Source organism: Paraburkholderia sp. SIMBA_053 (genome assembly GCF_046534895.1).
In the GTDB taxonomy this organism is placed as follows: domain Bacteria; phylum Pseudomonadota; class Gammaproteobacteria; order Burkholderiales; family Burkholderiaceae; genus Paraburkholderia; species Paraburkholderia caledonica.
On the sequence record NZ_JAWRXU010000009.1, the window covers coordinates 57,672 to 253,743 of the forward strand.

Below are 196,072 nucleotides of genomic sequence, written 5' to 3' on the forward strand. Positions count from 1 at the left end.
GCAGGCCGACGTACAAGCGAGGCGAACGCTCTTTTTAGCGGCCTCGCCCTCAGTCGAGATCCGCCAAACATTCGCCGCGGCGCGACTCCCTCCCGCCGCCCAGTCGCTCAATACTCTTCGCGCTGCCAAGGGCCCCAATCGGCGCCGGCCGATCTGGTCCGCATATACGTTGCGCTTTGGCCAGTAGGCGTGTCGGACGTGCCGCCTTGCGGCTTACGGTCGGTGGTGTGGAGGGCAAAAGCCTGGCGGTCGTCGGCATCCACGGTGATTCGGCCGACGGGGTCTGGGGCGTCGTCTTGAGGTGATTTAGACTCCAATACCGCGAGATAGGGGGTCAAACGGCTCCAGAACGACGTAAGTTCTTCTTGCAAATAATGTGTCAATGTTTTTCCTGGAAGAGTAATACAAGCAGTTTACCCTACCCGGAGGCACGTCCTTTTTTGTGCCCTCGACGCCTCGAAAAGGCCGAAGCCGGGGAATACCCGAATACTGGTTGATTGGCGTCCATCATAAAGACGTGATACAACTCGTACTTCGCGCTCGATCTCGATTTGAGAAATAGCGGTCGCGAATGCAATACACAACATTTACTGGATCAAAAATGGCAACAGGTACTGTGAAGTGGTTTAACGATGCAAAGGGCTTTGGTTTCATCACGCCGGACGACGGCGGCGAAGACCTGTTTGCACACTTTTCGGAAGTTCAAGGCAGCGGCTTTAAGTCCCTGCAGGAAAACCAGAAAGTGTCGTTCGAAGTGAAGCAGGGCCCGAAGGGCAAGCAAGCTGCGAACATCACGCCGGCCTAAGTACCAACGGTACATTGAGGCACGCGTAGGCGCTTGCGCCTAATACAAGAATGGCCCGCTTCCGCGGGCCATTTTTCTTTTCTGGCTGCCCTATTTTTGAGCGCGAACCGATTAAATCGCGCGCATTCCCGACACCGCAAATTGCCCGAATTCCGCCGGCGTTTCGTCGATCTGTTGTGTGCGCAACACAGCCGCCGAAATTTCGAACACGGAAACCGCCTGCTTCAATTGCTGAGTCTGTTGATGCAGCGAAGCCGCCGCTGCCGCAGCCTGCTCGACGAGCGCCGCGTTTTGCTGCGTCATCTCGTCCATTTGCACAACCGCCTGGTTCACCTGCTCGATGCCCGTGCTTTGCTCGAGCGACGACGCGCTGATTTCAGCCATCATCTGCGTCACGCGCGAGATCGAGGCGGACACGTTGCTCATCGCTTCGCCGGCATGCTCGACGAGTGCCGATCCGCCCTGAATCTCGGCGACCGATTCGCTGATCAACGTCTTGATTTCCTTGGCCGACTGCGCGCTGCGCTGGGCCAGTCCGCGAACCTCGCCTGCCACGACCGCAAATCCGCGGCCCTGCTCGCCCGCGCGCGCCGCCTCGACGGCCGCATTTAGCGCGAGAATATTGGTCTGGAACGCAATGCCGTCGATCACCGAAATAATCTCAGCGATCTTGTCCGAGCTCTGCGCAATGCCGCGCATCTTGTCGACCACCTTGTCGACCACTTCGCTGCCGCGCGAGGTCGCCTCGAGGGCCGTTTCGGCGAGCGCGTTTGCTTCGCGCGCGTGATCGGCGTTCTGACGCACTGTGGCAGTCAATTCTTCCATGCTCGACGCCGTTTCTTCGAGCGATGCGGCCTGGTTTTCAGTGCGTGCGGAAAGATCGGCGTTGCCGGTCGCGATTTCATCGGCGCCGAGGTGAATGGAGTCGGCCGACTCGCGAACGGTCTGCACGGTGCGCGCGACGCTCGCCTGCATCTTGGCAAGGCCTGAGAACAGCCGGCCGATTTCGTTGGTGCCCCGGGCGGCGATCGGCTGATCGAGACGCCCTTGTGCGATTCGGTCGAAGTGACGGCCCGCTTCCTCCAGCGGTGCGACTACGCCACGGCGCAACGCCATATGCACCGCGAACGTCCCGCCGACCAGCGCCAGCAGAATCACAATGCTGACGACCCGGAACGCGGCCATGCGCGCGTCGATGGAATCGAGCGACGCGCGGCTCGCCGCATTGCCGAACTTCGTGAAGTTATGCAACTCGGTCAGATAGCCGTCCTGGAACGATTGCGTCGGCTGGTCGAGAAACGCCTGAATGTTGTTTGCGTCCAGAAACTGCGCCAGTTCCGTGAGCGCGCCATGCAGCTTCTTGTAGCGCTCGGCGAGGGCTGCGGCACGGGCGCCGTTTTCGTCGCTCGTTTTCGGGGCGCTCATGAACGCGTTGAACGATTGCTCGGCGGCCGTCAGCTGCTCGCGCGCATGCTGAACGATTTCGGTCGGCTCCGCGCCGCCGCGCACCATGCGCGTACCGGCCCGGGACAGGTTGATGCGGGCGTCCATCAGATGCTGCGTGGTTTCGTTGACGGCATCCACTTGCTTGAGCGCGATGTTCGAAAGGTCGCCAACGTCGTCATGGGTACGCGTGAGCGACCAGAAACCGAGACCTACCGTGACAAGCTGGAAAACGCAGAATGCGGCCAGGACACACAACAGGCCGGATGCGACCTTGATCTTGCTGAACATCGTGAACACCTGAAAGCAGAGAATGACGGGGAGTACCTCAGGGTTAACGGCAGCACCATTCTTTGCTTAAGGTCAAAAACTCCAAAGATCGCCTTACGTCGCGTTTACGTCGGCCAACGTCTGAATTCCTACCGTCGCAAGCAACAATGCGGGGCAGATATTTCCGATTCACCTTGACGGCGCGCGTTGGCGCTTCCTAGAGTGGGTAGGGACTGACGCGCGTACGCCAGTGCGCACTGCCACCGCAGGCCTTCCTCGAAGGAATCACAATGACCGACCTACTCGACCGGGCGCGCGGCGCACTGCACGCACAGCCGTTCAGCATGCTGTTAGGCGCAGAGCTGATGCACACGGGCACCGACGAACTGACGCTGAGCCTGCCGATCCGCGACGAGTTGCGGCAGCAGCACGGCTTCGTGCATGGCGGCGTAGTCAGCTATCTGGCGGACAACGCGCTGACCTTCGCCGGCGCACTATCGCTCGGGCCCAAGGTCGTGACGGGGGAATACAAGATCAATTACTTGCGCCCTGCGGTGAACGGCACGCTGATCGCGCGGGCGAAGGTGGTGTATGCGGGCCGCCATCAGGCGACCTGCCAATGCAACATCTTTGTGATGGACGGCAACCGCGAAAGACTCGTCGCGGTTGCGCAAGGCACGGTCAACCGGATCGGCGAGAACGGCGATCACGAACCGGCGAATTAACGCTAAAGCTTCAAACGCTCGCCGCCGGCTCCCAGCGGCTTACTCCGCTGCGTAGGTCTTCTGCGTTTGTTCGCCGAGACCTTCAATGCCGAGACGGATCGTCTGGCCGGGTTTCAGATACACCGGATTCGGCTTGACGCCCATGCCGACGCCCGGCGGCGTGCCCGTGGAAATGACGTCGCCCGGTTGCAGGCTCATGCACTGCGACACGTACGAGACCAGCTTGGCAACACCGAACACCATCGTCTTCGTGCTGCCGTTCTGATAGCGGTGTCCGTCCACTTCCAGCCACAGGCTGAGGTTCTGCGGATCGGCGACTTCGTCGCGCGTGACCATCCACGGGCCGATCGGGCCGAACGTATCGAAGCCCTTGCCCTTGTCCCAGGTGCCACCGCGTTCGATCTGCCATTCGCGCTCCGACACGTCGTTGATCACGCAATAGCCTGCGACGTAATCGAGCGCGTTCGCTTCGTCCACATACTTGGCCGGTTTGCCGATCACCACGCCAAGTTCCACTTCCCAATCGGTCTTCTTCGAGCCGCGCGGAATTTCCACGTCGTCATTCGGACCGGAGATCGCGCTCGTCCACTTGTTGAAGATGACCGGCTCAGCGGGCACGGGCAGATTCGACTCGGCCGCGTGATCCGCGTAGTTCAAACCGATGCAGATGAACTTGCCGATCTTGCCGACGCACGGGCCCATGCGCGGATTGCCGTCAACGACCGGCAGCGAAGCCGGGTCCAGCGCGCGCAGGCGGGCGAGGCCCTCGTCGGTCAGCGCCGCACCCTCGATGTCGGCAACTACGCCGGACAGATCGCGGATCTTGCCTTGCGCGTCGAGCAGGCCCGGCTTTTCCTGGCCTTTCGGCCCATAACGAAGCAGTTTCATCGTTGCACTTTCCTCTGGGTTCAGTGGTGTTCGGTTGTTACGTCAGTGCGCCGGCTTGCGACGCCCTGTATCTATGCGTCAATTCGACCAGCCGCCGTCGATCACATGAGCGTGACCCGTGGTGAACGCCGATTCGTCCGACGCGAGATAGAGCGCCAGCGCAGCAATCTCTTCGGCCTTGCCGATTCGGCCCATTGGCTGGCGCGCGACGAACGCCGCCTGCACGGCTTCGAGCGTTGCACCTTGCGCCGCGGCCTGCGCCGCGATCCGCTGTTCGAGCGACGGCGACGACACTGTGCCCGGGCAGATCGCGTTACAGCGTACACCACGCGTGACGAAATCCGCGGCAACCGACTTGGTCAGCCCGATCACCGCCGCCTTCGACGCGCTGTACGCAAAGCGATTCGGCACGCCCTTCACGCTCGACGCCGCCGACGACATATTGATGATCGAGCCGCCGCCGCGCTCCAGCATGGCGGGCAGGAATGCGCGAATCATCCGGTACATTGCCTTCGCATTGAGGTCGAACGCAAAGTCCCAGTCTTCCTCGCTGCATTCGAGGATCGAGCCCGCGTGCACGAAGCCTGCGCAATTGAACAGCACGTCGATCGGGCCGACTTCTGCGGCCAGCGCCTTGATGGCCTCGCCATCGAGCACGTCCAGCTTGCGCGCCTCGACGGGCTTGCCCGCGAGCCCGTCGATGCGAATGTCGGTGGCGATCACGCGCGCGCCTTCGCGCGCGAACATTTCGGCGGTTGCGAGGCCGATGCCCTGTCCCGCCGCGGTGATCAATGCTGTCTTGCCGGCCAGTCTTTGTGTCATCTACGACTCCAGTTGAATGGGCTAAACGTGTTCATCACGTCACAGTCGATAAAACGCGGCGGCGTTGCCGCCGAAAACCGCTTCGCGCTCGCCGTCGTCAAGCGACGCAAGCAGCGTGTTGGCCACCGAATGCCACAGCAGATAATCGCCGTTCAGTTCGAGCACGGGCCAGTCGCTGCCCCACATCAGCCGCGCGGGGCCGAACGTAGCAAGCAGGTGCTCGACGTATGGGCGTAGTGTCTCTTCGGTCCAGCCCGGCGACGCCTCGGTTGCGAGCCCCGACAGCTTGCAGTGCACGCCCGGCAGCTTCGCGAGCCGCGCGATTGCATCGGCCCATGTTTGCCAGCCGGCCTGACCGTAGCGGATGGGCGGCTTGGCGCCGTGATCGACCACGATGCGCAGCGACGGAAAACGCCGCACGAACGTTTCCACGTGGTCGACATGCCGTGCGTAGATCAGCGCGTCAAAGGCGAGGTCGTGCGCGATCAGCGCTTCGATGGCAGGCGCGAGATCGGGGTTCGCAATCCATGTATCGTCGGGCAGGTCTTGCAGCATGGGCCGCACGCCCTTGAACTTGGGCTCTTGCGCGAGCGCTCCGATCAAAGCGGGAGCCGTAGGCAGCAGGAGCGGCACCCAGCCGACCACGCCGGCAATGGACGGCTCGTCGCGCGCAATGTCGAGCAGATAACGCGTTTCGTCGATGGTCGGCGCCGCCTGCACCACGACCGTTCTCTCGATGCCCGCCCTCTCTCGCAACGGTTTCAGATCCGCGGGACCGAAAGGGCGGTACAGAATTTCGAGCTCCGGCGTAAGCCATTCATAGTCGCCGCGAGCGGGGTCCCAATAATGCTGATGAGCGTCGATATGCATCTTCACGTTCAGTTCTGTGGCGCGGGCGCGCGAGGGTCGAGCAAGCCTTCCTCGCGCAACGCGGACCACAAGGCCGCGGGAATCGGCAACTCGAACGACGCAGCGTTCTCACGCAATTCGTCGGCACTGCGCGCGCCGGTCAACACGGTGGCGACCGCCGGATGCGCATACGGAAACTGCAAGGCTGCGGCGGCGAGCGGCACGCCGAGGTTTCGGCAAACCGTCTCCAGTCGCGCCACTCGCTCGATGACTTCGCGCGGCGCCTCGCCGTAATTGAATTTCAGATCGCCTTCGACGCCGCGCGCCAAAATGCCCGAGTTGAACGCACCGCCTAACAGGATGCTGACGCCGCGCTTTTCGCACGCCGGCAAGAGGTCGTCGAGAGTCGCCTGTTCGAGAAGCGTATAACGGCCCGCGAGCAACGCGCAATCGATATCGAACTCGGCCATCGCGTCGAGTATCACGGCGCCTTCATTGACGCCGAGCCCCACGGCCTTGACCGCGCCGGCCGAGCGCAGTTCGTCGAGCGCGCGAAAACCACCGCCTTCGGTTAGTTGCCGCCAGTAATGAGGATTGTTTTCGCCGTGCGTGACCCGCCCAATGTCGTGGACCAACAGAATGTCGATATCGACGATGCCGAGGCGCTGCTGGCTGTCTTCGAACGAACGCAGAATACCGTCGTGCGTGTAGTCGTAAATCGCTTCGAAGGGCAGCGGATCCTGCCAGCCTTCGCTGCCGTCGTAGGGGTGGGTGCGCGGTACGAAACGGCGGCCCACTTTCGTTGACAACACATATTCGCTGCGTGGATAGCGGCGCAAAGCGTCGCCAAGACGATGCTCCGCTTTGGTGTGGCCGTAATGCGGCGCGGTGTCGAAGTAGCGCACACCGGCGTTCCAGGCGGCCGCGACGGTGGCGTGTGCTTCTTCTTCGGACAGATCGCGGTAGAGGCCGCCGAGCGGCGCTGTGCCGAGGCTCAATCCGGTTACTTGCAATGCGCTGCGGCCAACGCGGCGGCGTTGCTGGATTTTCGAACCGTTCGTTGCAGTCATTGAGCGTGTCTCCTTCTTGCTCCGGTCGCATGCAAGTGGTTGCTGTTGCATGCTCGTTTTATCACACGGCAAGGCAACGCTCAGTGCGGCGCCACGGTAACCACGCGTCGAGGCGCGACGGTGTTCGACGGCAAGCATGCCGGCCCGACCGGCTCGAACGTCTTGTACGTAAGAATGAATTCCTGATGACCCAGCATTTCCGACTTGGAAGGCGCACCTTGCGACACCGCCACCGTCTGCTCGAACACTTCGCGTCCCACTTCGTCGAGCGTGCCGCGGCCTTCCAGAATACGGCCCGCGTCCACGTCCATGTCGCCAGCCAGGTTCCGATACGTCGCGGGATTCGCGCATATCTTGATGACCGGCGAAATTGCCGAGCCGACCACCGAACCGCGTCCGGTCGTGAACAGAATGACATGCGCACCGCACGCGATCAGTTCGCCGATTTCCGCGTTATCGCTAATATTCGGGAAGCCGAACCGCGGCTCGCCGTCCGGCACCACATCGAGCAGATAAAGGCCGCCGGTCGGCGGAATATCGCCCGGCTTCACGATGCCCGCAATCGGCGACGCGCCGCTCTTCGCATACGCGCCTAGCGATTTCTCTTCCTGCGTGGTGAGGCCGCCGTCCGCGTTGCCGACCGCAAAACTACCGTGGCCGAGAATCGAGTAATAGCGCGCCGCTTTCGCGACGCACGCGACGATCGCGTCGCCCAGTTCCGGCCGCGCGGCGCGGGTCTTCATATGAAATTCGCAGCCTACCAGCTCGCCGGTCTCTTCGAAGATGCAGGTCGCGCCCGCGTCGATCAGATGATCGAACGCGCGGCCAACCGCCGGATTCGCGGTGATGCCGCTCGTGCCGTCCGAGCCTCCGCAGATCGTACCGATCACCAGCTCGCTGAGCGTCATTGGCACTTTCTCTTGTGCGGCGAGTTGCTTGCGCGCGCCGCGAACCCAGTCGACGCCATATTGGATCGTGCTGCGCGTGCCGCCCTTTTCCTGGATCGTCAGCACTTCGACGGGGCGGCCACTCGCGCGGACCACGTCGACGAGATAGTGCTTGTTCATGCTCTCGCATCCCAGCGAGACGAACAGCACCGCGCCGACGTTCGGATGCGTTGTGAGCCGCTCGAGCATTTTCTCCGCGTACTCATTCGGATAGCAGCCGGGAAAGCCGATCAGATGAACCGGCGGCTCGCGCCCGGCAGATCCGTCGGCAAGCGTGTCGCCGAACGCGTCGAGCGGCTCGCGAAACTGTGTGACGATCTCGCGCGCCACATGATGCGCGCACTCGACCAGATAAGCGACCGCGACGACATTGCGAATGCCTTTGCGGCCATCGCTGCGCGGATAGCCTTGCAGCATGGGCTGCTGCGCGGAGGCAGCTGCTACGGAAGTGTCAGTCATGGTCGTTCCACCGCAGCGCGAAGCCGCGTCGTTATGCGCGAATCAGTGATGTACGAATTGATGACCGGCGTCGTGCGTATAGGTCGGCAGGTAATCGCTTTCGAGGTTGTGCGTATGCAGATGCGCCCCGCGCTGCACCGCTTCAGTCACATGACCGATCACTGCGCCGTAGCGCAGCACCTTGTCGTTCTTCGCGAGATCGCGGCGCGCTACCTTGTGCCCGAGTTCGATGGTTTGCGAGAGAGTCACGCGCTCCCCTTCGATCTCCAGTTGCGTGCCGGCGTCGAGCCGCGCCGCCGCGATCAGGCAGTTGTCCTCGGGACTGAGCAGGATCAGACGCGGATCCGTTTGCGGGCGACTGGTCAATGAGTTCTCCGTTAGACCGTGGCGACGCATGCTTCGAGCGGACATGCTAATTCACCAATGAACGCATTATTCATATATGCACTTTTCGAAGTCAAGGGAAGTGCACTGCACCAATGGTCCGTGTTTTCCCTGGACGCATCCGCTCGCAGGAATCGGCCGCCGCACTTACACTCAAGCGCCAGGTACGAACAGCCCACGGAATGACCTTACGATGGACGCAGAAGACAAAGACGATGCCGACCGTTATCGCGCTCCTGCGCTCGACAAAGGTCTCGACATCCTGGAGTTGCTTGCAGAGCAGAAGCAAGGCCTCACGCGCGCCGAGATCACCAAGCTGCTTGGACGCAACGCGAGCGAGATGTACCGGATGCTCGAACGTCTGGTCGCCCGGCAATACGTGGTGCGTTCCGCGAGCGGCGATCGTTACTCGCTGAGCCTCAAGCTGTATGCGCTCGCCCATCGTCATCCGCCGATGAACCGGCTCATCTCCGAGGCGTTGCCGCTCATGCAACGTTTCGCGGATGCCGCCGAACAGTCGTGTCACCTTGCCGTGTATGACCGCGGCAATCTGCTTGTCATCGCGCAAGTGGACGGACCGGGCACCTGGGGCATGTCGGTGCGGCTCGGATCGCGGGTCGGCCTGATCGACACCGGCTCGGGCCGCGTGATGCTCGCATTCCAGACGATCGAGCAGCGCGCGCAGATGCTCGCCGAGCACACCAAGGTGAAGGGCGAAGTGACGATAGACCGCGACGCACTCGAAGCAGCGTGCGAACGGATTCGCGCCGCGGGTTTCTCGCAGAAGGACAGTCAGCAGACGTTCGGCGTGACCGACGTGACGTTTCCGATTCTGGGCCCGTCCGGCCAGGCAATCGCGGCGCTCACGTGCCCTTATCTGAAGCGTATCGACGAATACGTCGCGCCTACGCTCGCTGCCGCGACTACGCTGCTGCGCGAGACGGTTCAGGCGCTGTCCATGTTCAGTGAGAAGGTTGTCTGACGCGCGGCCGCCTGACTCGATGCAGACCGCTCGCGCGCATGGTTTAGAATGGCGACCCTCTCAAAAATGTCGCCGCATGAATCCGTTTATGCGCGCCCTTCGATAAGCAATGGCGAAACTTCTGACCGATTCCGAATTCCAGCGTTTTTCCGAACTCCAGCAGAAGCAATCGAGCTTCACGATCACGCCTGCAGAAGCCGACGAACTCCGCGACATCGTCGCTCATGCGCAAAAGCGGCGTGACGACCGTGCGGCAGCGATGAAGAGCATCGAGACTTTCATCCAGCAATTCGACATCAGCCCCGACGAACTGTTTTCACCCGAGCAGATTGGTGAAGCCGCGCGCACGTATGGCCTGATTCCCGCAGCCAAGAAAGAACGCGTGCTGCCGCCCTCGTTCACGTTCAACGGCAAGCCGTATCAATGGACGACGCGTCAGTTGCCGGACGATATCCGCGTGCCGCTATTCGATGCATTCAAGGCGGGGCAGTCGGTGAAGTCGTTTATCGCGACGCCGAAGGATTCGAGCCGCTGCGCGGCAACCATCGCGCGGCTGGAACGCGAAACCGGTGCGGTGTATGCGGATGCGTGGCTCGAAGAGTTGGCCGTCACGCGAGCGCAGGTCGATGAAGCGGCTGGGAAGCTGCCGGCCTGATCGCCTGCTGTTGCGGAGGTGCTCGCACCTTCGAATCAACGCGCGCCGCGCATCGTCGCGGCGCTCTTCTCCTGCTCCGGCTCTTTCTCCAGCGCCATCCGGAAGCCCACCACACTCGGGTCTTCCGTCGGCGTGATCGTGAAGCCGCTCGCTCTCGCGAGCGCGATCATCGCAGTGTTCTCCCGCAACGCCTCGCCGACAAGCCAATGTATACCGCGCGCACGCGCATACCGGATGATTCGGTCTGTCAGCAACCGGCCAAGCCGTCGCCCTTTCTGATCCGAGCGAATGGCAACTGCGAATTCCGCCGTTTCGTTATCCGGGTCCGCCACCGCGCGCACCACGCCGAGCGTGCGCGCCAGGCCCTCGTCGCTTTGCACCGTCGCGATCAGCGCCATTTCACGGTCGTAATCGATCTGCGTCATGCGTGCGAGCTGCGAATGATCGAAGCTGCCTACTGCACCGAAAAACCGCAGCCGCAAATCCTCGGGCGTCATCGCTTCGACGAAGTCGTGATGCGCGGCCTCGTCTTCGGGGCGAATCGGTCGGACCGTTATACGCAGACCTTGCCAGTCGAGTGTCTCCTCGAAGCGGCGCGGATACGGCATGATCGCGAGGCGGCTGCGCGTCGGCGCGATACGGAGCGTGGGTGCGACAACCGTCACATGATCGCGGTACAAGCGCAGCGTGAGCCTAAGACCAACGATTTCCCTGACGTCGCAGACGGCTTGCGAGAGCGCCGTCAACGCGGCTAACGCAGGCTCCGGCGCGATCAGCCGCGCATACGGCGACCGTGTGACGATGTCGCGGGCGAGCGTCGGATTGAGCGGCGGCAGACCATAGAGTCGCAGCGGCTCGGAAACACCATCGGCGGACGGCGCCGTGAAGCGGAACACAGGACCGAAGTTGTCGTCGTCATGAAGCTCCACGGCGATGTCGACTACCGGCTTGCGCTCAGACGGCGGGCTGGTTTCCGCACAGTCCGATTCGCGCGAACTTTGCTCCGCGTCGGGACGCTCGCCCACGCCCGCTGCATTCGCTGTCGGCACCGTTTCTATGTCGAGCCCGAAACGTTTCAACAAGTCCGCTGCCGCTTCACCGGTTAATTCGCGTTCCCCCGCAGCAAGCGCGGCGCGAGCCTGCGCCTGCGCGGCGTCGATCGCATCAGGGACTTCCGCTGGCAGGCCCTCCGGCGTCTGCATCAGCAATTCGCGCCCCATCCGGTAATCGACGAGACGCGCGAATGCGCGGGCGAGCCGCTGCGGCGTCGTGTGAACCGGAATTCCTTGCGCATGCAACGCGTCGCGCGTAGCAGCGTCAAGTCCGCCAAAAAAGCATGCGAGCAGTCCGCGATACGCGTACCGCTGATTTTCGATCAGCGCCTGCGCCACGTCGCCGACCGGCGCGCCATGCGTCGAAGCATGCACGACGAATGCCGTGCCGGTGCCGCGATGCTCGGCAAGCAGCTTCAGCGCCGTGCCGAAGTGCTCGGGACGAGCGTCGTCGCCGAGTTGCAGCGGGTTGCCGCCTACCGCGTGCGGCAGCGCCTCGTGCAGCGCCTGCGACGCTTGCTCCGGCCACGGCGCGAGCGTATCGCCCGCGGCGGCGAAGGCGTCGCACGCAAGCGTCGCGAGGCCACGGTCGCTAGTGATCAGCGTCGCGGTCGCACCCGCTGCGACGCGACCCACGCCAAGCGTTTCGATTTCGTCGAGCAGGTCGTCGAGCGCGTCGACGCGTACCATGCCGGCGCGGCGAAATGCGGCGGTATAAAGCCCGTCGGCGGGATCGGCGCGGCCCGAGCGCAGAGCAAGCACGGGCTTGTTGCGCGCCGCCGCGCGAGCCGCCGACATGAATTTGCGCGCCGCCTTGACGCTGTCCAGTTCGAGCAGGATCGCGCGCGTGCCTGGGTCGCTCGCAAGATAGTCGAGCACGTCGCCCGCGTCTACATCCGCCTCGCCGCCCAGCGCGATCGCGTGCGAAAAACCGAGGCCGCGTGCATGCGCCCAGCCGAGCACCGCGTTGGTCAGCGCGTTCGACTGCGAGACCCACGCCACGCCGCCCGCCTTCACAGTGCACGACGGCGCGCCGAAATGCGCGCGCAGCGCCGGCGTCACTACGCCGAGACTGCCCGGTCCAACGATTCGCAACAGATGCGGCCGCGCCGCCGCCAGCGCATGCCGCAGCGCGAGCCTGTCGTCTTCGCAACGCATCTCGCCGACAATGATCGCCGCGCGCGTCCCTAAACCGCCGAGTTTGTGAATGATGGAAGGCCAGCTCGCCGCCGGCGTGCAGATAAGTGCCACGGTGGGCGCTTGCGGCAAGTCGCCGACATCGCCGATTACCGGGTGCCCGCTCAGCGTTTCGTATCTCGGATTGACCGGCCACAGCGGGCCCTCGAAGCCGCCTTCGAGCAAGCGCGCCCAGACCATCGCGCCGGTGCTGCCCGGCCGCTCGGAGGCGCCGATCACGGCGACAGATTTGGGTCGGAACAACGCGTCGAGATTGCGAACGGTCACAGGCGCTCCGCAGATGAAAATGGCGCGCCGCTCGGACGTCGACGCGCGCGTGTTCCTCAGCATAGGCGAAGAGCGGCCATCGCGCGGCGCTTCTCGCGCACGAGCCACAGCCCTGGCAATCGGAGGTTGACCGGCGCAACCGCGCATTGGGATTTTTTTAGCGCGCACAGGCAAAATGCAGTGCTTCAATGCGACAATTGCAGGCGATCCGCGCGCCTTCACATCGGCCGCACTGCCCCGCACGATCCAAGAGACAGAAGGTGATGTATGCGACGCTTGCCATCGCTCATCGCGTTGCGCTTTTTCGAGGAAACAGCGCGCCACATGAGCTTTAACCGCGCGGCGAGCGCGCTATGCGTGACGCAAGGCGCCGTTAGCCGGCAAATCAAACTGCTCGAGGAATCGCTCGGCGCGAAGCTGTTCGAGCGCGATCACAAAGGCATTCGCCTGACGCCCGTGGGGCTGCAATTCCTGCCTTGTCTGTCGGACGCGTTCGACACCATCGAGCGCGGTTTCCGGCAAATCACCGCGGCAAAGGGCCGGCGCCGTCTCGTGGTGGCCGTACCGCCTACCTACGCGACCCAATGGTTCTCGCCACGGCTTGGTTCACTCGCCGATGAGATGCCCGACGTCGAATTGTCGATTCGCACCGAGCCGACCGCCGACTGCCACTGCACGATCCGCTTCGGCCGTCATGCATTGCCCGACGCACATTCCGAATTGCTGATGACCGAGCGCCATGCACTGGTGGGCGCGCCGATGCTGCTCGGCGAGCCGCTCGACAGGCTGCTTGAACACATGCCCGCGCTGCACGTGCTGCACAACGACGCGAGGCTGGACTTGTGGCCGAACTGGCTCGCCACGGCAGGGCTGCCCGCGCGTTACGCGGATAACGGCATTGAATTCTCGACGCTGGAACAGGCGATCCGCGCCGCGCGCAAGGGCGCGGGCCTCGCTATCGTCGACAGAAATATGATCGTCGAGGAACTGGCGGACGGCAGCCTCGCGCAGTTCTCCGATGTCGAAGTGGCCGGCCCGTTCGGCTACTGGCTCGACGTCGCGCCTCAGCACGCCGCCCTCGAATATGTGCAGGCGTTCGCGGGGTGGTTGCGCGAACAAGTACTGAACATGGGCTAACGGCTATTCCGTCTAATGGCGAGCCGAAGGTGCGCCTCGAAATAAAAAAGCCGCGTGCATGACACGCGGCTTTCTCTGATCTGAACAGGCTCCGCCAGCCACATGCGCTGGCGGACGGGCTCAACTCGTCACATTGCCTTCTTGAACGGCGCGCCCGAATGCTCGCGCAACTCGTTGAACACGATTTTCGGCCATGCCTTTTGCGCAACTTCGATCTCCGACACATGCGAGGCCAGATACGTGGGCGCGTCGGATGCGTCGAGCGCGATGCGTGCAGCGTATGAGTCGGTGAAGCGGCGCAGTTCCGCAGGGTCGTCGCACGTCACCCAGCGGGACATGCGGTAGCGCGCGGGCGCCATGCGCACGTCGACCTTGTATTCGGTCGACAGACGGTGCGATACGACTTCGAATTGCAGTTGGCCAACCGCGCCCAGAATCATCAAACCGCCCACTTCGGGACGGAACACCTGAATCGCGCCTTCCTCGCCAAGCTGCTTGAGCGCCTCGCCGAGTTGCTTTGCGCGCATTGGGTCGACCACCTCGACGGTCTGGAAAATTTCCGGCGCGAAGAACGGTAGTCCGACGAACTGCAACGCCTCGCCTTCGGTCAACGTATCGCCGAGGCTCAGCGTGCCGTGATTCGGAATACCGATAATGTCGCCCGGATACGCCTCACTCACCGTCTCGCGCCGCTGCGACAGGAACGTCACAACGTTATTCGCGCGAAAAGTCTTGTTCGAACGCGTCACCTTCACGGCCATGCCGCGCTCGAAACGCCCCGAACACACACGAATGAACGCCACGCGGTCGCGGTGCGCCAGATCCATGTTCGCCTGCACCTTGAAAACGACGCCGGTGAACTTCGGCTCGTCCGGCATCACCGGACGCTGCACCGTCATGCGCATCGACGGCGGCGGCGCCAGGTCGACCAGCGCGTCGAGAATTTCCTTCACGCCGAAGTTGTTGATCGCCGAGCCGAACAGCACCGGCGATTGCTGACCCGCAAGAAACTGCTCGCGGTCGAAATCGGGCGTTGCGCCGGTGATCAGGTCGATCTCTTCCTTTGCCTTGGTCCAGCTGTGGCCGAAACGGCGCTCGCCTTCTTCATCGCTCAACGCTTGCAGCGTTTCAACCGCGCCGCCGGCCGTGTCCTGACCGGCCCGGAACACACGAACCTGATCGCGCTGGATGTCGTAGACGCCCTGGAATTCCTTGCCCATGCCGATCGGCCACGTGAACGGCACCGCCGCGACGCCGAGATGCTGCTCGATCTCGTCGAGCAGTTCGAGCGGCTCGCGCACCTCACGGTCGAGCTTGTTGATGAAGGTGACGATCGGCGTCTTGCGGCTGCGGCACACTTCGAGCAGCTTCAGCGTCTGCGCTTCGACACCGTTCGCGCCGTCGATCACCATCACGGCCGCATCCACCGCCGTGAGCACGCGATATGTGTCTTCGGAGAAGTCTTCGTGGCCCGGCGTGTCGAGCAGATTAATAACCGCGTCGCCGTACTCGAACTGCATCACCGAACTCGCGACGGAAATGCCGCGCTGCTTTTCGATTTCCATCCAGTCGGAAGTCGCGTAGCGATTGCTCTTGCGGCCCTTCACGGTGCCCGCAATCTGAATCGCGCCCGAAAACAGCAGCAGCTTTTCGGTCAGCGTGGTTTTGCCCGCGTCCGGGTGGGAAATGACCGCAAAGGTGCGGCGGCGTTTGAGTTCGGAGACTGACATCGGGTCTGGCGGTCACGGATAGGGGTTCGGCGGTCTTCGGAAGCTTGTGGCCTCCGGGCTGCCACGCGTGGCGCGGCGGCGTCGAGCTGCGGGAGTCGGGTCGGGAACCCGCATCACTATGGCAACCGGGCCGCGTCGGAAAACAGGTCGGGAACGAGCGTTCGACAATACGGATAATCGCCAGCGCAGAACAGCGCAGGGAACGAATGATACACGCCGGGACGGCGGACGTGGGAAAGCCGCCCGCGAGGGGCGGCCGGCCGGCGCTACTGTCAGAAACGTTCGCCGGGCGGTGAAGCGGCTACCTTTGGCCCGTAACCGCGCCGCCGCCGGGTTGCACGCTTCGTGTCCTACTAGCCGCCGCTGGCTTCGGTCAACGTCAAATGTTTAGTCTCCGGCGCCCAGGCAATCGAAACGATCATGCCGACCAGCAGCACGGCCGCGAGCACGAACATTGTGATGTGAAAGCCGAGCGTGGCGATGCCGAGCGGCAACAGAAACGTCCCCACTGCGGAGCCGAGACGGCTGCAAGCAATGGCCAGTCCGACGCCGCAGGCGCGTACTTCGGTGGGAAAACACTCGGGCGGGAACACGCCGACCAGGTTTGAGAATGCCGACATGGTCAGCGTGAAAATGCCGAACGCGACAATCATGGCGAGCGTCGCCGATTCCGGCAGCAAGCTGAGCGCGATCAGCGACACGCACGTCACCGCGAACGAGCCGATCAGGAAAACGCGCCGCGGCAGTTTGATCGTGAGCCAGATACCGATCAACGCGCCAAGCACGAGAAAGCCGTTCAGCAGCAAATCCGCGCCTGAATCGTTGTTCAGATGAATCGCCTTCAAGATGGTCGGCAAAAATGTGTAGACCGCGAAATACGGAATCACGAGGCACACGAAAAACGCGCAGTTGAAGATAGTCCGGCGAATCAGGTCTTTCTCGAAGAGACGCATGAACCCGCCAGCCGATTGCGCGTGCTGGTCGTGAGCGCCGTCGAGCGTGACGTTCTCGCCGAAGTGCTTGAGCACGACCGACCTCGCCTCCGCAATCCTGCCTTTGCCGAGCAGCCAGCGCGGCGACTCGGGCGTGCCCATGCGCAACACCAGCACGATCAGCGCCGGAACGCCCGCAGAGGCGAGAAGCCAGCGCCAGGCATCGGGCGAGGCGTCGGCGTAATGCATGCCGAGCACGTTCGCCACCACGTAACCAATCGTCCACACGACGCTGAACGACCCGAGCAATGTTCCGCGATGCTTACGCGGCGAGAATTCCGCGAGAATCGCATGTCCCACCGCAAAATCGCCGCCCATGCCGAAGCCGATCAATACGCGCAGCATGCAGAGTTCGAAAGGCGAGTGCACATAGAACTGCGCAAACGCGGCCACGGTGATGATGACAAAGCTCAACAGAAAGATTTTTTGCCGCCCGAGCCGATCCGACAGCCAACCGAACACCAGGCTTCCAAAGAAAATGCCCATCAGCGCCGAACTGCCGATCATGCCCATCCAGAATGCGTCGAGTGGCATTTGACGATTCATCGCGGCCAGCGCGTAGCCGATTGTGCCGAGCGCGAAACCTTCGGTGAAATGCGCGCCGAACGTGAGGCCGGCGATCTTCACGTGGAACGCGTTCAACGGCACGTCGTCGATGGAAATGGGGCGGTTCGCGGACGGCGCCGCAGCCGGGAAAGTGGGGGCGAGGCCGAGAGGGCTCGCCTGGACATCCTGATTACTCACGCTGTCTCCTTGATTTATTGGCTTTTTCGGGCGGCGAACGCGATGCGCTTCCGCCCGTATGAGGTCTGACGATCAGCGTCCGAGCCCGCCCATCATCATGTATTTGAGTTCGGTGTATTCATCGAGCCCATACTTCGATCCTTCGCGGCCGAGGCCCGATTGCTTGACGCCGCCAAACGGCGCGACTTCGGTGGACAGAATCCCTTCGTTGATGCCGACCATGCCGCTTTCGAGCGCCTCGCCCACGCGCCATGCACGCGCCAGATCGCGCGTGTAGAAGTACGCGGACAGCCCGAACGGCGTCGCGTTCGCCGCGGCCACGGCTTCGTCTTCGGTCTTGAAGCGAAAACACGCGGCGACCGGTCCGAAGGTCTCTTCCTGCGCAATCAGCATCGAACTGGATGCATCGACCAGAACCGTCGGCTCATAAAAGGTGCCGCCAAGCGCATGCGGCTTTGCTCCGGTCAGCACTTTCGCGCCCTTTTGCAACGCGTCGGCCACATGCGCCTCGACCTTCGTCAGCGCGGCCTGATTGATCAGCGGCCCTTGTTCGACGTCGCCTTGCAACGCGTTGCCCACGCGCATCTTGCGCGCCGCCTGCGCGAGCGCCAGCGTGAACGCATCGTAAATGCCGTCCTGCACGTAAAAGCGATTGACGCACACGCAGGTTTGTCCCGTGTTGCGGAACTTGGACGCCATCGCGCCTTGCACGGCGGCGTCGAGATCCGCGTCGTCGAACACGATGAACGGCGCGTTGCCGCCCAACTCCAGCGAGAGCTTCTTCAACGTATCCGCCGACTGCTTCGCGAGCAGCTTGCCCACGCGCGTGGAGCCCGTGAACGAGAGCTTGCGCACTACGTCGGATTCGGTGAGCGCGCCGCCAATTGCGACGGCATCGCCGGAGACCACGTTGAACACCCCCGGCGGAATGCCCGCCTTCTCTGCGAGCACGGCCAGCGCCAATGCGGACAGCGGCGTTTCCTCGGACGGCTTGAGCACCATCGTGCAACCGGCCGCCAGCGCGGGGCCCGCCTTGCGCGTGATCATCGCGAGTGGAAAATTCCACGGCGTGATGGCCGCGACTACGCCGACCGGTTCGCGCGTCACGATGATTTTCGCGTTCGGATTCGGACTCGGAATCACGTCGCCATATGCGCGCTTCGCTTCTTCGGCGAACCATTCGAAGAAGCTCGCCGCGTAGCCGACTTCGCCACGCGCTTCGGCGAGCGGCTTACCTTGTTCGCGGGTCAATAGCACAGCAAGCGCATCGCGATGCTCGAGCATCAACTCGCCCCAACGCTTGACGCGCGCGCTGCGCTCTTTCGCCGTCAACGAGCGCCACGCGGGAAACGCCCGTTCCGCGGCGGCAATGGCTTGCGTCGCCTCCGCCGCGCCGCCCTTAGCCACCTGCGCGATCACTTCGCCTGTCGCGGGATTGAGCACGGGATAAGTGCTTGCGCCTTCGTACCACTCGCCGCCGATGTAATGCCCTGTCCGGAGAAATTCGTTCATGCCGCTTCCTCCAGCTTCTCGGCGAACGCGTCTTGCGCAAGCCTCGGCTCGCGCGCGATGCGCTTGCCAGCGGTGTAGTCGTTGATCAGATCGCACGGCGTGTAATTGCGTTCGAGTTCGAAGATCTCTTCGTCTGAGAGCGCCGTGCCGAGCGCGGCGATCGCGCTGTTAAACTGCGCCGGCGTGTCCGCGCCGACCAGCATGCTCGCCACGCCTTCGTGCCTGAGCACCCACGCCTGCGCGATCTGCGCCGCGGACACGCCGCGACGGGCGGCCACGCGCGCCACCGACGACGCAATCTGCCGCGACACGTCATCGCCATACATTTGCGCGGTGAAGAAGTCGGTCTGATTGCGCGTCGAGTTGGCGTCGCTTGTCAGCAGGCCGCGCGCAAGCGGGCTGAATACGGAGACACCGACGCCCTGATCCCTGCAATACGGGATCATCTCACGCTCTTCCTCGCGATACGCGAGGTTCAGCTGCAACTGCATGTTGATCGGCTTATGCCAGCCGTTGCGTTCGCAAACCTGCATGATCTTCGCGAACTGCCACGTGTACATCGTGGAGACGCCGATATAGCGCGCCTTGCCCGCACGCACGATGTCGTTCAGCGCGCCCATGGTTTCCTCGACCGGCGTGTTCACGTCGAAGAAATGCAGCATGTAGATGTCGACGTAATCCATACCAAGGCGCGTGAGCGACCCGTCGATGCCGTCCATGATGTGCTTGCGCGAATGACCACCAGCGTTCTGGTATGCGCCCATGTCGTAGCCGACTTTGGTCGTCACGACAATCTCCTCGCGGCGCGCAAGGCGCTTCAGAATGCGGCCGACGACTTCTTCGCCGACGCCCGTCGAATAGAAATCCGCGAGGTCGATGAAATTGACGCCGGCTTCCAGCGCATGGCGAACGATCGGCTCGCTGCGCGCCTCATCGAAAATCCAGGGCTTCCATTGGGGCGTGCCCATGTTCATCGTGCCGAGGCACAGACGCGAAACCTTCAGGCCGGATTGGCCGAGGCGAATGTATTCCATGAAAGGTGTCTCCTTGCAGACCGGCTACGGCTGCTTTCGATCGAGGCCGCGATCAGCGTTGTTTGGGGGTGTAGAACGGGTTCGAGACGTCGCGCGCGGCGGCGAACACTTCGTCGCGATGCGGCAAGCCTTTCATCGCGGCAAGGATCGCGTTTCTGCACGCGCGGTAGTTGTTGTCGAAGACGGCGTCGAGATCGTCGGTCGCTGGATTGACCCAGTTCGCGGACACGACAACCCAATCGTTCTCCGCTTCCGGAGGCAGAGTGCCGTTCTCCAACGACTCGGCCACCGCCTTCGCAATACCGGCTTGCGACGCGCCCCAGGTTGCGTTGCCATGGAAGTCGCTGCCGATCTGCGCCTTGTTCACGTAGAGCGTCAAAGGCTTGGTCGGCACGCCCGGACGCGCGATCACGACGAACGGTGCGTGACCCGTGGAAGGCGTCGCCAACGCGGTGGCGAACGCCTGGCCCGCCGGGCCGTTACGCGGGCCGACCAGCACGTTGATATGCGCGAGGTTGACGCCCGGTCCTTCGAATCCTTCGCCGATAAAAAGCTGCTTGTCCGTCGATACGCTCATGGTCTTTCCGTCAAGTTGAGTGGATGACCGATTGTGGCGTTCGGCATCCGCGACCATGTATCGATGAGTTTTGATCCGGGGTATGAGGCGAACTCAACTCCGGGTTTGTCCGGACCGCATAGAGAGCGCGGCGTGTTCGCGCGAAGCGGAAAGCACGCAAAGGTGAGGGTTTTCGGGACTCGCGACGTCGCGCCGCGCACGACGGCGAAAGGTGAGCACGCGCGAAGAGGTTCTTGCACCAACGACGGGGCGTTGCTTGCACGTCGGCATCGACGAAGCGAACGCAGAGCCGTGTTTTTATCTTTGCGAAGGATTCTTCGCACAGCCTGGGAACGCCCGGCAGCAAAGGCTGACGCGGGTTTCGGACATGTCGGTGAGGCGCGGTCCCTACTTCGCACTCACCTCGGATTGGGTGCGCCCGGTGAAGAAGCCAAGCTCACCGAAGTATGTGGACCGGAGGCGCCGGTCGAGTGTGCGGGCTCCAGGTTTCGATCTAAAGGTGAGCGTTTTCGGGGCCTGGCAGCGGTGCAGAAAAAACCGGGCGCAGCATCACTTCAGGAATGCGGACGACACGAAGCCTGCTAACCGCACCCTACACTTCGATCAGAAAACGCTCGCGATTCTTGCCCGCAAGCCACGCAGGCGAGCGCCCGCGGCCGCTCCAGGTCTCGCCGGTTTTCGGGTTGCGATACTTGGCGACCGAAGCGGCTTTTCGCGCAACGGTGCGTGTATTCGCGAAACCGAGCTCTTCGGCGGTCAGGTCGTACTCGGCGATCTTCTGTTTGATGTCGGCGATCGCTTGCGCGACTTCCTTGTCACGAGCCGCCGCAACTTCCTTGTGAAGCTTTTCGAGCTGAGCGGTCAACTGTTTGTATGAGGCCATCGCGAATGCTCCCGTTGATTGTGGCGAACCGAAGTGCGGACGCTATCAGACAAATAAAACGCCGGATAGAGAGCCCTTCATTGTCCGGCGCTAAAAGTGCGGCCGGTCATCGCCATAGCATGCGCACTCAATCGTCAATTGCATCGTACACGCGGCGCTCGAAGTCGACTGCCATGGGAAACGGCTCGATCGAACGGCGCTGGATGAGCATGATGCCGATCATGTCCTCGACCGGATCGGCGAACCAGCTCGTGCCGAAAGCGCCCGGCCAACCGAAGGAGCCAGCTGAGCGATAGCCTTGCGGAAGTTGCTGCGCCGGATCGTCGACGATCGACAAGCCGAGGCCGAAACCCTGGCCCGCCCACATCACATGACCGAACGCCGGGAGGCGGCGTTGATCGCGAGTCAGAAAATTCGAGCGCATCAGATCGACCGAGCGATGCGACAGCAAGCGCACATCGTCGACACGTCCACGCCGCAAAAGCAACTGCGCGAACTGCAGATAGTCCTGAGCGGTGGAGACGAGCCCGCCGCCGCCGCTCTGAAAGCGCGCCGGATTGGCCCAGCGGCTCGCAGACGCATGATCCTCGACCACGCGCCGCCGCGTTTCCGGATCGACGCCATATGCGGTAGCCAGACGGGCGAGCTGCGGCTCGGGCACCCAGAACGCGGTGTCGCGCATGCCCAGCGGCTCGAAAATGCGCGTGCGGAAAAACTCCCCCAGCGGCATGCCGCTCACTCTCGCGATCAGCGCGCCGAGCACGTCGGTGGCGATGCCGTAATGCCAGCGCGAGCCCGGCTGAAACATCAGCGGCAATTGGGCGATGCGCTCGAGCCACGCGTTCACGTCGCCATGCCCATCGATGCCGTTGAAAGCCGTCGCGTACGCCTGTGCCAGCGGGCCGGTCGCGGTGAAGTGGTAGGCGAAGCCCGCGCGATGCGTCAACAGATCGAGCACGGTAAGCGGCGTGCGCACAGGATCGGTCGCATCGAGCGGACCGCCGGGATCGCGCAACACGCGCGGCGACGACAGTTCGGGCAACCACTGCGCGATGGGCGCGTCGAGCGCGAGCCGATCCTCTTCGATCAGCATGAGAATGGCGGCGCTCGTCACCGGCTTGGTCATCGACGCGATGCGAAACAGCGTGTCGCGCTCCATCGGCAACTGCGCGGCTTCGTCGCGCAGACCGAGCGCCTCGAAGTAGCCGGTTTCGCCGCGGCGCCAGACGAGCGCCACCGCGCCGGCCACATCGCCCCGGTCCACGTAACCCTGCAAGGTGCGCGTCAGGGCTGTCAGCCGAGCTGACGAAAATCCAGCTGCTTGCATGTCGATAGTGTGTCCTGGCTTAAGCGTCGTCTGTAGACGATAACGAGATGGCAGCGAGTTTGCAGCGCGCAGTGCTGGTCAGGCCTTCTGGCGCTCTTCCAACGCCGCGAGTGCGGCATTAAGACGTTTGATGCGACTGGCCTGTGTCGGCATGCGAACCGAGCCGGAAACCGAATCGATGCGGTTACGCCAATACGACAGCGGTATGCGGTCTTCGGCGGAAATGTGCGAAATGACGTGTTCGAGATGTTGGATGTCTTTTTCGAGTTGGTGATGATTCATTCTTTTCCCCGGAATACTCGTTGACTTAATTCGAAACGCAATGAAAAAGCACAACTGTGCCGTTTCTAACGATCTACTTCCGTTAGTCGGCAACTTCTTCCTCGCTTTTGCCGCATGGTCTATTTATTCGGCAAAAGCTGCTGGTCGCATGCGCTGGCGAACCTGTGAAAACAGAATACTGCCGCGGGATTTCATGTTCCGTTACCTGCCGCACCGACTTCGCTTCAGTGCGAAAAAATACCGTGACTTTTTATGGATGTCGATCCATTAGGAATAAAAACCAACGTCGCTGATTAATATGCGAGTGGCATAGACACGGTTTTGTCTCCCACGCATTAGACGCATATATTTATGACGTTCGTGCACTTCTGAAAGCGCGCCCTCGGCGCAATAGTTCGCCGCTGAAGGCCGTAAGCATTTTGAATAGCGAGTTATGCGCGGCCGGCGTACAAATTGGGCGGCACAGTCCCGGCAAGACTAGTGGACCAAAGGCAGTCGAACACTGCCTTCGGTCCTCACCCGCAAGGGCGCGGCCGCAGCGCTATTACTTTGCGCGGCAGGCGTAGATCAGGCTGAGCGTGCCATTGTTCGTGGACTGGCGAACCGTGTCGAACGCGCCGCCGCAGCCTGCGGCCGCCTGCTGCGAGCAGGAGTCGGAGCCAGCTGGACATTCAACGAGTGTGGTGACACGGCCGTCGGGCAAAAACAGCGGCGCGCTGCTGCTGCAACCGCCCAGTACAGTGCTCGCTGCAACGACCGCGAACACAGAGACACGGCGCGCGAAGAAAGAGAAGCTGCGGTTCATGTGAAACCCCGATCACGTCTTGTTTTTGGATCACACGATTGTGCCACGCGCCCATTGCGCTGCGTGCCCGGTGAAGGCCGGCTTTGTCAAATCTCGATGCCGTGCGCCGCAATCTTTTTGTAAAGCGTTGCCCGCCCCATGCCGATCTGCGCGGCGGTGTCGATCACGCGCCCGCCGTTGGCGCGCAGTGCATCGCTGAGAAAGCGCTTCTCGAACGCCGCCATTGCCTCGTTCCACGACGACGGCTCGATCTCCGGATTCCCCGCTTCGGCCACAGCCGGCGGCTGGGCGTGCGGCGCGCCTTGTACCGCGCTCGCGCTGAGTGCGCCGCCCTGCCCCGAACCGACGAACGGCGCAAGCGCACGCGCATCGATCCGCTCACTGTCGGACAACATCACGGCCCGCTCAAGCGTATTGCGCAGTTCGCGCACATTGCCCGGCCATGCGTAGGCGCACAGCAAGCGCAATGCATCGTCCTGCAATTCGTAGTGACTGCCGCCGCGCGCCTGCGTCGACAGGTCTTCGAGCATTGCGTAGGCGAGCGCTTCAATGTCTGAAGCGCGCTCGCGCAAAGGCGGTGCGTGGATCGTCAATACGTTCAACCGATAGAACAAGTCCGCGCGGAAACGTCCCGCCGCGACGAGCGCGGGCAAATCGGCAGAGGTCGCCGCGATGATCCGCACGTCGGCGCGCACGATCCGGTTCGAACCGAGCGGCTCGAACTCCTTGTCCTGCAAAACTCGCAGCAGCTTGCCCTGCAACGGCAGCGGCATATCGCCGATCTCGTCGAGGAAAAGCGTGCCGCCGTTTGCCAGCTCGAACTTGCCGACGCGGCCCTTGCGATCCGCGCCCGTGTAAGCGCCGGGCGCCGCGCCGAAGAACTCGACTTCGAGCAACGTGTCCGGAATCGCCGCCACGTTCACCGTCACGAGCGGCTGGTTCGCGCGCGCCGAGCCGCCGTGGATTGCATGCGCGAGCAGTTCCTTGCCGGTGCCGGTCTCCCCCAGCAGAAGAACCGGCGATTCCAGTTGCGCCGCTCGGCGCGCCTGGCGCTTGACCTCCAGGCTGGCCGCGCTCGTGCCGACAAAGCTGCCGAAGGTGTACTTGGCCCGGCGCGCCTGCGCAAGCGACTGGCGCGTCGCGATCAACTCTTCCTGGACGCGCGAATAGTGCGAAAAGAGCGGTGTAAGCGCCTTCAGTTCGTCAAACAGCGCGAAACCGACGGCGCCCACGGTTTCGCCTGCGTCGTCTTTCAGCGGCAGACGCGTGACGACGAGCGGCTCACGATCCGTTTCCAGAATGTCGAGCAGAATCGGCTTGCCCGTCTTCACGACTTCGCGCATCAGGCTGTTTGGAATTACCGCTTCGCAATCCCGGCCAATGGCCTGCTCGGGATCCGCAAAGCCGAACCGCGCCGCATAACGCTTGTTGATCCAGACTACGCGCGCCTCGGCGTCGACAATGAACGTGCCTTCGCTGAAATTCTCGAAAGTGCGAAATAGCGAGTCCATCGCGCGGCGCAGGACGTCGCTATAGGTGGCAGGGAGGCCCGCCCAGTCGTTCATCATGTTGTCGCTGTCTCCGGCTATCGTTCTATTAGTCGCTTGTCTCCATTCGTGGACAAGCTTATCTCATCGAAGAGATCGCCGACAAGCCTGTACAACAACGGTCCCGCCATGACGCGCGTGCGCACGGAGCAATTCACGTCCCCGTTTGGAGACGTTTAGGTACAATCTGCGGCACACGTCTCATGGTTTTGTCCGCTACGGCCCCGCGCATCGGCGCGCGAGCCGTTACCGGGCGCATGGCATGGAACCTGCATTCGCGGGCGCCGTGCCGTGTCTCGCTGAGACGGCGTACACGTAGAACAAACCAAGCTTCTGGAGACTCAATGTCCTTTGTCATCGTCCTTGCCGCGCTGGCGTTTCTGATGTTCGCCGCGTATCGCGGCTACAGCGTCATTCTCTTCGCGCCGATCGCCGCACTCGGCGCCGTCCTTCTGGTCGATCCGGCCGCCGTTGCACCGGTTTTCACCGGCATCTTCATGGAGAAGATGGTCGGCTTCGTCAAGCTCTACTTCCCTGTATTCCTGCTGGGCGCCGTGTTCGGCAAGGTCATCGAACTATCCGGTTTCTCGGAGTCGATCGTGGCAGCCGCGATTCGCTACATTGGCCGCTCGCGCGCGAACGCCGTGATCGTCGCTGTGTGCGCGCTGCTCACTTACGGCGGCGTATCGCTGTTCGTGGTGGTGTTTGCGGTCTATCCGTTCGCCGCTGAGTTGTATCGCCAGAGCAATATTCCAAAGCGCCTGATGCCTGGCGCCATTGCACTGGGCGCGTTCTCCTTCACGATGGACTCGCTGCCCGGCACGCCACAAATCCAGAACATCATTCCGACGACGTTCTTCAAGACGACCTCGTGGGCTGCGCCCGCGCTCGGCGTGATCGGCTCGCTGTTCATTATCGTGGTCGGCCTCAGCTATCTCGAATGGCGCCGCCGCGCCGCGATGGCAACCGGCGAAGGCTATGGCACAGAACTCGTCAACGAACCGGAACGCGTCGAGTCGAAGCAGCTGCCGCATCCGTTGCTCGCGGTCGCGCCGCTGGTGCTGGTCGGCGTCGCGAACTTCGTGCTGACTCGCTGGATTCCCACGGCGTACGGCGTTTCATACACCGTCGCGCCGGACATCCTGCCGGGCGTCCACGCGCCGCTTACCACGACGATCAAGACAGTCGTGGCGATCTGGGCTGTCGAAGGCGCGCTCTTGCTCGGCATCGTCATGGTCGTGCTGACAGCGTTCGGCCGGGTGCGCGAGCGCTTTGCAGTCGGCACCAAGGCGGCAGTGGCGGGCGCGCTGCTGGCGTCGCTGAATACCGCTTCCGAATATGGCTTCGGCGGTGTCATCGCCGCGTTGCCGGGTTTCCTCGTGGTGAGCGACGCGCTGAAAAGCATTCCGAACCCGCTCGTCAACGCAGCCGTGTCGGTCAGCTCGCTGGCGGGCATTACGGGTTCTGCGTCCGGCGGCATGAGCATCGCGCTCGCGGCCATGTCGGATGTATTCATCAAGGGCGCAGAGGCCGCGCATATTCCGATGGAAGTGCTGCACCGCGTGGTCGCAATGGCCAGCGGCGGCATGGACACGCTGCCGCATAACGGCGCGGTCATCACGCTGCTGGCGGTGACCGGATTGACGCACCGTCAGTCCTATCGCGACATCTTCGCGGTGACGGTCATCAAGACGCTGGCTGTTTTCTTCGTGATCGCCGTTTATTACACGACCGGGCTCGTTTAAGCGCGGGCTTGCAGGGGACGATGCCGGCCACCTCGCCGGCATCGTGAGTTTTGATCGGTTATCTTGTCAGCCCGACATTCGAAGCCATGACCGGCATTCCCAATGAGCTCAACCCCCGCTTTCTGGATGATTCCCGGCGCTCCTACGCCGGTCGGCCCGTTTTCCCACGCCACTGAAGCCGACGGCTGGGTTTTCCTCACGGGCCAGATGCCGACCTCCCCCACCGACGACGCCGCACCGCTTCCCGAAGGCGTAGTCGCGCAGACCCGTCGCGTGATGGACAACCTCGTGCTGGTTCTCAAGGGTCTCGATCTCGGCCTGCAACACGTGGTCGCCGCACGCATTTTCCTGACGGAGTTCAAGCGCGATTACGCCGCGATGAACGAAATCTACCGCGTGTACTTTCCCGCCGACGCGCTGCCGGCGCGCACCTGCATCGGCGTGACCGCGCTGGCGCGCGACGCACTGGTGGAGATCGACTTCATCGCACGACGGCCGGGCTGAGCGGCAACGGTGCGCGTGGTCAATGCGGTCGATGCGGGGTCAATGCAGTCAATGCGTCGACGGCTCGTCCACGCCGTAGTGATCGCACAGCGCCTCGTGCAACGACACGGCGCGCTCGTCCATTTCGGTCGTCCAGCTTTCGCTGTCGTTGCACAGCCGTTGTAGCTGCCTGCACTCTTCAACGAACCTCGGCTCCTGCACGATCACGAACGCGCCGCTCGCGCTATGCGCCCAGCCGGCCAACGCCTGCCGGTCTTCTTCATCGACAATGGCGAGTAGCCGCGGCAGATCGTTTTTCAAGTGCTCCTTGAGCATGGCGGTGTAACGCGCTTTCTCGTCCGCGGCGAGCGTGGCGCCCGTTGCGGCGACGGATGCAGGACCGGCACCCGGCGCGGCCTTTTCCGGCACGGCAGGCGCCACAGCGAGCAGTGCAGCCTGAAGTTCGCCCAACGAAGCAGGCTTCGAGACGTAACCGCTGAAACCACGCTCATGCCAGCTTTGCGCTTCCTGATTTTCGGCCACCGCGCTGAAGACAAGCACCGGCACGTCGGCGTCCAGCTTGCGCAGTGCGGCGAGGAACTCGAAGCCGTCCATGGCCGGCATGTGGATGTCGGTCAGTACGACGTCGAAATGCGTCCGTTCGAAAAAGCCGAGTGCCATTCTGCCGTCACCGGCGATGGTCGGCGCGCATCCGAGCGTGGCAAGCTGTTCCGCGATCAAGGTTTGAATCAGCGGATTGTCTTCCGCAACGAGAATGGCGAGGCCTTGCAGCGCGGGATGCGTCGTCAGCACAGGCGCCGCCGCCGAATCTATTCGCGGTGCCGCCGGCACCTCGCACGGCGCGGCAACCGGCTTGCCCTCGACGGCCAACTCGATCGCAGTCCGGACTGCCGTTCCGCTGAATTCCGTCACTTCGAGTACGCCTTCCGCGCGCATTTGCGGTCGTTGCGGACCGGCTCGCGTTACCCAGACGGCAGGCACCGGCTGCAACGCCCGCAGCGAGGCGATGACGTCGAGGTCGTACGCGCCCGAAACAATCAGCGCCGTCGGGCGGTTCACTTGCAACCACGCGCGCGCGGCCGCGAGCGCGGGTACCACGTGCGCGCTCCAGCCGAAGTGCTCGAGCCATCGGCGGAGCAGTTCGGCGACTTGGGAATCCTGACACAGCGCGAGCAGCATTCCGCGCTTCTCAGTGACGGGCGCCGGCCTCGCCGGCTTCTCATCCGGCGAGGCAGCGAGCGGAATCGACACGTTGAATACGCTGCCGACGCTCACCACGCTCTCGGCCGAAATCGTGCCGCCCATCAACTGACAGAGGCGCGCACAGATCACGAGTCCGAGACCGGTACTTTCCGCGCCGCGCGACGCACCGGCCTCGCCTTGCACGAACGGCTTGAAAAGCCGCGTGACCAGTTCCTGGGTCATGCCCGGCCCGGAATCCGACACGCGGCAATTGAGGATCGGACGGCCTTGCGCATCGTCGATAAGGTCGGCTTGCAGCATGATCTTGCCGCTCGACGTGAACTTGAATGCGTTGCTCAACAGATTGTTGATGACCTGTGCGATCCGCATTCTGTCGCCGACAACCGTTCGGTCGAGCGCCGGCGAAAGCAGTGAAAAGAAACGGACAGGGCGATCGCCGGCCATCGCCGCATAGGAAAGCGCAATGCTCTCGAACGCCTCGAGTAGAGCAAACGGTTCGCGCACCAGAAGCATTTCGCCGGCATCGATCTTGGAGAAGTCGAGAATATCGTTGACGACGCGGCGCAGCGCATCACCCGCCACATTCAGCGCGGCGAGCCGCTGCGCGTGCGCTTCAAGCCCCGGCGTGCGCGCGAAGAGTTCGAGATTGCCGAGCAGCGCATTCAGAGGCGTGCGAATCTCGTGGCTCATCGCGGCAAAGAAGTTGGTGCGCGCGCGCATCATCGCGTCAGACGCTTGCTGCGCGTCCCGCAACTGTTGTTCGAGCGCGTGCTGCGCGGTCACATCGAGAATCGCGCAGAACAACACGTGCTCGCCGGCATAGCGGGCGGGTGCGTAGGTGATTTGCAGGAATTGCGCGGGTGCGGCGCCGGCTTCCGGCGCCGCGATTGCCTGCGCATTCGCGGGCACTAGCGTCGCGGGCTGAGATGGCGGCTGCGCCGGCGCGACAAAAGCGGCGATCCGTGCAAACGCGGCGGCCGAGGTCTGCTCCGGTGCCTGAGCGGGAAACCCGGCAGCGATATGCGGCGGCAACCGGCTTGTGCCGGGCTCGATTTGCAGCAGTTCGGCGGCGAGCGCGTTTGCCGTCAATATCGAATAGTCGCTTCGCCGCACGATGCACAGTCCAATCGGCGTCGCGCTTACCAGAATGTGGTTGAGGGTGTCGCTTTCCAGCGCGCGCGAAGTCTCGGCAAACGCGCTGCGCAAAAGCCGCAGGCCGAACAAACGCGCGGTCAGCGCAATGGCCAGCATGACCAGAAACGCGAGGCTACCGATTACTGCCAGTTGCCAGCCCAGCGCCGCGGCCAACCCGCCCCAAGGCACATAGCCGACGAGCGAGCCGAAGCCCGGCATGAGCGGCTCGTAGAAGATTGCGCCTTCGCGCTCATAGTGAAAAACGTGCGGCGGAGTCGCGGCCACTGCGCGTTGCAGCATCGCGCCGGTTTGCGCGTCGAGCGCAGCGGAAGACACCAGAATGCGGCGATCGGGCGCCATCAGCAATGTGGCGCCCGCGCTGCCGGGCGGCGCAATGCGCGCGGCGAGCACATTAAGCGGAATGCTTGCGCTGATGAGCGTGACAGGTTTGTCGCCCTCGTAATACGCGCTTACTGCCGAGATCACCGGCGTGTTTTGCAGAGGATCTCGATACGGTCCGACCCACAGGCGCTCACCCTTGCCAGGCACGCGCTTGCCGGTTTGCGACTTGAGTTCGCGCTCGATCGTCTCCCTCAGCAAACCTGCGAGCGCCGCTTGCTGAGCAGACGTGGCGAAGCGCGCCGCCCCGCTGTTCGGCCCGGCGGCAGAGCCCGCCAGCGAAGGAAGAATCACGGCGTAGTCTTCGTCGACGCCGATCAGCGTTGCCCGCTGTTCGAGTTCGAACGCCTGTTGCGTGACAAGCGTGGATTGCGCCGATTCGTAAAGCCGCCCCAGTTTGTCGCCGAGTCGGGCGCCCCAGGCGGCGCGAGTGGACTGCCCAATGACGACGTCAAACTCCGCGTCGACTCTGTCCACCGTGCCGCGCGCCGCGCCCGTCTGTGCGATGGATTGCTCGACCGCCTCGGGCGCGCGCCGCACGTCCGTTGCGCCGTAGTAGTAGTCGAGGGTAAATTCGGCGCGCCGCAGGAAGGACTCTTCTCGATGCAGCAGCAACGACAGATCGGTTGCGTTCTGCGACGTGAACGTGCGGCGATATTCCAGCTGCTTGAACGCAGCCACGACCGCGATGACCAGCGCAAAAACAGCCACCATCAGCATCAATGAGCCGATTGTCGCGAGATAGACCCGTTGCTGGCGCTTCGCAGTCTTCGCGAGCGACGCGAACGCGTATTCGAGCGACTCTTGACTTCGATCAAGGATTTTCTGCATCAGATCACGTGCGTGCGGTTCGCGCAGGCAGACCACTGCGGTCTTTAGCAGACTGCGTCTGCTGGCCTGTATCGGCGCAGTGTAGTCGCTTTGACGGTGTCGCGCGATGCATCCGGCACTTTTAACGCGGTCTGCCGCCAAGGCGTTCCCGAACCCTGCGTTAACGGCGCCACGGGCTTAAACCTGAGTGGATTAGTGGGAAACCCTCAAGGCACCCGCACTTCATGCCGTTATTCCTTGCAGCACTGTAAGACCGCGCACTGTGCGGGGTGAGCATCAGCAAGGAAAGTCATGCGCAATAACCAGCCTGTCACCGGGCAAGAGTACGAATTCCCGTCGTCGCAAATGCTTGTTTCCGCGACCGACCTGACCGGCCGCATCGAATATTGCAATCCGGCTTTTATCGCCGTGTCCGGCTATACCCATGAAGAGCTCGTCGGCCAGCCGCACAATCTGATCCGCCATCCGGACATGCCGCGCGAAGCGTTCGCGGACATGTGGGCAACGATTCGCGATGGACGTCCGTGGACTGCGCTCGTCAAGAACCGCCGCAAGAACGGCGACCACTATTGGGTTCATGCGAACGTCACGCCGGTGGTCAAGAAAGGTGCCGTGGTGGGCTATCTCAGCGTGCGCGTGAAGCCGGCGCGCGACGCCGTGCGCGCGGCCGAAGCCTTGTACTCCCGCATGCGCACGGGCGAAGCGCGCGGGATAAAGCTGCGTCGCGGCATGATCGTGCGCACGGGTTTGCGTGGTCGGCTGCAAGCGCTGACGCGTCTGCCCGTGGCGACGCGCGCCGCTTTCGGCTATGCGCTCACGCCGCTCGCGCTCGCGGCGGCCGGCCTCGCGGCGTGGCAAGGCGCGCCGCCAACGCCGTTCTGGATCGCGTTCGGCGTGGCCAGTGCCGTCAGTCTGGTTTCATGGCGTCTGCTCGCGCGGCATGTGGCTGCGCCGGTGCGCGACATGAGCGGATTCGCGACCCGGCTCGCCGCAGGAGATCTGACTGTCGACCTGGAGATCGCGCGTCACGACGACCTGGGCGATGTGCTGCAAGCATTGAATCAGTTGAAGGCCAACCTGGCCGCGATCGTCTATGACGTGCGCGAGCAGATCAACGGCATGCTCGATAACGCGCGGGAGATCTCGAGCGGCAACGTGGACCTCGCTCGCCGTACGGAACTGCAGGCCGCGTCGCTGGAAGAAACCGCCGCCACGATGGAAGAGCTGACCACCACCGTGCAAGCGAACGCCGACGCCAGCGTGCGCGCGCTCGACCTCGCGAAAGACGCGCAGGCCGCGGCTGCCGAAGGCGGCAAGATCGCCGGCCAGGTCGAGCAGACCATGGCGGGCATTACGGCCGCATCGCGGCGCATTGCCGACATTACCGGAGTGATTGACGGCATCGCTTTCCAGACCAACATTCTGGCGCTGAACGCCGCCGTCGAAGCGGCGCGCGCGGGCGAAGCAGGCCGCTCGTTCGCCGTGGTCGCGGGCGAGGTGCGGATGCTTGCGCAACGTTGCGCGGCGTCGTCGAAGGAGATCAAATCCGTGGTCGAGGCAAGCGCGGCGGAAGTCGCGGCGGGCACCGACCTCGTAGCGCGCACCACATCTCAAATGCGTGCAATCGACGAAGCGGTCGAGCGCGTGTCGTCGATCATCGTGGAAGTAGCGAACGCGAGCAGCGAACAGGCCGAGGGCATTCGCCAGGTGAACCAGGCTGTTTCGCATCTCGATGGCGCGACCCAGCAGAACGCCGCGCTCGTCGAACAGGCGGCGTCCACGGCACAGCGTCTCGCCGCGCAGGCGGACGTGCTTAGCGAGGCCGTCCGTCTGTTCACGGTTGCGGACACGGCGCCTGCGTCGCGCGTTGTTGCTCGCACGCGTCAGCCTGCGCCAGCCAATGCTGCGCACGAGCCGGCATCTGCAGTGGCGCTTGCGCATGCACAGCGCGATGCTCATGACGCGGAGCATGACGAGGCGGCCCCGGTTGTTCATTAATGACGCATCGAGGTTGCATTGAGGTCGTATTGATCCGATAGATCGGCATTACTCCTACCTCGACAGCGGGATATTGACGCCGTACCGTGCAAGCGTCGCTGCCCAATGGATGTATGGACAGACTGACCCGAGTAACAACGGCGTTGAGCGGCCCGTCCCAAACAGACGGGCCGTTTTTTTTCGCGCGATCTATGCTGTTGGAGCGCGCACGTCGATGCGCGCCTTCCTGCGCGCAGAATCATGCCGCTTGCTCCTGACGGAGACACAGATGATCGAGTCCAAATCGCGAGGCGCCGCTTCACGCGATCCGTTGTCTTTGCATCTGAGTGCCATGGCGCGCAACAACGCATGGTCGAACCTGCGCCTTTACCGCGCGTGCCTGAGCTTGACCGACAAAGCATTCGCCGCGCGGAGGGTGAGCTTCTTCCCATCGTTGCAACTCACGTTGAATCACATTTTGCTCGTGGACCGTTACTACTACGACGCGCTTGTGGGCGGCGGCCAGGGCCTCACGATTTTCGACGACGAACTGCCCTATCCACGCGCCACTCAACTGTGGGACGCCCAGGCGCGAAGCGATAGCGACCTGCTGGCCTTTTGCGAGTCGCTGACGGGCAGCGACTTGAACCGTGAGGTGGAGATCGACCGCGGTCCGTCGGTCGGCGTTCAACGGGAGAGCATCGGCAAGGTGCTGCCTCATCTCTTCGTGCACCAGATCCATCATCGCGGGCAGGTTCATGCGATGTTGAGCGGCTCCGACGCGGCGCCGCCACAACTGGACGAGTTCTTTCTCGACGGCGATGCGCCGTTGCGCGCCTCTGAGATGCTGGAACTGGAACGCGTGCGCGAATCTCATAACCGACCGTTGTAGTGGAGCGACGGCCGGACGTTGCCTATGTTGAGGGAGCGCGACCTACCGAGCATTGCTTCGGGCGTTTTTGCCGATCGCCTGTTCGCTGACCTCCCGCGATGCATAACCATACCGCGCGTCAGCAGCATGACATTGCAGGAGAAGAACTGCACCGCCACGGGGCACGAAAAATGCGCCCGTCGTCGCAACGAGTCGCGTTAAACTCATTGCCACAGGTGAACGCTACTGCACGCACCGGGCTCGCGGCCCGCGGGCTTAGGTGCACGGCGGCGTTCGGGCAAGCAGGCGCACGCTACGGTCAATCGCCAAAGCGTGAACATTGCGCGACAGACGGCGCGTCATGCTGCCCGTACAATGGTTCGATCAACAACGGATTAAGGACAACTTCGATGCGCACTACCGGGTCCTCCGGGTCAATGGCCCTGCTCACCGAATACGACGACGCAACCGGGCGCGAACTGCGTTCGCTGCGCCTCGAGTCGACAGAAGACGGCAAAGGCATCCTTCTGATCGAGGTCGATGAGCGCAAGCCCGGCATACATCGGGAAGTACGCTATGAAATCACGCCGGCCGAGCTGATCGCGGCAATCCGCGCGCACGGCGCCGAGTTGCCGGGCGAGCAGCACAATCATCGTCAATAACGTAATCGGGCGGCGCAGCGCATCAGCGTGATCGCCGCGTGCGCAGTAGAAAGCGCGGCACTGCAGGCGCCGCGCACCATTACCGGCATCTTCGCGCGCCACCTCTGTTCAGGCTGCGCGAGATTCAATCGTCTTTCATTTTGTTCTGCTCGTGCTGGTTGACATTTACAGCGCGCGCGGCGCGCGGACCGAAGGCGCGGCGGTAACGCTTCCAACCCCGAATAACCGGGGTTTTTCAAGGGCTTTGCACGCCTTGAAAATGGTCCATAATCGCTCCATTCTCCTTTGCTTCCCTACTGCGCACCGTGCCTGAAAAGGCCGCGGATGTAAGTCGATGCTACATGATCTCGTCGAGCAATACGGACCGGCGCTCATTTTTGCCAACGTGCTGGCGGCCTCTATCGGCCTGCCGGTACCGGCTATGCCGTCGCTCGTGTTGTTTGGCGCAATGGCCGCCATGCATCCCGGCTCCGTCGGCACGCAACTGCTGCCGGTACTCGTGCTGTCCATCTTTGCAACGCTGATCGGCGACAGCGCGTGGTATCTGGCCGGCCGTCTGTATGGCGGCAACACGCTGAAAACCATTTGCCGCCTGTCGCTGTCGCGTGACACGTGCGTCAAGAAAACCGAGCGGTTTTTCGGGCGCTGGGGCGTGCGCGTGCTGGCCGTCGCCAAGTTCGTCCCGGGCCTGTCGATCGTGTCTATTCCAATGGCGGGCGCAATGGGCACCCGTTATCGCACGTTCCTCACCTACGACAGCATCGGTGCCGCGTTGTGGTCGGGCACCGGGCTTATCGTCGGCGCGTTGTTCGCGCATCAGATCGACATGGTGTTCGCCGCTGCCGGGCGCCTCGGCCGCACCGCGGGCGTCGTCGCTATTGCGCTGTTGCTGTTGTATGCGGCGTATCGCTGGATTCGGCGTCGTCAGTTGATCAACAAGCTGGCGTCGGCTCGCATTGAAGTCGACGAACTCGCCACGTTGGTCGAGGCGGGCAAGACGCCGGTGCTGTTCGACATCCGTTCGCACGAGAAGCGCAAGCTCGATCCGTTCGTGATTCCGGGCTCGCAATTCGCCGACGAGCGGCAGCTCGATCAGATCGTCGCCACGTATCCGCGCGACCAGAAGCTCGTGATTTATTGTTCGTGTCCCAATGAAATTTCGGCCGCATGGATGGCCAAGCAGTTGAACGAAGCAGGCTTCGACGACGTGCTGCCGTTGCGCGGCGGCATGGAAGCCTGGCGCGACTCCGGCAGGCCCGTCGAGGCCTTGCCCGGCATGCCGCCGCCCGAGGCCGCAGTCGAGCACATCGCGCCGAAAGCGGTTTGACGCCGTGGCGCTTCCGCTTGCGCGCTTTTGCGTGCGCGCCGTTGCGCCTTCGTTCAGTCAATCAATGAACACTGAAGGAGCGGTTCAATGCTTTCCGTTTCAGAACCCGAAACACAATCCGAAGCGGTAGTCGCCGACGCGCCGTTTTCGAATCTGTCCACGCGCATGCATCAGATGTTCCCCGCGCTCACCGAAGCGGAGATCGATCGCGTGCGCCGGTTCGGTGAACCGAGCCACTGGGAAGCCGGCGAACTGCTGTTCGAGACCGGCCACACAGGTCCTGGCATGTTCGTGCTGCTCGAAGGGCGCGTGAAGGTCTATCAACGCGACGGCATCGGCCGTGAAGTGGTGATCGGCGAACACGGGCCGGGGCATTTCCTCGCCGAAGTGGGCCAATTGTCGGGACGCCACGCGCTCGTCAACGGCATGGCGCTCAGCGCGGTGCGAGCGTTGCTCATTCCGCCGGAGAAGCTGCGCGCACTGCTCGTGGCCGAAGCCGAATTGGGCGAGCGCATCATGCGCGCGCTGATTCTGCGGCGCGTGTCGCTGATCGAAAAAGGCGCGGGCGGCCCGATCCTGATCGGCAGCAGCACCGACGCGCGCCTCGTGATGTTGCAAGGCTTTCTGTCGCGCAACGGTCATCCGCATTCCACGATCGACGAATGCGACGAGGACGCGTTGCGTCTCGTCGAGCAATTCGGTGCGCAGCAGGAAGACATGCCGCTCGTCATCTGTCCGGACGGTTCGGTGCTGCGTCATCCGAGCATGCCGGAACTGGCGACCTCGCTCGGCCTGCTGCCAGATCTGGACGCCTCGCTCGTCTATGACGTCGCGATTGTAGGCGCGGGACCGGCCGGACTCGCCACTGCAGTGTATGCGGCGTCCGAAGGACTCTCGGTCATCGTGCTCGATAGCCGCGCGCCGGGTGGCCAGGCCGGTGCAAGCTCGCGAATCGAAAACTACCTCGGCTTTCCGACCGGCATCTCGGGTCAAGCGTTGGCCGGACGCGCGTTCGTGCAGGCGCAGAAATTCGGCGCGCACGTGGCGATTCCCGTCCACGTAAAAGCGCTGCATTGCGGGGAGGCGCCGTACCGGCTCGAACTGAAGTGCGGCGGTCATATCAGCGCGCGCACGATCGTGATCGCAAGCGGTGCGGTGTACCGGCGCCCCGCGCTCGAAGGACTCGACCGTTTCGACGGACGCGGCGTCTACTACTGGGCGTCGCCTGTCGAGGCGAAGCTGTGCAAGCGCCAGGAAGTCGTGCTGGTGGGCGGCGGCAATTCGGCCGGCCAGGCGATCGTCTATCTGGCGACGCATGCAGCGAAGGTCCACGTGCTGATCCGGCGCGGCGGCTTCGAAGCCACCATGTCGCGCTATCTGATCGACCGCATCCGCTCGCTGCCGAACGTCGTCGTGCATCCAAATTCGGAGATCGGCCGCCTTGTCGCGGACGAAAGCGGGCTTGCGTCGGTCGCTCTGAAAAAGCCCTTGCCCGATGGCACCGACCACATCGACACGCGGCATCTGTTCCTGTTCACCGGGGCGGACCCGAACACCGACTGGCTGCGCACCTGCGGCGTCGAACTCGACGAAAAGGGCTTCGTGCTGACGGGCACCAGCGCGGACGGCGTGTCGGCATGCGATCTCGCAACGACCGTGAAGGGCGTGTACGCGATCGGCGACGCGCGCGCTGGCTCGACTAAGCGCGTGGCGGCGGCGGTCGGCGAAGGCGCGGCGGTGGTCGCGCAGATTCACCAGATACTGGCGGTTTCAGCGGACGAAGCGGTCGCATCCGTGGCTTGAGCTTGAGCTTGAACCTCTGCGAGGACCGCCGCACGTTCACGGGCGGTCCGTAGCAATAGCTGCCGGCCAGGCCGCCGGGTAATGCTCTGTTACACACGCCTTCAACTCGTTGCACCTGCTTTTCTTTCTGTCTCGTAAGATCCATGTCAGCCATTCGACAGTGAGTGGCCGATCGTTGGAAACAGCAATCGTCTTGCTGGGACACAGGAGAGAAGCATGAACAAACGCGCGATCTTCTTCGCCGCCTTCGGACTTGCCGCCGCCTGCGCATCGACTGCCGCTTCTGCTCGCGTCGACGTGGGCGTGTTCGTCAACACGCCGGGCCCAATCTACGCCGCGCCGCCAGTCATGTACGCCCCGCCGCCGGTCGTCTATGCGCCTCAGCCCGTCTACGGTTACGGCTACCGCGACGACTATTACCGGGGCCACCGCTGGCATCACGATCATGGCCGTCATCGCGGCTGGGACAAGCATCACGGGCGCGGCTGGTAGGCTTTGAGCGCGTGCCGCGGAGGCCTGGCTGCGCTGCGCTCCCGAGTTTGTGGTGCTGACGACGTGGCGCATCCAGGCGCGGCCGTTCATGCACCGGCATAGGCGGTTTCAGGTGGCCCATTTGACGTTTCTCCTGCGACTCGCTTGCCATCGCCAGCGTCCGCCTCGACCACCCGCCGCTTGGTTGGCGGCCACTTCGGGCTCAGTCTCGGCCAGTCCACGACTCATCTGCCGCTTCGTCGCTGCACCACCTTCGATGGGCAGCGCTCGCATCAACCTCCACTTTGCATTCACGCTACAGTAGCGTCTGCTGATTCAGGTCAGGCTCGCGCCTTCTCATCGCAGTCACTCACTGAACAATCTCCGCGTGAAGACTCTTCCGCTTTCCGCCGCCCGCACGCTGCATCTGGCCGCACAAGGTCTGCTGACACCGCCGCGCCGCAAGGCCGTGAAAGCCGACGTGCTCGACGCGATCCGCCGCATGGCGCAATTGCAGATCGACACGATTCACGTTGTCGCGCGCAGCCCATATCTCGTGCTCTTCAGCCGGCTCGGCGCGTATGCGCAGCAATGGCTCGACGAACATCTCGCCGAAGGCAAGCTGTTCGAGTACTGGTCGCATGAAGCGTGCTTCGTGCCGATCGAAGACTACGGCCTGCTGCGTCATCGCATGCTGGACCCGAGCGGCATGGGCTGGAAGTACGCGGCCGACTGGCACAACAAGCATCGCGAAGACATTGAGAAACTACTGGCGCACATTCGCGCCACGGGACCGGTGCGCTCGGCGGATTTCGCTCGCGAGTCGGGCAAGGGCAATGGCTGGTGGGACTGGAAGCCGGAGAAGCGCCATCTGGAAGTGCTCTTCGCCATCGGTCAACTCATGGTGGCCGAGCGGCGCAATTTTCAGCGCGTCTACGACGTCACCGAACGCGTCTTGCCGGACTGGAACGACGCACGCGATCTGCCGCCGTCGCATGTCGTCACCGATGAACTGCTGCGCCGCACTTGCCGGGCGCTCGGCGTCGCGCGGGCCGACTGGGTGGCGGACTATTACCGTCTGCCGCGCCGCCCGTATCGCGACGAGCTTCATGCGCTCGCGGAGCGCGGCGAATTGATTCCCGTGCAAGTGGTCGGCTGGAAGCAGGACACGTTCGTGCACCGCGACCTCGCGCCCATGCTCGACGACGCCGCGAGCGGCAAACTCGCCTCGACGGTGACGACGGTACTTTCGCCGTTCGATCCTGTGGTGTGGGACCGCAAACGCGCCGCCGCGCTGTTCGACTTCGACTATGCAATCGAGTGTTATACGCCGGCGGCGAAGCGCAAATACGGTTACTTCGTGCTGCCGCTACTGAGCCGCGGGCGGCTGGTAGGCCGCGTCGATGCAAAGGCGCACCGCGCGCAGGGCATTTTCGAATTGAAGTCCGTGCATATGGAAGCGGGCGTGCGTCCGAGCGCCCGGCTCGCTGGCGACCTGCGGCGCGCGTTGCAACGGTGCGCGGATTGGCACGGCACGCCGCAATTGCAAATCACATGGGCGGCGCCGGAATGGCAGGACGCATTGAGCGTGGATGAGTGCGTCGAACAGTAAGCGCGCCGCCGTCCTGCGCAGTCAATGCAGCGCCGACCATGCAAGCGACAGCGAAAAGACGCCGAGCAGGATCGACGCGCCGCGCTGGATTTTCGCCGGATCGAGCCAACGCAGCTTGCCGCTGCCCAGCGCCGCGCCGAAAGCGATCCATGCGAGCGCAATCGGCACGAGCAGGCACACGAAGATCAGCATGGCCGAGAGATAAGCGGGCCAATGCGCGAAAGCAGCGGCCGGAAAAATAGTGCCCGCGAACAGCAAGGCTTTGGGATTGAGCAGCGTCGCAATGAACAGCGTGCGCATGCCGCTCGCGCGCGGCGTCGAGTCAGGTAGCGCGACGGCCGCGCGCCACATATCGATGGCCAGCCACGCGATGTACAAACCCGCCGCCACGCGCAGCAACGCGGGCAGCCATGGCAGCGCATGCGCGGCTTGCGCCAGGAACCGTCCCCAGACGGAAATAGAAACCAGATAGCCGGCGAGTTCAGCGGCGATAAGCGGTAGCGACCGCTGCAGGCCTTGGCGCAAACCTGCCGACGCAAGCAATGTATTAGTCGGACCCGGCGTAATCAGCACGACGATAATGCCGACGGCCAACAACGCGGTAGCGGACGCAGAGAACATGGAAAAGGCGCAATGTTGAGAACAGTGCGCCTTTTTATCACAGACGGCGACCCGGCCAGCACTTGACTTGGCGACGAGGCGCGAGGAGGGATCGCTGTCGTTAAGAGTTAGCCGTAAAGTCAGGCGCAAAACGCTAAACGCCAATTGCTGATGGCAAGCGTCAAGGCCCAACCAACGTTCAGTGTTCCAGCTTCGCGCGCAGTTCCCGCGCAGCTTCTAGCAGCCCTTCATATCCCGAACGCGCGTGTTCGGGCAAGTCAGGATCGCCGACAAACGTGCCGAGCGTTTCGATCAGGCTGTACAGAATCCCCTTTGCAGCGCCTGACGCAATGCTGCCGGACGATACCTGCTGATCCACGTGACTGAGCGCTGCGTCGAGGTTTTCCAGATTGGGCCGGTCGCCGGTGGGCGGCGTAGGCGTTACGTCTTGCGTCATGATGAAGCGTCTCCCCGTATGAAGCGGTAAACGAGCGATCCTTTCACGTTGTTATATACCGATCGCGGGTTGCCGTCTATTCGTGATCGGCGCGAACACGACCTGGACTAAGGTGTCCACCGATACATCAGAATTTTTGCGCGTGCGTCGTCTTCTACCAGTATCACGTACTCGCCGTTGTCACGTTTCGCCGCGCTGATGCCGAGATAGACGTCCACCCAACCGCTCGTGTTGCCCACGCTCGCGCCGGGCGTCATATAGCCGACCGGCTGACCTGTGCGCGCGTCGTACACATCGACCTTCGCCGTGTACAACTCGGCCACGAAGACATAGTCGCCGGCTACCGCGACGCCTACGGTGGTCGTCTGCGGATTGCTCTGCGTGTTCCACGGCAGCGAGACCGCGTACTGCTGCGTAGGCGCGCCCGAACTCCAGTTGTCATAACGCGCGAGCACGGGGCCGGCCTCTTTCCAATGGGTCGCGTCCCACGGAACGGCGCTCGTAAAACCGGACAGATACATGGTGTCGGATTCCGCGATGTAGATGAGCCGCGCCAGTCGCGTGAAAGGCTGCGGCATCGCGAACATTCTGGAACTCGCGTAGGTGTAGATCGGATTGCCCGCTTGGTCGAGCCCCTGCAAAGGCATTTCGCGGATGCCGCTCAGCGGTGTGGCAAGCCAGACGTTGCCCGGCGCGTCCACCCACCAGAAACCGTTGCCCACGGTACTGCCGGTCGACGGATTGCTGCTGATTTCGCTGGCATCCACGACGCCATTACCGTTGACATCGCGCCACAGCCATTCGCCATAGCCCGGCTGACCCGAAGGCCACGTGCCCGGCAGCGGATTTTGCGCGAGCAGCCCCGACGGAATCGCCGTCTCACCATGTGCGGCGTCGCAACGGTAGACGTTCAGGTAGTGCGCGCCCGGATCGAGCGTATAGAGAAACGGCCGGCCGTCGATTCTTCGCACCATCGGCTCGCCGCGCACGCCGCGCGGCTGATGGAACGTGGGATCGTCGGGATAATCGAAGCGATTCAGCGTGAAGCCCGCATACGACCATTCGCGGCCCACAGGCTGGTTGTAGTCGAGCGTGAAGCGCTTCGAACCGGTGTACACCGAAGCCGGCGTGGCTGGATCGAATGCGGCGCTGTCCACGAACGTCAGCCCATACAGCCGCCAGTTCAACGCATGCGAGCTGAACACATAGCTTTCCAGCACCGCACCTTGACCGACCGATGCAGAGCTAACCGGCCGCGGCCCTTCACCGTTTTGCGCGACATATAGATTGCCCGCCGGGTCGAGCGCGATTCCAGTCATGCCGTTAAAGCGCCAGTTGCCCGGCACGCCCTTGACCGCATGAAAAATACCGTTGCGCGTGCCGAGCGGCGCGGCCGCTCGCGGTTGACCGTTGGCGTCCTTGTTGAAGACGAGAATCTGCTGCGACGGCCCGTTGTCCGCGACGAGAATTTGTCCAGCCGGCGTAACGGCAATGTCGGTCGGAACTGCGCCGGCGGGCAACGGCAAGACGCCGGCGAGCGCGGTCCCATCCGCGTTGAAGTGCAAAATAGTTAGGTTTCCGGACGATACGCCGCTTATCACCCAGAGCGTCGAATCGGTGTCGATCGCGATACGTCCTGGTGAGCTGACGCTCCACGAGCGCAATGGCTGCATCGTATTGGCGTTCAGAACAACGATGCGGTTCGCGTAGGTGTCCGAGAGGTACAGTTCGCTGTCGGTGGCGGCAAGTCCGCGGATGGCCGCGTCGGTACCGGTCGTTACTGTATCGACGGGCAGGAAGCTGTTTTTCGTTGCGTTCGCGCTATTGCCGACGCCCGCACTAAACGGCACGCCGGCCGAGAGGTTCGCCAACGTGCGGCGCGTGATGCCAAACCACGTCTGTCCGGCCGGCGGATAGTCTGCGCCGACCAGCTTGTTGTTCTCGTTACCGATCGACATTGCCGCGTACAGATACGTGTGGTTGACCGCGACTGCATCGCCGCCCGCAGCGCCCCAACCGTGCGTGAAACCGGCGACGGCGATCTTGTCGCCCCCGCGATACGCGGCTATTTCACTGCCGCTCTCGTCCCACGGCGCGTTCGTGAAGACGGTACCGTCGGCGCCCGCCGCGATTGCCTGGATATCCTGCTGCATCCACTTACCGTCGCCGAAACCGAAGCTATTGCCGATCCACGAGGTGGTGTAGGTGAGCTGCGACTGCGCATAGCCAGTAAGCGGAAGAAGGCTCTGGCAGAAAATGAATGCCGCGCCGAGGCGCGAAAGGAGTTTCACAACGATGTTCCCTTGCAAGTGACGCTTTCATCCTCGCATAGAAAACAGGTGAAATTAATTGATAAAAAAATTGACCGTAAATATTTGAGAAAACAAATATACCGCATGCATAGGAGTGCGTGGCGTGCCGATTCTTCTGCGATCCCGCGGAGTTATGTGACAGAAGCGGCCAATCTCGTCACGATGCGTCAATAGGTCGCCAATATCGTTTTCTTCAAATGCTATTTGTGAATCCATCCCAGCAAAGGCGCACTTGTGCGCATAAACTCCGCGTTTATCAGGCGTGGCTGCGTCGCCCGAAAATGCGCCGGGTCATATCGAACGCAACCAGATTGCCGGCCACTACCAGCAGCAATCCAACCACTGCCAATGCCGACCATTGATAGCCTTCGAATACCGTCGACACAGCCAGCGCCACGATAGGAAACAGCACGGTCGAATAGGCGGCGCGCTCGGGCCCGATGCGCCCGACCAGCATCAGGTATGCGGTAAAGCCGATCACCGAGCCAAACACCGCGAGATACGCCAGTGCGCCGAGATAGCGTGTGGACGATTCGATAGCGAACGGGAAGCCGGCGAGCGCGCTTCCTACGGTCAACACGCTCGCGCCGATCAACATCGCCCAGCTATTGGTCGCGAACGGATGCAATCCCATCGACTGCATGCGGCTCGACAACAGATTGCCAGCCGAAAAGCACAATGTGCCGAGAAACGCGATGCCAAGCCCGAGCCATGCGGCGTGGTCGCCGAGATGTCCGCTCATCTGCTGAACGAAGAGACACACAATACCGACGAGACCGAGCATCGCGCCCGCAATTGCCGAGGGCTGCAGCGGACGCCCCATGAAAAGCCGTCCGTTGATCGAATTAAGAAGCGGCGCCGTGGAGAACACCACTGCCACGAGGCCGCTGGGCACCACCTGTTCGGCGTAGTAGAAGCACAGAAAGTTGACGCAAAACAGCGCGAGCCCTTGCGCGAACAAAAATCGCCACGCGGCGCGCGGCGGCCACATCGGCCGGCGCATGATGCGCAACAGCGCGAACAGCACCAATGCGGCGATCCAGAAACGCCAGGCGATGGAAACCGGCGGCGGGACTTCGCCCAACTGCCATTTGATCGCGATCCAGGTGGTGCCCCAGATCAGAACGGTAACGGCATAAAGCGACAGATTCATGGTCAAGCCTGCAACAGCGGATACGGAAGTGCGACTATGCGGCAACGCAGGCGCCAGGACTTGTCCAGGATTGCGCATTTTCGGCGGCAAACCGCGAGCTCATGGGTGCCGGGGCGCGGCCAGCCGTATACTTACGCTCATATCCCGCAAGAACGACACCAGTCCCGTGAAGCCGAGCCCGCCCGTCGCTGTGAATGACGCCACTGAAACGCCGTTTGGCATTCAGTCGGTGTGTCACACGCTAGGCAGCTCGAACGCGAACCTGGACCGGTTTGCGTGGCTCGGTGACGGTCTGGCGATTGCCGTTTGGACGCGCGACACAGAAGTCGCCGAGACCGTCTACGATCGGCCCGGCCACCACACCCTCTCGTGCTACCTGGATGGCGGTTATCGCACCGAGCGGCAGAAAATGCCGGGGCGTTACGGCGCGCCGTCGCGGCTATGCGCATTACCCGGCGATCATGAGTCGCGCTGGTGGGTGCGCGGCCATATGCATTTCATGCACCTTTATTTCCTGCCTGAGCACTTCACGCAACGCGCTGTGCAGGAACTGGACCGCGAGCCGCGCGAATTGACGCTTGCCGACCGCACATATTTCGAAGACGCGCGCATTGCCAGTCTGTGTCAGTCGCTCGCGAACGAACGTTGGGACGACCCGGACGGTTTGCTGCGCACCAACGAAACTGCACATGAAGTGCTGAGCCTGCTGCTGCGCTCGCAAGGCGTGCGCCGCACCGGCCTGGCGCTGAAGGGCGGTTTGTCGGTCGCGACCAGACGGCGACTGCGCGATTACATCGAAAGCCATCTTGCAGAGCCGCTCACCATCGGTGAACTTGCAGGCGTGGCGGCGCTGTCGGAGTTTCACCTTGCGCGGATGTTCCGCACGTCGTTTGGATTGCCGCCCGCTGCGTGGATCGCGCAGCAGCGGCTCGAACGCGCGCGCATGCTGTTGCGCACCACGTCACTTCCGCTTCAGCGGATTGCCCAGCTATGCGGCTATGCAAACGCGAGTCACTTTAGCCACCGTTTCCGCGAAGGCGTGGGCGTGTCGCCTACCGCGTACCGGCAGGCTGTCCCGGCTTAAGCGCGTCATTGCAACGCCATTGCGAGCACACGGGCCACATGAATGGCCTCCACACCGGCGCCATCGTGAATCTGATGACGGCAACTCGTGCCGTCCGCGACCATGACGGTATTGCCGTCGATCTTGCGCACCGCCGGCAATAGCGACAACTCGGCCATGGCCTGCGACGTCGCATAGTGCTCCGCTTCGTAGCCGAAGCTGCCGGCCATTCCGCAGCACGACGATTCCACCGTCGATACCTTCAGCTCAGGAATCCATTTCAGAACGGTTTGCACAGGCGTAAAGGCGTCGAACGCCTTCTGATGACAATGGCCATGCACGAGCGCCTGCGGCGTATCCAAGGGCTTCAACGCAAGCTCTAAGCGACCCGCTTTTTCCTCGCGCACCAGGAATTCTTCGAAGAGGAACGCCTGTTTGGCGAGCCGCTGTGCTTCGTCGCCGAAGCCATAGTGCAAAAACTCGTCACGCAGCGACAGCAGGCACGACGGCTCCAGACCGACAATGGGCACGCCGCGTTCCACGAAAGGGTTGAACAGATCGAGCATTCGCCTCGCTTCGTGCTTCGCTTCGTCAACCAGGCCCGCCGCGAGAAACGTGCGGCCGCAGCAAACCGGGCGCTCGCCTTCGCGCATGTTGAAGTGCACGGTGTAGCCCGCCGCCTCCAGTACCTTCTGCGCCGCCCTGGCGTTCTCGGGCTCCATGCTGTTATTGAAGGTGTCGACGAATAACAGCACTTCCTTCAGCGTCGCGCCATGCGCGTTCACCGTGGGACTTGCGCTCGACAGAAACGACTTCCTGAAACGCGGCAAGCTCCGCTCGCTCGCGAAACCGACCGCGCGCTTGAACAAGGACGACACGAGCGGCACATTGTCGGCAACTGCGATCAAGCCCGGCATGCGGCTCGCGGCGGCAGCGTAGCGCGGCATGAAGGCGACGAGCTTGTCGCGCAGCGTCAAGCCATGTCGCTTGACGCGCGCGGCGCGCGCTTCGATCTTGAACTTCGCCATATCGACGCCCGTCGGGCAGTCGCGCTTGCAGCCCTTGCATGACACGCAGAGATCGAGCGTGTCCTTTACTTCGTCGCTCGCAAGGCCGGCCTCGCCTAGCTGACCGGAGATTGCAAGACGCAAGGTGTTCGCACGCCCGCGCGTGACATGCTGTTCGTCTTTCGTCACGCGGTAGCTCGGGCACATCGTGCCTGCATCGAATTTTCGGCAGTGACCGTTGTTATTGCACATCTCGACGGCCTTCGCGAGACCGCCTGCGAGGTCGTTGCCGCTGCCCGGCGCGGTTTCGCGGCCAGTCAGCGGATCGCGCTCGACGTTCCATGCTGACCAGTCGAGCGCCGGTTCAATGGGCCGTTCCTGATAGCCGGGCGCGAAACGGAAATAGCGCGCGTCGTCCATTTTCGGCGGACGCACCATCTTGTCGGGATTGAAGCGGTTGTCCGGATCGAACAGCGCCTTGATCTCACTGAACGCCTGATTGAGTTTGGGACCGTATTGCCACGCCACCCATTCGCCGCGGCACAAACCGTCGCCGTGCTCTCCGGAATAAGCGCCCTTGTATTCGCGCACTAATGCCGCGGCTTCCTCGGCAATCGCGCGCATTTTCACCGCGCCATCGCGGCGCATGTCGAGAATCGGCCGCACGTGCAGCGTGCCGACGCTCGCATGGGCATACCAGGTGCCCTCGGTGCCATGCCGATGAAACACCTCCGTCAACTGGCTCGTGTACTCGGCGAGATGTTCGAGCGGCACCGCGCAGTCTTCGATGAAAGACACCGGCTTGCCGTCGCCCTTCATGCTCATCATGATGTTGAGGCCGGCCTTGCGCACTTCCCACAGCGCCTTTTGCGCATTCGCGTCCGGCATTTCCACAACCGAGCCAGGCAAGCCGAGATCCGCCATCAATTCGGAGAGTTGCCTGAGCGACTCGAGTTGCGCGTCGCGCGACTCGCCCGCGAATTCCACGAGCAGCACCGCTTGCGGCTCGCCGACCAGCGCCTTTTCGACAACCGGACGAAACGCAGGGTTGCTCATGGCCAGATCGATCATGGTGCGGTCGACCAGTTCCACCGCGACCGGCTTCAGCTTGACGATGTGCTGAGTCAGATCCATCGACTGCCAGAACGTCGGAAAGTTGACCACGCCCAGCGTTTTATGCGCGGGCAACGGCGCAAGCTTCAGCGTCAACTGACGGCTGAATGCGAGCGTGCCTTCCGAGCCGACCAGCAGATGCGCGAGGTTGGCCACGCCGTCGTCGGTATAAGCGCGCGGATTCTGACAGTCGAACAGGTCGATGTTGTAGCCGGCCACGCGGCGCAACACTTTCGGCACGCGCGCCACGATTTCGTCGCGCTCGCGTTGCGCGATCTGCCTGACGCCTTCGAATATCTGCTGCAAACGCGCGCCTTGCGGCGCATCGCGCAACGAAGCGAAACGCGCTTCGGTGCCGTCGGCGAGAATCGCGTCGATGGCTTCGACGTTGTGCACCATGTTGCCGTATTCAATGGAGCGCGAACCGCACGAATTGTTGCCCGCCATGCCGCCGATCGTGCATTGCGCCGCAGTCGACACATCCACCGGAAACCAGAGACCGTGCGGCTTGAGCCATGCATTCAGATGATCCAGCACGACGCCCGGCTCGACCGTCACCGTGCGCGCCTCCAGGCTGAAATCGACGATATTGTTAAGCCATTTACTCGTGTCGATCACGAGCGCTTCACCGACCGTTTGTCCGCATTGACTCGTGCCAGCGCCGCGCGCGAGCAGCGGCACTTTCTCGCTGCGCGCAATGTCGAGTGCGATGCGCAGATCGTCCTGGTCGCGCGGCACGACAACGCCGACGGGCATGATCTGATAGATCGACGCATCGGTCGCATAACGTCCCCGGCTCGCTGCATCGAACAGCACGTCACCACGCAACGATTTACGCAGATGTTGCGCGAGCGGCGTCATCAGACGCGCCGTGGACGGCACGAGATGAATCGGCTTGACCAGCAAAGCGGAAGTGGGATTCGTCATAACGTCGGTGTTGTTGCAATACGCAGAAATCGCGGCGCAGCGCGGCAAACCGCGCGAGCGCCCGAACGGTCAATACAACGTGACGCTTACCGATGGCAGGCCTTCTATGCGTCCGTGTGCCGTGCCCGCGCTTCGCGGGAAGAACATGCCGGTGTACGAACCGGTTGTCACGACCATTTCCGGCGTCACGGTGACGCCACGCGACGTCGCGTGATTGACGAGCCACGTGAGCAACCGGCGGGGATCGCCGGCGGGATTGGCGGGCGTCAATTCCACGACATCGCGTCCGTTGAAATCGAAACGCAGCGCGGGCGAGACAAACGGGAAGCTCTCGTCGTACGGCATGAATTCGCCGACGACGAGCGCGCCGTGGTTCTGCAAGTCCGCGAGTTGCGCGAGCTTGTCGACGTCCGGCCACGCGGCGAACCGGCTCGCGACGATTTCGATCGTCGCGCCGAATGAACCGATTGCGGCATGCACGTCGGCCTCGCTATAAGGCGTTGTGCTGGGCTCGAAACTGCGACCGAAACGAAACGCGATCTCCAGTTCCAGGCCCAATGGCGCGAAGGCCCCGCGCGACACAGTGGCGCCGTCGGGATACCGGTCGACGTCCGGCAACGGCGCGCCCTGGATCGGCCCGCTGTCTGACTTGGCGCCGATCTTCCAGCCGCCGATGCGCGCGCCGGCAATGGCCAAGATCTCATGCTGGACCGCATACGCCGCATTGGCGTCGGTCGGCGCGAGATTGGGCGGAAGGTTGTCGAGCGTCGCATGATCGCGGCGCGCATCGGCGAGCAAGCGGCTCAGAGGCAACGTGGTCAGCTTCAGGGCGCCGGCGCGAGAGGACTTAAGCATCGCTTACACGCCCATGCGGGGCGAGACCTGCCCCTTGTCCGCGGGATCGCCTGCAAACTTGCTCTCCGGCTGCATGCGGAACGCGAGCACGACACCAATCGCCATCAACAGCATGCTGCCGACGAACGGCAACTCCCAGCTGCCGAAGTAGTCGATCAGGAAGCCGCCCATCACGGGCGAGATGATCGCCGCGAGCGCCGAACCTGTGTTCATCATGCCGCTCGCCGTGCCCGAGGCTTCCGGCGCGATGTCCATGGGAATGGCCCACATCGGTCCAATCGTCATTTCGGCGAAGAAGAAGCCCGAAGCGAGGCACGCCATCGACAGATACACGTTGTGCGTGAACATAATCGGGATCAGCGACAGCAGGCAGAACATCATGCACACCGACACCATCCAGCTGCGTGCGCGCTTCAGGCTCCCGGTTCGCGTATAGATGAAGTCGGTCACGACGCCGCCAAGCGTATCGCCCACCACGCCGGCGAGGAACACGACCGATGCGAAGATCGCCGACTTCTTCAGTTCCAGGTGATAGCTGTGCAGGAAGTATTGCGGAATCCAGCTCAGGAACAGCCACAGTGTCCAGCCATAGCAGAAGTACACGATCGTAACGGGCGCCATGCGGCGAAACAGCTTGCCCCAAGGCACGCCCGCCGACTTTGCTTTGGGCGCGGGCAATACTTCGAGCTCTTCAGTCGTGATACGCGGGTGGTCTTTCGGATGCTCGGTGAACGTCAATGCCCACACGACAACCCACAACAGGCTGAAGGCGCCGCAGATATAGAACGATTCGCGCCATCCCCAATTTGCCATGACGAGCACGATGAGACCAGGCGCGACCGCATTGCCGATGCGCGACGCGGCGTGCGTGATGCCCTGAGCGAAACCGCGTTTCTCTTTGGCGACCCAGCGCGCCATTGCGGATGTCGCGGCGGGAAAGGTCGCGCCTTCACCGAAACCGAGCAGCACGCGCGCGGCCAGCAGCGAGATCAGCCCGCCGGCGAAACCGGTCAGCAACGTGGCGACGCCCCAGATCGCGCCGCACGCGAGCAGCGTGCGTCTGGCGCCAAAACGATCGCTCACCCAGCCGCCGATAATCTGAAACAGCAGATACGGATACGCGAAGGCGGAGAACACCAACCCGACTTCCGTATGCGAAAGATGGAATTCCTTGCCGAACCCCGCGGCCGCTGTACTGACGTTGACGCGGTCCAGGTAGGTGATGAAGTACATGATGCAGAGCATCACTAGAACGATACTGGTCGCACTGGTCAAACGAAACCGCTTCATCGTCTCTCTCCATTTGCATGTGTCGACGGCGCGCCTCATATGACACGCCCGGTCGTCGCCCGGCGGTAGGCGCCGCCGGAACATCGCATTGTTCAGGGCCGCGTTCTGCGCGCGGCTTCGTGATGGAACTGACTTCGTTGATGCCTGCTTTCGTTGCGGTCTGCTTTTTTCGATGCGTTGCTGCGGCTTGTTGAGCGGGTCCGGGGTTGCGACGTGGCCAGCACAGCTTGTTCTGCCGCTTCGTTCAGGCTGCCGCCTTCAAACCGGACGCTTGCGTCGGCTCGCTCAACCACTCCATAGCGGCAGGCAAGCCGCTTCCCTTGAGCGGAACGCCCGCGAGCCGCAAGCCCATTTCGCAACCCGCGAGCGTCGCGAGCAGCATCAGGTCGTTGCAATCGCCCAGATGACCGATGCGGAACATGCGCCCTTTCATCTTGCCGAGACCCGTGCCAAGCGACATGTCGAAGCGTTCGTAGATCAGCTTGCGAACCGCGTCGGCATCGACGCCGTCGGGCATCATCACGCCCGTCAGCACGGGGCTATATACAGCCGGATCGGCGCACTGGATTTCCAGGCCCCAGGCGCGCACCGCGCGGCGAGTCGCCTCGGCAAGACGCTCGTGACGCGCGAACACGTTGTCGAGCCCTTCGCCGAGAATCATTTCGAGCGCTTCATGAAGCCCGTACAGCAGGTTCGTGTTCGGCGTGTAGGGCCAGTAGCCCGTCTTGTTCATCTCGACGATTTCACTCCAGTCCCAGAAGCTGCGGGGCAACTTTGCATGCTTGCTCGCGGCCACGGCTTTCGGCGAAATCGCGTTGAAGCTGATGCCCGGCGGCAGCATCAGGCCCTTCTGCGAGCCTGAAACGGTGACGTCGACGCCCCACTCGTCGTGGCGATAATCGGCGCAGGCAAGTCCCGAGATCGTGTCGACGAGCAATAGCGCGGGATGACCTGCGGCGTCGATTGCGCGCCGCACGGCGGCGATATCTGAAGTCACGCCCGTGGACGTTTCGTTGTGCACGACGCACACCGCCTTGATGGAGTGCTGCGTGTCTTCGCGCAGACGCGCTTCGATCATTTGCGGTTGAACGCCGCGGCGCCAGCCCTCGATGCCGGGCAAGCCAAGAAACTCAGGCTTGAGCCCCAGGCTTTCGGCCATCTTTTTCCAGAGCGTTGCGAAGTGCCCGGTCTCGAACATCAGCACATGATCGCCGGGGCTCAACGTGTTCGAGAGCGCCGCTTCCCATGCGCCGGTGCCGGACGCCGGATAGATCACCACGGGATGCTGTGTCTTGAAGATCTTCTTGATCCCGTCGAGCACTTTCAGACCCAGTTCGCCGAACTCAGGGCCGCGGTGGTCGATGGTCGGGTAGCTCATCGCCCGGAGGATGCGATCGGGCACGGGGCTCGGCCCCGGAATCTGCAGAAAGTGACGGCCGGCGGGATGAAAATCTAACTTCAACATTGCGCTCCTCCGATTGAATTTTGCATGCAAAAAACTATATCAGACGAGTTCGGACAGGCGAAAGACCAAAATCGCCTTTGCGCACAGGTGTTTACCCCCGCTGTTCCGCTGTGCGCGGCGATCCGATAAAATCGAATCCAATGTGGATAAGGAAGTTTGTATGCAAAATTCGGAATTTGAGGCAAGCCTGCCCACGGCGGCCGTGTTGCCGAAAGTGGAGCGTCAGCGCTTGCATGACACGGTGGTGGAGCACATTCGCCGGTTCATCGTCGAGGGCGTACTTGAGCCGGGCAAGAAGCTAAACGAGCGCGAGCTGTGCGAAACGCTTGGCATTTCCCGCACGCCGTTGCGTGAGGCGCTCAAGGTGTTGGCCGCTGAGGGGTTGATCGAGATTTCGCCGAACCGGGGCGCGTCGGTGTGGAAGATGTCGGAGGCCGAGTTGCGCGAGACGTTCGAGTTGATGAGCGGTCTCGAGGCTTTTTCGGGCGAACTGGCAGCCGAGCGGATGACGGCGGCGGAGCTGGCCGACATCAAGGCGTTGCATTACGCAATGCTCGCTTGTCGCGCGCAAAACGACCTGGCTGGGTACTACAGCCGGAATCAGGCGATCCACGACAAGATCAATGAGGCCGCGCGGAACTCAGCGCTTCGGCAGACTTATATCTCGGTGAATCGGCGCTTGCAGGCGCTGCGTTTCCGGTCCAATTTTCAGATCCCGAAGTGGGACAGCGCCATTCATGACCACGACGAAATGTTGAAGGCACTCGAGGCGCGGGACGGTAAGAGGCTTAGTCAGATTCTTCGGCAACATCTGCTTGATAAGCGCGATGCGGTCTTGCAGGTGCAGTCGAGGGAAGAGGCGGCGGGGTCGGGGTTGAAGGCTTGAGGGGTGTGTCTTGCGTGCCGACGCGGGTTATGCGCCGGCGCGCAAGCGCAGACTGCGGACCGTCAGCATCGGCTCACGGGTTTCGATGCGCTGCCGGCTGCGGTAATCGACGCCGACGATTTCGGGAAGCGCGGCCCCGCTGAACGTGAGGGTGCGCGTTTGCGTCGTCCACCGGGTCATGCGTGCCTCGCTTCAGCGGGTCGGGGAACCGTGGGAAGCGGCTCGTCCGCCCATTGCGTCCACGCATCGCCAGTCGCGTCCGGCGTACGCGGCTGGATAAGCCACGACATTGTCAGCCCCCTCCAAAAGTTATGTTTCATATGCCGCTGGCTGTCCAGACATTTTGGAATCCTACTAAATGTCTCGATGAGCCCCCCCTTTTCCAGTGAGGGCTCGCCTTTGCATTATCAAATCGATCCCGACCGGCGTACAGATGGAAACTGTCGCAGTTTTGTAAAACAAAATCGGGATAGCTCTTACGCATAACCAGCTAACGGATTGACTGACGCTGGACAGAACCAGATCGTCCGCAAGATAGGAAAGGCACGAAAAAAAGCCCGCACGAGGCGGGCAGCAGTAACTATCGGGGGAATCGAGGAACGTCACATAGCGCTCATCATCGCGCCGCTGCTGCCAGTGGGTCGCACCATGGGACGCAACCGACCAGCGATCCAACGGGTGAGCAGGTTCGACGCTAAGTGGGACGACAAGCTTCAGCGAACTGCGGGTGCGACCTACCACCAGTTCAACCGATCAGAGTCCGTGGCAACTTCAGTCAACGGCGTCGGGTCTGCACGTGGAACGACGACGGAAACGTCTTACGCTCAATCGTACTGTGCCAGCCAAAGCGAAAACTTATCCCCAGTTTTTGTTCAAAACCCTGTGGACAACCTCAGCAAACCCACACCAAGTACTTGATGGCACACTGCAATCCCGCGCCGTCTCCGCAACAGTCAGCGGGAGACGGCATCGCTGGGAAACAGCCCGTCACCGTACTCCATCCTTGCGCCGCAGCGACTCCGGCAACCCGCGCAGCACGATCAACGCACAAATCACACTCATCGTACCGATCACATACAACGCGGGCGTCGTGCTGCCGGTCAGATCCCGCACGCGTCCAACCATGATCGGACTCACGATCCCCCCGAGCTGACCCAGCGTATTGATCAACGCGATGCCGCCAGCCGCGCCCGCCCCAGTCACCAGTTTAGGCGGCAGTGCCCAGAACGCCGGGATAGACGCCACCACGCCTGCGCCCATCACGGCCAACGCGACGATCAGGAAGCCCGTCTGCTTGTCGAAGAAACCCGCGGCAAAGAAGCCGATTGCCGACATCACGAGCAGCCCGAAAACGAACTTGCGCCGCTCACCGGTTGCGTCGGACAGGCGCCCCACCACCACCATGCAGATCGCGCCGCATACATATGGCACCGCCGTGAGCAAACCGATCAGCGTCGGATTGTGCGTGCCGGCCACACGGATCAGATGCGGCGTCCAGAAATTCAATCCATACGACGCAACCTGAATCAGAAAGTACACGAGCCCCAGCGTGAGAAAGCCTGGCGTCCTGATCGCCCCGAGCAGCGAATGCCCGGTGTCGGGATGACGACTTTGCTGCGCGATCTGCTCAGATAGATACGACTTCTCGGCGGGAGACAACCAGTTCGCGTCCTCAATGCGGTCCTTCAATAGCTTCAGCACGAGATAGCCGAGCAGCACGCACGGTAGGCCACCGAGCAGGAACAGCCAGTGCCATCCGGGCATACCGAGCACGCCGTTCATATGCCCGATAACCAGGCCGGCAAGCGGCGCACCGACCAGCCCCGAAAATGCCGACGCGAGAAACAGCATCGACGTAATACGCCCGCGATAGCTCGGCGGAAACCACAGCGTGAGGTAATACAGCACGCCGGGAGCGAAGCCCGCTTCCATTGCGCCGATCAGAAAACGCAGTCCGTAAAACTGCCATTCGGTATTGACGAAAACCATCGCCGCCGTGGCGAGTCCCCACGAAATCATGATCCGTGCAATCCAGCGCCGCGCCCCGACCTTATACAGGAACAGATTGCTTGGCACTTCGAACAATACGTAGCCGATCACGAACAGGCTCGCGCCAAGACCATACGCGGTGTCGGATAACCCGAGATCGCTTTGCAACTGAAACTTGGCGAAGCTGATATTAATGCGGTCGAAGAACGCAAACAGATAGCAGATCATGATGAGCGGCATCAGCCGCCATGCCACTTTGCGGATAATGGCCGCCGCGCCGTCTGCGCTTTGCTCGCGGCCGCCGGTTGCGATTGCGCCCAGGTCACTCATGTTCGTCTCCAATGCCGGATTCGGCGCTGCCGTCCGGTCGTTTAGTGGATCAAGGAAAGTTAGATTTGCAGCACGTAGTCCGGCACGGGATGCAGGTCGCTGTTGCGTCCGGCCTTCGCCACCTGCCCGGGCACGTCATGCCCGAGCAGATCTGGCAGTGCCCGCGACAACGCGAGCAGCTTCTCCAGATCGATGCCGGTCGGAATGCCGATCTCGTCGCACAGATTCACGAGGTCTTCCGTACAGATGTTGCCGGATGCACCCGGCGCGAACGGACAACCGCCAAGGCCGCCCAACGCGGCGTCGAAACGGCGTGCGCCGGCTTCATACGCAGCCAGCACGTTGGCAAGCCCAAGTCCGCGCGTATTGTGAAAGTGGAGCGTGAGCGCGGAAGGCGTCACGCGTTCAAGCACCCGCGTTACGAGCCGCGTCACCTGGCGCGGATTCGCCATACCGGTCGTATCCGCGAGTGTGATGCCCTGTATGCCCATCTCGCGATACGTATCGACAATGCCGACCACGCGGTCCTCGTCGATCGTGCCTACGAATGGACAGCCGAACGCAGTCGCCACGGAGGCGTTGAGCAATACGCCCGAATCTTTCACATGACGCACGATGTCGCCAAACGCCGTCAACGACGACTCGCAACTCATGCGCATATTCGCGCGGTTGTGCGTCTGACTTGCCGACATCACGAGGTTCAGTTCATCCGCCTTCGCAGCCAGCGCGCGCTCGGCGCCCTTGAGGTTGGGCACCAACGCGACATAGATCACGCCCGCATGGCGCTCGATCTGCTGAAACACCGCCTCGCCATCACGCAACGCCGGAATCGCTTTCGGCGATACGAACGAACCGGCCTCGATCCGCGTGAAGCCCGCCGTCGAAAGCGCGTTGATCAACGCGATCTTGTCGGCGGTATCGACCCAAGTGGGTTCGATCTGCAAGCCGTCGCGCGGCGCGACTTCCTGGACAATCAGCTTGTCGGCAGTTTTGGTGTCCATGACACCGTTCGATGCTCGGCTCATTGCACGGCTCCTTCGCGGCGAAGCCGCTCGATTTCTTCGGTTGCAAATCCGAGTTCGCTCAGCACGCTGCCGGTATGTTCGCCAAGCGTGGGACCTTGCCAGCGCACTTCCCCCGGCGTGTCCGACAGCTTCGGCACGATGCCCGGCATCTTCACCGATGCACCGCCAGGCAGTTGCGCCTGCAACAACATGTCACGCGCCTGGTAGTGCGGATCGGACACGATGTCCGCGACTGAATAGATGCGTCCCACAGGCACTTCGGCGAGTTCCAGCGCGGCCAGCACGTCGTTGGTGGAATGGTGCGAGGTCCATGCGGCGATGGCCTCGTCCAGCATCGCGCAATGCCTGGCGCGGCCGTCGTTGTGAGCTAATGCCGGATCGTCGGCGAGATCTGCGCGGCCGATCGCCTGCATCAGCCTCCGGAAAATCGGGTCGCTGTTGCCTGCAATCACCACGTACCCGTCGTCTTCCGTGGGATACGTGTTGGACGGCGCAATGCCGGGCAAGGCGCCGCCGCTCCGCTCGCGAACGTGCCCGAGCAGGTCGTACTCGGGCACGAGGCTTTCCATCAGATTGAAAACGCTTTCGACGAGCGACACATCGACCACCTGGCCTTCGCCCTGTCCCGTCTTCACGCGAAGCAAGGACATCAACGCGCCGATCACGCCGTGCAGCGACGCGAGCGAATCGCCGAGACTCACGCCAACGCGCGCCGGCGCGCCATCCACTTCGCCCGTCGTGTAGCGGATACCGCCCATCGCCTCGCCGATTGCACCGAAGCCCGGCCTGTCGCGGTACGGACCCGACTGTCCATAGCCGGAGATACGGACCATCGTCAGTTTGGGGTTGATCGCGTGCAGCACGTCCCAGCCGATGCCGAGCCTTTCGAGCGCGCCCGGACGCAGATTTTCGATGATGACATCGGCCTCGGCCGCGAGCCGCTTCACGATCTCGACACCATCGGCCGATTTGAGATTCACGCAAACCGACTTTTTGTTGCGCGACTGCAGATACCACCAGAGCGAGGTGCCCTCGTGCAGCTTGCGCCATTTGCGAAGCGGATCGCCCGTTTCAGGCGCTTCGATCTTGACCACGTCGGCGCCGAACTCGGCCATGAGGCGCGCGGCGAACGGCGCGGCAATGAGAGTTCCGATCTCGACGACGCGGATACCCTGAAGGGGTCCACTCATGTGCTGTCTCCATAGCAGTTTTCTGTTGAGAGACAGCTTGCAGGCATGCCGCGGCGGCGTCCAACCGCAATTCGCCAACGACCGTTCGCGAACGGCGAACGCTCCCGCGAGGCGCGGATTAAGCCGCCGCGGTTCGCGCGTTGTCCTTTGCTTCCACCGAACGCAAATGCTCGAACAGCAGACGGCTCACCGGCGACAATGCATCGACGTCGCGCACGACCAGCACGAGGCTGCGTTCCGACCACTCGTCTTCGAGTGGCGCGCCGACCAGTCCAAGCGGGCGGCCCATGAGTTCATAAACCTTTTGCGGCAACACGCCGACGCCCATGCCTGCCTGTACCATCCGGCAAACCGCGTCGAAACCCGGCACATGGATTCGCAACCGCAATGGCTTGCCCGCCTGGCGCGCGGCCATATGCGTGCGCGCGTTGATGGAACTCGCGGCGTGCAAGCCGACGTGATCTCCGTCGAGCGTTTCGGCGAACGCGACGCTTTCGCGCGTAGCCAACGGATGATCGTCGCGCATCACAAGCACGAGCGAATCATGACGATAGTGCTCGACGTGCAAGTCGCGCGTGTCAGCGTCGCCGGAACATATGCCGAGATCGGCCAGGCTGTCATCCACCGCTTCGACCACGCCACCGCTCGGCCGCTCTTCCAGATCGAGCTTCACACGCTCGTGCTCCAGCTGGAACGCGCGTAAATCTTCGGGCAAGAATTCGACGATCGCCGACAGATTCGCCATCATTCGCACGTAACCACGCACGCCGCTCGCGTGTCCCGCGAGTTCAATGCCGATGTTTTCGATGTCGCGCATCACGCGCCGTGCGTGATGCAGCAGCGTTTCGCCGGCCGGCGTGAGCGTCATACCGCGCGCGTTGCGCTGGAACAGCGTGGCGCCGACCGCCTGCTCCAATTCGAGCAGGCGCTTGCTCGCTGCCGAAACGGCAATCGCCTCGCGCTCTGCGGCGCGCGTGAGCGTGCCTTCCTCGTAGACGGCAAGGAACAGTTGAAGGGTCGTAAGGTCGAGCTTACGAAGAAGGTTCTTGATCACCATGGCGCGGCGCCGGCAGTTCGGTCAGTGCTAATCATCCCACATGCGGCCGCGCAGCCCGAGCCCTGAATTATCGTGGTGAGATCGCCCAGCGGCAACGCGGACATTCATGGCCATGAGTCGAGTCTGTGATTGTGCGAATCAACAGAGCCGCTTGCCGTGCAGCGCTAAAGCGCGTTTGGTATGCTGGATCGCCGGTCATTCCGCGGGGCCTCATGGTCGTTCCCTCGGCCTCAGTATTCACCAACGCGCTTGTTGCGATAAGCGCCGCGACCGGTCGAACGCGGCCAACCGCAGGGCGGCGGCTGCCAAAGCTCTCGCAGTTCGCCCATCGTCAAAGGAATCATTCGATGCCCACCGTCGCGATAGCGATTTTCCCCGGCGTGCAGGCGCTCGACGTCGCCGGGCCTGTCGATGTGTTCTCAGAAGCGAACCGCTTCGTCACGCCCGAAGATCGCTACGAGGTCACACTGCTGAGCGCGAAGCAAGCGCCGCTGCGCGCGTCGAACGGCATGACGTTAATCGCCGACGCCACGTTCGAGCACGCTCGCGAGCCGTTCGATCTCGCGTTGGTCGCGGGCGGCCCTGCACTGCCCGAAGGTGAGCCGCCCGCTGCACCGTTGCTCGACTGGTTGACCGACGTCGCGCCTCGATGCGCGCGTTACGGTTCCATTTGCACCGGCGCTTTCGCGCTTGGACATTCGGGCCTGCTCGATGCACGCAACGTCACGACACATTGGCAACACGCGGCCCAACTCGCCGCCCAGTTTCCGAAAGCGCGCGTCGATTACGACCGCATTTATTTGCGCGATGGCCAACTCGTGACGTCAGCGGGCGTGACTGCGGGCATCGATCTGTCGCTCGCACTCGTCGCCGAAGACCATGGTTCGCACATTGCGCTCGCAGTGGCGAAGCGGCTTGTCGTATTCGCGCAGCGGCAAGGCGGTCAGTCGCAATTCAGCCCATACCTCACGGCACCCGCCGACGAAACATCGCCGGTCGCAAAAATCCAGGCGCATGTCATGGAGCGCATCCACGAAAGCTTTACGGTCAAAGAACTCGCCGACGTCGCCGGAATGAGCGCCCGTAATTTCGCGCGCGTGTTCGTGCAGGAAACGGGCGTGACGCCGCATGAGTTTGTCGAGCGCGCGCGTGTGGATGCAGCGCGCAAGCTGCTGGAAAGCAGCGGCGCTGCGCTCAAGACGATCGCCTACGATTGCGGTTTCGGCACGGCCGAGCGCATGCGGATCGTCTTCATGAAAAGAATCGGCGCAACGCCGATGCAATATCGTGAGCGCTTTCGGGCCACCTGATCACGGTCGATGAGCGGCGCCGCTGCGCGCGCAAAACATGCGTGAGAAGATAACGCTCTGCTCAAGCCAACGCTCAAGGAACGACATGACCCCCTCTTCTCCGATTCGCGCGATCGTCACCGGACACACGCGCGGCCTTGGTGCGGCGCTCGCTGAACAACTGCTTGCACGCGATATCGCGGTGCTCGGTCTATCGCGTTCGCGTCATGCATCGCTCAAAGAGCGCTTTCCTACGCTTCTAGAAGAAACCGAACTCGCACTCGCCGATACAGCACGCGTTGCTGAATGGCTGACGACCGATGCTTTGCGCGCATTCGTCAGCGGCGCAGAGACTGTCCTGCTGATCAACAACGCGGGCATGGTGCAGCCAATCGGTCCGATCGAGGGGCAGGACGTGGTGGACATTGCGACTGCCGTCAGCCTCAACGTGGCAACGCCGCTAATGCTCGCGAGCGCACTCGCCGCCGCGAGTCCGCACGCGAGCGATCGGCGCATCGTGCATATTTCGAGCGGCGCGGCGCGCAACGCTTACGCCGGCTGGAGCATCTACTGCGCGACGAAGGCGGCGCTCGATCACCATGCGCGCGCTGTCTCGCTCGACGCGAACCGCGCGCTGCGCATCTGCAGTCTTGCACCAGGCGTGATCGATACGAACATGCAGGCGGAGATTCGCGGAACCGGCGTCGAACAGTTCCCCATGCGTGAGAAGTTCGAGGACCTCAAGCGCACCGGTCAGCTTTCCACGCCCGAGCAATGCGCGGCTCAGTTGCTCGACTACGCACTTAGCGATGCATTCGGTGAAACGCCGGTGGCCGACATTCGCGAAATCGCGAAGTCGGCTTGACGTGTAGCGAGCATCGTCGCTCCCGAAAAACCTCACCTTTGCGTGCATGTGGCGATGATTCCCGTGGCTTGGCGACGGGTCATCGCGCGAATCACGCTCTTTATTCGGGGATTTTTGCCCGTTGCTTCGCTGCTTGCCGATGATTCGGAGGCGAAGCTCGCGCTCCCGAAAAACCTCACCTTCAGTACGAAGCGATCAACACTTCGCAGGTGTCGGCGTTTTCCGAACTCCCGAAAACCCTCACCTTTCGCAGTAAGGGACAGGCTGCAAAGCCATACTGGGCGGGGCACCGGCTGCCAGAAACAGACGATTCCCGAAAACTCTCACCTTTCGGATGCACGAACGATCTGGATACCCAGGTAAGACGGCGCGGTACCCGATTCGATAGAGAAGGACTCGTCGGCAGCGAATCGTGCGACTAGATGAACGGTGAGGCGGTTTGAGTTTGGCCGCTCACGGTCGATGCAACGTCCTGACTACTCCTGAATTCCCTCACCTTTGCGCGGACGACACGTGGCGAAGAGTCTGCTTGCACTACCGCGTCGGCTGGACGTCTAGCGAATTTTTGCGGTTTTTGCAGCAAGAAGCGGAGCTAGCCGAGCATTTCGAGCAGCCGCCGACTCGCTCCCGAAAAGCCTCACCTTTGCCGTCGAGCTCGTGCATCAACTCGCAAGCTTGCGGAACGTCTCGAGAACCGCGTCGCCTTTGAACGGCTTCACAATCCAGCCTTTGACACCCGCCGCCTTGCCGCGCTCTTTCATCGCCGGGCTGCTTTCCGTTGTCAGCATGATGACGTTGACCGTCTTGTTCGCGAGTTCGCCGCGAATCTTCTCGACCATAGTGAGACCGTCCATGTTCGGCATGTTGACGTCGCTGATCACGAGCTTGATGCCTGGACTAGCCTTCAGTTTCGCGAGGCCGTCTTTGCCGTCCACCGCGGTGTCCACATCGAGACCATTCTTCTTCAGAAAGCCGGCCACTTCGTCGCGCACCGTGCCTGAGTCGTCCACTACCAGAATTTTCGACATATCTTTCCCTTCATCAATCCGTCAGAGATCAAAACAGCTCCAGCTCACCGCTGGTTTCTTCAATGGCGCTCGTGTCCGCAACAAAGTCGAGAGGCGCATAAGCGCAAACGCATAGCGTCGCCCCAAGCCGCGCGGTGCCGCCGAGCATCACCGAATACGAAGACAGCAGCGCCGGCTTCAACTCATGCAGATGCGGCAGGCAATGCGCGCTCAGCACGTACGGTGTCGACATGCCGAGGTCCGGGAAGTAGCGCAGCAGTTCCTGATTGATCGCGCCGCAACACAGATTGCAGATTTCCAGAAACGCGTCCTGAAACGGCCGCTCGTCGGCTTCCTTCAGGTAATACTCGCGCGTGCTGTCGTTTTCGTCGAAATGAAGAATCAGCAGCAGTCTGAATACGATCGACGAAATGGTCAGTACGACGACCTGTGTGCCATGTGCCGCGCCCGTGTCGGCTTGCGCGATCGGCACGATCTCGCACTGGTCGTCCGGACTCAGAGGCAAGCGCGCCTGCGCAGCCTTGCGAAATATGCGCTCGAAGCTGTCCTTGGCGTGGGCCGTAATCACGCGGACACCTCGTCCAGCTTCGAATGAAACTGACTGGCCATCGACTCCACACTGGCAAGCGACGCCGCAATCATCTTGCCGCCGGCCTGAATGTCCTGAAACGTGGAAGTCGTGGTCAAGTCGTTGCGATGCAGGCTGTCGCGATAGCTCTTCGACAATTCCTCGGAACGCGCGGCGAGCGAGCGCACTTCGCTCGCCACCACCGCAAAGCCGCGGCCGGCGGGACCCGCGCGTGCCGCTTCGATCGACGCGTTCAGCGACACGATCACCACATGCCGCACGATGGATGAGAGCTCCCGATTCTTCGCGTGCATGTCGTGGTTCTGCGTCATCAGCGAGATCATTTGCTCGTGCCAACGCTCGAACGCAGCGCCCAGGCTCTTCAGGCGCGCGGCTTCGCTGGCAAGTTGCCGCGCCTGCTGCGCCAACTGTTCCCTGTCTTCGGTAATGCTTTTGAGCGTCGCGCGCAATTCGTCGACGCTTGCCGATCGTTCCATCAATTCGGCGCGCAATTGGGCGGTCTGCGTTTGCAGCTCATGCTCGGCCCGCTCGCGCTCGTGTGCCGCGGCGTCGAGCGCGACGTGCCCGGCCCTGAGCGAATTAATCTGGGCTTGCGCGTCCGCACGCAGCCTTGCGGTCAGCCGCGTAACGTACAGCCGATGCGCGGCCACCCCGAGCAACGCGGTCGCGGCGCTGCCCGCCAGCGCCGCCAATAGATACTGTTGAATCACAACCATTCCTTGAAGGACGCCGCGGCGTGCGGCGCAAAAATGCTCAGCGCGTCACTGCGTCGACGCGAACTTCGCCGTCTTCGTTGCGCGACTCGGTGCCGAGCGTGTCGACGGCGGCGCTGTCCGGCAGACACACGATCGTTTGGAATTGGCGAAACGCCGCGCCTTTGTGATCGTCGGTGAAGCGCAGTTCGATACTGCCGTTCTCGCGCTTCAGGAAATCGCGCACGGCATCCATGCCGACGCCGCGGCCCGACACTGCGGTGACGGTGTCCGCGGTCGAAAAGCCCGGACGGAAAATCAGCTCGGCGATGGCTTCGTCGCCCGGCGTTTCGTCGGGACCGATCCAGCCGCGCTCCATCGCAATGCCGCGAATGCGTTCCAGCGCGAGGCCGCGACCGTCGTCGCTGAGCGTGATCTGCAATGCACCGCCATCCACGCCCACCTCGATCGAGATCGCGCCAGCCGGCGTCTTGCCTTTTGCGGCGCGGGCTTCGGCGGACTCAATGCCGTGATCCATCGAGTTGCGCAGCAAGTGCATGAAGACGTTGTTCAGCGTGCCGGCCGACTTGCCACGCAGCCGGTAGCCGTTGTCGGCGATATGCACGGACGGCGCAGGCTTGCCCAATTCGCCTGCGAGCGACGGCAGCGAGCCCAACACGCCCGACAGCGCATCGCGGACGCTTTCGCTGCCGAGCGCGAGCAAATTGCGGCGCAGTGTCTTTTGCATCGCATGGAGTTCGTGCAGTTCGCTTGCATCCGTCTCGTCGAGCAGACTCACGATGCGCTGCATCTCTTCCTTGTCGACCATCACATAGCGGCCCGCGTTGCCTGCGTCGTTTCGCTGCGCCTTGCCCTTTCGGCCAAGGCTTTGCTCGTTGATAGTCGCGTAACTTTCGATAGCCTCGCGCACACGCGTCAACTCCCGCATCAGATGCTCCTGATCCCACGGGCGATCCGCGTCGGGTTGGCGCAACTCGTGATAGCTCTGCTCCGTTTCGTGAACGACATCGGTCAGATGCTGCAGGTTGTACGTGCGCGCATTGCCCTTGATGGTGTGCATATTGCGGAACAGCTCTGCAATCGCGGCGTGGTCGGCCTCCGAATGCTTGCGGATAATGCGCTCGTTCTCGCTAATAAATCCGGCCGAACTCTCGATGAAGTGATGGAACTTCTCTTCGCTGACCGCCAGAATTTCGCCGATCATGTCGAGACGCCGGCGCTGCTCGCTGGCTTCCGCAGCGAGCTTGCGCAATTCGGTCACGTCTCGCACGCAAAGCATCAAGCGGACGATGGTGTCGTCTTCGTCGGTAATTGCGGACCAGCTCAGGTCGAGTATTTTCACGCGGCCATCGGGCATGCGCTTCGAAATCTCGCCGACCAGCAAATGCTGATTGAACGCGAAGTTGATGCAGTCTTCGCCAAGGCACGCATGCGCGGCGGCGTCGACTTGCGACAACGCGTCGGCGCCCAGATCGGTATCTGCGAACACGAGGTCCATGAGTCCGCGCCCGGCAATGTCCTTCGTCTCGAAGATGTCTTCCAGATACGCCGAGTACTCCGCATGGATCACGGCGCCGTCGATCACCGTCAGAATGCCCTGTTGCATGTTCTGCAACATCGCCTGGATGTCGGCGGTTTTCTGTTTGAGTTGCGCCGAGCTTTCCTGGATCTTCTCGATCATGCCGTTGAAGGCGACGATCGAATGGCCGATCTCATCGAGCCGCCCCACCGGCACCCGGCGCGTAAAGTCCTGGCTGGACGCGATCTCGCTCATCATGGCCTGCATGCGGCTGAGCGGCCGCGTGATCTGACGGTAGAGCAAAGCGCCGATCGAAGTCAGCAGAATAATCGCGATGCCGGTCACGAAAGCAATGGCCGTCGTCGTGGTCGCCAGTGTCGCGTTCAGCGTCGTGATCGCTTCGTCTTTCTCGCGGTTCTTCTCCACGCGCAGCGTTTCGACAATACCCTCGAGTTCGTCCCGATACTGTGCGACGTTCGCAAACAGATACGCCTGCGCGAGCTCATCCTTGCCGTCGGCTTTCATTTTCGCCGTCTCGGCAATCGCGGAGAAGTAGTTGTCGAGACTGTCGTTGGCCTGCGAAACGAGACCCTTTTGCGCGTGGCTCGCGGCGTCTTTCGCCTGCAAGGCGAGCGCCTGTTGGAGCGCGATTCTTTTCTTCTTCAGTTCGTCCTGCGCCTGCGCGACAACGGCGCCGTCGGGCGCGTAGACAAGCGTCATGGTCGCGAGCTGAACGTCCTTGACCTGAGATACGAGGTCGGCGGAAGCCAGCGCGCTTGGCACTACGCCTTCGTTGACCTTGCGCACTTCGGCTGCGCTGCCGCGCGTTTGATAGACGGCGTAACCGCCGATCGCCGACAACGCGACGAACATTAAAACAACCAATAGCGTAATGCGATGACGGATAGTCATGTGAACCCCGGGTTCTGGCCTTCGCGTCTGCCCTCGTTTGGAGCAGCGCGTTTTTTATGCGACATGAGATCTTGCTTGCAGCGCTGCCGAGTATTGCCGACCCGTGTTACTAAGCGATGACTACAGACTTAACTTCGCATTCGGAGCCGCAATTTTTATTTCTCAAGTTTTCGGCGGCTATGCCGTTGGGGGGCGTCCGTTGCGTTCGCATGTCGACGTTTATCAAACCGAAGGCGGAAGGCGGGATCGAGTCTGGGGAGCTCCCGAATATCCTCACCACATCGTTAAAGGTGCGAACAGCGGCGTGGCTACCTCACCTCTCGGATATAGGCGAGTGCAACAGTCAGGCACCTCCTGGAATCGCTCACCTTTGCGGCAACCTCCTGGAACTCCTCACCTTTGCGCGTGGCGCCAGGTGACAACGCCGCGTGGAGCACTCAACGGTGCGGCGTAAATCCTGGGATGACTCACCATTGCGGACATGGCATCGTCTCCTGGAACGTCTCACCTTTGTGTGCAGAAGGTCAAAGGTGATGCCGTCTCCTGGAATTCCTCACCATCCTGGAATTGCTCACCTTTGACGACGGTATGCCAACACAGGCTGCCGCCTTGCGACGCGTTATCTCGTCAGCTTGACGACATTCGAAAGCCCCGGTCCCGGCGACGAACCGAAGCTGTAAGTGGAGCGGCCGCTGCGCTTGGCCACATACATGGCGGCGTCCGCGACATCGAGCAGTCCTGCAATGGTCTGAACCCGGTCGGGAAAGGTGGCGATGCCGATGCTCACGCCAATCGCAAAACGACCGCCATACTCTTTGTCACCGACAGCGCGAACACTTGAAAGCAGGCGGTCGGCGAGTTCCCTTAACTTCGCGTCGTCACCGCAATCCGTCGCAAGTAGAACGAACTCGTCGCCACCAACACGAGCGAGCATGTCGTTCTGTCGCGTCGCCGCGCGCAGCGATTCGGCGAGCCGACGCAGCAGTACGTCCCCGGCGCTGTGGCCCATCGCGTCATTCACATTCTTGAAGCCGTCTATATCGAGGTACAGCAGCGCGACGCGCTTAGCGGCGGCCGCATCGTTCGAAAGTGCGTCGATGGTGGAAAGCAGCCGGCGCCGGTTCGGCAGTCCCGTCAAAGTGTCCTGCGCCGCTTGCTGGTTGAGTGCGTTGGAATACGCATGCACCCTCGCGAACGCACGACGCTGAATATAGACCGTATAAACCATCAGGCAGCACACCAGCACAGCGATAGCAACGAGCGCAGCGCTTCCGAACATGAGGCGCTGGTGAGCGTCTTCTGTCGCCACCCTTCGTCTTTCACGCCAGTCGTTCAGCAACAGACTAAGGTCCTGGCGCAGACCGTCCATGTAAAGCTTGCCTTCGTTCGTCTGCACGAGTGCGACGGCAGCGATGCGATTGCCGCTGCGAGCCAGCTCGATGGTGCGCGCAAGTTCCGTCACCTTGTCGGTCTTCGCGTGCTCGACACGGCGCACGAGTTCGAGAGATCTCTCGTCGCTGCCCGCCACCTGCTGCAAGCGCAGCACGGTGTCGTCGAGATCACGAATGCCCTCGCGGTAAGGTACGAGGTAACTCTCGTCGCCTGTCAGCAGATAGCCGCGCTGACCGGTCTCCGCGTTCTCCAGATCGTGCAGCACGCGGTTGGCTGCGCCGAGCACGGCAAACGCTTCTTCGTCGCGCAAACCGTCGGCAACGATGATCCTCGCTTCATACACGAAGAGGCCGGCGGCGACCAGCAAGCCAATGGCCATGCTGACGTACAGCACGATGAAACGGTTACGATCGGCTTTCGCGGAGCGAAACAGACGCGCGGTCACAAGAGCTCCAGGGCGGTGAGGGTGATGGGAAGGTTGCAATCATACTGGAGAGCCGTGGCGGCTTCCCGTCAGGGTGGGCAAGTGGACCGCCAGGGCCGCTTGTCGTTCGACGTTCGCCGTTGGTCAAACAGACGGACTGCCCGCTATCCGCACGGCCTTGTGCTCATCACGGCAGTTTGCGGTTTGCCGGCAAACGCGGCGACGTGATCGCTGGGGAACGGCGAAAATTTCCACTGAAGAATTATTCCTGCACTACCTGCGTGACGCTCAAATAATGCTTGGAAGTGCACGTCATACAGCTTTGCCGAGGCGTGCGTGTGTGGTGCATTTAATCAAAAGAAGGCTTACCAAGGCCTTGCGAATAAGGCTTCACTTCGCTGACAACTTTGCCTATTTTTCATAGAGCCACAAGCGAATCCGCAACCAGTTGCGGCGCATTCCAAACAGACTTTTCATAAACTCCGCACGCCTGATCCGAAACCGCTAGTGCACAGCCTTGGCCGACGCCGGCGGTTGAGCGCGGGCGCAGAACGCCCTGAACAACGGCCCCGTCCGCTCATATGATCTTTTGAAGGAGACAGCAATGAGCACGAATCTCTCAGTCGTCAAAGGTGCATACGAGGCGTTTCAGCGGGGCGACATTCCCGCGATACTCGAGGTCATCGCGGACGACGTTGAATGGCGTGTCGTTGGACCCGCGTCGCTGCCGTTTCCAAGAGAATGCCGCAACAAGAACGAGGTCTCCGCGTTCTTCAAGTCGCTCGCGGAAAGCGACGACATCGCAGTATTCGAACCGCGCGAATATATCGACGCGGGGGACGATATCGTCACATTAGGCTTTGTGAAAGGTACGATCCGATCGACGGGCGAAGCCGTTGAAAGCGAGTGGATTCACGTCATGACACTCAAAAACGGCTTGCTGACGCGTTTTGTCGAGTTCTTCGATACGGCAACGAGAGGCGGCCACTAGCCTCACATCGCACGAGTCGCGGCTAGAACTTCACCTTCACCTGGAAGCCGATAGTGAACGGAAGGTCGTCGGATGGAATCGGCGGGATGACGATGAAGTTCGCACCGACGCGCTTGTACTCGACCATGACGAGCGGGGCGAGCACTGGCCCAATCGTATGGTCGCGGCCGAGTCCCCAGTTGCCGTAGTTATAGCCGGAGATGATGCCGCCCATCGCCGCGATTCGCACAATGCCCCAATGCAGGAAATCGGGTGACCAGACGCCGCCGCCGTAGTACGACGGCCGGCGCAGCGAATTGCGGAAACCGCCCGCCGTCAGCGCCCATTGATTGTTGAGCCAGCATTCGACGCCAAGCCCCGGATTGAACTGCTCGAAATGCTTGTCCGGGTCGGGATTGATGTGATACGAGCCGAGCATGGCGTCGACCCAAACGCCGCCGTCGCACCAGCTGCCCGCGTGCGCTGCCGATGTCCCGGCGAGGCCCGCGACGAGCGCGAACAATGTGTGGCTGATGTGCTTGCGGATGTCCTTACTGATCTGCCGAAGATGCATGTCCTCTCCACCACCGGTCGAGCGCCGGCGTGATGCTGTTTGGTTTTTGTGCGTGCCGCCCGTCGCGCACTGTACCGCAAGCCACTCATGCGATGTTGAAGACGCACTCGGGCTTGCGGGCACAAGACGTGCCGGAAAGCGGCAGCACAACCATAACGGAGGACTGATGGCAAAGCGGTGAAGGCGACGCGCCCGCCTTCACGTTGCGTGGAAATGTCTAGAGCCCGAGATCGGAGAGACCGGGATGATCGTCGGGACGGCGGCCGAGCGGCCAGTGATACAGCCGGTCCGCTTCACGAATCGGGAGATCATTGATGCTGGCGTGACGGCGCGCCATCAATCCGTTTTCGTCGAACTCCCAATTCTCGTTGCCGTATGAGCGGAACCAGTTGTTCGAGTCGTCATGCCATTCGTAGGCAAAGCGCACGGCAATGCGATTGTCGGTGAACGCCCACAACTCCTTGATCAAACGATAGTCCAGCTCCTTCGCCCACTTGCGGCGCAACAGCCCGACGATTTCCGCGCGGCCATTCGTGAACTCGGCGCGGTTGCGCCACACGCTGTCCGGCGTGTACGCGAGCGACACGCGTTCGGGATCGCGGGTGTTCCAGCCGTCTTCAGCGGCGCGTACTTTCTGGATCGCGGTTTCGCGCGTGAACGGCGGCAGCGGCGGGCGGCTTTCGATTTGATCGGCCATGAGATTCCTCGCTAATGGTCAGATTGCGGTGAGGTTACGGTCAGGTTGCGGTCCGCCTGGAAGGCGGGGACTTACTTGCAGATCGAGGTGAGGCTTTCCTGCTTGAGGACGTCTTGGGCTCGCCGCCTGATTCAGCGTCTAGCAAAGTTTGAGCGACGGCTTGCGCGTCGAGCGCGGCATCAGGCTCGCCGCTTACGAGTGCAACAGCGATCGCACCGTCGAGCAACACTAGCCATTGCCGCGACAAACGCGCGGCGCGCCTTGCATCCACGTTCGCTTGCTCGAAAAACTGCTCGCATTGCGTTCGCACAAATGCAAGCAGACGTTCCTTGTGTTCCCGCGCGACGACACGGATCGGGTCTTCTGCCGAAGCGATTTCGCCGGCCGCGTTCAAAAACGCACAGCCGTGAAAGTTCTCCGACGCGAACCATTCGCGCAATACATCGAACATGCCAAGCAGGCGTTTGCGCGCGCTCGTGCCGCCGCGCTGCTGCGTGCCTGCGATGAACCAGTTCATCCAGCGTTCGTCGCGTCGTTCCAGCGCGGCCGCGACGAGCGCGTCTTTCGATTCGAAATGTGTGTAGAAGCTTTTACGCGCGGTTCCTGACTGCTTGACGATCGCATCCACGCCGGTTGCGTGTATGCCTCCGGCGTAGATCAACGCTTCCGCGGCGTCTAGCAGTCGCTCGCGTGGGCCAGGCGCCGCCACTTCTTCAACATGAGTATGAGTAGCCATGTGCGAAGAGTAGAACGATCATTCTCCCTCGTCAAGTTTTTCCCCATTTTGCGTGCGGCTGCCGCGAACTGTTATCTTGGGCGAGATGAGTCAACCGGAAGCTATTGATGAAGACATTTATAGGCCGCGCCGTTGTCGTGCGCGCTTTGCTCGCTGCAAGCTTTCTCTTTGCAACGGCTTGCACGCCATTGCAAGTGCTCACGCATTCGGTCAGCCAGAATGAGGCGCGCGTGCCGGTTGGGCGCTACGACCTCGACCATGACCATTGCAGCATCACATTCGACGTCGAACACTTCAAGTATTCGCGCTTTACGATGCGCTTTGATCGCAAGACGGGGCAGTTGGACTGGAAAGAAGGCGGGCTGGAGCGGAGTAGTGTGTCCGTTACGATCGACGCCGCGAGCATTGACACGAATGTGCCGCTGCTCGACAAAATGGTGAAAAGCCCGAGCCTGCTAGACGTGGAGCGCTATCCGGAGATCCGTTTCGTGAGTACGAAATTCGAGCGCACCGGCGAAGCTCGCGGCACCTTGACGGGCGATCTGACTATTCATGGCATAACGCAACCCGTCACGCTCGACGTCACCTTCAACGGTTTTGCACCCGACCCGCTAACGAAAAAAGACACGCTCGGTTTTTCCGCAGAAGGGCATATCAGCCGCGCGAAGTTTGGGCTCGCGACATGGTATCCAGCGGTCGGCGACGACATTCACGTGCGCGTTCAGGCCGAGTTCGACAAAACGCCCGCAGGCGCTTGAGCACGCTGCGGGCATGTCTGACGCGGCGCGCATTGCGCCACGTGTGTGTTATGCCGAGGTCCAGTCGAGAATGACCTTGCCGCTTTCGCCGGACAGCATGGTCGCGAACGCTTGCTGATAGTCGTCGACCTTGAAATGGTGCGTGAGGATCGGCGACAGGTCGAGACCGCTTTGCAGCATCGCGACCATCTTGTACCAGGTCTCGAACATCTCACGTCCGTAAATGCCCTTGATTTCAAGGCCTTTGAAAATCACCTGGTTCCAGTCGATCGCCGTTTGGGCAGGCGGAATACCGAGCAGCGCGATCTTGCCGCCGTGGTTCATTGCTTCGAGCATGCCGGTGAACGCGCCTGGAACGCCGGACATTTCCAGGCCAACATCGAAACCTTCGGCCATGTGCAAATCGGCCATCACGTCGCGCAACGATTCACGAGAGACGTTCACGGCACGCGTCGCGCCCATCTTACGAGCGAGTCCGAGCCGATAATCGTTGATATCGGTAATCACGACGTTGCGCGCTCCCACGTGCTTCGCAATCGCCACGGCCATGATGCCGATCGGCCCGGCACCCGTGATCAGCACGTCTTCGCCGACCAGATTGAACGATAGCGCGGTGTGCGTGGCATTGCCGAACGGATCGAAGATCGCCGCGAGGTCGTCGGAGATCTCGGGCGAAATCTTGAACGCGTTGAACGCAGGAATCACCAGATACTCGGCGAATGCGCCCTCGCGATTTACGCCGACTCCCACCGTGTTACGACACAGATGCCGACGCCCGGCGCGACAGTTGCGGCAGAATCCGCAGGTAATGTGACCTTCGCCCGACACGCGGTCACCAATCGAAAAGCCGCGTACTTCCGCGCCCATTTCGACGATCTCGCCGACGTACTCATGACCGACATGCATTGGCACAGGAATGGTTTTCTGCGCCCAGTCGTCCCACTTCCAGATATGAATGTCGGTGCCGCAAATAGCGGTGCGCTTGATACGGATCATCACGTCGTTATGGCCGACTTCGGGCACTTTGACGTCAGTGAGCGTGAGACCGGGCGCGCGCTCGAGTTTTGCCAATGCTTTCATATGCGTCCCGTTTCAGATGACACCAAGTTCGCGGCCGACGCGCGCGAATGCATCCACCGCGCGGTCGATCTGTTCTGTTGTATGCGCCGCGCTCATTTGCGTTCGGATGCGCGCGCGGCCCTTCGGTACGACCGGGAACGAAAAGCCGATCACGTAGACGCCTTCGTTCAGCAATGCATCGGCCATTTTCGAAGCGAGTTGTGCGTCGCCGAGCATCACTGGAATGATTGGGTGTTCCCCGGGCACGAGCGTGAATCCAAGCGCGTTCATCTTGTCGCGAAAGTGTGCGCCGTTCTTGCGCACGCGCTCGCGTAGCTGTGCGCCTTCGTCGCTTGCGAGTAGTTCGAGCACTTTCAGCGATGCCGCCGCAATGCTCGGCGTCAGCGTGTTGGAGAACAGATAGGGGCGTGAACGCTGCCGCAGCAAGTCCACAATTTCTTTGCGCGCGGCGACATAACCGCCCGAAGCGCCGCCGAGTGCCTTGCCGAGCGTGCCGGTAATGATGTCGACGCGCGACAGCACTCCACAATGCTCTGGTGTGCCGCGCCCGTGTTCACCGATAAACCCAACGGCGTGCGAGTCGTCGACCATCACGAGCGCGCCGTAACGGTCCGCGAGATCGCATATGCCGGCGAGGTCGGCGATGATGCCGTCCATTGAAAACACGCCGTCGGTGGCGATCAGCTTGTAGCGCGCGCCTGCGGCGTCTGCCTCTTGTAGTTTCGCTTCGAGATCGGCGAGATCGTTGTTCTTGTAGCGGAAGCGCTTCGCCTTCGAAAGCCGCACGCCGTCGATGATGCTCGCGTGATTCAACTCGTCGCTGATAATGGCGTCGTTTTCGTCGAGCAGCGTTTCGAAGAGACCGCCGTTTGCATCGAAACAACTCGAATAGAGAATGCAGTCGTCGGTTTGCAGAAATTCGGCGAGCGCGCTTTCGAGTTGCTTGTGCACGGTCTGAGTGCCGCAGATGAAACGCACCGACGCCATGCCGAAGCCGTCGTTGTCCAGGCCCTGCTTCGCCGCCTCGATGAGCCGTGCGTCGTCGGCAAGTCCCAGATAATTGTTCGCGCAAAAATTCAGCACGCCTGTGCCGTTGGCAAGACGAATGTCGGCCGATTGCGGGCTGGCGATCACGCGCTCGCTCTTGTAAAAACCGTCGGCGCGGATCTGCTCCAAAGTGCCGCGCAGATGGGCGAGATATTGTTCACGCATGAACCGGGCTCCTGAATGGGTGATAGGCGAGTGCGAGACTTCCACCGCTTTGGGCACGCGCGACATGGGCGGCCACGAAGCGACCTGCTATAGTCGGCTGTCAGTTTTATCGGATTTTTTCGTTTTTCCGAACTAAAATCCGGTATGTCGAACAACTCTAAACGATGGATCTGGAAATGGCAAGCTCGGGTAATCGCCGTGCGGCGGCAGGCGCGGCGTCCGCTCCCCATGCAGTCGCGGCTCCTGCGATCGCGGCGCCACCGCGCGTCGGGGAACAAATTCAGCGCTTGCGCGCAGAACGGCGCATGACGCTCGACGATCTGTCGCGTGCGGCTGGCGTGTCGAAGTCGATGCTTTCGGAGATTGAACGCGACAAGGCCAATCCTACGATTGCGGTGGCCTGGCGGTTGACCAACGCGCTGGGAGTGAGCCTCGACTCGCTGTTCGCGCCGCAAAAGACGCCGGAAGCGATCGCCGTTGCCGGTCCACACGAAATCCCCACGTTGAGCGGGCACGATGCGAAGTATCAACTGCGGGTGTGGGGGCCGATCGAGTTGGCCGGCAAATTCGAGTGGTACGAGTTGACGCTTCAACCGGGCGGGGCGCTGGTGTCCAATGCGCACGAGCCCGGCACGCGTGAACATCTGACGGTGCTGCAAGGATCGATTGAGATTGAGGCAGCCGGCACCGCCAGGCGCCTGAAAGCTGCGGACACCGCGCGCTATGTGGCAGACGAGCCGCACGCGATCCGCAATGCTGGCAAGGGTGAGGCAAAGGCGCTGCTGGTGGTGATCCACGGCTGAGCGGCTGACTCACCGTCAGAATCTTTTCAACCGTGAGGGGATCGCCGGCTGCGTCGGGAAGTGTGAAAGGTTGCGTCGAACACTGTATATTTGTACAGTACAGGGTATCGATTGGAGCCGATGAATGAACGACCTGACGACCGAGACAACTGACCGCGCTGTGGCCGCGCTGCGCTATCAGACCGCGGCGCGCGATCTCGAATATATCGTCCGCAATATTGCTGCGCGCTATATCGCGCAGCAAGTGCCGCTCACCTGGCGCCTGCTGCATGCGATCGAGGCGGAGGCGCTGGCTGACCTTGGATTTGCCAGCCGCCATGACGCGATCATGCTCGGTCTGTTTCAACGTCCGTCGGATCTTCCTTATCCGGAAACCGACGAGGGCGTGGACTTCGGCACGTCCACCGCGCTACCCGCGGTGTTTGCATTTGCAGTCTCCGCTTATGAGCAGGCGGCTCGCAGCGCCGCGACGCGCGCATCTCAACCTGCCGCACATAAACGGGCAAGAGCTTGGGGCGACTGACCGTCAGCCTGGACAGGCGAGTCTACAATGTGCGCAACTAACTGAACGATCGCGCATGTCGCCTCCTCATTTATCCGATCCAGTTCCGCGCCCGGATCCATCCACCGATCTTTTCGATCAGCAACGCGAAGACTGGCGTCGCGATCCACAAATCGCGTTCGACGCGTGGCTTGCGAAGCAGCATTTCAGGCGTTCGTCAGCGCAGGTTTATCAGGCGCAGTGGGGACTTTTTCTCGAGTGGTTGGCCGCGCGTCAAAAGACGCTGGTTACTGTCGATACGCAGAGCATCGCGGACTTTGTCGCCGGCCTGGATATTCGCAAGCCTCAGCGCGTGCGTTACCTACGTTTGATTGAGCGCGTGCTGGATCATGTGCGTGAAGTCGAAGCATCGTCGACCAATCCGGCTCGCTTCATCGCCCAGGATGGCGAAGCCGCATGGCGCAACGCACGCGAGAACGAGCCGACCGGTTTTCTCCATCATGCCGAACGGGCTGCATTGATCGCGCATGTGTTTTCGCCGCTACAGGGACTGTCTAAAGCGCAGCGCTGGAAAGAACTGCGCGACCGCGCATTGATCGCAGTGTTTCTCGGCGGTGGACTGAAAACCGGCGAGGCCGCGGCCCTAGCGGTTAGTTGCGCGGCACCGGGCTCGCCGTGGTTGACGATTGACCCGACAAACCCAGCGCTCATGCGGCGCACTCGGCTAGCGCCTTTCGCGTCGGCGATACTCGAAGCATGGCTCGCCGAGCGGCGCCTGGCGGACCTTGCCGGCGATCTGATTTTTCCTGCGTCGCCTTCAGGCAGGCCGATGCACAAGGCAACCATGCTTCGTGCCGTCGATGCACTCGTCGAAGCGGCAGGCATTGCGGCGTCGCGTACATCGCGCGCCAGTCCGCAAACCTTGCGCAACACGTTCGCTGCTGATCTGTTCGAAAGCGGAGTAGAGGCGGAACTCGTCGGACAATGGCTCGGATTTGTGCAGGCCGTGTCTGCGAATCGTCTCTATCGAGCCTGGCAAACATGGACGAAACAGCAGAATCCAGACGCCATACTCGAACCGGATCCTGCCGCGCCGCTGTTGCCAGAACCTCGCATGAACGGGCGTTTCACGAGGACGCCGGGTGCGGCGGAGTCCTGAAACCTCTCACGTTTGGCCTCCCGAATTTCCTCACCTTTGACGTAGGCGGCGCCTTCGTTTCATGCCTGTGCAGAAAGCGAGTTGCTGGATAAGAATCGGCTTACCGCTTCCAGTCGCGAATCGCCGAGCCCCGAAGAATGCTCGCACTCCGGACACTGCAGTTCGAACCGGTGATCGACCTGCGAGAGTTCGGGCTCACCTTCGTCGCACTTCGGGCAGCGCAGCGGCAAGCGCACGTGGCCGTCCGCTGCGGTTCCAATAGTTCGCAATTCATCGCTCGAGAGCCGGCCGCCTTCAACTAGCGAGCACAGCAAACTGCCGATTTCCGGGTCGATGCCCTGCTGGCCGCGCAGAGCCGCAAGTTCTTTTGTCAGCGCGTCGACCTCGTTCGACTGCTCGCGTAGTTGTGCGTCGAGCCGGTCGCCCCGCGCCTTGGCCGCCGCAAGTTGCTGAATGAACTCGAATTCCTTCCGACTCGCATCGCGTACGCCGGACTGATAGGTCGCGGCCATGCTGCGCAGCGAATCCAGTTCGACAAGCATCGGCTTCACCCGGCGCTCGGCCTCGGCGACCGCATCTTTGATCTGCTGCGCGTAGTGTTCGGTGCTTTGGCGCAATTCCACGTGAAGCGCGTCGATGCGATCGCGCAGCGTCGCGTTCGTGGCCTGTTCCGTGTCCAGGCGTTGGCGGAGCGTTTCGTTTTCGTGTTCGAGCCGGCGCACCGTTGTTTGCAGACCTTCATGGTGGGCAGTGCCGTGCGTAGTGACGGTGGACAACTCCGCCTCCAGCGCGCGAACGCGTTCCCATGCAGCTTCCGCCCGTTGTTCACTGCGCTTGATTGCGTCTTCCGAGGCGTCGCGACGGATTTCCGCCTCGCGTGCGCGTTGTTCCGCCGCGGCAATTTGCGAGCGCGACTCTTCCCGCTCGGCGTCCAATGTGGTGCGCGCGTGGGCGACGGCTTCTTCGAAGAGCGCGCCTAGCAATTCGCCGGCGCGCTCTTCCAGAGCTTTCGGGATGGCACCCGCGCCAACCTTGACGCGCGACACATTACGAATGCGTTCCCAGAAGTGGTCGATGTCCTTGGGTATGTCGCTCGCGCTGCCGGTCTGAGTGAGATCACGTACGGCTGCCATGGACGGCCGTATGCCCAAATCGAAAAATAGTCGCTTGCATGCATGTAGCGACAATTCCTGGCGGCGGCTGCCGCGAGATCGCATGGCGTCAAGCTCTTCGCGAATGGCTTGACGTTCGTCGTCCACGTTCATATTTGGGCTCACTGTTGTGCTGACTGGACGAATAATAACAATTTACGTAGCAAACGATACGTTTTTGTGAGGTTGGTCTGTGTGGAGGCTGTTCTTAGTCAAGGAGGGCTTATTTTTCAGACATAGAGTCACGTGTGCAGCAATTCTTCGTGAAACAAAACTAAGAACCCCGCATAACTTATTGTAAACAAAGACAGTTTGTCAGCCGCGGTTTGATAGCGCACTGTTTCACGATACGCATCACTACAAGCGATCGACGAGTGTTTCTATCCGAGAGCTCTCTTGGTTTTTTGGCTAGAGAGTAATAAAAGTAAACACCTTTGAACCCAAGTTAAAAACGTTAACGCCAAAGCAAAGCCTTGCCTGGCGGGGCTTTCCGAGCAGCAAGGTGAAGCTTTCCGGGAGAGTTGGTGAGGTTATGCGGGAATTGGGAGTGATGGGGTTCGGGAAGCGTGGTGAGCAGGTCCGGGATGTATCGTGAGCGGGTTCAGGGGACCCCGCTGAAGGAGACGTCAGGACAAGGTGAGTTTTTGCGGGAGCGCTTCGGCTGGGAGCGCCCGGCAGGCCTCGCCAGCGACTCGTGAAGCCGTCAGGATCAAGGTGAGCACTCTCGGGAGGGTTGCGACGCCCTCTTTTTGACCCTGTTCGAGCTGCGAAAAACCTCGTGGTGAGCGAAGACGGGAGAAAACGCAGATGAAAGGTGAGGCTTTACGGGGCTTGGCTGGCCGTTTTGCCTTTATTTTAGGCATTTGAAGCCCAAGGTGAGCTTTTGCGGGAGCTGTTCCCGCTTCCGGCGCATGTTTTTCCGCATGACAGTGAAATTGCCATGCAGCGGCGATGCAAAGGTGAGCAAATCCGGGAGTTGGTCGCCATGGCGACTAATCATCTCCAAAGTCGACCGAGATGACGTGAAAGGTGAGAGTTTTCGGGGCGCGTTTCGGGCGGTTTTAACGGTAAAGGTGAGGGAATTCGGGGGCAACAGGCTGCTCATCGGCTGGAAAAGTCCTACCTGCGGACTTTGGCCGGTAGTTGAGCGGTGGCATTGGGATGCCGACGGTGAGAGTTTTCGGGAGCGTCCAGGCCACCATTGCACATCGAGGGAAATTGCAATCTGGCCTAAAGGTGAGATTTTACGGGAGCCGCTACACCGGCGAAGTTCAACATCGAAGCCATTTTTGTTCGATATAACCCATTGAAAACAAAGCATAAATATCGCTATTCCTGCAAAGGTGAGGCTTTTCGGGAGGTGCATGTGGAAGACTTGCGAACATGGTGCCGCGTTCCAAGGTGAGGCTTTTCGGGACGATTTTGAAGCACTTTTATCGCTTCGCCACGGGGGAAGCCGCGCCGTTTGGAGCATTGAACCGATCCTAAGGTGAGCTTTTTCGGGGACTCGCTAATCGGGTTGCGATTGACGACGCTATTTCGGCCCCTCTGCGCGGCAATTCTGTCGAAGATGTCCAACGCACATGGTCACGCACACCCCGGTCTCTCTATATGGCGAGGGGATCACAGCCCTTGTGACCTGCATGCACGTTAAGGCAAAGGGCGAAAAAAATTTTGAGGTGAGGAGGTTCGGGATATCGCGCTCGCCGTCGAGCCGACGCTCCAAACCTCCCGATTTTCCGCAGCCCGCGACACTAAAAGGATTGCCGAACCTGGCGCCGAAAGAGAAAGGTGAGAGTTTTCGGGAGTCTGCGGAGGTGAGTCGCGTCGCGTAAACTCGCTTCACCCGCAATGGTGAGAATCACGCTATAGACGGGTATCACCACAGTCGGTATGCTCTCGCCAAATCCCTCCTTGACCATACGCATGGCCACGAAGCGCGCCAAGAAAACCGATGTAGTCAGCCCCAGTTCGGCGGAATTGCGCAAGGCCGTCGAGGCAATCGCTATTCAGCCGAAGAGCGGCAAAATCACGCTGCTGACGCGCAAGCTGTTCAATGTGCTGCTCGCTGTCGCGCAGCAAGCCGACGAATCGGGCGATACCTATCGCGCGTTACTGTCGGACATCGTCGCCAACTCTGCGTTTGATTCCAACGACACCGCTCTCGTCAAAGAGCACCTGCGCCGGATGGTTTCGGTTCAGGTCGAATGGAGCACTGGCACGTCCAGCCAGAAGCCGGGCCGGAAGTGGGGCATCTCCACGCTGATCGCAGATGCGGAAATTCTCGAGGATCCGACCACGCGCCGGGTCTGGGTGGAATTTTCGTTCGCCCCGAAGATCAAGAAGAAGCTGCTCGATCCGGTTCAGTATGCGCGTCTGAGCCTGCAGTTCCAAAGCCAGTTGCGCAGCAGCGCCGGCCTCGCGCTGTACGAAATCTGCGTGCGCTATCTGACCAATCCAAGCCATCTGACGATGCGCGAGTCGTGGGAATGGTGGCGCCCTATCCTCTCCGGCACGCCGGACACGGAAGCGGGCGACGAAGCAAAGCGCGAATACAAATATTTCAAGCGCGATTATTTGCGGCCGGCAATCGCCGAGGTGAACGCAGTCACAAATATCTTCGTGGAGCTGATCGAGCACCGCGAGGGCCGGCGTGTCGCCGAGATCCAGTTTCGCGTGACCGAGCGCAAGCAGCCGATGCTGGCTCTCGACGAGCATCCGAACGTGTTCGATAGCACGCTCGTGGATCGGATGGTCAAGATCGGCATTCCGCTGAAAGAGGCGCAAACGCTTTACGCGGACAGCGAGGAAAACCGCATCCGCGCGGCTTTGCAGATGACCGAGCAACGGATGCGTAGCACGTCGCTGCCGCCGGTACGCAGTGCGCCGGCGCTGTTCAAGGACGCGCTGAAGAAAGGGTACGCACCGCCTGTCGAGACCGCGGCATCCGGTGGTAGCGCTAAGGCCGTCGCGGCTCCCGCGGACGATCTGAAGGCGCGCCTGTTGGGCGAGTATTCCGCGTATCGTCGCAGGGAGGCACGCGAGCTCTACGACGAGCAGGGTGAGTCCGAACGGGACATCGCACGGCAGTCGTTTGAGGAAGAAGAGTTGCCGGGGCTCGGCGCCCATATGCGCGACGACTGGCGTCGCCGGGGACTCGATTCGAAGATCGTCGAGACGGCGTTCTTCGATTGGCTGGCTCGCAAGACGTGGGGCGAGCCGACCGACGGCGATCTGCTCGCTTTCACACTTAGTCAGTCGCGCGCTGCCTGATCAGTCGGCACGCTGCCGGCAATTCTGGACGCGGCGGCGCATCTGACGGCGGCCGCCGCCAGACCGCTTATTGAGCGACGATTACTTCAACATCTTTTCGATCTGTCGAAGAATGTCGTCCCGCTTTTCACGCGTGAGACCCTTGAGGCGCAATTCGATGCGGTCCTCTCCGTAGGTCTTCAGGTCGCCGACCGACACTCCGTCGAGCTTTACTTCCAGCCGCTGCGCATAGCGCTGGCGACCTGCCGGCTTGGTGCTTTCCTGCGCAGTCGCTCTGCCCTTGACGATGTCGGCGACCTGCCGCGTGCTGAGGTCGTCAGAGAGGATCTTGTTGATCAGACGCAGCGTCGCGTCGGCACCGCGAGCCGCGTGATAGCGGCCTACCTGATACGCCATGTTGGAGCCGAAACGGTCAGGCCGCGCAACCATCTCATGCATGACTGCTTCGGGCAACTTGGCAATCGACAACGCCACGGCCACCGTCGACTCGTCCAAACCAAGATGCTCAGCCAGCTCCTTCTGGCTCTGGAAATGGCGGTCGTCCAGGAAGCGTTTCCAGACCACCGCATTGTCGAAGACTGTCTGCGAATCTCGCTGGACGTTGAGATCGTAGCCGAGCTTGTAGCTCTGAATTCCAATTGGCAGATCGATAACGATCGCCTTCACTGATTCCTTGTTTGCTTCCTTCAACGCCCGCACACGTCTACCGCCGTCGCTGACGAAGTAGGTGCCGGGATTGTCATAGTCAGGAATGACGTGGATCGCCTGCTGTTGCCCTTGCTTCGCCAGATTGACGGCGAGCTCGGCAATCGATGACTTCACGTAGAAGTGCCGCGGATTGAAGGGGCTCGGCTTGATCGTTTTCAGCGCAAGCTCGATGACCTGACCCGGGCGATATCCGTGTTCAATTCTCCATGCACGGTAGGCGGCGGACTCGTTTTCGGCATCGACGATGTCGAGGCCCGAATCGGTTTGCGGGACTATGCCCGGAAGCGGTCGCACGGAACCGTCGGGGGCCTTCGATGCATTGTTCTTGACCAGCCCATCAATCGCGTTCAGTCGATCTAGCGCCGTTCGCTTCTCGCTACTGGTCGTATCAGGACGTGCTTGAAAGCCTTTGGCAAATTGGGAGGGTTTCATTCAGGGTCCTTTATGCGCATAAATTTACGGGAGCAAGGCGGCGATCTCATTCGCGCACGCCCGTACTTCGATGGCGGCGAGCTTGGCGCCGCGATCGCTCATCTGTAGCACTGTTTGACCCAATGCCATTGCCTGCTTGTAGGCTTCGCGGGTAGGAATCTGGGTCTTGAGGAGAGGAAATCCGAGCTCTTCTAACGCACGCTTAAGCTCGCGCGTCAGCATGCGCTTTTCTTCCGTCTTGTTGAGCAGGAAGACTGCGCGCAGGTCTTCGTTCATGACTTGCGCCTGCTGGACGAGTTTGACTAAGCCAATGCTCGACCAATAATCAGCGGGCGACGACGACGTCGGGATGACCGCAACGCTCGCCGCGAGCAGAACGACGCCTGAGACTTTTTCCGTAATGGAAGGTGGGCAATCGACGACGATGATGTCGTAGTCGCCAACGAACTTCTTGATCTCACGGTGAATCTGGCTGCCGGCTTCGGAAAGATTGACGACGGGGAACGGTATGCCGGTGTCACCGTCGGAGGATGCGCTGGCCCAGTGGATCAATGTGTTCTGACCGTCGGCATCCACGACCAGGACTCGCTTTCCTTTCTCGTGAAAAGCCGCCCCGAGATGCATCGCGATTGTGCTCTTCCCGACTCCACCTTTTTGCTGAGTTACCGCGATGATTTCAGCTGCCAATGTTCACCTCTCTTTTTTAAGCGCAGATGGATTTTACCTGGAAGAATTCGTATTTCAATCGTTTCTTTTGAATCGCGATGGAATTAGCCGTTCAGCTAGGTTTATGCGCATAAAGATGATTGCCGGTGCCGTGCCGTGCCGTGCCGTGCCGTGCCGTGCGGTGCCGTGCGGTGCCGTGCGGTGCGGTGCGGTGCGGTGCGGTGCGGTGCGGTGCGGTGCGGTGCGGTGCGGTGCGGTGCGGTGCGGTGCGGTGCGTGCGTGGGTGGGTGGGACGCGACGCGACGCGAAGTCAGGCGCGGCGGGGACATAGGTGGACACATGCGTAGTCGGGCGGATCATCGACGCTTGTGAGCGGGTCAGTTTGGCGTAATGCCAGTCGCGTCGCGGCGGCTACCCCGGCAACTTTATGGCGCCTCACGGATTGACCGCAGAGCAGAGTGCGCACGCCCTGCTTCTTAGTCCGATGCGCTGACCTAGGTTGGAACGCGATGTCGAGTGGACCTTGAGACCCAGCCTGGTCGTTGGCGATATGCGGTCCACCGGTTTATGCGCATAAACCACCGTTGCCTCTAGCCAGCTCATTTTTGTTCGCTGCTTCACATTGGCAAGTGGATCGCGACTCCGGCCACATGGTGGCAATACGGACCTCGGGCAATCGCGGGTTGCTAAGAGAACGGGTGGTTGGAGGATGGGCACATACCCCACCGTCCCATGCGTTCCCGCGCCGCGGTTGCGGGAAGCTCAGCCGGACCAACTTCGGCGGCTTTATGCGCATAAAGTTGCTGTCTCCTCCGCCCCGATTAGAAGGGCCGATGGAAAGCAAACGGTGCGCTGCCTTGGCAGAACGGTTCGGTCGCCGCTTTGGGAACTGCCAATAAAGCTGCCGCTCGATCCCCGCTCCAGCCGTGCGACGGGCCGTGCGCATCGAAGGCATTCGCGTCAACAACTTGCCGCTTCGCAGGCAACTGAGACACAACGCGCGTTCTTAGCACACGACATGGCGAACAAGCTCCGCCGTCACCATGGCAACCACGCGCGCCGTCAGTCATCCGCCGAGGCAGCGGCGGCCGGCACTGAGACCTGGTAGACGGCAACAAAGCCTGTCCGCCGATAGCGGATAAAATCCGACAACAACGTCCCCGACGTACCAGCATCTCTCCTCTTAACCACCAAAAGGGTCCATGATCACCATCTACCACAACCCTCGCTGCTCCAAATCCCGTGCGACCTGCGATCTGATTACCAGCAGCTATAGCGACGGCAAAGAGATTGTTGAGGTCATCGAATATCTGGATCATCCGCTCACCGTCGCCCAATTGCAGCAGCTGAACATGCAGCTGGCTTGTCCAGTGCGCGCTATGATCCGCGACACCGAGCCCGAATACGAGTCACTAGGCCTATCTGAGCACACGTTAAGCGACGCTCAGTTATACGAAGCATTGGCCGCGCATCCGATACTTCTGCAACGGCCGATCGTCGTGCGAAACGGGCGTGCTGTGATCGGCCGTCCACCCGAGAATGTGGCGAGCTTGTTCGTCGAGCATCACACTGAAGCGCAGCAATGAAGTGCAAGGCATACCTCCTACGCAATGTGCTCTGAAGGCGAGACGCCCACGGCCAGCGCCATATACTTGCGCAACTGTGTTGGCATGATTTGCACTTCATCTCAACCTCTAGGCGATCCCCTGCGTTCGGGCAACAGGCTCGCACCGACGAACATTCGCATGCGTTGCACCGGCATCAACTAAATGCAATGACAGTTTCATCGAGGCTGTGAGTCGACGTCGGTGGAAATAAGCCAACGCCCTGGCGTCGACTCCGTCCCACCGACGCAGGGAATCGCGCCGTGCGTCGCGCAACCATCCGCAGACAGCGACGCGCCCAACAAACCCACCGCACTGGCAGTAATTAACGCAGACCTGTCTCTTCCTGATACACGACACGATCTACGCTAGCGCAGCAGGAACAGACGCGTCACACCCCGCGCGAGCGGTTCCCCGAACACAAAAACGGAGTCCGAATGCTTGAACTGCGCCCATCTTGCGAAGGATGTGGAAAGTCGCTGCCGCCGAATGCGTCCGACGCGATGATCTGCACCTACGAATGCACTTTCTGCGAAGTGTGCGCGTTAACCACTCTGCGCAACGTGTGCCCTAACTGCGGCGGAAATTTCGCACATCGACCGATACGCACGCGTGCTCAGTTAGCAAAGCACCCGGCCCGAAGCGAGAGAACCGCTGTTGCTATCGACGAAGCCTCGCACTCCGAATTCCTCGAGCGCTATCGCACGACGCCACCCAGCGAAAGGTGACGTTTCGAGCATATCGCGTCGCCGCGGGGAGCAATACGGCAACCACCGCAAGCGCACCGGCATGCAGCATCAGTCGTCGCCGTTCATCGCGTCCGACGTCGAGATGCCGCTCATGGAATGAGCGGCGTCACGCAGCAGACGAATCTGTTTGCGATAGTTGCGGCAGCCGCTGCAAGTCGGCAGATGCAGCCGGATGGCAATCCATTCGCCAGTCGTCAACGGACGGTCCAGCGCGTCGGACAGCAGCCGGGTAATGTGCTTACATTTCCCCATTCGCATCCTCGCTGGATAAGCCCTTCTCGCTCAGACAGGTGCGCAAGCGAAGACGCGCGCGATAAATCAGCACGCTGCAATGGTTGGCCGTCAGTTGCAGTTCCGCGCAGATCGCATCGGTGTCGAGGTCGAGAAATTCGCGCATCATGAAAACGCGCCCAATATGCTCGGGTAGATGCTCGAGGCACGCCTCGAAGAGCGCCCAGAATTGCTGCTGACGCAGCGCCGTTTCGGGCGTCGGCCACGGGCGCGGCTTGGTCTGTTGCGACCAGTGACCGTTGTCCTTGAACAACTCGCGATCGAGTAGCGCTTCGCCATCGAGTTCTGACTCGAGGGCGGAGAGGTTCACAGTCCGTTGCCGGGCACGCAGCGTATCCACGAGCTTGTGCCGCAGGATGCCGAACACCCACGTCTTATGTACCGACTGTCCGACAAACCGGTCGGCTTGCGTCCAGGCTGCGGCGAGCGCTTCCTGGACAGCATCTTCGGCAGCCGCGGCATCGCGCAATTGCAAACGGGCGAAGCGCACGAGGTCGCGACGCAGTTGAGCCAGATAAACAGGGTCGCCGAGGGTCCCGGCGCTCGCCTGCGTCACGGTAGGCTCCGCTGCACGCGCCGCGAAGCGTGCGCGCGGTCGTATGAATGGTTGTCGCTCATAAACGGAGAGTTTGTCTCGCACGGGGTTCTGGCACGAGCGCCATTCTGCCGCAGCTTGCGGCGCAAGCGAATTGATATTGGACATACGCGGTCTCCAACGCGGGGATTTGTGGGCGTTAGTCGCGCGGGGCGGGCATCTTGTGACAAACAGAAATCGACTATTGCGAAAAACGAAATTAACGTTCGTGGCCCGTGCACCTGGCGTTCCTCTCCCGCCAAAGGCACGCCAGTCACGGGATGAGTCAGCGAAGCATTCGTTGCATTTGCATTATTTCAGTTAGTGAAAAGAAGTCTTCCCATCTAGCCCATTTTTAGGGGGGCACTGAATCGCTATTCTTCGGCCATCGATCGCATCAGATCGCCAGCCAAACACCACGAGGAGTAGCACCATGAAACGCATTCTGTCCGCCCTGATCGCTTCCGTCGCTTTGTTCGCCGCCGCTTCCGGCGCAGCCGAGGCTGCTGCCCCGGCACAATGCAATGGCCCGGCGTCGTACTGCAACGTGTTTTTCGGCAACTAAGCTCCGCTCCGGGCCGCCTGCACCCATGCAGGCACCAGCGGCTGACCGCGGAAATCGCGGAGACGAACTGTCCGAAGCGAAAAAGGGCGCCCAGATGGGCGCCCTTTTTTCGTAGCAACGTCAGAACGAAACCAATCACGGGCCGGATGCCCGTTCCAAATCCACGCCGCTGCCTACGCCACCCGCACCTCCCTGCGCTCTGACCACGCGTTTTCCACCAGCGCGGTCACAGCCGAATCCACGCCACGGCTGCTCCAACGTGCGATTAACCGCACACCGTCATCACTCACGACTGACCACCGAAAAACTGCCGCTGCCTCCAAAAGGCGTAGGCCGGAGGCAGGCTTGATTGACAAGGCAAAAGTAGCACTTATCCACAAGGTTATTCAGTAAAACTGTGGATAACTTTTGCACCTGCCGCGTTATCCACCGCGCCAGCGTAAAACCGCCGTACTTTTCCGCCACTTTGTCCAAAGCGGTGCGGGCCGACGCCCTGCGCCCGGCTTTTTGCCTATGATGACAGTCCGTACCCTTTGCGCGTCGAGCGCCTTATTCAAGGAAGCGAATCATGGCCCTACACATTGCAGTTGTCGTCGGCAGTTTGCGTCGCGAGTCGTTCAACCGTCAGTTGGCGCAAGCGGTCGTCTCGTTGGCGCCGTCCGACTTTACATTCGAGTTCATCGACATCGGCTCGCTGCCGCTCTACAGCCAGGACTACGACGCGGATTATCCCGAAGCGGGCAAGCAACTCAAACAGCGGATCGAGGCCGCCGATGGCCTGCTGTTCGTCACGCCGGAATACAACCGCTCGATTCCGGGCGTACTGAAGAACGCACTCGACTGGGGCTCGCGTCCGTGGGGCACTAATTCATGGGGTAATAAACCGGGTGCGGTTATCGGCACCTCGGTCGGCGCGACCGGCTCGGCCCTCGCGCAGCAACATCTGCGCAATGTGCTGGCTTATCTCGACGTCGCGGTGCTCGGTCAGCCCGAGGTGTTCATCAAGCACGATCCCGCGGTCATCAATGAGAAGGGCGAAATTCTGAACGATGGGACGCGCAAGTTCCTGCAGACTTTCGTCGACCGCTACGTTACGTGGGTCAAGCGGCATACCGCTACCTGACACTGTCTAGCTCCGACCGTCCTGAAGGCGGTGGCGCCGCCGCACCTCCCGGTGCACCGCCGCTACCGCTACTCTCGTTTGCTCTTACACGTGGTGATGCCCGGTCACGCGCTCCCAGCCGTGACGCACGGCAAGCTTGAAGCGCTCCCAGGTGCTGTCAGGCGACGTCGTTTCCCAATGGCGCCGTGCTTCCGGTTCGACGTCGTCCCACGCCCGGTCCCGATAACGTACGTCCTTGCCGATTTCCGCACCATAGCGGTAGGCCGGAACGTAGTCTTCGTAGCGCGCGTCGTCGGCGGCGTACTGCTCGTCGTAATGCGTACGGAAATCTTCTTCGTACTCCAGGTATTCGTTCGGAATCTGGCCGCTCAGCCCGGCCGTCGGTTGGGCCGATCCGGAAGCCACTTCGGACGGCTGCATCACAGCGCCTGAGCCAGGCGCGGACCCGGCCGCAATCGCGCTACGTCCCGCGTCGGCCGCCAGCGGGTCCGGCAGAGGCTCGTTCAGCGGATCGGCCGCGCGGCTTCCGGTGAGCGGCGGCGGAACGAACGGCTCCGCGTCGGTGCTGCGAGGCGAGGTCGTGTACAGCGGATCAGCCGTCGTAGAGCCAGTGAAACCAGGCGACGCAGGTGTTCCGACGCCGCTTGGCGTCACGGACTCGGTTCTGACGGATGCCGGCGTTTCACGGACCGTCGAAGTCGTCATTCCCGGTTCGGGGCCGCGCGGTGTTCCCGGCGTGACCGCACCGATTCCCAGTTCGTCGAGTAACGAATGCTCGCGGGCATCCTCCGTGGCTGACTGCGTGCTCCAGTCCGGCGAACGCTCGCCGATATCGGTCGCGCCGAGCCGCGTCAGCGTGTTGCGAGCGAGTTCCGCGTGCGATTCGCTGGCAGCGTCGATTACGACGAGCACGGCCCCGCGCCGCACGGCTTCGGTGTAACGCGCGGTCTCCGGCGCCCGTGGACCGCTGGCAAAGAGGCTCGACAGGAAGCGCTCTATGTTTGCGAGCACTCCCGAACCCGCGACCTCGGCGGTTGCCGAGCCGACTGACGGTTCGGCGTTGGCCTGCAACTCGATTGTCTCGCGTGCGAAACCGGTCTGTACTAGTGTCTCCCGAGCGGTTTCGGCCTCAGGATAGGTATTAAACAAACCAATCACGGTATGTCGCATGGCTGTCTCCCGTTTTGGGTAGGACGGATAGCGCAGCGCGCGCCATCCCGGCTATCCAACAGGTGCCGCAACCTTCATGCCGGAGTCTTGATTCATGCGCCACACGGCCCGCCCCGCTGGGCTGCGCGAAGCGCTTCACGTCGACGACGCGGCAGCGTGCCCGCCGCGGTTTTTACAATCCCGCGCAAATTGAGCAAAAAACGGGGATGCGAGCGCCTGAGAGCCGCTGCCTGCGGTCGATCTATTGCGCGTGATGCGTGGCCGGATCGAGCCCGGTCTGGGCAAGTTCGCGCTGGATGCCCTGCAGAAGACTTTCGAGCAGCGCGATATCGAAGGGTTTGGAGAGCACGCGCACGTTCACATGCCGTGCCCGATCGAGTTCTTCCGCATAACCGGTGACGAGAATCACGGGCAGCGTGACATCGAGCGTTCTTATCGCCTCGGCCAGATCGATGCCGTTAAGGGCGCCCGGCATATGAATGTCGGACAGCACCAATTCAAACGGCACCGGCTCACCAGTGCGCGCCCGCTGCGCGTAAGCGTCGCGCAACAGACGCAGCGCCATGTCCGCATTGAACACGCATGTGACCTGGTGGCCCATCATCTGCAACAACGCTTCGGTACCTGCCGCCACTTCCTCGTTGTCCTCGACGAGCAGGATGCGCAGCCCGTGCAACGCGCCTTGGTGTTCTGCGTCCGTTTCGTCCGGCGCGTCGACGGCCGACTCTTCCGGCGCGCGCGGCAGATATAGCCGCACCGAAGTGCCGGCACCCACCGCGCTGTCGATTGCCGCAAGCCCGCCCGATCGCTCGCAGAAGGCAAACACCTGCGGCAGGCCGAGTCCCGTGCCCATGCCCTTTGCCTTGGTCGTAAAGAGCGGCTCGAAAGCGCGCGCGAGCACCTCGGGCGCCATCCCCGCACCGGTGTCCTCAAGCGACACCTGGACGAAGTCGCCTGTGAGCGGAAAGCCGTCTTCGTGACGGAACGTAATGTTGGTCGCACGCACGGTGAAGCGCCCGCCGTTGGGCATGGCGTCGCGCGCATTGACGGCGATGTTGATGAGCGCGAGCTCGAGCTCGGCAACGTCCACGCGCATCGGCCAGACGCCGGCCCCGATGTCCATCACCAGCGAAACCTTGGCTCCGAGCGACGCGCGCAGCAAGTCGCGGCATGCGGGCAGCCAACGTTCGAGCGCGACGGTTTCATTGCGCAGCGGCTGCTTACGCGCGACGCCCAGCAACTGCCGCGTGAGCGACTGGCCGCTCTTCAGCGCCCGCTCCATGGCTGACAATTCCCGGTCCAGCCCGGGCGCGCCGCGCCGCCGTGCGATCTGCACGTTGGCGGCAAGAATCATCAGCAGATTGTTGAAGTCGTGTGCGACGCTGCCCACCAGCGTGCCGAGCGCTTCCATCTTGCGCGACTGCCGGTACGCGGATTCGATCGAACGGCGCATCGACGCTTCCGCCTGCCATCGTTCCCATGCCTCTTCCTCGGCGCTCAGCCTCCGCAGTGACAGCCAGATCACGCACCATAGCGCGACGGACGGCGTGAATATCGACAGGATCAACACGGCCAGGTGCCGATACCAGGCGGCCCACATCGCCGATGCACGATACCCGCACATGACGTAGACCGGATAGGAGCCGACGTGCCGGAACGCGACGATCATGTTGTCGCCGTCGAGATTCGAGCGCATGCGCGCGACCCCGGCGCGCCGTCCCTGGTTCATGGCCTCGGCGAACGGCGAATCCGGCGCGACGGCCGCCGGTTCGCGCGGGCGACGCGGATAGTGCGCGAGGACCGCGCCGTCCGAGCGCACGAGGCTCATGGTCATCGGCGCGCCGTCGTTGCCGCCGAGCAGTTCGCGATAGAACGCGTCGAAATAGCTCGGGCGCAGCGCAACCGACACCACGCCGGCGAAAGTACCGTCGGGCGCGCGCCGTTCGACGGCGGTGTTGAACACCTGTTCGCCGGCGACATGCCCCGTCATTACCTTCGACACGTGTTCGAGGTCGTGGCCGTCGCGAAGGCCGACGAAATCCTCGCGCTCGCCGATGGAAACCGGCGGTGCCGGATAAACGCGGCTACTCACGAGAAGCGCGCCGTCGCGGCCGAAAATCGACACGGCGGCCACTTGCGGATAGCCGCCGCCCATTGTCCGCACTTTTCGGTGGATGGCGGCCTCGCGCGCGCGAATGCCGTCGTCGTCCAGGCCTTCCGTCAGATCGACGATGCGCGTGTCGAGCGTCTCGTTCATGTCGAAGACCTTCAGCGCATGCTCCTCAGCGACTCGCACGGTGCGCAGCGTCATATTGGTGGCATCGGCTTCGCGGGTTCGCAGGTCGCTGAACGCCATGATCGCGACGTAGAGGCATGGCAGCACGATCGCGGCGACCAGCAGCGCGATCAACGTCATTCGCCGGATCTGGAAGTTCTGCTCCGGCACCGCAGGAAACACGGCCTCGTCCTGCCCATCAGCGGAAAGGCGGCTCGCTCGATGCGGGTCGAACCGGTTTTGGGTCATTTGTTAAGCGCTCAGGTCTTCGGGGCTGGGAGGCACGGCGGATACGAGAAGCATAGTCGCAGAATGGCGGTAGAAGTTACCGTAATTGAGGGCGCCAGACATTTCGACACCTATTCATTGCCCTTTTAAAACAGTGAAGAATCGAGAAGCGCAAACGTACACAAAAGTATAAACGGGATTGAAACGATTATTATGCGGGGCGTATTTTTTCGAATAACGCCCGTGTAAGGAAGATATTGTTATCAGGACGAAAATACCGTGTATTGCATTTCGACTGGTTTGCTTTGAGAATCGACGCAATGAGAAAAAGTGCGTCCGCTATGTTCGGACGCATACGCCGCGAGGGCATCGGATCATGCGTTTACGCGTGAGTGCCGGCGTTCGCGGAAAACAAGCGCGCGGCACGGGACCAGCCGATCCAACCAGCCGCGCCTCATCTACGGGGTAGGCTCACATGCCGGTCATAACCGTCGTCCAGCGCACGCAGCCTTGCGCGCGCCATGGTTTCGCCAGACGCGCGTCGCCGCGCCACCTCCCCGCGCGGCCGCAAGCAGCCTTCCACCGAGGCAACGCACAGTTTGCGGCTTGCCAGACTCCGCCCTAAAGGAATTCCGCTATCCGCCGTTAACCCGTACGAGCTTATTCCGTCTTTCGACCCGCCATGCCTTTGCCAATCGTGATCGCCGATGATTCATTGCTTGCCCGCAAGGTGCTCACCAAGGCATTGCCGCCGGACTGGGACGTCGATGTGTCGTACGCGTCGAACGGGCGCGAAGCCCTCGCTCTGTATCGTCAAGGGAAAGCCTCGGTGATGTTCCTCGACCTGACCATGCCGGAAATGAACGGCTATCAGGTACTTGAGGCGCTGCAGCATGAGGATCTGAACACCTTCGTCATCGTCGTCTCGGCCGATATCCAGCCGATGGCCCAGGCGCGCGTACGCACGCTCGGCGCCGCGGCGTTCATCGCCAAGCCCGTGACGCCGGAGGCGGTACTGCCTATCCTCAAGGAGTACGGGTTGTATGTCTGAGCCAGTCCTCACCGAAGATCAGCGCGACGCGCTGCAAGAGGTCGCCAATCTGGCGATGGGTCAAGCCGCGACACGTCTCGCGCGGCTGCTCGATTCGTTTATCGAATTATCGGTGCCGCGCGTGAGGGTGGTGGCCGTGAGCGAGGCCGCGCAAGCGCTCCGAGAGATGACCGGTATTGAAGACCGGGTCAGCGCGGTACGCCAGGGCTTTCGTTCCGACATCAAGGGCGAGGCGCTGGTGATTTGCCGCAGCGACAGCGTGGAGGACTTGTGCGCGCTGGTCAGCGACCCGTATTCGCGCTCCGCTTACGAAGCTGTGAGCCAGAAAGAGCTGATGTTCGACGTGGCGAACGTGCTCACCGGCGCGTGCGTGTCGTGCATTCTCGACCAGCTCGGCCGCACGCCGGTGTTTTCCGCGCCCGGCCTGCTGGGCGACGCCTTGACGCTCGACGAAGTGTTTCAGCCCGGCGTGTTGCAATGGGAAGTCGCATTGCTCGTCGAAGTCAATTTCGCGCTGGAAGACCAGAGCTTCCGCGCGCATCTCGTGATGCTGATGGCGGAAGAGTCCATCCGTCATATGAGCGACGCGCTCGACGCGTTGTTGTCCAGCCTATGAGCGCGCCTACGGAGTCGTTGAGCGATCTGGTCGTCGAGCGGGTGGGCTTCGGCATCTTCGTGCTCGACCGCGACATGAACGTGTTGATGTGGAACCGCTTCATGCAGGACCACAGCGGGCTGTCCGCGGAGCAGGTGGTCGGCAAGTCGCTGTTCACGCAGTTTCCGGAACTGCCGCGAGTGTGGCTGTCGCGCAAGATCGAAAGTGTCTTTCAGCTGGGTAGCTTCGCGTTCAGTTCGTGGGAACAGCGCCCGTATCTGTTCAAGTTCGACCACGACCGGCCGATCACCGGCGGGGTCGATTACATGCAGCAGGACGTGACGTTCATGCCGCTCACGCGCGATCGGGAAGTGGTGGCCGTTTGCGTCACCATCTCCGACGTGACCCATGTGAGCATCGTGCAACGAGAGCGCGAGGAGGCTGTCGCCAAGCTGCAGGAGTACGCGGACCGTGACGGACTGACTGGCATTGCCAACCGCCGCTTCTTCGAGGCGCGGCTGCTCGACGAATATACGCGCTGGCAGCGCTATGGCGGCGACATGTCGGTGCTGTTGTTCGACCTCGACCACTTCAAGAAGATCAACGACCAGTTCGGTCACGGCGTCGGCGATACCGTTTTGCGCGTGATGGCGCAGCGCGTTGCCGGGGTCGTGCGGGCGCAGGACACGTTCGGGCGTTTCGGCGGCGAAGAGTTCGCATTGCTGCTGCCGTGCACGCCGCTGGAGGACGCCATGCGCGTCGCCGAAAAAATTCGCCGCACGATCGCCGATACGCCGGTCGAGGTGCAGGGCACGAGCGTGCCCGTTACGGCGAGCGTGGGCGGCGCGGCCGCGCGTGCCGGCTCGCCCGCATATGACGTGCTGATCAACGAGGCCGATGCGGCGCTCTACAGCGCGAAGCGGCAAGGCCGCAATCGCTGCGTCGCGTTGACGTAAATGGCGGCGATTGAGGTTCGCTCATAGCGCCCGGTTGCGCTAAAAAGCCGGTTCTGCCTGTGGCATCATGCGCCGCACGTCGCACCGGGCTTGCCGGTCACAGCGGGCTGTGTCGGTCATTGCTCTGTGGAAACTGCGTCGTCGGACAAACGTTGTTATACTTTTCGCCGTTTCCGGCATCCCAGCCGTGTGTTTCGCGCGTGTCCGCGCGCGCGGGCCGCCCGCCCTGCGGCGAGGCATAAAAATTCCTGTACGCCTTTCAGCGGGCGCCCTCCTGCGGAGATCGTCTTGGCTGTATCCAATCTTGTCGTGGACGATACTGAAATCGACGCCGCTGCCGCCACGTCCGGCAGTTCGTTTTATCTCGCAATGCGCATCCTGCCGGCCGCGCAGCGCGACGCGATGTATCAGGTCTACGCTTTCTGCCGCGCTGTCGACGATATCGCCGACAGCGACATGCCGCGCGCCGACCGCGCCGCGGCGCTCGAGCGCTGGCGCGCCGACATCGACGCGTGCTATACCGGCTCGCCGCGCGCCTCGTTGCGCGCGCTGACGCGGCACATCCACACGTTCCATCTGCAGCGCGAGGATTTTCACGCAATGATCGACGGCATGGCGATGGATGCGGCCGCCGACATCTGCGCCCCCGACGAGGCCACGCTCGACCTTTACTGCGACCGTGTCGCGAGCGCGGCGGGCCGTCTATCGGTGAGGATATTCGGGATGCAGGAGGAGCCAGGCCGTTTGCTGGCGCACCATCTCGGCCGCGCGCTTCAGCTGACGAACATTCTGCGCGACATCGACGAAGACGCAGGCATCAACCGTTGCTATCTGCCGCATGAGTTGCTGGCCCGAGAAGGCATCGCGGTGAAGAATCCCTCGCAGATCGCCGACGATCCGTCGCTGCCGCGCGTCTGCGCAACGCTCGCTGAACGCGCGAAAGAGCATTTCGCCGCGTCCGACGCGATCATGGACCGCGAGCCGCGCAACCAGGTGCGCGCACCGCGCATCATGTCGGGCGTGTACCGCTTGCTGCTGGAACGCACACTCGAACGCGGCTTCGACATTCCGCGCACGAAGGTCAGCAAGCCGAAACTGCGCATGCTGTGGATCGTCGTGCGTTACGCGCTCTTCTGAGCCGATGCCGAGACTCGTACATGTGGTCGGCGCGGGCCTCGCCGGCCTGGCCGCCGCAGTGCAGTTGCAGCGGCGCGGCGCGCGAGTCGTGCTACACGAAGCGGCGCAACAGGCGGGCGGCCGGTGCCGTTCGTACTACGACGCCAAGCTGGGCGCAACGATCGACAGCGGCAATCACCTGATGATGTCGGGCAACGCGGCGACGCTGAATTACGCGCGTGCTATCGGCGCCGTGGACGAACTGACGGGACCGGCTTTGCCGGAATTCCCGTTCGTGGATCTCGCCACTCACGCGCGCTGGACCGTGCGCCTGTCGTCGGGACGGCTGCCCTGGTGGATCTTCGATCAGAACGCGCGTGTACCGAACACCGGCCCGAGCGACTATCTGAGTCTCGTGCCGCTGCTTTTCGCCAAGCCCGGTCGCACCGTCGCGCAAACCATGCGCAGCAATGGCCCGCTGTGGGACCGCCTGCTGGCTCCGTTGTTTCGCGCAATGCTCAACGCCGAGCCGCGCGACGCGTCGGCGGCGCTGACTGGGGCAATGGTGCGCGAGACGTTGATGGCGGGCGGCCTGGCGTGCCGGCCGCTGATCGCGCGGAACGGTTTGAGCAGCGCTTTCGTCGATCCGGCGTTGCGACTGTTGCAGCATGGCGGCGCGACGATCGAGATCGGCTCGCGGCTCGAAAAAATCCGGTTTGCGGCGAACGGCAGCCGCGTAGAGGCGCTCGATTTCGCCGAACAGAGCGTCGCGCTGGACGTCAACCAGGCTGTGATTCTCGCCGTGCCGCCGGACGTCGCCCAGACGCTGGTCCCTGGCCTGCGGGCGCCGGCCCGCTTTGCCGCGACGCTCAGCGCGTATTTCGCCGTGGAACCGCCGTTCGGCTTGCCGCCCGTCACCGGTCTCCTGAACGGCACCGCGCAATGGCTGTTCGCGTCCGACGGACGTCTGTCCGCAACGGTTTATGGCGTCGGCAATGTTGTCGACACGCCGCGCGAAGAGCTGGCGGCGCGCTTGTGGGCCGAGGTGGCTCAGGCGGCCAATCTGCCCGCCGCGCCCATGCCGGCCTGGCAGATCGTCGTCGACGAACGGGCGACTTTTGCCGCGTCGCCGGAACAGGAAACGCTGCGTCCCGGCACGCGCACTCGCTGGAATAATCTGATGCTCGCGGGGGACTGGACGGCTACCGGCCTGCCCGCGACGATTGAAGGCGCGATCCGCTCAGGTCAGAAGGCCGCGGATACGTTGCTGAATCAACCGATGGAACGCCGATGAACGATTTATCTCAAGCCCACATGCTGGGTGCCGTCATGCCCGAATTCGCCGACGAAGCGCGAAGCGCGCCTTCCGTTGCGAGCGATGCGGCCCACGCGTCTACCGCGTCTGCAGAATCTGCTGGTTTCGCCGCTTCGCTCGACACCTCGATCACGCGCGCAACCGAGGCGATCCTGGCCGCGCAAAAGCCCGACGGCCACTGGGTCTACGAACTCGAAGCGGATGCGACGATTCCCGCCGAATACGTGCTGCTGGTCCATTACCTTGGCGAAACGCCGAACGTGGAGCTGGAGCAGAAAATCGCGCGCTATTTGCGCCGCATCCAGCTGGCCGACGGCGGCTGGCCGCTCTTCACCGACGGCGCGCTCGACGTCAGCGCGAGCGTGAAGGCGTACTTCGCGCTGAAGATGATCGGCGACCCGGTCGACGCGGAGCACATGGTCCGCGCGCGCGAGGCAATTCTCGCGCACGGCGGCGCGGAGGCGGTGAACGTCTTCACGCGGATCCTGCTGGCCTTGTTCGGCGTGGTGTCGTGGCGCGCGGTGCCGATGATGCCCGTGGAAATCACGCTGCTGCCCATGTGGTTTCCGTTCCATCTGTCGAAGGTGTCGTACTGGGCCCGGACCGTAATCGTGCCGCTGCTCGTGCTAAATGCGAAGCGGCCGCTCGCGCGCAATCCGCGCCGCGTGCGCATCGACGAATTGTTCCGCGGCGCGCCCGTGAACACCGGCATGCCGCAGCGGGCGCCGCATCAACATGTCGGCTGGTTCCGCTTTTTCCGGGTCGTGGATACGGTGCTACGCGCGGTCGACGGTCTGTTTCCGAAAGCCACGCGCGAGCGAGCGGTCCGCGAGGCAGTGGCCTTTGTCGATCAGCGGCTGAACGGGGAAGACGGCCTGGGCGCGATTTTCCCGGCCATGGCCAATTCGGTGATGATGTACGACGTGCTCGGTTATCCGGCCGACCATCCGAACCGCGCAATTGCGCGTCAGTCGATCGAAAAGCTGCTCGTTATCAAGGATGACGAAGCATATTGTCAGCCCTGTTTGTCGCCGGTGTGGGACACGTCGCTTGCCGCGCACGCGTTGCTCGAAACGGGCGAAGCGCGTGCCGAGCAGGCAGCAGAACGCGGCCTTGCATGGCTGCGTCCGCTGCAGATTCTCGACGTGCGCGGCGACTGGATTTCGCGCCGGCCGAACGTGCGGCCGGGCGGCTGGGCCTTCCAGTACAACAACGCGTATTACCCGGACGTCGACGATACAGCGGTGGTCGCGATGGCCATGCATCGCTCGGCTGCGCTGACGCAGTCGAGTGTCGATCGCGAGGCGATTGCGCGCGCGCGGGAATGGGTCGTCGGCATGCAGAGCAGCGACGGCGGCTGGGGCGCGTTCGAGCCCGAGAACACGCAGTATTACCTGAACAACATTCCGTTCTCCGATCACGGCGCGCTGCTCGATCCGCCGACGGCAGACGTGTCGGGTCGCTGCCTGTCGATGCTCGCGCAACTCGGCGAGTTGCCGCAAAACAGCGAACCGGCGCAGCGTGCGCTCGACTATATGTTGAAGGAACAGGAGCCCGACGGCAGCTGGTACGGCCGCTGGGGTTTGAACTACATCTACGGTACGTGGACCGCGCTGTGTTCGCTGAACGCAGCGGGCATTTCGCACGACGACCCGCGCATCAAACGCGCCGCACAGTGGCTGCTGTCGATCCAGAACGAAGACGGCGGTTGGGGCGAAGCCGGCGAGAGCTACAAGCTCGACTACCACGGTTACGAACGCGCGCCGAGCACGGCTTCGCAAACGGCATGGGCGTTGATGGGCCTGATGGCGGCGGGCGAAGTGAATCACGAGGCGGTTGCGCGCGGCATCGACTATTTGCAGCGTGAACAACGCGCGCACGGCTTGTGGGACGAAACGCGTTTCACCGCCACCGGTTTCCCGCGCGTGTTTTATCTGCGTTATCACGGCTATCGCAAGTTTTTCCCGCTCTGGGCGCTGGCGCGTTTCCGTCATCTGAAGCGCAACGGGCTCACGCGCGTTGCCGTCGGGATGTAACGGATGCTTCGCCCAACAGCGCCGTCCGCCGATGCCGACGGCAACAGCTTGCCGGTCATCGTCGTAACGGGCATGGCGTTCGAAGCGCGAATTGCGCGGGGCGAAGGCGTCGAAGTGGTCTATGCGGCACGCGCCGATCTGCTGGAACGCGCGCTGAACGCAGCGGTCGCGCGCGGTTGCTCGGGGATCGTCAGCTTCGGTACGGCGGGTGGCCTGGCGCCGGATTTGCAGCCGGGTGCGCTCATTGTCGCCGACGCCGTCGAAGGTCCGTTTGGCCGCATTCCTACCGATCCGGCCTGGACGAACAGGCTTGCCGCCGCGCTGGCGACCGGACCGCTCGCGTCACGCCTGCGGCGCGGTTCAATGGCCGCGGTAGCGGCGCCGCTCATGTCCGCCGACGGCAAGCGTGCGCTGCATCGCTCGACGGGTGCATTGGCTGTGGACATGGAATCGCATCTGGCTGGCGCGATGGCGGCCGCCCGCGGGCTGCCGTTCGCCGTGTGCCGTGCGATTGTGGATCCTGCGTGGCGTACGTTGCCGTCGGCGGCGACCGCCGGGCTGCGCGATGACGGCAGCACCGCGCTTGCGCCGATCCTGCGCGAGCTGATGCGGCAACCGTCACAGATTGGCGCGCTCATTCAGGTAGCGATCGATGCGCGTGCGGCGCGTGTTTCCCTGGTGCAGGCCCGGCAAGCGCTGGGTGCGGCTGAGGCCCTGCTGAAGTTGGCCTAGCAGTTCAGGAGCGTCGACGCACGCCTTGGGCGTGCGTACGCCGATCCTATTGCGCAGCTGGCGCTGAAGCCGGTTGTTGATTACCAGCAGGTGCAGACGTGGTCGGTACAGCCGTGCCCGTACTGGGCGCTGAAGCCGCACCTGGCGCTGTTGCCGGCGTCGCGGTTGTCCCCGACTTAGCCCCCGTCGTTTCACTCGCAGGCATTGAGCCCGCAGCGCCGCTTGCTGGCGCGGGCGACTCACCCGGATCCGTGTAATTCGGCACGCCCGCTGGTGCGCCCGTAGCGGCACCAGACGCCGCGTCCGGCGTGTCCGCCGTATCGCCCGGGTCTGCGTAGTTCGGAAGCGTAGCCGGCGCGCCAGCAGCGGCGCCCTTCGCTGGAGTCGTCGCAGCGCCCGAGTCGTCCTGATCCTCATATTCCGGCAGCGGCGCGGCATTGTCGCCGGTGCCGCGCAGACGCGCCCGCCGTTGCTGCGTATAGGCGTCCCGCACGAACGAGTATTTATCCAGTGCCGCTTGCTGCAGAAGATCCGTCGCGCCCAGCAGGTCGGAGCGAACGCTCACGAACTGCAGCACATACAGCGGATTGCGCACCGCCGGCTCCATGTAGTTCAAAGGATTGAACTTCACGTCCACCACCAGCCCCATGCTGTCTCGCACGGTACTCGGCCCGAAAAGCGGCAAGACCAGATACGGTCCCGATGGAATGCCCCAGTGTCCAAGCGTCAGGCCGAAGTCCTGATGATGCTTGGGCAGGCCGGCCGGCGTCGCCCAATCGAGCAGGCCGCCGAGACCGAACGTGGAGTTGAACGCGAAACGGACGAGGTCCTCGGTCGCGTCAGTGATCTTCAACTGCAGCAGCGCATTCGCGGCGTTGGTCAAGTCACCCAGGTTCGAAAAGAAGTTGCTGACGGCCGTGCGCAACGGCTGCGGCGTCACCTTCTGATAGCCCTTCGCGACGGGCACCGCGACATAGCGGTCGAGGCCGTCGTTGAAATTGAACACCGCCCGGTTCATCGGCTCGAACGGGTCGCCGGGCTTGCGGTCGGGACCGGTTGCGCAGCCGGTTATGAGGCCGGTGGCAGCAAGCGCCAGCACGGTGGTACGCAGTTTCATGCTTATATTCCTTTGTGCTTCGCGCGACGTGGGCGCGGCTTGCCCATCAGCACGGGTTGGAAAACCACTGCACCAATGAGCGTGCAAAACAGCGACAGCGCCAGCAAGCGGCCCATGCTGGACGTCCCCGGATGGTGCGATAGCCAGAGGCTGCCGAACGCCGTCGCCGTCGTCGCCGCGCTGAACAGCACCGCGTGCGTCAGGCTCGACTGCAACAGGCCGGTCTGCCCGTTGCGCCACGCCATCACGAAGTAAATCTTGAACGCCACGCCGACGCCGAGCATCAGCGGCAACGCAATGATATTCGCGAAGTTCAGCGGCATGCCGAACACCACGCACAACTCGAGCGTGACGAGCGCCGACACAAGCAGCGGAACCAGCGTGCGCAGCATGTCGCCAACGCGCCGCAGCGCGACCCACAGCAGGATCGCGATGGACAGCAGCGCCCAGCACGCTGCCTGCAAGAACGCCTTGATGATCGTATCGGCGGAATGAAGGATCGAGATCGGGCCGCCAATCGCGCCGGGCTCGGCCTTTTTGACAGCATGGGCGAAGCGGGCGAGCGTGGCGTCGTCGTTCGGATCGGCGCCCGGCTTCACCTTCGGCGCAATGTCGACGAGGGCGCGGCCGTCCTTCGACACCCAGCCCTTCGAAATTTCCTTCGGCAGATTGTCCCGCGTGATTTCGGTCGGCTGCAGCAGGTTCTCCAACTGCTTGAGCGCGATGCGCAAAGGCTCCGACATCGCGTGTTCCGCGCGGTCGCGCGTGGCGGAGTCGGCCGCGGCCAGCTTTTGCAGCGTGACCGACAGATGTTGCGCTTCGGCGGCGCCTGGCCCCGGATGATCTTCGGCGGCGAGAGAAAGTTGATTCGACGCGCGCTTGAGCGCTGCGACGCGCACGGCGTCCGTGGCCTGTGGCGCCGGTTGCTGTTGCAGCGCGGGCAGCAATTGCTGCGCGGCGCTTGCGATCAGCATCATCTTTTGCTGCTGCTGCGCGGGAACGAAGGTGTCCAACGTGGTGACGCGGCCCACTTCGGGCAACGCGCGCAATCGCTCGGCCATGCGATCGGCGTCGGCAAGCGAGGGCGCGAGCACATGCACGTTGTTCACCGCGGCCTCGGGCGAATCCTTCAGCGACAGCAGCGTGGCCATCGACTCGGTATGCGGATCTTTCAGGTGCAGCGGATTGAAGTCGAAGTGCAAACGCGTGAGCAACGGCGTTGCGCCGATCACGACGATCAGCGTGCCGATCAGCACGGGCTTGCGATGATGGGCGAGAAAGTCGTCGACGGGTGCCAGTTGCTTGAAGCCCGGCGACGCGGCTTCGCCCGGCGGGTTGAAGATCTTCAGCAACGCGGGCAGCAGTGTCATGTTGGTCAGATACGCGACGAACATGCCAACGCCGGCGATCTCACCCAACTCCGACACGCCGCGGTACGCGGTCGGCAGGAACGAGAAGAAGCTCAACGCGACCGCAACCGCGGCGAGCGTAAGCGGCACGCCGATACTGTGCGCGGTATGGGCAAGCGCGGCGGAGAGACGGTCGTCGCGATTACGCTCCTCGCGATACTTGACGCCGAACTGCACGCCGAAATCGACGCCCAGCCCGACGAACAGCACCATGAACGCAACCGAGATCATGTTCAGCGCGCCGACCATCATGAGGCCGAGCGCGGCGGTGATTGCGAGTCCAACGAACAGCGTGATGAAGACTGCAGCGATCATGCGTCCTGAGCGCAACGCGAGCCACAGAATGATCAACACCACGACGAACGTGCCGATGCCGTTGAGCACCGCGCCGTCTTTGACTGACGCGAACTCTTCGTCCGCGAGCGGTTGTTCGCCGGTCAGACGGACGGTGGCGCCATAACGCGAGTCCAGATGCAGCGAGGCCGCCGTATCGCGAATGGCCTGCGACGCGGTTGCGCCCGGCTCTAGCGCGTCGTAGTTCACGACCGGCTGCACGACCACAAACGCACGCGCCGGATTGGTCGCCGCGCTTTTGTCGACGAACGCGCGCCACGAGAAAGCGGCGGGCTTGCCGGCCAGTACGAGGTCCAGCGTGTTGGCGCTTTGCGACAGCAGGCGGCTCATGTCGGAGAGCTTCACCTGACCGATCTGCAGCGGCAGCAACAAGCTCGTAGTGAGCGTGCCCGCCAGTCCTGTGAGGCTGGGGTCATGCGCGAGCGTGTTCACGAGCGGACGCGACTGCACGAGTTGCGACGTGGTCGACATGACCTCTTCGGTCGATGGGAAAAGCAGACCGTTATGTTCGAAGAACGGCCCGCCGGCGGGCTGCGAGACCGCGACGAATTCCTTCGGCTCGGCTTTGAGCGCCGCCGTCAGCGCATTCGCTGCGGCGTCGGCAAACTCGGGCGCGCGCGCCTCCACGACGACCAGCACCGTTTCGCCGCGATCAGGGAAGGCCTGGTCCATCGCGTGCTCGAGCGTGGACCATTCCTTGTCGGTTTCGATCAGGCGGCTGATGTCGGTGTTGATCTTGAAGTGATGCGCGACATAGATCCCGCTCAACACGGCGAGCACGATCGACAGTGCGATGATCCGCAACGGATGGCGCACCGAATAGGCGACGAGGCGAACAATAGATGACTTCAGCATGTAGGCGAACTTGGCCTTATCACGGGTAGCATTTTGACGAAAGTGCACAAGTATACAGAGCCAGAGCAATCCGGATCGTATTCGGCAGCAATGCGCGTAGCAAAACCGGCTCCCGGCGCAACATGAAAGGGCGGGAACGCAATATCGTTATACTGGTCTATCCAGCTTTCGCCCCGATCTTGCTGGTCGGCGGTGCACACTCTTTTCGGGTCTTGTCCAGCGTATGAAACGTTATCTGTCTGCTTTTCTGGCCGCAGCCGTAGTCTCAACGGCTGCCTATGCGCAAAGCTCGCCCGACGCGGTGGTAAAAAGTGCCGTCGAAGGTACGGTCTCCGCGATGAAGGCCGATCCGCAAGCGCGCGGCGGCGATATGGCCAAGATCACGCAACTGGTCGAGACGCGCTTCGTGCCGGCCACCGACTTCCAGCGCACTACGCGCATCGCGGTCGGCAAGGCATGGAGCACCGCCACGCCCGAGCAGCAGAAGCAGCTCTATGAGCAGTTCACGCTGCTTCTCGTGCACACCTACGCTGCGTCGCTTTCGCAGTTGCGCGACCAGGACGTCAAATTCAAGTTTGCGCCGGCCAATGCACCGGGCGCCGCGAAAGACGTCGTGGTGCAGTCGCACGTGATCAGCAATGGCGGCGACGACGCGATCGACTACCGGCTCACCAAGGGCCCGTCGGGCTGGAAGATCTACGACATCAATATGATGGGCGCATGGCTGATTCAGGTGTACCAGACACAATTCGCCGATCAGCTTTCCAAGGGCGGAGTCGACGGCCTGATCAAGTTCCTCACCGCGCATAACGCACGCAGCGGCGGGTAAGCTGGATCGGCAAGCCGATTGCCTGCGAGGTCGAAACAGACCGGCAAAAGAAAAAGCGCGGTGGCCTTAAAAGCCACCGCGCTTTTTTACGCGGGTTATGCGGCGCGATTCAGAGCGGCGCAGGGCCGCCCCGATTCGACGCTCAGTGCGCGGCCGTAGCCGTCTGCACCTTGCTGCCCTTGCCGGCCACCTTGATCTCTTCAAGCTTGATCTCGACGTGGCGCGAGAACACGTATTCAGCCGGGCGCTGCTTGTCCAGCGGGATGTCTTTGGTGAAAGCACCCGAAGTCTTCGGTCCGCGCAGGCTGACCTTCAATGCCTTCAGCGGATGCGCAACCGTATCCATCACGGCCGTGGCTTCAAAGCCGCAGTGGACCATGCAGTCGGCGCACTTTTCGTAGTTGCCGGTGCCGTACTTGTCCCAGTCCGTGGTTTCCATCAATTCCTTGAAGGTCTTCACGTAACCTTCGCCGACCAGATAGCACGGCTTCTGCCAGCCGAACACCGTACGCGCCGGGTTGCCCCAAGGCGTGCATTCGTAGGTCTGATTGCCGGCGAGGAAGTCGAGGAACATGGCCGACTGGCTGAACGACCAGTTCTTGCCATTGTTGCCGCGCTTGAAGATTTCGCGGAACAGATGTTTGGTCTTGTCGCGATTCAGGAAGTGCTGCTGGTCCGGCGCACGCTCATAGGCATAACCCGGCGAAACGGTGATGCCGTCAACGCCCATCGGCCCGACCGTGTCGAAGAAAGCGGCAACGCGCTCCGGCACCGCGTCGTTAAACAGCGTGCAGTTGATGTTCACGCGGAAACCGCGGCGCTTCGCTTCCTTGATGGCGGCGACTGCCTTGTCGTACACGCCGTCTTGCGACACCGAATGGTCGTGCATCTGCTGATCGCCATCCAGGTGAACCGACCAGACGAAGTACGGATTCGGCTCGTAGTCGTCCATCTTCTTTTCCATCAGCAGCGCGTTCGTACACAGGTACACGAACTTCTTACGCGCGATGATGCCCTTCACGATCTGCGGCATTTCCTTGTGCAGGAGCGGTTCGCCGCCTGCAATCGACACCACCGGGGCGCCGCATTCGTCGACGGCGCCAAGGCATTCTTCCAGCGAAAGACGCTGATTCAGGATGGGGTCCGGATAGTCGATCTTGCCGCAGCCATTGCAGGCGAGATTGCAGCGGAACAGCGGCTCCAGCATCAGGGCGAGCGGGTAGCGTTTGTTGCCGGAGAGGTGCTGACGCATGATGTATGCGCCGACCCGGACTTTCTGTAGCAGCGGAATAGACAAGACGTCCTCCTTAAACTTCGCGTGCGGCGAGTGGTTGCATCAGCTTCGATGGCAACTTGAATTCAACCTTCTCTTCACGGCCCGCCATCGTCGTGACATCGACGGGCCCCATTGCGCTTAGCGCATCGATTACGTTTCTGACCATTTCTTCCGGCGCCGAAGCGCCGGCCGTGATGCCGATGGTCTGCGCATTCGCAAACCATTCCGGCTTCACTTCTGAACCGTCGGCGACGAGATAGCTCGCCACGCCGCTTTCGCTGCCGATTTCCCGCAGCCGGTTCGAGTTCGAACTGTTTGTTGCGCCCACCACCAGCAGCACGTCCACCTGCTTGCTCAACTCGCGCACCGCCGCCTGGCGGTTTTGCGTCGCATAGCAGATGTCGCGCGTGTCGGGGCCGACGATGTCGGTGAAGCGGCGCTGCAAGGCGTCGATAATGCCACGGGTGTCGTCTACCGACAGCGTGGTCTGCGTGACGTACGCGAGCGGCGTGTCGACCGGCAGTTGCAGATGCTCGACTTCGGCTTCGCTCTGCACCAGCAGCACCTTGCCCGGGATCTGGCCGATCGTGCCTTCCACTTCCGGATGCCCGGCGTGGCCGATCAGGATCAGCGTGCGCCCCGCGCTCACATATTGACGTCCCTGCACGTGCACCTTGGTGACGAGCGGGCACGTTGCGTCGAGCACGTCGAGACCGCGGGCTTCCGCGTCGCGCTCAACCGTTTGAGCGACGCCGTGCGCGCTGAAGATCGCCACGGCGCCTTGCGGCACTTCGTCGAGTTCTTCGACGAAACGCGCGCCTTTCTGGCGCAGATTATCGACCACGTGACGATTGTGGACAATTTCGTGGCGTACGTAGACAGGCGCGCCGTGCTGCTGCAGCGCCCGATCGACGATCTCGATCGCACGAACAACGCCCGCACAAAAGCCGCGGGGTTGGGCAAGGATGACTCGCATAAGTTGGCGGACTCCGACTGACGCGGGTTTCGAGCAAGTCGGAAATTCTGACTTTATCGCCGCGACCATCTAATTAGTTGACGTCTTGAGCCCCGGCGACGTGCCGGTACAGCAAAACCAAACGCGCATTCTAACGCTATCACGCCAGCTTTGCTTTGCCGGGGCCGCTACAGTGTTGGGCGCACGCGGCACATGCCTTGGCTTTGCCAAAACCCATGCGGCAAAAATTGCACGCTGCACCGCTCTGGCGGAACCCTTAAACTACGTCGTCCTGTGAAGCGCTCGCGCCTCGCAATACAAAATGGTCGACGCTTGCTGCAAATTCGAGGGTAACGCTTAATGGGGTTGATGGCGGTGATTCTGTTTTTCCTTTCCTGTTTGTCCTTGCTGATCTGGATCGTGCTGCTGTTCGCCCGGGGCGGCTTCTGGCGCGCGCGTCCCGCCGCGCCGCTTACGCCCGAAGCGCGTAGCGCATGGCCCGGCGTGGCCGCCGTGGTACCGGCACGCAATGAAGTCGATGTCATTGCACAGGCCGTTACGACGCTGCTTCAGCAGGATTATCCCGGCGCATTTCACGTGATCGTGGTCGACGACCACAGCACCGACGGCACCGCCGACGCTGCCCGCGCAGCCGCACTGCAGCTGCAATGCCCGGACCGTTTGACCGTGCTGAGCGCGAAGCCGCTCCCGCCGGGGTGGTCCGGCAAGGTGTGGGCGCAGTCGCAAGGCATCGAGGCGGTGCGCACGCTCGGCTTGCCGGCCGACTTTTTGTTGCTGACAGACGCCGATATCGGTCATCCCGCGGAGGCCGTCACGCAACTCGTGGTCCGTGCCGACGTTGAGAAGCGCGATCTCGTCTCGCTGATGGTGCGGCTGCGCTGCGACTCGTTCTGGGAGAAAGCGCTTATTCCGGCCTTCGTTTTCTTCTTCGCGAAGCTGTATCCGTTCGCATGGGTCAACAATCCGCGCAATCGCACGGCGGCTGCGGCGGGCGGCTGCATGCTCGTGCGTCGTAGCGCCCTGGAGGAAGCCGGTGGCATTGAATCGATCCGGGCCGAGCTGATCGACGATTGCAGCCTCGCGGCGCGCATCAAGCATCGCGGCACCGGGCGTCACCCGATCCGGCTCGACGTGGCTGCGCGAAGCGTGTCGTTGCGTCCTTACGATAGCTGGCGCGACATCTGGAACATGATTGCGCGCACTGCGTTCACGCAGTTGCATTATTCGCCGCTGCTGCTGGCGGGCACGCTTGCCGGCATGACGATCATCTATCTGATGCCGCCGGTCGCCGCCATCGTGCTCGGACCAACGGGCTGGCCCGCCTGGCTCGCGTGGGCGGCCATGTGCTGCGCGTATGCGCCCATGCTGAGCTATTACCGCCGCTCGCCGCTATGGGCGCCGTTTCTGCCGCTCATCGCGCTGTTTTACGTGGGGGCGACGTTTGCGTCGGCGGTGCGCTACTGGCGTGGCAAGGGCGGGCAATGGAAGGCGCGCGTTCAGGCGCCCATGCAGTAACGTTGACTCGAGGCAGTAACAAAAAAGCGGCGCATTGCGCCGCTTTTCTTTTAGCCCTTTGTAAGCAGCATATAGAGTTGAATCACCATGTCCGGTGAGAACGTGAACGGCACCCAGCCGTGACCGGTATGGCGCATTACCAGCAAACGGTCGCCGTTCGACTGCTTCTGCACGGCCATGACCGGATTTTTCGTCGACACGAAACGCCAGCCCGGCGGGATGCCCGGAGGAGGTTCGGGTGTCATCGAGGCGCGCGCGTTCGACAGCTCCTCGATGAGCTGGCCGATCTGCTCCGCGCGCAATGCGACGGTCTGGCCGCCGATGGTCATGGTGATTTCGTTCTGCGCCGGACGGTTGATTTCCAGCGTGGGCGGAGCCGGGGGCGCAGCGGTTTGCGCACCGGCTTCGCTGACCGCGGCGTCGGCTTGGGCTTGACCTTCGACCGTTTCCGATTCGACGCCCGGCACGGCATGTTCAGCCGGCGCGTGCTGCGCGTCAGCCTGGTTGCGTGTCTCGGGGATGCTTTGGGCCTGCGGGGCCACGACAGCCTGAATGAGCTGATCGACGCCCACTTCGAGCGCGCCGAGCTGTTCGTGAAGGTTCATGCGAGATTTCTCTGGTAAGACCCGCGATTTTAACTGCTGCGCGTAGGCTTTACCTTCCGCAAATACAGCGACGTTGTAACAAAATGCTCGCGCTACGGCTTGAGATAGCCCGCATGCCGGAACCAGTCGAGCGCATCGCTCAGGCCCTCGCGATACGGACGCGCCCGGTAGCCCAGTTCGCGTTCCGCCTTGGCCGAACTGAAGTACATCTTGTTCTTCGACATCTTCAATCCATCAACGGTGACGAACGGTTCGCGCTTCGTGAATTTCGCCACCGCTTCCGCACCCATCGCGAGCGGGTAAAGCGGCCAGCGCGGCAAGCTGATGGTGGGGGCTTTGCGGCCGGTGAGTGCCGCGATGTCTGCGAGCATCTGTTGAAGCGGCAGATTTTCGCCGCCGAGAATGTAGCGTTCGCCGATCTTGCCGCGCTCCAGCGCCAGAAAGTGCCCGGCTGCGACGTCGTCCACGTGCACGAGGTTCAGCCCTGTGTCGACGAAAGCGGGAATCTTGCCGAGCGCCGCTTCCACGATGATGCGCCCGGTCGGCGTCGGCTTGACGTCGCGCGGGCCGATAGGTGTGGACGGGTTGACGATCACCGCCGGCAGGCCGTCTTCGGCGATCATGCGTTCCACTGCGCGCTCGGCCAGCACCTTGCTGCGCTTGTAGACGCCGATCGCCTGATCGGCCTTGAGCGGCGATGTTTCGTCGGCTGAATTGCCGGCGCTCGTCACCTTCAGCGTGGCCACGCTGCTCGTGTACACGATGCGCTCGACGCCTTCTTTCAGCGCCGCTCGCATGGTCGCCTCCGTGCCCTCCAGATTCGAGCGTTCGATTTCGCTCGGGTCCGGCGCCCACAGCCGGTAATCGGCGGCGACGTGCAGCAGATAGCGCACGCCGCGCAGCGCGTTGCGCATGGACGCTTCGTCGCGCATATCGCCCACGACGATTTCCGCGTCGAGGGACTCGAGGTTCTGACGCGGGCTGGTGGCGCGCACCAGTACACGCACCTTGAAACCCTTCTGTTGCGCGATGCGCGCCACCGACGAGCCGACAAAGCCGGATGCGCCGGTCACGAGCACGAGATCGCCATTCTGTTCGGTCATTCTGTTTCCGTTCCCTGCGTGACAGTCGGGGGATTGTACGTGGCGAGCGGGGGCCGCGTCGCCGACGCGGCTATTCCAACCCGCGTTCTGCAAGCAGGCTCGCCGCGACGCGACTAGAATGCCCGCTTGAAAGATTGCGAGGAGAGAACGGCATGTCCCCAGATCTGGATGAGCGGATCGAAACGTATTACGTGCGCGTGCGCGGCACCGTGCAGGGCGTCGGCTTTCGTCACGCGACCGTGCGGCAGGCGCACGCGCTGGGCATCAAGGGATGGGTTGCGAATCTCGACGACGGTTCGGTCGAAGCGATGTTGCAGGGCACGGCGAATCAGGTCGACCGGATGCTGTCGTGGCTGCGGCACGGGCCGCCGGCCGCGCGCGTCACCGAGGTAGCCGGCGAAGAGCGCGTGACCGAGAAACGCTACGAGCGTTTCGAACAGCATTGAACGGCGCGTAACCACATCGGCGGGTTGAGAGCCCGCCGCCCCTTTGGCCGTTGTGCGCTATTGCGCTACCAACAGGCTTTCGGCAAATCCCCACTCGTTTTCCAGCCACTGATGGCTGCACACGAAGCCCGCATCGTCGGCGATCGCGGGCATTTCGTCGGCGCGATACTTGTGGCTGCTCTCGGTCCAGATCGTTTCGCCTGCCTTGAGCGACACCGTCAGGTTTGCGGCGGCAACATGCGCGGTAACGTCACGCGTTGCACGCAAGTGCATCTCGACACTGCGCGCGTCCGGATTGAAACGCGCGACGTGCTCGAATGCGTCGAGCGGAAAATCACCGCCGAGTTCGCGATTGATCCGCGCGAGCAGGTTCAGGTTGAACGACGCCGTGACGCCGATTGCGTCGTCGTAAGCGGCGATCAGCGTGGGCGTGGGCTTGATGAGGTCGGTGCCGAGCAGCAGCGCGTCGCCGGGCGCCAGCATGTTGCGAATGTCGCGCAGAAAGCGCGTCGCGGCCAGTCTGCCGAAATTGCCGATCGTACTGCCGAGAAAGAGTACGAGTAAGCGTTCGTCGGCTGCGCGCTTTTTGCTGACTTCCGCGAGCCCCGCCAGATAATCGCGCTCATAGCCGACAATAGAAATCCTTTCGATGTCGCCTAATTCGCGCCTGCACAACTGCAACGCGGTGCGCGAAATTTCAATCGGGCAGTAGGAAGTGGGGCGCTTTTTACACAGCGCTTCGAGAATGCGGCGCGTTTTGCGGCCGCTGCCGCTGCCGAGTTCGGCGACGGTTACGTCGTGCGGAAGATGCTCGACGATGTCCACCGCGTGCTTCGCCAGCAGCCGCTCCTCAGCGCGTGTCACGCCGTATTCGGGGAGCACGGTGATCACTTCGAATAATGCGGAACCGACTTCGTCGTACAGATACTTCGAGGGCAACTCTTTCTGCGGCGCATGCGTGAGGCCGCTGCGGACGTCGGCGGCGAACGCGGAACGTTGATCGGGTGATGCGTCGTGCGAGAGGGCTGGCTGGGTCATGCTGGCTCCAGTAGTCACATGCGATGAGCGGGATGGTTGGCCGGAGGCGGCACGCGGGATCGAAACGATTGGTGCGTGCCGCGGAGGAGGCGGGCCGCCATGCGGCCGGGCTCGTTGATGTCGCAAACGCTGATTGCAAACGTTGGTTGCAAACGCTGCAGCAGAAGCGGGAAGCAAGATTCGCGCTTGATCGACGGAGTTGCTTGTCGAACGCGCACAGCTGACTCCCGCGCGCGTGAAGTTATGTTCTAGTTCATCGACGCGCGTTCTGCACGGATTAATTGCTGCTGCAAGAATGAAAGCGACGCGAAGTGTGCCCGTGCCACGTCGATAATCCGGCTAGAATGCCCGGCTTGCATCGCCGGATAAAACTACAAGAAGCGGCGCCCGACACGCGCTGCGGCTCAGGACCTTCACTTCCAATGACAACGAGAATCGCGGTGCGCCGCCATGTTGCGCCGCGTGCGCATGCGTTCGCGCCGCAAGGCGAAGCTCCCGCACAGCGGGGCGCACGATGAATCAGTATTCGCCGAAACGCGGCATTGCCTTATCGGTTAGCGCCTGTGCGATGTTCGCTCTGCTGTCGGCTTACGCGACGCTGCTCGCACCGCTCACCGGCCTCGATATTTTCGCGTGGCGTATCGTCTGGACCGTGCCGGGCGCACTGCTGCTGGTTGCGTCGCGCAAGCGCATGCCAATCCTGCGACAACTTCTTTACCGGATGATGACTCAGCCCGCGCTAGGCGTTGCGATGCTCGCCGCCGCTGCGTTGCTCGGCGCGCAATTGTGGGTGTTTCTGTGGGCGCCGTTGCATGGCCGCATGCTTGAAGTGTCGCTCGGCTATTTCCTGTTGCCGCTCGTGATTGTACTGGTCGGGCGCTTTTACTATCACGAGCGTCTCGACGGTTTGCAGTGGGCAGCCGTGATATGCGCGGCTGTGGGCGTGGGTCATGAACTGTGGGTGACGGGCGCTTTCTCGTGGCCGACGTTGCTAGTTGCGCTCGGTTATCCGCCGTACTTCGTATTGCGGCGCAAAATCAAACAGGATTCGCTCGCGCTGTTTACCGTCGAGATGATCTTGCTACTGCCTGTCGCAGTGGCGATGATCGTGACCGGCGGGTCGCTCACGCTGATCTCCGGACGCCTCGACATGTGGCTTCTGCTGCTGCCGGGGCTGGGCGCGTTGAGCACGCTCGCGCTGGCTTCGTATCTGACCGCGAGTCGCCTATTGCCCGTCGCGCTGTTCGGCATTCTCGGTTATGTCGAGCCGGTATTGCTCGTGCTGGTGTCGATCACGTTGCTCGGCGAAACGTTGAGTGCTGCGCAGTTGGCCACGTACATCCCGATCTGGATCGCAGTCGTGCTGACAGCGTTGCACAGCATGCGGATCGTGCGCTTTGCGTGAGACTCGAGCGCCTGCCACGACCATGTTGCTTTGCGTTCACTTGTGCGCCGCCGCGCGCTGGTCTTTCGTCGGCGACGGCCCCAACTGGCTTTCTATCGCTTCACGAAGCGCAGGCCGCCAGCCGGTGTAGAACAATGCTTCGGCCAGCACGAACAGCGGTCCGATCAGAAGACCGATCACGTCATCGACAAAAGCCGGCTTACGGTGCTCGTAGGCAATGTGGCCGACGAACTGAAACACCCAGCCGACCGCGAAGAGGCCGACGCCAGTTGCCAGCCAGACCGGCGTGGTCTGCGCCGCGATCCATTGGCCGAACACGATGCAAAGCGCGGACACGGCTGTCATCAACAAACCCAAAGGCACGTCGAGCACCAGGTAATAGAGCGTGGCCGCCGAGAACAACAGCCATGCGGGCGATAGGATCAACGGCGGCGCGGCTAGCGCGAAAGCCGGACGGCTCAACAGCACTGCCAATGCAAGCACGATCATCGGGATGCCGATGAAATGCGTGGCGATATTGCGCCGGTCGCGATGGTAAGCCGCATACTGCGTAAGCTGTTGCGTCAGCGTTCTCATGGATGCCGCTCCTTCATCAAAGTCAGCATAATCGCGGCGATTGGAATCTCAAACCATCGGGTAGCCGACAATCGGTATAAGCGCGATTCAATGACCGCAAATATTCCTCGTACCCAACTTGCCACGCTGCTGTCGAACAGTGCATGGTTCCGCTCGGCACCGGCGTCTCTGCAGACGCAATTGATCGACGCGGGCCGGATCGAGCGCCTTGCCGCCGGTCAGCGTCTGTTCACGCGTGGCGATGCAGATAACGGCATCTATTGCGTGCTTGGCGGCGTGGTGCGAATCGGCGCGGCGAGTGAGAGCGGCAAGGAAGCATTGCTTGCCGTGATCGAACCGGTGAACTGGTTCGGCGAGATCGCGCTGTTTGACAATCGTCCGCGAACGCACGACGCGTATGCCGAACGCGATACCGAACTGTTTCATGTGACGCGCGCGGCACTCGTCGGATTGCTTGAACGTACGCCGGCCCATTGGCACACCTTCGGCTTGCTGCTCACGCAAAAACTGCGTCTTGCCTTCGATGCAATCGAGGAAGCCGCGTTGCTGCCCGCAGCGCAACGCGTAGCGCGACGACTGTTGCTAATGGCGGGTGGATATGGCGAGGGGGAAACCATGCGACGTGTCATCAACGTGCCTCAGGAAGATCTCGCGATGATGCTCGCACTGTCGCGGCAGACCATCAACCAGGTGCTCAAGCAGTTTGAAACGCAGGGCGCGGTCAAGCTTGGTTATGCGGAAATCCAGATAGTCGACAAAGGCCGACTTCACGAGCTTGCGCAGTTGGGCCTGGATACACGTTGACGGCTTGAGAGCGCCATTGCCGCAGATTTCCTCTGCTACGACAACGCGAAAGCTTGCGCAAAAAAAAGGCGAGTCATACGACTCGCCCTCCCTGAACGGCATTGCCCGGCTTCGATTAATAGCTTGATTCTTCTAATGCCTGGTTGGCCGGTGCGTGCCGGAACCGTGCACGTGTTATTGCGTTTTGGTCGTGCCGGTCTTTGCGCCGTCAGCGCTCACCGGCGCATTGTTGGCCTCTTGCGCGCCGTCCGTTTTCTTGTTCGCTGCGCTGGAGTCGGCCGGAGTCTTCTTCACGGCGTTGTGCTTCTTCACAGAGTGTTTGGAAGACGTGTTCACATGCGACTTCGCGGTCGTGCCCGAAGGTGCTTTCGCGTGAGTGGTGGTGTCATTCGACGCGCCGGTTTGCACGGCAGTGCTTGCCTTAAGATTCGCCTGGCCCGCGGGCTGCGTTGCTTCGGACGGTGCCGGTGCGGCAGTCTGAGCGAAAGCGGTTGACACGAGCAGAGCGGAAGCGAGAGCAGCGAAAAGCGTCTTCATGGTGTGACTCCTTGTTAAACCGGTGGATTCCTGCGAGCTTCTGTTTCGCGGCTGGATTTATTCAGCGCTGCCGGTTTAACGCAGCCGGGAAGACAGCAGTTGACGATGTTCTGGTGACAAAACGTAACGGCAGAAACATATCGGGCTGCTGACTACTCTTCCGGCCTTCCTGCTCTCGACGATTTAAGACTTCAAACGTTAGTTGAATGGATTGTCCACGACACCCGGTTTCGCATCCGGTTCGTCCTTCACTTTAGCGGGCAGTCCCGGATGCGCCTGCAAAGCTGCGACGATTGCATCTACCGCTTCCTTCAATGCGAGCGCAGCCTTCAGCCCTCGCTGGTCTTGCGTCAGTTCGAGCGTGCCGTTCAGCACGACGCGCGTTGTACCGTTGCTCACGGTCATTGCGTCGCCCTGAAGGTTGAGTACGTCGTCGTCGTTCGAATAGGGTTTAAACACCTTTGAGTCCTCCCGGTCGCTGATCTTTGAGGTTCTCCGGAATGCCCGGAAAGCGAATGCCCGATGCTGCTTCGAGTTCGTGAATCGTTCTGATTTCATAGCGATTCGTCGACACATTGTCGACCACTACCGCGAACGCGAGTTGCCGCGAAGGTACGTAGACGACCTTGAACAACTGCGTTGGAACGAACACGCGCGTGGGACCGATCGTCTGCAGTTGCTGACCGCTGAACATCGGACCCGTGACGACATACGTGTCGTCATAAGCCGTCGCGATTTTGCGCACGGACGTTTCAATGCGCGCCCACAGCCGTTGATTGTTTTCGCGATTTTGCGGCACGATGTTCGCGAGCGAAAACGATTGTGCCATCGCCTGCTCATTCCAGCGATTTCCCGCAGGGCTCATATGTCCGCGGTCGAAGCCGCTGCGCTTGTAATCGGCGAGCGTTGCGCCTTCGCCGTCGGGCAAGCGCGCGTCTTCGAAGAACTTGTTGGTGCGCACCATGTCTTTCGCGGCTTCAATATGATCGCGCGTCAAATGTTCGGCGGACCACAATGGACCGTGTGTAATGCCCGAATGCATGACGGCGAAATCGCTATAGCAAAGCATGCGCGTTTTGGGCGCCATCTTCTGATTGGTCAGAACGGGCCATTGCGCATTAGGTGTGAACTGGGTGCAGGAAGGCGCCGCCGTTGCGTGAGCGGCAACTGCAACGAGCAGACAGGCGAACCACTTCTTCATGGGTTAATCGGTGAAAAGAGAGGGGCGCAAAGTATAGCGTTGAGCGTGATGATCGAGCGATGTAAAAGCGCGGGGGAGCGCGTAGCGAAGAACGGCAATGTGACGCTCGCGCGCCGGAACGGGCACGTGACGCGACGTCGCACAGGCAAAAAAAATGGGCCGCCTTGCGGCGACCCGAATGCGTGGACTTCCGACACTACGCACGCAAACTTAAGACAAGCTTAAATGCATGCGTCGCGGAAAACGGTCCGTCAATCGGCGAGAGGGAACAATGCAGAGTGGTAAGCCGACGGATTTCGCACGCGCGCCTTGCGACGCGCGTGCGGGAACATCGACCGAGTAGAAAGGGTGCTGGAATTAATTGCCGAACACGCTGTTTTCGGCGCGCACGTTTTGACGATCGACCGCTTGCAAGCGCCAGAAGCCGCTTGTCGGCGCGCGGTTGCGCACGGCTGTCCACGCTGCGTCGCCTTGGGCGGCGCTCACGCGCTGCTTACGGTCGACGTGCAATCCACGCAGCGTACACAACGGTGCGTCCGTGCTCGGCGCGCAAAGTGTCGTCACGCCACCTTCGTCGCGTAATTCGCCCCACGGGGGCAGATCGATCCCTTGGTGCGCTTCTCTCGACCACCGGCGTTGGTCGGTGTCGAGCCATAGCACAGCGTAGTCGTGACTGACGGTGGGATCGGAACCGTTGATGAGGATGGTCAGGCGCATATCAGTTCCGTGCAAAGTACTCAGAATTGCTTTAACAGTCTATGTCGCGACGCCGGTTATTCAAGGCAAATGGTAAGACTTGTGCACGAAAATACGGGCGCCACATGTACACGGCTGTACCATGTTCGCGTCGCGATCCGGCCTCCGCTTTTTACCGCGCTATCTTGCTTCTTCGTTGCCGCTGCACCGATCCTGGAGACGTGTCATGCAGCATCAATTTCTGCGTTTTGTGGCGCTGGCCGCGTGCATAAGCGCGGCGCCGGCGCCTGGTTTTGCAGCGGATAAAGCGTCGTTCGCCGAGCCTGCGCCGATCGTCTACGTGTCGGATTTCGAGCTGGACGTCGCGAACGTTGCGCCGGACAGTGGCCCCGGCCAACGCGTGCGCCGTCTGCGCGGATTATTGCCAGGCGGGCCGGGACCGTTGGACCGCAACGCGAATCCGCAGGAGCACGCAAAGAACATCGTCGACGAAATGGCGGAGGCGCTCACGGCCGATCTGCGCGAAGGCGGCGTCGACGCACGGCGCATCGCGCCCGGTCAAACTTCGCCGGCCGCGGGCTGGCAAGTGCGCGGTGTCTTCCTGAGCGTCGACGACGGCAACCGTCTGCGGCGTGCCATGGTCGGTCTCGGCGCCGGTCAGACCGACATTCAGGTCGCCGTGTCATGCGACAGTCTTGCATCGGCGAGTTTGCCGCCTCTCTATGAAGCCGTGGAAGAGGCCGACAGCAAGCACGGGCCGGGCGCTGCCATCAAGCTCAATCCGTATGTGATCGCAGCGAAGTTCGTCATGGCAAGCGGCGACGAGAAGAAGACGATCAAGAAAACGGCTCAACAGATTTCCGATGCCGTCATCGCCAGGCTTCACGCCGCCGCGCCGTGATCGTCAGGCGAGATCCAGCGGCGCGGTCAAATCGCCGAGCGGCGCCAAACCGTTCTTTGCGAACGCACGATCGCGGGCCACGACGCCGTCAAGCGGCGCCAGTCCATGCACGCGGCTGATCAGGCGAAGAATCGAGTTCGTGTCGTACACGGTGTGATCGACATAGCCTTTTTTGGCGAGCGGTGAAATGACCAGCGCCGGAATCCGCGAGCCTGGACCCCAGCGGTCGCCATTCGGCGGCGCGACCGGATCCCACCAGCCGCCGTTTTCGTCGACGGTGACGATCACGACCGTATTGGCCCATTGCGGACCCTTCTGGATATGCTCGATCACAGTTGAGATGTGCCGGTCGCCGGATTCGACGTCCGCGTAGCCGGCGTGCATATTCAGATCGCCCTGGGGCTTGTAGAAGGTGACCGCCGGCAGACGTCCCGCGTCGATGTCGGCGATCAGGCGGTTAGTCGATGCGTCGCTGCCGAGGCCCGCATCGCGCAGATATTTACGCCGCGCGGCCGTGCCAGGCGCGTAGTTGGCGAAATAGTTGAACGGCTGGTGGTGATACTGGAAGTCGGGCACGGCACCTGTGTCCTGATGTTCCAACGCATATTGCCAGGCCCCGCTGTACCACGCCCAATCCACGCCCTTGTCCGTGAGACGGTCGCCAATCGTCGCGTAATTCTGCGGTCGCAGCACCCGCGGATTCGACGCATCCGCGAAAGCCGGGTTGCCGCCTTCCGCCGGGCGCACGTTGCTCGGCTGGTATGGCGGTGCCATCGTATTCACGGCATAGCCGTCGGCGGTAAATGCGCCGTCGTTCACGAATTTCGGCGGACCGTCGAGTGCCGATGCCGGCGAGTCCGGCGCGAGCTTCAGCCGCGCACCGGTGAGGTCGTCGCCCTCGACCACGGAGACCATTTTTTTCGCCGGGCTGTTATGCACGTCCGGATAGAACGGCGCCTGCGCCGAGATCAGAAAGATGTGGTTGAGCCACGAGCCGCCAAACGCTGCCATGAAAAAGTTATCGCACAGCGTGTATTGCTGAGCGAGGCTCCAGAGCTTGAGCGTATCGGCGGAATTTCGGTAATGCCCCATGACGAGTCCGCCCGAATCGCCCCACGCCGCGAACTGGTTGTTGCGCCCGGCGTTGATCTGCATCTGGTTCTGATAAAAACGATGCACGAGATCGCGCGTAATCACGCCCGTCGGCAACGGCGCGCCTCGCGCGTCGGTCAAATGGAACGGCCCATTGCGCAGATTGCCGATGTCCTTCTGGCCGATCATGTAACGCTTGCCGTCCACTTCCTGCGCCTGCGGCACCAGGCCGCCCCAGATGGCAGGCAAGCGCGGCATCGGCGTCTTGCCATCGCGGTCGAGTTGCAGATATCGCTCGGCAGTTACTTTATCGAGCGGATGCTGGATGCCTGGGAAATTGCCATACAGGTTGGCGAAGCTGCGGTTCTCCGCGTAGATCACCACGATCTGCTTGACCTGGTCGTGCAACGCGGCGTCGAGCCGTAAGTCCGCGGCGGTACGCGGTGCTACTTCGCTCGCAGCCTGTCCGGTCTTGCAGCCGGTCAGTGCAAGCCCGATGCCGACGGCCGCGAGGCCGGTAAGAACACGGCGGCGTTCAGGATTGTGCGGATCGTCTGCGGCGCTGGAGGCGTTGTCTGAACTACCGGGGTTCGGCGGCAGGGAGGAGTCGTGGTCTGTCATCGGTCGGTTCCGAAGTGTGCGTGGCGAGCGCTCAGGTGCGGCTCGGGGCGGCGCGCAAAACGCCGGCGGAAGCTACGATTCGTTGCGGATACGGCTGGACGTGCAGGCGAACTACTGCGTCAAGAGATGCGGCGGTTTTTCCAGCTAAGGCAATCGGCGTTTGACGCGCCAACTATTGTGCGTTGCATCGACGGCGAGCAGCAGCCAATGTCTCGCGTTGACAGGGTGGCGCTTCTGCGTCGCATAACCGTCTACCGTCAGTTCGAGTTCGTCGTGCGCTCGCAAATGACAGGTGGCATTAGCGCCGGAGCCGTCTGCAAACTCGACGACCGCGACCACCGCGGCGGCCGTTCGCTCCGACTTCGGCAAGTGCGCTATGTGCACCGCACACCCAGGATAGAGATGCGAATCGGCAACCTGAATCTGCACGGAATCAGACATGAGCGTGGCCTCCGGACGCTTGTGCGGAACGAAGGCGCGGCAGCGGGGCCTCGCGCAGCGGACCGCATCAAAGCATAGCACCGCAAAGACGCTATGATGCTGATCTGACCTCGATGAACAGCAGAAAACGGCAGCCAAGATGGCAAAAGAAGAGCAGACAGGAGCGGGACGCAAGCAGGCAAAGCCACGCGCTATGACAGCGCCGGCTTCGCATCACGACGAGATGTCGTCGGCGCAAAAAGGCGGCGCCGATTCGACTGATTCGATCCGTTCCACCCCCAACACCGCCAGCACCGCGAATGCCGACGAAGACAGCGCCGGCGGCTCGACCTATCTCGTGCCGGGCCTTGAGCGCGGGCTGCGCATTCTCTCGGAATTCAGCGCACGTGAGCCGGTACTGGGCGCGCCGGAGTTGTCGAAGCGCATCGGCATTCCGCGCACCACCACCTTCCGCTTATTGCAGACGCTCGAAGCGCTCGGTTTTCTGGAGCGCGTCAATGGCGACCGTTACTTCCGCCTGAGCGTCGCCGTGCTACGGCTCGGCTTTGAATATCTGAATTCTCTTGAATTGACCGACGTCGGCACGCCGATTCTCGAACGTCTGCGCGACGCGACGGGCCTGAGTTCGCATCTGTTGATCCGCGATCAACGCGACGTGGTCTTCGTCGGCAAAGCGCAAACCCATGAGCCGATGTTCAGTTCGGTGAAAGTGCACGTCGGCACGCGTTTGCCAGCGCATGCCACTGTCCACGGTCAGGTGCTGATGGGCGACCTTACGTTCGACGAGCTGCGCCAGTTGTATCCCGAACCGCAACTGGAGCGTTACACCGAGCGCACGCCGGCCACCGTCGAAGAGTTGTATGGAAGAGTGCGCGAAAGCGCGGCGCTCGGTTATGCGCTGAGCGAGGCGTCGTTCGAGCGCGGCATCTCCGTGGTGAGCGCGCCGGTGCGCGATCAGAGCGGCAAGATCGCGGCCGCTTTGACCGTCACGATCCCGCGTTCCGATCTCGGCGAGACCGAAGAACGCGAGCGGCTCGTTACCGCCGTTTGCCAGGCCGCGCTCGAGTTGTCCGAGCGGCTCGGCCACCGTCCGCGCGCCGACGAACCGACGGTGATGCAAGCTCGCCGCAAACCCGTCGCGGCGAGCTAGTTCCGAGTTTCAGATCAGAACGAGTGGTGGATACCGGTCAGGATGATCGTCTGGTTCCGGCCACTCGACACACCCGCCGTGAAGAATGCGGCGTCGGTATTGGACCCCGCGCGCTCGTACAAAGCATTCACGTACAACTGCGTCGATTTCGACAGCGCATAAATGTCGCCGATTTCGAACTGCGTCCAGCGGTGGCCGGCCAGCGTTGTGGTCGCGGCGCCCCCGGCTACGCTGTTAAACGGCGTGAACTGATAATTCGCACCGACGTCGTAGCTCTGATACGTGTCCGAATGTCCAGCCGACTCCAGCTTGACCCGCGTGTACAAGCCATGCACGAGCAGCTTGCCGAACTGGTATGACGCGCCCGCGCCCATGTTCTGCACCTTGTCGGCGCTGTAGTTCGCCGCCGCCACGCCCTGAAAATTCGTAATGCCGGTCGTCACGATCGACGGCGTTCGATTGTGCTCGTTCGCATATGTTGCGCCGGCCTTGAACGGACCGTTCGCATAGCTAAGCGCAAAACTCAACGTCTTGCCGGTCGAGAAGTTGGTCGTGTTGCCGAGGCCCATCATCGCGCCGACTGAAAAGCCGTTGAAACTCGCAGATCGGAACTTCACCGAGTTGTCGAACGGCACGACACCCGTGTCCGCGAGTTCGTCGATATTGCCAGGGTGGAACGCGTACCAGCTGGCGGCGAGATAAGCGGTGCTCAGCGGACCCAGCACATCGAAGCTGAACGGTGTCTGATGGCCGAGTGTCACCGTCCCGATCTTGTCCGAGCTCAGACCGACAAACGCCTGGCGATTGAACAGCGTGCCCGCCTTGGCGAAGGCTCCGGTGTTCGTATAAAAGCCGTTCTCCAACTGAAAGATCGTCTTCAGACCGCCGCCGAGGTCCTCTACACCCTTCAGGCCCCAGCGGTCCGGCTGCATGTTGCCCTGTTCCTCGATCCACTTCGCGTGGCCGCCGACATTGCTGATATACGCGATCCCGGCATCCAGGCTGCCGTATAGCGTCACACTGCTCTGCGCCCATGCGCCTGTGGTTGCGCAGACTGCCGTCAAGCCGGCTGCAATGATGTGCTTCACCGTTGGTTCTCCTGATCACACGACTGAATCGCTCGCACGAATCCGACGTCCCTGATCCTTTGCTGTGGGTTGATGCAGCTTGGGTTTATGCGCCAAAACTGCTACGCTTTGTGTTCCACCTATGGGCGTTTGTATCGCCTATGGAAAAGTATAGTGACTTCAAAAGCGATCAAAATAAATTTTCGGTGTCCGTAGAAACCCGCATCTGCGCTCAGCCTTCTTAGCCTTAAAAGCGCTCAAAGCGCCGTGCCATAAGCCGCAGCGAGCTGGGCCGTCCGTCCTCGCGATACTCACAATGATGTGTTGCGGATGCCACACATAGTGTTTTCCCCTAACCCGCCAGATTTTTATTTTTTCCCGCCGACGACACTCCTATAATTATCCATACACGAACTGATGTTCCTTATGTGGAACACAGTGCTTCAGGAGAAGGCGAGAAATGACTGAACAATGGCGCTGCGCCGGCCATGCCGGCGACCTGTCCGAAGATGCGCCGCTCGAGTTCAAGCTCGACGGCACGGAGATCGGCATCTACAAGGTGGGCGATGCGCTGTATGCGCTCGAAAACGTCTGCCCCCACGCGTACGCGCTGCTGACGCAGGGTTTTGTCGACGGCGACACCGTCGAATGCCCGCTGCACGAAGCCGTATTCCATATCCCGACGGGCAAGTGCTTGAAAGAGCCCGGCGGTCGCGACCTGAAGATGTATTCGGTCCGCCTTGCCGGCGAAGAAATCCAGATCAAGGTGGAATGACATGCGAGAGGTAGCCGTGAACTTCAATCCCTTCCTGAAGCCGTGGCTTGCGCCGCAGCCGAACAACGTCGCCGGCAAGGGCGTGATCGAAAAGCCGGGCGAGACAGAAAACTTCATCTGGCAAACGCGCAAGGCCGAGCCGACGCAATACGAAAACGACTTCGGCGATGCGCTCGAAAAAGTCTTTGAAGCGGGCGCGGTGGAGTTGCAGGAAGTCGTCGACGGTTTGAACGGCATTGGCTTCCGCACGCCGGAAGGCAACGCGTGGAGCGCCGATCGCCTCGCCGCCGAATTCCGTCTGCTCGCCGAATAAGCGCGCTTTTCCGAACACGTTTCCTCGCATCCGCATCCGGAGTCTCTTCATGACGTCCCCCGCTACAAGTCAACACGCGGCCGATCCGATCCAGTCGTATCTGGACCGCGGTCTGCGCAATTACTGGTATCCCGTCGCGCCAAGCTGGCAAGTCGGCGACGCGCCGGTCGGCATTACCCGCCTCGGCGATCAGATCGTTCTGTGGCGCGACAAGGAAGGCAAAGTCCACGCGCTCGAAGACCGCTGCCCGCATCGCGGTGCGCGTCTGTCGCTCGGCTGGAACCTCGGCGGCAGCGTCGCGTGCTGGTATCACGGCATTGAAATCAACGGTGGCGGCACCGTCACCAAGGTGCCGGCGGTGTCGGCATGTCCGCTAGAAGGCCAGAAGTGCGTGAAGTCGTATCCGGTGGAAGAACATGCGGGCGCGATCTTCCTGTGGTTCGGCGACGACGCACACAAGGAACCCGCACCGCTCAGGCTGCCGGAGGAACTGGTCGGCGACGAATACGCGAGCTTTCTTTGCATGTCGAACTGGAAGTGCAATTACCAGTACGCGATCGACAACGTCATGGACCCGATGCACGGCGCCTATCTACATGCAACGTCGCATTCGATGGCCGAAGGCGACAAGCAGGCGGACATGCGGGTGCGCAAAACAGAAACGGGCCTGATGTTCGAAAAGGTCGGCCAGCGCGACGTGAACTTCGACTGGGTCGAACTCGGCGAGACCGGTTGCCTGTGGATGCGACTCGCGATTCCGTACAAGAAGAAGTTCGGCCCCGGCGGCAACTTCGGGATCATCGGCTTCGCCGTTCCGGTCGACGAAAACAACTGCCAGGTTTATTTCTGGCGTACCCGCAAGGTGCAGGGCTGGCAGCGCGACGCATGGCGCTTTATGTATCGCAATCGCCTGGAAGGCCTGCACTGGGCCGTGCTCGAGCAAGACCGCTATGTGCTCGAAAGCATGGCGCCGAATGCGCGCGAGCACGAATTCCTTTATCAGCACGACGTCGGCATGACGCGAGTGCGCCGCATGTTGCGCCAGCGTGCGCAACAGGACTTCGCCGCGCTCGAAGCGCATCGCGCCGAAGCCGCGCAGTCGGCTCAAACCGGCTCCGCGCAAACCGAAGCAGCAGGCCACAGCCATGCATAACGACGCGTCCGCGACGCTCAATGGCCGGCGTGTCCTCGTGACGGGCGGCGCGCGCGGCCTCGGCGCGGCGTTTGTGCGCGCGCTGGTGCAAGCCGGCGCTCAGGTCGTATTCGGCGACGTGCTGCACGAAGAAGGGCGCGCGCTGGGTGCATCGCTCGCGGGGCAAGGTCACGCGGCGATCTATCTTCCGCTCGACCTCGCCGATCCCGAAAGCATCAAGCAATTCGCGGAACAAGGTGCGTCGCGACTCGGCGGAATCGACGCGCTGATCAACAACGCGGCCATCACGAATTCGGGCGGCAAGTTTGCCGACGAATTGTCCGTCGATACCTGGGACGCCGTAATGAATGTGAACGTGCGCGGCACCTGGTTGATGAGTACGGCCGTACTGCCGTATCTGCGCGACTCGGATCGCGGCAGCATTGTGAACATCGCTTCTGACACAGCAATGTGGGGCGCGCCGAAGCTGCTCGCCTATGTGGCGAGCAAGGGCGCAGTGATCTCGATGACGCGCTCGCTCGCCCGCGAATTCGGCGCGCATCAAGTGACAGTCAACGCAATTGCGCCTGGCCTCACCGAAGTCGAAGCGACTGCGTATGTGCCGACCGAACGTCACGAGTATTACCTGCAAGGCCGCGCGCTGACGCGTGCGCAGGTGCCCGATGACGTCACCGGGCCCGTGCTGTTCCTGTTGTCCGATGCCGCGCGCTTCGTGACCGGCCAGTTGCTGCCGGTCAACGGCGGCTTTGTGATGAATTGATCTTGTCGAATCCAAAGGAGAAAGAGATGGCTGACGCCGATATCGAACGCAAGTCGTGGGAACAACCTGCGGACGCGAGCTTTGCCCAGTGGCTGGACAGCCGCGTCGCGCGCCTGGAAACGCGCCGCTACGACTGGGACGCGCTGAAGTTTCAGGCCGATTACGACCCGAAGTATCGCCGCGCGCAAATGCGCTATGTCGGCACTGGCGGCACCGGCGTGGCGAAGGACATGAATACGGTCCCCGCAGGCGGCTTCACGTTTTCGACGATGGTGATTCCGGCCGGCAATATCGGACCCAGTCATATTCATATGGACGTCGAAGAAATTTTCTTCGTGCTGCGCGGCAAGATGAAAGTGGTCTGCGAAAAGGATGGCGAAACGTGGGAAGCCGTGCTCGGCGAGCGCGATCTGATCTCGGTGCCGCCGGGCGTGTATCGCACGGAAATCAACGTCGGCGAGGAAGACGCATTGATGTGCGTGATGCTCGGTTCGCCGAAGCCGATTACGCCCACGTATCCGCCGGATTCGCCGCTCGCGAAGCTCAAGCGCTAAGTCGTCCCTGTACAGATACCACGAAGGAAATCATGTCCGCAGTCCCGTCCGCCGACGTCGATGCAAACGCCACGCTCGAAGCGCGCCTTGCGCGCTTTCCGGCGCGGCAGATCGAACTGGCGAAACAACGTGTGCTGAGCTATCGCGAAGCGGACGGCGCCGCTGCAAACGACGCGTTGCCGCTCGTCCTGCTCCACGGAATCGGATCGGGCGCGGCTTCGTGGGTACAGCAACTCGAAGCGCTGGGCGCAAACCGCCGCGTGCTTGCGTGGGACGCGCCTGGTTATGGGATGTCCACGCCGGTAGCGCCGGAGTCGCCTGTCGCCGCCGACTACGCAAGCGTCCTGACGGAATGGCTCGACGCACTTCACATTGAACGTTGCGTGCTGGTCGGCCATTCGCTTGGCGCGATCATCGCTGGTGCGTTTGCTGCGATGCATCCGCAGCGCGTGCCCGGCCTCTTGCTGCTATCGCCTGCAGGCGGCTACGGCGCGGCCTGCGCTGAGGTCCGCGAGGCGAAGCGCGATCAGCGCCTCGCCATGTTGAACGAACTCGGCGCGCAAGGCCTCGCCGACAAGCGCAGCGCCAACATGTTGTCCTCACACGCAAGCGACGAAGCCCGCACATGGGTGCGGTGGAACATGTCGCGCGTGATTGCTCGGGGTTACGCGCAGGCTACGCATCTGCTTGCCAACGCCGACCTCGCCGCCGACCTCGCGCGCTTCAAAGGCCGCGTCAATGTCGCGGTCGGTGCCGACGACACCATTACGACACCCGCGGCCTGCGAGCGGCTCGCGCTCGTCGCGGGAACCCAATTGCAAGTCGTGCCACGCGCGGGGCACGCCGGCTATATCGAAGCATCTGCCGCGTACACCGCGATCATCGACACGTTCTGCCGCGCAAGCGCCGGACAACGGAGCCAATGAATGACGCCCGACACCATCAACGAGCGTGACGCGGAAGACGACCGCAACGACAGCAGCGCCGACGCGGGTTACCGCGTGCCGGGCCTGGAGCGCGGCCTGAAGATCCTCACGGAGTTTTCGCCTCGCGAGCCGGTGCTCGGCGCTCCGGAATTGTCGCGTCGCTTGAAGATTCCACGCACGACGGTCTTCCGTCTGCTGCAAACGCTCGAATCGCTTGGCTTTCTCGAACGCGCCGACAAGGACCGCAACTACCGGCTCGGCGTCGCGGTGCTGCGCCTCGGCTTCGAATACTTGAGCTCGCTCGAATTGACCGACCTCGGCTTGCCGATCATCGAAGCATTGCGCGACGAAACGGGCCTCACGACGCACATCGTGATTCGCGACGGACGCGATGTCGTATTCGTCGCCAAGGCGCAAAGTCACGCGCCGATTTTCAGTTCAGTGAAAGTGAACGTCGGCACTCGCTTACCCGCGTATGCAACGACGCACGGCCAGGTGTTGATGGGCGATATGACGCTCGACGAGTTGAAGAAGCTTTATCCCGAGCCGGAACTCGAACGCTTCACGAGGCAGACGCCCGCGACCGTGGAGGACCTCTATGAACGGGTCCGCGACGACGCCCGGCGCGGTTTCGCAATCAGCGAGTCGTCGTTCGAGCGCGGCATTTCGGTGGTCAGCGCGCCGGTGCGCAACGACACCGGGCGCATCGTCGCCGTGATCACGACGACGATTCCGCGCCAGGAGATCGACGCATCGCTGCTCGACAGCGGTCTCGTCGACAAGGTAAGGCGCGCGGCCGACGAACTGTCGCAACGGCTCAACTACCGGCCGGGCAATGCATCGAACGCGGGCAGCAAATACATGAAGGCATTGGGGCTCAAATGATTCGAATCGATCTGAACGGGCAGGTGGCGGTGGTGACGGGCGGCTCGTCCGGCATCGGCCTCGCGACCGCCGAACTGTTCCTGCGAGCCGGCGCGTCGGTTGCGATTTGCGGCCGCGATACCGAGCGTCTTGCGCAAGCCGAGGCAGCATTGAACGCGCAGTTTCCTGGCGCGCAACTGCTCGCGCGCCGCTGCGACGTGCTCGACGCCGATGACGTCAGCGCTTTTGCGCAAGCGGTGCAAGCGCGCTTCGGCCGCGCTGACATGCTGATCAACAACGCGGGCCAGGGCCGCGTGTCAACCTTCGCCGACACGAGCGACGAAGCCTGGCGCGAAGAACTTGACCTCAAGTACTTCAGCGTGATCCGCCCGACCCGCGCGTTTCTGCCGATGCTTCGCGATACAGCCGGCGCCGGCAATAACGCGGCCGTGGTCTGCGTGAACTCGCTGCTCGCGCTGCAACCGGAGCCGCATATGGTGGCCACGTCGTCGGCGCGCGCGGGCGTGCAAAACCTCATCAAGTCCCTCGCGGTGGAACTCGCGCCGCAACGCATCCGCGTCAATTCGATTCTGATCGGCATCGTCGAATCGGGGCAATGGCGTCGCCGTTATGCGAAAGAAGCGCAGCCGGACCAGAGCTGGGAAGACTGGACCGCGGAACTCGCGCGCAAGAAAAACATTCCGCTAGGCCGCTTCGGCAAGCCCGAAGAAGCCGCTCAAGCGCTCTTTTATCTGGCTACGACGCTGTCGTCCTACACGACAGGCAGTCACATCGATGTTTCTGGAGGCGTTGCACGACATGTCTAACAAAACCACCGTTGGCGAACTGATCGCCGCTTTTCTCGAGCAATGCGGCGTGAAAACCGCATTCGGCGTGATCTCGATTCACAACATGCCGATCCTCGACGCGATCCACAACCGCGGCAAGATTCGCTACGTCGGCGCGCGCGGCGAAGCCGGTGCCGTGAACATGGCCGACGGTCTTGCACGCGTTTCCGGCGGCCTAGGTGTGGCGTTCACCAGCACGGGCACCGCAGCGGGCAACGCAGCGGGCGCGATGGTCGAGGCGCTGACTGCGGGCACCGCGCTGCTGCACGTGACCGGTCAGATCGAGACGGAGTATCTCGACAAGGATCTCGCTTACATTCACGAAGCGCCTGACCAGTTGTCGATGCTCCAGTCGATTTCGAAGGCTGCGTACCGCGTGCGTTCCGTCGAGACCGCGTTGCCGACGATCCGCGAAGCCGTGCGCGTCGCGCAAACGGCGCCGAGCGGTCCGGTGAGCGTCGAGATTCCCATCGATATTCAAGCCGCTGAAATTGAATGGCCCGCCGATCTGGCCGCGCCGCATATCACCACGCTCACGCATTGCAGCCAGCGCGTCGCGCGACTCGCCGATCAACTGGCAAACGCAAAGCGTCCGCTGTTGTGGCTGGGCGGCGGCGCGCGGCATGCGGCAAAAGCGGTGGAACGCCTCGTCGCGCTGGGCTTTGGTGTGGTGACGAGCGTGCAGGGCCGCGGCGTAGTGCCGGAAGATCATCCGGCCACGCTCGGCGCGTTCAACGTGCATCCGGCGGTCGAAAGTTTCTACAAGACGTGCGACGCGTTGGTCGTCGTCGGCTCGCGTTTGCGTGGCAATGAAACGCTGAAGTACAAGCTTGCGCTTCCGCAGCCGCTCTATCGCATCGACGCCGACGCGCTCGCCGACAACCGCGGCTATCGCAACGAGATGTTCGTTCACGGCGATGCGTCGGCAGTGCTCGAAGAACTCGCTACGCTACTGGAAGGCCGCCTGAAGGTCGATCCCGCGTTCGCGCAAGACCTGGCCTCGGCACGCGAAAGCGCCGTCGCCGATGTGGGCAAGGGCCTGGGTCCGTACAAGCGCCTCGTCGACGCGCTGCAGGAAGCAGTGGGCCGCGACTACAACTGGGTGCGCGACGTCACGATCTCGAACAGCACGTGGGGCAACCGCATGCTGAAGATCTTTTCGCCGCGCGCGGGCGTGCATGCGTTGGGCGGTGGCATCGGCCAGGGCATGCAGATGGGTATCGGCGCGGCGCTCGCGAACAGCGCGTCGAAAACCGTGTGCCTCGTCGGCGATGGCGGTTTGATGGTGAACGTCGGCGAACTCGCAACGGCTGTGCAGGAAAACGCCAACGTCATGATCGTGCTGATGAACGACCAATGCTACGGCGTGATCCGCAACATTCAGGATGCGCAATACGGTGGCCGCCGCTGCTACGTCGATCTGCATCAGCCGGACTTCGCGCAGTTCTGCGACAGCCTGAAGCTCACGCACTACCGGATCAAGTCGCTCGATCAGGCCGACGCGATCATTCGCGAAGGCATGGCGAAGACCGGACCGGTGCTGGTTGAAGTGGACATGCTGTCGGTCGGCTCGTTCGCGACCGCTTTCGCGGGGCCGCCGGTCAAGGAAGAGGAGCCGGAACATGCGTGAAGCGGGCTACGCGGGGCACCACGCTCCCGTCGACGTCGCGATGATCGGCTTCGGCGCGATCGGCCAGGCGGTGTATCGCTCGGTCGCTGCCGATCCGACGGTACGCGTGTCGCACGTGATCGTGCCGGAGCGTCATATGAATTCGGTGCGCGAAGTGGTCGGCTCGACGGTGGACGTGGTGGCTTCAGTGTCCGCATTGAGCAGCCGCCCGCATTTCGCTCTGGAATGCGCCGGTCACAGCGCACTGGTCGATCACGTGGTGCCGCTGTTGAAAGCCGGCACGGATTGCGCGGTGGCGTCAATCGGTGCGTTGTCCGATGTGATATTGCTCGACGCGTTGTCAGCCGCTGCCGATGAAGGCGACGCGACGTTGACGCTGCTGTCCGGCGCAATCGGCGGAGTCGATGCATTGGCCGCGGCGAAGCTCGGTGGCCTCGACGAAGTGCTGTACACCGGCCGCAAGCCACCCACGGGCTGGCTCGGCACGCCTGCGGAACAGGTCTGCGATCTGAACACGTTGAAGGAAGAGAAGGTGATCTTCGAAGGCAGCGCACGAGAAGCGGCGCGGCTTTATCCGAAGAACGCCAACGTTGCGGCGACCATCGCTCTGGCGGGGCTCGGTCTTGACCACACGACAGTTCGACTGATTGCCGATCCGAACGTGACCCGCAATGTGCACCGCATTCTCGCGCGCGGCGCGTTCGGCGAGATGTCGCTGGAAATGTGCGGCAAGCCGCTGCCCGACAACCCCAAGACGTCCGCATTGACTGCGTACAGCGCGATTCGTGCGCTACGCAATCGCGCGGCCCGCTGCGTGATCTAGCGATTTAGACGATTCAAGCCAGCAGCTTGAGTAAAACCGGAATGACCGACATGACTCACTTTGATACCAGCCTTGTGCCGACCGGCGATATTTTTATCGGCGGCGAATGGCGGCAGGGGCGTGGCAACCCGTATAAAAGCCTGTATCCGGCGGACCAGTCGGTCAACATGGAGATTTCGACAGCCAATGCAGACGACGCCCGCGAAGCCGTGGAAGCGGCCGATATCGCATGGCGTAAATCAGATTGGTCGGGTTTGAAGCCGCATCAACGCGCGCTCATTCTGTATCGCATCGCCGATCTGATCATGGCGCGTCATGAAGCGCTCGCGCAGTTGCAGCGCCGCGACAACGGCAAGCCAATTGGCGAAACGCGCGTGCTGGTGGCCAGCGCCGCGAACACGTTTCGCTATTTCGCGGCATGCCTCGAAACGCTCGACGAAGAAGTCACGCCCTCGCGCGGCGATTATCTGACCATGAGCGTGTACGAACCGATCGGGGTGATTGCCGCGATCACGCCCTGGAATTCGCCGATTGCATCTGACGCGCAGAAGCTCGCGCCGGCATTAGCGGGCGGCAACGCCGTGGTGCTGAAGCCCGCTGAGGTGACGCCGCTGGTATCGCTGGCGTTGGCCCGCATCTGCGAGGAGGCGGGCGTGCCGAAAGGCGTGATCAGCGTGTTGCCGGGCAAAGGCTCGGTGATCGGCGACGTGCTCGTGCGTCATCCGCTCGTGAAGAAGGTCTCGTTCACCGGCGGCACCGAGGTCGGCCGCGGCATCGCGCGGATCGCTGCGGACAAGCTGATGCCGGTCTCGCTCGAACTCGGCGGCAAATCGCCGACCATCGTTTTCGACGACGCCGATCTCGATCACGCGGTCAACGGTGTGCTGTACGGCATCTTCAGTTCATCTGGTGAGGCTTGCATTGCGGGCTCGCGTCTCTTCGTGCAGCGCTCGGTCTACGACGCGTTCATGAAGCGTCTCGTTGAAGGTGCGCGCAAGTTGCGCGTGGGCGATCCGTCGCGAGTAGAAACGCAGATGGGTCCGCTGATTACGCAAGCCCATCGCGAAACGGTCGAGCGTTACGTGGCGCTCGGGATCGAAGAAGGCGGACGTCTGCTGTGCGGCGGCAAACGCCCGGTTGGCGATGGCCGCGAACAAGGCACCTATTTTCAGCCGACTATTCTCGAAGGCCTCTCGAACAACGCTCGCATCTGCCAGGAAGAAATCTTCGGGCCCGTGCTGGTCGCAATGCCGTTCGACGACGAAGCATCGCTGCTGAAGGAAGCGAACAACAGCGTGTTCGGCCTCGCTGCCGGTATCTGGACGCGCGACTACAAGCGCGCCTACCGCACCGCCCGCGCGCTGGAAGCCGGCACCATCTGGATCAACACCTACAAGCTGTTCTCGATTTCGACGCCGTTCAGCGGCTGGAAAGAGAGCGGCATGGGACGCGAGAAAGGCCGGCTCGGCATCCGCGAATACATGCAACAGAAGAGCCTCTACTGGGGCTTGAACGACGCGCCGCTGGCGTGGGCAAACTAGGCAAGAGGCAGGTTATGACGATTCTCGGCATTGAACAGATTATCTACGGCGTGACGGATCTCGCTACCTGTCGCCGCTTTTTCGCGGACTGGGGCTTGAAGGAAGTTGCGCACGACGAAACGCACGCGCGTTTTGAAACGCTCAACGGCTGCACGGTTCTCGCCGTGGATGCAAACGACCCGTCGCTGCCACCCGCGTTCGAAGAAGGTCCCACGCTGCGCGAAGTGACGTGGGGCGTGGCGAGCAAAGAAGAGCTCGACGAATTGCGCGGACGCTTCGCCGGTCAGCCAGGCCATTTTGAAACCGACGACGCAGTCGGCTGCATCGATCCGAACGGCATGGCGATTCGCGTGGAAGTGACCCGCAAGCGTGCGCTCGACATTCACGGCTCGCCGTCGAACGTGTGGGGCCAAACGTTGCGCGTCGATCAGCCGTCGCCAATCTATGAACATGCCGAACCCGTTGAAGTGGGCCACGTCGTGTTCTTCACGAACAAGCTTGCCGAACAGGAAAAGTTTTATCAGGAGCTGCTCGGCTTCGAAATGTCGGACCGTTATCCGGGCCGCGGCGCGTTCATGCGCTGCGCGCCGCACGGCGGCCATCACGACATTTTCCTGCTCGCGCTGCCCAACGGTAAGCGCGGTTTGAATCACGTCGCATTCACGGTGCGCGATATCCACGAAGTTTTCGGCGGCGGCATGCATATCAGCCGCTGCGGTTGGGACACGCAGCTTGGGCCGGGACGCCATCCGGTTTCGTCGGCGTACTTCTGGTACTTCCAGAATCCAGCGGGCGGCCTGATCGAGTACTACGCAGACGAAGATCAACTCACGCCCGAATGGCAGCCGCGCGACTTCGAACCCGGCCCGACCGTGTTCGCTGAATGGGCGATCGACGGCGGCATCGACGGCAATACGCGTCGCCAGAAAAACGCGAAGGCGCCGGAAGGCAAGTTCATGACGGAGCGCAAAAATGACTGACGCTGCTACCGCGAAGGCCCAAGCCGCGCATGCCGAACTCGAAGCGCCGCGCACGATTGTCGTGATTGGCGGCGGCCAGGCGGCTGGTTGGGTCGTGAAGACGTTGCGCAAGGAAGGCTTTGACGGCCGCCTCGTGATGATCGCCGACGAAGTTCATTTGCCCTACGAACGCCCGCCGCTTTCAAAGGCCGTGCTTTCCGGTGAAGCGGATATCGACACAGTACGTCTCGTGAAGCCCGACGATTTCGACGCGCTGAACATCGAAGCATGGCAGCCGGATTGCGCGACGTCGATCGATCGCAAGCAGCGCATTGTGCGCACGCAATCGGGACGCGAAGTGCAATACGACCGCCTCGTGATCGCGACGGGCGGCGCAGCGCGGCGCTTGCCGGAATCGCTGGTGAGTACATCGCACATTGCCTATCTGCGCACACTCGACGAAGCCGTTGCGCTCGGCGAGCGGCTGCGTGCAAGCAGGCGCGTGCTGGTGGTGGGCGGCGGCTGGATCGGACTGGAAGTCGCGGCGACAGCGCGCAAGCTCGGCGTGGATGCAACCGTGGTGGAAGGCGCGCCGCGTCTTTGCGCGCGCTCGTTGCCGCCGATGGTGTCCGATTTTCTCCTGCAACTGCATCGCGCGAATGGGGTTGATGTGCGCTTGAGCGCTGCGCTCACAAAGCTCGAAGATCATCCGAACGACGCGAATCGCATTCGCGCGACGTTCGCCGACGGCTCGACGCTAGACGCCGATTTCGCGGTGGCCGGCATCGGTCTGACTCCGCATACGGCGTTGGCCGAAGCGGCGGGCGTCAAAGTGCAGGACGGCATCGTGGTCGATCATTTCGGCGCAACTGACGACCCGCGCATTTTCGCGTGCGGCGACGTGGCGAACCATCCGAGCGCGTGGCTCAAGCGCCGTGTGCGGCTCGAATCGTGGGCCAATGCTCAGAACCAGGCGATTGCCACAGCGAAAGCGCTACTCGGCACGTTCGAACCGTACACGGACATTCCGTGGTTCTGGTCCGATCAGTACGACGTCAATCTGCAGATTCTCGGCGACATTCCCGCCGATGCACAGCTTGCGGTACGCGGCGATCTGCCGGCGAAGCGCGCGACGCTTTTCCATCTGGAAGACGGCGCCATTCGCGGCGTAATCGCCATCAACACTCCACGCGAGCTCAAGCTTTCGCGCAAGTGGATGAATCAAGGCCGGACGATCGACCTTGCGACATTGACCGACGCCTCAACGGCGCTTGCCTAACCACATCTACGGACGGCACAACGGCATGAGAACCATCGACAACACAATTGCGGAGCGCAGCGGTGCGGGCGTCTCCGGGCCCGTGACGAGAGGCTCGATCATCGCGCGACTCGAGCGGCTGCCGAAGAATGCAATGCAGGTCCGTGCGCGGATTCTGATCGGTCTGGCGACATTCTTCGACGGCTTCGACGTGATCGCTATCGCGGCCACGTTGCCGGTTCTGATCGCGAAGTGGCATCTCACGCCGTGGGAAATCGGCTTTCTGATCGGCTCGGGTTCGGTCGGCCAACTGATCGGTGCGTTCGTGTTTCCGTGGTACGCCGAGCGTCATGGGCGTGTGCGTGCAATTGCGTTGAGCTCGGGAATTATCGGCATTACGAGTATCGCGTGCGGATTTGCGCCGACGTTCGCCGCGTTTGTCGTGCTGCGTGTGATTCAAGGGCTTGGGCTCGGCGGTGAATTGCCCGTCGCGGCGACCTACATCAACGAAATCAGCCGTGCGCATGGGCGCGGGCGCTTCGTGCTGTTGTATGAGATCGTTTTTCCGGTGGGGCTGCTGGCTTCGAATGCGTTGGGCGCGTGGATCGTGCCGCGTTTCGGCTGGCAGGCTATGTATTTCATCGGCGGCATGCCGTTGATTCTGTTCTTCGTGCTGCGCAAACTCGTTCCCGAGTCGCCGCGTTGGCTTGCCGAACGTGAACGCATGGCCGATGCCGATGCCGCGGTGCATGCATTCGAGCGTGCCGCCAAGGGTCCGTTGCCGCCGGTCGCACACTCGGCCGAATTCGAAGCGATGGCGAATCGTCATCCGAAGCGCCGCATGGGCGATCTGTTCGGTCCGGCGTACCTGAAGCGCACGTTGGCCGTTGCGATGTTGTGGATCACATGCGGCTTCATTCAGTACGGTCTCTCGACCTGGCTGCCGACCATCTATCGCACGATCTATCACGCGCCGCTGCAATTGGCGCTGAATCTGGCGGTGGCCGCTTCGGTGCTCGGCGTGGTCGGGTCGTTGACGTGCGCGTTGCTGGTGGACAAGGTGGGCCGCAAGCCGATCATCAACCTGTCGTTCGTGGCGTGCGCCGTGTCGTTGCTGCTGGCAGGCGTGTTCCACGAGTCGTCGGTATATGTGGTGGCGACGTTCTGCGCGTTCTCGCTGGGCTTCCTCGCTTGCGGCTTTATCACCGCTTATGTGTACACGCCGGAGTTGTACCCGACCAGCATCCGTGCAATGGGCTGCGGTGTCGGCGGCGCGTGGCTCAAGGTGGCGGCCATTTTTGCACCGGCCATTGTGTCGAAGACGATGATCGGCGGCAATTTGCAGGTAGCGTTTTATATTCTCGCCGCAGTGCCGTTTCTTGCGGCGGTGGCGGTGCATTTCCTGGGCATTGAGACCAAGGGTAAGGTGCTCGAGCAGCTGGAAGCTTGAAGACGGTTTTCGGTGGGCGGTGATGTAGTGCCCCAATTGCAGGGGACGAAGGGCGCACTGGGTGGTGCGCCTTTTGTTTTATGCGGTGCCCTCGGCATTTCCGTCACCACCCTGCACGCATCACATCTGCTTCCGATACACCACAAACCCCGACTTGTCGGCCACCGTGTCATACAACCGCATCGCGGTGTGATTAGTCTCATGCGTTTGCCAGTACACGCGTTGCGAACCATCGGCCTTCGCCCGCTCATACACCGCTTCGATCAGCGCGCGCCCCACGCCCTTGCCGCGCTCGGACTCCGACGTGTACAGGTCTTGCAAATAGCAGATTGGCCCCGCCAGCGTCGTATGACGGTGATAAAGAAAATGCACGATGCCGACCAGCTCGCCATGACGTTCGGCGACCATTGCATGCATCGGTTCGTAGCAATCGAAAAACCGGCTCCACGTAAGATGCGTGATTTCACGCGGCAGCGCCGTGTCGCCCGAGCGGCCATAGAATGCGTTGTACGCATCCCATAGAGGCAACCAGGCATCGAAATCCTGGTGTGTGACGGGGCGGATCTGAATCGTGTCGGACATGCGCGGCTCCTTGTCGATAAGCGAGCCATCGCACAACGCCATGAATTGCTTTCACGTATCGAAGCAGACGCCGGCTCGCAAACCGCAAGCATAAGAAAATCAGCCGGCCATTGTTAGCTCCACAGCGTGCCTCGGATTTGAGACCACGCATCGTCGTAAAAGCGCGAAGCCGACGCTAAGACGACCGCTGCCCTGTCACGTCACGACCCACAGGATTCGATGCAGCGCGTGTCAGCGCCTGCTCGTCGATGTCGCCATGATGCAGAACGGAAAGCCCGTTCGCGTCGGTCATCGCGTTATCAAACCGTCTCGGCCCTGAGCCATTGCACGAGTGCGGCGTCGTCATCGGTCTGAACTGCATGCGCGACGCGAAGCCCCACTGCCGCGCCGAACTGGTAGCCGTGTCCCGAACAGGCGGACACCACGAGTGCCTTGCCGACGCGCCTTGAAAAGAACCGCTGGTCCGCCGCGAACGTGTAAGCGCAGCTTTCGACCTCGGTGACCGCGTATTCGTCGATGCGGCTAAACGGCGGCGCGAACAGTTGACGCAAACGGCCGCCTTCGCCGGGCTCTGTAGTGCGGTCGGCTTCTGCATCCGGCACCGGTTTCTTCAGTGCGCATGCGCCGAACTTCAGATCGGCGCCGTCGATTGGCGGCAATGCATAGCCGTTGCTCCGACCGCCAGTATCCACTATCGCCGGTGCATTCGACCACGCGGTCTCCAGGTCTGCGGGCGGCGTCAAATAGGCGACGAGACTGCGGCGAATCGCAAGGTTGTCGGCAAGCGCGGGAAGGAGCCCCAACGTCCACGCGCCGGTCGCTACCACGAGCCGATCCGCCTGGACCACGGTGCCGTCGTCGATATGCACGAGTGCCGCGGCCGTATCGATTGCAACTGCCTTCGTGTGCATGCGAATGTCGACGCCGCGCATTCTGAGCCACGCTTTGATGTCGTGCGCGATTCGCGCGCAGAACAGCGCGCCTCCGTCACGGTCGAGATATGCGTAGCGAAACGTGGCGGCGTCGAGGAATGGGTAACGCTCGGCGGCTTCGTTGGCGTCGAGCCGTTCGTATTCGAAGCCCACGCGGTCGAAGCTCACACGCAATTGCTCGCCGCTGTCTCCCGGGAATTGCGATATGCCGAGCACGCCGCAGTTTGCGTAGTGGGACACGCCGAGGTCGTCCCACAGCATGTCCCAACTATCGAACATTTCAGCGATCGTTTCCGCATGGCCGTTGGCACCGTCATGGGCGCGGCAAATCATGCCGTGCGCGTCGCGCGACGCGGCAAGCGGATTGGGGATCGAGCCCTGCTCGATCAACGTGACGTCATGCCCCAGCTTGGTGAGCGACCACGCCGTACTTAAGCCGACGATTCCAGCGCCAACAATTGTCACCCGCATACCAATCCTCCGGTAGTTAAACCGGATCAAGTCTAGCGCGGGAAAATAATTGCTGCGTTGAGCCTATCGAAGTCCATTCAGCCGACGATTGATATTGCATAACACAACGCTTTCAATGCTTTCGATGCGAAGCGTCGCGCAGCTTATTGCGGACTTTCTTGGCCGCGAAGAGCGGCACATAATCGAACACTCGCGCGTCGTGGCGATAGTCGGCCAACGTGTCGGCGTACATCCTGGAGACGGTTTCCGGCGGCGTGTCGGTTTCCTCAGCAATGCTTCTGACCACTTCGTCCACATTTGGCTCGGGCTGAGACATTGATTCTCTCCAGACTGGCAGCGGTTGAACGGGCGAGCGCGGCGATGCACGCGGCTTTTTATTAGAGGACGTGATTCTCGCCGCCGCCAATTGAATCGGTCTATCGCGCGCCATCTACCACAGAGATTTTTTTCTTGCGGTAAGCGTTTCGCTGACTTAGCGCGAACGCTCGACGCTGAAGGCCGCTTGAAATAATCGGAAACAGATCATTCTGCGGGTTTCGGAATAAAACGGCACACTCGGGGGTTCTTGTCTCATGAATGGCGCGCCGCTGACGAGCGGCTAATAGAAAGCTTTGCAACGATTCCCTCTCAGGCCGCACCACTTATGAATATCCACGCCGAACCATTGAGCAACCAGGCCGGAACAACCGCGCCCTCACGCTATACGCGCACGGCGATCACGCTGCACTGGCTTATTGCGCTGCTGATTATCTGCAACGTCGCGCTTGCTTTGAGCGCGGATTCGCTACCCGACGACTGGGTGCGCCCGGTAATCAATACACACAAGTCCATCGGCATCACGGTGCTCGGTCTAGCTCTTTTGCGCATTCTGTGGCGCGTGTCGCACAAGCCGCCGCCGTTGCCGCGCGAGTTTCCGTCGTGGGAGAAAGTCGCCGCGCATCTCGCGCACTTTCTGCTGTATCTGCTGATGATCGGGCTGCCGCTTTCCGGTTGGCTGCACGATTCCGCATGGAAGGACGCGGCCACGCATCCAATGCGTCTGTTCGATCTGTTTCCGTGGCCGCGTATCGGCTACGTGATGAACCTCGATCCCGCGCTAAAGGAGACGCTGCACGACCGCTTTGGCGCGTTGCATACGTGGCTGGGTTACGCGCTGTATGCGTTGCTTGCCATGCATATCGGCGGCGCGCTGAAGCACCAGTGGATCGATCGAAAGTCGGTTCTCAAGCGCATGATGCCCTGAGCACCGCTTCGCTCATTCCTCAAACCGCAGCAACGACCGGCTCGTTAGTCACCTTGAAACAGAACCTGGAACAGGCGTTCGCGCTTGCATCGCCCCGTATCGTGTCGCGTGGCACGACGCTTTCGAGCACGTTGATTCATGCGAGCGTTGTCGCCGTGTGGCTGCTGCTGTTCGCGCGTGCGTTCTTTCTGCACGGCGTGGTGGCGTGGTCCACAGGTATCGCCTACGTGATCTACGACACCGTGCTGCTCGCGTTCGTCACATGGAAAACACTGCCGCTGATGCGTCGCGCGGCGCCGCTCGAGCCTGACTACGATCGGCGCAGCTTGCCGGACATCGGCGTGGTGGTCGCGTCGCATAACGAGGCGGCTGTGCTGCCTGTCACCATTGCGGCGCTGTTGCGGCAGGTTCACGGCCCAGCGCAAATCGTGATTGCCGACGACGGCTCCACCGACCACACGCATGCGCTGCTTACCGAACGCTTCGGCCTCGTCGCGCCGGCCGAGGGGAAGTTGAGCGCGCCCAGTTCGCTTCATCCCAATCTCTTCTGGCTGCGCATGCCGCACGGCGGCAAGGCGCGCGCGCTGAACGCCGCGATCACCGTGATGAGCACGGACATTGTAATGACCGTAGACGCCGATACGCTTCTCGACGACGACGCCACTTACGCAATGCGCGCCGCTTTCGCCAGCGCCCCCAAGCTTGTCGCTGCCGCCGGCCTGCTGGTGCCGGTTTGCGGCAAGTCCGCGTCTGGCCGTGTGCTGCAATGGTTCCAGACCTACGAGTACATGCGCAATTTCATCGCGCGTTTTGCGTGGATGCGCGCGGACAGTCTGCTGTTGGTGTCGGGCGCCTTCGCGTCATTCAGGCGCGATGCGCTGCTCGACGTCGGCGGCTTCGATCCGCAGTGCCTGGTCGAAGACTACGAGCTGATACACCGGCTGCGCCGCTATTCGGTCGATCATGGCCTCGGCTGGGACGTGCGAGTGGTCGGCGACGCGCATGCGCAAACCGATGCGCCAGACAACCTCGGCAGCTTCCTGCGGCAACGGCGGCGCTGGTTCGCGGGCTTCCTGCAAACGCAGTACTGGAACCGCGACATGACCGGCAATCGCCGCTATGGAACGCTCGGCATGCTGATGCTGCCCGTGAAGGCGCTCGATACCATGCAGCCCATCTACGGCCTGACCGCTTTCGGATTGCTGCTCGCGTTCGTGTTCGGCAGGCACGGCGCAATCGTCGTGTCGATCTTCAGTGTAATCGGCCTGAAAACAGCGATCGACCTCGCTTTTTACCTGTGGAGCGTCCATCTTTACCGGCGCTGGACCGGCAAGCGCAGCGGCTCCAGTATGGGCATGGCGATGCTGGCTGCGATTGCGGAGCCTTTCACTTTCCAGCTGCTGCGGCACCTCGGCGCAGCGCTCGGCTGGCTGCATTTCCTGCGCGGCGGGCGATCGTGGGGCGTGCAGCGCCGCACAGGGCTCGTGGCTCGCGACGAGACCTAGCGGCGCGGTGTTTTGACCCCGCGCAACCCATGCCGTCCCCGGTTCGAGTAGACTGACGCGATTGCGGCCGCGCGAATGCGGCCGCCTACTTTATCCGCACGTGCACGGAGGCTCTACACTATGCATGCTGTTCCCCCGCTCGAACAAGACACCGTCGAGGCGTCCTCAACGCATGCGACATCGCCTAAAGCCGCTCCCACGCTTGGCCAGGCGGCCAGCGGCGCGCCGGTCCGCGACCTGCGCCGCGTCGGCATTCACCCCGACTACTGGTATCCGCTCGCGTGGTCACACGAAGTAAAGCGCGGCAAGACACATGGCGTGACGTTCGCGGGCGATCCGATCGTGCTCGCCCGCACCGAATCCGGCAAAGTTTTCGCGCTCGAAGACCGCTGCGCGCATCGTCAGGTGCCGTTGCACCAGGGCGTGGTCGACGGCGAGTCGATTCGTTGCGGCTACCACGGTTGGACCTATGACTGCTCGGGCAAGTGCGTCGACGTACCGTACCTTGGACGCGAGCGTTTGCCGAACGGCGTGCGCTCGTATCCGTGCCGCGAAGTGGAAGGCCTGATCTTCGTATTTCCCGGCGACCCGGCAATGGCCGAGATTCGCCCGCTGCCCACGTTTGGTTCCGTGTCCGACAAGAAGTACAAGACGCGGCGCTTTGGCCGTCCTGTGAATTGCCACTATTCGTTCATGCACGAGAACCTGATGGACATGAACCATCAGTTTCTGCATCGCCGCCAGATGGGGCAGATGCGCGCGCGTTCGCTCGGGCGGCGGCGCGGCGAAGGCTGGGTCGAAGTGGATTACACGTTCGCGCGCATGGCCGGTCAGCAGCCGATCGGCGAGGCGATCGTGTTTGGTCAGAGCCGCAAAACGGGCGGCGACAACGACAAAGACGTGATGACGATCCGCACCGAGTATCCGTATCAGACGCTGCAGATTCGCACGTCCGAGCAGACGCTCGTCATGGACCTGTGGATCGTGTACGTGCCGCTCGATCGCGAGCAGCGCACCAACCGCACTTTCGGGCTGCTGTCCATTCGCAAGCCAGGCGTTCCCGGCGTGCTGAATCTCGCGTGGCCGTTGCTCGTGTGGTTCACTGAGCGCATCTTCAAGGAAGACCGCGAGATCGTCGAGGCCGAGCAGCGCGCGCACGATTCGCAAGGCGCCGACTGGAACCACGAAGTGTTTCCGGTCATCAACGAACTGCGCGCGTTGCTGCGCGAAAGCGGCGCGCCGGATCAGGTGGTTGGTGCAGGCACCGGCGACACGGAAATCATCCGTTTCTGGGACTCACGCAGCGGCAGCCCGCTCGCGAAAACCTGAGCGGCGAGCGGCAGGCGGCTTTTCCGCCTCGCCGCGAATTAGTTCATCTCCGTCGTGTAAGTAATCCAGTGCGGTCGACCGGCGATAATGGCAACCGGGTGGAAAGCGGGCGGCAACCGATACGCGCAGGTTTGCGCAGATCGGCATACGCCGCACCGCGACCCGTGTACCATTTCGCTTTTTTGATTTCCAAAGACCGCTCCGTGACTACGCAACAATTCCGCACTGCATCGCGCAAACCCCTCACTCTCCTTCAATTGCTCGGCATCATCGGCGCCGCCGGGCTGATCGCTTCCATTTTGCTCAATCTGCTGGTGTAACGCCCTCATGTACAAGAAGGGCGTGGCGCTAGAAATCCAGTTTTCTCCCGAGCGACTCAACAACAACGCTGGCGATCCTTACTGGATCGATTTGACGCAAGACGAAGCGCAGCGCTTGCTGGCAAGCCTGCAAACGCGTTTCGCCGTGGACAGTTCGGGCACGCAGGCGCCCCTCGTTGTCAGCCTGGACGACACGCCTGCCTTGCAACAACAAGACAGGCTGGACTCGGCGGCCGTCACCACCGCTTCGGCGGACGACTTCAAGCAGTGGGTCTGCGTGATCTGTGGCTGGATTTACGACGAAGCCGCCGGCTTGCCCGAAGACGGCATCGCGCCGGGCACGCGCTGGGCCGACATTCCCGCCGACTGGCGCTGCCCGCTGTGCGACGTGGGCAAGGAAGACTTCGCGCTCGTCGAAATCTAGGCGTCGGGAAAATCGGCGCCCACGGTGGTTGCTTCCCACGCGTCGAAGTCGCCGCGCATGAAGTCGAGCTTCTTGCGCGCCAGTTCGAGCGCGGTCTTGCCGAGGAGCAACCGCAGCGGCGGGCGGTGCGACAGGGCCGCGTCGATGATCGCTTGCGCCGCGCGCACCGGATCGCCGGCCTGCTTACCGCTGCGGGCTTCGGTCTGCTTGCGGCGCTCGCCGGCGGTGGCCGCATAGTCGTCGATTTCGGTGGCCGATTGCTTGATTGACGGACCGGCCCAGTTGGTTCGGAACGGACCGGGTTCGACGATCAGCACGTCGATGCCGAGCGGCTTGACTTCGGTCGCGAGAGATTCCGACAAGCCCTCCACCGCGTATTTCGTCGCATGGTAATAACCGGTTGCAGCAAAACTCGTGAGACCGCCAATCGACGATACATTGACGATCAGGCCGCTGCGCTGCTCGCGCATGATCGGCAGCACGGCTTTGGTCATGTCGACGAGACCGAACACGTTCGTCTCGAACATGGCCCGCACTTCGTCGTCTTCACCTTCTTCGATCGCGGCCAGATAGCCATAACCTGCGTTGTTCACGAGCGCGTCGATGCGGCCGAAACGTTGCCTGGCTTGTGCGACGACGTCTGCAATTTGCGCGCGGTTCGTAACATCGAGCGGCAGAACGAGCGCACGCTCGCCGTGCGGCTCGGCAATGTCTTTTACTTTGGATTCGTCGCGTGCGGTAACCACGGCGCGCCAGCCTCGCTCAAGTACCAGTTTTGCGAGTTCGCGCCCGAAGCCGGTCGAACAACCTGTAATTAGCCAGACGGGATTGTCTCGATTCATCATGTGGGAAAACTCCTGTTGATGGTCTGCGACTTTGCCTTGCGCCTTTCGTTTGACTAACGCCTTGAATGCTGCTTGCGCCGGGCAGGGGAATCTGATTGTAGTCGCAGGTCGACGGTCTCGCTGTGGAGCGCTCCGACGCCCGCGCCGCAAGTGGCTTCGTTTCAACGCGCCCTTACCGTACGTGTGTACGAGGCGATCATGCTCGCCAGTTCCTGCGCGGCGGGCGTGACAGGAATGGCCGCGCGTTGCAGCAGGCAGACGGTCTGCTCGATGGCTCGCTCGCGGACGTCGATCACGGTGAGCGCATTCGCAAAAGGCCCCTGCTTCGCGACAATCGACGACTCCAGCGACAGGCAATCAGTAGCGCCCACCAGGTGCAAGGTCTCGTACAGGCCTTCTACGGTCGCGACGATTTCAGGCGGCGGCAAGCCATGACTTTCGAACAGATGGCTCAGGCGGTTGACTTGCGGATCGTCGGTAAGATTCGGTGAGCGCGTCGCGATCCACGCGCAGCCGGCGAGTTCCGCGAGCGTTCGTGCGCCGGATTTCGGGTGACCCTTGCGGCAGACAATGACCGGGTCGGACGGATAAAGCGGTACGACGGACAGATCGGCAGTATCGGTATGTTTCGACACCAGAGCGACCGCGAAGTCCAACGTGCCTTCACGAATCCACGAGATCATCATGCGCGAGGTGCCGGTGCGCAGATGCAGCGCGACCTGCGGAAAGCGCGTGCGGAAATCCATCAGCACGGGCGCCAATGCGTCGACAAGCGGCTCGGTGGTCATGCCGAAAGTAACTTCGCCTGCATAGTCGCCGCGGAATTGCTGCACTTCCTGCTCGGCGCGTTCGCATTCGCCGATGATCGCGCCGGCGCGCTGCAACAGCCGCTGGCCGAGCGCGGTCAACGCAATGCCGCGATTCGTGCGGATAAACAGCGTGGCGCCCAGGATCGATTCAAGGTTCTGCAACTGCTGCGTGATGCCGCTTTGCGCGACGCCCAACGCGCGCGAGGCTGCGCGCAGGCTGCCATGTTCGGCTACTGCCTTGAAGGCTCGCAGTTGCGAGATGGTCAACGCCATATGAGCGTCCGTGTGGTAGTTCGCAGGGTGGCGAAGGTAGTGCGCCGCACACGCCGCGTCTGTGATCGGCAAAGATGATCATGATAGTCGGAACGGGACTTCTATGGAGCGCGGCGCCGGCATACGATGACTTGGCCACGATCCGTCCACTCGAACCTTCCGCTCCCATGAAACTTCCGCTGATGATCTTCGGCGCCGCGCTGATGTTTAGCTGCAGCGCGTATGCCGCTGAGTCCAATACGCTGCGCCTGGGCATTGACCCGAGCTATCCGCCGATGGACTCTAAAGCGCCTGACGGCAGCCTCAAAGGTTTCGACGTCGATCTCGGCAACGAGATTTGCCGTCGCATTCAGGCACGTTGCAAATGGGTCGAGCTCGAATTTTCGGGGATGATCCCGGCGCTTCAGGCACGCAAAATCGACGCGATTCTGTCCTCGATGGCCATCACGCAAAAGCGGGAGCAGCAAATACTCTTCACGTCGAAGCTCTTTCAATTCAAATCGCGGCTGATTGCACGGCAAGGCTCGCCGCTCGCTGCGGGCCTGCAGGCACTCTCCGGCAAACAGATCGGCGTGCAATCGGGCACGCAGTTCGAAGGCTATGCGCTTAGCCACTGGGTGCCGCTCGGCGCGCATGTCGTCGCATACAAGAGCCAGGACGAAGTATTCGCCGACCTGCAGAACGGACGCCTGGACGGCGCATTGCTCGGCTCGGTCGAGGCGGATTTCGGTTTCCTGCGCACGCCGGCCGGCAAGGGCTTTGCGTTTGTCGGCGAACCGCTTTCAATGGGCGATCGCGGCACGGGCATCGGCTTGCGCAAGGACGAGACGGCGATACAGGCGTCGATCAACGCGGCGATTGCCGCCATGTTGAAAGATGGCACTTATGCGCAGATCGCAAAGAAGTACTTCGACTTCGACCCATACGGCAATTGATGCCTACGCGTCTTGCTCTTCAACCGACAGCTTTCCACTCATGAACAGGCAATCGCATCCGCTTCTTTCGCCGGCTATCGGCACGCACCGCGAACTGGTGTCGTTTCACTTCGGTCCGGTTGGCAGCGGAGAAAAAATCTATATTCAGTCGTCGCTGCACGCCGACGAAACGCCGGCAATGTTGACCACGGTTCTATTAAAACGGCGTCTCGTGGAGCTCGAACAGCAGGGCGTATTAAATGCCGAGATCGTGCTCGTGCCGGTGGCCAACCCGGTCGGACTCGGGCAATACATACTCGGCCAGTTTTTAGGGCGCTTCGATCTCGCGAGCGGCAAGAACTTCAACCGGCATTTCCTGCGGTTCCCCAAGCTGATTGCGCGGGCCCGCGAAGCGCTAGGTGCCGGCGCGGCGGAAAACGTGCGCATTGTTCGTCGGTTGATTGCAGAGGAACTGGCCGCACAAAAACCGTTGACCGAGTTCGAGTCTTTGCAGTTGGCAATGCTCAAGCTCTCGTTCGATGCGGACGTCGTAATAGATCTGCACTGCTCGCTCGAAGCCGCGATGCATCTGTACACGAGCGAGGCGGCGTGGCCGCAATTCGAACCGTTCGCGCGTTATCTTGGCGCACAGGCCTCGTTGCTCGCAACCAACTCGGGCGGCGAGGCGTTCGACGAAACGCACAGCCTGTTGTGGTGGCAATTGCAGCAGGAAATGCCCGCCGACAGGCCGGTGCCCAACGGCGCGATCGCCGTGACGGTGGAGTGCCGCGGCCAGCGCGACGTGACCTACGAAGCCGCACAGCAGGATGCCGACGCGATTGTCGACTATCTCGTGTGGCGCAAAGCTATTCGACTTGAAGCGAAGCCGCTGCCGCCGCTGTTGACGGCTGCCACGCCGCTTGCGGGCAGTGAGCAGTTCTATGCGCCAGTGAGCGGCATTCTGATTCACCGCGCGAACATTGGCGACACGATTCGCGTGGGACAGCCGCTGTTCGATATCGTCGATCCATTAACCGACGAAACGACTACGCTCACGAGTCATACGGAAGGCGTGTTTTATATGCGTCGCGCGATCCGCTTTGTGACGGCGGGCGCGCCGCTTGGGCGAGTGACAGGAACGCGGCCGTTCAGAACAGGCGTGTTGTTAGGGGCGTAGTCACACCAGCATGCGAGAAGACTTCGGCAAGCCGCGCAGACAACACGCGGCCAGCCGAAGCCTAAGCTTGATACGCTGTTAATTCGCCACCAGCACCGGCGCGATTGCCGCCGGATCGCTGATACTCGGCCGGCCATTTTCGACGTGACCGGCAACGCGGCGCAAGAAGCTCTCGTCGTCGTTACTGGTCACCGTCAAGTCGTACCAGTGATGGCTGGCCGCGAGCACCCACGCCTCTTCGATATGCGCTCCCGCCGGCACCAGCACCGGGCGAGGGCTCGCGCCATACGCGTTGTCCGTCACCGTCAAACGCGCGAGCTTGCCGCCCTTGTTGCTGAACTTGAGGAACACGTTGCCGTTCGCGACGTCGTATTGCACCTTCACTTCGGGCTGAGCGGGTTTCTCGTTGTGATGCCCCGCGCCAAACTGCGATGCCTGCGTTGCCCCTTGCGCCGTTGCCGCTACGTTGCCCGCGAATTTGCGTACGAAGCCATTCGGGCCGAACACTTCGAACGCATATGCGCCGTTAGTCGTCGTCAGATCGAACGACTCGCTGAGCGACTTGCCTGCTTCAACGGTGTAACGCCACGGACCGTCCGTGCGGTTCGTCGAGTACACATAGAAGTGCGCGCCCTGATCGCCGGTGTTGCCGATAGAAAGTTCGAACGTGCTCTTCTTCGGGTCGGCCTGGCCGTTCACATGCAGTTCGTACGGCAATGCGCGCGCGAAGCGGATGCCGCCTTCCTGCGGGTCGATTGCGCCCGGCGTCGCCGGAACGGTCGGCTTGGGCTGCGTCGCGCATTGGTTGTCGGCAATGCTCTTGTAGTTGCTCGTGTCGGGCAGCGGCGGCACTTTCGAATCCGGCGTGCGGAAATCGAACGCCGTCGTCAGATCGCCGCACACAGCGCGACGCCATGCGGTTATGTTCGGCTCATACACTCCAAAGCGCGTTTCAATGAAGCGGATCACCGACGTGTGATCGAACACCTGCGAGCATACGAAACCGCCCTTGCTCCAAGGCGAGACGATGGTCATCGGCACACGTGGGCCGAGGCCGTAAGGCAGGCCGTCGGCCGTATAGCTGCCGCCACGACCGGGGTTGACCACGTTGTGAATTTCGCCTTCGGTGCTGACCGTCGACTTGCCCTGCGCGGGCGTGGTCGCCGGTTGCGGCGGCACCATGTGATCGAAGAAGCCGTCGTTCTCGTCGTACATGATGAAGAGCACGGTCTTGCTCCACACCTCCGGGTTCGACGTCAACGCATCGAGAATCTGCGACGTGTATTCGGCGCCGTATGCAGGCGTGTATTGCGGATGCTCCGAGTAGGCAGCCGGCGGGCAGAGCCACGAAACTTGCGGCAGCTTGTTGGCGAGCACGTCGGCTTTCAGATCGTCGATCGTGCGCACCGTCTGCGCGCGTTCATACAGCGGCGAGCCCGGCTGCGCGTTGATGAAGTTACTGAAATTCTGCAGGATGTTGGTGCCGTAATTGCCATTCAACGGATCGGAGCCGGTCAGCCCTTGTTGATAGATCTGCCACGAAATACCCGCGGCTTGCAGGCGCTCGGGGTACGTGGTCCAGGACAGCAACTGATAGTTTGGCGGGCCGTCGCCGTCCACCCAATCGTTGTTATCGAGCAGCGGCCCGCCGAACTTGCCGGTCGGGTCCACGGTGCCGGTCATCAGATACGAGCGGTTCGGGTGCGTCGGTCCCGGCAGCGAACAGAAGTACGCGTCGCATACGGTGAACGCATCGGCGAGCGCATAGTGAAACGGGATGTCGCCGCGCAGGTGGTAGCCCATTGTCATGTCGGTCTTGGTGGCGGGCCACTGGTCATAGCGGCCGCCATCGATCGCGGCATGCGTTTTGTACCAGCTGTGATCGAGGTCGCCCACGCATTGCGCGCTCGTCGTCGACGTATCCAGATGAAACGGCAGCACAGGTTTCGTCGGGTCCGCCTTCGACGGTTGATACCACACCGGCTTGCCGCTCGGCAGCGGGATCGGGAAGCGGTCGTTGTAACCACGCACTCCGCGCAAGTGGCCGAAGTAGTGGTCGAACGAGCGGTTCTCCTGCATGAACACGACGATATGTTCGACGTCGCGAATGGTGCCCGTGCGCGAAAACGCGGGAACGGCCAACGCATTGCGGATCGACTCGGGCAGCGCGGTCAGCGCGGCGGCAGCGCCGGCGGATGAAGCCACGGTCTGCAGGAAACGGCGACGGCTATTTGATGTCATCGAATATCACCTTCTGCGGGGGGAAAGAATAGCGCGCCGCGCGCGCCGGTGGAATCGCTCAGTTGCTGTTCGCGCTGTCGCCTGGTGCGTAATGCATGACGGGCGCCACTTGCTGGCTGTCGGCGGCGAGGCTGGCTTGCATGTTCTGTGTGATCGCGTCGGACGCGAGGGCGGGGTCCGACGCGAGCGTCGCCGAAGCGTTGAGAGGAGATGTTGGAGAAGAGTCCGCTGGACTCGCCGCGTTATTCGCGACAACGCCCGGCGATGAGGACGCATTACTCGACGCGGAATCATCCGCGCCGCAACCGTTTAGCGCTAACGTTGCGAGCGCAACGAACAGCGCGCCAGCGAGGCGTTTGTCTCTTCTCATGTCTGCATCCAGTTTCGTGAGAGCGGATGCAGTCTCTAACCCTTTCAAGAAATAATTGTGAAACGTTTGCGAGTGGGAAAAATGACTCGCGTTTGTGAGTTCTTCGAAAGGAACCGGAAAGTGATAAGTAGGAGAATGGACACGTTAGCGCCATCTGCTTGACGTTCAGGCACACCGAAACATAGCAACCGCCTTGCAAGAGTGCTCACGCCATGACACGCATTGAACGACCTTTCGACATGACGCATCTCGAAGACGAATGGCTTGAAGCCGACGGCTTCGGCGGCTTCGCATCCGGAACCGTGGGCACGCTGCGCACGCGCCGTTACCACGCGTTGCTGTTGAGCGCCACGCGAGCGCCGGGCGGCCGCATTGTGCTCGTGAACGGCATCGAAGCATGGCTCGAAGCGCCGGGCGAGCGTTATTCACTCAGCATGCAACGCTATGTGCCCGATGTGGTCTATCCCGACGCGGCGGCGAACATGCTCGACTTCACCACGGAACCGTGGCCGACATGGCGCTTCCAGTTCAATGCGGAAACCGTCGTCATAGCTGAAGTGTTCGTCAGCAAGGCGACGTGCGAAACGGTATTGCGCTGGAGATGGCAGCGTACGCAAACAGCATCGCAAGCAAGTGGGATCACGTTGAAAGTGCGACCGCTGTTATCGGGCCGCGACTATCACGCGCTGCATCATGAGAACGCCGCGTTTGACTTCAGCGCTCAAACCGGCAGCAATGCCGGCTGCGTAAGCTGGCAACCGTATGGAGATCGGCCGCGTATTCATGCGGCGACGAACGGCGTCTACACACATGCGCCCGATTGGTATCGCAACTTCTGCTACGTCCGGGAGCGCGAGCGCGGGCTCGATTTCAGCGAAGATCTGGCAACGCCCGGCGTCTTCAGTTTCGATCTCGCAGGGGCGCAAGCAGTGATGATCCTCAGTGCGTCGGATATGCCGACCGCACACGCTGCGGCAACGAGCCATGCCGATCAACTGGCCGCCGTCGAAGAACAACGTCGCAATGCCTTCGGCTCGCGTCTGCAACGATCCGCCGACGCCTACGTCGTGCAGCGTAACGAAGGCCGCACGATACTCGCGGGTTTCCCATGGTTCACCGACTGGGGCCGCGATACGTTTATCGCAATGCGCGGCTTGCTGATTGCAACAGGCCAACTCGACGCTGCCGAAGCGATCCTGCTCGAATGGTCTGGAACATTGTCCGAGGGCATGCTGCCTAACCGCTTTCCCGATTACGGCGATGCACCGGAATACAACTCGGTCGATGCATCGCTGTGGTTTATCGTCGCCGTGCACGACTATCTGGCGACGAACCACGCGGGCGCCGCAACCATGAAGCGTCTGCAGCAAGCGGTCGAAGCGATCCTCGCGGGCTATACGCAAGGTACGCGTTTCAACATCAAGGCGTCTGCGGAAGATGGTCTGCTATGTGCGGGCGTGCCCGGCATGCAGCTAACGTGGATGGACGCGAAGGTCGGCGATTGGGTCGTTACGCCGCGTATCGGCAAACCGGTGGAAGTGCAGGCGCTGTGGATCAACGCGTTGCGCATTGCAGCAACGTGGAACTCGCGTTGGCAGCGGCCGGCCGAGCAGGCGTTGCAAGCGTTTCTTAAACGCTTCATCGACCCGTCCACGCAGACGCTTTTCGACAACGTCGATGTGGATCATGTAACCGGCACCGTGGACCGCTCGATTCGCCCGAATCAGATTTTCGCGGTTGGCGGTCTGCCTTTTGCATTGCTCGAAGGCGCGGCGGCGCGCGCGGTGGTCGATCAGGTTGAAGCGCAATTGCTCACGCCGCTCGGCTTGCGCACGCTCGCACCGTCGGACCCTGCTTATCGCGGCCGCTACAGTGGTGCACCCTACGAACGCGATGGCGCCTATCATCAAGGAACGGCGTGGCCGTGGCTGCTCGGGCCGTTCGTCGAGGCCTGGTTGCGCGTGCGCGGCGATTCACCAGACGCGCGCCGGGAGGCCCGGACACGATTTGTCGATCCGCTATACACGCATCTCGATCACGCCGGTCTCGATCACATCTCCGAAATTGCTGACGGCGACGCGCCGCATGCCCCCGCAGGCACACCGTTTCAGGCGTGGTCGCTTGGAGAACTGCTGCGGATGGAGCACCTGCTTGCCGGGTTGGATCGCACCGGCGCTTAAACCGCGCTACGATGTGTGTCTCTCCGCCAAGCCCGACGCAAGGACGTTGTCATGCCACCGCTGCGCGCTGCGAATCTGTTAGACACCACTGAAGGCTCACGCCTGCATTCGGCGGACTGCGCCCACTGGCAGCGCTGGGGACCGTACCTCAGCGAGCGCCAATGGGGCACCGTACGCGAGGACTACAGTGCGGACGGCACAGCCTGGGACTACTTTCCGCACGACCATGCGCGCAGCCGCGCGTACCGTTGGGGCGAAGACGGCATTGCCGGATTCGGCGACGACACGCTGAGCTGGTGCGTGTCGCTCGCGCTGTGGAATCGCAAGGACCCGATCCTGAAGGAGCGGCTCTTTGGTCTCACGAACGCGCAGGGCAACCATGGCGAGGACGTGAAGGAGTTGTACTTCTACCTCGACGGTACGCCCACGCATTCATACATGCGCATGCTCTACAAGTATCCGCACAACGCTTTTCCGTATCAGGATCTGATCGAGGAAAACGCGCGACGTGGCGGCGACATGCCGGAGTACGAGATTCTCGACACGGGTGTGTTCGACGACTTGCGCTATTTCGACGTGCAGGTCGAATACGCAAAGCATGCGCCGAACGACATCGTGATGCGCGTGACGATCGAGAATCGCGCGGATGAGCCAGCGTCGCTCGATGTGCTGCCGCAAATCTGGGCGCGCAATTCGTGGTCGTGGAAAGAGAACACGGACAAACCTTCGCTGGTTGCGGGCACCGACCATAACGGTCACGCGCAATTGATCGGTCATCAGCATGGGCAGGAACCGATCGTCGTCACGGCCTGGTCGAACGACGTGCCGCAAGTCACGTGGCTCTTCTGCGAGAACGACACCAACGTGAAGCGGCTGTTCAACATGGAGGCCGAAGGTCCGTTCAAAGACGGCTTCAACGACTACCTGGTGCATGGCGACCAGCAAGCGGTGCGTCGCGAGCATGGCACGAAAGCCGGCGCACATGCGCCGATCGAACTCGCTGCGCACGGCCGCGCGGTGGTCTACATGCGTTGGCGTCCGGAAGCGAGCCCCGACGCGGTGCCTCTCGACGCCGATGCGCTCTTTGCAAAGCGGATTGGCGAGGCCGACGAATTCTACGGCGCGCTGCAGCACGACATGAATGACCCTGACGCGCGCCTGGTGCAGCGTCAGGCGCTGGCGGGCATGCTGTGGTCGAAGCAGTATTACCGGTATGACGTGCATCGCTGGCTGGAAGGGGACCCTTTGCAGCCAAAGCCAGCGGCCGGACGCAAGCGTGGACGCAACGCGGACTGGATGCATTTGTGCAACGCGGACATCGTGTCGATGCCGGACAAATGGGAGTACCCGTGGTACGCGTCGTGGGATCTCGCGTTTCATGCAGCAGCGTTCGCGCTGATCGATCCAGCGTTTGCGAAGCGTCAGTTACTGCTGCTGGTGAAAGACCGCTATCAGCATCCAAATGGACAATTGCCCGCTTACGAATGGGCGCTCGGCGATGCAAATCCGCCCGTGCATGCATGGGCCGCGTGGCGCGTGTATGAAATCGACCGTGCGCTCACCGGTAAGCCAGACCGCGATTTCCTCGAGCTGATCTTTCATAAGTTGCTGCTCAATTTTTCGTGGTGGGTGAATCGCAAGGACGCCGACGGGCACAACATTTTTCAGGGCGGTTTTCTCGGTCTCGACAACGTGGGGATCTTCGATCGCTCGTCGCCGTTGCCAACCGGCGGTCACATCGATCAGGCGGACGGCACCGCGTGGATGGCCGCTTACGCGCTCGACCTGATGCGCATTGCGCTCGAACTTGCGTATGCGAACCATGTGTTCGTCGATATCGGCGTGAAGTTTTTCGAGCACTTCCTGTACATCGCGCAGGCCGTGAGTTGCGACGACGGCTGCGATACCGGATTGTGGGACAGCGAGGACGAATTCTTCTACGACAAGCTGCGCCTGCCTGACGGCAGCAGCGTTCCCATGCGTGTACGCTCGATTGTCGGGCTCATTCCTCTCTTCGCGGTGCACGTGCTCGAAGAGCGCTTGCATGGTCACTTGCCTGGATTGCGGGATCGGCTTGTCTGGTTCCTCAAGCATCGTCCGGACCTCGCAAAGCTGGTTTCGCGCTGGGACGAGCCGGGCAAGGGCAACGCGCTGCTGCTGTCGGTGTTGCGCGGGCATCGTATGAAAGCGCTTCTGCGGCGCGCGCTCGACGAGAGCGAATTCCTCTCCGATCATGGCGTGCGCGCGCTGTCCCGATACCACCGCGATCATCCGTTTGTCTTCAACCACAACGGCAACAGCTTTACCGTCAAATACTTGCCGGCCGAATCGGACACGCGCGTGTTCGGCGGCAATTCGAACTGGCGCGGTCCGGTGTGGATGCCGGTCAACTATCTGTTGATCGAATCGCTATACGAATTCCACCGCTATTACGGCGACGAATTCCGCGTCGAATATCCGACCGGTTCGGGCCAGAAGTTCTCGCTGTGCGAAATCGCCGACGAACTCGCACGCCGCGCGACCACGCTGTTCCTGAAGAACAAGAACGGCGAGCGTCCGGTAATGGGCGCTTATCCTTTGCTGCAAGCCGACCCCCGTTCCAGCGATCTGGTTCTGTTCCATGAGTATTTCCACGGCGACAATGGACGCGGCGTCGGCGCTTCGCATCAAACCGGCTGGAGCGGACTGGTAGCGCTGCTGTTACAACCGCGTGTCATGGCCGCTTCCGGCAGCGTGCCGCTCGCGGGCGAGGCCGGGCGCGCGCCGATTCCGACTGCGCCGTCGGCATCGGCACGCGAGGTCGAGCCTGAAACGGCGTCTGCGTTGGCGACAAGTTCCGTCAAATAGCGCGCTATCGTTTTGAACTGTGTGGCTGCGGGCGTGGTCTTTCAAGTATTGCCACGTCCGTTTCATTGGCTTCTTCAAGTGAATCCCATGCCGACTACACCGAATCCTCAAGCCGCTAATCCTTCGAACGCAGACGCTGACGGCAACGTTGCTGTGGAGCGCAGTTGCAAAGTCAGTGCGAACGCGCAAGGTGAGCCGCCGTCGCCTGCGGGCAAACGTCCAGCGCCGCCTTGCACGCTGGTGATCTTCGGCGCGGGCGGCGACCTTACGAAGCGCCTGCTGATGCCCGCGCTTTACAACCTCGCGGTGGACGGCCTGCTCGACAACGGCATGCAGATCGTCGGCGTCAATCATGGCGCGCGAGAGACGGCCGAGTGGCGGGAAGACCTGCACCAGTCGCTGCAAAAATTCGCTGCCGACAAGGCCAGCACCTTTCACGCCGGCAGGCTGGATGACAACGCGTGGAACTGGGTTGCGCAACGCCTGGAATATATGGCCGGCGAGTTCGAGACACCCGACACCTTCGCGCAGCTCAAGCAGAAACTCGCTGACGCGCCGGGCGGCAATGTCATCTTCTATCTGGCGGTCATTTCGCGTTTCTTCAAACCGATCGTCCAGCATCTGGGCGGGGCGGGGTTGCTTAAAGAGGGCGATGGCTTTCGCCGCATCGTGATCGAAAAGCCGTTCGGCACCGACCTTGCAACAGCACGCGATCTGAATGCGCATATCCTTTCATATGCGAAGGAATCGCAGATTTATCGCATCGACCACTTTCTCGGCAAGGACACGGTGCAGAGCATTCTCGCCGTGCGCTTTGCCAACGCGCTATTCGAACCGGTATGGCGACGCGAATATATCGACAGTGTGCAGATCACGGCGGCGGAAACAATCGGCGTGGAAGGGCGCGGCAAGTTCTACGAACAGACCGGCGCGTTTCGCGACATGGTGCCGAACCACCTGTTCCAGTTGCTCGGCATGGTCGCCATGGAACCGCCCAATTCATTCGATGCGGAAGCCGTGCGCGATAAAAAGGCCGAAATTTTCGACGCCATCTTGCCGCTGACGCCGAACGACGTCGTGTTCGGTCAATACGAAAAAGGCGCTGCAGGCGTGGGTTATCGTGAGGAGCCGGATGTTGCGCCGAACAGCACGACGGAAACGTATGCCGCCGCGCGCGTGTTCGTAGAAAATTGGCGCTGGGCCGGCGTGCCTTTTTATCTGCGCACGGGCAAGCGGCTCGCCGCGCGCCGCACGGAAATTTCAGTGCAACTGAAGCCCGTGCCGTTTCGTCTGTTCCGCGACACGCCTGTCGATGCGCTTACGCCTAACGTGCTGACTTTGCGCATCGACCCTGCGCACGGCACGAGCTTCGACTTCAACGTAAAAACGCCGGGCCCGGTAATGCAGATCGGCCCAGTACAGTCTTCGTTCGATTACGGCGATTTTTTCGCGGAACGCGCGAACGTAGGCTATGAAACGCTGCTGTACGACTGCATGCTCGGCGACGAGACGTTGTTCCAGCGCGCCGACAGCATCGAAACGAGCTGGTGCGCGGTAGACGATGTGTTGCATCCGAAAGGGGGCGGCGCGGTCCCAGTGCACGGCTATGCGGCCGGCAGCGAAGGGCCCGCCGAAGCAGACGCGCTGCTGGCGCGCGACGGCCGCGCGTGGCGTCCTTTGAAAGCGGGCGCGGTCCAGAAGAAGTAATGCCATGAAGCACAACCACACATACGGGGTAACCGTGGCGACATCTAAAGCAAACGCTGCTAAAGCGAAAAACGCGGCAAAAGCGACAAAAGCGACAAACGCCGCAACGCAGGCCAATGTGGCCAAAGCTGCGCAAGCAGCAACGAGTGACGAGCGGATTCTCGCAATCGACGTCGGCGGCACCGGCCTGAAAGCGGCCATTATCGACGCGGACGGCAAGATGCAGACCGAGCGCTTGCGTGTCGCGACACCGCATCCGTGCACGCCCGATCAACTCGTCGATGCGTTGGCGAAACTCGTGGAGCCGCTGGTCGCAAAAGCGCCGCCCGCGCTGATGTCGATCGGCTTTCCGGGCGTGGTGCGCAACAACCGCATTCTGACGGCGCCGCATTTCGGCGTGGAAGGTTGGCACGGCTTTGCGCTTGCCGACCTGCTCGCGCAAAGGCTCGGTGGTTTGCCGGTCCGCATGATCAACGACGCCGAAATGCAAGGCTTCGCCGCAATTGAAGGCAAAGGACTTGAATTCGTCCTGACGCTCGGCACCGGCGCGGGAACGGCGCTCTTTCGCGACGGCGAACTGATGCCTCATCTGGAGCTTGCGCACCATCCGGTGAGCAAGAAAGGCGTTGCTTACGACGAATACATTGGCGACGCCGCTCGCGAAAAAGCTGGGAATAAGCGCTGGAATCGGCGCGTTGAAAAAGTGATTCGAATCCTCGAATCGCTGGTGAATTACGACAAGTTGTGGATCGGCGGCGGCAACGCGGCACGCCTGACATTCCAGTTGCCGGCGAACGTGGCGACGGTTTCGAACGACGCGGGCATTGAAGGCGGCGCGCGGCTATGGCATCCACGGTCGGTGCGCGAAACGCGGCAGCTTCCCGAAGCGAACGCGCGCGTTGGCAAATTCGAATAATTCGAACTCACGTCAATGGCGAATAACCGGGAGCAAGCAGTAATGATTCGACGCGCTTACGTTGGCACTGCGCGGCGCCTGATGTCTGCCGGCGTGGGCATGATGCTCGCCTTCACCGTGGCTGCTGCAAATGCGGCTGAGGCGTTCACCTTGACGTCGCCGGGGCTGGCCGACGGCGCCACACTGGAATCGGCTCACGCGGCCAGCGCCAACAACTGCGGCGGCGGCAACGTGTCGCCGGCATTGCAATGGCACAACTCGCCCACAGGCACGAAAAGCTATGCGGTGACCATCTTCGATCCCGACGGCGCGAAGGGTTTAGGCATCGTGCATTGGGTGCTCTACGGCATTGCGCCTTCCGTTACCTCGCTTGGCTCGGGAGCCGCACCGCCGCCTGGCAGTGTGGGTGGGACGAATCGCACCGGTGGCACGGGATATTACGGACCATGCCCGCCGGTCGGCGAGGTGCCGCATCACTACGTCGTGCAAGTCTATGCACTTGATCTCGCGCCCGACGCCTTGCCGGCCGGCTTGACGAGAGACGCGCTGCTTGCCGCAATGAAGGATCACGTGATTGCGGCAACCAGCACAGTGCTTCGATACGGGCGATGATCGCAGCGGGCTTGAAGCCAACGATCACCCGCCACGCTTAGCGCGCCGCGTCGCCCCACCGGTATTCGACGCTGGCCTCGTCGAGTTGCTGCTTGATGTCGGCGTCCAGCACGAATTCGGACGCCGCCAACGTATCGGTCAATTGCTCGGCGCGACTCGCGCCGATAATCGCCGACGTGACCAGTGGATTTGCCAGCACCCATGCAAGCGACACGCGCGTTAGCGACTCGCCGGTCGGCTCGACAATCGCTTTGAGCCGCTCGATCGTCTCGAATTCGCGTTGGTGCCAGTACCGCTCCTGATACATGGCGCCCGCCTTGCCGACGGTTTCAGTGAAGCGGCCCGATGGCGGCGCTGCATCGAGCTTGTGCTTGCCCGTCAGCAAGCCGCCCGCGAGCGGGTTGTACGGCATGACTGCAAGTTGCTCCTCCGCGGCCAGGGGCAGCAGTTCTCGTTCGATCTGGCGGAACAGCAGGTTATAACGCGGCTGCACCGAGACGAAGCGCGCCACGCGTAATACGTCGGCGCGACCCAGCGCACGCGCGAGTCGGTACGCAAGAAAGTTCGATACGCCGATGTAGCGTGCCTTGCCCGAGCGAACGATCACGTCCAGCGCTTCGAGTGTTTCGTCGAGCGGAGTGTTCGCGTCGTCGGTATGGAGTTGATAGAGGTCTACATAGTCGGTGCCGAGACGCTTCAGCGAGGCATCGATTGCATCGAGTAGATGCTTGCGCGACGCGCCCTGGTCCCATGCCGAAGGGCCCATCTTGCCAACTGCCTTCGTGGCCAGAATGAAGCGGTCGCGCTTGCCCTTCAGCCAACGGCCCACGATCTCCTCCGTGCGTCCCGCGTCGCTGTGGTCGCTGCCGAGCGGATAGACGTCGGCCGTATCGATGAAATTCACGCCGGCGTCGGCGGCAGTATCGAGAATGCGGCGCGAAGCGTCTTCTTCGGTCTGCAGGCCAAAGGTCATCGTGCCGAGGCACAAGCGGGAAACCGTCAGGCCAGTGCGGCCGAATTTGCGGTATTGCATGCTCAACTCCGGAATTGAACGAATGGATTGCGATAGGGAATACGGCAAGAAGCGTGCAAAGAGGATAAACGCAAAACGATAGTTGCGTTGACAGGCGCACAGCCATGCATTGCAAACGTAAGCTGCGCACTTGCCCGCTTGAAAATGGCCGCGCGCGCTAGAATCGTTGCAGCGCATTGCTGCTGCTTCAACAGGAATTTCGACGATGACATGCCCAGCCGCCACAGTCACGAACCACGCCACGAGCCAGAACGCAAGCGAAGCCACAAGCGTGGTGGACGCCGCGCTCGTCACGCGCCGCTCGATCCGCGCATTTCTGCCGACGCCCGTGCCGCGCGCGGACATTGAGGCGATTCTCGAAGTGGCGAGCCGCGCGCCCTCCGGCACCAATACACAGCCGTGGAAGGTCTATGTGGTGACGGGCGACTCGCTCGCGCGTGTGTCGCAGGCGTTGCTGGAGGCTTACGATCATCCGGAGCGCGACACGCTTTATCGCGAGGAATATCCGTACTATCCGCGCGAATGGGTGTCTCCTTACATCGACCGCCGCCGCAAGATCGGTTGGGATCTGTACGGACTGCTCGGCATTGGAAAGGGCGACAAGGCGCGCATGCATGAACAGCACGCGCAGAACTATCGCTTTTTCGGCGCGCCGGTGGGCCTTTTTTCACCATCAGCCGCGTAATGGAGCGCGGCAGCTGGCTCGATTACGGCATGTTCATGCAAGCCATCATGACGGCGGCGCGCGGGCGCGGCCTGGACACCTGCCCGCAGGCCGCGTTCACGCCGTTTCATCAGGTGATCGCGGCGCAACTCGATCTGCCGCCCGAGGAGCAACTAGTGTGCGGCATGTCGCTCGGCTTCGCAGACGAAAACGCGCCGGTCAACGCGCTGCGCTCCGAACGGGAACCGGTCGAACGATTCACGCGGTTTCTGGATTGAACGCCTGGCGATAAAACGGCCTGTGGTTCAGGCGCGTCCCACTAGTACAAAGGAGTCGAATCATGAAAACATCGCGCCGCCATTTTTTATTATTGGGCGTGAGCGCAGGCTCATCGCTCATGATTTCGCGCGCGGCATTCGCCGCCGGCGCGAACGCACTCAGCGAGGCAGACCCGCAGGCGCAGGCGCTCGGCTACAAAGACGACGTGTCAAAAGTCGACAAGGCCAAGTATCCGCAATACGCAGCGGGTCAGAATTGCGCGACATGTTCGCTCTTTCAGGGCAAGGCTACCGACGCGTACGGCGGCTGCACGCTATTCGGCGACAAACAGGTCGCCGCGCGCGGCTGGTGCAGCTCGTACACGAACATGTGAATCGCGGGCAGCCGCGCATTCGTCAGATCAACGCGGCGAGCAGAAGCTCATGTGAGCGTCCGATCCACACGGCGGCGTCGCGGTGGTCGCGCAGTGCGTCGCCGGTATTCGGGTGCACGAAAATGTCGAGCGTGCCGTGATTGAGCGTGAGCCAGCCAATCAGCTCGCCGAACTGCTCGTGGGCGAAAGCCATTTGATACGACCACATGGGGTGAGGCCCGACCGGGCGTTCGTGAAAACGGCCCATCTGCAGCTTGCCATGCCAGCGCGCTTCGATCTGCTCGCGGAACGCCCAGGCGCTGTCGCGCGTCGCGGAATCGAAGTAGACATGTGCGTGCCAGCTTTGAATCACGGAAGTGTCACGAAGAGTCATGCCGAGCCTGTGGGTGGGTCAGTCGTTATCCGCCAATTATTCTGCTTCAGTTTCCGCCGACGTGCGCGGCGCGCGCCTCATGTGAAACTGTCTTTCATCCTCGCCCACGATTTCAAAACCGAGCCGCTCGTAGAGACGCTGTGCCGGGTTGCCTTTGAGCACCTTGAGCGCGACGGGCAATGCGTCGGCGTCGGCGGCGCGCAGCACCGTGCTGAGCGCTCGTTCGCCGATGCCGCGCCTTTGCAGCGCGGGCGCGATCTGCAATTGAACGACTAGCCATTCAGTATCGGTGCGATGCGCTTTGAGCAAGCCGGCAGGCATGCCGTTGACACAAATGACACGCGCTGTGTCGTAACGATGCAGCAAACGCGCGCGATGCTCGGCGTCGTCCGCAGGTTCGCCGACACGCGCGAGGTGTTCGGTCATCGTCGCCTTGCGCAGTTCGAAGAGAAAGGGCTCGTCTCGCGCGACGGCGGGGCGCAGGGTTATCGCAGCGTGGTCGTCGGACATGTCGGAGCGGTGCCGGATGCGAAGCCGGTTAGTAAGAATGGGCGCGAATTGTCACGCTGCCAGTGCTTTTTTACCATGCTAGCTTGTTCCGATGCGCGCGCTCGCGCAGAGAATGCGGGTTGGTCGCCGCTCGTGCGAGTCACGAAAGCCGGAAGCGGCGCCGCGACTTTAACCGCGATGCATCAGGCGCCGCCGATGTTTGCCGCTCGCGCGACACTCGATGCAAACGCGTTGTGCGGGTCGCCGAAGCATGAGCGCAGCGCGTTTAGCGCTGATTGGCATGTGCCTTGCTTTTGCCCTACCCGCGGATTGCTACGCGCGCGAGTTCGAGACTCCGCGCGCGACACGCCGAAACGCCGGGAAACGGCGCCACTTGGCATACAACGAACAATGCTGAACACGAAACCACATGTTCTGACGCGCGCGATAGATGGCGACGCGATGACGCTCGTCTTCTACCCCGACACAGGCTGCCTGCGTTTCGCCGATTCACGCGGTGTGGTGTGCCACGAACTCCGGCCGCCGCATTCCTGGTTTGCGATTTCGTCCGCGTTGCGCGAAGTGCGCGGCGGGACACACGCGATGTCCGAAGGCTTGAGTACCCTATTGCATGAATTCTGCCGGAAACGCTCGAGGTGGCTGAGCGGCCGGGCGCACATGCCGGCAGCGGCCAGCGCGCTGGTGTTTGCGCCGGCGCTTCGTCTCGCAGCCCGGCCCGCGTCTACGTCGGCAGTGTTGTCGGGAGATGCGGACATGCACGCGCCGTTGCGTTCGCTTACGATGAACGTAGCGGCAGCACAGTAGGGAATTCATCAGCCGAAAGATCGGCGCCGGTTTGCGTGTCTATTCAGTTTTGTTCGGTGTTGTCCGTTTCAGTACGGCGGACGGCATAACCAACTTTGCGAGGTGGGCCATGGAGATTATCGAGCTTGAACCTAGCGTCTCGGCTGACGGGCGCGCGGTGATTTTCCAGCTTTCGGCGCGAGGACGAGACCTCGAATGCGCGGTAACGCGTGAAGCGCTGGAGCAGCATTTCTGGCTGCAGCGCGGCGCTGCCGAGGACCGCATGCTGAAAACGTTTGCGGATGGCCGCAAACGCATCACTGCTGTCGCCGAAAGAAAGATGCTGGCGCGTCCCGGCGATAGAGTCCTGTTGACGATCAGCGATTTTGCCGCGCGCTAATGACGGTTCATCGCCATGCACGCATCGTCGTCATGACGTTGCGTGCGCTTTCGTCGCGCTGAATCTTGTGCGAGCGGGCGCTCGATAGCGCCCTCGCTCGCCTGCCTGTTTGCCATTCGCGTGTGAGTCGTTCACGCGGTTCCGGCATCCCTCCTGCATGCGTCCCCGATTGTTACGCCGATTCGTCAAACTGGCGCGGCAAATCCCTTCCTTTTGCCCAATTGCCCGGGCGCTCGCTCGCATAAACTGTTTTACATGGAGCGACAAATCACCGAGCCCCATCGACGCGGTCTTCCCCCGCGTTGTTTTGAACCGTACCGTTGATGGCAGTTTGCCGCGGTGTTCGACGCGGCAGGGCAGTAACGCAGCACGAAGTAGAAGCAGAACAATGGCGCAGTAGCAGGTGAAGTAGCAACAACCGTTTTTGCAGTGCTAGTAGTAGTTGACCTGGCAACGACCGTTTTCCAGTAACAGTTGAAGTCGCAACGAAAGTCTCAGCAGTAGCAGTACAAGTTCAGAAGATGTCTTCGCAGCAGCAACATAAGTAGCAGATTGGCAGTAACAGCGTTTCAGTTTCGATGGTTACAGGTCGGCGAGCATCCACGCGCGAGCACGACTCTTCCATCCTGTCCGGCCCTGTTCTCTCGCGGGAACAGGGTTTTTTTTCGTCGATGCGATGAAGGCACGCGACCTTCGCGTTTTAAGCCGGACTTAATATTCGCTTGCCATCATGCTTACACAGACTCACATTAGAGGCTGTTCAGCCGCCGGCGCATCGGCGGCACTCGTCGCGGGAAATCATACCGATCGTGCGACGAAGCCGAGAGTTAGCGAAGGAGGTAAAACCTATGTCCAGTAAATCGCGAGTCCGCAAACACAATTCGCCGGCCATGTCGCCGTTGTTGCGTGCGCTGACTCAAAGCCGTAGCACGCACGAGCCGGTTACCGCTGCGATGCTTCTGCAGTGCTATGCGGCGCTCGACGCGTTCGAGCACGGTCACGGCTCACGCGATCTGCACATGTCGTTGAGCCGGCACTTGCTCGTGTCGCAGGAGCTGGCGCGCCTCGGCCTCGGCGAAGATCTTATCGACGATATTGAGAGCGGCCACGCCGCTATGGTCCACTTAGACAGCCGCGAGCAGATAACCGGCAAGTGGACGCTGAGCGACGACGAACACGCGTGCCTGTGCACGTCGCTCGCGATTCTGGACGAGCAATTGTCCGTGGCATCGTTGAGCGAGATTGCGAGCGCTCAGGCGCGAATGATCGAAGGCTTGATGCGGTCCGCACGGACGAGAGCACTCGCCGAAGCGGTGCTCTGACGGTAGAGCCGCAAATCCCCCAAATAGAAAACGCCCCATGTGGGGCGTTTTTTTTTTGCCGCGCCGGTTAATCGTTGTACTGCGTTACATCGTAATAGCTGATCCAGTTCTGATTGCCGCCAAGTTCAACCAGGCGCGAACCCCCTGAGGTCAGCGCGGGGAACGGACAATTCGTACACGTGCGAACGCCTTGCGAATCGATTCCGGCGCTGACGGTCGTTTGATACTGCCCAAACGTGGTGTTATTCGGTGTGCCCACTGCAAAGCCGTCGACTTCGCCGTTCGTGCCGGCCAAGGTTAGACCGGATGCCTGAATCTGCACCGAATTCACCGGATACGCGAGGCTCTGTCCGTTGACGAGGCTGGACCAGCTGACGCTCATCGCATACTGAATACCGGCAAGCGATCCGGCCGGAGTAAGAAACTGCGTCTGGAAGTCGGACAGCAAAGTCGGCCACGACACCGTCGCACCGGCCGCCGCGCCGAGCGGGCTCCCCGGGTTCATGACCTGCGACACGCCGAGTTTCGTGCCGGTGCTGTCGTAAAACGTCACTGTGTAGGCGGCGTAGAGCGGCACTGTGCCGACATCGACTGACTGCGCCGCGTACACGCCGCTCGACGCGGGCGGCGCGAAGCTGCCCGTAGACGGTAGCGATTGCCATGACCAGCGATACATCGACGTGCTGCTCGCAGTCGTGGCCGGCGATACCGGCGCGACACTCAACGCCGTGTCAGAGAGGCCGAGCGTGCTGCTGCCAGCGGCGCTGCGCGGCAGAAGCCACACAGGCGCCGCGAGCCCAGGCCCTGAGACGGACGCGGAGTACACAGCGGGGTTCAGCGCGACCGGAATCGTAATTTCCAGGCCGGACTCATAGCGGTTCACGTCGTTGACCCGCGTGTCGAGAAACGTGCGGCGCTGGATTCGCGAATTGATCGCCACGGCGAATTGCGACTGGTTGCCGACCAGGTTCCAGCCGAGCTGCGTGCCGCCCGCGAGCGCAACCGGGGCAGCCATCTGCTGAGCAATGCTGTACAGCGCGCCTGCTGTGCCGTCGGCGAGCGTCAACGGGATTTGTACGAGCGCTTGCTGCTTGCCGTTGCGCGTGAAAAACGCGAGGGTTTTCGGCGATCCGAAGCGCGCACCGGCAAGCGACGTGTTCGGCAAGCCGTGACCCGTCGCAAGGTTGCTTAAGCCGTTCTCCAGAAAAGTACTGTCGATGGCGGGTGCGCACGACATATCCAGCGTGCCTGTTGCAGCACACGCCGTCAGCAATGGCGCGAGCGGTTCCAGATAATTGGCTGCAGCCGCCGGCGCGGCGAGCTTCGTGGTTTGCCCTGTCTGCTTGTTCAGCGCGACGGTTGTACCGGGCGCGGCGTTGGACAGCAGCAGCAAGCCGCCGTTAGGGCCGGTCACAACCGACACCGTATCGATCACCGCATCCGCACCCGTGTGATTCGGCGTGAACGCGGTGCCGACAGGATCGAAGCCGGCCGACTGAATGCCGTTTTGCGCGAGCACGTTCGCGAGAATTGCGTCGAGCGTGATGATGGCGATCTGAACCGAGGGCAGCGTAACTTTAGCGAGTGCGGTGCTCGACGCGAGATCGGACGGATTGCCCGATGCCGTCAACATCGCGGCAATTGCGGTGGTGAGCGTAGTGATGTTGGCAACGGCGGGCGCGGTGCCGTTGGGTAGCTTGGCCAGCACGGAGACAAGCGGACTCGAGAAGCCGGTCGCGTCGTTTGCCATCAGCAGGAAAGGCGCGGTCATGCCTTTGACGGAGATGCTAAACGCGCCCTGTGCGTTGGTGGTGGCGGTCGCTTGCGCCCCGGTGGCGTCCATCAAGGTCACACTTGCGCCGGCCCATGCGCTGCCGCTCGCTACGGTGCCGGTAACGGATGCCGCGGTGGCAGTTTGCGTATTGGACGAGCCTGATCCCGACCCCGAACCGCCGCCGCAACCGCTCAGTTGAAGAAACGCAAAAGCCACTGCGGCCGCGACGGCGCTGCGCACTAACGTTCGATGCATGAAATCCCCGATGCTGTGATTCGTTTTGATATCGGCCCGTTATGTCGATAAGCGCTTTTCAATCCTCGCACGGTGTCGTCGGATTGAAAGCAATACCTATGTTTTCTCACACTTTAACGGCCGTTTAGATAGCGGCTCATGGCGCGTTGGGAGAATACTTCAAATCGACGCAAGCGTGCCGTGTCGCAAAAGTGAATCCGCAAAGCGTTGAAGCTTACGAGTCTCCGTAAAAGCGCGGGGTTAGCCGCTGATTAGTCCGCGGTTCAGGCTTACCGGAACGATCCGCGCTTGCTAGACTGGTTTTCCGCGCTCATCCCAAGCGCATTTTTCTTCCGCCATACGACTGCCGGGCGCCTGTCCGCAGCTCGCTCATTGGAGAGACGCCATGTCTTATATGCTGCTGATTGTCGAGCCCCCGGAACAGCGCATCGAGCGCGGCGAGGCGAAAGGCCGTGAAGTCTACGATCAGATGGTGCGTTTCGCCGCCGACCTCAAGGAGCGCGGCAAACTGCTCGCGGTCGAATCGCTCACGTCTTCCCGCGACGCTGTGCGGGTGCAGGTGCGCGACGGGCAGCCGAAACTGGTCGACGGACCCTTCGCAGAAGCGAAGGAAATGGTCGGCGGCTTTTTCCTCCTCGATTGCGACTCGCGCGAGGAAGCGGTGGCCATTGCGCAAGCCTGTCCGGCGGCGACCTGGTGCACCGTCGAGGTACGCAAGCTCGGCCCCTGCTTCGCCTAGGCGGTCTGCGCCTGTTTGCTCGGGGTTTTCACCAGGCGCCCGAGCTGTCTGTCGAATCGCTCGTGCATTGCTCGTCGTGTGAGTAAGAGCAGGCCAACGCGCCGCGCTCAACGAGACATCCTCGAACCTCACGACAAAAGGAGTAACCGCGATGCGATTCATGATTCTGGTGAAGGCGACTGCCGCGAGCGAAGCCGGCGAAATGCCGGAAGCGTCCTTAATGGCCGCGATGGGCGCGTACCACGAAGAACTCGCCAAGGCAGGTGTGCTGCTGGACGCCACGGGCTTGCAGCCCAGTTCGAAAGGATGGCGCGTTCGCTATAGCGGCGGTCAGCGCTCGGTGATCGACGGTCCGTTTGCTGAGACGAAGGAACTGGTCGCCGGCTACACGCTGATCCAGGTGCGTTCGCGTGAAGAAGCGATGGAATGGGCGCGGCGTTTTCCCGCGCCGTTCGGCGAACAGGCCGACGGCGAAATCGAGGTGCGGCAGCTCTACGAACTCGATGACTTCGAGCCGAGCGCGGAACTCGAGCGCTTTCGTGAACTGGAAGCGGGCCGCCGCTGATTCCACGCCAATCGATTACTGGACTCATCATGCACAAGCAGATCTTCGTCAATCTAGCGGTCGATAAACTCGATCGGTCAAAGGCATTCTTCAGCGCACTCGGTTTTAATTTCGATCCGCGATTCACCAACGATCAGGCGGCGTGTTTGATCCTGGGTGAAAATCTTTACGCAATGCTGCTGGTCAAAGACCTGTTCAAGTCCTTCACGCGCAAGTCGCTTTGCGATCCGAAGGAAAGCACGGAGGCGCTCGTAGGCCTGTCTTGCGAAAGTCGAGGCGAGGTCGATGCGCTCGTTGCCAAAGCGCTCGCTGCGGGCGGCACCGCGCCGCGTGCGCCGCAGGACTACGGCTTCATGTACGGCCACGGTTTCGAAGACATCGACGGGCATATCTGGGAGCTGATCTACATGGACCCCAACGCGAAGGCGCCGGGTTGAATCTGTGACGAAACCGGCCACTCACCGTGCCATCGAGGCAGTCTGGCGGATCGAGTCCGCCAAGGTCATCGCCTACGTCGCGCGAATGGTGCGCGACGTCGGGCTCGCCGAAGAACTGGCGCAAGACGCGCTCGTGTCGGCGCTCGAACATTGGCCCGACGCGGGCGTGCCCGACAATCCCGGAGCGTGGCTGATGGCGACCGCAAAGAACCGCGCCCTCGATCGCTTGCGGCAGGAAGCGTTGCACGCGCGCAAACGTGAAGAGCTGGGTCACGACCTGGACGCGCTAGAGGCGCATGTCGTGCCGGATTTCGTCGATGCGCTCGACGCCGCGCGTGCCGACGATATCGGTGACGATTTGCTGCGGCTCGTCTTCACCGCATGCCATCCGGTGTTGTCCACCGACGCGCGTGTCGCGCTCACGCTGCGTTTGCTCGGCGGCCTGACGACGGACGAGATCGCCCGCGCTTTTCTTGTGCCGGAACCGACCGTCGCACAGCGCATTGTCCGCGCGAAGCGGACGCTGTCGGCCGCGAAAGTGCCGTTCGAGGTGCCGCAGGCGGAAGCGCGTGCGCCGAGGCTCGCGTCGGTGCTGCAGGTGATCTATCTGATCTTCAACGAAGGCTATTCGGCGACGGCCGGTGACGACTGGATGCGCCCCGCACTCTGCGAAGAAGCGCTGCGGCTCGGGCGCGTGCTGAGCGGTCTCGTGCCTGACGAAAGTGAAGTGCACGGCCTTGTCGCGTTGATGGAAATTCAGGCGTCGCGTACGCATGCGCGCACCGATGCACAGGGGCGCCCCGTTCTGTTGCTCGATCAGGACCGAAGCCGTTGGGACCCTCTTCTGATCCGTCGCGGGCTGGCCGCGCTCAACACCGCGCACGCGCTTGGCGGCGCGAGCGGGCCATACGCACTACAAGCTGCGCTGGCCGCGTGCCATGCTCGCGCCCATCGGGCGGAAGACACCGATTGGGCGCAGATCGTTGCGCTATATGACGCGCTTGCGCAGGTGGCGCCGTCGCCGGTTGTCGAATTGAACCGCGCGGTTGCGGTGGGTATGGCCTTCGGACCGGCGGCAGGCCTTGAGATCGTCGATGCGCTCGCGGCAGATGCGGCGCTCGCTAACTATCACTGGCTTCCGAGCGTGCGCGGCGATCTGCTTGCGAGACTCGGTCGTATGGATGAAGCGCGCGCGGACTTCGAACGTGCTGCCGCGATGACGCGCAACGCACGCGAGCGCGAGTTGTTGCTCGAACGCGCGCGTGCGGTGATGCAGTAGGCTGCCGAAGTTTGTGCGCATAAACCGGGCATAGCCACGGCACTGCGCGCGATCGTGCGCCGACGACGGCATTATTCTCCCAGGCGCTGTAGGAACCATCACCGAAGGCGCAATGGAACCTGCTAGCGGATCAACTGACGCACGCCCAACGCGATGATCAGGCCGCCGCAGACCCGGTCGACCCATGCCTTGCTGCGCCGGTACGCGGACGCGATGCGCGCGTGCGACAACGTCAGCGCAACGAAGCCATACCAGCTGCTTGCCACGACGAACACCATGCCCAGCATCGCGACGAAAGTGCCGACGCTCTCATGCGGCGGCGCCGCCGATGAAAACACGGCGGCAAAAAACGCGACCGATTTTGGATTCGCGATATTCGTCGCGAAGCCTTGAGCGAATGCCTGGCGGACGCTGCCGCCGGGCGCCTGCGCATTCGGTTGCGGGTTGCCTGCGGAAGCCTTGAAGATCAGACGTCCACCGAACCAGATCAGATAAGCGGCGCCGGCCACTTTAACGGCGAAGGCCAGCCACGGAAACGCTGCGAACACAATGCCGACGCCGAGAATCGCGCAACTCGCCCAGAAAAGATTGACGAGCACAATGCCCGCCACCACCGCCAGTGCTTCGGTGCGTGTAGCGGAGGCCGCCTTATGCGCGACCGCAACGAAGTTCGGACCGGGAATCACAACGCCGGCCACATACACGGATAACACACCTAGAACGGCCGAACTATCTACCACGCGAAGCTCCGATCAGGCTGAGAAAAAGGCCATTGCACCGGTCGCCACGCCCGCTGCTGCGACCACGAACGACACATTGCGCAACCATTTCTTGCGCGTGAGCAGCGTGATCGCGCACAGAGCGATGGCAACCTGAATCAGCGTAGTAGCCTGCGCCCAGCGGTGATGGCCATGCAGCAGCGCCTCGCTCTTCGCGTCATTGTCGAGCACCTCTTTTTCTATCGCTTCAGCCTTTGCGCGGATCGGCTCTTTTTGCTGCTTGTACTTGTCGACGTCTGCGAGAAATTTTGCATGCTCGTCAGAACTGGCGACGGACAGCGCCGCGCCCAGCTCCGCGAGGTTCTGCTTTTCGCCCTTAGCCTGGTAGTAGTTCCATTGGTTCGACGCTTCGGTCTTTTTGATCGCGGCTTCGTTCTTGTAGTACAGCGCGAGGTTCTCGCTGTTTCCGCTTTGGTACGCGCACAACGCGCCAATCGTCGCGAGGACTGCCGTTATTACGGCCATGCGGCTCCCGAAAGAGTCCGCGTCGTGGTGGCCGGCGTGCTGCACCGCATGGTCGTGTGGACCATGCACTTCATACTCTTCAGGCATCAGATTCTCCGAGGCAAACTCTTTTGTCGTATCCGGGCGTCGCGCGGACCCGGGGCCTCAATCTTAGCGCGTGACGTCACGTCGATGGAGAAGCATGCTTTCTGCGAGCGCCTCGTTGTTCCGATTCAGGCCGGGTTCAGGTGCGATGACCCATCCACAGCAGCAGGAGCGACAGCGTCACGACAGAACCCACGGTCGATAAAAGAATTGTGCGCGACGTGATCTGCGCTTCGCGCTCATAGAACTCGGCCAGCATGAACGGGCCGGTGCCGGTGGGCAGCGCCGCGAGCACGACCGCCATTTCGACCAGCGCGGGCGAGAGGCGGAAGACGCGCGCCGCGAGCCACCATGTCAGCGCCGGCTGCACGACAAGCTTGACGAGCGTCAGCAGCAACGCAATGCCCCGTGTACCCGATTCGGACGGACGCTTTTCGGCGAGAAACAAGCCGAGGCTGACCAGTGCACAAGGACTGGCCGCGCCGCTCAGCAACTTGAGGAACGTCTCCGCGCTCGGCGGCATGGCCACGTGCAGACCGGCAAACAGAGCGCCCGCGATCGGCGACACGATCAACGGGTTGCGCGACAGTGAGCGCAGCACTTTCAAGCCGAGCTTGTGCGGCGTGCGTTCGGTCTGCAAGCCGATTTCGATCAACACGATGGCGCCTGCAAACAGCACACAGGCGACGAGGATCGTCGCGATCGTGGTGGGTGTCAGGCTCGCCTGGCCGAACGCGATCATGCCGAGCGGAAAGCCGATGTAGCCGGTGTTCGGATATGACGCGGCAATCGCGTCGACGCTTGCATCGGCGAGATGGCGACCGCTCAGTAGCCGCATGACGAGAATCACAGCAAAGATGCCAGCGCATGCAATCGAAAACGTGACGACAAACGCCGGCTGGTACAGCTGCTCCCATGTGGCGCGCGCCATGGTGTCGAACAGCAGCGCGGGCAACGCGAGCCAGACCACGAAGCGATTGAGTTCCGACGCCGAGTTCGGCCCGAGCACGCCGCGTCGCCGACAGGCAAAGCCCGCGAATATGAGGCCGAAAACGGGAAGCAGGATCTCGAGGGTGGCTAACATCGGTGGGAAACGCGCGAGCTATACGGCGTGTGAGAGGGCAACCCGTCAGCGTAGTGACTTGCGTTGATACAATCAAATACTGTTTTTTACGCTGGACGATACCTTTTATGCATCGTCAGTTAACTCAGGTGGACACGTGATCGACATCAAGCCGCTGCGCTATTTCGTGACGCTTGCCGAGACGCGCCATTTCGGGCGGGCGGCGGCGCGCCTGAACTTGTCGCAGCCCCCGTTGAGCCGTCAACTGACGGCGCTTGAAGCGAGCCTCGGCGTGATGCTTGTCGAGCGCAGTCCGCGCAGTGTCACGCTGACCGCCGCGGGCGAGCGCTTTTACGCGGATGCAAAGGCGATTCTCGCGTCGGTCGAACAGGCGGTGAGCAATGCGCAGGCAGCGGCGTCGGGCGACGCGGGCAAGCTCGCGATTGGCTTCACGATGTGCGCCGCCTATAACGTCGTGCCCGGCTATGCGCGGGCGTTCGGCGCGGCGTACCCCGAGGTCGCGCTGAATCTGCGCGAAGTGGTGTCGAACGACCTGGCCGCGCAGGTGGTGGCGGGGCACATCGACGCGGCCATCATGTTTCCTCACGTGCCCGATAAGGGACTCGCCACGCGCACCATCTTGCGCGAGCCGCTGTGCGTCGCGTTATCGCGAGGTCACCCGCGGGCTCGCGCCCGGCGGCTCAAGATCGCGCAACTCGCCGGCGAGCCGTTCGTGCTGGCATCCGCGGAAGTAGCGCCCACGTTACGCGCCACGATTCTCGACCATTGCCGCTCAGGCGGCTTTGAACCGGATATTCGCTTTGAAGTGCAGTTGCAACAGACAGTGTTGAGCCTCGTCGATGAAGGCGTGGGCGTTGCACTCGTGCCCGCTTCCATGCGCAAGGCCCAGCTTGCGGGCGTGGTGTTCAAGCCGCTGGTGGACGCGCCGTTGATCGAGCAGGTGCTGGCCTGGTCGCCGGCGAACCGGAATCCGTGTCTGGCGCGGTTCCTGGAGTTGGCTTGAGTTCGAAGTACGCAAGTGCGAACGCAAGTGCAATTTTTTTCGGCGAGGAATCTGCGATCATCGAAAGCACGCGCCTTAGCTAACCTTGCCTTTCCGCTGATCTTTCAATGCCGACACAGCCGCCTGTTCTCACCACCGCCCGCCTGATCCTACGCGCCCACACGCGCGACGACTTCCTCGACAGCCACGCGATGTGGTCCGATCCCGAGGTGATCCGGTATATCGGTGGCAAGCCTTCCACACGCGAAGAAGTCTGGGCGCGTTTGCTGCGCTACGCCGGTCATTGGACGATGCTCGGCTACGGATATTGGGTCGTCCGCGAGAAAGACAGCGGGCGTTTCATTGGCGAAGTGGGCTTGGCCGATTATCAGCGCGACATCGAGCCCTCGCTGGCGGGCACGCCGGAAATGGGCTGGGCTTTGAGCCCTGCACTGCATGGCCACGGCTATGCGACGGAAGCCGTGCGTGCCGTGTTGGATTGGGCAGACGAAAGATGGCCAGACGCAGAGACCGCTTGCATCATTGCGCCGGAGAATGAAGCTTCCCTGCGAGTCGCGCACAAGGTCGGCTATCGCGAGCACCTTCGCACCACATACAAGGGGCAGCCGACCATCATGCTTCGGCGCGCACCTCGTGCGGCGAAATAAGCCAGCGCGAAGCTGGCTTATTCACCCTTAGATAACTTGTCACTGACCTTCGTGAGACGCTGCTCTTTGTCGCGCGATGAGATCCGCTAGCCGCTCGACTTGCCGGCCTTCGGCGTCGAAGTTCGAGTTGTCGAGCCAACGTGTGTAGCTCGGACGCAGCGCAGGCCATTCGCTGTCGATAACTGAAAACCATGCGGTGTCGCGGCTGCGCTGACGATAAACAATCGCCTGGCGGAAGATTCCCTCGAACGTAAAGCCATAGCGCAACGCCGCAGCACGCGACGGCTCGTTCAGCGAATCGCACTTCCACTCGAAACGCCGGTAGCCAAGCTCGTCGAACACGTATTGCATGAGCAGAAACATGGCTTCGGTCGCCACGCGCGTCCGCTTAAGACGCGGCGAATAGGTGACATGTCCCACTTCGATCACGCCGTTAGCCGGATCGATGCGCATCAGCGCCAGCGTGCCGACCGCCTTCCCGCTTGCGGCGTCGATCACTGCGTAGTGCAGCGGATCAGCCGACGCCGCGATGCGCGTCAAATGCTCACGATAGGCGTCGACGGTTTCGAACGGACCTATAGCGAGATACGTCCAGTCGCGGGCGTCAGGTGCCGAGCGGTAGGCGTCGAAGAGATCCGCCGCGTGAGCTTCGACGTTGACCGGTTCGATCCGGCAATAGCGGCCGGCTAGCGGCGTCCGCGCGGGCGGCTTCGCGCCGTTCCAGTCGGGCAGCGGCGCTCCGATCGGTTGTTCGAACGCGTTACGTCGGGGTTCCATGTCTGCACTCCTGGCGTCTGGGGTTAATCGTCGGTCACAAAGAACATGATGAACGATACGGCAATCGTGGTATGTTAAAAAGATCCACGCGAAGCGTTTCTGATAGGTCCAGCCGTCCATGATCGAGATTATTGGCCCGCTTGCTCACACAGCCGCGAACCGCGGGCTCGCGGCTGGCGCCGGTATCGGCGACGCTCAAAAGCCCGCGCCGCTGCAGAAGCAGTTGATCGAGCGTTTGCAGCAGGCGATTCTCGGCGGGCGCTTGCCGGCCGGGTCGCTGCTGCCGTCGTCGCGACTGCTTTCGGCGGAAATGGGCGTGTCGCGCAACACCGTGGTCATTGCATATGAACACCTGGCGGCAGTCGGTTATGTGGTGGCGGACAAGAAGGGCACGCGGGTAAGCCCGCTGTCGAGCCGCGCCGCGCGTGCCGAGCCGTCCGCACGATCTGCCCCGCCGAAAGTGGCCTACGCGGCCCGCGTCGGCCAGTTCACGGCGACGCGCACGCCTGTGGATGCTGCGTTGCCGCTCACGCCCGGCACACCGGCGCTGGACCGCTTCCCGTTGGCCGCATGGCGGCGCGCGCTAGAACGTTCGATGGAGCGCGCGTTGCCGCTCGCGCTCGGCTACGGGACGCCAGCGGGTGAGCCTGCGTTGCGCGACGCCATTGCCGCGCATTTGCGGATGGCGCGCGGGGTGCGCTGCGAAGGCTCGCAGGTAGTGATCACCGAAGGCGCGCAGGAAGCGCTGAACCTTTGCGTGCGCCTTTTCACGAATCCCGGCGATGTCGCGTGGATCGAGGACCCCGGTTATCGCGGCGCGAAGGCGGCGTTCAACCAGGGCGATCTGACAACGGTGCCCATGCCCGTCGACGCGGAAGGCATGTGCGTGCCGTCCGGCGCCTGGCGCGCGCATCCGCCGAAACTGATCTATACGTCGCCCGCGCACCAGTATCCGACGGGCGCGGTGTTGTCGGTAGCCCGGCGGCTGGAATTGATCGCCGAGGCGCGCCGCTGCGGCGCATGGGTGATCGAGGACGATTACGACGGCGAATTTCGCTACGCCGGGGAACCGATTGCGAGCATGCAGGGACTCGTCGACGACGCGCCGGTTCTCTACGTCGGCTCGTTCAGCAAGACGATGTTCCCGGCGCTGCGCATCGGCTTCGTCGTCTTGCCGCAGGCGATTGCCGCGCACGTCGAGGGAGCCTTGTGTGAAATGCTGCGTGGCGGGCATCGGCTGGAACAGCTTGCGCTCGCGCATTTCATGGAGAGCGGCGAATTCGGGCGGCATCTTGGCCGCATGCGACGGCTGTATCGTGAGCGGCAGCAGGCACTGCGCGAAGCGCTTAGCGAACACTTCGCGTCATCGGAGATATTGGGCGGCGATTGCGGCATGCATTTGACACTTCGTATGCCGCCGGGCATCGACGATCAGGCGCTTATCCCACGCGCACTCGCGAAAGGGCTAAGTCCGCGTGCGTTGTCCGGATTCGCGCTCAAGCCGAACGCCGGCACGAACGGCCTTGTGATCGGCTATGGCAATACCTCCGCGGAGGAACTCGCACCGGCCGTGCGGACCCTGTCCGAGCTTGCTGCCGGCATGGAAAAACCGCGTCGTCGCCGGGCCTGAGTTTTAGAGTTTGTCCGCGCGGCCCATGTCGCGCTATCGTGTCGTTTATGCGTGGCGGTTGCGACGAGGCAATATCGACGGAGCGCCCGCATCATGTTCCGCGCGCCGTCTGGTGCGCGTCGCCGGACGGCTGCGCAGTCCGGGCATGAAGCATCCCTTTGGTGTGGTTTTCTATGACGATTTATCCGATTGGAGATGACATGAAGGAAATCGAACCGACCCCGTGGTTTGAACTGGCCGCTGACTTGCCCGCGCGCGACGGCTGGTACGAGGTGCAACTGGCGAGCGGGGACACGGCATTTGCCAAATTCGGCAAGGGCGAGTGGACCGAGAAGCCGGACGATGAGTTCACGCACTGGCGCGGGCTTTCCGCCGATCCATCGCAGGCGGGTGAAGGCGCTGAAGACGAGGCCAAAGCAGTGACCGACGGTGCCGAAGCCGCCGGCGATGCCGACGTCAAAGGCGCAGACGAACACATCGACGCCGAGGCCACCGCGGCGAACGGCGTACGAGCCGCATGGAACGCGTTCTTCCCAGGGCTTGGCGAAGAGCAGCACAAACCGGTGGACGCCGTTCCCAACGGAAAAGCGCCGCATTGATGCATGCGAGGGCGGCGGCTCATGGCTTGCCGCCCTGACAGATCAGACCTTCGGGCAAAACAAAGTATGAAAGTTACGCGGGAACCGGTGGCATTGCCACGCGCCACGCAGTTACTCAATCATGGACCGGTCACCATTATCACGAGCGCGCACGAGGGCCGCTCGAACGTCATGGCAGCTTCATGGGCGATGCCGCTCGACTTCGATCCGCCGAAGGTAGTGGTCGTGGTGGACAGCCGCACGCTGACCCGGCAATTGATCGAAGCAAGCGGTGTGTTCGGTCTACAACTGCCGAGCCGCAAGTTCGCCGCACAGACGCTTGCCGTGGGCACCAACGCGGGGCTGGAACTCGACAAGTTTTCGGCCTTCGAACTCGAAACGTTCTCTGCGGAAAAAATCGACGTGCCGATGCTGGCCGGCTGCATCACGTGGATGGAATGCAAGGTGATTCCCGACGATAGCCAGCGGCACGATCTGATTATCGGCGAAGTGGTGGCCGCCTACGCCGACAGCCGTGTGTACTCGAACAACCGTTGGCATTTCGGCGACGATCCCGATCTTCGCACCTGCCATTACGTCGCCGGCGGGACGTTTTTCGCCACGGGCGACGCGTTCGAAGTTTCACCTTCGGCAAATGCTCTGAGCGCGTCGCCGGCGAGCCGGTAACGAACCCATTCGCTTTGCGCGCTCGCGCCGATCGATTCATAGAAGCCGATTGCGGGCGCATTCCAGTCGAGCACGCTCCATTCGAAGCGGCCACAGCCGGTCTCGCATGCAATGCGCGCGAGGTGGCGCAGCATCTGTTTGCCGGCGCCGCTGCCGCGCGATTTCGGCGAAACGTACAGGTCTTCCAGATACAGGCCTTTTTTGCCGAGCCACGTCGAGTAGGAGAAGAAATAGACGCAAAAGCCGATCGGCTCGCCGTTCATTTCGCAGATGAGCGCGGTGGCCGTGGCTGCAGGGGAGAAGAGGCTCGCTTCGATGTCTTGCACGGTGGCGACGACTTCGTGCTCAGCCTTTTCGTATACCGCGAGCTCGGTGATGAAGTTGAGGATGAGCGGGGCGTCGGCGGCGGTGGCGGGGCGGATCTGGATGGTCAAGGGTGGGTTCTGTTGTTGCGTTGAATGATCGAGTGTCGGAGCCTGATGCGCATGTAGCACATCGGGTAGGCTAGCGCTCCTTTAGCTTGAACAGCGAGCATAGCAGTGACTGCACCGAGGTTCCATGCGACGGACTCGTAACGGTGCTTAGCAAAGATGAGAGACCGTCAGCCTGTTGCCCCATCGCGAGTTCAGGTACTCAACTGCGAGGCGGCGGTGGCACCGGTGAGGTTTGTCCTCACTGCATAGCAAGCATCCGCGATCGAACAGCGCGATATCCAGATTGCTTTCCACGCGCCGTTTGGCGATCAGCTCTGTGTAGGCGTCAGCGTAACTGTCCCACGTCATCTCTTTGTCCTGATACCGCCGCAGCATGCCTTTCTCCGGAGCCAGGTCTCCTAGCTCGACAAAGTCGGCGCCGAGCAGCTCAGACAGAAAAAATTTTAGATCCGCCTTCTTTGCGAAGCCGGCCAGCTGAGATGTATTGTTCAGACGGACGTCAAGCAGTGTTCGCACACCAGCCCCGCGCAGCAAGCTGAAAAACTTCTCCGCGGTCTTGTTCGTGAATCCAATCGTTGAAACGTCGATGTTCGTCACTTGCCTGGCGTCCTCGCTGCGTCATGTCCGGTGAGGTCATGCGTGATTCTGGGAATCAACTTCGATCACCCCTTCAAAGGCAACCATATCTCAAACCCGCCCATCCCACTAACCGGATCAAACTTCTCGTCATAGCGCTCGAAGTTGGGCGCATCGGCGGGAAGGTGTCCCGACGCCGGCAGCCACTTGTTCCAGATTGTGTTCCAGGTGCGCCGCACCGTCGACACATGCTCGCGATGACTGAGCACCGCATACCTGTTCGCCGCAATGCGCAAACGACTGAACTCGCCGGGCAATGAAGCGAAGTCGCTGACTTCCACGCCGCACAGGTAGTCGATGTTGCCGGCGTCGTCCGCGTTGTAGCAGACGCCATACGCGACGTTGCCCACCTGGCCCGGCACTTTGCCGAAATACGCGTTAAAGCGTTGCCATTGCGATGGAATCGCGGCTGCGCTCTCGCACGTATAGCGCGCGCTCAGACCCGCGACGAGAAAGGCCCTGCCGTCCTCAAAGCGCGGCGGTTCCAGATGCGTAAGAAGGGTTTCGTCCATTTTGATCGGCTCCACGATGACAAGATTGTCGAGATGACCACGCGCGCGCAGCGCCTCGGGCGTGAGCCCGAATTGCTCGCGAAACGCGCGCGTGAATGCTTCGTGAGAACCGTAGCCAGCGTCGATAGCAACCGTCAGTATGTCCGGCGCACCATTCGCGAGTCGCCGCGCGGCCTCGCTCAGGCGACGCCCGCGCACGTAGCGCATGACCGGCGCGCCGGTCGCTGCTTCGAAAGCACGCGTAAGATGAAAGCGCGACACGCATGCACAGTGCGCGATGTCGTCGAGCGTGAGTTCGTCGGCAAAGTGGCTTTCGATAAACCACAGCGCTTTTCCAACCGGATTCATAGCAGCTCTCATGTCAGCATGAAACCAGCATAGCCAGCCGCAGACGCGGGCATTTGATCGCGCTTGCGGTTTCGCAATCGATGCAAACGACTACTCGACGCAGGCTGCGTGACCGATGCCACGAGCGCGTGCAAAGCGACCAGTCCACACTAGCAGCCAGCGCCGCGCGCGCATGTCGATCAGACGTTATCCGTCGCCGCCGTATTGCCCGTGGGACGAGGCCGCCCGGCGGAGGACGCGCCGTGCGCTTCCTCTGCGTCCGTATGTGTAGCGGCGTCCGCACCGCCTGGCCGTCCCGCGCGCAACATCACACCGCCGATCGCGCCTGCCGCCGCCGCGAAAATGGCGCCGAAGGCAAACGCCACGTGATAGCCGCTGTTGAGCGCGGCGAGCGCGTTTTGCGTCGCCAGCAAGTCACCGCTGCGTGCGGCCGCGAGACTCGCGAGTACCGCGAGGCCGAGTGCGCCGCCCATCATGAACGACGTATTGACGATGCCCGACGCGAGTCCCGAGTCGGCGGGATCGACGTCGCTCATTGCGGCGAGCAGCATCGGGTTGAAGGCGATGCCCGCGCCGAAGCCGAGCAGCATCATGCCCGGCAGCACATCGAGCACGAAGCTGCCGCCCACAGGTGCGCGCGCGAACAGCGCGAGCCCGCACGCGGCAACAAGCAGGCCCACCGCGAGAGGAATACGCAAACCGAAGCGCATCACCACACGCGCCGACAGGCCCAGCGAGAAGAACGCCATGATGAGATTGGCGGGCAAAAATGCGAGCCCGACTTGCAGCGGTCGATAGCCAAGCACGCGCTGCAAGTAAAGCGCGGAAATGAAGAACCACGCGAACATCGCGGCTGCCCACAGTACGCCGACGACATTCGCGGTGGCTACGTTACGCAGACGGAACAGGCCGAGCGGCATCAGCGGATGTTGAACGCGTGATTCGATGATGAGAAACGCCGCAAGCAACGCGAGCGCAACGAGCAGCAAGCCAAGCGTTTGACCCGAAGTCCAGCCGGCTTCATTGCCGTTGACCACTGCGTACACGGCTAGCATCAGCGAAACAGTGACCGTGACCGCGCCGGCCACGTCGAGCCGCTCGCCGTGCGCATGACCCCGCGCGGAAGGCAGCAGCGCGACGCACAACGCGTACACGACAACGCCGATCGGCAGATTGACGAGAAAGATCCAATGCCAGCTGAGCAGATTGGTCAGCAGACCGCCGAGCAACACGCCGATGCTGCCGCCGCCCGCGCAGACGAAGCCATAGACGCCCATCGCTTTCGCACGTTCGCAGGGCTCGGTGAACAGATTCATGATGAGCGACAGCGACACCGCGGACACGATAGCGCCGCCCAACCCTTGTACCGCGCGCGCACACACGAGCAAAATCTGCGAGTTCGCGAGGCCGCACGCGAGCGATGCCACGGTGAACAGCGTGATGCCGCCGAGAAACAGTCTGCGATGACCGTACAGATCGCCGAGCCGTCCGCCCAACAGCAGACAGCCGCCGAAGGTCAGCATGTACGCGTTGACGACCCACACGAGCGACGTTTCCGTGAAGCCGAGATCCGCAGCGATGGACGGCAACGCGACGTTTACGATTGTCGTATCCAGCACGATCATCAGCACACCGAGGCACAGCACGATCAGCGCGAGCCAGCGTTTGTTGCCGTGAATGGAATGGGTCATGCGAGAACTCCTGAGCCGCGGTCGTTTGAAATTGCCGGCGGCCTCGAGCATAGGTGGGCCGTTTCAATGCGATGCCGGACGGGCCCACGGCCCGGCGCGATGTTGATCAAGCAATTGGCAAGTTGTCGGGGGCGAGGGGTTTTTCAGTTTAGCACCCGTGAGTTTTGCGTCACAACTACGAATTCCTGGGCGGGTGGAATTTCGTTGATGTCCAAGCTGCCTTGAGACGGACTCAGACGCAAGTCGCCGATTCTGCAATTTTTCCTAACGCTGCCGGAAATCACGACAGGTACGCAGGCAACTTCTCACGCAGGGAAGGGACGAATGGCGGGCTGGTTTCAATCGAGTGCAAGCTGACCGTAGTCTTAAGAGTTGTCGGATGTAAAGATATTCAAATCTCCTTAACAGTTGCTACGTCGACACCGGCCATAACAATCCAGGCCTAGTGCCGGACTTGTCGGCTTCTGCTAAGCGGTCGGCGCTTTATAGTGCGCTGTTCGCGGCCGGAGGCGACGGCGGGGGGACGGTTAAATGTAGTGGGAGAGAAGCTCATGAAAGCGGGTGCTCCGCGCAGTATGATGCTCACATGTCAATGTGCAATGCGATAGCGCCGTACATGGGAGGAGCGCGAGCCATCGCTCTATGCAAGCAAAAGGCATTTCAAATCTATCAAGAGTGTAGAGGTTATTAATGGCTAACCATCCACCATATTCTGTAGGTCTGACCTACCTCGAAGACCGTCAAGAGTTCTCCTTACAGGCCATTGATCGAGCCAAACTAACGTCTGTCGTGGCAGGCTCGCTCGAGATTCCTGTTCTGCTCGACGAGCACAAATTTAACCTTGACGATGCATTCGCGCGACGGCTCGGTGCGGCAATGCTGGCCCTGATCGCACTTGGTCAACCCGCTATCGAGCAATACATGAACATTACTAAAGATCCAATCGAATAGCCGCAAGTAGCCGCGAATAGGATGACTTGAAACCACGCGGACTGGGAGGGGCCAAGAACAACTTGGCCCTCCCCCTATGTGCACGGCAATCTACAAGCCAATGCTCGATGCCAGACGCCTCGCGCTGTGCCGGGTGCGAGCATTCCAAAGATACCAAACATGCCGAGGATTTTGATGGCGAAACATCAACCGTACGACGTAGTCTTAAGCTACACGAGCGATCCTAAACAGTTGGTCGTACATACCGTAGAAGTTGCAAAGCTCGCTCCGCTGTTGGCTGAAAGAATGGAGCTGCCTGTTTGGGATGAAGGCGACTCAACGATTGACGACGAGTTCGCTCGACGGCTTGGAGTCGCCATGCTCAACCTCATCGCTTTGGGTCAACCGGGCATTAAGCAATACATGAGGGTTACGCAAGACCCGACCGGCAGCCCGCCAAGTCCTCCAGGCAACAATTCATAAGAAAGTGACTCGGAGCCGAAAGTAAAAAGGGCGGACAGGTTGTCTGCCCTTTTTGCTTCTCATCGCGCTTGGCTAGCCTGATCCGGAGCGTCCCTCACCCCCACCCACAATCCCATACTCCCCACCGCGCTCCAGCGCCCGCTGATATGCGGGCCGCGCATGGATCCGCTGCAAGAACGCGGTGACCGCCGGCCATGCCATTCCGCCGCGGGCCGTGGCCGCTTCGAGCGGGAAACTCATCTGTACGTCGGCGGCCGTGAACTCACTGCCGGCGAACCACGGGCTCTTTGTCAATTCCTTCTCGATATACCCAAAATGCAGCTTCAATTGCGGGTCGACAAAACCTGTTTGCAGCGTAGCCGCGATCTTGCGCGCAATCGGCTTTGCAAAGAAAGGCATCGGCGCACTTGCGATGCGCCCTGCGATCAGCTTGAGCAGCAACGGCGGCATTGCCGAGCCTTCCGCGTAGTGCAGCCAGTACGTGTAACGCAAACGCTCAGGCGTGCCTTGCGCGGGCGCGAAACGCCCCTGCCCATACTTTTCCACCAGATACTCGACAATCGCGCCTGACTCTGCAATGGTCTGCCCGTCATCGGTAATGACGGGCGATTTGCCGAGCGGATGCACCGCGCGTAACTCGGGCGGCGCGAGCATGGTTTTCGGATCGCGCTCGTAACGCTTCACCTCGTACGGCACGCCGAGTTCTTCGAGCAGCCACAAGACGCGTTGGGAGCGGGAGTTATTCAAATGATGGACGGTCAGCATGGGTCGATAGATTGTGGCCAATGGAACGTCACATCATAAGGATATTGCGCAGAGGCAGGCCTCTAGCAGCTTGCCAACCTGGTCATACTCGCGACTTGCTTCCCATTAATTCGTTCGAGGGTAACGTTTCGTCCAGCAATTTGCGTGCGCTTTCAATGCCGGCCACGGGCAGTCCTTTCGGATCGAGCAAGCCCACCTGCACGAGCACGCTAGCCTGATCCCAATAGATGTGCTCGTTATAAAGCTTGTCGCCGCGGAAGCACACGACCGCGAGCATCGGCACCTCGAAATATTTTCCCGTTGGCGCAACGCCCGGCAACAGCCAGTCGATTTCGCAGTCATGCGTGCAGCTGAAAATGAATTCGTCGACGATGCGATCTGCGCCGATGGTCCGCGAAATCGGAATCAGCTTTGTATCAGCCGGATTCGAGTTGACGAAGTGATGCGTATAGAACCGCTTGAGGTTGTCGTGGCCGACACCGCCTGTCATGGTCGGCACGTGATTGACGTAAGGCTGCGCGACCATTGTGGGCATGACCGCTTCCACGTCGCGCGTGGCGAACTCGTGATAGCAATGCGCCTCCCACAGCGCGTTCAGATCGTAGACCGGTCCCAGCACTTTGCGCAGTAGCGCAAGCGTTCGCGAATACGCCATCATTGCTGCGGGCTTGTCGTACTGCGGACGCGCGGGCGCCGCAAACGCATGGTCGCAACCGGGGTACACATACTGCTCGATTTGCGGACGTGCGCGCAATGCGGCGCTGATTCGTTCGCGGGTTTCCGGCGGGCAGAGCGCGTCGTTTTCGGGGAAATGAAACACCATAGGACAGCGCACGGCCGGCACTTCGTCCAGATAGGCATCGAGACCCACGCCGTAGTAGCTCACTGCGCAATCAACGTCGGTGCGCGCCGCGCTCAGGAACGCGAGCTTGCCGCCCAGGCAGTACCCGACTGCGCCGACCTTGCCGGCCTGCTCGGGCATCGCGCGCAGTACGGCAATGGTGGCCGCGATATCGTCCACCGCCAGATTGGTGTCGAACTGATTCAGGTAGGCAAGCGCCTGCTTCATGTCGGCTTCGTCATAACCTAGTTCGATGCCTGGCTTGATCCGCCAGAAGAGATCGGGCACCAGCACCACGTAGCCTTCCTCGGCGAAGCGGTCGGCCGTCGCCTTCATGGTGTCGTTGATGCCGAAGATTTCCTGCAACAGAACGAGCCCAGGGCCCGAGCCTTGCGCGGGACGAGCAACGTATGCGTTGAAACGGCCGCCGTCCTGGGCGACAACTTCAATGAAAGAGCCGGCCATGCGTTTGTCTCCTGAGGTTTGCGAGGAATAGCGAGGAAGCGGGGAAGAGCCTACGCCATCGTACGCAATTCGAAGCGCTTGAGCTTGCCTGTTTCGGTGCGCGGCAGTGAATCGACAAAAGCGACCATGCGTGGATACTTGTAAGGTGCCACCGTATTTTTCACGAAGTCCTGCAGTTGCGCGACGAGATTGTCGTCGCGGCTGTAGCCGGGGTTCAGCACCACGAAGGCCTTCACGATTTGTCCGCGCGTTTCATCCGGCACGCCTATTACGCCGCATTCGGCCACCGCTTCGTGTTGCAGCAAAACGCTTTCTACCTCAGGACCCGAAATGTTGTAGCCGGCTGAGACGATCATGTCGTCGGCGCGTGCCTGATAGAAAACATAGCCGTCCGCGTCGAGATATACCGAATCGCCCGGCAAATTCCAGCCGTCGCGCACGAATTTCATTTGCCGTTCGTCTGCGAGATAACGGCATCCTGTCGGCCCGCGCACCGCTAGCTTGCCTATCGTGCCGGGCGCAACGGGTTGCATTGCGTCGTCCACGGCTTGCACGATGTAGCCCGGCACCGCGCGTCCAATTGCATGCGGACGAATCTCGTCGCCCTGCGCCGAAACAAAAATGTGGATCAACTCGGTGCCGCCAATACCGTCGATCATGTCGATGCCAGTAGCGTCCCGCCACAGCCGCCGTGTCGAATCGGGCAACGCCTCGCCGGCGGACACGGTTTTCTGCAAGCTCGACACATCGTGACGCGCGACGAGGGGTGCCATCTGCCGATAGAAAGTCGGCGCCGTGAACATGATGGTTGCGTGAAAGCGCTCGACGGTCTGCAATAACGTCTCGGGCGTGAGCTTCTCGATCAATACCGTCGACGCGCCCACGCGCAACGGAAAACACAGCAAGCCGCCGAGCCCGAAGGTGAAAGCGAGCGGCGGCGTGCCGCAAAATATGTCGCTCGCCGAAGGCTTCAGCACATGACGCGGAAACAGATCGCACATGGCGAGCACGTCGCGATGAAAATGCATGCAGCCTTTCGGCGCGCCCGTCGTGCCGCTCGTGAAGGCGATCAGACACACGTCGTCGGCTGCCGTATCGCATGCGGCGAAGTCAGCGGGCTTGTTGATCGCAAGCGTGTCGAGTGAATCCACTGCATCGTCATGAAACAGCAGCGTTTGCTTCAGCTCAGCACAATAAAATTCGTCTTGCGGATCGTTGCAACGCGCGAGTTCTTCGGTCAGGCGCGCATCGCAGAGCGCAGCGCTTACTTGCGCCTTTGAAATGATCTGCTTCAACTCTTTCGCGCGCAGCAGCGGCATGGTAGGCACGGCAATCAGGCCCACTTTCAGCGCGGCGAGTGCAGCAACCGCCATTTGCAATGTATTTGGCCCTCGCAACAGAATGCGATTGCCCGGTTGCAAACCCATTTCATCGACGAGTACGTGCGCGCTGCGATTGACCATCGCAAGCAATTCTTTGTAGCTCGTAGCACGCGGCTCGTTGTCGACCAGCGACCAGATAGCCGCACGCTCGCCATGACCCGCTTCGATCGTCCTATCCAGAAGTTCCGTCGCGCAGTTGAAACGCGCCGGATAAGCGACATCCGGATTGTCCAGCAGAAATACAGGCCATTGATCCTGCGGCGGAAGATTGTCGCGCGCGAAAGTATCGACGTGTGCTGACGGTTCCATCGTGGTCTCCCCGGTTTCAAGCCGGCTCTATGCGCTTCAGTTGACGAGGGCTGCGTGTCCTTACTGCGGAATGACTGCCGTTGCTTCGATTTCGACCTTGGCTTCGTCTTCGATCAGCGCGACCACTTGCACCGCACTCATTGCGATGTCGTAGTCGCCGATCAACTCGCGAAACGCACGGCCTATTTCTTTTAACGAAGCGAGGTACTCGCGCTTATCCGTGACGTACCACGTCAGGCGCACAAGATGCTCTGGCCTGCCGCCCGCTTCGTGGAGCACGGCCAGTACATTCTTGAGTGCCTGGATAGCCTGGCCGGCGAAGTCCGAGGTTTGAAAGCGCGCTTCTTCATTCCAGCCGATCTGGCCGGCAATGAAAACTTGCGTGCCGACTGCCGCGACGCCATTCGCATAACCGCGCGGCTTGACCCAGCCGGCGGGGAGAAGAGCTTTTTTCATGTGCGTTGCGCCTCGCTGAGTTCAGGCTGTGGAGCGAACTTCGCCAGTGAGCCGGCGATGTCGGTGGGAATGTCGATCGAGCGGCCGCTTTCCAGCGAGGTTGTGACGAGCACCTGCTTTGCTCTAAACCGCGCCTCGCCGTTGCAGTGACCGAGAATATCGATGGTGATCGAGCGCCGGCCGATTGCGGCAACGGTTAGCGTCAGCATGATTGTTTCGCCCATCTGACTTGGGCGCGAAAACTCGCAGTCCAGTTTGACGATCGGCAGGCCGAGGCGGCGCTGGCCGATCATCTGGGCGTAGTCGACGTGCAAACCCTCGTTGAACCAGTCCTCAACAAGGGCATTGGTCATCACCAGATATTGCGGAAAGAATACGATGCCCGCAGGATCGCAGTGCGAGAAGCGGATACGTACCGGCCTTTCGAAGTGCGTGGTCATTTCGCGCGTTCTCCAGCGCTTGTCGCCGCATGCTCTTTCAACAGATCGCGGCCCACAATCAATTGCTGTACTTCCGTCGCACCTTCGTAAATGCGCAGTGCGCGAATCTCGCGGTACAGCAGTTCGACCGCGACGCCGCTTTGCACACCCATGCCGCCGTGAAGCTGAACGGCGGCGTCGATCACCTGCTGTGCGCCTTCGCTCGCGTGCCACTTGGCCATGGCTGCTTCGCGAGTCACGTTCTCACCCTGGTCGCGCAACCATGCCGCGCGATACACGAGCAGCGCACTGCTATCTATGGTCAACGCCATTTGTGCGAGCTTCGCTTGCGTGAGTTGGAAATCGCCCAAGGTCTGACCGAACATCTTGCGCGATGCGGCTCGCGTCAGTCCTTCTGCCATTGCATGTCGGGCCAAGCCGAGCGAGGCAGCCGCCACGGACGTGCGGAAAATGTCGAGCGTGCGCATTGCGAGCTTGAAACCTTCGCCGGGTGCGCCGAGCATCTGGCTGCGCGGCACGCGCGCGCCTGCGAAATGCAGGCGCGCCAGCGGATGTGGCGCGATTACGTCGATGCGTTCGGCGATTTCCAGTCCCGGCGTATCTGCATCGACAATGAACGCGCTGATGCCGCGCGCGCCGGGCGCTTCTCCGGTGCGCGCAAAGACCACGTAGAAATCGGCGATGCCACCGTTCGAGATCCACGTTTTGTCGCCGTCCAGTACGTAGGTGTCACCGTCTTCGCGTGCAGCGAGCGACATTGCTGCAACGTCCGATCCGGCTTCCGGTTCTGACAACGCGAACGCCGCAATGGCGGTGCCGTTTGCCACGCGCGGCAAGTAGCGCGTTTTCTGTTCATGAGTGCCGCCGAGCGAGATCGCACCGGAGCCAAGCCCTTGCATCGCGAGAGCGAAGTCGGCGAGGCCCGAATGCCTGGCTAGCGTTTCGCGCAGCAGACAGACGGCGCGCGTGTCGATCGTGTCACCGTGGCCGCCATAGGCCACGCCGCCCACGCCATATTTCAACCAGCCGGCAGCGCCGAGTTCGCGCACCAGTTGACGACAGGTCGAATCGACATCGCCGTGTTCGACATGCGACAAATTCGAGCGGCACCATGCTTCGATACCGGCAGCCAGTTCGCGATGGCGTGGTTCGAAAAAAGGCCACGCGAGCGCACTGTGCAGATCAACGTCTCTTTCTGCGCTCACCTCAGTCTCCCTCGAAGACGGGGCGCGACTTCGCGGCGAACGCCTGATAAGCGCGCCCGAAATCGCGAGTACTCATGCAAATGGCTTGAGCCTGTGCTTCGGATTCGATCGCTTCGTCGATGCTCATGCTCCATTCCTGGTGCAGCATCTTCTTCGTGATGCCGTGCGCGAATGTCGGACCGGCGACGAGATCGGCGGCGAGCTGTTGCGCGTCCTCAAGAAGTGCAGAAGGCTCGCAAAGCCGGTTATAGAAGCCCCATGCGTAGCCTTCGTCGCCGCTGGCAGAGCGCCCCGTGAAGAGCAGTTCGGCGGCACGCCCTTGACCGATGATGCGCGGCAGGATCGAGCACGCGCCCATATCGCAACCCGCCAGGCCGACGCGCGAAAACAGAAACGCGAGCCTGCTGCGTGCAGTGCCGAGACGCATGTCCGAGGCCATCGCGAGAATCGCGCCCGCGCCGGCGCAAACGCCGTCGACCGCTGCAATCACCGGCTGTGGACAATGGCGCATGGCTTTGACGAGGTCGCCCGTCATGCGTGTGAAGAGGAGCAGTTCAGGCATCGGCAGGTCGATCAGCGGTGCGATGATGTCGTGCACGTCGCCGCCCGAGCAGAAGTTTTCGCCCGCGCCGTGGATCACAACGGCCTTCACATCGGTCGCATACGTGAGCTGGCGAAACAGATCGCGCAGCTCGGCATACGATTCGAAGGTAAGCGGATTTTTGCGCTCCGGCCGGCTCAACGTAATGGTCGCGACTTTGTTCGCGACCGACCAGCCGAAGTGCTGCGCTTCGTAACCTGCGAGTGTCAGGCGATTTCCGGCCAACAGCGCGTCGGCGTTTGAATGTGGCATGTTCGTGTCTCCTGTCGCTGGGCGTTAGTCTTTCAAACTGTCCAGCAGATGTTTCTTCAATTTGCCGAGCCGCTGGTGCGTGCGCGACTTTTCCTCGAGACTGAGTCCGCCAAATAATTCAACGACCCATTGCTCATGCGCGACCGCCATTCTGTCGAACGCTTTGCGGCCTGCGGGAGTAAGGCATACGCTGATTGAGCGGCGGTCGTTAGGGTCGGTATCGCGAGAGACCAAACCTTCTTTCTCCAGTTGATCAGTAATGCCGGTCACGTTGCCGCCCGTCACCATCAGACGTCGCGACAGTTCCGTCATTTTGAGTCCTTCTGGATGACGTTCGAGTTGGGCCATCAGGTCGAAACGCGGCAACGTAGTGTCGAATTCGGTACGCAGACGTTTGCGCAATTCGGCTTGCACGAGGTTCGTCGTGGTCAACATGCGCAGCCACAAGCGCAAGCCCATGTGGCTGTCCGCGCCGGTGCTCATTTCCAGATCCACGACGTTCTCCGCAGGCTTCGCAACGCCTTTGCGCTGCGCTCTCGTTTCTGCTGCCTTCGCATCGCTTGCTGCAATCTTCTTGACGTTGGCTGGCCTGGTCACATTACTTCTCCACCGGAGATGGAAACGGATTGCCCCGTGATTGCATCGGAACCCGGTTGACACAGCCACAGCACGGCATTCGCAACCTGTTCTGGACTCACAAAGCGATGTTGCGGATTGGAGCGAAGCAGGCTTTCGCGAGCCTGCTCCTCCGTGCGCGACGTCTTGCTGGTGATCTGCTGCAGCGACGCGTGCAGCAGTTCGGTCTCGGTATAGCCGGGGCAAACGGCGTTGACCGTCACGCCTTTCGTGGCAACTTCGAGCGCGAGAGAGCGCGTGAGACCGATCACGCCGTGCTTCGCCGCGCAATATGCGGCGACATACGCGTAGCCAATTTGTCCCGCTGTACTCGCCACGTTGACGATGCGCCCATGTCTGCGTTCGAGCATGCCCGGCAGCACGGCGCGCGTGCCGAGGAAAACGCCTGTGAGGTTCACGTTTAGCATGCGCTGCCATAGCGTCATGTCGGTATGCGTGAACGGCGCGGCCTGTGCCTGCCCCGCGTTGTTGATGAGTATGTCGACGGCGCCAGCTTCGTTGAATGCTTCTGCAACGGACTCTTCTTGCGTGACATCGACGGTAATGCATGCAACGTCGCCCCATGCACGGCATTTTTCACGCTGAGCCTCTAGCCGTTCGGGATTGCGACCCATCAGCGTAACGCGCGCGCCGGCGTGCAGCAGCGCCTCTGCAATGGCCGCGCCGATGCCGCTTCCGCCGCCAGTAACAACGGCATGTTGTCCCGCAAGGGGAGATTGAATCGAGTTCACGTGGTTCCTTCCGCGCGCTGCGCGCGCTCTTGCGCCGAGAGGCCGGCATTTGCCGCAACCTGTGCGCGTTCACGTTCCAGATTGCGTTCGAGTTGCGACTTTGCGGCGGTGTACTGATTCGGCCATGTCACGTCGAAGTAGCCGATCTTCGCGGCCTCGTTCAGAGTCCACGATGGATTCGCGAGATGCGGACGCGCGATTGCGCACAGATCGGCGCGACCGGCCGCGATAATGCTGTTCACGTGATCCGCCTCCGAAATCGCGCCCACCGCAATTGTCGCGATGCCGGCTTCGTTTCGCACGCGGTCGGCGAACGGCGTCTGAAACATGCGGCCGTACACGGGCTTTTCGTTCTTGCTGACCTGGCCCGACGAGACGTCGATCATGTCCGCGCCCGCCGCCTTGAACGCGCGTGCGATCTGCACGGCGTCGTCGGGCGTGGTGCCGCCTTCGACCCAATCGTTCGCTGAAATGCGCACGGAAATCGGCTTGTCCTGCGGCCACACTGCGCGAATCGCCTTGAAGACCTGTAGCGGATAACGCAGCCGGTTCTCCAGCGAGCCGCCGTATTCATCGGTGCGATGGTTGGTTAGCGGCGAGAGGAAGCTCGATAAGAAATAGCCATGAGCGCAGTGCAGTTCGAGCCAGTCGAAACCCGCTTCCGCCGACATTTCCGTCGCGCGCACGAACTGCGCTTCTATCTCGCGGAGCTCCTCGTGTGTCGCTTCGCGCGAATGCTGGCTGATGCCGGGCAGATACTGCTGCGGCGATGCCGAGATGAGTGGCCAGTTGCCTTCGGTGAGCGGCTGATCGATGCCTTCCCAAGCCACGCGCGTCGATCCTTTTGCGCCGGAATGTCCGAGCTGAATGCCGATCCTGGCGTCGGACTGCCCGTGTACGAGATCGACAATCCGCTTCCATGCGGCGAGGTGCTCCGACGCATACATGCCGGGGCATCCCGGCGTGATGCGCGCCTCGGGCGACACGCATGTCATCTCGGTCATAACGAGCGCCGCACCACCCATTGCGCGTGCGCCGAGATGCATCAGATGATAGTCGCCCGCGATTCCGTCGACGGCTGAGTACTGCGCCATTGGCGAAACGACAACGCGGTTTTTCAACGTGACGCCGCGCAACGTGAATGGGGTGAACATTGGCGGGATCGAATGTTTTTGCGGCGCGCGTTCTACGCCTGAACGCCGTGCGAGCCAATCTTCGAAGCTGGACACGTAACGCGCGTCGCGCTCGCGCAGATTTTCGTGCGAGATGCGCTGCGAGCGCGTGAGCAGCGAATAAGCGAACTGATCCGGCTCGAACGATGTGTAGCGGTCCACGTGTTCGAACCATTCGGTCGAATTGCGGGCGGCGTTCTGAATGCGCAATACGTCGACGCTGCGCACGTCTGTGTAATGCTTTAACGCAGCATGCAAATCGCCAGGATGCGCGCCGATGCTGTTGGCGAGTTCAATCGAATCTTCGAGCGCGAGTTTGGTACCCGAGCCAATTGAAAAATGCGCGGTGTGCGCGGCGTCGCCCATCAGCACGACTGGCGTTTGCGTGCCGTCGGTATTGCTGCGCCAATGCACCCATTCCTGGTTGACGACGCGCGGGAAGCGAATCCATTGCGACGAGCCGCGCAAATGCGCGGCGTTCGACAGTAGTGCGTTGCCGTCGAGGTACTTCGCGAAGAGTTTTTCGCAGAATGCAATGCTCTCTTCCTTGCTCATTTCGTCGAGTCCGGCGGCGCGCCACACACGCTCCGGCGTTTCGACAATGAACGTGGACGTCTGATCGTCGAAACGGTAGGCGTGCGCCTGAAACCAGCCGAACTCCGTTTCTTCGAACGCGAACGTGAAAGCGTCGAATAGCTTCCGCGTGCCGAGCCAGACGAAGCGGCAATCGCGCATGTCCAGGTCGGGCTTATAGGTCGACGCGTACTTTTGACGAATCGCGCTGTTCGCTCCGTCGCAAGCGACGATGAGATCGGCCTGATATTCGGTGTCGTCGGTGACCTGCGTTTCGAACACGAGCTTTACGCCCAGTTCCTCGCACCGGGCCTGCAAGATGTTCAGCAGACGCTTGCGACCGATGCCGCAAAACCCGTGGCCGGACGAACGCACCTGGCGTCCGCGGAAATTGATTTCGATGTCGTCCCAATGATTGAACGCGTCGAGTATGGCGTTTGCGCTGGGGGCGTCGGCGGCGCGCAGGTTGCCCAGCGTCTGATCCGAGAACACTACACCCCAGCCGAATGTATCGTACGGGCGGTTGCGCTCCACGACGATGACCTCGTGCGCCGGGTCGCGGCTTTTCATCAACAGGCCGAAGTACAGCCCGGCCGGGCCGCCGCCGATACAGACAATGCGCATGCTGCTCCCCACTGTGAACTTGCTCGTGGAGTTAATTTAGGCCTAGATAGTTTAGGTGTCAAGCAAATGTGTGGATGCGTTTACCCGGGCGTTCTGGCAACCGCTACAGGTAAGACGCCGCAACGCGCGATCGGCCGCGCAGGGGTGACGAGCGCGGCGCCGCGCTGTCGTCGGTCAGTAGGTCTGATCGGCGATGACCCGCGCAACCGTCTGCAGCGACTGCTCGAGCGTCGTCAAGCCCACCGAGCCGAGCGCGAGCCGGATGGCGTGCGGCACATGCGGCGACGTGGCGAACGGGTGCGCAGTCGAAACGGCGATCTTCTCGCGCCTCAAGGCCATGGCAATCGCGTCCGCGCGCACTTCCTGGGCAAGCGGAAGCCATAGAAAGTATGAGACCGGATGACCGATCCGCTTCACGCCGCTCAGCAAGCGAGTGGCCATCGCCTGGCGCACCGCGGCGTCGCGGCGTTTGTCGGCCGCGAACAGGTCGACCGTGCCGTCTTCGAGCCAGCCGCATGCGATCGCCGTGAGGGTCGCCGGCGTGTTCCATGTGGTTGCCCGGATGGTTCGTTCGAGCTTTGGAACGAAGCTGGCCGGTGCATGAATGAAGCCGACACGAAGCCCGGTCGCGACGCTTTTCGACAGGCTCGACACGTACACGGTCAACTCCGGCGCGAGCGTTGCTAGCGGCGGTGGCGCGTTTTCGACAAGGAACGCGTAAGCGGCGTCCTCGATGATCAGCAGTCCGTGCCGCCGCGCGATCGCGACGAGCTCACGCCGGCGCGTCGCGCTCATCACCCAGCCGAGCGGGTTGTGCAGCGTCGGCATCGTGTAGACAGCGCGTACACGCCGACGCTTGCAAAGCGCCGCCAGCGCGTCGAGGTCCGGACCGTTTCCCGCCGCCGGGACCGCGACGAGCTCCAGCCGGTTGATCTCGGCGGCCAGTTTGAATCCCGGATAGGTCAGCGAGTCCACGGCCACCACGTCGCCGGGCTCCAGCAACGCCAGCGTGGTCGTCGCCAGTCCATGCTGTGCGCCGCTCACGAGCAGGACGGTGTCGGGCGTGGCGCTCAATCCCGCTCCGGCGAGGTGGCGTGCGACGCTCGCGCGTTGGTGCTCGCGGCCGCCGTGGGGCTGGTAGCGCAGCAGCGCCGCCAGGTCGCCGGCGCCCGCGAGGTCGCGCAGCGCTGTCCTGAACGAGGCGACCTGATCGGCACTCGCCGGATAGTTGAAGCTCAGATCGACGGTGTCGGCGTCCCACGCATGCAAGTCGATCCCTTCGCCACGGGGCAGCGGCTCTTTCACGAACGTACCGCGCCCCGTTTCGCCGCTCACGAGGCCGATCGACTGAAGCTCGGCGTAGACGCGCGTGGCCGTCACCAACGCGATGCCTTCGCGCGCGGCGAGTTCGCGGTGGGTGGGCAATCTTGTTCCGGGCTGCAACCGGCCTGCGCGGATCTCGGCCGCCAATCGATCGACGAGATGTTTGTAGCGGAGCTCGGGCATCGAAATGTATCCATGACAATTATTTGATTGTATTGATACCCGGATCTACGATGCAAATACACCCCTATTCAGCGAGCAAGCCGTGCATATCGCCATTCTGACCTTCGACGGGTTCAACGAGCTCGACTCGCTGATTGCGCTCAATATTCTGAATCGGGTCAAAAGACCTGGCTGGCGGGTGTCGATAGCGAGCCCGTCGTCGCATGTCCGGTCGATGAACGGTGTGGTTGTCGAGGCGCAAGCGTCGCTGGAGGAGGCAAGGGACGCGCAGGCCGTGCTGGTGGGCAGCGGCGTCCGGACGCGGGATGTGGCGGCGGATACGGGGCTGATGTCGCGGCTCGCGTTCGATCCGCAGCACCAACTGTTGGGCGCGCAATGCTCGGGGACGCTGATTCTCGCGAAGCTCGGGCTGCTCGACGGCGTGCCTGCCTGTACGGACTCAACCACGAAGCCGTGGGTCGAGGAGGCCGGCGTCGCAGTGCTCGATCGGCCGTTCGTGGCAAACCGGAACGTGGCAACGGCGGGAGGATGTTTGTCGTCGCAATACCTGGCGGCGTGGGTGATTGCGCGTCTGGAGGGCGTTGAGGCTGCGCGCAACGCGATTCACTACGTGGCGCCCGTGGGTGAAAAGGAGATCTACGTCGAGCGCGCGATGTCGAACATCGCACCGTTTCTTGCCGAGACCGGCGACCGGCAGCGCCAATCAATGGTGAGTTGAGCCGCCTCAAACCGGTTCGCTCATCAGATCCGGTATCGGATAGTTGCGCGTCAATGTGCCCATGACGATCACGATAAGCAAGCATTGCCAACGTGGCAGTTGGCACGGGCCGCGCGATCGCGCCAGGCAGTGGTCGGCCAGGAACGGCCAGTCACGATAAACGCGGTATCGCCACCCCGGTACCCGTTTTCGCGCGATAAGCCGTCACCGCACACTCAGGCTTTCTGGACTTCGGTGGGCGGCGGAAAGTCGAACTGCGCGGCGAGTGCCATTCCATAAGCGAAGATTCGATGATCTCCTCCCAAGGCGGCGGTCGCCCTCGCTGCAGCGGTCAGCAACAGGTTGCAGGCAGCTCGCATTGTCTCAGTGGCTCCGAGGCGATCCTTCGGGCCGGACAATGTCAAGGCGCCCGCAAGTTCGTTATTTGGACCAAGCACAGGAGCCGACACGGCCGCGGTGTCTGGATCCCGTTCTCCATAAGACAAAGCCCACAACCTTTCGCGCACGGCATCATGACTTGCCCGGGAGGGTTTCGAAAACGCGATGAGAATCTTTCCTGACGCACCGCGATCGATTGGAAAACGCTCGCCTTCGCGGATCGACACACGTACCGACCGCGACGGCTCGACCCGATGTAAAACGACGCGATAGTCACCTTGACGTACATAGAACGATGACGTCTCTCCGGAGTCCGCAGAAAGTTGCCGGAGTACCGGCTCAATGACCTCGCGGATGTGAAACGACTCCTGGAATATCTGCGCGAGTCTGAGCGGTTCAGGACCAATCGAGTAGTTGCCGTCCTCGAGTCTGCGGATAAAACCGCCACGTTCCAGTGAACCTATCAATCGCAAGATAGTGCTTTTGTAGAAGCCAGTGCGTCGAGCGATTTCCGCAAGGGAAAGCGCACGTTCGCCGGGTTGGAAAACTCCGAGAATGGCAAACGCCCGGTCGAGTGCCGCCACGCCGCCTTTTTCGTCATCGTTCGAGGGCATTCCGAATACCGTTCTGTTAGACAGAACCATCCTAGACACTCGCTTGCCGCGCGTCAATTACGGAAGCGCCACGGGTGAAACCTTGCGAGCCATCAGGCAGCAAGTCACGGCCAACAGCGGCGCTGGGCCGTCCTCATACCTGCAGGCTCGATTGGTGCCTACGGATCGATGGATCCAGAAACGCGTTAAATACCTCGCCATCGTTCTGTCTAACAGAACAATATTCCGTTAAACAGATCAGTCCGGCGGGTTTACCCGCTTGATCAGCCTACGCTTCAACCGTATAGTTTTCAACAACAGAACGGCGTTCTCTTAGACAGAACGAAAAGGAGCATATCGTGGATGTCTCTCCCTCTTTTCCAGTGATGATCAGCGAGGTTGGTCCGCGCGACGGCCTTCAGAGCATCAAAAGCATCATGCCAACGCAGGCGAAGTTGCGGTGGATCTCGGCACTCGCCGCAGCGGGGCTGAAAGAAATAGAAGTGGGTTCGTTCGTGCCAGCAAGGCTGCTGCCCCAGATGGCTGACATACGGGAGGTCGTGGCACACGCCCTGACTATTCCCGGTCTGCACGTTGCCGTCCTTGCACCGAATCTTCGCGGTTGCCGGGCGGCGTTCGAATCCAGTGTCCACAAAGTGACCTTGCCGGTATCGGTAACCAACGAGCATTCGATGGCCAACATCCGCAAGACGACCGGCCAGATGATCGAAGAGGTCCGGCAGATCGTCGCGTTGCGAGATGGTGAGTTTCCGGGCATTGCAATCGAAGCTGGCGTTTCAGTGGCCTTCGGCTGCACGATCGCGGGCGCAGTTAGCGACGATGAGACGATCCGCATGTGTGCGGCGATGGCGGAGTGCGGTGTCGATGAAATCGGCCTGTCGGATACCAGCGGCTACGCGAACCCTACGCAGGTGGGTCGTCTGTTCCGCCGTCTGCAAAGTGAGTTCGGCAGCAAGGCGGGTGGTGCCCACTTTCACAACACACGCGGGCAAGGCTTGGCCAATGTAGTGGCGGCACTCGAGGCGGGGGTGAAGACTATCGACTCCAGCCAGGCCGGTCTTGGCGGATGTCCATATGCTCCTGGGGCGACCGGCAACATTGTGACCGAAGACCTCGCGTTTCTCCTCGAATCCATGGGACACGACACCGGGATTGACATTGATGCTCTCGTAGCAGCGCGCTCGATCCTGAGCGAAGCCCTGCCCGAAGAAGCTTTATACGGACACGTTCAGGACGCCGGCCTTCCTAAGGGATTCAAGTATGCCGACGGCCGTAGCCCGAGCGCTGTGCAGCCCGACGGCTGTCTGAAGGGAGTTGCGCAATGAATGATCTGCAGCAAAATCAATCGCTGCCGTATAGCGGCGTCCGTGTGATCGAGATGACCCACATGGTGATGGGTCCTACGTGCGGGATGGTGCTCGCAGATCTCGGAGCAGAGGTGATCAAGGTGGAGCCTATTGCTGGCGACAGCACGCGTGCCCTCCGAGGTTCCGGCGCAGGCTTCTTCAGCACTTTCAACCGCAACAAGAAAAGCATCGCAGTCGACGTAAAAGATCCACGTGGGCTGGAAATCGTGCACAAGCTGCTAGGCAGCGCCGACATCTTCAGCGAAAACTTCAAGTCCGGAACGATGAACAAGCTGGGACTTGGTTACGCCGCGCTGTCGAAGCTCAATCCACGCCTTATCTACGTCTCGCACAAAGGATTTCTCCCGGGGCCTTACGACCATCGCACGGCACTGGACGAGGTTGTGCAAATGATGGGCGGCCTCGCATATATGACGGGCCCCGAAGGACGTCCGCTGCGCGCCGGGACGAGTGTCAACGACATCATGGGCGGCATGTTCGGCGCCATCGGTGCGATGGCCGCACTCGCTCAGCGTGAACGCACGGGCCATGGTCAGGAAGTGCAGAGCGCGCTGTTCGAAAACAACGTGTTTCTCGTCGCGCAGCACATGATGCAATTTGCAGTCACTGGCAAAGCCGCTGCGCCGATGCCAAGCCGCATCTCGGCATGGGCCGTCTATGACGTGTTCTCCGTCAAGAATGGAGAACAGATATTTCTTGCAGTGGTGTCGGACACCCAGTGGGCGCTCTTCTGCGATGCGCTCGGGCTGGATGACCTCAAAGCGGACGAGCGGATCGCCACCAACAACCAGCGAGTCCAGGCGCGGGAGTGGTTGCTGCCCCGGTTGCGCAAGCACATGGAAGGGTTCAGCGCGGCGCAGATCAGCCAGATCTTCGAGCGGATTGGGCTGCCTTACGCCCCGATCACCAAACCCCAGGATTTGTTTGACGATCCGCACCTGCTCGCCACCGGCGGACTCGCGGACGTCACGTTGCCGCCGGACGCAAGCGGAGCCGGAGAGCCTGTTAATACGAGAACCGCACTGTTGCCCTTGACCCTTGCCGGCGAACGGCTGCGTTTGCGCGCTGCGCCGCCGGCGCTCGGGCAGAACACACAGGCGCTTCTCGAGGAGCTCGGATACACGGCCGACGATCTGAGGCAGTTGGCTGAGGCCGGCGTTGTCCGATGTCAGGAATGGCAGCCGGGCGATCAGGCGAGCCCATCCGCAAACGAGCTTGCCAGCGCCTGAAGCCGCTGAGCGCAAGAAATCACCCGGCCGCGCCAATTCTTGCAGCGGACCGGCGAAGTTATGGAGACGACAATGACATCAATTTCCCCCGGCATGGTTTCCGACAGCCTCAACGCCAGTTCGATCGAACAGCAGGCGGTGTTGATTTGCGCCGGAAACTGACCCACTTTTTGCATCTAGAATTGACCCACCCTTGATGCTCATAAACATCACT

At 61.9% G+C, this 196,072-nt stretch carries 181 protein-coding genes and 1 pseudogene; 87 read left to right on the forward strand and 95 right to left on the reverse strand.

Annotated features, from left to right (window positions below):
• Nucleotides 1-601: 601 nt before the first annotated feature.
• The gene (locus tag SB753_RS24070; protein WP_006047528.1) at nucleotides 602-805 is read left to right on the forward strand and encodes a cold-shock protein; all 204 of its coding nucleotides are present in this window, start codon (nucleotides 602-604) and stop codon (nucleotides 803-805) included.
• Nucleotides 806-916: 111 nt separating this feature from the next.
• Here SB753_RS24070 and SB753_RS24075 read toward each other — a convergent pair whose 3' ends face one another.
• Nucleotides 917-2,539, reverse strand: a complete 1,623-nt coding sequence (locus SB753_RS24075; protein ID WP_204523366.1) for a methyl-accepting chemotaxis protein — start codon at nucleotides 2,537-2,539, stop codon at nucleotides 917-919.
• Nucleotides 2,540-2,808: 269 nt separating this feature from the next.
• On the opposite strand from SB753_RS24075, the gene SB753_RS24080 reads away from it, so the two are divergent.
• Nucleotides 2,809-3,243 carry a PaaI family thioesterase gene (locus SB753_RS24080; protein WP_020068575.1) on the forward strand — a complete coding sequence of 145 codons (435 nt, stop codon included), beginning with the start codon at nucleotides 2,809-2,811 and terminating at the stop codon, nucleotides 3,241-3,243.
• A gap of 39 nt (nucleotides 3,244-3,282) precedes the next feature.
• Here the strand turns inward: SB753_RS24080 and SB753_RS24085 are convergent, their stop codons facing one another.
• The 6 genes from SB753_RS24085 to SB753_RS24110 all read right to left on the reverse strand — a co-directional run bounded on the left by SB753_RS24085 (nucleotide 3,283) and on the right by SB753_RS24110 (nucleotide 8,644).
• Nucleotides 3,283-4,131 carry an ureidoglycolate lyase gene (locus SB753_RS24085; protein ID WP_410802189.1) on the reverse strand — a complete coding sequence of 283 codons (849 nt, stop codon included), beginning with the start codon at nucleotides 4,129-4,131 and terminating at the stop codon, nucleotides 3,283-3,285.
• Nucleotides 4,132-4,209: 78 nt separating this feature from the next.
• Entirely contained in the window at nucleotides 4,210-4,953 is a 744-nt protein-coding gene (locus tag SB753_RS24090; protein ID WP_020068577.1) for an SDR family oxidoreductase, read from the reverse strand.
• 39 nt (nucleotides 4,954-4,992) lie between these two features.
• Nucleotides 4,993-5,823, reverse strand: coding sequence for an amidohydrolase family protein (locus tag SB753_RS24095; RefSeq protein WP_408491884.1), 831 nt, complete (start codon nucleotides 5,821-5,823; stop codon nucleotides 4,993-4,995).
• 8 nt (nucleotides 5,824-5,831) lie between these two features.
• On the reverse strand, nucleotides 5,832-6,872 hold the full coding sequence (locus tag SB753_RS24100) for an aldo/keto reductase (RefSeq protein WP_410802191.1): 1,041 nt from the start codon (nucleotides 6,870-6,872) through the stop codon (nucleotides 5,832-5,834).
• 80 nt (nucleotides 6,873-6,952) lie between these two features.
• Entirely contained in the window at nucleotides 6,953-8,278 is a 1,326-nt protein-coding gene (locus tag SB753_RS24105; protein ID WP_410802193.1) for a UxaA family hydrolase, read from the reverse strand.
• 42 nt (nucleotides 8,279-8,320) lie between these two features.
• Nucleotides 8,321-8,644, reverse strand: a complete 324-nt coding sequence (locus tag SB753_RS24110; RefSeq protein WP_410802194.1) for a UxaA family hydrolase — start codon at nucleotides 8,642-8,644, stop codon at nucleotides 8,321-8,323.
• Nucleotides 8,645-8,855: 211 nt separating this feature from the next.
• Here SB753_RS24110 and SB753_RS24115 point away from each other — a divergent pair, with 211 nt between their 5' ends.
• Together SB753_RS24115 and SB753_RS24120 are read left to right on the forward strand one after the other, a co-directional pair.
• Nucleotides 8,856-9,644: an IclR family transcriptional regulator gene (locus tag SB753_RS24115; protein WP_027804729.1), complete on the forward strand. Its 789-nt coding sequence runs from the start codon at nucleotides 8,856-8,858 to the stop codon at nucleotides 9,642-9,644.
• Between the two features lie 109 nt (nucleotides 9,645-9,753).
• On the forward strand, nucleotides 9,754-10,299 hold the full coding sequence (locus SB753_RS24120) for a hypothetical protein (protein ID WP_410802196.1): 546 nt from the start codon (nucleotides 9,754-9,756) through the stop codon (nucleotides 10,297-10,299).
• Nucleotides 10,300-10,334: 35 nt separating this feature from the next.
• Here the strand turns inward: SB753_RS24120 and SB753_RS24125 are convergent, their stop codons facing one another.
• Nucleotides 10,335-12,815, reverse strand: a complete 2,481-nt coding sequence (locus SB753_RS24125; protein ID WP_410802198.1) for a GNAT family N-acetyltransferase — start codon at nucleotides 12,813-12,815, stop codon at nucleotides 10,335-10,337.
• 267 nt (nucleotides 12,816-13,082) lie between these two features.
• Between SB753_RS24125 and SB753_RS24130 the strand changes: the two genes are divergently transcribed.
• Complete coding sequence (locus SB753_RS24130) at nucleotides 13,083-13,952, forward strand: LysR family transcriptional regulator (RefSeq protein WP_410802200.1); 870 nt, start codon at nucleotides 13,083-13,085, stop codon at nucleotides 13,950-13,952.
• Between the two features lie 128 nt (nucleotides 13,953-14,080).
• Here SB753_RS24130 and SB753_RS24135 read toward each other — a convergent pair whose 3' ends face one another.
• The 8 genes from SB753_RS24135 to SB753_RS24170 form a co-directional block, all read right to left on the reverse strand.
• On the reverse strand, nucleotides 14,081-15,682 hold the full coding sequence (locus tag SB753_RS24135; protein WP_020068586.1) for a peptide chain release factor 3: 1,602 nt from the start codon (nucleotides 15,680-15,682) through the stop codon (nucleotides 14,081-14,083).
• Between the two features lie 353 nt (nucleotides 15,683-16,035).
• On the reverse strand, nucleotides 16,036-17,418 hold the full coding sequence (locus tag SB753_RS24140) for an MFS transporter (RefSeq protein WP_410802202.1): 1,383 nt from the start codon (nucleotides 17,416-17,418) through the stop codon (nucleotides 16,036-16,038).
• 72 nt (nucleotides 17,419-17,490) lie between these two features.
• Nucleotides 17,491-18,930, reverse strand: coding sequence for an NAD-dependent succinate-semialdehyde dehydrogenase (locus SB753_RS24145; RefSeq protein WP_410802204.1), 1,440 nt, complete (start codon nucleotides 18,928-18,930; stop codon nucleotides 17,491-17,493).
• A complete protein-coding gene (locus SB753_RS24150) occupies nucleotides 18,927-19,964 on the reverse strand; it encodes an aldo/keto reductase (protein WP_410802206.1) in 1,038 nt (345 codons plus the stop codon). The genes SB753_RS24145 and SB753_RS24150 overlap by 4 nt, the downstream gene beginning before the upstream one ends.
• A gap of 52 nt (nucleotides 19,965-20,016) precedes the next feature.
• Nucleotides 20,017-20,541 carry a formaldehyde-activating enzyme gene (gene fae, locus SB753_RS24155; RefSeq protein ID WP_204523357.1) on the reverse strand — a complete coding sequence of 175 codons (525 nt, stop codon included), beginning with the start codon at nucleotides 20,539-20,541 and terminating at the stop codon, nucleotides 20,017-20,019.
• A gap of 592 nt (nucleotides 20,542-21,133) precedes the next feature.
• A complete protein-coding gene (locus SB753_RS24160; RefSeq protein WP_087753653.1) occupies nucleotides 21,134-21,424 on the reverse strand; it encodes an H-NS family nucleoid-associated regulatory protein in 291 nt (96 codons plus the stop codon).
• A gap of 127 nt (nucleotides 21,425-21,551) precedes the next feature.
• Nucleotides 21,552-22,751: a serine hydrolase domain-containing protein gene (locus SB753_RS24165; protein WP_410802208.1), complete on the reverse strand. Its 1,200-nt coding sequence runs from the start codon at nucleotides 22,749-22,751 to the stop codon at nucleotides 21,552-21,554.
• Nucleotides 22,752-22,829: 78 nt separating this feature from the next.
• Entirely contained in the window at nucleotides 22,830-23,033 is a 204-nt protein-coding gene (locus tag SB753_RS24170; RefSeq protein WP_020068593.1) for a hypothetical protein, read from the reverse strand.
• A 40-nt stretch (nucleotides 23,034-23,073) separates the two neighbouring features.
• On the opposite strand from SB753_RS24170, the gene SB753_RS24175 reads away from it, so the two are divergent.
• Nucleotides 23,074-23,304, forward strand: a complete 231-nt coding sequence (locus SB753_RS24175; RefSeq protein ID WP_410802210.1) for a hypothetical protein — start codon at nucleotides 23,074-23,076, stop codon at nucleotides 23,302-23,304.
• 273 nt (nucleotides 23,305-23,577) lie between these two features.
• Here the strand turns inward: SB753_RS24175 and SB753_RS24180 are convergent, their stop codons facing one another.
• Nucleotides 23,578-23,838, reverse strand: a complete 261-nt coding sequence (locus SB753_RS24180) for a hypothetical protein (protein WP_408191223.1) — start codon at nucleotides 23,836-23,838, stop codon at nucleotides 23,578-23,580.
• Between the two features lie 86 nt (nucleotides 23,839-23,924).
• Entirely contained in the window at nucleotides 23,925-25,406 is a 1,482-nt protein-coding gene (locus SB753_RS24185; protein ID WP_410802212.1) for a sigma-54 interaction domain-containing protein, read from the reverse strand.
• A 323-nt stretch (nucleotides 25,407-25,729) separates the two neighbouring features.
• On the opposite strand from SB753_RS24185, the gene SB753_RS24190 reads away from it, so the two are divergent.
• Both SB753_RS24190 and SB753_RS24195 read left to right on the forward strand, forming a co-directional pair.
• Nucleotides 25,730-27,130 carry a GntP family permease gene (locus SB753_RS24190; RefSeq protein WP_020068596.1) on the forward strand — a complete coding sequence of 467 codons (1,401 nt, stop codon included), beginning with the start codon at nucleotides 25,730-25,732 and terminating at the stop codon, nucleotides 27,128-27,130.
• 102 nt (nucleotides 27,131-27,232) lie between these two features.
• Nucleotides 27,233-27,634 carry a RidA family protein gene (locus SB753_RS24195; RefSeq protein WP_027779984.1) on the forward strand — a complete coding sequence of 134 codons (402 nt, stop codon included), beginning with the start codon at nucleotides 27,233-27,235 and terminating at the stop codon, nucleotides 27,632-27,634.
• 48 nt (nucleotides 27,635-27,682) lie between these two features.
• Here the strand turns inward: SB753_RS24195 and SB753_RS24200 are convergent, their stop codons facing one another.
• Complete coding sequence (locus SB753_RS24200) at nucleotides 27,683-31,201, reverse strand: response regulator (RefSeq protein WP_410802214.1); 3,519 nt, start codon at nucleotides 31,199-31,201, stop codon at nucleotides 27,683-27,685.
• A gap of 291 nt (nucleotides 31,202-31,492) precedes the next feature.
• Between SB753_RS24200 and SB753_RS24205 the strand changes: the two genes are divergently transcribed.
• The 7 genes from SB753_RS24205 (at nucleotide 31,493) to SB753_RS24235 (ending at nucleotide 39,924) form a co-directional block, all read left to right on the forward strand.
• Nucleotides 31,493-33,199, forward strand: a complete 1,707-nt coding sequence (locus SB753_RS24205) for a methyl-accepting chemotaxis protein (protein ID WP_410802216.1) — start codon at nucleotides 31,493-31,495, stop codon at nucleotides 33,197-33,199.
• A gap of 268 nt (nucleotides 33,200-33,467) precedes the next feature.
• Entirely contained in the window at nucleotides 33,468-34,070 is a 603-nt protein-coding gene (locus tag SB753_RS24210) for a DinB family protein (protein WP_410802218.1), read from the forward strand.
• A gap of 389 nt (nucleotides 34,071-34,459) precedes the next feature.
• The gene (locus tag SB753_RS24215) at nucleotides 34,460-34,711 is read left to right on the forward strand and encodes a hypothetical protein (RefSeq protein WP_027804733.1); all 252 of its coding nucleotides are present in this window, start codon (nucleotides 34,460-34,462) and stop codon (nucleotides 34,709-34,711) included.
• A gap of 334 nt (nucleotides 34,712-35,045) precedes the next feature.
• Complete coding sequence (locus tag SB753_RS24220) at nucleotides 35,046-36,038, forward strand: DedA family protein/thiosulfate sulfurtransferase GlpE (protein ID WP_020068603.1); 993 nt, start codon at nucleotides 35,046-35,048, stop codon at nucleotides 36,036-36,038.
• 87 nt (nucleotides 36,039-36,125) lie between these two features.
• Entirely contained in the window at nucleotides 36,126-37,841 is a 1,716-nt protein-coding gene (locus tag SB753_RS24225) for an FAD-dependent oxidoreductase (protein ID WP_410802220.1), read from the forward strand.
• Between the two features lie 216 nt (nucleotides 37,842-38,057).
• Nucleotides 38,058-38,333 (forward strand): hypothetical protein, encoded by a 276-nt coding sequence (locus SB753_RS24230; protein ID WP_020068605.1) that lies wholly within the window; start codon nucleotides 38,058-38,060, stop codon nucleotides 38,331-38,333.
• Between the two features lie 367 nt (nucleotides 38,334-38,700).
• Nucleotides 38,701-39,924 carry a winged helix-turn-helix domain-containing protein gene (locus SB753_RS24235; RefSeq protein WP_410802222.1) on the forward strand — a complete coding sequence of 408 codons (1,224 nt, stop codon included), beginning with the start codon at nucleotides 38,701-38,703 and terminating at the stop codon, nucleotides 39,922-39,924.
• Between the two features lie 21 nt (nucleotides 39,925-39,945).
• Here SB753_RS24235 and SB753_RS24240 read toward each other — a convergent pair whose 3' ends face one another.
• The 4 genes from SB753_RS24240 to SB753_RS24255 form a co-directional block, all read right to left on the reverse strand.
• Nucleotides 39,946-40,545, reverse strand: a complete 600-nt coding sequence (locus tag SB753_RS24240; RefSeq protein ID WP_020068607.1) for a LysE family translocator — start codon at nucleotides 40,543-40,545, stop codon at nucleotides 39,946-39,948.
• Between the two features lie 178 nt (nucleotides 40,546-40,723).
• Nucleotides 40,724-40,981 carry a hypothetical protein gene (locus SB753_RS24245; protein WP_020068608.1) on the reverse strand — a complete coding sequence of 86 codons (258 nt, stop codon included), beginning with the start codon at nucleotides 40,979-40,981 and terminating at the stop codon, nucleotides 40,724-40,726.
• Between the two features lie 107 nt (nucleotides 40,982-41,088).
• Nucleotides 41,089-43,272, reverse strand: a complete 2,184-nt coding sequence (locus SB753_RS24250; RefSeq protein ID WP_410802225.1) for a hypothetical protein — start codon at nucleotides 43,270-43,272, stop codon at nucleotides 41,089-41,091.
• A gap of 277 nt (nucleotides 43,273-43,549) precedes the next feature.
• Nucleotides 43,550-44,446 (reverse strand): DMT family transporter, encoded by an 897-nt coding sequence (locus SB753_RS24255; RefSeq protein ID WP_020068610.1) that lies wholly within the window; start codon nucleotides 44,444-44,446, stop codon nucleotides 43,550-43,552.
• Nucleotides 44,447-44,612: 166 nt separating this feature from the next.
• On the opposite strand from SB753_RS24255, the gene SB753_RS24260 reads away from it, so the two are divergent.
• Nucleotides 44,613-45,530, forward strand: coding sequence for a helix-turn-helix domain-containing protein (locus SB753_RS24260; RefSeq protein ID WP_410802227.1), 918 nt, complete (start codon nucleotides 44,613-44,615; stop codon nucleotides 45,528-45,530).
• A gap of 5 nt (nucleotides 45,531-45,535) precedes the next feature.
• On the opposite strand, the gene SB753_RS24265 is transcribed toward SB753_RS24260, so the two are convergent.
• The 4 genes from SB753_RS24265 to SB753_RS24280 form a co-directional block, all read right to left on the reverse strand.
• Entirely contained in the window at nucleotides 45,536-48,556 is a 3,021-nt protein-coding gene (locus SB753_RS24265) for an FAD-binding and (Fe-S)-binding domain-containing protein (protein ID WP_410802229.1), read from the reverse strand.
• Nucleotides 48,557-48,625: 69 nt separating this feature from the next.
• Nucleotides 48,626-49,411, reverse strand: coding sequence for a 2-keto-4-pentenoate hydratase (locus SB753_RS24270; RefSeq protein WP_410802231.1), 786 nt, complete (start codon nucleotides 49,409-49,411; stop codon nucleotides 48,626-48,628).
• A 3-nt stretch (nucleotides 49,412-49,414) separates the two neighbouring features.
• On the reverse strand, nucleotides 49,415-50,701 hold the full coding sequence (locus tag SB753_RS24275) for an MFS transporter (protein ID WP_408200166.1): 1,287 nt from the start codon (nucleotides 50,699-50,701) through the stop codon (nucleotides 49,415-49,417).
• A 244-nt stretch (nucleotides 50,702-50,945) separates the two neighbouring features.
• On the reverse strand, nucleotides 50,946-52,166 hold the full coding sequence (locus tag SB753_RS24280) for a pyridoxal-phosphate-dependent aminotransferase family protein (RefSeq protein WP_020068615.1): 1,221 nt from the start codon (nucleotides 52,164-52,166) through the stop codon (nucleotides 50,946-50,948).
• A gap of 160 nt (nucleotides 52,167-52,326) precedes the next feature.
• Here SB753_RS24280 and SB753_RS24285 point away from each other — a divergent pair, with 160 nt between their 5' ends.
• The gene (locus SB753_RS24285; protein ID WP_087753665.1) at nucleotides 52,327-53,052 is read left to right on the forward strand and encodes a GntR family transcriptional regulator; all 726 of its coding nucleotides are present in this window, start codon (nucleotides 52,327-52,329) and stop codon (nucleotides 53,050-53,052) included.
• 27 nt (nucleotides 53,053-53,079) lie between these two features.
• Here SB753_RS24285 and SB753_RS24290 read toward each other — a convergent pair whose 3' ends face one another.
• The 5 genes from SB753_RS24290 to SB753_RS24310 all read right to left on the reverse strand — a co-directional run bounded on the left by SB753_RS24290 (nucleotide 53,080) and on the right by SB753_RS24310 (nucleotide 58,643).
• Nucleotides 53,080-53,232: a hypothetical protein gene (locus SB753_RS24290; protein ID WP_410802233.1), complete on the reverse strand. Its 153-nt coding sequence runs from the start codon at nucleotides 53,230-53,232 to the stop codon at nucleotides 53,080-53,082.
• 807 nt (nucleotides 53,233-54,039) lie between these two features.
• Nucleotides 54,040-55,371 carry an MFS transporter gene (locus SB753_RS24295; RefSeq protein WP_020068618.1) on the reverse strand — a complete coding sequence of 444 codons (1,332 nt, stop codon included), beginning with the start codon at nucleotides 55,369-55,371 and terminating at the stop codon, nucleotides 54,040-54,042.
• Nucleotides 55,372-55,430: 59 nt separating this feature from the next.
• Complete coding sequence (locus tag SB753_RS24300) at nucleotides 55,431-56,372, reverse strand: hydroxymethylglutaryl-CoA lyase (protein WP_410802235.1); 942 nt, start codon at nucleotides 56,370-56,372, stop codon at nucleotides 55,431-55,433.
• 20 nt (nucleotides 56,373-56,392) lie between these two features.
• On the reverse strand, nucleotides 56,393-57,586 hold the full coding sequence (locus SB753_RS24305; RefSeq protein ID WP_410802237.1) for a CaiB/BaiF CoA transferase family protein: 1,194 nt from the start codon (nucleotides 57,584-57,586) through the stop codon (nucleotides 56,393-56,395).
• Between the two features lie 118 nt (nucleotides 57,587-57,704).
• On the reverse strand, nucleotides 57,705-58,643 hold the full coding sequence (locus SB753_RS24310; protein ID WP_088175438.1) for a LysR family transcriptional regulator: 939 nt from the start codon (nucleotides 58,641-58,643) through the stop codon (nucleotides 57,705-57,707).
• Nucleotides 58,644-58,990: 347 nt separating this feature from the next.
• Between SB753_RS24310 and SB753_RS24315 the strand changes: the two genes are divergently transcribed.
• Both SB753_RS24315 and SB753_RS24320 read left to right on the forward strand, forming a co-directional pair.
• The gene (locus tag SB753_RS24315) at nucleotides 58,991-59,953 is read left to right on the forward strand and encodes a GlxA family transcriptional regulator (protein WP_410802239.1); all 963 of its coding nucleotides are present in this window, start codon (nucleotides 58,991-58,993) and stop codon (nucleotides 59,951-59,953) included.
• A gap of 85 nt (nucleotides 59,954-60,038) precedes the next feature.
• On the forward strand, nucleotides 60,039-60,797 hold the full coding sequence (locus tag SB753_RS24320; protein WP_087751908.1) for an SDR family oxidoreductase: 759 nt from the start codon (nucleotides 60,039-60,041) through the stop codon (nucleotides 60,795-60,797).
• Nucleotides 60,798-61,459: 662 nt separating this feature from the next.
• Here the strand turns inward: SB753_RS24320 and SB753_RS24325 are convergent.
• From SB753_RS24325 to SB753_RS24345, 5 genes are all read right to left on the reverse strand, one after another.
• Nucleotides 61,460-61,825, reverse strand: a complete 366-nt coding sequence (locus SB753_RS24325; protein ID WP_020068625.1) for a response regulator — start codon at nucleotides 61,823-61,825, stop codon at nucleotides 61,460-61,462.
• A 28-nt stretch (nucleotides 61,826-61,853) separates the two neighbouring features.
• Nucleotides 61,854-62,393, reverse strand: coding sequence for a hypothetical protein (locus SB753_RS24330; protein WP_410802241.1), 540 nt, complete (start codon nucleotides 62,391-62,393; stop codon nucleotides 61,854-61,856).
• Complete coding sequence (locus SB753_RS24335; RefSeq protein WP_410802243.1) at nucleotides 62,390-63,124, reverse strand: methyl-accepting chemotaxis protein; 735 nt, start codon at nucleotides 63,122-63,124, stop codon at nucleotides 62,390-62,392. Before SB753_RS24335 ends, SB753_RS24330 begins: the two co-directional genes overlap by 4 nt.
• Nucleotides 63,125-63,167: 43 nt before the next feature.
• Nucleotides 63,168-65,558: a HAMP domain-containing protein gene (locus SB753_RS24340; protein ID WP_410802245.1), complete on the reverse strand. Its 2,391-nt coding sequence runs from the start codon at nucleotides 65,556-65,558 to the stop codon at nucleotides 63,168-63,170.
• 619 nt (nucleotides 65,559-66,177) lie between these two features.
• Nucleotides 66,178-67,395, reverse strand: coding sequence for a diguanylate cyclase domain-containing protein (locus tag SB753_RS24345; protein WP_392394965.1), 1,218 nt, complete (start codon nucleotides 67,393-67,395; stop codon nucleotides 66,178-66,180).
• Between the two features lie 583 nt (nucleotides 67,396-67,978).
• On the opposite strand from SB753_RS24345, the gene SB753_RS24350 reads away from it, so the two are divergent.
• Nucleotides 67,979-68,365: a nuclear transport factor 2 family protein gene (locus tag SB753_RS24350; RefSeq protein WP_088175446.1), complete on the forward strand. Its 387-nt coding sequence runs from the start codon at nucleotides 67,979-67,981 to the stop codon at nucleotides 68,363-68,365.
• Nucleotides 68,366-68,387: 22 nt separating this feature from the next.
• Here the strand turns inward: SB753_RS24350 and SB753_RS24355 are convergent, their stop codons facing one another.
• The 3 genes from SB753_RS24355 to SB753_RS24365 form a co-directional block, all read right to left on the reverse strand.
• On the reverse strand, nucleotides 68,388-68,918 hold the full coding sequence (locus SB753_RS24355) for a hypothetical protein (protein WP_087751903.1): 531 nt from the start codon (nucleotides 68,916-68,918) through the stop codon (nucleotides 68,388-68,390).
• A gap of 217 nt (nucleotides 68,919-69,135) precedes the next feature.
• Complete coding sequence (locus SB753_RS24360; RefSeq protein ID WP_087751902.1) at nucleotides 69,136-69,615, reverse strand: DUF1348 family protein; 480 nt, start codon at nucleotides 69,613-69,615, stop codon at nucleotides 69,136-69,138.
• Nucleotides 69,616-69,655: 40 nt separating this feature from the next.
• Complete coding sequence (locus SB753_RS24365) at nucleotides 69,656-70,351, reverse strand: TetR/AcrR family transcriptional regulator (RefSeq protein ID WP_410802248.1); 696 nt, start codon at nucleotides 70,349-70,351, stop codon at nucleotides 69,656-69,658.
• Between the two features lie 107 nt (nucleotides 70,352-70,458).
• Between SB753_RS24365 and SB753_RS24370 the strand changes: the two genes are divergently transcribed.
• Nucleotides 70,459-71,109, forward strand: a complete 651-nt coding sequence (locus SB753_RS24370; RefSeq protein WP_410802250.1) for a YceI family protein — start codon at nucleotides 70,459-70,461, stop codon at nucleotides 71,107-71,109.
• Nucleotides 71,110-71,157: 48 nt separating this feature from the next.
• On the opposite strand, the gene tdh is transcribed toward SB753_RS24370, so the two are convergent.
• Both tdh and SB753_RS24380 read right to left on the reverse strand, forming a co-directional pair.
• Entirely contained in the window at nucleotides 71,158-72,189 is a 1,032-nt protein-coding gene (tdh, locus tag SB753_RS24375; protein ID WP_410802252.1) for an L-threonine 3-dehydrogenase, read from the reverse strand.
• A 12-nt stretch (nucleotides 72,190-72,201) separates the two neighbouring features.
• Entirely contained in the window at nucleotides 72,202-73,401 is a 1,200-nt protein-coding gene (locus SB753_RS24380; RefSeq protein ID WP_088175449.1) for a glycine C-acetyltransferase, read from the reverse strand.
• A 164-nt stretch (nucleotides 73,402-73,565) separates the two neighbouring features.
• Between SB753_RS24380 and SB753_RS24385 the strand changes: the two genes are divergently transcribed.
• The 3 genes from SB753_RS24385 (at nucleotide 73,566) to SB753_RS24395 (ending at nucleotide 75,865) form a co-directional block, all read left to right on the forward strand.
• Nucleotides 73,566-74,204 carry an XRE family transcriptional regulator gene (locus SB753_RS24385; protein ID WP_310070022.1) on the forward strand — a complete coding sequence of 213 codons (639 nt, stop codon included), beginning with the start codon at nucleotides 73,566-73,568 and terminating at the stop codon, nucleotides 74,202-74,204.
• 124 nt (nucleotides 74,205-74,328) lie between these two features.
• Complete coding sequence (locus SB753_RS24390) at nucleotides 74,329-74,727, forward strand: DUF2471 family protein (RefSeq protein ID WP_410802254.1); 399 nt, start codon at nucleotides 74,329-74,331, stop codon at nucleotides 74,725-74,727.
• A 55-nt stretch (nucleotides 74,728-74,782) separates the two neighbouring features.
• Complete coding sequence (locus SB753_RS24395; RefSeq protein ID WP_410802256.1) at nucleotides 74,783-75,865, forward strand: tyrosine-type recombinase/integrase; 1,083 nt, start codon at nucleotides 74,783-74,785, stop codon at nucleotides 75,863-75,865.
• A gap of 59 nt (nucleotides 75,866-75,924) precedes the next feature.
• Here SB753_RS24395 and SB753_RS24400 read toward each other — a convergent pair whose 3' ends face one another.
• Nucleotides 75,925-77,130: a DNA-binding protein gene (locus tag SB753_RS24400; protein WP_410802257.1), complete on the reverse strand. Its 1,206-nt coding sequence runs from the start codon at nucleotides 77,128-77,130 to the stop codon at nucleotides 75,925-75,927.
• Between the two features lie 1,812 nt (nucleotides 77,131-78,942).
• On the opposite strand from SB753_RS24400, the gene SB753_RS24405 reads away from it, so the two are divergent.
• The gene (locus SB753_RS24405; RefSeq protein ID WP_088175454.1) at nucleotides 78,943-80,289 is read left to right on the forward strand and encodes a replication initiation protein; all 1,347 of its coding nucleotides are present in this window, start codon (nucleotides 78,943-78,945) and stop codon (nucleotides 80,287-80,289) included.
• An 81-nt stretch (nucleotides 80,290-80,370) separates the two neighbouring features.
• Here SB753_RS24405 and SB753_RS24410 read toward each other — a convergent pair whose 3' ends face one another.
• Together SB753_RS24410 and parA are read right to left on the reverse strand one after the other, a co-directional pair.
• Nucleotides 80,371-81,429, reverse strand: coding sequence for a ParB/RepB/Spo0J family partition protein (locus SB753_RS24410; protein ID WP_310070033.1), 1,059 nt, complete (start codon nucleotides 81,427-81,429; stop codon nucleotides 80,371-80,373).
• Nucleotides 81,430-81,453: 24 nt separating this feature from the next.
• Entirely contained in the window at nucleotides 81,454-82,116 is a 663-nt protein-coding gene (parA, locus tag SB753_RS24415; protein ID WP_027779030.1) for a ParA family partition ATPase, read from the reverse strand.
• Between the two features lie 1,181 nt (nucleotides 82,117-83,297).
• On the opposite strand from parA, the gene arsC reads away from it, so the two are divergent.
• A complete protein-coding gene (gene arsC / locus SB753_RS24420; protein WP_410802259.1) occupies nucleotides 83,298-83,681 on the forward strand; it encodes an arsenate reductase (glutaredoxin) in 384 nt (127 codons plus the stop codon).
• 455 nt (nucleotides 83,682-84,136) lie between these two features.
• Nucleotides 84,137-84,427, forward strand: a complete 291-nt coding sequence (locus tag SB753_RS24425) for a DUF1272 domain-containing protein (protein WP_027804738.1) — start codon at nucleotides 84,137-84,139, stop codon at nucleotides 84,425-84,427.
• Between the two features lie 69 nt (nucleotides 84,428-84,496).
• Here SB753_RS24425 and SB753_RS24430 read toward each other — a convergent pair whose 3' ends face one another.
• Together SB753_RS24430 and SB753_RS24435 are read right to left on the reverse strand one after the other, a co-directional pair.
• On the reverse strand, nucleotides 84,497-84,706 hold the full coding sequence (locus SB753_RS24430) for a zf-HC2 domain-containing protein (RefSeq protein ID WP_410802261.1): 210 nt from the start codon (nucleotides 84,704-84,706) through the stop codon (nucleotides 84,497-84,499).
• Nucleotides 84,687-85,442: an RNA polymerase factor sigma-70 gene (locus SB753_RS24435; protein WP_410802263.1), complete on the reverse strand. Its 756-nt coding sequence runs from the start codon at nucleotides 85,440-85,442 to the stop codon at nucleotides 84,687-84,689. Before SB753_RS24435 ends, SB753_RS24430 begins: the two co-directional genes overlap by 20 nt.
• Nucleotides 85,443-85,746: 304 nt before the next feature.
• On the opposite strand from SB753_RS24435, the gene SB753_RS24440 reads away from it, so the two are divergent.
• Together SB753_RS24440 and SB753_RS24445 are read left to right on the forward strand one after the other, a co-directional pair.
• Entirely contained in the window at nucleotides 85,747-85,878 is a 132-nt protein-coding gene (locus SB753_RS24440; RefSeq protein ID WP_020068649.1) for a hypothetical protein, read from the forward strand.
• 568 nt (nucleotides 85,879-86,446) lie between these two features.
• Entirely contained in the window at nucleotides 86,447-87,001 is a 555-nt protein-coding gene (locus SB753_RS24445; RefSeq protein ID WP_410802265.1) for an NADPH-dependent FMN reductase, read from the forward strand.
• 84 nt (nucleotides 87,002-87,085) lie between these two features.
• Here SB753_RS24445 and SB753_RS24450 read toward each other — a convergent pair whose 3' ends face one another.
• Both SB753_RS24450 and SB753_RS24455 read right to left on the reverse strand, forming a co-directional pair.
• Entirely contained in the window at nucleotides 87,086-88,171 is a 1,086-nt protein-coding gene (locus SB753_RS24450; protein WP_410802267.1) for a hypothetical protein, read from the reverse strand.
• Between the two features lie 241 nt (nucleotides 88,172-88,412).
• Nucleotides 88,413-90,695 carry an ATP-binding protein gene (locus SB753_RS24455; protein WP_410802268.1) on the reverse strand — a complete coding sequence of 761 codons (2,283 nt, stop codon included), beginning with the start codon at nucleotides 90,693-90,695 and terminating at the stop codon, nucleotides 88,413-88,415.
• 661 nt (nucleotides 90,696-91,356) lie between these two features.
• Between SB753_RS24455 and SB753_RS24460 the strand changes: the two genes are divergently transcribed.
• From SB753_RS24460 to SB753_RS24490, 7 genes are all read left to right on the forward strand, one after another.
• Nucleotides 91,357-91,725 (forward strand): response regulator, encoded by a 369-nt coding sequence (locus SB753_RS24460; protein WP_027779025.1) that lies wholly within the window; start codon nucleotides 91,357-91,359, stop codon nucleotides 91,723-91,725.
• Nucleotides 91,718-92,341 carry a chemotaxis protein CheC gene (locus SB753_RS24465; RefSeq protein WP_020068654.1) on the forward strand — a complete coding sequence of 208 codons (624 nt, stop codon included), beginning with the start codon at nucleotides 91,718-91,720 and terminating at the stop codon, nucleotides 92,339-92,341. The genes SB753_RS24460 and SB753_RS24465 overlap by 8 nt, the downstream gene beginning before the upstream one ends.
• Nucleotides 92,338-93,276: a GGDEF domain-containing protein gene (locus SB753_RS24470; RefSeq protein ID WP_027779023.1), complete on the forward strand. Its 939-nt coding sequence runs from the start codon at nucleotides 92,338-92,340 to the stop codon at nucleotides 93,274-93,276. Before SB753_RS24465 ends, SB753_RS24470 begins: the two co-directional genes overlap by 4 nt.
• 288 nt (nucleotides 93,277-93,564) lie before the next feature.
• Nucleotides 93,565-94,413, forward strand: coding sequence for a presqualene diphosphate synthase HpnD (gene hpnD, locus SB753_RS24475; protein ID WP_410802269.1), 849 nt, complete (start codon nucleotides 93,565-93,567; stop codon nucleotides 94,411-94,413).
• Between the two features lie 4 nt (nucleotides 94,414-94,417).
• Entirely contained in the window at nucleotides 94,418-95,686 is a 1,269-nt protein-coding gene (gene hpnE / locus SB753_RS24480; RefSeq protein WP_408130483.1) for a hydroxysqualene dehydroxylase HpnE, read from the forward strand.
• Nucleotides 95,683-97,743, forward strand: a complete 2,061-nt coding sequence (gene shc / locus SB753_RS24485) for a squalene--hopene cyclase (protein ID WP_310070065.1) — start codon at nucleotides 95,683-95,685, stop codon at nucleotides 97,741-97,743. The genes hpnE and shc overlap by 4 nt, the downstream gene beginning before the upstream one ends.
• Before the next feature lie 3 nt (nucleotides 97,744-97,746).
• Nucleotides 97,747-98,475, forward strand: a complete 729-nt coding sequence (locus SB753_RS24490; RefSeq protein ID WP_410802271.1) for a phosphorylase — start codon at nucleotides 97,747-97,749, stop codon at nucleotides 98,473-98,475.
• A 46-nt stretch (nucleotides 98,476-98,521) separates the two neighbouring features.
• Here the strand turns inward: SB753_RS24490 and SB753_RS24495 are convergent, their stop codons facing one another.
• Entirely contained in the window at nucleotides 98,522-99,592 is a 1,071-nt protein-coding gene (locus SB753_RS24495) for an MlaA family lipoprotein (RefSeq protein ID WP_410802273.1), read from the reverse strand.
• A gap of 2 nt (nucleotides 99,593-99,594) precedes the next feature.
• Nucleotides 99,595-102,210, reverse strand: a complete 2,616-nt coding sequence (locus SB753_RS24500) for an MMPL family transporter (protein WP_020068661.1) — start codon at nucleotides 102,208-102,210, stop codon at nucleotides 99,595-99,597.
• 223 nt (nucleotides 102,211-102,433) lie between these two features.
• On the opposite strand from SB753_RS24500, the gene SB753_RS24505 reads away from it, so the two are divergent.
• Nucleotides 102,434-103,039: a phospholipid-binding protein MlaC gene (locus SB753_RS24505; RefSeq protein WP_020068662.1), complete on the forward strand. Its 606-nt coding sequence runs from the start codon at nucleotides 102,434-102,436 to the stop codon at nucleotides 103,037-103,039.
• 142 nt (nucleotides 103,040-103,181) lie between these two features.
• Here the strand turns inward: SB753_RS24505 and hpnH are convergent, their stop codons facing one another.
• Both hpnH and ispH read right to left on the reverse strand, forming a co-directional pair.
• Nucleotides 103,182-104,336, reverse strand: a complete 1,155-nt coding sequence (hpnH, locus tag SB753_RS24510) for an adenosyl-hopene transferase HpnH (RefSeq protein ID WP_020068663.1) — start codon at nucleotides 104,334-104,336, stop codon at nucleotides 103,182-103,184.
• Between the two features lie 10 nt (nucleotides 104,337-104,346).
• Nucleotides 104,347-105,291: a 4-hydroxy-3-methylbut-2-enyl diphosphate reductase gene (gene ispH / locus SB753_RS24515; protein ID WP_027779014.1), complete on the reverse strand. Its 945-nt coding sequence runs from the start codon at nucleotides 105,289-105,291 to the stop codon at nucleotides 104,347-104,349.
• Between the two features lie 348 nt (nucleotides 105,292-105,639).
• Between ispH and SB753_RS24520 the strand changes: the two genes are divergently transcribed.
• On the forward strand, nucleotides 105,640-106,806 hold the full coding sequence (locus SB753_RS24520) for a glycosyltransferase (protein ID WP_410802368.1): 1,167 nt from the start codon (nucleotides 105,640-105,642) through the stop codon (nucleotides 106,804-106,806).
• A gap of 50 nt (nucleotides 106,807-106,856) precedes the next feature.
• Here the strand turns inward: SB753_RS24520 and SB753_RS24525 are convergent, their stop codons facing one another.
• Entirely contained in the window at nucleotides 106,857-107,411 is a 555-nt protein-coding gene (locus SB753_RS24525; RefSeq protein ID WP_410802275.1) for a hypothetical protein, read from the reverse strand.
• Nucleotides 107,412-107,503: 92 nt separating this feature from the next.
• A complete protein-coding gene (gene hpnA / locus SB753_RS24530) occupies nucleotides 107,504-108,514 on the reverse strand; it encodes a hopanoid-associated sugar epimerase (protein WP_027779011.1) in 1,011 nt (336 codons plus the stop codon).
• Between the two features lie 152 nt (nucleotides 108,515-108,666).
• Between hpnA and SB753_RS24535 the strand changes: the two genes are divergently transcribed.
• Nucleotides 108,667-108,960 (forward strand): acylphosphatase, encoded by a 294-nt coding sequence (locus tag SB753_RS24535; protein WP_020068669.1) that lies wholly within the window; start codon nucleotides 108,667-108,669, stop codon nucleotides 108,958-108,960.
• Between the two features lie 57 nt (nucleotides 108,961-109,017).
• Here the strand turns inward: SB753_RS24535 and egtD are convergent, their stop codons facing one another.
• Nucleotides 109,018-109,998: an L-histidine N(alpha)-methyltransferase gene (gene egtD / locus SB753_RS24540; RefSeq protein ID WP_087751880.1), complete on the reverse strand. Its 981-nt coding sequence runs from the start codon at nucleotides 109,996-109,998 to the stop codon at nucleotides 109,018-109,020.
• A 514-nt stretch (nucleotides 109,999-110,512) separates the two neighbouring features.
• On the opposite strand from egtD, the gene rarD reads away from it, so the two are divergent.
• The gene (gene rarD / locus SB753_RS24545; protein WP_410802278.1) at nucleotides 110,513-111,403 is read left to right on the forward strand and encodes an EamA family transporter RarD; all 891 of its coding nucleotides are present in this window, start codon (nucleotides 110,513-110,515) and stop codon (nucleotides 111,401-111,403) included.
• Nucleotides 111,404-111,439: 36 nt separating this feature from the next.
• Here rarD and SB753_RS24550 read toward each other — a convergent pair whose 3' ends face one another.
• Nucleotides 111,440-111,979 (reverse strand): DUF962 domain-containing protein, encoded by a 540-nt coding sequence (locus tag SB753_RS24550; protein WP_410802280.1) that lies wholly within the window; start codon nucleotides 111,977-111,979, stop codon nucleotides 111,440-111,442.
• Nucleotides 111,980-112,069: 90 nt separating this feature from the next.
• On the opposite strand from SB753_RS24550, the gene SB753_RS24555 reads away from it, so the two are divergent.
• On the forward strand, nucleotides 112,070-112,783 hold the full coding sequence (locus SB753_RS24555) for a Crp/Fnr family transcriptional regulator (protein ID WP_204523312.1): 714 nt from the start codon (nucleotides 112,070-112,072) through the stop codon (nucleotides 112,781-112,783).
• A 174-nt stretch (nucleotides 112,784-112,957) separates the two neighbouring features.
• Here the strand turns inward: SB753_RS24555 and SB753_RS24560 are convergent, their stop codons facing one another.
• The 4 genes from SB753_RS24560 to SB753_RS24575 form a co-directional block, all read right to left on the reverse strand.
• Nucleotides 112,958-113,320 (reverse strand): hypothetical protein, encoded by a 363-nt coding sequence (locus SB753_RS24560; protein ID WP_410802282.1) that lies wholly within the window; start codon nucleotides 113,318-113,320, stop codon nucleotides 112,958-112,960.
• A 198-nt stretch (nucleotides 113,321-113,518) separates the two neighbouring features.
• A complete protein-coding gene (locus tag SB753_RS24565) occupies nucleotides 113,519-113,779 on the reverse strand; it encodes a hypothetical protein (RefSeq protein WP_087751876.1) in 261 nt (86 codons plus the stop codon).
• Nucleotides 113,772-114,521 carry a DNA/RNA non-specific endonuclease gene (locus SB753_RS24570; RefSeq protein WP_088175473.1) on the reverse strand — a complete coding sequence of 250 codons (750 nt, stop codon included), beginning with the start codon at nucleotides 114,519-114,521 and terminating at the stop codon, nucleotides 113,772-113,774. The genes SB753_RS24565 and SB753_RS24570 overlap by 8 nt, the downstream gene beginning before the upstream one ends.
• A gap of 357 nt (nucleotides 114,522-114,878) precedes the next feature.
• The gene (locus SB753_RS24575) at nucleotides 114,879-115,238 is read right to left on the reverse strand and encodes a DUF3564 domain-containing protein (protein ID WP_020068677.1); all 360 of its coding nucleotides are present in this window, start codon (nucleotides 115,236-115,238) and stop codon (nucleotides 114,879-114,881) included.
• Nucleotides 115,239-115,443: 205 nt separating this feature from the next.
• Here SB753_RS24575 and SB753_RS24580 point away from each other — a divergent pair, with 205 nt between their 5' ends.
• Nucleotides 115,444-116,118: a DUF4410 domain-containing protein gene (locus SB753_RS24580; RefSeq protein WP_088175474.1), complete on the forward strand. Its 675-nt coding sequence runs from the start codon at nucleotides 115,444-115,446 to the stop codon at nucleotides 116,116-116,118.
• A 3-nt stretch (nucleotides 116,119-116,121) separates the two neighbouring features.
• On the opposite strand, the gene SB753_RS24585 is transcribed toward SB753_RS24580, so the two are convergent.
• Complete coding sequence (locus SB753_RS24585; protein WP_410802284.1) at nucleotides 116,122-117,831, reverse strand: acid phosphatase; 1,710 nt, start codon at nucleotides 117,829-117,831, stop codon at nucleotides 116,122-116,124.
• 144 nt (nucleotides 117,832-117,975) lie between these two features.
• Complete coding sequence (locus tag SB753_RS24590; protein ID WP_020068680.1) at nucleotides 117,976-118,272, reverse strand: hypothetical protein; 297 nt, start codon at nucleotides 118,270-118,272, stop codon at nucleotides 117,976-117,978.
• Between the two features lie 139 nt (nucleotides 118,273-118,411).
• On the opposite strand from SB753_RS24590, the gene SB753_RS24595 reads away from it, so the two are divergent.
• Nucleotides 118,412-119,422 carry an IclR family transcriptional regulator gene (locus tag SB753_RS24595; protein WP_410802286.1) on the forward strand — a complete coding sequence of 337 codons (1,011 nt, stop codon included), beginning with the start codon at nucleotides 118,412-118,414 and terminating at the stop codon, nucleotides 119,420-119,422.
• 14 nt (nucleotides 119,423-119,436) lie between these two features.
• Here SB753_RS24595 and SB753_RS24600 read toward each other — a convergent pair whose 3' ends face one another.
• A complete protein-coding gene (locus SB753_RS24600) occupies nucleotides 119,437-120,510 on the reverse strand; it encodes a porin (RefSeq protein WP_131316475.1) in 1,074 nt (357 codons plus the stop codon).
• Nucleotides 120,511-120,949: 439 nt separating this feature from the next.
• On the opposite strand from SB753_RS24600, the gene SB753_RS24605 reads away from it, so the two are divergent.
• Genes SB753_RS24605 through SB753_RS24670 form a run of 14 tightly spaced genes read left to right on the forward strand, consistent with a single transcriptional unit; the run spans nucleotide 120,950 to nucleotide 134,343 of the window.
• On the forward strand, nucleotides 120,950-121,264 hold the full coding sequence (locus SB753_RS24605) for a non-heme iron oxygenase ferredoxin subunit (protein ID WP_020068683.1): 315 nt from the start codon (nucleotides 120,950-120,952) through the stop codon (nucleotides 121,262-121,264).
• A 1-nt stretch (nucleotide 121,265) separates the two neighbouring features.
• Nucleotides 121,266-121,577, forward strand: a complete 312-nt coding sequence (locus SB753_RS24610; RefSeq protein WP_020068684.1) for a recombinase-like helix-turn-helix domain-containing protein — start codon at nucleotides 121,266-121,268, stop codon at nucleotides 121,575-121,577.
• 49 nt (nucleotides 121,578-121,626) lie between these two features.
• The gene (locus SB753_RS24615; protein ID WP_088175477.1) at nucleotides 121,627-122,730 is read left to right on the forward strand and encodes an aromatic ring-hydroxylating oxygenase subunit alpha; all 1,104 of its coding nucleotides are present in this window, start codon (nucleotides 121,627-121,629) and stop codon (nucleotides 122,728-122,730) included.
• The gene (locus SB753_RS24620; protein ID WP_410802289.1) at nucleotides 122,723-123,490 is read left to right on the forward strand and encodes an SDR family oxidoreductase; all 768 of its coding nucleotides are present in this window, start codon (nucleotides 122,723-122,725) and stop codon (nucleotides 123,488-123,490) included. The genes SB753_RS24615 and SB753_RS24620 overlap by 8 nt, the downstream gene beginning before the upstream one ends.
• Nucleotides 123,491-123,516: 26 nt before the next feature.
• Complete coding sequence (locus SB753_RS24625; protein WP_020068687.1) at nucleotides 123,517-124,044, forward strand: cupin domain-containing protein; 528 nt, start codon at nucleotides 123,517-123,519, stop codon at nucleotides 124,042-124,044.
• A gap of 32 nt (nucleotides 124,045-124,076) precedes the next feature.
• Nucleotides 124,077-124,970 carry an alpha/beta fold hydrolase gene (locus tag SB753_RS24630; RefSeq protein ID WP_410802291.1) on the forward strand — a complete coding sequence of 298 codons (894 nt, stop codon included), beginning with the start codon at nucleotides 124,077-124,079 and terminating at the stop codon, nucleotides 124,968-124,970.
• Nucleotides 124,971-125,855, forward strand: a complete 885-nt coding sequence (locus SB753_RS24635) for an IclR family transcriptional regulator (RefSeq protein ID WP_020068689.1) — start codon at nucleotides 124,971-124,973, stop codon at nucleotides 125,853-125,855. It begins immediately after the preceding gene.
• Nucleotides 125,852-126,661, forward strand: coding sequence for an SDR family oxidoreductase (locus SB753_RS24640; protein ID WP_131316479.1), 810 nt, complete (start codon nucleotides 125,852-125,854; stop codon nucleotides 126,659-126,661). Before SB753_RS24635 ends, SB753_RS24640 begins: the two co-directional genes overlap by 4 nt.
• The gene (locus SB753_RS24645; RefSeq protein WP_410802293.1) at nucleotides 126,654-128,312 is read left to right on the forward strand and encodes a thiamine pyrophosphate-binding protein; all 1,659 of its coding nucleotides are present in this window, start codon (nucleotides 126,654-126,656) and stop codon (nucleotides 128,310-128,312) included. The genes SB753_RS24640 and SB753_RS24645 overlap by 8 nt, the downstream gene beginning before the upstream one ends.
• Nucleotides 128,305-129,135 carry an aspartate dehydrogenase gene (locus tag SB753_RS24650; protein ID WP_392394878.1) on the forward strand — a complete coding sequence of 277 codons (831 nt, stop codon included), beginning with the start codon at nucleotides 128,305-128,307 and terminating at the stop codon, nucleotides 129,133-129,135. Before SB753_RS24645 ends, SB753_RS24650 begins: the two co-directional genes overlap by 8 nt.
• A 50-nt stretch (nucleotides 129,136-129,185) precedes the next feature.
• On the forward strand, nucleotides 129,186-130,676 hold the full coding sequence (locus tag SB753_RS24655) for an aldehyde dehydrogenase (RefSeq protein ID WP_410802295.1): 1,491 nt from the start codon (nucleotides 129,186-129,188) through the stop codon (nucleotides 130,674-130,676).
• 14 nt (nucleotides 130,677-130,690) lie between these two features.
• Nucleotides 130,691-131,656: a VOC family protein gene (locus SB753_RS24660; protein ID WP_087751867.1), complete on the forward strand. Its 966-nt coding sequence runs from the start codon at nucleotides 130,691-130,693 to the stop codon at nucleotides 131,654-131,656.
• Nucleotides 131,649-132,914 carry an NAD(P)/FAD-dependent oxidoreductase gene (locus tag SB753_RS24665; RefSeq protein ID WP_410802297.1) on the forward strand — a complete coding sequence of 422 codons (1,266 nt, stop codon included), beginning with the start codon at nucleotides 131,649-131,651 and terminating at the stop codon, nucleotides 132,912-132,914. The genes SB753_RS24660 and SB753_RS24665 overlap by 8 nt, the downstream gene beginning before the upstream one ends.
• 25 nt (nucleotides 132,915-132,939) lie before the next feature.
• The gene (locus tag SB753_RS24670) at nucleotides 132,940-134,343 is read left to right on the forward strand and encodes an MFS transporter (protein ID WP_027778988.1); all 1,404 of its coding nucleotides are present in this window, start codon (nucleotides 132,940-132,942) and stop codon (nucleotides 134,341-134,343) included.
• A gap of 120 nt (nucleotides 134,344-134,463) precedes the next feature.
• On the opposite strand, the gene SB753_RS24675 is transcribed toward SB753_RS24670, so the two are convergent.
• The 3 genes from SB753_RS24675 to SB753_RS24685 all read right to left on the reverse strand — a co-directional run bounded on the left by SB753_RS24675 (nucleotide 134,464) and on the right by SB753_RS24685 (nucleotide 136,644).
• Nucleotides 134,464-134,925 carry a GNAT family N-acetyltransferase gene (locus tag SB753_RS24675; RefSeq protein ID WP_410802299.1) on the reverse strand — a complete coding sequence of 154 codons (462 nt, stop codon included), beginning with the start codon at nucleotides 134,923-134,925 and terminating at the stop codon, nucleotides 134,464-134,466.
• Nucleotides 134,926-135,224: 299 nt separating this feature from the next.
• Nucleotides 135,225-136,328 (reverse strand): NAD(P)/FAD-dependent oxidoreductase, encoded by a 1,104-nt coding sequence (locus tag SB753_RS24680; protein WP_410802301.1) that lies wholly within the window; start codon nucleotides 136,326-136,328, stop codon nucleotides 135,225-135,227.
• A gap of 112 nt (nucleotides 136,329-136,440) precedes the next feature.
• A complete protein-coding gene (locus SB753_RS24685) occupies nucleotides 136,441-136,644 on the reverse strand; it encodes a DUF3562 domain-containing protein (protein WP_020068703.1) in 204 nt (67 codons plus the stop codon).
• 327 nt (nucleotides 136,645-136,971) lie between these two features.
• Between SB753_RS24685 and SB753_RS24690 the strand changes: the two genes are divergently transcribed.
• The 4 genes from SB753_RS24690 to SB753_RS24705 all read left to right on the forward strand — a co-directional run bounded on the left by SB753_RS24690 (nucleotide 136,972) and on the right by SB753_RS24705 (nucleotide 141,149).
• Nucleotides 136,972-137,571 carry a cytochrome b gene (locus SB753_RS24690; RefSeq protein WP_020068704.1) on the forward strand — a complete coding sequence of 200 codons (600 nt, stop codon included), beginning with the start codon at nucleotides 136,972-136,974 and terminating at the stop codon, nucleotides 137,569-137,571.
• Between the two features lie 53 nt (nucleotides 137,572-137,624).
• On the forward strand, nucleotides 137,625-139,076 hold the full coding sequence (locus SB753_RS24695) for a glycosyltransferase family 2 protein (protein ID WP_087751919.1): 1,452 nt from the start codon (nucleotides 137,625-137,627) through the stop codon (nucleotides 139,074-139,076).
• Between the two features lie 120 nt (nucleotides 139,077-139,196).
• Entirely contained in the window at nucleotides 139,197-140,405 is a 1,209-nt protein-coding gene (locus tag SB753_RS24700) for an aromatic ring-hydroxylating oxygenase subunit alpha (RefSeq protein WP_020068706.1), read from the forward strand.
• Nucleotides 140,406-140,732: 327 nt separating this feature from the next.
• Nucleotides 140,733-141,149, forward strand: a complete 417-nt coding sequence (locus SB753_RS24705) for a rubredoxin (protein ID WP_410802303.1) — start codon at nucleotides 140,733-140,735, stop codon at nucleotides 141,147-141,149.
• Here SB753_RS24705 and SB753_RS24710 read toward each other — a convergent pair.
• Together SB753_RS24710 and SB753_RS24715 are read right to left on the reverse strand one after the other, a co-directional pair.
• A complete protein-coding gene (locus tag SB753_RS24710) occupies nucleotides 141,146-141,994 on the reverse strand; it encodes an oxidoreductase (RefSeq protein ID WP_410802305.1) in 849 nt (282 codons plus the stop codon). The two genes, SB753_RS24705 and SB753_RS24710, sit on opposite strands and share 4 nt — an antisense overlap.
• Nucleotides 141,995-142,155: 161 nt before the next feature.
• Nucleotides 142,156-143,076, reverse strand: coding sequence for a LysR family transcriptional regulator (locus SB753_RS24715; RefSeq protein WP_410802307.1), 921 nt, complete (start codon nucleotides 143,074-143,076; stop codon nucleotides 142,156-142,158).
• Nucleotides 143,077-143,243: 167 nt separating this feature from the next.
• Between SB753_RS24715 and SB753_RS24720 the strand changes: the two genes are divergently transcribed.
• Complete coding sequence (locus tag SB753_RS24720; RefSeq protein WP_410802309.1) at nucleotides 143,244-144,011, forward strand: transporter substrate-binding domain-containing protein; 768 nt, start codon at nucleotides 143,244-143,246, stop codon at nucleotides 144,009-144,011.
• Nucleotides 144,012-144,051: 40 nt separating this feature from the next.
• Entirely contained in the window at nucleotides 144,052-145,167 is a 1,116-nt protein-coding gene (locus SB753_RS24725; RefSeq protein ID WP_410802311.1) for a succinylglutamate desuccinylase/aspartoacylase family protein, read from the forward strand.
• Between the two features lie 78 nt (nucleotides 145,168-145,245).
• Here the strand turns inward: SB753_RS24725 and SB753_RS24730 are convergent, their stop codons facing one another.
• Together SB753_RS24730 and SB753_RS24735 are read right to left on the reverse strand one after the other, a co-directional pair.
• Nucleotides 145,246-147,408, reverse strand: coding sequence for a phosphocholine-specific phospholipase C (locus SB753_RS24730; protein WP_410802313.1), 2,163 nt, complete (start codon nucleotides 147,406-147,408; stop codon nucleotides 145,246-145,248).
• 58 nt (nucleotides 147,409-147,466) lie between these two features.
• The gene (locus tag SB753_RS24735; protein WP_408130451.1) at nucleotides 147,467-147,778 is read right to left on the reverse strand and encodes a hypothetical protein; all 312 of its coding nucleotides are present in this window, start codon (nucleotides 147,776-147,778) and stop codon (nucleotides 147,467-147,469) included.
• 212 nt (nucleotides 147,779-147,990) lie between these two features.
• Here SB753_RS24735 and SB753_RS24740 point away from each other — a divergent pair, with 212 nt between their 5' ends.
• From SB753_RS24740 to SB753_RS24760, 5 genes are all read left to right on the forward strand, one after another.
• A complete protein-coding gene (locus tag SB753_RS24740; RefSeq protein ID WP_410802315.1) occupies nucleotides 147,991-149,958 on the forward strand; it encodes an amylo-alpha-1,6-glucosidase in 1,968 nt (655 codons plus the stop codon).
• 51 nt (nucleotides 149,959-150,009) lie between these two features.
• Nucleotides 150,010-152,805 (forward strand): MGH1-like glycoside hydrolase domain-containing protein, encoded by a 2,796-nt coding sequence (locus SB753_RS24745; RefSeq protein ID WP_410802317.1) that lies wholly within the window; start codon nucleotides 150,010-150,012, stop codon nucleotides 152,803-152,805.
• Between the two features lie 87 nt (nucleotides 152,806-152,892).
• Nucleotides 152,893-154,512 carry a glucose-6-phosphate dehydrogenase gene (gene zwf, locus SB753_RS24750; protein ID WP_410802319.1) on the forward strand — a complete coding sequence of 540 codons (1,620 nt, stop codon included), beginning with the start codon at nucleotides 152,893-152,895 and terminating at the stop codon, nucleotides 154,510-154,512.
• A 4-nt stretch (nucleotides 154,513-154,516) separates the two neighbouring features.
• The gene (locus SB753_RS24755; protein WP_410802321.1) at nucleotides 154,517-155,428 is read left to right on the forward strand and encodes an ROK family protein; all 912 of its coding nucleotides are present in this window, start codon (nucleotides 154,517-154,519) and stop codon (nucleotides 155,426-155,428) included.
• Between the two features lie 42 nt (nucleotides 155,429-155,470).
• The gene (locus tag SB753_RS24760; RefSeq protein ID WP_131316517.1) at nucleotides 155,471-156,040 is read left to right on the forward strand and encodes a YbhB/YbcL family Raf kinase inhibitor-like protein; all 570 of its coding nucleotides are present in this window, start codon (nucleotides 155,471-155,473) and stop codon (nucleotides 156,038-156,040) included.
• Nucleotides 156,041-156,077: 37 nt separating this feature from the next.
• Here the strand turns inward: SB753_RS24760 and SB753_RS24765 are convergent, their stop codons facing one another.
• Nucleotides 156,078-157,073, reverse strand: a complete 996-nt coding sequence (locus tag SB753_RS24765) for an aldo/keto reductase (protein WP_087751916.1) — start codon at nucleotides 157,071-157,073, stop codon at nucleotides 156,078-156,080.
• A gap of 205 nt (nucleotides 157,074-157,278) precedes the next feature.
• Here SB753_RS24765 and SB753_RS24770 point away from each other — a divergent pair.
• Nucleotides 157,279-158,015: pseudogene (locus tag SB753_RS24770) on the forward strand (nitroreductase).
• A gap of 62 nt (nucleotides 158,016-158,077) precedes the next feature.
• Entirely contained in the window at nucleotides 158,078-158,389 is a 312-nt protein-coding gene (locus SB753_RS24775; protein ID WP_020068722.1) for a high-potential iron-sulfur protein, read from the forward strand.
• Nucleotides 158,390-158,411: 22 nt separating this feature from the next.
• Here SB753_RS24775 and SB753_RS24780 read toward each other — a convergent pair whose 3' ends face one another.
• A complete protein-coding gene (locus tag SB753_RS24780) occupies nucleotides 158,412-158,762 on the reverse strand; it encodes a DOPA 4,5-dioxygenase family protein (RefSeq protein WP_027778249.1) in 351 nt (116 codons plus the stop codon).
• A 36-nt stretch (nucleotides 158,763-158,798) separates the two neighbouring features.
• A complete protein-coding gene (locus SB753_RS24785; protein WP_310070182.1) occupies nucleotides 158,799-159,272 on the reverse strand; it encodes a GNAT family N-acetyltransferase in 474 nt (157 codons plus the stop codon).
• Between the two features lie 390 nt (nucleotides 159,273-159,662).
• Here SB753_RS24785 and SB753_RS24790 point away from each other — a divergent pair, with 390 nt between their 5' ends.
• The 3 genes from SB753_RS24790 to SB753_RS24800 all read left to right on the forward strand — a co-directional run bounded on the left by SB753_RS24790 (nucleotide 159,663) and on the right by SB753_RS24800 (nucleotide 161,777).
• Nucleotides 159,663-160,076, forward strand: coding sequence for a hypothetical protein (locus tag SB753_RS24790; RefSeq protein ID WP_410802325.1), 414 nt, complete (start codon nucleotides 159,663-159,665; stop codon nucleotides 160,074-160,076).
• A 109-nt stretch (nucleotides 160,077-160,185) separates the two neighbouring features.
• Nucleotides 160,186-160,455, forward strand: a complete 270-nt coding sequence (locus SB753_RS24795) for a DUF1488 domain-containing protein (protein WP_027778246.1) — start codon at nucleotides 160,186-160,188, stop codon at nucleotides 160,453-160,455.
• A gap of 848 nt (nucleotides 160,456-161,303) precedes the next feature.
• Nucleotides 161,304-161,777, forward strand: coding sequence for a hypothetical protein (locus SB753_RS24800; protein ID WP_410802327.1), 474 nt, complete (start codon nucleotides 161,304-161,306; stop codon nucleotides 161,775-161,777).
• Between the two features lie 67 nt (nucleotides 161,778-161,844).
• Here the strand turns inward: SB753_RS24800 and SB753_RS24805 are convergent, their stop codons facing one another.
• Nucleotides 161,845-163,806 carry a hypothetical protein gene (locus tag SB753_RS24805; protein ID WP_410802329.1) on the reverse strand — a complete coding sequence of 654 codons (1,962 nt, stop codon included), beginning with the start codon at nucleotides 163,804-163,806 and terminating at the stop codon, nucleotides 161,845-161,847.
• A gap of 385 nt (nucleotides 163,807-164,191) precedes the next feature.
• Between SB753_RS24805 and SB753_RS24810 the strand changes: the two genes are divergently transcribed.
• From SB753_RS24810 to SB753_RS24825, 4 genes are all read left to right on the forward strand, one after another.
• Entirely contained in the window at nucleotides 164,192-164,545 is a 354-nt protein-coding gene (locus SB753_RS24810) for a YciI family protein (RefSeq protein ID WP_020068730.1), read from the forward strand.
• Nucleotides 164,546-164,696: 151 nt separating this feature from the next.
• Nucleotides 164,697-165,110 carry a YciI family protein gene (locus tag SB753_RS24815; RefSeq protein ID WP_020068731.1) on the forward strand — a complete coding sequence of 138 codons (414 nt, stop codon included), beginning with the start codon at nucleotides 164,697-164,699 and terminating at the stop codon, nucleotides 165,108-165,110.
• 29 nt (nucleotides 165,111-165,139) lie between these two features.
• Nucleotides 165,140-165,547 (forward strand): VOC family protein, encoded by a 408-nt coding sequence (locus tag SB753_RS24820; RefSeq protein ID WP_088175502.1) that lies wholly within the window; start codon nucleotides 165,140-165,142, stop codon nucleotides 165,545-165,547.
• A 4-nt stretch (nucleotides 165,548-165,551) separates the two neighbouring features.
• The gene (locus SB753_RS24825; protein ID WP_392394854.1) at nucleotides 165,552-166,826 is read left to right on the forward strand and encodes an RNA polymerase sigma factor; all 1,275 of its coding nucleotides are present in this window, start codon (nucleotides 165,552-165,554) and stop codon (nucleotides 166,824-166,826) included.
• A gap of 122 nt (nucleotides 166,827-166,948) precedes the next feature.
• Here the strand turns inward: SB753_RS24825 and SB753_RS24830 are convergent, their stop codons facing one another.
• From SB753_RS24830 to SB753_RS24840, 3 genes are all read right to left on the reverse strand, one after another.
• A complete protein-coding gene (locus SB753_RS24830) occupies nucleotides 166,949-167,566 on the reverse strand; it encodes a LysE family translocator (protein ID WP_027804756.1) in 618 nt (205 codons plus the stop codon).
• Between the two features lie 12 nt (nucleotides 167,567-167,578).
• Nucleotides 167,579-168,157 carry a DUF4337 domain-containing protein gene (locus SB753_RS24835; protein WP_088175505.1) on the reverse strand — a complete coding sequence of 193 codons (579 nt, stop codon included), beginning with the start codon at nucleotides 168,155-168,157 and terminating at the stop codon, nucleotides 167,579-167,581.
• A 136-nt stretch (nucleotides 168,158-168,293) separates the two neighbouring features.
• A complete protein-coding gene (locus SB753_RS24840) occupies nucleotides 168,294-169,238 on the reverse strand; it encodes an AEC family transporter (protein WP_410802332.1) in 945 nt (314 codons plus the stop codon).
• 136 nt (nucleotides 169,239-169,374) lie between these two features.
• On the opposite strand from SB753_RS24840, the gene SB753_RS24845 reads away from it, so the two are divergent.
• Both SB753_RS24845 and SB753_RS24850 read left to right on the forward strand, forming a co-directional pair.
• Nucleotides 169,375-170,241: a LysR family transcriptional regulator gene (locus SB753_RS24845; RefSeq protein WP_410802334.1), complete on the forward strand. Its 867-nt coding sequence runs from the start codon at nucleotides 169,375-169,377 to the stop codon at nucleotides 170,239-170,241.
• 107 nt (nucleotides 170,242-170,348) lie between these two features.
• Nucleotides 170,349-170,888, forward strand: a complete 540-nt coding sequence (locus tag SB753_RS24850) for a GNAT family N-acetyltransferase (RefSeq protein WP_410802336.1) — start codon at nucleotides 170,349-170,351, stop codon at nucleotides 170,886-170,888.
• Nucleotides 170,889-170,927: 39 nt separating this feature from the next.
• Here the strand turns inward: SB753_RS24850 and SB753_RS24855 are convergent, their stop codons facing one another.
• The gene (locus SB753_RS24855; protein WP_410802338.1) at nucleotides 170,928-171,665 is read right to left on the reverse strand and encodes a GNAT family N-acetyltransferase; all 738 of its coding nucleotides are present in this window, start codon (nucleotides 171,663-171,665) and stop codon (nucleotides 170,928-170,930) included.
• A gap of 118 nt (nucleotides 171,666-171,783) precedes the next feature.
• Here SB753_RS24855 and SB753_RS24860 point away from each other — a divergent pair, with 118 nt between their 5' ends.
• The 3 genes from SB753_RS24860 (at nucleotide 171,784) to SB753_RS24870 (ending at nucleotide 174,560) form a co-directional block, all read left to right on the forward strand.
• On the forward strand, nucleotides 171,784-173,295 hold the full coding sequence (locus tag SB753_RS24860; RefSeq protein ID WP_410802340.1) for a PLP-dependent aminotransferase family protein: 1,512 nt from the start codon (nucleotides 171,784-171,786) through the stop codon (nucleotides 173,293-173,295).
• A 200-nt stretch (nucleotides 173,296-173,495) separates the two neighbouring features.
• Entirely contained in the window at nucleotides 173,496-173,894 is a 399-nt protein-coding gene (locus tag SB753_RS24865) for a hypothetical protein (protein WP_288830784.1), read from the forward strand.
• A gap of 66 nt (nucleotides 173,895-173,960) precedes the next feature.
• Nucleotides 173,961-174,560, forward strand: a complete 600-nt coding sequence (locus SB753_RS24870) for a flavin reductase family protein (protein ID WP_088175512.1) — start codon at nucleotides 173,961-173,963, stop codon at nucleotides 174,558-174,560.
• On the opposite strand, the gene SB753_RS24875 is transcribed toward SB753_RS24870, so the two are convergent.
• The 4 genes from SB753_RS24875 to SB753_RS24890 form a co-directional block, all read right to left on the reverse strand.
• On the reverse strand, nucleotides 174,467-174,994 hold the full coding sequence (locus SB753_RS24875) for a GNAT family N-acetyltransferase (RefSeq protein WP_087751915.1): 528 nt from the start codon (nucleotides 174,992-174,994) through the stop codon (nucleotides 174,467-174,469). The two genes, SB753_RS24870 and SB753_RS24875, sit on opposite strands and share 94 nt — an antisense overlap.
• A 147-nt stretch (nucleotides 174,995-175,141) precedes the next feature.
• Entirely contained in the window at nucleotides 175,142-175,591 is a 450-nt protein-coding gene (locus SB753_RS24880) for a DUF488 family protein (protein WP_410802342.1), read from the reverse strand.
• A 65-nt stretch (nucleotides 175,592-175,656) separates the two neighbouring features.
• Nucleotides 175,657-176,490 (reverse strand): GyrI-like domain-containing protein, encoded by an 834-nt coding sequence (locus tag SB753_RS24885; RefSeq protein WP_410802344.1) that lies wholly within the window; start codon nucleotides 176,488-176,490, stop codon nucleotides 175,657-175,659.
• A gap of 179 nt (nucleotides 176,491-176,669) precedes the next feature.
• Entirely contained in the window at nucleotides 176,670-178,181 is a 1,512-nt protein-coding gene (locus tag SB753_RS24890) for a DHA2 family efflux MFS transporter permease subunit (RefSeq protein ID WP_410802346.1), read from the reverse strand.
• Between the two features lie 690 nt (nucleotides 178,182-178,871).
• On the opposite strand from SB753_RS24890, the gene SB753_RS24895 reads away from it, so the two are divergent.
• Nucleotides 178,872-179,132, forward strand: coding sequence for a hypothetical protein (locus tag SB753_RS24895; protein WP_027804758.1), 261 nt, complete (start codon nucleotides 178,872-178,874; stop codon nucleotides 179,130-179,132).
• A gap of 174 nt (nucleotides 179,133-179,306) precedes the next feature.
• On the forward strand, nucleotides 179,307-179,594 hold the full coding sequence (locus tag SB753_RS24900) for a hypothetical protein (RefSeq protein ID WP_051121014.1): 288 nt from the start codon (nucleotides 179,307-179,309) through the stop codon (nucleotides 179,592-179,594).
• Between the two features lie 72 nt (nucleotides 179,595-179,666).
• On the opposite strand, the gene SB753_RS24905 is transcribed toward SB753_RS24900, so the two are convergent.
• The 11 genes from SB753_RS24905 to SB753_RS24955 form a co-directional block, all read right to left on the reverse strand.
• A complete protein-coding gene (locus SB753_RS24905) occupies nucleotides 179,667-180,359 on the reverse strand; it encodes a glutathione S-transferase family protein (RefSeq protein ID WP_408413289.1) in 693 nt (230 codons plus the stop codon).
• A gap of 82 nt (nucleotides 180,360-180,441) precedes the next feature.
• Nucleotides 180,442-181,665 (reverse strand): dienelactone hydrolase family protein, encoded by a 1,224-nt coding sequence (locus tag SB753_RS24910; RefSeq protein WP_410802348.1) that lies wholly within the window; start codon nucleotides 181,663-181,665, stop codon nucleotides 180,442-180,444.
• 50 nt (nucleotides 181,666-181,715) lie between these two features.
• Nucleotides 181,716-183,356, reverse strand: coding sequence for an AMP-binding protein (locus SB753_RS24915; RefSeq protein WP_410802350.1), 1,641 nt, complete (start codon nucleotides 183,354-183,356; stop codon nucleotides 181,716-181,718).
• Nucleotides 183,357-183,416: 60 nt separating this feature from the next.
• A complete protein-coding gene (locus tag SB753_RS24920) occupies nucleotides 183,417-183,812 on the reverse strand; it encodes a RidA family protein (RefSeq protein WP_020068752.1) in 396 nt (131 codons plus the stop codon).
• A complete protein-coding gene (locus SB753_RS24925) occupies nucleotides 183,809-184,252 on the reverse strand; it encodes an acyl-CoA thioesterase (RefSeq protein WP_020068753.1) in 444 nt (147 codons plus the stop codon). Before SB753_RS24925 ends, SB753_RS24920 begins: the two co-directional genes overlap by 4 nt.
• Nucleotides 184,249-185,457, reverse strand: a complete 1,209-nt coding sequence (locus SB753_RS24930; protein WP_410802352.1) for an acyl-CoA dehydrogenase family protein — start codon at nucleotides 185,455-185,457, stop codon at nucleotides 184,249-184,251. Before SB753_RS24930 ends, SB753_RS24925 begins: the two co-directional genes overlap by 4 nt.
• A gap of 1 nt (nucleotide 185,458) precedes the next feature.
• Nucleotides 185,459-186,310, reverse strand: a complete 852-nt coding sequence (locus SB753_RS24935; protein WP_410802354.1) for an enoyl-CoA hydratase family protein — start codon at nucleotides 186,308-186,310, stop codon at nucleotides 185,459-185,461.
• Between the two features lie 24 nt (nucleotides 186,311-186,334).
• Nucleotides 186,335-186,907: a MarR family winged helix-turn-helix transcriptional regulator gene (locus tag SB753_RS24940; protein ID WP_410802356.1), complete on the reverse strand. Its 573-nt coding sequence runs from the start codon at nucleotides 186,905-186,907 to the stop codon at nucleotides 186,335-186,337.
• A complete protein-coding gene (locus tag SB753_RS24945; protein WP_410802358.1) occupies nucleotides 186,904-187,677 on the reverse strand; it encodes an SDR family NAD(P)-dependent oxidoreductase in 774 nt (257 codons plus the stop codon). The genes SB753_RS24940 and SB753_RS24945 overlap by 4 nt, the downstream gene beginning before the upstream one ends.
• The gene (locus SB753_RS24950) at nucleotides 187,674-190,046 is read right to left on the reverse strand and encodes a bifunctional salicylyl-CoA 5-hydroxylase/oxidoreductase (protein ID WP_410802360.1); all 2,373 of its coding nucleotides are present in this window, start codon (nucleotides 190,044-190,046) and stop codon (nucleotides 187,674-187,676) included. The genes SB753_RS24945 and SB753_RS24950 overlap by 4 nt, the downstream gene beginning before the upstream one ends.
• 174 nt (nucleotides 190,047-190,220) lie before the next feature.
• Nucleotides 190,221-191,552 (reverse strand): PLP-dependent aminotransferase family protein, encoded by a 1,332-nt coding sequence (locus tag SB753_RS24955; RefSeq protein ID WP_410802362.1) that lies wholly within the window; start codon nucleotides 191,550-191,552, stop codon nucleotides 190,221-190,223.
• 82 nt (nucleotides 191,553-191,634) lie between these two features.
• Here SB753_RS24955 and SB753_RS24960 point away from each other — a divergent pair, with 82 nt between their 5' ends.
• Nucleotides 191,635-192,270 (forward strand): DJ-1/PfpI family protein, encoded by a 636-nt coding sequence (locus SB753_RS24960; protein ID WP_410802364.1) that lies wholly within the window; start codon nucleotides 191,635-191,637, stop codon nucleotides 192,268-192,270.
• Between the two features lie 215 nt (nucleotides 192,271-192,485).
• On the opposite strand, the gene SB753_RS24965 is transcribed toward SB753_RS24960, so the two are convergent.
• Complete coding sequence (locus SB753_RS24965) at nucleotides 192,486-193,262, reverse strand: IclR family transcriptional regulator (protein ID WP_033379624.1); 777 nt, start codon at nucleotides 193,260-193,262, stop codon at nucleotides 192,486-192,488.
• 365 nt (nucleotides 193,263-193,627) lie between these two features.
• Here SB753_RS24965 and SB753_RS24970 point away from each other — a divergent pair, with 365 nt between their 5' ends.
• Both SB753_RS24970 and SB753_RS24975 read left to right on the forward strand, forming a co-directional pair.
• Nucleotides 193,628-194,587 carry a hydroxymethylglutaryl-CoA lyase gene (locus SB753_RS24970; RefSeq protein ID WP_410802370.1) on the forward strand — a complete coding sequence of 320 codons (960 nt, stop codon included), beginning with the start codon at nucleotides 193,628-193,630 and terminating at the stop codon, nucleotides 194,585-194,587.
• Complete coding sequence (locus tag SB753_RS24975; RefSeq protein ID WP_020068764.1) at nucleotides 194,584-195,858, forward strand: CaiB/BaiF CoA transferase family protein; 1,275 nt, start codon at nucleotides 194,584-194,586, stop codon at nucleotides 195,856-195,858. Before SB753_RS24970 ends, SB753_RS24975 begins: the two co-directional genes overlap by 4 nt.
• The last annotated feature ends 214 nt before the right edge of the window (nucleotides 195,859-196,072 follow it).

What these genes read in the sequence shown, in the direction of transcription:
- SB753_RS24070 (WP_006047528.1), top strand. Translation starts at nt 602, where the DNA reads ATGGCAACAGGTACTGTGAAGTGGTTTAACGATGCAAAGGGCTTTGGT.
- SB753_RS24075 (WP_204523366.1), bottom strand. Translation starts at nt 2,539, where the DNA reads ATGTTCAGCAAGATCAAGGTCGCATCCGGCCTGTTGTGTGTCCTGGCC.
- SB753_RS24080 (WP_020068575.1), top strand. Translation starts at nt 2,809, where the DNA reads ATGACCGACCTACTCGACCGGGCGCGCGGCGCACTGCACGCACAGCCG.
- SB753_RS24085 (WP_410802189.1), bottom strand. Translation starts at nt 4,131, where the DNA reads ATGAAACTGCTTCGTTATGGGCCGAAAGGCCAGGAAAAGCCGGGCCTG.
- SB753_RS24090 (WP_020068577.1), bottom strand. Translation starts at nt 4,953, where the DNA reads ATGACACAAAGACTGGCCGGCAAGACAGCATTGATCACCGCGGCGGGA.
- SB753_RS24095 (WP_408491884.1), bottom strand. Translation starts at nt 5,823, where the DNA reads ATGCATATCGACGCTCATCAGCATTATTGGGACCCCGCTCGCGGCGAC.
- SB753_RS24100 (WP_410802191.1), bottom strand. Translation starts at nt 6,872, where the DNA reads ATGACTGCAACGAACGGTTCGAAAATCCAGCAACGCCGCCGCGTTGGC.
- SB753_RS24105 (WP_410802193.1), bottom strand. Translation starts at nt 8,278, where the DNA reads ATGACTGACACTTCCGTAGCAGCTGCCTCCGCGCAGCAGCCCATGCTG.
- SB753_RS24115 (WP_027804729.1), top strand. Translation starts at nt 8,856, where the DNA reads ATGGACGCAGAAGACAAAGACGATGCCGACCGTTATCGCGCTCCTGCG.
- SB753_RS24120 (WP_410802196.1), top strand. Translation starts at nt 9,754, where the DNA reads ATGGCGAAACTTCTGACCGATTCCGAATTCCAGCGTTTTTCCGAACTC.
- SB753_RS24130 (WP_410802200.1), top strand. Translation starts at nt 13,083, where the DNA reads ATGCGACGCTTGCCATCGCTCATCGCGTTGCGCTTTTTCGAGGAAACA.
- SB753_RS24135 (WP_020068586.1), bottom strand. Translation starts at nt 15,682, where the DNA reads ATGTCAGTCTCCGAACTCAAACGCCGCCGCACCTTTGCGGTCATTTCC.
- SB753_RS24145 (WP_410802204.1), bottom strand. Translation starts at nt 18,930, where the DNA reads ATGAACGAATTTCTCCGGACAGGGCATTACATCGGCGGCGAGTGGTAC.
- SB753_RS24150 (WP_410802206.1), bottom strand. Translation starts at nt 19,964, where the DNA reads ATGGAATACATTCGCCTCGGCCAATCCGGCCTGAAGGTTTCGCGTCTG.
- fae (WP_204523357.1), bottom strand. Translation starts at nt 20,541, where the DNA reads ATGAGCGTATCGACGGACAAGCAGCTTTTTATCGGCGAAGGATTCGAA.
- SB753_RS24160 (WP_087753653.1), bottom strand. Translation starts at nt 21,424, where the DNA reads ATGGCCTCATACAAACAGTTGACCGCTCAGCTCGAAAAGCTTCACAAG.
- SB753_RS24165 (WP_410802208.1), bottom strand. Translation starts at nt 22,751, where the DNA reads ATGCAAGCAGCTGGATTTTCGTCAGCTCGGCTGACAGCCCTGACGCGC.
- SB753_RS24170 (WP_020068593.1), bottom strand. Translation starts at nt 23,033, where the DNA reads ATGAATCATCACCAACTCGAAAAAGACATCCAACATCTCGAACACGTC.
- SB753_RS24175 (WP_410802210.1), top strand. Translation starts at nt 23,074, where the DNA reads ATGAAAAAGCACAACTGTGCCGTTTCTAACGATCTACTTCCGTTAGTC.
- SB753_RS24180 (WP_408191223.1), bottom strand. Translation starts at nt 23,838, where the DNA reads ATGAACCGCAGCTTCTCTTTCTTCGCGCGCCGTGTCTCTGTGTTCGCG.
- SB753_RS24185 (WP_410802212.1), bottom strand. Translation starts at nt 25,406, where the DNA reads ATGATGAACGACTGGGCGGGCCTCCCTGCCACCTATAGCGACGTCCTG.
- SB753_RS24190 (WP_020068596.1), top strand. Translation starts at nt 25,730, where the DNA reads ATGTCCTTTGTCATCGTCCTTGCCGCGCTGGCGTTTCTGATGTTCGCC.
- SB753_RS24195 (WP_027779984.1), top strand. Translation starts at nt 27,233, where the DNA reads ATGAGCTCAACCCCCGCTTTCTGGATGATTCCCGGCGCTCCTACGCCG.
- SB753_RS24200 (WP_410802214.1), bottom strand. Translation starts at nt 31,201, where the DNA reads ATGCAGAAAATCCTTGATCGAAGTCAAGAGTCGCTCGAATACGCGTTC.
- SB753_RS24205 (WP_410802216.1), top strand. Translation starts at nt 31,493, where the DNA reads ATGCGCAATAACCAGCCTGTCACCGGGCAAGAGTACGAATTCCCGTCG.
- SB753_RS24210 (WP_410802218.1), top strand. Translation starts at nt 33,468, where the DNA reads ATGATCGAGTCCAAATCGCGAGGCGCCGCTTCACGCGATCCGTTGTCT.
- SB753_RS24215 (WP_027804733.1), top strand. Translation starts at nt 34,460, where the DNA reads ATGCGCACTACCGGGTCCTCCGGGTCAATGGCCCTGCTCACCGAATAC.
- SB753_RS24220 (WP_020068603.1), top strand. Translation starts at nt 35,046, where the DNA reads ATGCTACATGATCTCGTCGAGCAATACGGACCGGCGCTCATTTTTGCC.
- SB753_RS24225 (WP_410802220.1), top strand. Translation starts at nt 36,126, where the DNA reads ATGCTTTCCGTTTCAGAACCCGAAACACAATCCGAAGCGGTAGTCGCC.
- SB753_RS24230 (WP_020068605.1), top strand. Translation starts at nt 38,058, where the DNA reads ATGAACAAACGCGCGATCTTCTTCGCCGCCTTCGGACTTGCCGCCGCC.
- SB753_RS24240 (WP_020068607.1), bottom strand. Translation starts at nt 40,545, where the DNA reads ATGTTCTCTGCGTCCGCTACCGCGTTGTTGGCCGTCGGCATTATCGTC.
- SB753_RS24245 (WP_020068608.1), bottom strand. Translation starts at nt 40,981, where the DNA reads ATGACGCAAGACGTAACGCCTACGCCGCCCACCGGCGACCGGCCCAAT.
- SB753_RS24255 (WP_020068610.1), bottom strand. Translation starts at nt 44,446, where the DNA reads ATGAATCTGTCGCTTTATGCCGTTACCGTTCTGATCTGGGGCACCACC.
- SB753_RS24265 (WP_410802229.1), bottom strand. Translation starts at nt 48,556, where the DNA reads ATGACGAATCCCACTTCCGCTTTGCTGGTCAAGCCGATTCATCTCGTG.
- SB753_RS24270 (WP_410802231.1), bottom strand. Translation starts at nt 49,411, where the DNA reads ATGCTTAAGTCCTCTCGCGCCGGCGCCCTGAAGCTGACCACGTTGCCT.
- SB753_RS24275 (WP_408200166.1), bottom strand. Translation starts at nt 50,701, where the DNA reads ATGAAGCGGTTTCGTTTGACCAGTGCGACCAGTATCGTTCTAGTGATG.
- SB753_RS24280 (WP_020068615.1), bottom strand. Translation starts at nt 52,166, where the DNA reads ATGTTGAAGTTAGATTTTCATCCCGCCGGCCGTCACTTTCTGCAGATT.
- SB753_RS24285 (WP_087753665.1), top strand. Translation starts at nt 52,327, where the DNA reads ATGCAAAATTCGGAATTTGAGGCAAGCCTGCCCACGGCGGCCGTGTTG.
- SB753_RS24290 (WP_410802233.1), bottom strand. Translation starts at nt 53,232, where the DNA reads ATGACCCGGTGGACGACGCAAACGCGCACCCTCACGTTCAGCGGGGCC.
- SB753_RS24295 (WP_020068618.1), bottom strand. Translation starts at nt 55,371, where the DNA reads ATGAGTGACCTGGGCGCAATCGCAACCGGCGGCCGCGAGCAAAGCGCA.
- SB753_RS24300 (WP_410802235.1), bottom strand. Translation starts at nt 56,372, where the DNA reads ATGGACACCAAAACTGCCGACAAGCTGATTGTCCAGGAAGTCGCGCCG.
- SB753_RS24305 (WP_410802237.1), bottom strand. Translation starts at nt 57,586, where the DNA reads ATGAGTGGACCCCTTCAGGGTATCCGCGTCGTCGAGATCGGAACTCTC.
- SB753_RS24310 (WP_088175438.1), bottom strand. Translation starts at nt 58,643, where the DNA reads ATGGTGATCAAGAACCTTCTTCGTAAGCTCGACCTTACGACCCTTCAA.
- SB753_RS24315 (WP_410802239.1), top strand. Translation starts at nt 58,991, where the DNA reads ATGCCCACCGTCGCGATAGCGATTTTCCCCGGCGTGCAGGCGCTCGAC.
- SB753_RS24320 (WP_087751908.1), top strand. Translation starts at nt 60,039, where the DNA reads ATGACCCCCTCTTCTCCGATTCGCGCGATCGTCACCGGACACACGCGC.
- SB753_RS24325 (WP_020068625.1), bottom strand. Translation starts at nt 61,825, where the DNA reads ATGTCGAAAATTCTGGTAGTGGACGACTCAGGCACGGTGCGCGACGAA.
- SB753_RS24340 (WP_410802245.1), bottom strand. Translation starts at nt 65,558, where the DNA reads ATGACTATCCGTCATCGCATTACGCTATTGGTTGTTTTAATGTTCGTC.
- SB753_RS24350 (WP_088175446.1), top strand. Translation starts at nt 67,979, where the DNA reads ATGAGCACGAATCTCTCAGTCGTCAAAGGTGCATACGAGGCGTTTCAG.
- SB753_RS24355 (WP_087751903.1), bottom strand. Translation starts at nt 68,918, where the DNA reads ATGCATCTTCGGCAGATCAGTAAGGACATCCGCAAGCACATCAGCCAC.
- SB753_RS24360 (WP_087751902.1), bottom strand. Translation starts at nt 69,615, where the DNA reads ATGGCCGATCAAATCGAAAGCCGCCCGCCGCTGCCGCCGTTCACGCGC.
- SB753_RS24365 (WP_410802248.1), bottom strand. Translation starts at nt 70,351, where the DNA reads ATGGCTACTCATACTCATGTTGAAGAAGTGGCGGCGCCTGGCCCACGC.
- SB753_RS24370 (WP_410802250.1), top strand. Translation starts at nt 70,459, where the DNA reads ATGAAGACATTTATAGGCCGCGCCGTTGTCGTGCGCGCTTTGCTCGCT.
- tdh (WP_410802252.1), bottom strand. Translation starts at nt 72,189, where the DNA reads ATGAAAGCATTGGCAAAACTCGAGCGCGCGCCCGGTCTCACGCTCACT.
- SB753_RS24380 (WP_088175449.1), bottom strand. Translation starts at nt 73,401, where the DNA reads ATGCGTGAACAATATCTCGCCCATCTGCGCGGCACTTTGGAGCAGATC.
- SB753_RS24385 (WP_310070022.1), top strand. Translation starts at nt 73,566, where the DNA reads ATGGATCTGGAAATGGCAAGCTCGGGTAATCGCCGTGCGGCGGCAGGC.
- SB753_RS24390 (WP_410802254.1), top strand. Translation starts at nt 74,329, where the DNA reads ATGAACGACCTGACGACCGAGACAACTGACCGCGCTGTGGCCGCGCTG.
- SB753_RS24395 (WP_410802256.1), top strand. Translation starts at nt 74,783, where the DNA reads ATGTCGCCTCCTCATTTATCCGATCCAGTTCCGCGCCCGGATCCATCC.
- SB753_RS24400 (WP_410802257.1), bottom strand. Translation starts at nt 77,130, where the DNA reads ATGAACGTGGACGACGAACGTCAAGCCATTCGCGAAGAGCTTGACGCC.
- SB753_RS24405 (WP_088175454.1), top strand. Translation starts at nt 78,943, where the DNA reads ATGGCCACGAAGCGCGCCAAGAAAACCGATGTAGTCAGCCCCAGTTCG.
- SB753_RS24410 (WP_310070033.1), bottom strand. Translation starts at nt 81,429, where the DNA reads ATGAAACCCTCCCAATTTGCCAAAGGCTTTCAAGCACGTCCTGATACG.
- arsC (WP_410802259.1), top strand. Translation starts at nt 83,298, where the DNA reads ATGATCACCATCTACCACAACCCTCGCTGCTCCAAATCCCGTGCGACC.
- SB753_RS24425 (WP_027804738.1), top strand. Translation starts at nt 84,137, where the DNA reads ATGCTTGAACTGCGCCCATCTTGCGAAGGATGTGGAAAGTCGCTGCCG.
- SB753_RS24430 (WP_410802261.1), bottom strand. Translation starts at nt 84,706, where the DNA reads ATGCGAATGGGGAAATGTAAGCACATTACCCGGCTGCTGTCCGACGCG.
- SB753_RS24435 (WP_410802263.1), bottom strand. Translation starts at nt 85,442, where the DNA reads ATGTCCAATATCAATTCGCTTGCGCCGCAAGCTGCGGCAGAATGGCGC.
- SB753_RS24440 (WP_020068649.1), top strand. Translation starts at nt 85,747, where the DNA reads ATGAAACGCATTCTGTCCGCCCTGATCGCTTCCGTCGCTTTGTTCGCC.
- SB753_RS24445 (WP_410802265.1), top strand. Translation starts at nt 86,447, where the DNA reads ATGGCCCTACACATTGCAGTTGTCGTCGGCAGTTTGCGTCGCGAGTCG.
- SB753_RS24450 (WP_410802267.1), bottom strand. Translation starts at nt 88,171, where the DNA reads ATGCGACATACCGTGATTGGTTTGTTTAATACCTATCCTGAGGCCGAA.
- SB753_RS24455 (WP_410802268.1), bottom strand. Translation starts at nt 90,695, where the DNA reads ATGACCCAAAACCGGTTCGACCCGCATCGAGCGAGCCGCCTTTCCGCT.
- SB753_RS24460 (WP_027779025.1), top strand. Translation starts at nt 91,357, where the DNA reads ATGCCTTTGCCAATCGTGATCGCCGATGATTCATTGCTTGCCCGCAAG.
- SB753_RS24465 (WP_020068654.1), top strand. Translation starts at nt 91,718, where the DNA reads ATGTCTGAGCCAGTCCTCACCGAAGATCAGCGCGACGCGCTGCAAGAG.
- SB753_RS24470 (WP_027779023.1), top strand. Translation starts at nt 92,338, where the DNA reads ATGAGCGCGCCTACGGAGTCGTTGAGCGATCTGGTCGTCGAGCGGGTG.
- hpnE (WP_408130483.1), top strand. Translation starts at nt 94,418, where the DNA reads ATGCCGAGACTCGTACATGTGGTCGGCGCGGGCCTCGCCGGCCTGGCC.
- shc (WP_310070065.1), top strand. Translation starts at nt 95,683, where the DNA reads ATGAACGATTTATCTCAAGCCCACATGCTGGGTGCCGTCATGCCCGAA.
- SB753_RS24490 (WP_410802271.1), top strand. Translation starts at nt 97,747, where the DNA reads ATGCTTCGCCCAACAGCGCCGTCCGCCGATGCCGACGGCAACAGCTTG.
- SB753_RS24495 (WP_410802273.1), bottom strand. Translation starts at nt 99,592, where the DNA reads ATGAAACTGCGTACCACCGTGCTGGCGCTTGCTGCCACCGGCCTCATA.
- SB753_RS24500 (WP_020068661.1), bottom strand. Translation starts at nt 102,210, where the DNA reads ATGCTGAAGTCATCTATTGTTCGCCTCGTCGCCTATTCGGTGCGCCAT.
- SB753_RS24505 (WP_020068662.1), top strand. Translation starts at nt 102,434, where the DNA reads ATGAAACGTTATCTGTCTGCTTTTCTGGCCGCAGCCGTAGTCTCAACG.
- ispH (WP_027779014.1), bottom strand. Translation starts at nt 105,291, where the DNA reads ATGCGAGTCATCCTTGCCCAACCCCGCGGCTTTTGTGCGGGCGTTGTT.
- SB753_RS24520 (WP_410802368.1), top strand. Translation starts at nt 105,640, where the DNA reads ATGGCGGTGATTCTGTTTTTCCTTTCCTGTTTGTCCTTGCTGATCTGG.
- SB753_RS24525 (WP_410802275.1), bottom strand. Translation starts at nt 107,411, where the DNA reads ATGAACCTTCACGAACAGCTCGGCGCGCTCGAAGTGGGCGTCGATCAG.
- hpnA (WP_027779011.1), bottom strand. Translation starts at nt 108,514, where the DNA reads ATGACCGAACAGAATGGCGATCTCGTGCTCGTGACCGGCGCATCCGGC.
- SB753_RS24535 (WP_020068669.1), top strand. Translation starts at nt 108,667, where the DNA reads ATGTCCCCAGATCTGGATGAGCGGATCGAAACGTATTACGTGCGCGTG.
- egtD (WP_087751880.1), bottom strand. Translation starts at nt 109,998, where the DNA reads ATGACCCAGCCAGCCCTCTCGCACGACGCATCACCCGATCAACGTTCC.
- rarD (WP_410802278.1), top strand. Translation starts at nt 110,513, where the DNA reads ATGAATCAGTATTCGCCGAAACGCGGCATTGCCTTATCGGTTAGCGCC.
- SB753_RS24550 (WP_410802280.1), bottom strand. Translation starts at nt 111,979, where the DNA reads ATGAGAACGCTGACGCAACAGCTTACGCAGTATGCGGCTTACCATCGC.
- SB753_RS24555 (WP_204523312.1), top strand. Translation starts at nt 112,070, where the DNA reads ATGACCGCAAATATTCCTCGTACCCAACTTGCCACGCTGCTGTCGAAC.
- SB753_RS24560 (WP_410802282.1), bottom strand. Translation starts at nt 113,320, where the DNA reads ATGAAGACGCTTTTCGCTGCTCTCGCTTCCGCTCTGCTCGTGTCAACC.
- SB753_RS24570 (WP_088175473.1), bottom strand. Translation starts at nt 114,521, where the DNA reads ATGAAGAAGTGGTTCGCCTGTCTGCTCGTTGCAGTTGCCGCTCACGCA.
- SB753_RS24575 (WP_020068677.1), bottom strand. Translation starts at nt 115,238, where the DNA reads ATGCGCCTGACCATCCTCATCAACGGTTCCGATCCCACCGTCAGTCAC.
- SB753_RS24580 (WP_088175474.1), top strand. Translation starts at nt 115,444, where the DNA reads ATGCAGCATCAATTTCTGCGTTTTGTGGCGCTGGCCGCGTGCATAAGC.
- SB753_RS24585 (WP_410802284.1), bottom strand. Translation starts at nt 117,831, where the DNA reads ATGACAGACCACGACTCCTCCCTGCCGCCGAACCCCGGTAGTTCAGAC.
- SB753_RS24590 (WP_020068680.1), bottom strand. Translation starts at nt 118,272, where the DNA reads ATGTCTGATTCCGTGCAGATTCAGGTTGCCGATTCGCATCTCTATCCT.
- SB753_RS24595 (WP_410802286.1), top strand. Translation starts at nt 118,412, where the DNA reads ATGGCAAAAGAAGAGCAGACAGGAGCGGGACGCAAGCAGGCAAAGCCA.
- SB753_RS24605 (WP_020068683.1), top strand. Translation starts at nt 120,950, where the DNA reads ATGACTGAACAATGGCGCTGCGCCGGCCATGCCGGCGACCTGTCCGAA.
- SB753_RS24610 (WP_020068684.1), top strand. Translation starts at nt 121,266, where the DNA reads ATGCGAGAGGTAGCCGTGAACTTCAATCCCTTCCTGAAGCCGTGGCTT.
- SB753_RS24615 (WP_088175477.1), top strand. Translation starts at nt 121,627, where the DNA reads ATGACGTCCCCCGCTACAAGTCAACACGCGGCCGATCCGATCCAGTCG.
- SB753_RS24620 (WP_410802289.1), top strand. Translation starts at nt 122,723, where the DNA reads ATGCATAACGACGCGTCCGCGACGCTCAATGGCCGGCGTGTCCTCGTG.
- SB753_RS24625 (WP_020068687.1), top strand. Translation starts at nt 123,517, where the DNA reads ATGGCTGACGCCGATATCGAACGCAAGTCGTGGGAACAACCTGCGGAC.
- SB753_RS24630 (WP_410802291.1), top strand. Translation starts at nt 124,077, where the DNA reads ATGTCCGCAGTCCCGTCCGCCGACGTCGATGCAAACGCCACGCTCGAA.
- SB753_RS24635 (WP_020068689.1), top strand. Translation starts at nt 124,971, where the DNA reads ATGACGCCCGACACCATCAACGAGCGTGACGCGGAAGACGACCGCAAC.
- SB753_RS24640 (WP_131316479.1), top strand. Translation starts at nt 125,852, where the DNA reads ATGATTCGAATCGATCTGAACGGGCAGGTGGCGGTGGTGACGGGCGGC.
- SB753_RS24645 (WP_410802293.1), top strand. Translation starts at nt 126,654, where the DNA reads ATGTCTAACAAAACCACCGTTGGCGAACTGATCGCCGCTTTTCTCGAG.
- SB753_RS24650 (WP_392394878.1), top strand. Translation starts at nt 128,305, where the DNA reads ATGCGTGAAGCGGGCTACGCGGGGCACCACGCTCCCGTCGACGTCGCG.
- SB753_RS24655 (WP_410802295.1), top strand. Translation starts at nt 129,186, where the DNA reads ATGACTCACTTTGATACCAGCCTTGTGCCGACCGGCGATATTTTTATC.
- SB753_RS24660 (WP_087751867.1), top strand. Translation starts at nt 130,691, where the DNA reads ATGACGATTCTCGGCATTGAACAGATTATCTACGGCGTGACGGATCTC.
- SB753_RS24665 (WP_410802297.1), top strand. Translation starts at nt 131,649, where the DNA reads ATGACTGACGCTGCTACCGCGAAGGCCCAAGCCGCGCATGCCGAACTC.
- SB753_RS24670 (WP_027778988.1), top strand. Translation starts at nt 132,940, where the DNA reads ATGAGAACCATCGACAACACAATTGCGGAGCGCAGCGGTGCGGGCGTC.
- SB753_RS24675 (WP_410802299.1), bottom strand. Translation starts at nt 134,925, where the DNA reads ATGTCCGACACGATTCAGATCCGCCCCGTCACACACCAGGATTTCGAT.
- SB753_RS24680 (WP_410802301.1), bottom strand. Translation starts at nt 136,328, where the DNA reads ATGCGGGTGACAATTGTTGGCGCTGGAATCGTCGGCTTAAGTACGGCG.
- SB753_RS24685 (WP_020068703.1), bottom strand. Translation starts at nt 136,644, where the DNA reads ATGTCTCAGCCCGAGCCAAATGTGGACGAAGTGGTCAGAAGCATTGCT.
- SB753_RS24690 (WP_020068704.1), top strand. Translation starts at nt 136,972, where the DNA reads ATGAATATCCACGCCGAACCATTGAGCAACCAGGCCGGAACAACCGCG.
- SB753_RS24700 (WP_020068706.1), top strand. Translation starts at nt 139,197, where the DNA reads ATGCATGCTGTTCCCCCGCTCGAACAAGACACCGTCGAGGCGTCCTCA.
- SB753_RS24705 (WP_410802303.1), top strand. Translation starts at nt 140,733, where the DNA reads ATGTACAAGAAGGGCGTGGCGCTAGAAATCCAGTTTTCTCCCGAGCGA.
- SB753_RS24710 (WP_410802305.1), bottom strand. Translation starts at nt 141,994, where the DNA reads ATGATGAATCGAGACAATCCCGTCTGGCTAATTACAGGTTGTTCGACC.
- SB753_RS24715 (WP_410802307.1), bottom strand. Translation starts at nt 143,076, where the DNA reads ATGGCGTTGACCATCTCGCAACTGCGAGCCTTCAAGGCAGTAGCCGAA.
- SB753_RS24720 (WP_410802309.1), top strand. Translation starts at nt 143,244, where the DNA reads ATGAAACTTCCGCTGATGATCTTCGGCGCCGCGCTGATGTTTAGCTGC.
- SB753_RS24725 (WP_410802311.1), top strand. Translation starts at nt 144,052, where the DNA reads ATGAACAGGCAATCGCATCCGCTTCTTTCGCCGGCTATCGGCACGCAC.
- SB753_RS24730 (WP_410802313.1), bottom strand. Translation starts at nt 147,408, where the DNA reads ATGACATCAAATAGCCGTCGCCGTTTCCTGCAGACCGTGGCTTCATCC.
- SB753_RS24735 (WP_408130451.1), bottom strand. Translation starts at nt 147,778, where the DNA reads ATGAGAAGAGACAAACGCCTCGCTGGCGCGCTGTTCGTTGCGCTCGCA.
- SB753_RS24740 (WP_410802315.1), top strand. Translation starts at nt 147,991, where the DNA reads ATGACACGCATTGAACGACCTTTCGACATGACGCATCTCGAAGACGAA.
- SB753_RS24745 (WP_410802317.1), top strand. Translation starts at nt 150,010, where the DNA reads ATGCCACCGCTGCGCGCTGCGAATCTGTTAGACACCACTGAAGGCTCA.
- zwf (WP_410802319.1), top strand. Translation starts at nt 152,893, where the DNA reads ATGCCGACTACACCGAATCCTCAAGCCGCTAATCCTTCGAACGCAGAC.
- SB753_RS24755 (WP_410802321.1), top strand. Translation starts at nt 154,517, where the DNA reads ATGAAGCACAACCACACATACGGGGTAACCGTGGCGACATCTAAAGCA.
- SB753_RS24760 (WP_131316517.1), top strand. Translation starts at nt 155,471, where the DNA reads ATGATTCGACGCGCTTACGTTGGCACTGCGCGGCGCCTGATGTCTGCC.
- SB753_RS24765 (WP_087751916.1), bottom strand. Translation starts at nt 157,073, where the DNA reads ATGCAATACCGCAAATTCGGCCGCACTGGCCTGACGGTTTCCCGCTTG.
- SB753_RS24775 (WP_020068722.1), top strand. Translation starts at nt 158,078, where the DNA reads ATGAAAACATCGCGCCGCCATTTTTTATTATTGGGCGTGAGCGCAGGC.
- SB753_RS24780 (WP_027778249.1), bottom strand. Translation starts at nt 158,762, where the DNA reads ATGACTCTTCGTGACACTTCCGTGATTCAAAGCTGGCACGCACATGTC.
- SB753_RS24785 (WP_310070182.1), bottom strand. Translation starts at nt 159,272, where the DNA reads ATGTCCGACGACCACGCTGCGATAACCCTGCGCCCCGCCGTCGCGCGA.
- SB753_RS24790 (WP_410802325.1), top strand. Translation starts at nt 159,663, where the DNA reads ATGCTGAACACGAAACCACATGTTCTGACGCGCGCGATAGATGGCGAC.
- SB753_RS24795 (WP_027778246.1), top strand. Translation starts at nt 160,186, where the DNA reads ATGGAGATTATCGAGCTTGAACCTAGCGTCTCGGCTGACGGGCGCGCG.
- SB753_RS24800 (WP_410802327.1), top strand. Translation starts at nt 161,304, where the DNA reads ATGTCCAGTAAATCGCGAGTCCGCAAACACAATTCGCCGGCCATGTCG.
- SB753_RS24805 (WP_410802329.1), bottom strand. Translation starts at nt 163,806, where the DNA reads ATGCATCGAACGTTAGTGCGCAGCGCCGTCGCGGCCGCAGTGGCTTTT.
- SB753_RS24810 (WP_020068730.1), top strand. Translation starts at nt 164,192, where the DNA reads ATGTCTTATATGCTGCTGATTGTCGAGCCCCCGGAACAGCGCATCGAG.
- SB753_RS24815 (WP_020068731.1), top strand. Translation starts at nt 164,697, where the DNA reads ATGCGATTCATGATTCTGGTGAAGGCGACTGCCGCGAGCGAAGCCGGC.
- SB753_RS24820 (WP_088175502.1), top strand. Translation starts at nt 165,140, where the DNA reads ATGCACAAGCAGATCTTCGTCAATCTAGCGGTCGATAAACTCGATCGG.
- SB753_RS24835 (WP_088175505.1), bottom strand. Translation starts at nt 168,157, where the DNA reads ATGCCTGAAGAGTATGAAGTGCATGGTCCACACGACCATGCGGTGCAG.
- SB753_RS24840 (WP_410802332.1), bottom strand. Translation starts at nt 169,238, where the DNA reads ATGTTAGCCACCCTCGAGATCCTGCTTCCCGTTTTCGGCCTCATATTC.
- SB753_RS24850 (WP_410802336.1), top strand. Translation starts at nt 170,349, where the DNA reads ATGCCGACACAGCCGCCTGTTCTCACCACCGCCCGCCTGATCCTACGC.
- SB753_RS24855 (WP_410802338.1), bottom strand. Translation starts at nt 171,665, where the DNA reads ATGGAACCCCGACGTAACGCGTTCGAACAACCGATCGGAGCGCCGCTG.
- SB753_RS24860 (WP_410802340.1), top strand. Translation starts at nt 171,784, where the DNA reads ATGATCGAGATTATTGGCCCGCTTGCTCACACAGCCGCGAACCGCGGG.
- SB753_RS24865 (WP_288830784.1), top strand. Translation starts at nt 173,496, where the DNA reads ATGAAGGAAATCGAACCGACCCCGTGGTTTGAACTGGCCGCTGACTTG.
- SB753_RS24870 (WP_088175512.1), top strand. Translation starts at nt 173,961, where the DNA reads ATGAAAGTTACGCGGGAACCGGTGGCATTGCCACGCGCCACGCAGTTA.
- SB753_RS24885 (WP_410802344.1), bottom strand. Translation starts at nt 176,490, where the DNA reads ATGAATCCGGTTGGAAAAGCGCTGTGGTTTATCGAAAGCCACTTTGCC.
- SB753_RS24890 (WP_410802346.1), bottom strand. Translation starts at nt 178,181, where the DNA reads ATGACCCATTCCATTCACGGCAACAAACGCTGGCTCGCGCTGATCGTG.
- SB753_RS24895 (WP_027804758.1), top strand. Translation starts at nt 178,872, where the DNA reads ATGGCTAACCATCCACCATATTCTGTAGGTCTGACCTACCTCGAAGAC.
- SB753_RS24900 (WP_051121014.1), top strand. Translation starts at nt 179,307, where the DNA reads ATGGCGAAACATCAACCGTACGACGTAGTCTTAAGCTACACGAGCGAT.
- SB753_RS24905 (WP_408413289.1), bottom strand. Translation starts at nt 180,359, where the DNA reads ATGCTGACCGTCCATCATTTGAATAACTCCCGCTCCCAACGCGTCTTG.
- SB753_RS24910 (WP_410802348.1), bottom strand. Translation starts at nt 181,665, where the DNA reads ATGGCCGGCTCTTTCATTGAAGTTGTCGCCCAGGACGGCGGCCGTTTC.
- SB753_RS24915 (WP_410802350.1), bottom strand. Translation starts at nt 183,356, where the DNA reads ATGGAACCGTCAGCACACGTCGATACTTTCGCGCGCGACAATCTTCCG.
- SB753_RS24920 (WP_020068752.1), bottom strand. Translation starts at nt 183,812, where the DNA reads ATGAAAAAAGCTCTTCTCCCCGCCGGCTGGGTCAAGCCGCGCGGTTAT.
- SB753_RS24925 (WP_020068753.1), bottom strand. Translation starts at nt 184,252, where the DNA reads ATGACCACGCACTTCGAAAGGCCGGTACGTATCCGCTTCTCGCACTGC.
- SB753_RS24935 (WP_410802354.1), bottom strand. Translation starts at nt 186,310, where the DNA reads ATGCCACATTCAAACGCCGACGCGCTGTTGGCCGGAAATCGCCTGACA.
- SB753_RS24950 (WP_410802360.1), bottom strand. Translation starts at nt 190,046, where the DNA reads ATGCGCATTGTCTGTATCGGCGGCGGCCCGGCCGGGCTGTACTTCGGC.
- SB753_RS24955 (WP_410802362.1), bottom strand. Translation starts at nt 191,552, where the DNA reads ATGCCCGAGCTCCGCTACAAACATCTCGTCGATCGATTGGCGGCCGAG.
- SB753_RS24965 (WP_033379624.1), bottom strand. Translation starts at nt 193,262, where the DNA reads ATGCCCTCGAACGATGACGAAAAAGGCGGCGTGGCGGCACTCGACCGG.
- SB753_RS24970 (WP_410802370.1), top strand. Translation starts at nt 193,628, where the DNA reads ATGATCAGCGAGGTTGGTCCGCGCGACGGCCTTCAGAGCATCAAAAGC.
- SB753_RS24975 (WP_020068764.1), top strand. Translation starts at nt 194,584, where the DNA reads ATGAATGATCTGCAGCAAAATCAATCGCTGCCGTATAGCGGCGTCCGT.